The sequence below is a fragment of the Natroniella sulfidigena genome, from assembly GCF_023223645.1.
GTDB lineage: Bacteria > Bacillota > Halanaerobiia > Halobacteroidales > Halobacteroidaceae > Natroniella > Natroniella sulfidigena.
On record NZ_JALKBY010000002.1, the window covers coordinates 57672 to 252100 of the forward strand.

The following is a 194429-nucleotide window of genomic DNA, read 5'->3' on the forward strand; positions in this document are numbered from 1 at the left end:
TTAAGACAGGGTTAGGTGCTGTCTGACCTAAACCACATAAAGAAGTACTCTTAATATTTTCAGCTAACTCTTCTAATAGCTCAATATCCCCTTCTTGTCCTTCTCCAGTAGTAATTCGCTCTAAGATATCTAGCATCTGCTTAGTCCCTACTCGACAAGGGGTACACTTTCCACAAGATTCACTCTGCGTAAAATCCAAGAAGAATCTAGAAACATCGACCATACATGTATCTTCATCCATTACAACAAGTCCACCAGAACCCATCATCGCTCCAACCTCAAGCAATGAATCATAATCAATCGTTAAGTCTAATTTATCCTCTGGTAAACATCCACCAGATGGCCCACCAATTTGAACCGCTTTAAATTCTTTACCATCATTAATTCCACCACCGATGTCATAAATAATCTCTCGCATAGTAATTCCCATCGGTACTTCTGCTAAACCAGTATTATTGATCTTACCAGTTAAAGCAAATACTTTAGTTCCAGTACTACCTTCAGTACCAACCTGCTTATAAGTTTCAGCACCATCTTGAATAACATCAGGTACATTAGCATAAGTCTCAACATTATTAATATTTGAAGGCTTACCCCATAATCCTTTTTGAGCTGGGAAAGGAGGTCGTGGTCGTGGCATACCTCGTTTACCTTCAATCGATGCCATTAAAGCAGTCTCTTCTCCACAAACAAAAGCTCCTGCTCCCTCTTTAATATGCAGATCAAAATTAAAATCTGTTCCAAATAAGTTATCACCTAATAGTCCATACTCCTCAGCCTCTTCAATAGCTATTCTTAATCTTTTAATCGCCAATGGATACTCTGCTCGTACATAAACATAGCCTTCATCAGCTCCAATTGCATAGGCAGCAATAACCATGCCCTCAATGATTCGGTGCGGATCTCCCTCTAAGAGACTCCGATCCATAAATGCACCTGGATCTCCCTCGTCTGCATTACAGATTACATACTTCTTATCACCTTCTGCTTCACTAGCAAATTGCCATTTAAGACCTGCTGGGAAACCTCCACCCCCACGGCCTCTTAAACCAGAATCTTTAACTTCATCGATTACTTCTTGAGGCGTCATCTCAGTCAAAGCTTTTCCTATCGCCTGATAACCTCCAGTAGCAATATACTCTTCAATCTCTTCGGGATCAATATGTCCACAATTTGCTAAAGCATTTCTCTCTTGCTTTTTATAAAAATCAATATCTTTATAAGATCGAACACTTTCATTAGTTACTGGTTCTTGATATAAAAACTCTTCTACTATTTTTCCTTTTAAGATATGCTCTTCAACCAACTTCTCCATATTCTCTGGTTTTAATTCACAATAAAATACACTTTCTGGATAAACAATAATCAGTGGCCCTTTTTCACAAAAACCATGGCAGCCAGTTTCTAAAACCTTAATCTCATCTTCTAAATCATGTCGAGCTAATTCATCTTCTAAAGAACTACGAACTTCTTTGCATCCTGAAGAAACACATCCCGTTCCTCCACAGATCAAAATATGAGATCTATAAATTGATTGCTCCATCTCTTCTTCCCTCCTCAATAAAATTATAATTACTGATCCAGTTTTAAATCTTCTAGAATATTACCATTAACAATATGCTCTTCAATAATCTGTTCTAGCTTCTCAGCAGTCACATTGCCATAAGTAACTTTAGATTCCTCTGGCAATTGAACAGTTACCACTGGTTCCTGATCACATTGACCACTACATTCTGTTTGAGTAACTATCACATCTAAATCCCGCTGATTAACTTCAGCTAAGAATTTCTTTAAAATCTCCCTTGCTCCAGCATCAATTCCACAATCATCCATACCAACAATAATTTGAGGTTTACCAGAGCTCTTTCTGACTCGTAGCTTCTTTTCAGCCTGCTCTTTTAACTCTGTTAATTCTGCTAATGATTTCATTCTTAATCACCTCCACTTATTTCTGCTAATCCTTAGTCTCGATATTGATCTAAGACTTCAGGTACCTTTTCTGGCGTCAATAAACCATGAGTATTATCATTAACCATAATTACTGGGGCCAACCCACAAGCTCCAATACAAGCAACTGACTCTAAAGTAAACTTAAGATCCTCAGTCGTCTCTCCATCATCTACACCTAACTCTTCTTTCATCTTATCTAATACCTTATCTCCACCTCGTACATGGCACGCAGTTCCCATACAGATTCTAATTATATTTTCACCACGTGGCTCTAGATGGAACTGAGAGTAAAAAGTCACTACTCCATAAACTTGACTAAACGGTACTCCTAAACCCTTTGCTATCTCCTGTAATACATCTTGAGGAAGATAACCATACTCCTCTTGTGCATCCTGTAAAACAGGAATCAAATCTTTTTCCTTGCACTCATAACCAGCCAATACATCATACAATGGGGCCAAATATTGCTCTTGATTTTCCTCAGCATTTCCACATGAACATGCCATATTTAAAATTCCCTCCTTTAGCTTGATAAATTTAATTTATGTGATGGATCTTACATCCAAAAGCAAAAATTTTCAGATAAATCTCATTATAACTAATCTAAGTACTGAGTAACACTTTTAATTATACATTAAAATCCCGACTTAATTCAACTAAATTTATTATTTTCTGAAATTTATAAAGAAAATAGATTTCACCTAAAAACTGTACAAAAAGATTAAGTCTAAGGTTAAGTACAACCAATAAACCATTTAAGCTTAACCCATAGGCAACCACAGGTTAAAACCTGTGGCTGAAATTAATCTTTTATCCTTAAATTGTAATTTATCAATTATCCATTGCTTTTACTAATCACTAGTTACTAATTACTAATCACTAATTTTTACAGATAATTTCTCAAGCCAAATGTCAAACCATCTCTAGAATTAGATCTACCAGCAACCCTTCTAAACCCTGCCTCAAAGTACCAATCTCTAGTCAACATATAGTCAAAACCAACACTATAACCCAAAGAATCATCACTATCTAGCAAAACATTAACCCCTGCGTTTAGAGTAATATATTGGGATTGGTCTTGAGAAAGTAACATTCCTACTTGCTTATTACCATCATCATCAAAATTAACTTGATAGCCTAGCAACCCAGTCAAATTAAAGTCACGATCATCAACAATTTTTACCTTCAGATTCAGATCAAGTAGATCATCTCCATCATCACCAAAGTGAAAATATCTAGTATCCAACCCTAATGTTGGAGTCAATCCCAGATCCCCTTCAAAGATCATTGCTTTAATCTCACCATCTAACCTCTGAACACTATAACCGATTGAGTTTCTATTTTGTCTAATTTCAGCTTGTGGCAACCCCCAGGCTACTCCTGCTTGGGCCAACAATAATAACACCACCATTCCTAAAACTAAATGTACTCTCTTCATCTTCATCTCCTCCTGTTTAGAATTCTAGTACTTCCTCAATCTCAACATCTTGATTATGTATTAAATCTATCTCTTTAACCTCTTTTACTTTTTCACCTGCTTGATCCCTAATAATTCTTACAATCGGCTCACTTAAATTCTCCTTATTAACATCTACTACTAAGCCTATCTCTTGAGTATTTAAAGCCACAACTGTTCCAACAGGATAAGTAGCAATATGCTTATGCAATACATCAACAAATTTAGGATTTAATTTAGTCCCCCGTAATTCTTGAATTATCTTTAATGCTTCATCAGGTCTTAACTTTCTTTTGTAGATTCTATCACTGGTTAAGGCATCATAAATATCAGCCACCGTAACTATTTGAGCAAACTCATTAATCTCATCTCCAGTTAGCCCTCGTGGATAACCACTACCATCATAATGCTCATGGTGTTGATAAGCAACATGGGCTGATAAGATACTAACTCCATCTAATTCTCTAAGTAATTCATAGCCATAATCAGGATGTTTTTTGACCTCTTTATATTCTTCATCTGTCAACTCTTTAGACTTTTTTATAATCTCTGGTTCAACCATTATCTTCCCTAGATCATGCAAAAAAGCACCAGTAGCAATCTTTTTTAACTGCTTTATATTATAATCAAAGTTTAGAGCAATCAATACAGCTAAAATGGTTACGCTAACTGAATGATGAAAGGTATAATTATCATAACTTCTAATATCACTTAAATGAATAATCACATGATTTTGTAACAAAATCTCATTTAAAATATCATCAACAGCTTCTTTTATCTCTTTAGAATCAATACTATGTCCTACCTTAATCTGTTTCATCGTTTCTTTAATTACATTAATCGCCTTCAGCCTTGTCTTATCTGATAAAGGCTCCGGAATTGAAAACTCAGGTAACTCTTCATTGATAATATAAATCTCCATTATCCCCAAGTCCTTTAAACGTTCTATATAAGACTCCTTCAATCTCATACCAGAATTGAGCAATATATTCCCATCCGCTGTATAAACCGTCTTAGCTACTTTCATTCCAGCCTCTAAACTACCAACAGGAACTCGCTTCATTATTTATCCCACCATTTCTGAATCGAAATTACTCTTTTAATACCTTCTCATCTCCTATGCTACTCTAACTCTCCAAGATAACCTTTTTAATTTTATCATTCAAGCTTTTGTTTCAAAATCATCAGTAATAACTTCCTCAATTTTAGCCAATGCCTCCTCAGCATCCTTACCCTTAGCCTGTAATTTAATCTTCTCACCACAGCCAACTGCTAAACTCATTATACTAATAATACTCTTCAAATTAGCTTCTTGATTACCTCGAATAATAATAATCTCTGCTTCAAATTGATTAGCAATCTCAACTAAAACAGAAACTGGTCTAGCATGAAGGCCAAGTTGATTAGTAATTGTCACCTCTTTAGTCAGCATAAATGTCACCTACTCTATATTGTTCAAGATAAATTAGTAAAAACCTTCTTAGAATAGTTAAAACTATCCTGCTACAGTTAATTTTTCATCTTCAAAAGAACAAGTTTTTTGATTCATAATTTAATTGCTCTTTATCCCTTGCTTCCTAACTGCACATTACTCCTCATCTCTCTTTTTTATGCTTCTTATTTCTTATGATTTTGAACTCCACTATTCACTATTAATTGCTCTTTATCTCTCCGGGTTCTTTGAACCCTTCGTGTTAGAAAAAATCCACTCTTAGATTTTTTTATCATCCTCTGTCCCTTGACTCTTAACTGTACACTGTAAACTGTAAACTGTAAACTATAAACTGATTTCCTACTTCTCCCTCCGAGTTCTTCGAACCCTTCGTGTTAGAAAAAATCCGCTCTTAGATTTTTTCTAGCACTACCACGGTCTCAACATGGAATGTCTGCGGGAACATATCAACCGGTTGAATCTCTTCCACCTGATAACCTACCTCAGTTAAGTACTTTAAGTCCCTAGCCAAACTCGCTGGATCACAAGAGACATAAACAATCCGCTCTGGCTCTAATTCAGCAAAGGTAGCTAAAACCTCTTGATGGCAACCCTTCCGTGGTGGATCAACAACAATAACCTCTGGTTTCAACTCTTCTTTTAATCTCGGTAGAACATTTCTCACCTTGCCTACTTTAAATTTACAGTTATCTATTCCATTCAATTCAGCATTCTCCTTAGCTGCTTTAATTGCTTCTTCTACGACTTCAATCCCCCACACTTCTTTAGCAAACCGAGCCAAATAAAGGGCAATTGAACCGACACCACAATAAGCATCAAGTACTCGCTCTGACCCTGAAAGTTGGGCATACTCAACAACTTGATCGTATAATACTTTAGCTTGTAAGGTATTGACCTGAAAGAAAGCTAAGGGGGATATCTTATACTTAATTGGCCCGATATAATCTATAATATGGTCTTGTCCTACTAACTGCTTAGTCCTTCTTCCTAATACAACATTTGTCTCTTCAGGATTGATATTTTGATTAATACTGACTAATTCAGGTATTCGCTCTAGTAATTCAGTAGCTATCTCCACTCCTGCTGGAAATTCTTCATCCTTAGTCACAAAGATCAACATCGCTTGATTGGTACAGACTCCAACTCTGACTACTAAATGGCGTAGTAATCCTTGGTGTTGCTGCTCATCATAGATTGAAACTTCATATTCTTCAATCAGCTCAATTGCCTCTCTGATCACTCGATTAATCAGAGGGTGCTGAATCCGACAATCATCCAATTCAATCAACTGATGGGTTCCTAAGGCATAAAAACCTGTAATCACCTCTTCTTCTTGCATAGCCACTGGAAATTGAGCCTTATTCCGATAAAAGAAAGGATTATCCATTCCTTTGACCGGGTTAACTTCAACTTCTGTCAATTTAGCAATCCGTTCTATAGTATCTCTAACAATCTTTCTTTTATATTTTAGTTGAGCTTGATAATCAAGATAAGAAATCTGACACCCACCACAATCTTCATCTTCTTGACAACTAGGCTGAACCCGCTCAGCAGATTGCTCGATTACTTCAATAATTTTGGCCCGGCCATAACTCTTTTTGACTTGAGTTATTTCAACCTTGACCGTCTCCCCAGGAATCCCCCCAGGAATAAAGATTACAAAGCCATCAACTCTTCCTACTGCATCTCCCCCAGTTGCTAAATCTTCTAGTTCAATAATTATCTCTTCTCCAACTTTTATTGGTTTAGCACCCATACAAACCTCTCCTTAACTTCTATATTAATGTAATTCATCTATTATGTAGTTATTTATCTTTAGGTCTTTTTTTAGTTTTACTAATCACCAGTCACTAATTACAAGTCACTATCTCTATTATTTGATTAATCATTAAATCTCATTCTATCATTCGCGATCAAAGATAAAGTTCCTTGCTTTAAGGTGAAATAATATTGATATTTAGTGTCAGTGTGAGTAGTGTGTGTAAGTAAAAGCAAAACCTTAGCCCTTATGGTTTTGACCTCACTCACACTCACACACATAACTAACACATAATTGTAATTAAGTTTTTACTTTTCCACTATTAATTGCTTTCCCAACAAGGAATTTTTAACTTCAATCGCTAATTTATTATGTAATAAAACACTAGGAGGAACTTACAATGAACCGCAAAACAATAATCTGGTGCTTAATTGGTATACATCTTTGGTATGCTATCTATTTTTTATTAGATTTCGGTCAAAAACTACAGGAATCATTCATGCACAGCAAACTAGTCAATATCTCATTTCTAGAAGAAAACACTTTAAGAAATCTTTATTTATTCAGCTTAGTCATTTTCTTAATTAGTACCATCTTTGAATGGAGAGAGAATAAAAAATCAGCTATGAAAAAACCCAAATATAAAGAAAAAAGGAGGAAATATTATTCCTCCTAATCTCTACTAGTTTATTTTGTTAATAATCTCTTCTGTTATTTCTGTAGTCTTAGCTTGCCCTCCTAAATCAGCAGTCAACACTTCTGCTTCAACTAGGACTTGACCGATAGCATCTTCTATCTTATCAGCTGCCTGTGTCTCATCTAAATACCTCAACATCAATACTGCTGATAATAACAAGGCGATTGGATTTGCCTTATCTTCTCCTGCAATATCAGGTGCCGAACCATGAACAGCTTCAAAGACAGCAAGCTCATCATTTAGGTTGGCCCCTGGTGTTACTCCTAAACCACCAATTAATCCTGCACACAAATCAGATACAATATCACCATAGAGGTTAGGTAAGACTAAAACATCATAATCTTCAGGATATTGAACTAACTGCATACACATATTATCAACAATCTTATTATCAAATTCAACCTCTGGATAATCTTGAGCAACCTCTTCTGCTACAGACTTAAATAAGCCATCTGTCAGTTTTAAGATATTTGCTTTATGAACAGCAGTTACTTTATCTCGATTATGCTTTTTAGCATATTCAAAAGCAGCTCTTACAATCCGCTCAGAAGCTTTCCGAGTTGTAATCTTAATACTCTCTGCTGCATCATCACCAACCATATGTTCAATTCCAGCATATAATCCTTCAGTATTCTCTCTAAAGATAACAACATCTAAATTTTCAAATTGTGTCGGTGCTCCTGGCAAAATCTTAGCCGGTCGTAAATTAATATATAAATCTAATTTCTGCCGAATAGCTACATTAACACTTCTAAACCCACTACCTACTGGTGTTGTAATTGGCCCTTTTAAAGCTACTTGATTCTTTTTGATTGAATCTAGTACCTTCTCAGGAAGTGGAGTTCCTTCTTCTTCCATTACGTTGGCCCCTGCATTTACTATCTCCCAATTAACATCAACACCTGCCGCTGCAATAATCTCACGGACAGACTTTGTTACCTCCGGGCCAATTCCATCACCGGGAATTAAAGTAATATTATACATTGCTTCTCACTCCTTAATTACTTAGTTATTACTTTATTAATTTGCTTGACTTTGATTCTCTTGTTCTGCCTTATAATCTTCATAAATATACATCAACTCTTTATCAAATAAAGCTCTTTTGAATTCAACAGCTGTCCTTCTTACTCGTGGCAATAAAGCCTCTGCTTCCTGTGCTGTCAATTCAATTCCATACTCCAAGAACTTATTAACAATCGCTTTCTTCCCAGAGTGCTTACCAATAATAATCTGTCGCTCCAATCCTACTTCTTCTGGAGCAAAGACTTCATACGTTGAAGCATTCTTTAAGACTCCATCAGCGTGAATACCAGATTCATGAGCAAACATATTAGTTCCTACAATTGCTTTCCAAGCTGGCAATTCTCGTGAAGAAGCTCGTGATACATATTCAGATAACTCTCTGAAATCCTTAGTAGAGAATTCCATATTAACATCGTACAGATGTTTAAGAGCCATCACTATCTCTTCAATTGCTGCATTTCCAGCTCGCTCTCCTAACCCATTAACGGTAACTCCAATATAGTTGGCCCCTGCCTTAACACCAGCTAAAGCATTTGCTGCTGCTAAACCAAAGTCATTATGAGTATGCATCTCTACATCAATACCAACCTCATCAATTAGTGCTTTAACTCTATCATAAATATCAAACGGCTCCATAATTCCTACAGTATCACAATATCTCAATCGATCTGCTCCTGCTTCCTTAGCTTCCTTAGCAAACTTAAATAAAAATTCCTCATCACTTCGCGAAGCATCCTCAGCATTAACAGATACATATAGTCCATTCTTTTTAGCAAATTCAACAGCCTTAACCATATTAGATAAGACCCAATCTCTATCTTCTTCTAACTTATGTTCAATATGAATATCAGATGTAGATATAGAAATAGCTACTGCATCAGCTCCGCAATTTAAAGAAGCCTTAACATCAGAAACAACAGCTCGATTCCAAGCCATAATACTAGCATCTAAATCAGCTTCTACAATTGTCTTAATTGCCTTTTGTTCATCTCCACCCATTACTGGAATACCTGCTTCTATCTGATCAACACCAATCTGATCTAATAACTTAGCAATTCTAATCTTCTCTTGGTTAGCAAAAACCACTCCAGCAGTCTGTTCTCCATCACGTAAAGTTGTGTCAACTATTTTGACATCCTCCATACTCTCACACTCCTTAATTAGTCAATTATTTTATAGATATTCAATTATATACCACTATAAAAGAATCAAAAAACACCATCTTTAAGTAAAAAGAAATAAAAAAATCTATGCTACCCACTATTAACCAATTGTGGGTAGCACTTAAAGTTGGATACCTATTATTATCAATATTAACCAAATACAACTAATAGTTAACATATATATTACATATGCCTAGTATCTTATATTATAACATTTCACTAGCATATTTGTCAATACGTGATGTATATTAGTTAACCTCCCTGAATATTAATTCAAGCTAAAAAACTAACCCATACAACAGCAAGAGTAGTCAATAGCCATAAGATATATCTACTTACATCACCATTTTGCACCTTACTTAAAACTCCACCTACATAATTTACTCCATAGCCAACGAAAGGATAAATATCTCTATCCACTTCATCATGCTCATGAGGTTCAATAATATCATGGGCCAACTTAAAGATAACTGCCGCTATCAAGATCGGCTGTGAACTCTCCCATAAATAAGCTAATGAGAAATAATCAACTCCAGTCTCTAAATTAGCAATTGACTCTAAAACGCCAGGCACAAGTCCAATCAATATAATTACTCCAGCAACCAGACCCATTCCCAACTTCATTATCATTGTCGGCTTACGCTCTACTTCAACCTCTCTTTCTCTAAAGAATCCGAAATACATAAACTTCATAAAAGAAAGAGCCGTTCCAATTCCTGCTATATATAAACCCCACTGTAAAACAGGATCTTCTAATCCACTCTTAATGACTAACTTACTGACATAACCATTAAAGAAAGGAGCTCCAGCGATTGCTAAAGAGGCTACTACTCCACAAAAAGTAGTAAATGGTAACTTTTTAGATAATCCTCCTAGATCAATCAAATCACCTTTCCCTGTAGCATAAATCACTACTCCAATTACCATAAATAGTAATCCTTTATAGAGAATATGGTTGAATAAATGGAACATTCCACCAGCAACTCCCAAGGTCGTTCCTACTCCAATACCTGCAATCATATAACCGATCTGACTAATAATATGATACGAAAGTAAACGACGTGCCTCTGTCTGTTTCAAGGCAAAGATTACCCCTACGATAGCAGAAATCGTACCTGCATATCCTAAACTAACTGCTCCTAAGAGGCGATATAAGGCATAAACCCCCGCCTTAGTAGTAAAGGCTGATAAAACAACACTAGTATAGAATGGAACATTAGAATAGTTTTTAGGTAACCAAGTATGAACTCCAATAAAGGCCAACTTGATTCCTACTGCCACGATGAAGAATGGTAAGCCATGCTCAATAGTAGTTAAGGCAATACTTCCTGTCACACTGTAATTTAGTAAAATCCCCCACAGCAGACTGACTCCTCCTACTAAATGCATGATAAAATAGTAATAACTTGTCTGTTCTGTAATTGGCTTAGTTCGATCAAAGATCAAAAAGTAAGAACTGATCGTCATTAACTCCCAGAAGAAATAGAAAGAAAACAAATCTCCCACAAAGACAAGAGTTATTGAACTTCCAATATAAATATGAGATAGAACATAAAATTTCCGCTCAGCAAAGAGTAAAGCATAAAGTACAGCACACAATCCAAAGAATGCAAAGACTATTCCTGTTAATCTGCTCATATCAGTAACACTAACAAGAATTAAATCCAGATCTAAAAAGGCCACTTTCATTCCTTCACCTACAGGTAAATTATAAACCCATAGCAAACCAACTACAGAGATCGCAACTGCCAAAAATTGTCTTAATTTACCCTTGGTAAAATATAAAAACACTGCTCCTAGCAGATATATAAGTCCAGGATTAACCACTTAATTTACCTCCCTAATAAAAGATTGATATAGTTACTGCTATCTAGTAAAAATTTAGGAATATTCTCAATTAATGCTAGTGACAAACCAGGAATAATTCCCATTACTAAACAAGCAGCTGATAATACATAAGTTGGTACTCTCAATTTCCAATCGATCGGTTTTACTTCTATTTCTCTTTCTGGTCTTGAATATAAAGCCTTAATTACCTTCAAATAATAAGCCAAAGATAATAAACTACCAACTGGAATGAAGAAAGCAGCAACTATATACTCAGTTTCCCACGCTGCCTGCAAAATCAACCATTTACTGATAAAGCCATTAAATGGTGGTAGTCCAATAATTGCTAAAGTGGCAATTACAAAAGCAAATGAAATCTTAGGCATAGAAAAACCTAATCCTCTTAAGTCATCTATTTTAGAAGCACCAACAGCATAACTAAAAATTCCAACTCCTAAAAATAGTGTTGCCTTCATTAAACCATCATTAAATATGTGATAACTTCCTGCTATAATCCCACTTTCTGTTCCTAAACCAATAGCCAATAAAATATATCCTATCTGAGCAATACTTGAATAACCTAGTAATCGTTTTAAACTTTCTTGTTGATAAGCCAATGTATGGGCAACTAAGAATGTAATTACACCCCAATAGATCAGAATTTGACCTATTCCTGCAGTCATCCCAAATAATAAGAAAACAATTCTAATAAAGGCATATAAAGATGCTTTGATTACTATACCAGATGATAAAGCATTAAAGCTAGCTGGAGCACCACAATAAACATCTGGTAACCAAGCATGTAATGGAACTAAACAGAACTTTGTTCCAAATCCGATCAAGAAGAAGACAAAGATGGTCTGTCTAACTAACATAGGTGCATCTCCAAAGTTAGCTGCAACTTGAGCAAAATTCAAAGCTCCTGTTACTTGGTAAGTCAAAATAATAGCCAATAGTACAAAAGTTCCACTCAACATTCCCATTACTAAGTACTTAAATGCCCCTTCAAAACTTGCTTCCTCTTCTTTAATAGCCACCAAAGCATAGGAAGTAATAGAAACAATTTCAAAAAAGACATATAAGTTAAATAAATCTCCAGTTAATGACATCCCCATTACTCCAGCAATCAATAAAAATGATAAAACATAGTACTTTAGTTCATGAAAATCAACATAGACTAAAGAATAAATTATCACACCATACGACAAGACTCCAACCAATAAAGCCATCATTGCTGAAAAGGAATCTATAACCAATGAAATTCCTAATAAATTATCCCAATCACCTAAATGATAAACGATTGGACTCTGCATAGCTTCCCTAACTACACTAATTATTAACGCTAGATGGACAGTAGCACTTATGACAGTAACAGCCTTTACCAGCTTCTTACTGAATGTTTTGATGATTCCTAAACTGAAAGCAGTAAGGAGTGGTAAAACTACTAATAATACAGGTGTATCCATTTTTTACCCCCTATCCAATATATTCTTAACCTTTTAATTTTTTAATTTCATCAATATATAACGTATTGTATCTATTATAAATTTTGATTATTAAAGCCAACATTAATGCTGTTGTACCAGCACCAATTACAATTGCTGTCAAAGATAACGCCTGGGGAATAGGATCAACAATCAAATCATAAGCTTGAGCATCAGCATCCAAGATTGGAGCAGTTCCACCTGGTCTGTAGCTTAATATGATAAACAATAAAATTATTGCTGATTCCATTACTCCAATTCCCATCGCAATCTTAATTAAATTTTGATGAGTTAAAATTATATACAGTCCCAATCCGAACAATACTGCAATTGCCAGAAATGTCTGTTCCACTTTACTCCTCCTTTATCAAACTATTAAACATAATTGATAGACCAGCTGCTACCTTAAGGCCAGTCATTAAGTTGATATGAGGTATAATCCCTGAACTAATTAACTCTCCTTTTACTCCTAAATCAAGAGTTGAATTAGCATTAGCCAAGAAGTTTCCTCCCAACACAATTCCGATAAATCCAAGTAGCACAAATCCCATTGCACCAAAACTCTCCATGAATGACTTAATCTCCGGTCTAACCTGTCGGTCAGAATATCTAATTCCGAAGGTAACCGTAATTAAGATTGTAATTACTGCTAAGATTACACCACCAGCAAAACCACCACCTGGTGAAATATGTCCATAAGCAATTATATAAGCTCCAATCATGAATAAAAAAGGAATCAATAAACTAGTAGTCTGCTGCATAATTATAGAAAATCGAGCTGAAATCATGCTTGCCGTTCGCTTAGGAACTAAAAATGCAATCGTTGAAGCCACAGCAAAAACAACCGTTGCCTCTCCTAAGGTATCAAAAGCACGATAATCAAATAAAATAGCTGTTACTAAATTGAGTGCTTTTGTCTCTTCAGCTCCATGATTGATATAATGTTCACTTAAATCATAATCTGCAGTTGACAAGCTTAAAAAAGTCATAAGTAATAAACCACTCAGTAGTACTACTATTATTAAGCTAGCAAACTTTCTCATTCAATCCCCTCCAACTTGTTGATCGTTACTATAAAAAAGCCTGTACTAATGCCACTAGAAACTATCACTTCTACTAAAGCAACATCAGGTGCCTGTAAAATTATAAATAAAGCTATTAAATTCCCACTAAAAACCCCCAAGGCAATTATCGCATTCAATAAATTATGCGTAAATAACGCATAAGCAGCAGATATAACCATAAATACTAGTAGAAAATTATAGATAATTTCCATCATACATTATCACCCATTTCCATTTCCCTCAACTCATCTTTAATTACCTCTTTAGGCTTAAGCCCAACCTTATGAGCTGCTCGAGCAATAGCATGACCTGTAGCTGGATTTGTTAAGACTAAGAAAGCTGATAATAGTAACAGTTTGAACGAGTCAAATGGTCTGCCTTCTAAAAACATCAAGCCAGCTAATCCAGCTAACATAAATAAAGCACCACCAGTTAAGCATTTAGAACTAGCGTGCAGTCTAGTGTAAAAATCTGGAAATCTCAGCATAGCTATTGCCGTAACAGCAAAAAAGAATGCTCCAATAATAATGAGAAGATTACTTAGTAACTGAATTAATGAACTAATTTCTCTTCCCTCCCTTTTTCTCTTCGAAGTATTTAGCCATAATTAATACCTCAATAAAGAGTAATAAACCAAATATAAATGCTACATCAACAAATACTGAACGTTCAAAATAAAGACTTAATAAGACTAAAATCACCAAAAACATAGCTCCTATGGCATCTGCAGCAGCAATTCTATCAAAGACTGTTGGCCCTTTTACTAACCGAAAAAAGACCGCTGCAGCAGAAACTAGAATTACTAACATTATTATTTCAATCATTTAAATGCCCTCCTAATAGCCGTCTCTAGACTACCAAACATTTTTTCTCGCAAATCATCCTTATCTTCAGCTTCAATAACGTCTAAAGAGTGAATATAAAATACTTTCTCACCTGGATCAACTTCAATAGTTAATGTTCCAGGAGTTAGGGTAATAGAGTTCCCTAAGATAACCATAGTAACTAGTTTGTTCTCATCTTCTACAATTGTAGGCACTTTCTCAATGGTCGGCCTAAAAGAAAGCTTTGGTTGAAGAGCCAACCTAGCTACCGCAATACTAGATAAAATTACTTCTTTCACTAATGTAATCGCATAAGCAACAAAATAAAAGAATCTAGTAACAATACTCTTTGATACCTTCCTTGTAAAATAACTATGAATAACCAACACTGCTACATAAGATATTATAAGACCTAACAGCAATGAACTTAAAGATGTATCAGCTGCTATAATAATCCATGTGATATATAATAAAATCACAGTAAATATATCTTCTGTAGCACGCAACTTAAACTTACTTAATAAATCCTTTAAAGTTTTCATTGAATCCTCCTTTCCTCCCTTACAGATAATTGATAATTATTAATAGATTTTTCCCAAATTAATTTTATCACTTTTCAAACCTTTTTGCAAGAATTATAGCATTAAATCGAATCTCTTCAATATTTAACTAATTGATAATAAAATGACCTTCGGTCATAGTTCAAGTTTAAGTTTGAGTCTAAGTAAACCATAAAAAAACTTAAAACATAATTTCTTAAATAACAAAAAAGCTCTTAGCTACAGTAGCTAAGAGCTTTTTTGTTACCCTTCTAATTTCTCCCTTAAAATTTTATTAACTAGTTGTGGATTGGCTTTTCCTTTAGTAGCTTGCATTGTTTGACCGACTAAGAAACCAATTACGTTTTTATTACCATCATTATAATCATCTACTGCTGATTGATTATCAGCTAATACATCTTCAATAATTCCTTCTAACTCACTTGAATCACTGATCTGTTTTAATCCCTTCTCTTCTACCACTGTATCTGGATCTTTACCAGTAGCAAACATCTCTTCAAATACCGTTTTAGCAATCTTACTTGAAATAGTACCGTCATCCATCATTTGTAACATCTTAGCTAAATCTTGGGGAGTAAATTTAACCTCCGTAATTGAGATATCCTCTTCATTAAGTAGTCTTAAAAACTCTCCCATCATCCAGTTACTTACTGCCTTAGCATCATCATAATCTGCTACAACCGCTTCAAAGAAGTCTGCCATTTCGCGATCAGCAGTAATTACCCCTGCATCATAGGCAGGAATTTCTAACTCTGTTACATAACGTTCTTGGCGAACATCTGGTAATTCAGGCAAAGTATCTTTAATCTCAGCAACCCATTGATCATCGACAACAACAGGTACCAAATCAGGCTCCGGGAAGTAACGATAATCATGAGCTTCCTCTTTGGTTCTCATTGGAATCGTCTTACCTGTTTCATCATCCCAAGTCAGTGTTCCTTGAATAATCTCCCCTCCTGATTCTAACACCTTCTTCTGTCGTTTAGGCTCATAGATTAAAGCTCGCTCAATCGCTTTAAAGGAGTTCATATTCTTAAGCTCAGTTCTAGTACCTAATTCATCAGCTCCAATTGGTGCGATAGAGACATTTACATCAGCCCGCATTGAACCTTGCGACATCTCACAATCAGATACACCTATGTATTCCAAAACACTCTTTAATTTCTTAAGATAAGCAATAGCTTGAGCTGGTGAGTGAATATCTGGCTCACTTACAATCTCAATTAAAGGAGTTCCTACACGATTATAATCTACCAGACTAGAATTAGCCTGAGCAATATCCCCAGCATGAGTTAACTTTCCTGCATCTTCTTCTAAGTGAATTCTTGTAATTCCAATAGTTACTTCCTCTTCATCTTCAGGTTGAATTACAACCTCTCCTTTTTCACAGAAAGGAAGATCAAATTGAGAAATCTGATAAGCTTTAGGTAAATCAGCATAAAAATAATTCTTCCGATCAAATTTACTGAATGTTGCTATTTCACAATTTAAAGCTAAACCTGCTTTAATAATATACTCCACTGCTCTTTCATTTAAAACAGGTAATGTCCCTGGTAACCCTAAACAGATTGGACAGGTATGAGTATTAGGTTCAGCACCAAACTCATTCTTACAACCACAGAATATCTTTGTATTTGTATCCAACTGGGCATGAACCTCCAACCCAATCGTTATTTGATAATCATCTAACATCAATTACACCTCCGCTTTTCATTACTATTAACTAACCTCTAATCACTAGTCACTAATTACTAGTTACTAATCACTAATCCTCTATAAATTCGGTCTTTTTTTATGGAATTCAGTTGCCTGTTCAAAAGCATAAGCAACCTGTAATATCTTCTCTTCAGCAAAATGATCTCCAATAATTTGTAGTCCAATTGGTAAACCCTCATTGTCTAAACCACAAAGCATGGATAAAGCAGGAATACCTGCTAAGTTAATTGGAATAGTACAGATATCAGATAAGTACATCTGTAATGGATCATTTGACTTATCGCCAACTTTAAAAGCAGTCGTTGGAGAAGTTGGTGAAATTAAGACATCATACTCTTCAAATGCTTTTTCAAAATCCTCTTTAATTAAAGTTCTCACCTGTTGAGCTTTCTTATAGTAAGCATCATAATATCCAGAACTTAAAGCATAAGTTCCCAACATAATTCTTCGCTTAACTTCATCTCCAAAACCATCTTGCCTCGTCTTTTTATACATATCAATCAATCCATTGGCTTCCTGATTACGATATCCATAACGTACTCCATCATAACGGGCCAAATTTGAACTCGCTTCTGCAGGAGCAATCAAATAATAAGCAGATAAAGCATAATCAGTATGTGGTAAAGAAACCTCCTCATACTCTGCTCCAAGCTCCTCTAACTTATGAATTGCATTCCAGACTGCTTCTTTAACTTCCTGGTCAATTCCATCACCAAAGTATTCTACTGGAACACCGATCTTCATCCCCTCAACATCTTCCTTCAAGCTTTCAGTATAATCAGGAACTTCTACATCTGCAGATGTAGAGTCATATTGATCATGACCTGCTATGTAATTTAGGGCCAACGCACAATCTTTAATATCTCTTGTAAAAGGACCAATTTGATCTAAAGATGAAGCAAATGCTACTAAACCAAAACGTGATACCAAACCATAAGTTGGCTTCATTCCTACAATTCCACAAAAAGATGCAGGTTGACGAATAGAACCACCTGTATCAGAGCCTAAAGCAATCGTTGCCTCACCAGCGGCAACTGCTGCTGCAGAACCTCCACTTGAACCACCCGGAACATATTCTAAATCCCATGGGTTCTTAGTCGTCTTGATTCCAGAGTTCTCTGTCGAAGAACCCATCGCAAATTCATCCATATTTGTCTTACCGGTCATCACAACATCCTCAGCCGCTAACTTCTTAACAACAGTAGCATCGTAAGGTGGTTTATAACCATCTAAAATCTGTGATGAACAAGTAGTTTCAATCCCTTTTGTAGACATATTATCTTTAAAAGCAACTGGAATCCCTGCTAACGGGCCAACCTCTTCGCCATTAGCTATCTTTTGATCAACTTGCTTTGCTTGCTCTAAAGCTTCTTCTTTAGTCACTGTTACATAAGCTTGTACATCATCTTCAACTTCACCAATCCGCTCATAAATCGATTCAACTATATCTTGTGCTTTAATCTCTTTCTGCTCTAGTTTTTCATGCAGTTGATGAGCAGTTAATTCATAAAGTTCCATTTCTTCCCCTCCCTATAAATAAGTTTACAGTTTCTAATTGACAATTGACAGTTAAGTTCAAAAAAACAAAGCTTAGATCAATACCATCAACTAATGAAACCTTAACCCTTTTTAAACAGAAATAATTTTAACTTAAGATTTCTAATCAATAAATTATCAACTATCAATTGCACTAATGATTATTCCACAATCTGTGGCACCTTAAACATTCCTTGATCTTTGGCAGGAGCATTAGCTAACGCATCTTCCCGCTCTAATGACTCTCTAACCTCATCTTTTCTAAAGACATTTTTGATTGGTAATGCATGAGCTGTTGGCTCTACATTCTCTGTATCAAGCTCATTTAATTTTTCAGCATGCTCTAAAATATCACTTAACTGATTAGCAAAAGCTTCTTTTTCTTCCTCACTAACATCCAAACGAGCTAAATGAGCAATCTTTTCTACAGTTTCTTGATCGATCTTCATCTATTTCACCCCTTCTTTTTGATAATTAATCTAAAGTGAAAGTTATTTGATATAAAGTGGCACTTTGCCACTTTATATCAGTTGACAGTGAACAGTTGACGGTTGACAGTTAAAAACCTAAACTCAAAACCACTCTAAACCCCTAAACATAAGACTTTGACCTTCAACTGTCAACTGTAAACCGTAAACTGTCAACTCAATATTGTGGCACTGAAAGTGCCACAATATTGTAATAAAACCTCACTTTAAAGTTAATTAACGCCGTTTAATCAACAACTAATCATTATACCATATGGAATTTTTAACCGCAACAAAATCAGCTTAAGACTAATCTTCACTGATTTCTATCTTCTCAATTACATCTCCTGCTTCAATTTCATCAATCACATCAAGTCCTTCCACAACCTTACCAAAACATGTATGCTTACCATCTAAATGGGCTGTTCTCTCTCGTCCATGACAGATGAAAAACTGCGAACCACCTGTATCTTTCCCAGCATGGGCCATTGATAATACTCCCCGCTCATGATACTGCTTGTCCCCATCTACTTCACAATCAATAGTATAACCTGGGCCACCAGTACCAGTTCCTTTAGGACAGCCACCTTGAATTACAAAATTAGGAATGACTCGATGAAAAGTTAATCCATCATAAAAACCTTCTTCAGCTAATTTACAAAAATTATCCGCTGTATTTGGTGTAGCCTCATCATAAAGCTCAACCTTCATTGTTCCTTTTTCAGTCTTTATCTCTGCTTTTCTCATTTTTTATTCCTCCCTTAATATAATTTACAATTTATATTTGATAATTGACAGTTAAGTTCAAGAGCTTGAAATTTTCAAGTCTAAGGGCGAACACATACAAAAAATATTATTTTGCAGTGAGATCTAGATTTTTAATTGCTCTTTATTACTTGATTTTTAACTGTACACTGTACATTGTAAATTGTACATTTATTTCTTACCTTCTCCCTCCGGGTTCTTCGAACCCTTCGTGATGAAAAAATCCGCTCTTAGATTTTTTCTATCCACTGTCAACTGTTCACTATATTTTTAAACTCTTCTTCACTCAAAATCTCAACGCCTAACTTCTGAGCTTTATCATATTTAGAGCCAGGGTTCTCCCCCACTACTAAGTAATCTGTCTGCCCACTGACTGAACCGGTAACCCTACCGCCCAACTCAGTAACCTCTCTCTTTGCTTCTGCTCGAGTGAAGTCAGCTAACTTACCTGTCAGTACAAACTTCTTACCCTCTAATAAGTCATCCTGTTTTACTGTCTTAGCTTCTAGATTAACTCCAGCCTGTCTTAGCTTCTTGATAATTTCTAAATTCTCTTGCTGAGAAAAATAGCTAATAATACTTTGAGCAATCTTAGGGCCAACGCCATCGATCGCCGTCAACTCCTCCTGATCAGCTTCTATAATTTCATCTAGGTTACTGAAATTTTTAGCTAAATTTCTAGCTACCTCACTGCCTACATGATGAATCCCCAAACCAAATAAGAGCCGAGATAAGCTATTCTCCTTACTCTTTTCTATCGCATCAAGTAAGTTCTGGCTTGACTTTTGGCCCATCCTCTCTAGCTCAACCAGATCTTTTTGGTCTAGATAATATAGATCAGCAAGATCAGCTATCAAACCATTCTCTAATAGCTTCTCAACTAAAGATTCTCCTAATCCTTCTATATTCATTGCCCCTCGCTTAGCAAAATGTTTAACCTTTTCTTCAGTTCTTGAAGGACAGTTATTATTAAGACATCTATAATCAGCACCTACTTTACTGACTTCACCTTGACAGACAGGACAGCTTTGCGGTAAATGATAGCTTTCTTGCTGACCATCACGCTTTTCAACAAGAACTTCAACCACCTGTGGTATTATATCACCACTCTTTTCTATAATTACCCGATCGCCAATCCTGACATCCTTCTCTTCAATATAGTCTTGATTATGTAATGTAGCTCGGCTAACTTCTGAACCATCCAATAATACAGGCTCTAAAACAGCAGTCGGAGTCAAAGCTCCTGTTCTACCAACAGTAACCTCGATATCTTTAACCTTAGTCTCTTGCTGCTGAGCAGGAAACTTATAAGCCATCGCCCACCGGGGATGCTTAGCAGTTGCTCCTAATTGCTCCCTTAACTCAAGTCGATTGACCTTAATTACAATTCCATCAATTTCATAGTTAAGTTCTTCTCGCTCAGCAGTCCAGTTTTGACAATACTCAATTACCTCTTCAATCTCAGTACAGACTTTGCGAGCAGGATTGATCTTAAATCCCAACTCCTCTAGATAATCAAGCCGTTCACTATGGGTCTTAAACTGTTGGCCCTCAATATATGTACTATCATAAATAAAGATATCTAAAGGTCTGCGAGCAGCCACCTTAGGATCTAATTGACGAACAGAACCAGCTGCAGCATTACGAGGATTAGCAAATCTACTTAACCCCTCTTCTACTCGTCGGTGATTAAGTTCTACAAATCGATCTAAAGGTATAAAGACTTCACCTCTAACTTCTAAATCCAGCTCATCCTCCAAATTAAGTGGAATGCTTTTGATCGTTCTAATATTGTGGGTTATATCTTCTCCAATTAAACCATTACCACGGGTTGCAGCTTGAATCAACTTCCCATCTTGATAAATTAATGAAGTAGACAAGCCATCTATCTTTAATTCTACAACATATTCAACCCTTCCTGCAACTGATTTTTGAACTCGCTGATCAAATTCCCGCAACTCTTCTTTAGAAAATGATTTAGCTAAGCTTAAAAGTGGTATCTGATGCTCTATCTTTTCAAATTGATCAATCGCCTCTCCTCCTACCCGTTGGCTAGGTGAATTAGCTGTTACTAGCTCTGGATACTCTGCTTCAAGCTTAAGTAAGCGTTGCATCAATTGATCATATTCTTGATCAGAAATCTTAGGTTGATCTAAAACAAAATAATAATGGTTATGCCTTCTAATTTCAGCTCTCAATTCTTCAATTTCTTGCTTGATATCTTCCACTTATTTCACCCCAAAACTAACACTAATTTTTAGTATGTTCAATTTATAAACAACCATACATCATCATTATTAATTTAAAGATTACTCACTAAACTCCTTTCTTTTTCCCAAATTAAAAAAAGCTTTAGGGAATCTCCCCCAAAGCTTTTTTAGCTTATCCAAAATATCTATCTAATAGACCTTTCAATGCTCGAGCGTGACGAGCTTCATCTTTAGCTGATTCATCAAAATAATCATGTGCAGGATCAATATCCTCTTCCTTAGCTGTTACTGCAGCTTGCCTCTTACCTTTATTAGCTCCCTGTTCACCTTTTAACATCTTCTCTAAATTCTCTTGAGTAGAATCAATCATCCCATTTAACTCTGCAAATCTAGCTGCATGTTCAGCTTCTTCCCAAGCGATTGTTTTCAATACCTCTGCTATTTCAGGATATCCTTCTCTTTGTGCTTGACGGGCCATTGCTAAGTATAATCCTACCTCTTTTGTCTCACCATCAAAATTCATCTCCACTGCATCTTCCAACTTAGTTCCTTTAGTCACACCCAACTTGTTTTCAACTGCAAATTCCATTTTAAATTCCTCCTTTTAATTCTTGATTATTATTTACTTCTTACAAAAATTTATTCTTTAAACTCAAGCCCATCCCAAGGCTTAATCTCTCCATACAACAATATCTGTAAAGCTTCGCGAGTATTATTCAAGAAGCATTTCTCAGTATGATAGACTCCACATTCTTGGCAACAATCATGCACTGACTCATAAATCCTTTCCAACTCATCTCGATCAAATTTAGTAAACTCACTTTGATCATAATCATCAAAAGTTTCCTTTTTAAACTTTTCATCAAGTTGAGATTCATACTTGCTATAATCCAATAGATTCTTCTTCGATTTATGTAATAAACAACTAGCACAATTTTTATCACTACAATTAACACAAGCATCATTTGCTAGGTTATAAGCCTTTAACACCTTAACTTTAGGAATTTCGAACAATTTAATCACCTCATCCTTATTAGTAATTGTTACTAATAGTATACTGGAAAATTATCCTTTTGTCAAGGAATAAATAGAAAAAATTTCTGTAAATAATTTTAGAGTCTTTTTCTAACATAATCTAAAAAAACTCAGATCTTAAAAAGATCTGAGCTTTTACTTGAATAGTATTAATTTGTAAAAGGTCTTAAAGCAAACGTAAAGGTAGATCCTTTACCAACTTCACTCTCAACCCAAATTCGACCATCATGATCTTCAATAATTTCTTTACTGATTGTTAGCCCTAGACCACTTTTAGAACTGCTCTTTCTTTCTGATAAACTTACGTATCTTTCAAAAATCTTCTCTTGATATTGCGGAGGAATCCCTTCACCATTATCTATCACTGAAATACAGATCCAATCATCTTTTCTTTTAGCAGAAACTGTAATTTCTCCTCCCTCTTCTGTATAACGAATAGCATTTACTAATAAGTGAGTCAATACCCAACTGACCTTATGGCTATCAACATGAATAGCTGGCAAATCATCTTCTATCTCTAAATTTGCATTAATATCTTTAGCTTGAATCTCTTGTTCTAAAGCATTGACAGAAAAATCAACTAAGTTCTTGATGGCAACAGTTGTTTTAGTCGAAGAGTCAACCTTTGATTCTTCAGGACTGACTGAGACATTATCTTGATAAGCTGTAGTTATATCTTCTTGTCTCAAAACTCCTATTAGTTTATAGGATTCTTCATCCTCTACAACTGGGATTTTTTGCAATTTAACCTTATTCATAATCTGCATAGCATTTAATAAATTATCATCTTTATAGATCACACCAGGAGATGGAAAGGTAAGTTTCTGTACAGTTTCTCCAACTTCTTGCCTTACATCCCAATATTTAAAGACACGATGATGATTTAACATTCCAATCAGCTCATCAGTTGCTTCATCAACGACAGGTAACCAAGAATAAAGTGTCTTATCAAAAACCTCTTTTGCCTCTTTAATAGTATCATTTCTTGTCATTGTAATTGGATCATTATTCATCACATCATCAACTTGAACATTCTTTAAAACCTTTTCTTTCTCAATCGCATCAATATCTAAACCTTTATCAAAAAACTTGGTTGTATAAATATTCTGCTTTTGAATATGAGAAGCAACTACTGTACTAATAATACAAGATAGCATCAATGGTAAAATAATCTCCGGTTCCTGTGTTAGCTCAAATAAAATAATTATGGATGTTAATGGAGCATGAGCAGCCCCTGCAAAAACTGCCCCCATACCTATTACAGCATAAGAACTAGCTCCAGCTGTAACTGTAGGGAATAAAGAATGAACCATGATTCCATACGCACTACCAAGCATTGCTCCAATAAATAATGAAGGAGCAAAATCACCACCTGAGCCACCACTACCTAAGGTTAAATTAGTAGCTAAAATCTTAGCAAAGACCAAAATAATAGCCGTCTGCAAAGGCAATCTACCATGTAATGCCTCTTCCATTATTGAATAACCAATAGCATATACTTCAGGAACTGCAAGAGCCATTATTCCAACTAATAATCCTCCAATAGCTGGCTTTATAGAATCTGCTAGAGGAAGTTTTTTGAAAAAACCCTTAAAAGAATAAAGAGAGTTTTGAAATAAAATAGCTACAAAAGCTGCTATAATCCCTAATAATAAATAAGGGATCACTTCCCAAAGGCTAACTAATGTATGTTGGGGAACATCGAAAATAGCTCCTCTAGTGCCTAATAAAACTTTAGCTATACCTGTTCCTGCTACTGAAGAAACTACAATAGGAGTAAAGTTACTTACCTTAACATCTCTAAGAATAATCTCTAAACTAAATATTACTCCACCGAGTGGTGAATTAAAAGTAGCTCCAATTCCAGCTGCAACCCCTGCTCCTAATAAAGCTTCCACCTTTTCAGGACTTAACTTAAAGAGTTGACCAAAAAAAGAACCGATAGCCCCTCCAATCTGTACAACTGGCCCCTCACTTCCTGCTGAACCACCAGTACCAATAGTAATTGCAGATGCAATTGCTTCAAATGGAGCTACCCGGGCTCGAATCTTTCCTCCTTTTAAAGCAGCAGCCTCCATTACTGCAGAAACCCCATTATCTTTTAACTCTGGAGCCAGATAATTAATTAAAGGCCCTACAATTAAACCACCTACTGCCGGGGCAATAATACGATAATACCAAGGTAAACCTCTTACAACATCTAACAAACCATCTGCTACATCCGGGCCAAAAAATATTTCTTGTACAATATTGATCGAACTATAAAAAATAACTGCTCCTACTCCTCCTACCACTCCCACAATAGCACCTAAAATAACCATTTGAGGCATATCAACCTGGATTAAAGAGTTAATCAACTTTAAAAGTTGATTTATACTCTGTTTATATCTATTAGTAAGATGATTTCGTTCAGGTTTCACATTCTTACTCCTTTCCCTTCTGAAGTGCTACTAAAAAATGCTAAATCTCTCCTGGAAATACTTAAACTCTAGTTTGATTATAACGACAATAAATATAAAAAACAAAGCTTAAAATAAGAATACCCTCGAGGGTATTCTTGCGTTCTATAGTTTATCATTTTTTATCTACTTTGTCTACGCTTATAGCAAAAAAAACACCTTCAAAAGCAGCCGATCATAATTTGTTTTACTTTCTCAAGCATAAAAAAAAGAGCCTATTAATAGGCTCTTTTGATTAAATCTAAAATTAAGCTGTTAAATAATCAGATAAGACAGGAATGATCTGTTTCTTTCGTGATAGTACTCCATCTAGATAAACCTCAGAACGATCAGCTTCTACATCAAAAGCTTCAGCAACAGTTTGCTCTGCTCCTGGAGTAAATAATAATAAACTTCCTTCTGCTAAAATATCTGTTACCATTAAGATTAAAAACTTATAATCATTCTCAACTACCAACTTTTCACTAGCAGCTAAGATATCATCTTTAATTCCATCTACTTCAGCTAGATCCATTACTTCAATTTGACCAACACCGATCGTTTCACCAGCAAATTCATACTCTTTATAGTCATTTTGAACTAACTCTCTTGGAGATAACTTAGTAACTACTGAACCAGCTTTAAATAACTTCTTTCCATACTCTTCAACATCAACTCCTAGCTGCTCAGCTAAAGCTGTTGCCATCTCTTCATCTTCAGCAGTAGAAGTTGGAGATCGGAAGATAACTGTATCAGATAAGATAGCTGATAATAATAATCCTGCCATAGTATCTGTTATCTCTACATCATTTTCTTGGTATAGCTTAGTAACTATTGTACAAGTACAACCAACCGGCTCGTTTCTAAAATAGATCGGATTTCCTGTCTCTATATCACCAATTCGGTGATGATCAATTACCTCTAATACTTCCGCCTCATCTAACCCAGCGATTGATTGACTAATTTCATTGTGATCAACCAAGATCACCTGATCATCTGCACCAACCTCTTCTTTTAATGTTGGCCCTTCAACCTCAAACTTCTCCAATACAAATTCAGTCTCTGAATTGATCTTACCAGTTCTAATTGCTGTTGCCTCTACTCCTAGCTCCTGCTTCAAATTAGCATAAGCAATCGCAGCACAAATAGAATCTGTGTCAGGATTTTGATGTCCCACTACATAAATACTCATTATAATTCCCCCCTGAAATAATTTACAATGTACAATTTAAAATTTACAATTAAAGATCAAACCCTTTCAATCAAGGCTTTTAATGTTTTTTTAATTGCAAATTGTACATTTCGTCAATTGTCAATTAATTTTAGTAAGTTTAGCATACTCTGCTGCTAACTCCTTAACTCCAACTTCCTTAAAGAAAACAACTATCTTCTCTCTTCCATGCTCAGCAATTATATCACGAACTTCCCCTTGGCCCCACTGCTTATGTACAACCTTATCTCCCGGGCCAAATTGACTTCTTTCCACTCTACTAACCTCATTTTGCTGAAATAAACTGTTAGAAATCTCACTAATAAATCGAGATGGACTATTATATTTAGTCTGTCCATAAACCTTACGCCGTTTAGCATGGGTTAAATATAGCTTCTCTTCCGCTCTAGTAATTCCTACATAACATAATCTCCGCTCTTCAGCAATTCCACCCTCTTCTGCCAAAGAACGACTATGCGGAAATAACTCCTCTTCCATTCCTGCTAAGAAGACGATTGGAAACTCTAAACCTTTAGCACTATGAAGGGTCATTAAGACTACTCCATCAGCCTCTTCATCTAAGTTATCAACATCAGCAACTAAAGCTACTTCTTCTAAAAACGATCCTAGTGCTCCAGCTTCCTCTCCAAACTCTTCCATACTAGCTAGTAATTCATTCAAGTTATCAATTCTACTCTCAGCTTGCTCTGTACCTGCTGCCTTTAATTGGGCCAAATAACCAGTCTGCTCTAATAACTCCTGAGTTAAATTTGCTACTGAAAGTTTTGGCTGACGGTGTTGCAAATCAGTGATTAACTCCCCAAATGCTCTAACTTTATTACTGAATCGAGCACTGATACTGTCTATCTCTTCAACCCGCTTAACAGCTTCTAGTAAAGAAATCTCTTCTTGAGTAGCAAATTCTTGCAATCGAGCTAGAGTCGTCTTTCCAATACCCCGCTTAGGAATATTGATCACCCGCTGTAGACTGATATCATCAGCAGGGTTATAAATCAACCTTAGATAAGCTAAGATATCCTTAATCTCTTTACGGTCATAAAACTTCAACCCACCGATCATCCGATAAGGAATCTCTTTTCTGATTAAAGTCTGTTCTAAACGACGAGATTGAGCATTGGTTCGATACAAAATTGCAATATCATGCCACGAATAACCTTCTTGTTCTAATTTTAAAATCTCTTGAGCAATATAATCAGCTTCTTGGTGACCAGTCTTAGCTTGATGTAAAGCAAGTGGCTCTCCTTCAGGATTTTCAGTCCACAACTTCTTTGCCTTACGCTGAGGGTTATTACTGATCACACTAAAGGCTGCTGTCAGGATATTTTGAGTTGAACGATAATTCTGCTCTAGTTTAATAACTTCTGCCTTAGGATAATCATTTTCAAAATTTAAAATATTGGTAATATCTGCTCCGCGAAATCGATAAATACTCTGATCATCATCACCAACCACACATATATTATTATGTTTAGCTGCTAATAGATTAATTAATTGATATTGGGCATGGTTCACATCTTGATACTCATCTACTAGTATGTATTTAAACTTCTCTTGATAATAATCTAATACTGCTGGATATTTCCTAAATAATTGTACAGTCTTCATAATTAAATCCCCAAAGTCTAAAGCATTATTCTCTTTTAGTCTGGCTTGATAACACGGATAGACCTCTTCTACTACTTGAGAAAAATAATCGGTTGCTTGATAATCTTGTGGAGTAATTAATTTATTTTTAGCTTGACTTATTCTACCTAATATAGCTCGTGGCTTGAAATTCTTAGGGTCTAAATCTAACTCCTGTAAAATATTCTTGACTAAAGTCTTTTGATCAGAAGTATCAAAGATAACAAAGTTAGATTCATAATCTAATTTTGTTATCTCTCTTCTTAAAATCCTGACACAACTTGAATGAAAAGTACTGATCCAGATTGAATCACTAGCAGTAGTAACTAAATTAGCAATCCTTTCTTTCATTTCAGCAGCTGCTTTATTAGTAAATGTAACTGCTAAAATATTAGTTGGTGCAACATCATATTGATAGATTAAATAAGCAATTCGATGGGTTAAAACCCTTGTCTTGCCACTACCTGCACCTGCTAGGATCAGGATTGGCCCTTCTTGGTGTACAACTGCTTTTTTCTGTTCTTCATTTAAATTTTGTAAAATTTCCATCTCACTTCCCCCTCAGCTTCCACTTAATAATTATATCCAAAAATTCATCTCTTGTCTAATTAAGTTATATTTTAATTGCAATCTTCATATCTTTTACAAAAAAGGAGGACAAATTTAATGAAAAAGCTCATCCTCTTATTGGTCATTACCTTATTAGTCATCAGCTTCATAATCGGAGGAATTTTAAATTTAATCTTTAACTTTAGAAATAATAATCCAACCATCACATCGGAACAAGAATACTACTTACCCGAAATCACTCTTAATACTCTAGAGGAAGAAAAGATTAAATTTAATGAGATCACCCAACCAACAATTCTGCTCTTTTGGCTTCCTCAGTCTAAAAGTTGCCAACAACAATTAGAAGTTCTAACTACAATTAATAATAAATATTCAGAGCAAATCAAAATCTTAGCCGTTGGTATAGGAGCTTTATCTAGTACAGAGTTAAAAGAGGTTGCAGAACAAAGAGAACTTGATTTTCAGATTGTAATTGATTCACAAGCAGAATTAACTGAAAAGTTAAAGGTAACTACTATCCCTACCTTACTTCTTTATCATCCCCAACAGGAAAGCCAAAAATTAGTCGGCTTTAAAAATGAATCTGAATTAGAAGAAAAGTTAAAGCAGTACTTCTCTAAATTAACCCCTTCCTAAAAAAAACAAATCAGAGTTGAGATCTCAACTCTGATTTACTATAATTAAATCTCACTATTAAGTTAAGCAGTTTTTTCTGCTTCTTTGCCAGTCATCTCTTCTAGACACTCAGCACAAATAACTTTCCCTTTAAATTCAACCGTCTCTTCTGCACTTTGACAGAAAATACAAGCTGGTTCATACTTTTTAAGTATTATTTTTTCACTATCAACATAAATTTCTAAAGGATCTTTTGTTTCAATCCCAAGCGTCCTTCTTAATTCAATTGGGATTACCATTCTACCTAAGTTATCTACTTTTCTTACTATTCCTGTTGATTTCATTATTTTCCTCCTCGATTTGACATATTTCGACTTTGTTTCACTTAATTATATCAGTAATCCCAAAATATCGCAACCTAATTTTTATAAACTTTCTATTTTTGACCTATTTTTTGATATCCTGACCAATCACAATTCCTGAAACTGAAGCTTGTAATAGACCCCGTGTAATCCCTGCTCCATCACCAGCTACATATAAATTATCTACTTTTGTCTCTAAATTATTATTAACCTCTAAACGGGAAGAATAAAACTTAACCTCAACACCATACAATAATGTATGACGCGAATAAACTCCTGGACAGATCTTATCTAAAGCCTGTAGCATCTCATCAATTGCAACTAAATGTCGATATGGTAAGACCAAGCTCAAATCACCTGGTGTAGCATCTTGCAAGGTCGGCTCTACTAATCCCCTTTCTATTCTTTCCTCAGTAGATCTTCTACCATCTAAAAAGTCACCAAGTCGTTGAACTAAAACCCTACCTCCTAATAAATTTGCTAACTTAGCTATATTCTGACCATAAGTGATTGGCTCTTTAAAAGGTTCAGTAAATGTCTTACTGACTAATAAAGCAAAATTAGTATTGTTAGTCTTATTAGTAGCATGGCTATGACCATTAACAGTAATTAAGCCATTATTGTTTTCATTAACTACCTCGCCATTTGGACACATACAAAAAGTTCGTACTTTATCATCAAATGTAGGTGTGTAATGAATGAATTTCGATTCATAAAGAACATCAGTCAACTCTTCCATAATTGCTGCTGGCAGCTCTACCCTAACTCCTATATCTACAGGATTGATTGCAGTCTGAATTTCTAACTTTTGAGCCTCTTTAAGTAACCACTCAGAGTTTTCTCGACCAGGGGCTACTACTACTATCTCACTTTTTATCTCTTCTCCCTGCTCTGTCCTTACCCCTATCGCTTTACCACTAGCAGTTAAAATCTCTTCTGCCTTAACTCCAGTTCTCACTTCTACACCCTTTTCTAGTAAATATTCCTTCATCTTTGTCAATACTTCTTTACTATAACCTGTCCCTAGATGCCTAATTTGGGAAGGAATAAATTTCAGCTCAGCCTTCATTGCTTGATTATAAATATCTTGAGCTGCTTCATTAGAAGGACCATACACCTTATCTGGAGCTCCAAATTTACAATAAACACCATCAGCATACTTGATTAATTCTTCTAGCCTTTCTTGACCAATATACTTATCTAAGTTACCACCAATCTCACTCGATAAGGTTAGTTTTCCATCACTAAAAGAACCTGCTCCACCCCAGCCACAGACAATTGAACAGTTATTACATTTTAAACAATCAGTTCCTCTAGATTTCATAGGGCATTCTCTATTAGTAATATCTCGACCTTTTTCTAAGATTAATATATCAAGTTCACTCTCTTTTACTAATTCTAAAGCAGTAAAGATTCCTGCTGGCCCTCCTCCTACTATCACCACATCATAATTGTCAGCCATTAAATCATCTCCTTATTAAATAATAATTTTAAAGTTCGTCTTTATAACCAAAACCAGTAATTATACTACCATATATAATGATGGTAGTCAATTATATGCTAACAATTTTGCTTAAAAACAAAATAATATTTGTGTTATTTAAAAGGAGATACCTGTAAAGCTTTCCTGATTAAATGTGTTAAATACAAGTATAGTAAAATAATAATTCCAAACATAACATAATTAGGAACCAGTCCACCTAAGATTAAAAAGTCATAAATTCCATGTAATAAAACAACCTGTACTAACCCAATAGTAATCAAGTTCGATCTCTTTTCACACTTAGCCTTACCCAAATAAAAACCCATAATCCCTGAAAAAGAAGCATGAACTAAACTAGTAACAACCGCTCGCACAACTCCTACTCGAAATCCAAAAACAAAAGCATATAACAAATTTTCAACAGCTGCAAATCCTAAAGCCACTGAAATTGAATAAATAATTCCATCCATCACTTCATTAAACTCATCAGAATCATAGATTGTATACCATACAACTGCAAATTTCCCCACTTCTTCTGTTAAGCCAATTACAAAAATTGATAAGCCTAGTAACACAGTTAAACTGGGAGGATTAGCGATTAAACCTGCAAAAGGCGCTTCAATTAATCCAACTGGAATGACCAACAAGGCTCCATATAAAAATGACCTTAATACTAAACGAACTGGTTCAGGCTCATACTTATCCTTACGATAGAAAAAATAGACCCACAATAATCCAGGTATAATTGAAATAATTACTAGATATAGTAGATTCATCTCTATTCCACTCCTAGCTAAAGTTTTTAAGTTGATCAAGTTGTGAGTTGGCTATAAATAAAATAGTATCATTTGATTGTATTGAATAATCATCAGGCTCATAAAATCCATTGATTAAAACTTCATAATCACTAGGTACCTCTAGCTTTTCTCTTAGTTTTGCTAATTTGATCTGATTCTCAATTAATAATTTGATTCGTCTAAATTTATTGAAGTCTATTATCTCCAAATTAACTAACATTGTTTCCTCCTTAGTGCCTAATAAATAATTTTTATTTTAAATTGAATACTTACCTATTAATATATCTCAATTTAAGTTAACTATACTTATTTTCAAACCCTTTATAAAGTTATTAATAACCTGAGGTAAATATGAAAAAACTTTAGCCTGTACAGGCTAAAGTTTAAAAGTTATAGGTTAAATCTAAGTTTGAGTAAGAGCTACATCTTTATTGATTTCACAATTGATTCAACCTCAAACTCAACCTTAAACTAAAATTTTATCGTCAAACCATCATAAGCAGGTAAAACATGATCAGGTAATTTATCTTTTAGATTGTTATGTTCAAATTTATGGGATAAATGGGTCAGATAAGCTTGCGGAACATTTAATCTTTCAATAACTTCTAATGACTCTTCTAAATTAAAGTGAGTTGGATGGGGTCGATAACGTAATGTTCCCAAGATTAAAAGTTGAACCCCCTCTAATAATTTAAAGGTCTCCTCTGGGATAAAACTACAGTCAGTTATATAGGCAAAATCATTAATTCGATATCCTAAAATATCAATATTCCCATGTTTAACAACTAAAGGCGTTATCTTCATATTGCCAAGTTCAAACGGAGAAGACTTATGGTGTAGTCTTGCCTGAGGCAACCCACCTTTTTGTTGATTAGCAGTAAAGATATAACTAAAAGCCTTTCTAATTTCTTGTAATGCTTGCTTATTTCCATAACAAGGAATACTACTTTGTTGTAAATAATTAATCGCTCTAATATCATCAAAACCCATTATATGATCGGCATGGGCATGAGTGAAAAGAATGGTGTCTATCTTTTTAATTTTGTTTTTTAACAGTTGTAATCTCAACTCTGGCGGAGTATCTATTAAGATTGATAGCTCTTCTGACTCTAAATAAATAGAAGAACGATAACGTCTATTCCTCGGGTCTTGTGAAGTACAGGTCGGACAATCACAATTAAGCACAGGAACCCCACGGGAAGTAGCTGTTCCTAAAAAGGTAATCTTCAATTCAAATCCCCCCCTTTCTAAATATCAGTGTACAGTTTACAGTTGGCGGTTGACAGTTAAAGACCTTAAAATTATAAAACCAAAACTAATCTAAACCCCTAGGTATAAAGCATTTCAGAAGCCTTTGTCTTTATTGTTTTGAATTTTAACTGTAAACTGTAAACCGTAAACTATCAACTCAATAATGTTTCGCTTTTACAAACTAGATACTAGCATAACCGCTAAAATAATAATTATCACTACCACTCCACCTATTAAAAATAATAGGTTCTTATCAACTGTCATCTTAGCTACATCATTTTGACCAGGATTCTCTTCTTGCTCGCTTAATTCATCATTTTTTGTTAGATAAGTAAGTTTAACTTCAGGATCAACGATCAACTTTCCATAAATATCAGGGCCAAATTTAATTCGAATCGAGTAACGCTCAGATTCTTCTTTAAGATTAATCTCCATAATAGAGCCTACTGCCCGTCCTTGTTTTTTCTGTAATAAACCACTTAAGTACTGCCCCACCTCTCTTTCATCAGTTACCTTTACTACTAACTTATCCCCTATCTTTAAGTCATTAGCCTTTTTACCCCTAGTTGGAGAAATAATTGGAGAGCAGTTTAAAGTTATCTCTAATCCTAACTTATCATCCTCTTCTGTTTCTTCTGTCTCAGCAGTATCTTCCTCTTCTTCATTTAATTCCTGCTCAGGAAATATGTCAGGATAGATACCCCGCAATTCTTTCCTTTCTTTAAGAGTAAACTTGACTTCTAATCCAATCTGTTCTTGAATTAAGTCTTCCACCTTTTCTTTAAACAAGCTCTCAATCTCAGCCTTAGCTTCAAGTTGGGCCAACTTTAATAACTCAGCTATCTTTTCTTCAGTAAAACTTCTTTTCAAATCACTAGTAAATTCTTGGCTATCATGATCTTCTTGTTCAGAAATCAACCTTATCTGTTCGATAAATTTTTGATTATCAAGATCTAATTTAATATTCTTTAATTCAGATTTACTATTTAAAGCAACGTCTAATTTAATAAGTTTTCGTTCTTTACAATCTATAACTACAACAAACAGACCATAAGTCTTACTATAGCCACCATAACTGAACCTTCCATAAGTAACTAAAATATCCTCTACCAATCGAACATCCTTATCTTCCTGTTCTAGCTCATTTTTTTTTACCATGATCCACCAACCCTTTTTCTTTATTTCAACTAAATTTAAGTAAGATCTAAACCCTTATGTTCTTGATGATTGACTTAACCTCAACCTTAAACTTAAGCTATCTTGTATAATAATATTATAACGTCAAATCAGACCCAATGTCCAATAATTCTTGTAATTCAATCCAAACACAAACTAAAATAAGATGCCCTAGGGCATCTTATTTTAGAGAATATTAACTTTAAAATGCAGGTACAATAGAACCTCCATACTCCTCTGCAATATATTCTTTAACTTCTTGTGAATTCAAAGCAGCTGCTAGCTTATTTAATAACTCATCATCTTGTTCCGCCCCTCTAACTGCTAAAACATTAGCATAAGGTGATTCGCTACCTTCGATTATCAATGAATCCTCAGTTGGAACTAAATCAGCCTCTAAAGCATAATTAGTATTGATCACTGCTGCTGTAACATCAGGTAAAGAGCGAGGTAATTGAGCTGCTTCTAGCTCTCTAAACTCTAACCCTTTAGGATTAGCAATAATATCAACTGGCGTAGCTTCTAAACCAGCCTCAGAACTCAATTCAATCAAGCCTGCCTCTTCTAATAATAAAAGTGCTCTTCCTTCATTAGTTGTATCATTAGGAATTGCAATTAATGCCCCTTCCTCAAGCTGCTCTAGACTATTAATCTGCTCTGAATAAAGACCGATCGGCTCAATATGAACACTAGCAATATCTACTAAATCTAGCTCTCTTTCAGTACTGAAGTTCTCTAAGTAAGGAGTGTGTTGAAAGAAGTTAGCATCAATACTTCCATCATCCAAAGCAAGGTTAGGAGTTGTATAATCAGTAAATTCCTCAATCTCCAATTCAATCCCTTCCTCCGCTAATAATGGCTTAACTACATCCTCCAAAATCTCAGCATGTGGAACAGGAGTAGCTCCTATTGTTATCTTATCTACATCTGCCGTTGCTTCTTCAGCTCCTCCACAACCTATTACCAATCCTGCTACTACTAATAAACTCAAAACTATTAATAATTTCTTCATTACTTCTCTCCCCCTTCATTTTTAATTTACAATTGATAATTGACAATTGACAGTTAAAATCAACTTCTTCAAGATTTTAAAAATTGTACATTGTTCATTCTTCATTGTCAATTGGTTTTATTTGTTATCTAGCTTTGCTGCTAGCCAATTCCCAAAACCTTGTACACCTTGCACCATAATAATCAATAACAACACAGTTTTAAACATTACATCTGTTTGGAAACGTTGATATCCATATCTGATTGCAATATCTCCCAAACCACCTCCACCAACTGCTCCAACTATCGCAGAAAAACTGACTAATGTAATAGCAGTTATAGTCAAACCTAAAATTAATGAAGGCAATGCTTCAGGAATTAAGACCTTGATTATAACCTCCCAGGGAGTAGCTCCCATAACCAAAGCAGCTTCTATTACTCCTTGTTCAACCTCTTTGATAGCACTCTCAACAATTCTACCAGTAAAAGGGATAGCTGCTATCGTCAACGGAACAATTGCTGCTTCAGTACCAATTGAAGTTCCAACTAATAAACGGGTAAATGGAATAATAGCTACCATTAGAATAATAAAAGGAATTGAACGAACAACATTAATGATTGTACTTAAGACAAAATTAATATATTTATTTTCTAATAAATTATCCTGTTCTGTAACGACTACCCCTACTCCTAATAATAACCCAAAGATAGTAGAAATCGCCATTGAAAGACCGACCATATAAATTGTTTCTTGTAATCCACCCCATAATAATTCACTATCACTAACTAATATTTCTAACAGACTCTGCATCACGAAGCACCTCCACTTCTACCTCAGCTAGATTAAGCAATTCCTTAATTGCCTCTTTAACTTGTAAACCATTCCCTTCAATCCCAATCACTAAGGTTCCAAAGCTAATCCCTTGGATCTTATCGATATTACCATATAAAATATTAACCTTAATCTGATATTGATGGATTAAATCAGAGATAAGTGATTGCTTGGCAGATTGGCCAATATAAGATACCTTAACTAAACTATCATTTCTAGTAGCATTATCTACTGGATTTAAAAACTCTTCTGGCAGATCAGCATTGATTACACCTTGAACAAACCTTTTAGTTACTTCTTGCTGTGGATTTAAGAATATATCAATTACAGCACCCTCTTCAACAATCTGTCCTCCTTCTAAAACTGCAACTTTAGTACAGATCTCTTTGATTACTTCCATCTCATGAGTAATTAAGACGATAGTAATCTCTAACTTCTGATTGATATCCTTTAATAACTCCAGAATTGATTGGGTCGTTTCTGGATCTAAAGAAGAGGTTGCTTCATCACATAATAAAACTTGAGGATCATTAGCTAATGCTCTAGCAATTCCTACTCGTTGTTGTTGGCCCCCACTTAATTGACTAGGATAGCTATCTGCTTTATCTGCTAATCCAACTAACTTAAGTAATTCATCTACCTTATCTTTAATCTTACTTTTTTTCTCCCCTGCAAGCTCTAACGGAAATGCTACATTTTGAGCTACAGTTCGTGACTTTAATAGGTTGAAATTTTGAAAGATCATTCCGAGCTCTTTTCTAGCTTCTCGTAATTCTTCGCTTGTCAACTCAGTCAGATCTTGACCTGCTATTATCACATCTCCACTAGTTGGCTCTTCTAATAGATTCAAACACCGAATCAAAGTACTCTTACCTGCTCCACTCGGGCCAATGATCCCAAAGATCTCTCCAGTTTCTATTTTTAGATCTATCTTTTCTAGAGCAATAACTTCCTGCTCAGCAGTTCGATAAATCTTTTGTAAGTTATTGATTTTGATCATTTTGCTTCTCTCCTTCTTCAATTTCTAATTATAGAATTAAACTTATTTGATATTTAGTGTCACTTTTCGTTCGTGAAAGAATGTGTTTTGTAGGGGCGACTCTCCGTGGTCGCCCGTGATTTAACATGGGCAGGCACAGAGACCTGCCCCTACAAATATCATTTCTACCCGCCAAATCAAAAGTGCCACATTATTGTAATAAAATGCAACTATATTATAAATTATTTACACAAACAAAAAAACTTCCCCTCAAAGAGAAGAAGTAAAATAATTAGCTTCCCCCCTTATCTATCAGGAATTAGCACCGGGCACTTAAATGAAAGTGCTGGTTGCTGGGCTTCATTGGGCCAGTCCCTCCGCCACTCTGGATAAGAGAATCCAAAACTTTATTAAGTTATATGTATCATAACAAATTAATCTATAGTTTGTCAAACAGTTTTATTTTCCTCTTCTACTAAATCTTGTAAAGCCTTACTCAATTGATCTGGGCAAGAAGTTCCATTTCTGCAAGCTATCCCCTTTAATTTCTCAACTACCTCCTCTATCGGTTGGCCCTCAACTAAAGTAGCTATCCCAGTCAAACTACCATTACAACCACCAACAAAGTCAACCTTTTCAATTACTCCATCTTTAATCTCAAATCTAATCTCATCTGCACAAGTCCCACTTGTTTTAAAAATCTTCATCGTTACTACCTCCTCTATTAGATTTAATATTTAATATCTAATATTGAATAATTGAAGCTCACAAAAAAACATACACAAATAAACAATAACTTATAAATCAAAAAACTCTCCGTGAGCCGCTGGAAACTACTACTTTAAAATTGTAATCTCCTACTAACCGCTCTTCAATGCTTTTATCTATTCACTATTCATTATTAAATATTCACTGCTTTTTATTATAGCATCTATCAAAAATAAATTGCAAGTTAAAATATATTTCGTTATTTAAAAATTAAATGAATTTTATTTTGTGGTAATTTAAATAAAATCTCGGAATCTTTCTTCAATTCACTAGCAAAAACTGTAGATATATCAATTATAAAATCAAATTTTTGTTGGCTAAAAGAACTAACAAATAATCTTGTTATTGCACCTTTAGATAACTTCTTTTTTATAATCCCAGAAAACATATTATCTTCTTTAAGTTTTGACTTATCTTTTATCATCTCAATAAATTCTGGTCTTATAACAGTTATCACTTGTTGACCTTCTTTTAAATCTTGTTTACTTTCAATTAATAATTTGAATTTATCATTTTTCAACCTTGCTTTTTCTGCTGAAATTTGATCAACCTCTAGATCAAAAATATTTTTCCCTTCTACAAAACGAGCTACATTTCTGGTCTGTGGACGATAAAAAACATCTTCTTTAGATCCAATTTGTTCTATCTTACCTTGATTATAAACTGCTACCCTATCAGCTAACTCAAAAACATCAGTTATATTATGGGTTACATAAATAACTGGGATTTCAAAATCAGCATGTATTCGTAATAAATCCTGCCTTAACTTTTCCCGCACTAAAGTATCCAATGCAGAAAAAGGTTCATCCAATAATAATAATTCAGGTTCTATAATTAAGGCTCTAGCGATCGCCACTCGTTGCTGTTGTCCTCCTGATAACTGACTAGGATATTTATCTGCTAAACCTTCTAATCTTAACTTAATTAATAAATCCTCGACCTTTTTTTTAATTTGTGACTTATCTAACCCCTGCCCTTCAATTCCGAAAGCAATATTTTTAAAAACAGTCATATGAGGAAATAAACTATAATCCTGAAATACATAACCAATATTTCGCTGGTTAATTGGCAGATTCACCTTACTAGATTGATTGAAAAATTCAACCCCTTGATTAATTACTAAACCTTGGTCTGGTTCTTTTAAACCTGCTATCAATTTTAAAGTGGTACTTTTACCACTTCCGCTAGGACCAAAGAGAACTAATATTTCATTCTCAACTATAAATTTTACTTTCACTTCAAAGTTATCAAACTTTTTTTCTAAATCAACCTTTAGCATAACCTCACCTACCTACCTACCATAAAATAATTTCACCATTTTTTTAGATCAAGAAATTGATTTAATAATACTAAACTGAAAATACTAATACCACTGATTAGAATCACTAAAAAATTAGCTAATTGATAATTTCCTCCTTGTACAGCATCATAGATGGCAATTGATAAAGTCTGAGTTTTGCCTGGAATATTTCCTGCTACCATTAGTGTTGCACCAAACTCTCCTATAGCCCTAGCAAAAGAAAGTACTACACCTACAACAATTCCTTTCCATGATAAAGGTAGTGTGATCTTAAAAAATATAATTAACTCTGATTTACCTAAAGTTCGTGCTACATTCTCTAGATTCTGATCTATATTCTCAATACTTGACTGAACAGCTCTAACCATCAAAGGTAAAGAGACTATTATAGAAGCAAGCACTGCCCCTTGCCATGTAAAGACTAAACTGATATTAAAAGTTTCTTGCAAAAACCTACCAATTAAACTATGCTTTCCTACGGAGAGCAATAAATAATAACCTAACACAGTAGGAGGCAAAACCATTGGTAAGGTAATTATAGCTGACAGTATATTCTTACCAACAAAATCACTACGGGCCAACATCCAACCAAGTAAAGTACCAATAATTGCAGTAATCATTGTAGAATAAAAAGCTACCTTTAAAGACAAATATATCGGTGACCAATACACTTTAGGCACCTCCTTAGGGTAGATAAAACCCATATTTCTCCATAATCTCTCTTCCTTGAGGACTATTAATAAATTCAGCAAATTCTTTAGCTGAATCTTGCTCATTGGAGTGACTAACAACTCCTAACATCTGTTCTAATCGATTGTGATACTTTTCATCAATCAGAGTATAATCAAGCTCTTTTACTTCGGCAATAGATAAAGCAATAATCCCCACCGGAGCACTACCTGTTCGTACAAACTGCATAGCCTGACTAACATTCTCACCATAGACTAATTTCTCTTTAACTGATTTCCATAACCCTTTACTTTCCAAAGCCTCCTTGCCCGCTAATCCATAAGGAGCATGGCTAGGATTTGCAAGAGCAATATTCTCTATCTCAGCCGATGTTAGTTCCTCTAATGATCTTACATCTAAGTTAGAATCTTTATTTACAGCTAACACAATCCTTCCAATAGCATAAAGAGCCTTTGTTTCCTCAACAATATCACCACTTTTAACTAACTTATCTACAAACTCTTTATTAGCTGAAGCAAATAGATCAATAGGAGCACCATTAGCAATCTGTTGAGCTAGATTTCCTGAAGAACCGAATTGAAAGACTACCTTTGTACCATTTTCTTCCTCAAATATCTCACCTAACTCTTCAAAGGCAAACCTTAAATCAGAAGCTGCTGCCACATGTAATTCATCTTCTTGAGCTGACTTATCTTCTTGATTATCACCTAGATTACAAGCACTCATTAAAGTAGCTGAAATCAGCAACAACATTATAATTTGTATCAAATTTTTCTTTCTCATAAGCTAACTGTCTCCTTCCATGTAATCTATTTGCTACATTTATTTATTAAAATCATTAAGTATAATCTTCTCTTCAATCAGATCAGCTACCTCTGCCACCTTCTTTGCTAATAATTCTGGCTGTTGATAGTCATTGATAATTCTTGTTAATAACTTATCCTCTGGTAAAGCAGGCTGATCATGAACTGCTGGTCTAAAGATCTCAATCTTAGGCTTATCCCCTGTCTTATAACCTTCTGTAATCACCAGATCAAACTCTTCGTCAATATAATGCTCCATAATATAATCAAGCTCAACCTGCTCAGTTACCTCCTTGATCAAAGCCAACTTCTCATGGGAAGTCAACACAACCTGCTCAGCGCCAGCTTTTCGATGTCGCCAGCTATCCTTACCAGGCTTATCTATCTCAAATTTATGAGCATCATGCTTGATTGTCGCTATCTTATACCCTCGCTTCTTTAACTCAGGAATTAAATATGTAACAAAGGTTGTCTTACCTGAATTAGACCAACCAATGATCGAAACAACTGGAATCATATACAAACCCCCTTTTTAGTTGATAATTGATAATTGAAAATTGACAGTTAAAATCAAACAACAAAACAAACCTGCTGATTTTTAACTTCCTTTATAATTTTAATTTATTTTATGCTTTTAACCTCTTCTACTATCAATTATCAATTGAAAACTATCAATTGTTTTTAAGCTATTCTCTGCTTTTCCCCTCCGGGTTCTGCGAACCCTTCGTGATGAAAAAAATCCGCTCTTAGATTTTTTTCTATCTTGCGCAGTCTTCTACTTGATCCTGTAACAGTCCAACAGCGTGAGGAATCGCCGGTAAGATGACCTCTAAACACTCCTCAACTGCTATTGGACTGCCAGGTAAATTAATAATCAATGACTTATTTCTAATCCCACAGACAGCTCTTGATAGCATCGCATGTGGTGTCTTTTTGATACTTTCAGCTCGCATTGCTTCAACTAAACCTGGTACCTCCTTATCGATCACCTCTAAAGTAGCATCAGGAGTAAAATCTCGCGGTGCTAAACCTGTTCCTCCTGTCGTCAAGATCAGATTAAGCTCTAGATCATCAGCTTGCTTCTTTAACTCTTCAATAATTAGCTCCTTATCATCAGGAATTACCTCATAGTACTCAACAACCCCATCAATCTCTTCTACAATCCGTTCAATCGTTGGCCCGCTCTTATCTTCCCGCTTTCCAGCAGCACCTTTATCACTTAAGGTTAAAACACCTACTTTAATCATTGATCAACACCTCCAACTTAGTTCCTGGCTTAACCGTTCCACCTTTGATCACCTTAGCAAAGATACCTCTCCGAGGCATAATACAATCCCCTACTTGATGATAAATATTACAACGATCATGGCACTCTTTACCAATCTGAGTCACTTCTAAGATTATTTCCTTTCCTAACTTTAGCCTTCTACCAACTGGTAATTCAGGTAGTTTCAATCCTTTCGTGATTACATTCTCTCCAAAAGCACCTAGCTCTAAATCTAATCCTTGCTCTCGCATAAAATCAATATCCTCAATAGCTAAAAGACTGACTTGACGATGCCAGTCTCCAGCATGGGCATCCCCTTCTAGACCATAGTCCTCCTTGAAAGTTGCTTCAGCTATCTCCTCTTTGGCAGTTCCCTTCTCTGGACTGCTACAGAAAGCAATCGCCTCTCCTATCAACTCTTGATCTAGATAAATTCCACTCTTTCCACCAGTCTTCTTCAACAATTTAATCTCCCCTATCTCAATCCCTTTATCGACTGCTTTACACATATCATAAATTGTCAATCCAGCTACCGAAACAGCAGTCAATGCTTCCATCTCCACTCCTGTCTTACCTGTAATCTTAGTAGTAGCAAGAATCTCAATCGTTGCTGTTGGTTCAATAATATTAAACTTCAAATCGACTCCACCAATCAACAGTGGATGGCACATCGGAATTAGATCAGGTGTTCTCTTAACCCCCATAATTCCAGCTACTCGTGCTACTTCTAAGACATCTCCTTTTTCGATCTCTTGATCCTTAATCAGCTCTAAAGTCTTGGGACTGACCTTAACCTTACCCTGAGCAATAGCTATTCGTTTAGTCTCTTTCTTATCTGTTACATCGACCATTCGTGAACGGCCTTCCTCATCAAAATGACTAAATTCACCCATCTTTATCCTCCTATCTGTGACATATGCTTGGCCAAATTATCCTCTTGGCCTAATTGATGCTGATCTGGTTTATAACCAATCGCTTCCATAAATCTTGCTGCTAATTTCTCTTCACTACTATTATTCCTAATTAGCTCTTTTAAATTAATCTCATCATCACTACAAAGGCAAGGCCGTAACCAACCAGTTGCCGTCAATCTAATCCGATTACAACTACTACAGAAATGATTACTGATCGGACTGATAAAGCCAACTGTACCCAACCCTTCCCTAACTTGATAATAATAAGCCGGCCCATTACCCGTAGCAAATTGGCTTGGTAATAACTGCTCCTTACCTTTAATCTTCCTCTTTAGATTCTCTATACTCATATATTTCTCTTCTTGCTCTAATTTCTTACCACCCATCGGCATAAATTCAATAAATCTAACGTGGAGTGGATATTCTCTTGTTAGATCGATAAAATCAAATATCTCATCATCATTAACCCCTCTCATCAAGACCGTATTGATCTTAATTGGGGCCAACTCCAACCGCAATGCCTCCTCAATTCCTCTCCAAACCTGCTCAAACTCTCCAACCCTAGTAATCTCCCTAAACTTATCCCGCTGTAAAGTGTCAAGGCTGATATTAACCCGATCCAATCCTGCTTCAACCAAAGCTTCACCTTTCTCTTCTAACAAGATTCCATTGGTCGTCAGTGAAACCTCTTCAATCCCCTCTATCTCCTTTAACATCCTTACAAAATCTACTACTCCCTTTCTAACCAATGGATCACCACCAGTCAGCCTGATCTTTTTAACTCCTAAACGAGCAGCAACACGAACAACCTTGATCAGTTCTTCATAACGTAAGATCTCTTGATGCTTAATCTGGTTAACCCCACCTTCAGGCATACAGTATTGGCAGCGTAAATTACATCTATCAGTTATTGAAATTCGTAAATAATCTATCTTGCGACCCAGTTGATCGATTAATTTGCTCATCTTTCTCACCTCCGCTAAATATCAGTGTACAGTTTACAGTTTACGGTTGACAGTTAAAATCATTAAAAACCATAAAAACACAACTAAATCTCATGAGGAATATTTCGCAGTGACATCTAGATTTTTTCGTTTAGTTTCTTGGCGAACTGGAAATCAAATCAGAGCATGAATTAGTTAATTTTCCTATTTTAAAATTAACTTGCTCTTATTTGATTGTAGGTGAGTCTTACAAGCTCAGAAAAAATCTTTAAGAACGAGAAACTTTCCTCATGTCAATACCATATCGAAAGTAACACAATATTATAACAAAGCTTCACTTCAAAAAGATTGTAGTACCTTCTTTTAACTGAAAATACCCTGTCCCATTTGATAACCATCCAGATTATTGATCTCTTCTTTCAATCCCTCTTCATCCAGCTGCTCTAACAACTTCTCTACCCTCTCATCTGACAGATATTCTTGCGGAATGATCAGATCATATCTAACCTCTGTCAACCCTTCTTCACTGCTAGTCAATAGATCATCTGCAGCCAACAAATTAAGTTCCTTCCGCTTACTTGCTCCTCCTACTTCAACCTCACGACTAGCTAGATTAACTGCTACAAACTCTCGCTTACCTAAAAACTTCTCTACTTCAGAATAATCAGCTCCAACCGGTAGATGAACCCCAGCTAGATGAACCTCTCCTCTTCTTAAAGCAGTCAAGCCACCTCTACTACCGACATGCTGTGCAGTTAAGGTAACTCCTGTCATTTGTAGTCGGTTCTTTAATAGGTCTAAACTCAAATCATCACTTCCAGTAACCAATAGACAATCAGCACCACTAGCTTCCTTTAATAAATCAACCTCTACTTCCTCTCCACTATCTAAACCTTCACTATACTCTGATATCGCTAATAATCCATCCGCTTCCACAACCGAACCTAAGACCCCAGCCGATCTAGCTAAAGGACTGGCTACAAGCCCACCATCAAGCTCAGCTAACTTAACCCGAACAAACTCTCTATATCCTAAAGATGAGACCAACTTCTTACTCAACTTAGCCTTCTTTTTCTTACTTGGTGGTACTTTAACTCCTGCCAATCGGTAGATCACAGAACGAGCAAATAATCTAAAGGTCAATGCTGCTGCTACTGGATAGCCTGGCACTCCCATCACAGGAGTATCATCTATCACCCCTAGAATTGTTGGCCCGCCTGGTCTGATACTAACCCCATGAACCAAGACTTTACCTAATTCATCAATAACCTGGGCTGTATAATCCTCTCTTCCAGCAGAAGAACCTGCAATGATCACCACAAAATCTCTCTCAGCTACTGCTTCCTTAACCCTCTTTTTTATCTGTTGATAATCATCGACTACAATCCCCTCACGGATCGGGTTGGCTCCCCACTCTTTTGCTAAACCACCCAAGACATGAGAGTTGAATTCAATAATATCTCCTGCTTTTAACTCTTCTTTATCTTCAACCAACTCAGTTCCTGTTGGAATGATCTCTACTTTGGGCTCTGCATAAACTGTTACCTGCTTGACATTACCTTCTAGAGTAAGCCCAATCGCATAAGGGGTAATCTCTTCTCCTGCAGTCAATATTACCTCTCCTGCAATCAAACTCTCACCGACCTTTCTGATGTGTTGGCCCGGTGCAGCAGGCTTTTCAATCTGAGCTGACCCATCTTCTAAAATATTGACATTTTCAATCATAATCACAGCATCAAACTGCTCAGCAACTGGATCGCCAGTATCAATCAGTTGATAATCCTCTTCTTTAGTCAATTTGATTGGATTCTTCTCCGAAGCACCTGCAGTCAACTCTGCCTTGACAGCAATTCCATCCATCGCAGAAGCAGGATAATGAGGCGAGGAAATATTAGCCACTACTTTTTCAGCTAACCTACGACCTAATGCTTCCCTAATATCTATTTTCTCAATCTTAGGCTCTAAATCCAATTGAGAGTACCATTTATCTTGAGCTTGATCAAGTGGTAAATTATCTAAATAAATATTTCGTTTCATTACTAACTACCTCCCAGATTTACATCAGTTTACAGTGAATAGTTTATAATTAAAATTTTAAAATATTTTGATATAAAGCTTAAGTTTAAGGCTGAGGAAATGGTTTTTATACGAAAGATTTTTATAAACCCGAAGGTAAGTTTAAGTCAACCACTAAAAACATAAGGACTTAGCTCTTACTTAGACTTAGACTCAAACTTAAACTGAATTGTAATTAAGTATAATTTAAAACATCAAAACTTGAACTTCTGCTCCTTGCTCTAACCCTTCCGTCCCTAAATCAATCTTAACCAAACCATCAGCTTCAACCATCGTCGTTACCAAGCTTGACTTTCCAAGCACCGGTATTGCCTCTAAAAAACCATCCTGCTCTTCTAACTTAACCCGAATATATTCTTCTCTTCCCTTGTCAGAAGCAACATTCCGACTCAACTTAGCCGTTAAGTAATTATCTTCCTTATCAATCTTATCCTTTAAACCAGCCAACAGCTTAACTAATGGCTTAACTACAATCTTAAAGACGGTCATTGCTGAAGTAGGATGCCCTGGCAAACCAATAATTGGTGTCCCGTCAACCAAAGCCAATACTGTCGGCTTACCTGGCTTAATCGAAATTCCATGTACCAATACACCAGGCTCCCCAAGCTCATCTACAACTTCTAAGGTCAAATCCTTAGTACCAACCGAACTTCCTCCTGATAAGATTATTAAGTCACTCTCTGCTAGAGCCTCTTTTAATTTATCTTTTAACTCCTGCTTCTCGTCTCTAATAATCCCCCCATAATTGACCACTGCTAAATCCTGACTAAAGCTGGCAATCGAATAAGAATTAATATCTCTAATCTCACCTTGCTGTGGAGTTTGGGAAGGAGGAACTAATTCATTTCCCGTTGCAAAGACAGTAACTTTAGGTTGGCTAAAGACTTCAACTTCCGTGATACCCAAGCCAGCTAAAGCTCCTATGTCTTGAGCTCTAAGTTGAGACCCTGCTGTCAATAATATCTCATCGCAAGCTATATCTTCCCCTTGTTGAACAACATTTTCACCACTAGCTACCGCTCGACTGATCTCTACTAAATCACCACCCAATTGCTCAGTATACTCAACCATTAGGACTGCATCTGCTCCCTCTGGTAACATACCTCCTGTACTGATCTTAATTGCTTGTCCACTTTCAAGACGTTGAGTAGCTTCTTCTCCCATTAAGACTTCACCAACAAGATCAAGATAAACCGTTTTAGTTTCAGAAGCACCAAAAGTATCTTCAGCCTTAACTGCATAACCATCCATTGTTGATCTAGTAAATGGAGGTAAATCAATCGGTGAATTAATATCTCGGGCCAATACTCTACCTGTAGCTTCTGTTAAATCTATTTGTTCTGTAGTTAATTCTTGCTCTAGCTTATTAGTAAAAATTTGATCAACTTCCTTTGGATCGATCAAGTTAAATAAATTTGACATCTAACCACCCCTTATATCACTTCACAACTAACTATTAATTTCATTAACTAATTCCTTTAAATCAGCTTGATAATTAACATTATAAAAATTTCTTTTAAGATCAGTAACTTTTTTTATCTTCTCTTTACCAATTGTCCTAACTGTAACCTCAGGAAAGAAACTGATTAGTTTTAACTGCTTCTGATCTAACATTCTCTTAACAGAATCCAGGCAATTCTTACTATACACTGCAGCTAATGGCTCTAAATACCCTTCTTGCTTAGGAATTAAGACGTCATAATCTTTCGGCTCTTCTTTCAAAAGATTTAGATAATTGGGGTCGATACATGGCATATCACAAGCCATCAAAAAGTTATATTGAGCAGAAGAATAAGTTAATCCAGTATATAAACCACCTAATGGTCCCTGATGAGGAATAATATCCTTAACAAGTTTAACCCCTGTCAAAAAAGAATAAGTCGATTTATCATTAACAACTACATATACCTCATCAAATACTTCTTGTAATCTATTACTGATTCTTTCAATTAATCTTTCCCCGTCTAATCTAGCCAATGCTTTATTTTTACCAAACCGTGAGCTTTTACCCCCAGCCAATAAGATTGCATTCATAATTTAAACCCCTCAGATTTAAGATTGTAAATTAGCCTCTAGCTATTAACTATTAACCAACAACTAATAGCTAGAGGCTAGTTACCTATATTTTAAGCTAAAAATCAATTTAATATTTAAAAATAACAAAAGCCAATAAATTTCCTTACTACTTGGAAAGGAAATTTATTGGCTTCAATCCCTAACTGTCCCCTTTCCAACTCTGGGAGGGCTTAAGATTTCTCTTAAACCCCTATCGGCTAACATACCATAGAACTTAATCGACAGGTAAAATAGCTCGAAGACAGTTATTTAATTTTATTCAATTCTTAGTTAGCTAAAGCGTCTGCAACAGCTTCCATAATAGCTTCACTACTATAAGTTGCTCCACTAGCTGCATCAACATCAGTTGATTGAGCATCAATAATTGCTGCAGGAACTTCGTCAAAAGCAGGATCTGCAATGCCTTCAGTCTCATCATGATCTCCAATTGCAATGTCAGTAATTTCTCCATCTGCAACTGTAACTTCTAATTCAACATCTCCTCCATTACCTTCTCCAACTCCATCATAAGTTCCATCTGCTACATCTGCTACATTAACCTCAGCAGCTGCAGTTTCTTCTGCTGCATCTTCACCAGCATCATCACCAGCACAACCGATTAGTACAAAAGCCATTAATGAAATACAAAGTACTACTGCGAGTTTTTTCATTTTTTCCCCTCCTGTATTGTAAGATTATTCACTATTATATATTATAACATAAGTCATTATAAGATTAAAGATTTTTTTTGATTTTACTCAATTATTTTAGCAATTAAAATACTTCCTTCATACAATACGATCAACGGTAGAGCCATCATCGTTTGGGAAACAATATCTGGTGGAGTCAAAATTGCTCCAAAAAGAAAGATCAAAACTATTACATACTTCCGATTTCTAGTTAAAAATTTATGGGTAATTAATTTCAGTTTAACAAGCAAAGTAATCAGTAATGGCAACTCAAAAATTAGACCAAAAGGAATTAATAGACTGATTACAAAAGAAATATAGTTACTTAAAGAAAACATTGCCTGCAAATTTTCCGAAGTAAAGCTTAAAAAGAAACTAACTCCCAGTGGAATCACTATAAATTGAGCAAACGCAACTCCTATTAAGAAGAAAATTACTGATAATGGTAATAAAATTCTAATGTACTTCTTTTCACCATGCTTAAGCCCTGGCAAAACAAAACTCCAAGCTTGGTATAACACAACCGGTAATGCAATTAAAAAACCAGTAAACACTGCAACCTTAATCTCTGTAAAGAAAGCTTCAGTAGGTGTTAGATAAACTAACTCCTGTCCTACTGGCTCAATTAAAAAGTCTATAATCTCCGTAGCATAAACATAGCTTCCTAATGCTAAGACAATTATTGCTCCAATTGCTATCAATAACCTTTTTCTTAATTCACCGAGATGCTCAACTAATGACATTTGAGTATCAGACATTCAAATTCTCCTCCATCCTAAATATAATTCTATATTTGTAGATTTGAAAATATAGAATTATTAAGCATTATACTTCTAGCTTAATTACTATTATCTGTATCCTCTTCTATATCTTCAGCTGCTTTCTTAAATTCTTTAATTCCTTTCCCAATAGACTCTCCAATTTCAGGTAACTTACTAGGGCCAAAGATCACCAATGCAATTACTAAGATTAATATTAACTCTGGAACACCTAATCCAAACATGTTAACTCCCCCTTAAAATTAATTATTAGCAGCAATCAATCTTTCTTGAAATGAACAGCCAAAACACTTAACCTCATCACCTTGCTGAGCAGTGATAAACTCTTGCTCGCATTGTGAGCAATTACGTTTACTACCTTTTAATAAAACTTCCTCTTCTTGACAAAGATTTATCTTTTGAGCTTTCACCAGCTCAATCGCATCAACAACACAGATATCTTGACATAAATTACAGCCTGTACAAAATAACTGCTGATAAGAAATTTCTTCTTCATCCTCCCCCTCCTTTTTTAACTGCAAAGCAGAGGTAGGACATAATTTAACACAACTACCACAAAATGAACAATCACTAGAAATATTCAAGCTCCACAACAAAGATTGTGCTTGTTCATTAAATTCAATTTTATCTATTGAAATCTGCTCTAAAAAATTAATTATCTTCTTTCTATCAAACGAAACTTTTTTAGCTAACTGCTCTTCTTGTTCTTCTTGTTTACTAAAACTCTTCTTCACTTCAGAGCTTAACACACTGAAAACCTCTCTACGATCAGTTACTTCTGCAGAAACATTTGAATTATCAACAGTTACTGCTGATAAAAAATCAATCCCTGTTTGAGGAGCACTTTCAGCTTCAAATTGATTAAACCAAATTCTATTTTCCTCTCCTACAGCTTTTAATAAACTATCTGTATCTGTAATTATCCCATTAATTAATTCTTCTGCTGCTTGTTGACACTGAATACAATTTTCCGTTTTAAGTACTAAATAATTAAAACCAAGACCTAAAAATTCTAATAATAACCCTGGAGTTAATCTTCCCAAACAGTTAACCTTAATTGCTGACTGTTTTTCTTTCCGTTGTAATCGATTTTCTTGACAATTAATAATTAACTTATCATTAGCATCAGCAATCCTAGTTGCCTCAGTAATTAATTTAGCATCAGAACCTTCCTGAATTTGAAAAACACCAACGGGGCAACTACTATAACATTGACCACAATTATCACATTTAGAATAACTAATTTTTACTTCCTTGTCAATAGTAATTGCTCCTTGAGGACAGGCTTCTATACAGTTTTGGCAGTTATTATGAGGTGAACGTAATTTTGTACAACTAGAGGAATTAATTTTAATTGGAGCAAAATCAATTTCAGTTATCAGATCAAATAATTTTTTGATTAACAACCTTTTCACCTCCCTGAATTTAACTCTCAAGCAAACCAAACAAAATTTCAAATTCATTATATCATAATTTAGTAGTTGATTAAAATTCAATTTTTAGGAATCAACTTTCATCTTCTTAAAGATCTTGCGTAATGTAGTTGTTAACCAGACTGAAATTAAAATTACAGTTATTAATTCAGAAATAGGAAAGGCAAACCATAAAACATCTAAGCCATAAAATTGACCTAATAAATACATGATCGGCAATAATAAGATTATTTGGCGTAAAAAAGAAATAACCAAACTTGGTACCCCTTTCCCTAAAGCTTGAAAAGTAGTTGAAGCAATAATTGCCGGGCCAATAATAGGAAAAGCAAGACTAATCCTCTGTAGAGCAACCACTCCTATCTCCAACAGCTCTGGAGTATCATTAAACAGTAAGATCAACTCTCGTGAAAATAACTGAAAAACAATAAACCCAACTCCAGTAAATACAGAACTGACAATTAAACCATACCTAATTACCTTTTTCATTCTTTCTGGTTTTTGGTAACCATAATTATAGCCAAGAATTGGCATATAAGCTTGTCCCAAACCAAAAATCGGCATAAAGAAAAAAGACTGCAACCTAAAATAAATCCCTGCTACTGCAACTGCAGTAGTACTGAAACTACCAACAATAATATTCATTATAGCAATCATAATACTCGATAACAACTGCATTATCATTGCTGGCAAACCAACATTATAGATTTCTTTAATAATTTTAAAATCAAATTCAAAATCCTTAAAATTAAATTTAATCTGCGTTTTGGGACTAAAAAGTATAAAGCTAATCACCACTCCCCCAACAAATTTAGAAAAAATACTGGCAATTGCAGCCCCTTCAATCCCTAATTCAGGAAAGATACCGAACCCAAATATTAAAAAAGGATCAATAATAATATTCAATATCCCTCCAACTACTAAACCTAACATTGGAGCAAAGGTATTACCTTCCCCCCTCAATATATTATTTGCAATCATTGGATAAAATAGGGCTACTGAACCAATCAACATAATCCTAATATAGCGTTTTCCCATATCGATTAGTATCTGTTCAGAAGTAAATAGACTGATTAAATTTTCAGAATAAAAATAACCTACCAGCCCAATAATCACACTATAAATTAAAATAATAAAAATAGTATGTTCTGCTACTTGGTTGGCCCTACTTTCTTTCCCTTCACCTAACAGTCGTGAAATTAAAGAACTAGTTCCAACTCCTGTTCCTACTGCAATTGCAATTAAGACTATCTGAATCGGAAAGGCTAAAGACAAAGCAGATAAAGCTTCTTGGCTACTACGACCAACATAGATACTATCTACTACATTATATAAAGCCTGTGTGCTCATTCCAATAATTGAAGGTACTGATAACTTAAATAGTAATTTTAAAATCTTTTCTTCCCCTAATTGCTCAGAATCACTATTGACTATCACTTCAAACTCTCCTTTTATTGTTAATTAACTATAACTTATTATATCTTATTTACTTGAGATTTAAAGCTAATCTGCTAAATTGTACTATAAAAATTTTCAAAGCTGACCAATAAGTTTAGCTTAGGTGGTTTCTGGCGATTTATTACATAATTATAATAAATTAAGCTTTTTAATCTTTTTTAGGTTTTGATGATATAACTCATTATTAAGCTAACAACAGTTATAATTAGAAAAATAGAGTTATATTGAGTTAATAGAATATATTTAAATTTTATAAGGTTTGTGATAAATCCAGATTTTGTTATAATAATAACAAGCATGAATAAAATATAAGAATCAAGTATTAGAGGCTATTAAAAAAAATGAGGAGGTGAAAAAGATGGCTAAAAAAGTACAAAGAAACTCCCTTGCAGCTCAAATACTGCATGGATCCCATACTATTACTTGCTTTATCTTACTTATTACAGGATTTGCTTTTACTTTTGATTACTTTGACCTCTTAGGAGGAGTTCAACGAGTACAATCTATACATCGTACTACAGGGTATATCTTTATTCTTGTACCTCTAGTTATAGTTATCTTTAGATTTAAAGGATTTCTTCACTTTATGAAAGACATGCTTACATGGTATAAAGAAGATATCCAATGGCTAGGAAAAATGCATTCTTATTTGCTTGACTATGAGAATACAGAGATGCCACTTGTCAAAGGTTCTCATAACCCTGGACAGAAATTAACTGGAACTATTATGATCTTTGCATCAGTTATAATAGCTATTACTGGAGCACTTATAATTTTCTATCCGCAATTGATGGCTGATATAGACTTATTAACTATCCATAGGTGGTCAGTCTATGTATTAGCAGCAATCTTAGTTGGGCATACCTTCTTAGGTTTAGGAGGCCTTAAGCAATATCGAGGTATGTGGAGAGCAATGTTAGGTGGTAAGTTAGATGCAAAGTTTGCTAAGAAACACTGGCCTGTATGGTATGAAGAGTATATGGAGAAAGAAAAAGAGAAAGAATCTGGAAATTAAATTGCCTAATTATTTTTAAAAAGGTTTAGTTTTTGGCTTAATAAGTAATTTTATTTAAACCTTATAAGCTAGATAGGCATTATTTTAGAATTATCAGACGTAAGCTTCAGTTGCTTAAGATTAAGCAACTGAAGTTTACGTTTTTTTATTGAGTATTATATATAATTTTTTATAAAAGTAATTTCTTTATAATCTTACTACCCAAATAAGCACCAATACAAACTGAACCAAAAAAAATCAATCCATGAATTGATAAAGATGCTGTTTCATTAACCATAACTCCAATGTTACACCCGCCAACAATCCGAAGACCATAGCCCATTAAAAAACCACCTAATAACAAATAAACCCCACGTTTTAATTTACAGACCTGTCTTAATCTAAATTGTCCAGCTAAAAGGGTTGAAAGAAAAGAACCAGTAATAATTCCTAGATTCAAGATTAATTTATCATAGTTAAAGTTGTCTATTACAAAAGCTCCAGCTATTCCCCACGGTCTCCCAGTATAAATTAATATAACAATATTTAAACATGCCAATAATAAGGCTCCTAACCAATAAGGCCAATGATTAAATAACACCTTCTTAGAAGACCGATCCATTTAAGCCCTCCTTAAAGTTCAATTATAAACTTCAATCTCCCAAAGCCCAACTTCAACATCTTCAACTTCAAAATCATAATTCTTTTTCTCCAATAAATTCATAATATTTCGTACCGCTTGAGTATGATCGGTTATAATAATCAGTTTTTGCTCCGAAGTCAATTCGTTAAGCTTCTTCTTAACCTTCAGTAATGGAATCGGGCATACTTCACCTAGTAAGTCTAACCTGATTTCTGTCATTTGTACTCCTCCATCCAAAAGTTTCAATCCATTAATTTAGTTAGTATATAATAAATTATAATTAAAATCCCAAAATGTAATATTCCAGATTTAAACCAACCTAAAATATCAGGTAAATATACTATCTGAACTGTAAAATATTCTTGCCACCAATAAAGGTGAAAAGAACCTAGATTACTTCCTATAATCACTCCAACTAAGACAATCAAAAAGTTAACTGATCCTTCTCCAATTCTCATCAACATTCCCAGAACACATCCACCAGCTAATACCATCCCTAATCCAAACAACAAGCCTCCTATAATTGTATATCCTCCCCACGGCAAGACATAACTAGGCAATTGTTCTGGAAATTTTACTATATTATATAGCATAAATCCTACTGTAGATACTCCAATTAAGATTAATATAGCTTTTATAAGTTGTACATCTTTAAAGAAAAAGAAATTCACCAATCCTCCAGCAAAACAAAAGTTACTCCGTTGTAATACAACTCCTATTATTATTCCTAATAATAATATAACCAGCAAGCTCCAATTGAAGATTAATCCAACAACTAAAAGTATACACCAGATTAGATAAACTAGTTTTGGATTCATTTTAATCCCTTCTTTAAAAAATTTATATCTAATAAAAGCTTGCAAAAAAATAAAATCTCTGATTTAATGTAAGTATCTGCAACAAAGTTCTTTATTTCACTATCATTTTAACATATCTAGGTTCAAATTTCTAGTAATTTAAAGGAAAGGGGATTAAAATGAAAATTTATCATTTTGAAATCTTTATCACAGTAGTCAGGGCCAAAAGTTTTTCAAAAGCTGCTAAATTATTATACTTAAGTCAACCTGCTGTCAGTAAACATATTAAGTCAATGGAGGAATACTATGGAACCGAACTCTTTAATCGGAGTAACCAAGGAGTTACATTAAATCCTGCTGGTAAGTTGGTTTATGATTATGCCCAAAAAATATTGAAGGTTCATGATGAATTAGATCAAAAAATTGATAACTATCTCCATCCAGAAGAACGTGATTTAACAGTAGGAGCTAGCATAACACCTGGTGGCTACTTACTCCCATGCACCCTGTGGGCTTTTAAAGATAAGCATCCACAAATAAATATAAAATTAAAGGTAGATTATAGTAAAACTATTTTAGAGAAAGTAATGAATAATCAATTGGCCCTAGGAATTATTGAAGGTAACATTCCTGCTAATTGTGATCTTAATACAGAATTAATCATAACTGATCAGTTAAAAATTATAACTGCTCCTCAGGAAGAGAAAGAACAGGCTATTTCAATAACAGAATTAAAGAAGTTGCCTTTAATTTTACCTAGCCAAGATTTTTATATCAGGAAAAAGTTTGAACAGTTTTTAGCCGATCATAACTTAAATTTAAATCAACTCAATATAGTTGCTGAAATGGAAAGTATTAGTGCTATTAAGTCAGCAGTTGAAGCAAATTTAGGAGTTTCAATTCTTTCTTACTCTTCAATTAAAAAGGCTGCTTATCAAAACACAATCAGTATTATTGATTTTAAAGAAGATTTAATTGACCAATTAAGGCTAGACATTACCCTCATTCACAATAATAGTCTCAACCAACCAAGTATTATAACCAAATTTATTTCCTTTTTAACTCTACAGCATAAACATACTTTTTGCTAATGATCTTAAAATTTTATTCGCTTAATTTAAAAAAAGCATAAGTTGGTTAATCTATTTAATTAAATAAATTAAAAATCAACTCATGCTTATTTATTTTAACTTCCTTTAGAAACTTTTTTTAAATTATCTATATTATTGATTTAAAAATTTCTCTGCCTAACAAGTAACCCTTCTTCTTTAAATTGTCTCGACAAGAGGTTACTCATCTTCAGAGAAATATTTCATGCTGATCTTCTTTAGTTCTTCAGTACTATATAGTATTGTATAATCTGTAATCCCTGTCTTTTCTGAAATCTGACGGGCTACCTCTTCAACATCTGCTTGACTATGCCCGTGAATCATCGAAAATAAATTATAGGGCCAATCAGGATAAGTCGGTCGCTCATAAACATGGCTTATCTCTTCATAGCTAGCCATCAATTCTCCTACCTCATCTCGACGTTCAGCAGGTACTATCCAAGCTCCCATCCCATTAAATTGATAACCTGCTTGGCGATGGTATAAGATAAGACCCATCCGCCGCAATTTACCTTCTTCATTTAGGCTTTTAAGCCGGGCCAACAACTTTTCTTCAGTGATCCCTAGCTCATCTGCTATCTTTTGATAAGGGCGTTCAACTAAAGGTAGGTCTTCTTGTACAGCTTTAATAATTTCTTGGTCTAATTGACTAATCTCTATCTCCATCTTGACCCTCCTGTTCCAAGTTAAGTTTAACACCTAACTTATAAAATCGCTTAGCAGGTAACCTTCTTAAAACTTCAAGTCCCTCTATCTCTTCAATCTCAGCCAACTGCTCTTCTAAACTCTTTTGAGTCGGAGCAATTAAGGTAAACCAGAGATTAAAATCATGATTACGTCGATAATTATGAGTTACGCCTAGATATTGATTGATCTTATCTGCCACCTGATAAAATCGCTCTTCAGTTACTTTAGCAGCTGCTAAAGTACTGATATAACCTAGCTTTTTGGAACTAAAAATCCCACCTAATCTCCGAACATAACCTGCTTCTTTTAAACTCTTAATCCGCTCAATAACTTCTTGAGCACTCAACCCTAACTTCTCGCCTAGCTTTTGATAAGGTCTAGCTGTTATCGGAAACTCACGCTGGGCTAAGGTCAATAACTTCTTGTCTAATTCATCTAATTGCTTCGCCATCTTAACATCCTCCTCGATGACACCATGGCTCTCCTGCCATATAATCTCCATCTGAGTAATAATAAGCTCGTGCTCGACAACCTCCACAGACTTCAGTATAGTTACAGCTACCACAGCTACCATCATAGTCCATCGTTCTTAATTCCTCAAAGACTTCAGCTTCAGCCCAGATCTTAGAGAATGGAGTTTCTTTAACATTTCCTACTTCAACCGGTAAGTAAGGGCAGATATGTACATCGCCATTTGGTAAGATACAACAATAATCAGTTCCTGCCAAACAACCCCGAGTAAATCGCATATCCATATCTTTCTCCTTAGCAACCGCCATAAACTGTGGTGCACAAGTCGGTTTAAGCTCAATATCAACCTCTTTTTGCTTCTCCATAATTCGATCAATCAACTGGTGATATCTTTTAGAACGAACTGAATCTTGTTCAATATCCTTCCCTCTACCTGTAGGTACTAAGAAGAAAGGATGATGAGCCTTAACCCCTAAATCAATTACAAAATCCGTAATCTCTTCAAATTCATCATAATTTAAATCTGTAATAGTAGTATTAACCTGAACACGCAATCCAGCGTCAATACAGTTTTTAATCCCAGCTACCGCCTTCTCCCAAGCCCCCTCTACCTGTCTAAATTCATCATGCACTTCAGACTTCACACTATCTAAACTGATCCCCATTCCTGCTGCTCCAGCCTCTTTCAACTGCTGAGCAACCTCAGGGGTAATATACATTCCATTAGTCCCAAAGACTGGACGCATACCCAAGCTTGCTGCATGTTCAACCAATTCATAAATATCATCTCTTAGTAATGGCTCTCCACCACTAAAGATCATGATTTTAAAACCAGCTTTAGCTATCTCATCTAATAACTCTTTCCCTTCAGCAGTTGTCAACTCATCTTTCTCCTTCTCTTTTGGCCCGGAATCTCGATAACAGTGCTTACAATATAAATTACATTCTTTGGTAGTATTCCAAGAAATAATCACTAGCCGATTCCTCCCTCAAATTTTCAATACATTTTTACTTCTTGCTAAGTAAAATGAAACTTACTTGCTATAAAGTGGCACTTTGCCACTTTATAGCAGTTGACAGTGAACAGTTGACGGTTGACAGTTAAAACCATTTAAAACTTAAACCCAAAACCAATCTAAACCTATAATTCTAAAGCTTTTCATAGCTCTTAAGATTTTAAGATTTTGATCTTAACTGTAAACTGTAAACCGTAAACTGTCAACTCAATATTACTTACCTCCAGCCCGCTTGCCAGTAGAACCAAACTTCCCTTTCACTTCTTGCCAGAAAAGCCTAGCCGTCAAACTACCTAAAGCAAATACATTCCGTAATCCACTACTATTAGGCCATTTCATTTCATCTTGATCACAGATACTATACTTTCCAAAATCACTCAATCGCTTCTGTAAACTCTCCAACCTATCATCCCGCTTCTCTGAAGGGAGTTCATAGATAGCATCAATCTCCTCTAAAATCTGACGAGATTCGGTGATTTTTTCCTTAACTTCAACATATACTTCTTCATCTAATAAATCCAGTTCATACTTTAATTCATTCAATCCTAAAGCAGAATCATAAGTGGCATTAGCAATTTCATCCCGTGTCATCGAGTCAGTCTCAAAGCTTAACATATGCTTCCAACTAGGCTGTAATAAAGCCTGACGATGATCTTCTAAAGAATGACAAAGTTTATGGTAACCATACTCCTCTGGGTTCTCAAAAGCAGGAGAACCAGGATCAAGAAATGGAGCTAACGGAGCTACAAAAGGTACAATCTTACCCTCTCCTATTTCTGGTAGAAGCTCACGACAATAATCAACAACATCAACAGCATCCTCATAAGTCTGTTCTGGTAGTCCAACCATAAAGAAGATATCGATCTTGCGACAGCCATTCTCTAATGCCTTTACTAAAGTATCTTCAAACTTCTCATTAGAAACAGGAAACTTACCACCTTTCCCCTTTCTAATTCGCTCTAAATGAGACTCTACACTTATCTGTAAGCTATAACGATCAGTGGCATCATCTAAACGCTTAAGATAATCTTCCGAAGCTGGAGCAAAGAGTTCAAAGACAAACTCATTATCAATATCTTCCTTACTTAAGAGATCAAGAAATTCATTAGCATAATCTTCTCCTCCCATTCGTGGATCATGAACCACAAAGATAGGTGCTTTGGAGAAAGAAGAAATAAACCTAACATCTTCTATCAGCTTACTAGGCGAACGGAAAGCTGGACCTTTTTTTCTATTAGATACATCTTTGATTGCAGAGCCACAACCTCCGCAGATAGGACAATTAATTGCACATCCTCGAGAGATCAATAACATAGTTGTAGGATAGTCAAACCAACCTTGATAAGGAACGACATTCTTCATACTACCATACTTCATCACAGCCTTAAAAACATAATTATAAGCAGGTAGGGAAGCATAATCCAAATCTTCAGGAACAAACTCAAAATCGTTGACTACCGTCTCCCCATCAGACTTCCAAGTCAAGTTAGGAACAGTACTTAAATCCCCACCCTTGTCCAAAGTCTCTAGTAGCTGAAGTAGTGGTTCTTCAGTCGAATCTCCTCTAATCACAAAATCAACTTGAGGATAATCAATCAACTCATCATGATAATAAGAAGAACTATACCCCCCAAAAATAACCGGTTTATCAGGGTGATATTTCTTGATCAATTTAGCTATTTCTAAACTTCCATGTGCATGAGGAAGCCAATGTAAATCAACACCAAAATAACGAGCTTTAGAATTTTTAATAACCTCCTCAGGATCATAACTAGAAGAATCAAGCATTCGATATGCTAAGTTAATTATTTGAGCATTATACCCATGCCGCTCTAGGTATTCAGCCAGACTAGTAATTCCAATTGGATACATCTCAAAGATAGAAGATGAAGGAATTACATCACTGATCGGGCCAAAAACCTCAGGTCGTTCTCGAAAATCATAAACACTGGGTGGATGAAAGAAAATCATATCTTTCCGAAACATTGAATAAACCCTCCTTAATTTAGATTGCCTATATTACTATATCTAAAACCAAATTATTATAATAAAAAATTATAAAGTGACTTTTATAACAATCCAAGATAAAATTACTACTACAACAGCTAGGCAAACCTTATTTAAATCTTTTTGCATGCCCTATTATATCATATCAATGCAGTTATTTGAATATATTTCCCCTTGTAAAATTATCTACTCTGCTTTAAATATCTAACGAAATTCTTCAACCTTTCAATTCCACCCTTTATCCATGGTAATTTGCATTTAATATTTTTTGCCCTTGACTATTCATTATTCACTATTCTCTATTAATTGCTCTTGATTAGTTGCTCTCTATTATTTATTTACTACTTTTCCCTTCGTCAACCCAATCTCTTCATCAGTCAGATAACAAGCTGGATCCTGATGCCAGAAATCTCCATAAATAGCTTCAGCACGTGCTCTAAAGTTACCATTACAGACACCTAGCCATTTACATTTACTACAACGACCCTTTAATAAATTTTTACGATCTTTTAAGCCAGCTAAGATCTCATTCTGGGAAGAATCTGTCCAGATCTCACTAAATTTCCTCTCTCTTACATTACCAAAGGTATGGTTTTGAGTAAATTGATCAGGATGGACATTGCCTAACCAATCAACATTAGCAATCGCAATTCCTGTTCTGTTACCTTCATTTCTCTGTAACAATTCTAAAATCTTCTCTGCTCGAGCTGGATCTTCTTGCTTCATCTTTAAATAGAGATAGATCCCATCAGCATGATTATCGACCGTTAAGATCTCTTTATCAATTCCTCTCTTTTGAAAATCAAGTGTTCGTTCTATAATTAAATCCATCACTTTTCTTGACTCTTCTAGAGAAATATCCTCTTTAACCATCTCACTTCCTCGCCCAGAATAGACTAAGTGATAGAAACAAGCCCGTGGAATCTGCTCCTCTTCTAATAAGTCAAAAATCTGATCTAATTCTTGGTAATTATGACGATTAATCGTAAAACGCAAACCTACCTTCTGATCGATCTCTAAGCAGTTATGAATTCCTTCTAACGCTTTTTTGAAGGCTCCTTCTTTGCCTCTAAATTGATCATTCGTCTCTTCTAGACCATCAAGACTGATTCCTACATAGCCAACTCCTATTCCTTTTAACCTCTGAGCAACATCCTTAGTAATCAAAGTTCCATTTGTCGAGATAGTAGGTCTTATTCCTTTTTCAGCAGTATATTCAGCTAACTCAAAGATATCATCTCGAATTAAAGGCTCTCCTCCTGAAAATAATAAGACCGGTACATTAAAATCTGCCAGATCATCAATAAACTCTTTAGCTTCAGCAGTGCTTAGCTCTCCACTATAATCCTTATAATCAGAATCAGAATAACAATGGGTACAACTTAAATTACAGGTCCTTGTCATATTCCAAACTACAACTGGCCCCCTATTTTCTAATGCTCCATGTTGTTGGCCCTTAGATTTCTTACTATAACGTAATTTATCTCCAAACTTCTCCTTACCACCTAGCAGCTTAGATACTCCAATCATAATTAACTCCACTCCCTTTATCTAATTATCTAAAGTAACTTCTTAATAGTATATACTTTTACAATTCTTATAATATATACTTCCACACTATATACTTCTTACTTCTTGACTTTATATCCTGCCTCAGTAATTAAAAACATTCATTATCCTGCTTTGTTTGAATTTCTCATATAAGATATATAAATTGTAGGATATTCAACCTTCCAATTTTCAGATGCCTTATGCTTTTGACCTCACTCACACTCCCACACATAACTGACACAATATTGTATATAAAGAAAAAAGATACGGTTGGCCCGTACCTTTAGCTACTACTAGCTTAAGAATAAATCCGCTCTAACATCTTCTTATTTAAGTTATCAGGTGAATCATTATAGACTATCTTCCCGTGCTTAATCCCGATTATTCTATTAGCAAAGCTCTTAGCTAATTCAACATTATGAATAGAGATCAACATAGTAATCTTCTGTTTTTGGTTAATTTCTGTCAATAAACTCATGATTTTTTCTGCCGTTACAGGATCTAAACTAGAAACCGGCTCATCACCTAAGATTAATCTAGGCTCTTGGGTTAAAGCTCTAGCAATACCAACCCTTTGGCGTTGGCCCCCACTTAAATCTCTAACCTTAGCAGTTTCATATCCAGCTAACCCTACTCTAGCCAATGCTTCTTGGGCTAATTTAATTTCACCCTCTGAATAATTTTGTAATAATATCTTCAAGTAATTTAAATAACCAAACCTACCAACTAAAACATTAGTTAAAACTGATAAACGCTCTATGAGATTATATTCTTGAAAGATCATCCCTACATCTCTTCTATACCTTCTTAAATCATTCTTCTTTAATTTTCTAATATTCTTTTCATACCAATATAGTTGACCAGAATTAGGCTCAATCAATCGATTAATACAACGAATTAATGTTGATTTTCCCGCACCACTCGTACCTAAGATTACTACAAACTCACCTTGCTTAACCTCTAAATTAATATCCTTTAAAACATAATCCTCTTTCTTAGAGTACCTCTTTGCTAAAGATTCAATTGCTAACATTTAAATCACCTTCGTTCTAATTAATGAACTTATATAATCAATTCCAATCACCATAATTAAAATTATCAAGGTATCGACTAATACCTTCTGATAGGCAAAAATTCTAAAGTGAATAAATAATAATTGTCCAATTCCACCAGCACCAATGAGCCCTAAGATTAAAGAAGCTCTAATATTAACTTCAAATCTATAAAAAGTCTCCGAAAGAATATCAGGCATTATCTGGGGTAAAATACCAAAGGTAATTACTGAAAGATTAGAAGCACCTACACTCAAAATTGCTTCTTGACTACCCTTATCGGCAGCTTCTATCTTCTCTGAAATTAATTTACCTAAAACACCTATATTATGAAATATTAAAGCTAAAGCACCTGCAAAAGGTCCTAATCCTAAAGCCGGAATTAAAACTAAAGCAAATACTATCTCAGGAACTGATCTTAAAAAACTTAAAAAACCCCTGACTAAACTATAAATTCCTTCCCAAGGAGTCGTATTCTTAGCAGCTAAAAAACTAAGTGGTAAAGCTACCAATAATGAAAAAGAGGTTCCTACTATAGCAATCTGTAAGGTGATTATCGCCTCTCCTAAGACCTTATTTAAAATTGACCAATCAGGAGGAAACCATCTTGTAGCAATAAATTCTATCGTATTTCCAATCTTAAGTAACCTTCTAAGATCAAACCCTACTCCTCTCAAACTCCAAAGATGTACTATAGCAATCAAAGAAATAATTAAAACAGTTTTCACTTTCTTATTCTCTAAATCCATCTCTTTAAATCCTACCTTCTTCTTTAGCTGCTTCCCTAATTGGTTCGTAATCTTCATCTACTGCTTTAGTAAAACCACTAGCTCCGAAAGCATCTAAAACCTCTTGATTATCAATCTTATAAAAGGCTTCTCTAATCTGATCAATTAATTCTTCTTCAACATCTCTACTTACTGCCCAAGGATACTGAAATAATTTTTCTGATCTCCAAATCACCTTAAATTTATCCCCATCAATAACTTCATTTGCTACTAAAGTATCAAAGATAGCACTATCAATAGCCCCTGCATCAACTTGCTGATCTTGTACTGCTAAAGCTGTCGCATCATGAGAGCCAGTATATGTCAATGAGTTAAAAGCATCATCTATATTAATTCCATCTTCTTTAAAAGCTATATTAGGAATTAAACCTCCCGAGGTAGAGCTTGGATCACCAAAAGCTACATCTAATTCATCAGCTTTTGCAATCAAATCATTTAAAGAATCGAGTGGGGAATCCTTATGAGTTACTATGTAGGAATAATAATATGGGGTATCATCTACTAGTTGAGTAATAATTGCTTGAGCCCCTACCTGCTGATTTGCTATAACATAAGTTAACGGGCCAAAATAAGCCATATCAATCTGTCCATAATTCATCGCCTCTACTACCCCATTATAATCTGGATAAGTATCAATCTGTACTTGCTTGTCCAACTCTACTTTTAGATGATCCGTTAATTTTTCTATTGCTGGTGCCATCTCTCCCTGAGTTTGAGCAGGAATTAATCCTATAGTAAACTCCTCTTCTCCAACGCTAATTCCAAATAACCAATTAAGAAATCCAGCCCTTGCTACTGGAACCACTATTAATGTTAATGATAAAACTAATACCACTGTTAATAATCTTTTCTTCATCTTCCCCCCCTAATTCAAAACAAAGATTAGAATATCTTATTATTAATATAAAAAATTATAGAGCAAAGAATAAATTCACTCTATAATTCATAAATTCACTAAATTATTTAATTTTCCTGCTTCTTTAAACATTTATTTTGAACTTTTCAACCGATCCATCAACTTTATTTAAATACCAAATAATTTTTCCATCTTTCTTCTCAGCTTGTAAAGTAGAACCCCTACCACCAATTTCAGCTGGCAAACAAATCTCAATAGCCTGTTTTGGACACTCCTTAACACAAGCAGCACAGTCCCAACAGTCCCGCTTTTCTCTAATCTCTGCTTTATCTGTAGCGTTCTTATACAATAGATTCCCTGGACAGATTCTAACACATAAAGGTTCCTTAGATTTACCACAGCCATTACACAGCTCCTTATTAATCTCAACTGCCATCTAGATCACCCAGCTTAATATGTTCTCTTTCAACTATTTCAATCTGATCTCTTTTTTGATCATAAACGGAGTTAACAAATTTAAACCAATTTTGATCATCACGCTCAGGATAATCAAGGCGCTGTTGATAAGACTTCCATCTAGTCTCTTTTCTATATAGTAAATGCTCCACAAGGACTCTTGCCACAATAACTCGATCTATAACTTCATGTAAATTCATTAATTGATGTAAATTTTCAGCTTTTCCAGAAGCTAAATCTTGATCTAAAATCTTTAATAATCTTCTAGCTTGTAATAGCTTCTCTTCATGTAATTGATAATTAGTACTCAATCCACCAGCATACTCATCCATTATCTTCTGTAACCGCTCTTCAAGCTCAGATGGGCCAACACCTTCTTCGCATTCTAATGGAGCATAGACTCGCTCAAGCTCTTCTGACAACTCTTTAGATTGAGACTCTGTCAGATCAACCCCTTGAATATACTCTAACGCATCTAAGACTGCAATCTCACCCTCAGCCATAGCACCAGTCACATACTTCTTAGGAGCTCCTCCAGCAACATCACCAGCAGCATATAAGCCATCTAAGGTCGTACGCCGCTTAGTATCAATCCAGTAGCCAGCCTGGGCATGACCACCGACCAAATATGGTTCCGTACCATAGATCTCAACCGGTTCATCCTGTGGTTCTATCTCTCGATCAGCCCACTGTAAGATAATTCCTGGTGACATATTCAAAAACATCTCTTTGATCCTCTGATTATCCTCTTCATCTAAATGAGTAATATCCAAGTAACATGGCCCACGCCCTGCCTTATTCTCTTCTATAGTAGCATACAAACGTAAAGGAGTAGTATTTTTCTCATAATTAGTCTGATATTCTTCTCCTAAAGCATTGATCTGTCGAGCATTAAAACCTTGAGCAATCGTTCCGGTTGGAGAGATGACATCCTTAACCCGCAAAGCGATAAATCGCATCTCAAAGGTTGTCATTTCAGCTCCAGCTCTTAGACCCATAGCATAGCCTGCTCCAGTATTAAATGGTGGGTACCACATCTTATGGCGTGCTTGCCCAGGATTATTAGGTCGATAGATTCCTGCAGCTCCACCAGTAGCACAGATCACCGCCTTAGCCTTAATCAGATAAAACTTATTATCACGAACCGAAAAACCATAAGCTCCCTTGATTTGATCATCTTCTACTAGATAATTAGTTATATTGACTCGGTTTAAAACATCTACTCCACTATCCCTGACAGCTTGAGCCATAATTGGCTTGATATTCTCCCCTTTAATCTGAACACTTCTCGTACCCCGCGGAAGAAAATTACCATCTTCATCCTTCAAAAAAGGTAGGCCCCATTGATCCAACTTATCAGCAGCCCGATTCAGACCTTGAGCTAGAGTATAAATTAGATCATCCCTAACCAACTCTTCTGAATCCTGCTTAATATAATCTAAAAAATCCTGAGGGCCAACACCAGGGTTCAAATAAGCATTGATGGCATTGATTCCTGCTGCTAGACAACCACTCCGCTCAATATGGGCCTTGTCAACAATCAAAACATCAACTTCTGGGTCTTCTTCTTTGGCCCTTACTCCAGCATAACAACCAGCAGCTCCACCACCAATAATTAAGATATCAGTTGTCAGTTCAACTACTTCAAATTGCTCCATCTTTATCATCCTTAATTAAATATAATTCTGTTCTGCTAAGTAATCAATTACCTTCTGAGCACTCTCTTCTAATGTCTCTTGATCCGTTCTTAATTCCAAATCAGGGTTCTCTGGAGCCTGATAAGGATCAGAGATACCAGTAAAGTTAGCTATCTTACCATCCCTAGCCTGTTGATAAAGCCCCTTCACATCTCGCTCTTCACAGACCTCTAAAGGAGGATTGACAAAGACTTCAACAAACTCCCCTACCTCTTCAATCTCCTGACGAGCATAATCACGTGCTGAACGATAAGGAGAGATAAAAGAACATAAAGTAACCACATCATGCTTAGTCAATAACTTAGCCACAAAGGTATTTCTTTTTATATTTTCATTACGATCTTCCTTGCTAAAACCTAAATCACTAGTCAAAGATTCACGTACAATATCTCCATCCAAGCGCTGTACTCTAGTATTTCGCTTTTGTAATTGCTTCTCTACTTCTACAGCCACAGTCGTCTTACCAGCTCCACTTAAGCCAGTAAACCAGACAGTCACACCACGATTAGTTTGACACATACTACCCCCACCTTTGAACTTCAGTTTATAGTTTATAATTGATAGTTGAATTCGAAACCTAAAAACCTACTAAACAATTAAATTAACTGACTTTAATTTTAAGCTTTTTAATTCTTAATTGTACATTGTTCATTGTCAATTGTCCATTAGCTTTATCAACTATCAATTTATTTTAACTATTCATTGCTATTCACTATTCACTATTCACTATTCACTCTTCACTCTTCTCTATTCTCTGCTCTTACTGCGCCATTCCCTGAATCAATACTTCAGCCACTTCTGGTCTAGTCAATTCTTCAGGAGGTCGCTTACCATTTCTTAACAATCCTCTAACTCGAGTTCCACTTAATGAGACATGGTATTTCTCATCATGAGGACAAGTTTTAGATGTAGCCATTGAAGCACACTTTTTACAATAGAAAGCATAATCAAAGCATAATGGCTCAATTCCTAGATCTCCACACCATTTGAACTCCTTAAATATTTCTTGAGAGTCATAAGTACCATAATAATCTCCTACCCCAGCATGATCACGACCTACTATAAAGTGAGTACAACCATAATTTTTACGGCATAAAGCATGGAAGACTGCCTCTCTTGGGCCAGCATATCTCATTGCTGCTGGAAAGACTGTTAAAGCAGTTCGATTTTGTGGATAAATCTTATCCATTACAACTTCATAGCTCTCAATTCGATATTCTACCGGTACATCACTGCTTTTAGTCTTACCTACTAAAGGAGTCAATAATAGACCATCACAAATCTCTAAAGCACACTTTTGAATATATTCATGAGCCCGATGAATTGGATTTCTAGTCTGAAAACCTACCACGCGATTCCAGCCTTTTTCTTTAATTAATGCTCTAGCATCCTTAGGATCTAAGCGATACTGATTAAATTGCTCATGCCCTACTCTTCTTAATAAAGAGATCTTACCTCCTAATAAAACATCTCCATTTTGATATAACTTAGCTACTCCTGGATGTTCAGTCTCTGTTGTCCGATAAACCAGCTCTGCTTCTTTCTCTTTATCATAAGTATATTTATCTGCTAAATGTAAGATAGCATAAACCTGGCCTGCTTGATCTGTCAAAGCTACATCTTCTCCAATTGCCAACTGTTCAGCCCTCTCTTTAGTAACATCTAGTACAACAGGTATCGTCCAAGGTAGACCATTTGTTAAGTACATCTCTTCTACAACTGATTTATAATCCGCTTCAGTCATAAAACCTTCTAGTGGACTATACAGACCAGTAGCTATATTTTCTGTCTCAGTTAACATCTCTCTAGACAACTTAATTTTGGATAGATCATCTGCCTTAGCCAACCATTCTTCTCGCTCTTTTCCTGTCACAATTCGATCAACCAACTTACCACCATGAGGCTCAATTAACATCTTAACTCCTCCTTAAATTTCCTTCACAACAATAAGATATATATTACTTACCAACAGAATTTATAAGTAAATTTAAATCTCTTCTAACGCAGTTACAAAATCTTCTTTCAGATCACTAATATCTTCAATCCCAACACTAACCCGAATCAAATCATCATAAACACCAAGCTCCTGTCGTTCTTGCTCACTATTATTAGCATAAATTGTTGAAGCAGGATGGATCACTAATGACTTGACATCACCAATATTTGCTAAATTATAGAAATAATCTAAGTTATTAATCACAGTAAATGCTTTCTTCTTACTTCCAACCCGTAAGGTTAAGACTCCACCATAGCCACCTGCCAATAGTTCGTTGGCCCGTTGATGATAGTCATTATCTTCAAGCCCTGGGTAATTAACTTCCTTTACCTCAGGCTGTTCAGCTAAAAACTTAGCTAACTCTAATGCATTCTGACAATGCCGCTCCATCCTTAAAGCTAAAGTCGGCAGTCCCAATTCATTTAAGAATGAATCTAAAGGTGACTGACAGACCCCTAAGTTCCTAAAGGTCTCTCCTCGAGCTTTAACAGTAAAAGCAAATTTGCCATACCTCTTATACTCAGCAAAATTATCAAACTCAGTCCAATCAAAGCTTCCACCATCGATAATCACCCCACCAATCGAGTTGGCCGTTCCATTGATATATTTAGAAGTAGAGTGAATTACTAAATCAGCTCCTAATTCCAACGGCTTAATCAGGCTTGGGGTAGTCATTGTGCTATCAATAATTAGAGCAATACCATGTTCTTGGCATAATTGAGCAATCCCTTTCAAGTCAGGTATATCCAACTTAGGGTTACCCAAAGTCTCAGCAAAGACAAACTTAGTCTGCTCAGTAATCAATTCCGCAATATCTTCTCGTTCAACCCCCGCAGCAAACTTAGGTTCAATTCCATAATTTTTATAACTCTTAAAGAGGTTGTAAGTCCCTCCAAATAAAGAGCTAGTAGCAATAAATTCATCTCCCTGCTCCAAAATTGCCAAAGTAGCTGTAGCAATTGCTGACATTCCAGAGGAAGAGAGGATAGCTGACTTCCCTCCTTCTAATGAAGCCAGCTTTTCTTCTACTTTTCTGATTGATGGATTATTAACTCTCGTATAGACATAACCAGGAGCTTTCTGATTGAATACCTTCTCTAAATCTTCGGCTCGCTCATATTCAAAAGAATTGGTTAAATAGACTGGAGTATTGGTTGCACCTTGTTGATTATCGACTTTTAAATTAACTAGTTTAGTAGAAAACTTCATTAGACTCCTCCTCTTAACTTGCCTTCTTGACTGTCAAGATATAATAACCATCTTCTGCCTGCTCTTTAGCTAAAATCTCATGCCCTTCAGAGCTTAAACTCTGTGGTACATTAGCAATCGGCTCTCCTTCATCTAGATAAATATCAATTATCTCTCCTGGGCTTAAAGGAGCAATAGCTACCTTTGCTTTAACAAAGTTCATTGGACATTTGACCCCTCTTAGGTCAGCTACCTCTTTATCTGTTGCTTCATTTGAAGCACTATTATCATTCTCTGTTGCTTCTTCCGTCACAATTGTGAATTCTAATTTAGCATTTAAGGAGTTAAATAATTTCTCAATTCGAGCAATTAATTCTTTTACTCCTTCTTGATAAGCAAATAGATCAGTAATATCACCTAACTTATAATCAATAGCAGCATCAACTACTTCTTCATAATCTGTAGCTACTAATTGTCCATCAATAAATTTATCTTTGAACTCCTTAATGATAACTCGATCTTTTTGCGTGTCAACCCCTTTAACAATCAATAATGCTCTAGCAGCATTGACGATTGCTTGATAAAGTTGATCTGCATCTTCTTCTGCAACTGCCTGCTTATAATTTTCTTGAGCAGTATCTAAATCCAACTTAATGATATCCATAACTCCTACTCCACATTCACCTGGCCCTCTTCCTGCTAAAGAGAAGTCTGCATCTTGACCCCAATCTCGATATAGATCAGAATCTTCTTCATAAGCTGGAATATCTACAAATTCAGCAGCTAGCTCTTTGACCTTCTCTTCTCCACCAGCCTCTAAATACTGATTGAATTGTGCTGGATTATAATCCTCTTCTGTAGCCAACTCTTCAGCTAAATCAGCCAAGAAATCAGGAATTCTCTTTGCTGGTAAATCAATTACTCGCTCTCCGTACTTACTATTACCATCAGCTATATTTCCTCCTAATAACAGAGAATAGTGCGGTACTAACTTACCATTAAAGCGTTTTGCTTTCCCTTCCAGACCAATCTTACCAATTAAATGTTGGCCACAAGCATTCGGACAACCACTGATATAGATCTGAGGTAACAACTCCTGTAAATCATCAGCTAAAGAAGTAAGTTTAGCTCTGATTTCTTCAGCTAGATTCGGTGATAAACAAAGACCTAATCGACAAGTTGAAGCTCCTTTACAAGCAATTGGTACTGTAGAATGATTAGCAGATAATAAATCAGAGTTAATAGCTCTTATCTCTTCAACCAACTGCTCAACTTGTTCAGCTCTAACTCCTCTAATCAATAAGCTCTGTCGATTGGTAGTTCGCAAATCAACCTCTTGAGCAGATAGAAGCTCTATTTCTAATAATTGATCTAATTCTTGAGCATTTAAGTCCCCATTTTCAGGTCGCAACTCGACTGAATAATAACCAGCTACTTTTTCTTCTTCTAAATAATCAGCAGTTGCTTCTAATTCAGTACTAACTTCTTCTCTTGGTAGTTGATATTCATTGATCTCATGCGTCTCAATATTCTCTGCTAAGACATCTGCTAAATACTCTTTATATTTAGCCTTGAATTCTTCCTCTCCTAATCTCTTCTTAACAAATCTCAATCTAGCCTTATGCTTATTGCTCCGATCACCATATTCATCAAAGAAACGTTTGATAGCTTCTGCTACATGAAATATCTTATCTTCTGGGATAAACTCTTCAATTAAGAATGCAACTTCAGAAGCAGTACCCATTCCTCCTGCAGCATAAACCTTAAAGCCTTTCTTACCATTTTTTTCTTGAGCAATAAAGCCTAAATCATTAATCGTAGCTAACCCTTCATCAGCTGGTGTAGAAGAAAAAGCAATCTTATACTTTCTTGGTAAATTAAAAGAAGATCTAGTCTTGATCAAATACTCCGTTAATGCCAAAGCATGAGGTGTTGTATCAAATACTTCATCAGAGTCAACTCCTGCTCGTGAGGCATTAGCAATATTTCTGACAGTATTTCCTCCGCCACCTCGTGGGCTTAAACCAACCTCTAATAAATCAAATAGTACCTGAGGAGTATCCTCGATCTCTACTTGATGAATCTGAACATCTTGTCTAGTAGTTAAGTGTAAATATTCTGAACCATACTCTTTACTTAATTGATTTAATCTCTGCAATTGCTCTACTGTAATTACTCCACCAGGTGCTCTAACACGTACCATATATTGTTCTTCTCCTTCTGCACCTCGTTGACCATAAACTCCCATTGGAACCCGATAACCTTTGAATCTAACAGAATCAATCTCTCCTGCAAGAAAACGCTCTACTTCTTGCTGATACTTGTTAGTATCTTCTTTAACCGTCTCTGGTATCTTAAACACAGGTTCTGTCTTCATAATTTTCCCCCTTCTCTTCGTTAAACCAACTCTATTTTTAGCTCAGTTACATCTGTATGCTCCTTGATTTTAAATGCCTTCAATACAGGCTCACCTTGTAAAGAAAAGATAAAATAAATAGCATCCTGATCATAAGCCAACTTCTTATCCTCAGCCGAAGGACGAGCTGGCGTAGCTGGATGTGAATGATAGTTACCAAGCACTTGATAACCATCTGCTCTAATCTCTTTGACTACTTTAAATTGCTCTTTTGGATCTAGTGTAAAGTGTTCAGCAGATTCATCTAGATTGGTCATTGGATATACAGCCTTAACCTCAATCTTATCTTCTTCCTTCAAACCTGCCACCAACCCACAAGCTTCTGTGGGAAATCGCTCTTTAGCATCTTCTAATAACTTTTGATAGTCATCTTTTGCTAACTCAATGATCATAGTTCACAAGCTCCTTGTTCGTAATCTATTAATTCAGTAATCTCAGGATCATCACTACAGACACCACAATTGTCATTACGATTTAAACTTATCTTTCTAAATTCCATATCTAAAGCATCATAACTTAATAATGTCCCAGTCAATAACTCACCTTTATCTAATAAATACTTAATTGCTTCAGTAGCCTGAATTGTTCCAATCACTCCACCCATAACTCCTAAAACACCAGCTTCCTTACAAGAAGGCACAACACCAGGCTTAGGTGGTTCAGGGAAAGCACAACGATAACATGGCGTCTCATCATCTTCAGGTACAATAGTTATTGTTTGGCCCGTAAATTTAATGATTCCTGCATGAGAAAGGGGCTTTCCTTCCATTACACAAGCATCATTGATTAAGAACTTAGCTGGAAAATTATCAGTCCCATCGATTACAAAATCATAATCTCTAATAACCTCTCTAATATTATGTGACATTAAGTAATAATCGTATGTTTCAACCTCTACATCTGGATTCATAGAATTTATCTTCTCTTTAGCAGATTGAACCTTCAATTTCCCTACATCAGGAGTATGATGTAGTACTTGTCGCTGTAAGTTAGAAAGTTCAACTTGATCAGCATCAACCAGTCCAATCTTACCTACCCCTGCTGCTGCTAAAAACTGAGCTGCAGGTGTACCCAAACCGCCCGTTCCAATAATTAAAACAGATGACTCTAATAACTTTGTTTGACCTTCTACCCCTACATCCTGTAAAATAATATGGCGTGAATATCGTTCAAGCTGCTCCTCAGTAAAGTTCATGACCAGCACCACCACCCATGAAGTATAAAAATTCTACTTGATCACCATCTGTTACTACTTGAGTATCAAAACCATCTCTATCTAAAATTTCACCATTTAGCTCTACAGATACCATATCAGGCATGTCAACATCCTTTTCTTCCAATAATTCACTAACCGTCAATTCAGCTTCAAATTCAACTTCTTCACCATTCACTTTAATTTTCATCTTCCATCCTCCTAATACCAAGTTTTTTTATCTGAATTAATTAAATTAATTTTGTTATTATAGACTTTATCACATTATTGTGGCTATGTCAATAAGGCGGTTATATCAATAAGAATAGTCGGGATTAAGACAAAAATTAAAACGACCTTAGGTCATTTTAATTAATGTATCCCTTTGAATTACTTTCTAAACCTATTCTTACTATACAGCATCATTAGATTATTAAAAATTCTGTTCAACCTCTTCAACCTCTGTCCACCATATTTCACCCGCTCCACTGGAATGGTCTCCAGAGTTTCCAACATCAAATAAGATGATTCCTACAGCAATCAATACTATAAGTAACAATAATGCTTTCTTCAACTAACCCACCTCTTTTCTTAATTATATCACTTTTCAACTGAAAATGTGCACACCTTTAAAAATTAATCTTAAAAAGGTAGATTAAAGAATTGACCACTAAAGAAGATATAGGAAGCAAGTAAAGTTAAAACTATATTAAGTAATTGGCCTCCTATGTAAAGCTGGATTGCTTTTCCTCCCTTAACCATCTGAGCCATATCTTTAAAGTTAGAATCGAGACCAATACTGATAAATGCTAGTGTAAAGAAGAACCCTCTAAAACCATTCAATACTGGTAAACTAGCTTCTACAGTCGCTTCTGTTAATAAGAAAGAAAAGACTAACGAAGCCCCTATAAAGCCAAAGATAAATTTAGGTATTCTTGTAAAGATCTCTTTAAAACTGATCTCAACCTCTGTAGCAGATTTATTTTCATATTTTGTCACCCAAAAGATTGCTATTCCAAAAGCAATAATTCCAATTAAGATATTTTGTACCATCTTAATTATCGAAGCTACTTCCATTGCTTCTGCTCCTAATAGTGCAGAAGAGGCAACTACAGCTCCTGTCGCATCAATTGTACCTCCTAGCCATGCACCACCAACTATTGGATCTATTCCTAATAGCTGAACTACTGCTGGCATTCCAACCATCATTAAAACAGTAAAGATTAAAGTTATTGAAACAGCTAAAGTAATCTCTTCTTGTTTAGCTTTAGAAGCTGTACCTGAAGCAATAGCTGCCGATACACCACAGACTGAAGTCGCAGTAGCAATCGTAATTGCTAGTCCTTTATTATCATGCATCTTTAGAACCTTCTGCGAATACCAATACATCACTATTAAGACTGCTGGTGTCACTAACCAAGCTACTCCTAAGCCCATTGCTCCTAGTGCTAACATCCGATCAAATAAAATAGAAGCCCCTAATAAGACTAAACCAGTCTTAATATATAAACCTGTTCGAACAGCTCCCTGTAAAAATTGAGGTACTTTAGTTAAATTACTAATTATCAATCCAATTACTAACGCCCAAATTACATCATTAAAACCATAATGTCGCAATGGAGCATAATTTCCAAGTACATACGCTAAAATAGATAGTAAAAATATAACCGGATACCCTTTCAAAAAATCAGTAAACTCTTCTCGCTTACTAAAAAATACTGCCACAGCAAAAATAATTAAAGTTATTAATCCAGTCGTCAACATCCCTGTAACAATTTCAGCAGGAATAGCAGCCCAAATTGACTCAGCACCTTCTACTCCCCACTCTTTTGGTAAAACAGGTTTTTCAATAATACTACCAACCGCAGCAACAATTAATGCTATCCCTAACCAAACAGTCCACCATTCTTTTCCCCGCCATAACTTAGCAAACTTAGATTTAGTTTTTATATCCTTCTTATTTTCTAAATTAATCTCACCCATCTTTTAACTAACCTCCTATTAAAACTTTGTTATTATAAACTTTACCACATTATCTGAGTAATGTCAATAGGTTTAGTCGGAATTATTTCATCCGGTTAATTCTTCTAGGTTAAGATTGAATTTTGTAGTTTTTTTCTTCCCTTATTATATGTATTTAATGAAATCAATTTTTATTATAACCAAAAAAAGTAAGGTTGCCAGCTAGCAACCTTACTTTTTTACTTAAAACCTCTTTATCAAATTATCAAATTCTTTAAGTAATAACTCTTCTGCTCTTGCTTGATAATATGCTAAATATAGCTTGCGGTTAATCAACATATCCCTTACCTCTACTTGCTCTACTCGCTTAGCAGAGATAGCTTTTTGAGCTGCTAACTCTGATATAAAAGAGACCCCTAAGCCAGCTTCTACTGCTGAAATGATAGCCTCTGTACTCCCTAAATTAGCAACTACATTTAAATCGTTCTTATCTACTCCTGCTTCCTTTAAACCTGTCAACATTGCCTTTCTTGTCCCTGAACCCTCTTCTCTAATTAACATTCTTTCTTCCACTAAATCATCAATAATAATCTTATCCCGTTTAGCCAACCGATGCTCCTTAGGAAGAATTAAGATCAATCGATCATCAATTATCACTCTAGTTTTCACACCCTTAATCTTAGGCTTAGAACCAACTATTATTAAGTCAATCTTTCGTTGTTCTAAAAGATCAATCATCTCTTTACTATCTCCGACTCTCATTACCGTCTCTATTTCTGGAAACTCATCATAAAATTGTGCTAGTAAGTCAGGTAATAAGTACTCTGAAGGAATTGTACTAGCTCCTATTGATAATTGTCCAAACTTTTCTCCCTTAATTCTAGCTACCTCTAACTTAGTCTCTTCCCAGCTAGCTAAAATATCTTTTGCTCGCCTATAAACCACCTTTCCTGCTGGAGTTAGTCTTAATTCTCCATCTTGCCTAATTACTAATTCAGCATCAAAGAACTCTTCTAATGATTTAATTTGCATACTAACAGCCGGTTGAGTTAATCCTAATTCATCAGCTACTGCTGAAAAGCTAGCTTTTTCCATTAATTTAACCAACATCTTTAAGGTCTTTAACTTCATCAACATCCTCCTCATTTCAAAAATAAAAAAGAGCCTATAGGATTTCCCGTTAGACTCTTTTCCTAATTACTACTCTTCAACTTTAAATAAAGGGGTACTTAAATATCGCTCTCCTGTATCAGGAGCTACTGTTACTACCTTCTTTCCTGCTCCTAACTCTTGAGCTACCTTAATAGCTGCTACAACTGCAGTCCCTGAAGAAATTCCAGCTAAAATTCCTTCTTCAGCTGCTAATTGACGTGACATCTCCATTGCTTCATTATTTTTTATTTGTACTACATCATCTAATATATCTATATTAAGTACATCAGGAATAAAGCCAGCTCCAATCCCTTGAAGCATATGCGGACCAGGCTCTTCTCCACTAATCACTGCTGAATCACTAGGTTCTACTGCCACAACTTTAACTCCTTCAATTTCATCTTTTAAAACTTCACCAACTCCAGTCACTGTACCACCCGTTCCTACTCCAGCTACAAAAGCATCTAAGTCCCCCTCAGTAGCTTCAATAATCTCTTTAACTGTCGTTTTGCGATGGATATCTGGATTAGCAGGATTTAAAAATTGTTGTGGCATAAAATAATTTTCATTATTATCAGTTAATTCCTTAGCTTTTTCAATAGCTCCTGGCATTCCCTCTTCCCCAGGAGTCAAAATTAATTCAGCCCCATAAGCCTTTAAGATCTTCCTCCGTTCAATACTCATTGTATTAGGCATTACTAAAACTACATTATACCCTTTAGCCGTTCCAATAAATGCTAAGCCAATTCCTGTATTACCACTAGTTGGTTCAACAATCGTTCCACCTGGCTTTAAGTAACCTTCTTCTTCAGCCACTGTAATCATATTAAACGCTATTCTATCCTTAACACTACCCCCGGGATTAAAAGACTCCAATTTAACATAGACTTCAGCTGCATCTTCTGGTACAACTTTATTTAATTTAACAAGCGGTGTCTTACCTACTAACTCTGTTATATTATCGACAATTCTCATCTTAAAACCTCCTATGTATTCTCATATCCAAGTAAATCGCTTTGTTTTCATTTAGTTATAGTTTACAAAAAAAACCACCCCCTGTCAAGAAGAATCTGTAACCACCTCAAACCGTTGTGTTGGTATAACTTCAAACTCAATCACATAATCCCGTTCCAATTGCTGTTGAATCTGTTCAGCCAAACTATTAATATCTTCTTTGTCTTTTGCGTGCGGACTATAAAAGACCAATTCAATTCGCTCTTCTCCTACTTCAACTTTAATTAATCTACTTTCAAATTGATCCTTAAAATGTTCACGATAAGTTTGGCGTACAACATCCTCTGGCTGTTCTTTAACCATCTGCTGATAAGTAATCACCCATAGTGGTACTGCCAGTAAAAGTAGAGATATAACTAAAATAATCAAACTCTTTTTTATTAATTTTTTAGCAGTTAAATCATACCAAAACTGAGGCTTTAATCCTTTAAAATAAAAGGTCAACACAATTGCTAACAATAGAGCAAAGAAGTTTGCCAATAATAATAAAATTGCTCCAGAAAATAAGGGCCAACTCCAAAGTGCAATCCCAATTCCTATCGTTGCCATCACAGGAATTAAAGCAGCAGCAATTACTACCCCTACCAACTGTTGCTTAATATTAGTTACTAATGAATAAGCTCCTGCTCCTCCAGCAGCAAAAGCAATCAACAGATCAGGTAATGTTGGTAACATCCTAACTTCTAAAGCCCGATTGATCGTTACATTCGGAATAACCAGCCCCGATAAGGCACCAATCACAACTGCTACCACAACTACTACTAACTCAGCAATCAAACCTTGAACCGATAATTTCAAATCACCTAACACTATCCCTACTGCTATCGCTATAATTGGCCCGAAGACTGGAGCAATTACCATTGAACCCACAATTACTGCAGTATTGTCAATAATCAACCCCAGCGTAGCTATAATAGCAGCTACTACAGCCAAAATTAATAGTTGACTATCTACTTTACTATTATCTTTAGCATATGTTACAATCGTTTCTCTTGATGCTCGATAATTATACTCTTTAACTTTTTCTTTATCTCTAGGTATAACTGTATCAGGAGTAAAGATGATTAAACTTCGCTCTGTATTTTCCGAAAAATTAAATCTTTCTTTTAATCCATCCAATAACTGATCTTGATTCCCATATAATAAGTTTAAAATCAATAAATCTCCAGTTTCAGATTCAATCAATTTATAGTTTTCAATATCTATCCCTAATCTCTTCAATAAGTCAACTGCTTCTTTCCCTTTACCAGATTCGAAAGTGGCATGAACTATCTGCATCATCTGCCTCCTCTTTTTAAACTACTCTTTAGTGTGCCACCAGTTTTAAAAAAATATAAGAGATCACTAAATTTAGTGATCTCCTGGACAAAGCAACTTTTATATTCTATTTTTCCATTCGTTCTAAAATTAACTGATAACCATCAGCCCCATAATTTAAACATCTCTTGACTCTACTGATAGTGGCAGTACTTGCTCCTGTACTCTGAGCAATCTCCTCATAAGTAGCACCCTCTTTTAACATCTTAGCTACTTCTAATCGCTGGGCCAAAGATTTTATTTCATTAACTGTACATATATCCTCAAAAAACTTATAACATTCTTCTTTATTCTCTAATAATAAAATTGCTTCAAATAGTTGCTCGGTAAATTCATTCTTTAATTTAGAGTTCAAATCTCCCACCTCCTAAGTTTCTTAACCTTATTATAATACATTTTAGAGCTTATTACCAGCAGTTTAATGTATTAAAGAGGTGATATACTTTAGATTAAGATTAAGTCCGAGTTTAAGTAACCCATTTAAAAAGCATAGTTTCTTAAATAATAAAAAGCATAAGCTATCCTCTCAAACAGAAGATAACTTATACTTATAATAAGCCAAGTTGCTTTTACATAAACAGATATTTTATTGCAAATAATAATGCTAAAATATTAATTACCATATTAGTCTCATCAGTTCTTCCAGAAACCAACTTCATAATTGGATAAAAGATAATTCCAGCTGCAATTCCTTCAGCAATACTAAAAGTAAAAGGCATCATTGCAATTGTCATAAAAGCAGGAAATGCTTCTGTAAAGTCTTCAAAATCAATTCCCTTAATAGCTCCCATCATTAAAACTCCCACAATAATTAACGCTGGAGCTGTCGCTGCCTCTGGTACTAACAACACCAAAGGAGAAATTAATAATGAAAGAAGAAATAAGATAGCTACTACAACTGCAGTTAAACCTGTCTTTCCACCTTCAACTACTCCCGCTGTACTTTCAACATAAGTAGTTACTGTACTGGTTCCAAGAATCGCTCCTGCAGTCGTTCCAATAGAATCGGCCATCAATGCCTTACCAGCTCGTGGTAAATTACCATCTTCATCTAACATTTTGGCTCGAGCTCCAGTTCCAACTAAAGTCCCAATCGTATCGAATAAATCAACAAAAGTAAGGGCCAAGATCACATTCAAAATCCCAAAATTAAATAACTCAGGAAATCCATCTACAAATGCACCGAAAGCCTCAAAGCTCACTTCCAATGAAAAAGGTGAAAACCCTTCTCCAATCTCCACAACACCCATTGGAATTCCAATAATAGTAGTTAGAATAATTCCAAGTAAAATAGATCCTTTAACATTCTTAGCCATTAAAATAGCAGTAATAATTAAACCAATTAAAGCTAAAAGAGTGCTCGGTTGAGTTAAATTATCCGTTAAAGCAACTAAAGTAGCTTCATCTGCTATAACAATTTCAGCATTTTTCAAACCAATTAAGGCTATAAAGAGACCAATTCCTGCACTAACTGCTTTTTTTAGAGATAAAGGAATTGCATTGACTAAAACTGTTCTAAGACCCGTTATCGTAATAATAATAAAGAAAACACCTGAAATAAAGACTGCTGCTAAAGCTGCTTGCCAACTAAGCCCCATGCCAATTACTACAGTATAGGCAAAGAACGCATTCAATCCCATCCCTGGTGCTAAAGCAAAAGGATAGTTAGCATATAAACCCATAATCAAAGTAGAAATTGCTGCAGATATAACTGTCGCAGCCATAACTGCCTCAAATGGCATTCCTGCATCACTCAAAATTATAGGGTTAACAATAATGATATAAGCCATTGTCATAAATGTAGTCAATCCAGCTATAACCTCTGTCTTAAGATTAGTTCCATGTTCTTTTAACTTAAAAAGATTTTCCAAAAGTTCGTTCATTAAAAGTCCCTCCTAGTTTAGATATTTTATTTAATTAAACCTAAAAAAATAAAAATCCCAAATTATAAATTCCAGAGGGAATTAATAGTTTGGGATAAAGATATAGCATACAGCTACATCTCTTCCCGTAGTCGACTAATTTACGGCTAGTCGGTAGAAACTTTCAGACCTTATCTCTGAGATTATACGGAGTTGATAATTTTTTATTGTTTTAAAATTAATTACTAATTATATCTTTTGCAGTATAATAATATCATAAATTCAAATATTGTTCAAGTATAAACTAATATTTCTGTTGTTTTATTGAATATAGTTCGTTTTCACCTTGGTTACTACTGCTTCAAACCCCCCTACGAGTTTTTTACAAAAACTCTCCGTGGAATAGAAAATAATTTTAAATTATTTTCTATTCCCACTCAATAGTTGCCGGTGGTTTGGAAGTTATATCATAAACGACTCGATTGACCTCTGGTACATGGTTGGTAATCTTGGTCGAAATCTCTTCCAAAACTCGATGAGGAATTTTGGCCCAATCAGCAGTCATTGCATCTTTACTCTTAACAGCACGTAACACAATCGTATAGGCATAAGTTCTTTCATCCCCCATCACACCTACACTACGCATTGGAGGTAAGACAGCAAAATACTGCCAGATCTCTCGATCCAATTCTGCTTTACTAATCTCCTCTCTAAAGATAGCATCAGCTTCTCTTAAAACCTCTAATTTTTCTTCAGTAACCTCCCTTAACACTCTAATCCCTAAACCGGGCCCAGGGAAAGGTTGCCTCCAAACTATCTTGGCTGGTAGTCCTAATTCTTCCCCTACTTCCCGTACTTCATCCTTAAATAATTCTCTTAACGGTTCAATCAATTTAAATTCCATATCTTCAGGTAAACCACCTACATTATGATGGCTTTTGATTGTGGAAGAGTCATCACCTTCTCCACTCTCTATTACATCAGAATAAATAGTACCTTGCACTAAATAACTAGCATCTCCAACTTTAGCTGCTTCCTCTTCAAAAACCCTAATAAATTGATTACCAATTATCTTTCTTTTCTCTTCAGGGTCTGCAACCCCAACTAATTGTTCTAAAAATCTATCCTGTGCTTCTACAGCAACTAAGTTCATCTCAAATTCTTCACCAAAGGTCTTTTTTACCTCTGCTGCTTCATTCTTACGCAACAGACCATGATCAACAAAAATACAGGTCAACTGTTCTCCAATTGCTTTATCTACTAAAGCAGCTGCTACTGAAGAATCTACCCCTCCAGACAAACCACAGATTACCTGTTCATCATCTCCTACTCTCTCTCTAATCTCTGCTACTGTCTGTTCAATAAAATTAGCAGTTGTCCAATTTCCTTGACAGTTACAGACCTGATACAAAAAGTTTTCAATTATTTCTGTTCCCTGTGGTGTATGTACTACTTCAGGGTGAAATTGAACTCCATAAAATCCTTTGTCCTGATTACCAATTGCAGCTAGTGGAGTATTATCTGTAACACCAATTACTTCAAAACCATCAGGTAGTTCAGCAACAGCATCCCCATGGCTCATCCAACACTCTAATTGTTGGTCTAAATCAGTAAATAACTCCAACTCTTTCTTCACTTCCATCATTGCTCGTCCATATTCTCTATTCTCTGTTGCTACAACCTTACCCCCAGGTAGCAGATGGCTCATCAACTGCATCCCATAACAGATCCCTAAAATAGGAATCCCCAATTCAAAAATTTCCTCCTCGATATACGGAGCATCTTCTGCATAGACACTTGCTGGCCCACCTGAAAAGACAATTCCTGCTGGTTCCAACTCTTTAACCTTCTCTAAATCAACATTATAAGGTAAAACTTCCGAATAAACATTACACTCTCTAATCCTTCTAGCAATTAATTTGCTATATTGTGCTCCAAAATCTAATACTAAAACTACTTCTTTTTGTGCCACTATTTAACCCTCCTTAAATCTAGTATAAATAAAAAAACTCAAATTATAAGCCCTAATTTAATTACTCAAGGGCCAAATTTGAGAGATAGATACATATAGATATAGCTATATTACTATCTCGTAGTCAACCAGTTTGCGGCTAGTTGGTAGAAACCTTCGACCCCTATTGTCGAAATTATACGAGAAGTTGATATTTAGTGGCAAATGCCACTAAATATCAGTGTACAGTGTACGGTTGACAGTTGACAGTTAAAAACCTTTAAAAACTTAAAAAATCAAAAAAACATTCCTAAAACAATATTATTCATAAAAGTTTTGCTCATGATCTTAATTTTTTAATCTTTTGCTCTTAACTGTAAACTGTACACTGTCAACTGTAAACTGCTCTATTATCCAGTTATGCTGTTAGTATAAATCAGATCTTAATCATTGTCAAGTTCTAGCTTTAAATCATTATTTTCTAAATATTTTTTAGTCATAGCTAATACTTCCTGATAGACATCTTGTAAAGCTACCCCCAAACTCTCTGCTACCAGCTTGCATTCTTCATACTCTGGAGCATACTTCAAAACTCTTCCTCCTTTAAAAGCAAGTTTGACAGTTATCTTACCAACAGAGGTATCTACCTTTAAGAACTTTCTATTCAATTTTTCTCTAGTTACTTCATACTTTCTAATCCCTAATGTTGTTGTTTCTTTAAATAATACTTCTTCAATGTCTTCTACTATCTCCTTAGTAGCTAATACATTGACTTTAACCCCTGGTCGATTCTTCTTCATCATTATATTTGTTAGATAGACATCTAAAGCACCAATTTCAAACAACTTAGGCATTAAATAAGAATAGATCTCTGAATTCATATCATCAATATTTGTCTCTAGCATAATTAGAGTTTCTTGACTTTTTTTTTACCCAATGTCACTCGCAATAAATTACTGATCTCTAACTCTTTACTGCCTAGTCCATAACCTACTTGCTCAACTACCATCTCAGGATAAGGAATAAAATCAGTAGCTAATACCTTAATTATTGCTGCTCCGGTAGGAGTAACCAACTCACTCTCTACTCCTTTAGAATAAACAGCAACATCCTGTAAAATCTCTAAAGTAGCAGGAGCAGGGACAGGTAGCTTACCATGAGCACAATTGACAAACCCCCTTCCTAAATGTAAAGGAGAAGAATAAATCCGATCAACCTCCAACTTATCTATACAGATAGCAGCCCCTACAATATCAATAATCGAATCTATAGCTCCTACTTCATGAAACTGCACCTCACTTAGCGGCTGATTATGGATTTTAGCTTCTGCTTTAGCTATTAGCTCAAAAATTTCACAACTTAAGTCTTTAACATCCTCATTTAAGCTACTAGTAGTGATTAAATCTTTAATATCCTGTAGACTACGATGATGATGCTCTTGCTGATCGACAATTACATTAAAATCCGTCCCACTAATTCCATTTTTCTGTCCATAACCGATTTCCAATTGATAACCAGTCAGATCTATTTTTTTCAATTCTTTCACAAACTCTTCTTGATCTACTCCTAAATCAAGTAAAGCACCGATTGTCATATCCCCACTAATCCCTGCTAAACAATCAAAATAGAGTATCTTTTCCATACTTATATCCTCTCTTTAAGAATTTTTCTTCAATGCAGTTTCAATCTGGCGATTAATAGTACTGGCTAGATAAGCAGCACCAAAACCATTATCAATATTGACCACTCCAATCCCACTAGAACAACTATTTAACATGGTCAATAAAGCTGATACCCCTTCAAAATTAGCACCATAACCGATACTGGTTGGAACAGCTATTACTGGCTTATCTACTAAACCTCCAACTACACTGGCCAGCGCACCTTCCATTCCTGCTACAGTAATAATGATATTAGCATCATCTAACTTGTCTCGATTTGATAATAACCGATGAATTCCCGCCACCCCTACATCATATAATCTCTCAACAGTATTTCCTAAGACTTGAGCAGTTACTACTGCCTCTTCAGCTACTGGAATATCTGAAGTTCCACCAGTAACAACCAAGATTTTACTGGTTGTTGTTTCAAGTTCTTGTTTTTTAATCACAACTGTCTTAGCTAGCTCATTATATTCTATCTCATCTGTTATATCCTGCAACGCTTCATAAATTTCAGTGTTGGCCCTGGTTGCTAAAATATTATTATCTCGCTCTAACATCTTAACAACTATCCCTTTAATATGGTCTACTGACTTTCCCTCACAGTATATAACCTCTGGATAACCATTTCTCAAACCACGATGATGATCTACTTTAGCATATCCTAAATCTTCAAATGGCAAATCTTTCAACTGCTCCATAGCAGATTCTACATCTAACTTCCCGCTCTTTACTTGTTCTAATGTCTGCTTAATAACTTCATTTTTCATACTCTACCCCTCTTTCTATTTATCTTCGATTCTTTTCTCTGCTTCATCCAACACTTCATTCATACTCCCTGGACGATAACCTGCTAAGTCCAATGTTACATAAGTAAAACCTATCTCTTTTAACTTAGCTGAAATTTGATCCATTACTTCTAGTTCAAAGAACTTCTTTCTTTCCTCAGGAGCAACTTCAATTCTAGCAATCTGCTCATGATGTCTAACCCTAAACTGTTTAAAACCAAGTTCTATTAAATAATCTTCCGCTTGCTCAACCATCGATAACTTCTCTTCATTTATCTCTTCTCCATAAGGAAAGCGAGAAGATAAGCAGGCAAAAGCTGGTTTATTCCACGTAGGAAGCCCCAACCTCTTTGATAATTCTCTAATATCATCTTTGGTCAGTTCAGCTTCTTTAAGAGGACTAACTACTTCTAATTCCTCAGCTGCTTTCATTCCTGGTCGAAAATCTTGCAAATCATCATAATTAGAACCATCAAGTACATACTTTATATTGCGTTCCTTAGCTACTTCCTCTACTTTAGAAAATAGTTCATGCTTACAGTAATAGCATCTATCAGGTGGGTTGTTAGCAAAACCATCTACCTCTGTCTCCTCTGAAATAATAACTACCTGCTCAATCCCTATCTCTTCTGCTAACTCTTTTGCCTCCTTAAACTCTCTTTCGGGGTATGTAGATGATCTAGCTGTAACTGCCACTGCATTATCTCCTAACACATCTTTACAGACTTTACTTAAAAACGTACTATCTACCCCTCCAGAGAAAGCAATAACTACACTACCTAACTCTGTAATGATATTCTGCAATTTTTGATATTTTTGATCTAAATTCATTTTATTACCTCCATTATTAATTAATATCAAACTGAACAGGCCATCAGACCACTAGTTTAATATTCAGGATAGATCTAGTTTTTCCTGCTTTCAATTTTTTATAAAAAAAGAAGGTCTCCTTAGAAAATTCTAAGAAGACCTTCTTGATCTTAAGCAGAGGAAGTTACATCATTCCTGGCATTCCTCCGCCCATTCCACCTGGCATTCCGCCACCCATTCCAGCTGGCATTCCGCCACCACCATTGCCATCATCATCATCATCTCTTGCAGCAATAGCAGTTTCAGTTGTCAACAATGTAGCAGCTGCACTAGCAGCATTCTGTAATGCAGAACGAGTTACTTTAGCTGGATCAACAATACCAGCTTCAATCATATCTACAAAGTCACCAGTAGCAGCATTAAATCCTACTCCAGCATCTTGCTCCTTAACCTTCTCAGCAATAACTGCTCCTTCATAACCTGCATTGTCAGCAATCAATCGAACAGGAGCTTCTAAAGCTTTTCTAACAATATCAGCACCAGTCTCTTCATCACCTTCTAAACCTAATTCTTCTATAGCTGTTAAAATGTCAAGTAAGATTGTTCCACCACCTGCTACTATACCTTCTTCAACAGCAGCTCTAGTAGCACTTAAAGCATCTTCAATTCTTAATTTCTTTTCTTTTAATTCAGTTTCTGTAGCAGCACCAACCTTAATTACCGCTACTCCTCCTGCTAGCTTAGCTAATCTCTCTTCTAACTTATCACGATCAAAGTCAGAATTTGTATTTTCAATTCGTTGACGAATTTGAGCTACCTTTTGTTCAATATTCTTTTCATCTCCAGCTCCATCAACGATAGTAGTATCATCTTTAGTAATATTTACATTACGAGCACTTCCTAACATAGAAACATCAACACTTTCTAAGTCTAAACCTAAATCTTCAGTAACTACTTGCCCACCTGTTAAAGCAGCAATATCTTCTAACATTGCTTTTCTTCTATCACCAAATCCAGGTGCTTTAACAGCTACACATTCAAAAGTACCTCGTAACTTATTAACTACCAATGTAGCTAATGCTTCACCTTCAACATCTTCAGCAACAATCAATAATGGTTTATTTTGTTGAGCAACTTGCTCTAATAATGGCAAGATATCTTGGATAGAGCTAATCTTTTGATCAGTTAATAAGATATATGGATCTTCTAAATTAGCTACCATCTGTTCATCATCAGTTACCATATAAGGTGATAAGTAACCACGATCAAATTGCATTCCTTCTACAACTTCAAGATCAGTTCCCATTGTCTTAGATTCTTCAACAGAGATAACACCATCTTGGCCTACTTCTTCCATAGCATCAGCAATTAATTCACCAACAGCTTCATCAGCAGCAGAAATAGCAGCTACCTGAGCGATAGACTCTCTATCTTCAATTGGTTTGCTAATAGTTCCAATTTCTTCAACAGTTGCTTCTACAGCTTTTTGAATTCCTTTACGAAGAATCATTGGATTAGCACCAGCAGCTACATTCTTCATTCCTTCATTGACAATAGCTTGGGCCAACACAGTTGCAGTAGTAGTTCCGTCCCCTGCAATATCATTAGTATTAGTTGCAACCTCTTTTACTGTCTGTGCTCCCATATCCTCATAAGCATCCTTCAGTTCAATCTCTTTAGCAATTGTCACACCATCATTAGTAATCATTGGTGCTCCAAAACCTTGCTCAAATACTACATTACGACCCTTTGGCCCTAATGTTACTTTCACAGCATCAGCTAAAGCATCAACTCCAGCTTCTAATTTACGTCTTGCTTCTTCACCAAACTTAATTTCTTTTGCCATATGTAGTCAACCTCCTTGATTTTTTCTTCTAAATTTATTTTTAAATCATCAAATCTTTACCTAAAATCCAAAAGTTAAAGATGTTGCTTACTCAACGATTGCTAAAATATCTTTTTCATTAACAATCAAATATTCCTCACCTTGATGCTTAACCTCAGTTCCAGCAAACTTACTATAAATAACGATATCTCCTTCAGCTACCTGCGGAGCAATAACCTCTCCACTATCTGCTCTTCTTCCTTCACCAACTGCTACAACCTTACCTTCTTGTGGCTTTTCTTTAGCACTATCCGGTAACACAATTCCACTTTCAGTCTTTTCTTCTCTTTCTACAGTCTGAATTACTACTCTGTCCTCTAAAGGCTTAATTCCCATTGAACACCCTCCTTTTAATATGATTATATTTTATTATGATCATTTTTTATTAGCACTCACCATTAACGAGTGCTAATGATTACGTAACTAATAATAACTAAATCTGTCCTTAAAATCAAATTGCTTCTCAACTTATAAACCTGAATTAATTTTAATTAGAGGTTATTATATCCTTAAAACTCATCTTTTCTCAAATAAACTCTATTATTTACCTCTTGCCAGTATTGTATTGTATCCAAATTCCAATTTTTTATTCCTTAACCACTAAATATCAGTGTACAGTTTACAGTTGACGGTTGACAGTTAAGAGCATTAGAGCATTAAAACATTCAAATCAAACCCATTCTAAACCTTTAGAAAACTTTTAATCTCTTGATCTTTAACTGTAAACTGTAAACCGTAAACTGTCAACTTAATGTTGTGGCACAAAAGTGCTACAATATTATAATCCTTTATCAGTTGACAGAATTAAATAAATAATATAAGATAATATTTAAATATCTACTCGATTATGTAAGAATCAAACTCAAAGGAGGTATTATAAATAATGCATCAACAAGCTGATAATTCAGAAGAACGAGCTGTCGTTACAGTTTTAGGAGCAGACAAGGTCGGTATAGTAGCTAAAGTAACAACAGCCCTAGCAAATCATAATGCTAACATAGTTGATATTAGTCAAACATTATTAGAAGACATCTTCTCAATGATTATGTTGATTGAAATTAGTAATTTAAAGACTGATTTTGAAACTTTAAACAAAGAATTAACAGAATTAGAAGAAGAGATAAACGTAGAAATAAAACTACAACATGAAAACATCTTTAAATATATGCATCGAGTCTAATTAGGAGGTGACTAGATTGCTATTTAATAACCAAGAGATTTTAGAAACAATCCAGATGGTTAAAACAGAAAACTTTGATATTAGGACAATTACTATGGGAATTAACTTACGAGACTGTGCTCACCCTGATATTGAACAATTAGCTACCAATATTTATGATAAAGTAACTACTAAAGCCCAAGACTTAGTATCAACAGCAAACAAGATAGAGCGAAAATTTGGAATTCCTATCGTCAATAAAAGAATTTCTGTTACCCCTATCTCAATTATTGCTGATGCTTGCCAAGAAACTGATTATACTAGCATTGCTCAAACTTTAGATAAAGCTGCTAAGGAAGTAGGAGTTGATTTTATAGGAGGCTTTTCTGGATTAGTACATAAAGGCTATACTAAAGGAGAGAAGAATTTAATCAATTCAATCCCTCAAGCCTTAGCTACTACAGACAAGGTCTGCTCTTCTATCAATGTTGCCTCTACTAAAGCTGGAATTAATATGGATGCTGTCTTAGAAATGGGAGCAACTATTAAAGAAGCAGCTCAACTAACTGCTAAACAAGATGGACTAGGAGCAGCTAAACTTGTCGTCTTCTGTAATGTTCCAGAAGATAACCCCTTTATGGCTGGAGCCTTTCATGGTACTGGAGAACCTGAAACAGTCATTAATATTGGAATCAGTGGGCCTGGCGTAGTCAAAAATGTAGTTGAGCAAATTCCAGATGCTGATTTCAATACTTTAGCAGATACAATCAAAAGAACAGCCTTTAAGATTACTCGAGTAGGAGAGTTGGTCGGTGCAACAGCTTCTGATATGTTAGATATACCATTCGGAATTGTCGACTTATCATTAGCACCCACCCCAGCAATCGGAGATAGTGTAGCGAATATTTTAGAAAGTATGGGATTAGAATCATGCGGAACCCATGGCACAACGGCTGCTCTAGCTTTATTAAATGATGCAGTTAAAAAAGGTGGTTCAATGGCTTCTTCCTCAGTAGGAGGTCTAAGTGGAGCTTTTATCCCTGTCAGTGAAGATCAGGGAATGATTAAAGCAGCTGAAATAGGTTCATTAAACCTAGAGAAATTAGAGGCAATGACTTCAGTCTGCTCAGTAGGATTAGATATGATTGCTGTTCCAGGAGCTACATCCAGTGAGACAATTGCAGCTATTATCTCAGATGAGATGGCAATTGGAATGATTAATAAGAAGACAACTGCTGTCAGAATTATTCCTGCTCCTAATAAAGAGATTGGCGATAAGGTTGAATTTGGTGGTCTATTAGGAGAAGCACCAATTATGAAGGTTAGTAAATTCAACTCTGATAAATTTGTGCAACGAGGCGGTAGAATCCCTGCCCCTATTCAAGCATTGACTAATTAAGATTAAGGTTAAGCAAAATCCTGCCACAGGTTAAAACCTGTGGCTTTATCTTTTATACTTCTCATTTTAATGATTATAAGTCTCTTTATTGTTTACTCAAGCTTAGACTCAAACTTAGACTTAAACTTAGGTTTAATCAACTACCTCTACTACTACTCCAAACTCTTCCTCTAACTTCTGATACTCTTCTCCTGTCAGATCCCGGCCCCAATTATCAAAAGCAATTCCTGGTAATAAGATCAGATCAATTTCAGCTAACTGCTCCTGATAATCTAACAATACCTTTCTAAAATCATCTACAACTAATAATCCAGCACATAAGATAGAACCACCAAAAAAATCATTATTGACAGTAGCTACTTCTAACTGCCAAGTTGGATTATTATTAAGTAGTAGTTGTAGACCTTCCTTGATAACTTCTGTAGCTAAGACAGAAGTTAAGATTAGAATCTGCTCAGCATGATGATAATTAATCACTCGTTCTAATTTTTCCACTAATTGAGGGGCCAAATCATAACTAAAGATCAGTCCAGATTTTTGACCTGCTGACTTATTAATTACAACTTCCTTGATCTCTCCTTGCCTTTCTAATTTGATCTGAGGATCTTCACTACTCAATAACTGCTGAAATGCATCCACCCGAGAGATAACCTCGACTCCATCAACCTCAATAATTCTATCCCCAACTTCAATTTGACTAGCACTAGCTGATGATCCATCAATTATCCCTAATATCTCAGCCTCTAAATTCGATAACTTTACTGGTTCTAACATAATTGGAACCTGATATTTAGTTCGACAATCATCAAAAAAATTAGTTAACTGCTCCCATAAACTGAGCTTAAACTTCATTTTAGAAGGACTAAATCTTGTATACCCTGGTAAGAAGACTCTAACTGTCTGGGCTCCATAAGACTCTAAAGCAGCAATGGTTGCTTCTAACTTTGACCAACCAGTTACTGTCGGTAAAGCTACTATACTACCATGATAGATAATCTCTAGCTCTTGTAATCCTTTCATTACATCTATAATTGATTGTTCTTGCTTTTGATTCATCAATTTCTTTCTACTTGCAGAACCAATACTATTAACTGACAGATTAAGCTCAATTGGTCGTAAGCGGGCCAACTCCCTCAACCTTTCAGTAGTTAGATTAATTCCATTAGTCGTCATCTGCAATAAAGTATCAGGAAATTGGCTCCGTACCAACTTAAGTAGCTCCATTATTTGTGGGTGAGTAAAGGGCTCTCCTTCACAGATTCTAGTAGCAGATTCTCCGATTACAATTTTGCTATCAGCATTTAAAAAAGGAATTATCTCTTTCAGCTCAGCCAAAGAGCGATGTCCAGAAGAAAAGACCTCTACATTAGCTGGATTACCTTGATGGCTACAAAATAAACAACTGAGATTACAAACTGATGTAACTGGTAAAATATTTTCTTTCTGAGCTGATAAAATGGCTAGTTGCTGTTCAGTATACTCCATAATAAACCTCCTATCAAAATAATAAAGATCCCCTAAATTAGGAGATCTCATTTAATCTAACTAACCTAACTTTAAATTAGGTTCTGCATTTAAAGAATAAGGTGCTACTTGTTGGTCTAATTGCCACTTGAAATAAGCAGCACTCCCAATCATAGCAGCATTATCTGTACATAATTGTGGTTCAGGATAATATAAACTTAAGCCTAATTCTTCTATTCTAATCGTTAATTCCTTCCTCAACTGCCTGTTAGAAGCAACTCCTCCCGAAAGTAATACGGTCTTAACCTCTTTATCTTCAGCAGCTTTGATTACCTTACTAACTAAAATATCAACGACAGCTTGTTGAAAACTGGCTGCTAAATCAGCCTTAGGAATTTCCTCTTCTTTCTGTCGTTTTTGATTGATATAATTTAAAACAGCCGTCTTTAAACCACTGAAACTAAAATCATAATCTGGACTATCAATCATTGGTCGTGGTAGATCAACTGCTGCTGGATTTCCTTCTTTAGCCAGCTTATCAATTGCTGGCCCTCCTGGATAACCTAACTCCATTACTCGAGCTACTTTATCAAAAGCTTCTCCTGCAGCATCATCTTTAGTCCTTCCTAATATTTGATAACTCCCTAATTGATCAAAATATAATAGATCAGTATGACCACCTGATACAGTTAAACAAATCAATGGAAGTTCTAACTCAGAATAAGAGATAAAATTAGCATAAATATGCCCTTCGATATGATTAACAGCAATCAAAGGTAAATTATGAGCATAAGCTATTGCTTTAGCAGCTGCAATACCAACCAATAATCCTCCTACTAAACCTGGCCCATAGGTTACTGCTACAGCTGATAGATCTTGATAATTAACTCCTGCCTCTATTAAAGCCTCATTAATCACAGGATTAATCAATTCCACATGCTTACGAGAAGCAATTTCAGGAACAACCCCCCCAAACTTGCGGTGCCAATCAATTTGAGAAGCAATTATATTTGATAAAACTTGAGTTCCATCCTTAATAACTGCTGCTGAAGTTTCATCACAGGAAGTCTCAATTGCTAACACTAAAAAGGGTTCTGACATAAAATTCTTCAACTCCTTTGACCTATAACTTTTTCCACATAATTAAAGCATCTTCTTGGTTATCGCTATAATAACCTTCTCTAACTCCAATGCTAACAAAACCTTCTTTGCGATATAATTTTTGAGCTGTTTGATTAGACATCCTAACCTCTAATGTGATCATCTTAATTTTTCTTGCTTCAAGTTTGGCATATAAATACCGTAATAACTCAGTAGCTATCTTCTGACGCCGGTAATTCTTACTGATTGCTAAAGTAGTTAGATGAGCTTTATATGAAACTATCCATGCTCCAAGGTAAGCAATTATCTGCTCACCTACAAGTCCTACTATGTAATAACCATGCTCAGTATTTAACTCTCTTTTAAAAGCTGCTTTCGACCACGGAACTGCAAATGTTTCCCGTTCAATCTTTAAAATTTGACCTAAATATTTTTTCTGCATTGGAGCAATTTCAAGTTGGCTCAATTTAAAACACCTGCACTAGTTATTATCTTCCCATTGAATCTCGGCTTGAGATCGTTTTAAATAATTAGGAGTCAATTCAAATAGTTGATCCTCATCCTCTAACATTAATCGCTCCACAGCCAACTCTCCGAGGGCTCCAGCTTGCGGCAAGCTAAATTTATTGCTAACAAATTGAGCCTGCTCAACCTGCTCACTAATTTCAGTTCGATATTTTTGAGCTATTTCTCCTACAAAATAAATTTCTTCTTGAATTGAACTTAACTCTGTTATTAAATCATCAATAGCTAATAAGCCTTCTTCGGTTTCTGCTCTCAAATCTTCTCCATCTGTACGATATAAACCAGTAAATACCCGTTCACGTCTAGCATCAACTACAGGACAGATATAACCTGAAACATACTTTAAATTATATGCCATAGCTTTTAAAGTAGAAATACCAACAATCGGCAACTCTAAACTTTGGGCCAACGTCTTAGCCGTTACTACTCCAATCCGAGTTCCAGTAAAAGAGCCTGGCCCTAAGCCAACTGCAATTCCATCCACATCTTGTAATTCATAATCAGATCTCTTTACTAACTCAACAATTTGAGGCATCAATCTTTGTGAATGAGTCTGATCTAAATTTAATAAACTCTCTGCTACTAATCGTTCTGTAGAAACTAAACTGACACTCCCTACCTTAGTTGAACTATCAACTGCTAAAACTAACATTCTACTTCAACCCCGCAACTAGTTCAATAAACTTATTAGCTTGAGGAATAATCCTAATCTCTCGCCAATTTCCTTCTCCTCTTAAATTAATATCTAAATAATTATCAGGCATTAAAGTACCTGCTTTATCTGGCCATTCAATGATCGTTACTCCTTCACCACTATATAAATAATCCTCAAAACCAATATCATATAGTTCCTCTTCGCTTCTAATTCGATATAAATCCATATGATAAACCTTTAATTCTCCTCGATATTCATTCACTACTGTATATGTAGGGCTTGTAATTTCTTCTTCAACACCTAATCCTCTACAGATCCCTTTAGCCAGAACGGTCTTGCCTGCTCCTAAATCTCCTTGTAAGCAAACAATTCCCCCATGAGTTAAATTTCTTCCAATTTTTTTTCCTAATTGAAAAGTCTCTTCTGGACTATTTGTCTCAAACTTTATCATTATTTGATTCCACCTCTCAGTTAAATTTCAATATTCTTGATTAATAATTCTTAGCTAATAAGCTAATTCCTGCTTAATTATTGATTATTAATTATTTTCCCATTCTCAACAACTAATGAACCATTAAGTAAAACCTTTTCAACATTGCTCTCTAAAGCCAAAGGTCTACCAGATAAAATAATTAAATCAGCATCTTTTCCTACCTCTATACTCCCAACTCGATCAGAAATCCCTAAAATTTGAGCTGGATTAATTGTAATCGCTTCTAAAGCCTGCTGTCTATCTAACCCTGCTTTAACAGCTAACCCTGCACAAATAGATAAATATTGGATTGGTATTACAGGATGATCAGTCATAATTGCTAATTTAACCCCCGATTCAACCAATACTTTAGCCGTCGAAAAATCTCTTTCCTTTAATTCAACCTTAGAACGTGAAACCATTGTAGGGCCAAAAACAACAGGTATCTCCTGCTGAGCTAAATAATCTGCTATTTTATGAGCTTCTGTGCCATGCTCAATAGTTAAGTCTAAATCAAACTCTTTAGCTATTCGTAAAGCAGTCATAATATCATCTGCTCGATGAGCATGAGTTTTAAGTGGGATTTCTTTTCTGAGTACTTTTGCTACCGCTTCATGCTTAATATTATACTCTTGCTGTTCTTGCTTTAAATAATTATCAGCTGTTAATAACGCCTCCCGCAACAAAGCGGCAACTGCCATTCTAGTATGAGGAGCCTTTTTTTGTTCTCCAAAAACAAGCTTAGGATTTTCTCCAAAAGCTGCTTTGGCCCCTACTGGATCTTTAACTACCATTTCATCTACAACTTGACCATACGTCTTTAGGGCCATACTTTCTCCATTCAAGACATTACTACTACCTGGCCCTGTTCCAACAGTTGTAACCCCAGCCTTTAAAGCATCACTAAAAGCTTGATCAAAAGGATTAACTGCATCAATTGCTCTTAAGTGAGGAGTTATCGGATCAGATTTTTCATTAGCATCTATTCCTGCCTTGCCAACCCCTTCCTCCCAAATACCTAGATGAGTGTGAGCATCAATTAAACCAGGCATTACTATCTTATCTTCAGCATCTATTATATCAGCATTAACTGGAATTTCAACCTCAGAGCCAACTTCAATAATCTTTCCTGATTCAATTAGGATTGTTCCTTGCTCAATAACTTGCTTGGTCATAGTTAAAACATGACCATTTTTAACTGCTAGCATTATCTATTTCCTCCATTATTAATAAATTTAAAATTGGTTAACTTGTTTTAGATGAGCAATCAAATCAGTTAATAGTTCTTCTTCTTGATCATCTAAGCCATTTTTAGCCAACCTCAATTTAATATTATTACCTTGCAACGCATAAATCACTCCCGAATAAAAGTAAGGTAATCGATACTCATAATTTTCTAAAATAGCCTCTTGATATTTAATTAATGCTTCATTTAATTTTCCTTGTCTCCGTAATTTATCAGCTTGAATACGATTAATTCGCCCTGGAACATACTTATCTTCATAATCTAGTTGCAGCTTCTCTAACTCAGTTGCTAAACTAATTAATTCTTCTCCCTGAGCAAAACCCAGCTCCTGTAACTTTTCTCCTTCCACCTTAGCCAGCTCAAAGTGATCGAGCAATAGATAACTAACTGCTAAATTATAATGATTGACAATATCTTCTTGTCGTTCACTAGCTACTTTAAAATAGGATAATGCTTGGTCTAATTCACCTGCTCTAAATTTGTATTCACCCAATAAACGATAGATTTTAGCTTGTGAATCTAAATTTAATAGCTGTTGAATCTGAGAAAATTGCCGTTGCTTCTCTTCTTCAAAATAGATATGCCCTAATCTACTATAAACTTCTTCTTGCTGTTCAGTTGTCAATAAATCCTCTTGCGCTAGAGCTTGTTGATAAATATCAATAGCATCCTTCAATTGATAGCGGCTTATTACTTCAGCTACTTCTAAATAAAGCTCCCCTTCTTCTTTAGCAGCTAACAACTCTTCAAAAATCTCTATACCTTCTTCAACATCACCTGCTGCTACATAAGCCTCTGCTAACTTTAACTCCAAGTCTAAATCATCTGTAACCCGCTCATTAATTGCCTTATACTCATGCAAAGCTAATCTATATTTACCTTGATCAAAATAAAAATCAGCTAATCGCTCATGATTTTCAATTGTATTTTCTAAATGTAGAATATAACGATACAACTCTTCAGCTCTCTCATACCGACCATTCTGTTTATATAATCTAGCTAATTTAATATGACCCCAAGTATCATAAGGATCTAGGTCAATAGCCTGACTATAAGCCTCAAAAGCTTCAGCAGTCCTTCCTTTATCTCGATAAATATCTCCTAAATAAATTTTATACCTTTTATTACTATCATCTAATTTTACTAAATCTTCTATAATTCTTCGAGACCTTGCTAACATATTATTGTCTTGATCAGCTAAATTATAATAAACTCTAAATAACCGCTCTAAGTAAACTAAATTCTGTGAATCTCGATCTACAGCCCTTTCTAATGAACGTCGTGCCCTATTAGTCTCACCTAATTGTAAACGAATCTGGCCTTCTAGAAAATGCAGACTAGCATCATCATAATCCGAGCTTAAAGCAGCCCTTACTTCAGCTAATGCTTCATCATAATCTCTAATATCTTTATAAAGTTCAGCTAAATTTTTACGATATCTAACTCGATCATTAAGTTCAATTGCTTGCTGTAAATTCTCAATTGCCTCTTCTAAGTAACCACTCTTTTGATATAAGTTGCTAATCTCAAAATATAATGAATCATCTTCTGGCTCATCGTCTAACTGATCATATAATTGATCAATTTGAGTTTGATAATCAGGGGAAAACCCTTCAGCAAAATCAAAATCAGTCAATCCAATATTGATCTCCCACTCTTGATAAGCAATTTCCAATAATTTATCTCCAGAATTATCTTCCACCCTAATTTCAGTTGGCAACCAGCCGTTGCTGTTTTCAAGTTCGAACTCTTCAAACTGGTCATAAATAATATTTGCTATTTTAATATTACTTCCATTAAAGACTTCGATTCTTAAAATAGTATTCCACTCTTGATCAATAAATATCCTTTGCAATGAAAAAGAATTTTCTAAGTTGATTATATATACTTCTCGTTCATCATAAGTTGCCTCTCCTAATAACTCCAATTCATATAGTGATTCTAAATTTTTCAATGGTTGATCATAGTCCAATTGCCCTTCTAAAGGAAGGCTATTTTTAATGATTGAATAATCAGGAGGTAAATAAAGCCAAGGAATAGAATTCAATAATCTAAGCTTCTCTAACTCAGTTATATCTTCTTCTTGTGTCTGCTCAGTCATTAATCTAGTATCAGATTTCATAATTTGAACCCGAAAATCTTTACTTTGCTCATCCTCAAAAACTCTAGAAACAACAGTTCCTCTAAAGTCTTCAATTTGATCCATTTGATTTACAATTCCATCTAATAAATTAGGAGCAGAAATTTCAGTTGCTAATACTTGATTAGATGTCAAGCAGACAAACAAAACTATTATCCCAATAATTTTTTTCATCGTTCTAAAACTCCTCCTTTACAACTACTTAATTTTATATTCTATAAAGCAGTCAAGTTGTCCTTTATTCTCTGCAAAGTTATGTAAATAAAAAGAGCTATCCCAATTTCAAGGGCACCTTCATCGAAATTAAATTTAGGGTGATGAGCTGGATAATAATTGGCATTAGCATCTGCTGCTCCTAATCTAAAAAAGATACCAGGTACATGCTGCAAATAATAAGCAAAATCTTCCGCACCCATTGAGGGAAGCTTTAAAAATTCTACTTCTTTCAAGTAAGGAATTTGATTAATTGTATGCTCTAAAGACTCCACTAATTCAGTAGAATTAATTAAAACTGGATAACCCTTTCGATAATCTAATTGATAGTCTCCTCCTTGACTAGCAGCAACCCCACTAACAATCTGTTCAATCATAGTCGGTAAACTTTTTCTTAAATCAGGATCTGTCGTTCTTACAGTTCCTGTAACCTTAACTTCATCAGCTATCACATTCCTACGATAACCACCTTTAATCGTACCTAAATTGATTACAACTTTTTGATGAGGGCCAACCTTTCTACTATTAATTGTCTGCAACGCAGTAATTACCTGACTAGCAGTTACAATTGCATCAATTCCATCTTGGGGATTAGATGCATGGCCACTTTTTCCTTTAATTATTAGATCAATTTCATCAGCTGCCGCTGATACAACTTCTTTTTGTAATCCCACTACTCCAGTTGGTAATCTATTAGTAATGTGTAAACCAAAGATATTATCAACTTCAGGCTTATCTAATACCCCTGCTTTGATTAAAGGTAATGCTCCTCCTGGCCCTTCTTCTGCAGGTTGAAAAATAAACTTAATCTTTCCTTTAATCTTATCTTGAATTTTAGTTAAGACTTTAGCAACTCCTAATAAAATTGCAGTATGTCCATCATGTCCACACGCATGCATCACACCATCAAATTTGGAACTATAACTAACCTCTGTCTGTTCAGTAATTGGTAGAGCATCCATATCAGCTCTTAAGGCAATCGTTGGCCCTGGTCCACAATCCAGCAATCCTACTACTCCAGTTTTGCCAATACGCTCTATTTCTAAGTTTAAATCTGACAAATAGGCACTAATTCGCTGTGAAGTACGCTCTTCTTCAAATCCTAATTCAGGATATTGATGAAACTCCCTTCTCAACTCAATAACCTCTTGTTCTATCAGTTCAATCTGCTCAATCACTTCTTTCATATTATCACCCTCTTTAAAAATTTAATTTATCCGAACAAATCTAGCTAGCTATAGTTATAATTATTAATTCAAAGTTAAATATAACAAAAAAATACTCTTAGCTAAGTTAAAATTCACTTAACTAAAAGTATCATAAATTATAAATCAACCAGTCCTAGACTGATCTCTAATGCTTTATTAACTTTTTTAACAATTTTTTGGTCAAGATAAGTAACACGACGTTGTAACCTTTCTTTATCAATAGTTCTGATTTGTTCTAATAAAATCACTGAATCTCGTTCCAAATTACACTTGTTAGAATCAATTTCTACATGGGTTGGTAATTTAGCTTTATCTATTCGAGATGTAATAGCTGCTATAATAACTGTAGGGCTATATTTATTACCAATATCATTTTGAATAACTAATACAGGTCTTACCCCTCCCTGCTCAGAACCAACAACAGGGTTCAAATCGGCATAATAAATATCACCTCTTTTTACTTCCACTTTAATCACACTCCGCTAATCGAGCCTCATAGTTGAAGAAAGTTTTATTTTCTGCTAAAAAGCTCTCTGTAGCCAAACAAAGATTTTCTTGAGCCATCTTCAAATAACCTTCCTTCATTTCCTTTCTAAACCTATTCTTCCTTAACTGTTCAATGTAAACCTCCATAGCTTCACTTATAAATTCATTTCGATCTTGATACTCTTCATTAATAAGTCCATCAACCTCATTTAATAAATTATTAGGCAAACTGACCATAACTTCTTTTAAGTTAGTCAAAAAAACACCCCCACTTTATTATAGCTAAAGCTTAGTTTATTATAGATTATGCTTGAAGACTAAACTTTGTTCAAGCAATACCTTATAGTCTATATAGTATTTTCTGCAAGTTTATTCAAAATATACATATAAAACAAATAGAATAAAAGAGACGCTATTAACGTCTCTAACTTATTAAAACATGTTTTGTAGATTATTTTTATCAGCTTGGAAGCCCTTCTGAGCCAACTCTAAATTCAACTCTGCCATCTGAGAATAACCTTTTTTTAATTTTTCTTTTAATTCTTTTTTTTCCTCGCCATAATAACTACCATCAACTCTCCTCTTTAAAAAACGCCCCTGATTCATAGCCTTTATCACCTCATGGTAATTGATGATTACTAATTAATTATATACTATATTTATTATTACTGTCAATCAAAACAAACCAATTTTAAACAAGTAATTTATTCCAAATTAATCTTATAAGGTATAATAGTATCCAGCTGATTTAATATAATCTATCAACCTACAATAAATCTGGTGTCCCCCTATAGTAGTCGAATCACCAATAATAATCAACTTTTTCTTAGCTCGTGATAAAGAAACATTCAACCTTCTAACATCCCGTAAAAAACCAATATTCCCTTTAGAATTACTTCTAACCAGTGACAGTACAATTATCTCTTTTTCTCTTCCTTGGAAAGCATCTACAGTATTGACTTCAACCCGATCAAGCTTAAGCAAACTCTTAACTAAATCTGCTTGATCATAATAAGGAGTAATTACTGCTATTTGTTCTTCTTCAACTCCACTATTAGAGGCATAACTAACAATTTCAGCACATAATTCTGCTTCAACTCGATTTTGTAATGAAGTAGAATTATTCTTAGAATACTCCGGTGCATTCATCCCTGCTATATCAAAATAAGCAATTGCTTCCTGACAATTTAAAGCTCGCTCTGCTGGTGAATTACCTTCTGAAAATTCAAAATCAAGATCAGTCAAATCCCAATCTTTAATTTCATCAGCAGCAGTCAATCGACCTTCATAAAACTCTTGATTAATGAAATCCATTATTTGTTGATTCATTCGATACTGTACTTCCAACATCTGCTTAATTCCAGAACCATGAACTTCTAATAATCTTTCAAAGAGTGATTGGGAAAGCCCCTTCTTTTCTGCTTCTTCATTCAAAATTGTTGGTGGTAGTTGTTTATGATCTCCAGCTAAAATAACCTTATCTGACTTAATTAATGGAATTAAAACAGAAGGTTCAGTTGCCTGAGTAGCTTCATCTACCACTAATAAATCAAAACCTTCTCCTGCTAAGACCTCAGAACCAGCAGTTGAATTAGTTGTACAAACCACATCGGCTTCTTCAATTAACCTATTAACTGCCCCTTCTTCTAATCTTTCTACTTGAGAAAATAATTGATCTATTTCCTCTTGTAACTCCAACCAGTCAGCCATTTCTTTTATTTTGTTAGCAGAAACCCCTCGACTAGCTCTTCCCTCACTAGCTAATTTTTTAATCTGTCCATTGCTCATTCCTCTTCTCCAACGTCCACTAGGGTGAATATATTCTTTTTGCTGATCTATTAATTTATAAGCTTGCTGCCTTAATTGTTGGGCTTTCTTGTATTCTGGTTGTTCCTCTACTAGATAATCTAAGGTATGCTCTCTTAAGATTGGATTTACCCTAACTGGATGCCCAATTCTAAGAACATTTAACCCCCTTTTGATCAGTCGTCCTACTAAATTATCAACTGCTGTATTAGAAGCAGCTGTTGCTAAAACATCTTGCTGTTGTTGAACAGCTTGTTCTAAAATTTCAATTGCCGTCATAGTCTTTCCAGTACCAGGTGGCCCATGAATCAAGAAGAAATCATCAGCAGCTAAAGCTTTTTCAACTGCTTTTTGTTGCGACTGATTCAATTCTAGATTACTAAAATTAACCTTCTCTTTACCAGTGAAGGTTATATCATCTAGTCCTAATAATTTACTTCTTATTTCTTTTAATCGGCCTGAAGCAGACTCCAACCTTCCTAAAGCATCTAACATCCTTTGGAAAGTAATATCATTAACATATAAATCCAAACGCAGGTTCTTACCATATATAAAGTCAGGTGGTTGTTTATCAAAGGCAACTGTAATTGAATAGTTCGTCTTCTCTACTACAGTGCCAGTAGGGTTATTAGGATTTAAGGGTTCATTTTTACTGATCATAATTAAATCACCAATATTGATTTCAGTATCTGGCAATTTTCTCCCTTGCCGTTGTTTCATAAACTTAACTATAAATTTACCGCCAAAAGCTTGTCCTTGATCTCGACCACGTAAATTTAAAAAAGCTCTACCTTTCTTTTGACGTTCTTGCCCTGTTAAATTTTTAATCTCTGCTTCATGATGCTTCATCTCTTCTTCCCGTTCTAATTGAACCAAATATTTATATTTAGTAATATAATCTTCAATTAATTCTAATTCTTCTTTAAAATTATTATCAATCTCTACTTCAACTTCAACTCCAGCAATCTGATTGCTATCCATTACTTCTACTACACGCTCAGCTACTTCATCTGCTACTTCAACAATTGCATTATTACCTTTAAACTCAATCTTACCTATTTGAGCCCCATCAATATTTGCTTCATTAGTAAAAGCACCTACAATATCTCCCGGGCCAATATGATCCGATAAATTCTTAATAATCAAGTCAATCATTCTCTCCATCCCTCCCTTACAATCGAAAAAATTACACCCTAAAAAGGGTGTAATTTCATTAATAGAGTATACCAAAATAAATTAAATTCGTCAAAATCAAATTCTATTCATCCTCACTCATATAACGAATAATATCTGCTCTAGTAATAATACCAACAAGTTGCTTATCTTTAGTAACAGGCACTCTTTTGATCTCCTTATCAATAAATAGATTAGCTACTGTTTCAATACTATCATCAGGTGTAACAGTAATAATATCAGTAGTCATCACATCTGCTACCTTCATCTCTAAAATCTTTTTAAAGTCCTTTTCAAACTCCTTAAAGCTATCTAAATAAAAAACACTATCTAAAAAATAAACATAATTAGGAAACTTAACATTTTCATTTTTAACTATTAAATCTCCTCCACTTACTATCCCTATCAATTTGTCATCTTCTAATACTGGAGCACCACTTATCCCTTTCTCGGTAAACAACTTTGAAACTTCCTTAATCTTCATTTCTGGAGAAACAGTAATTACATCTTCTGTCATCACATCAGCAGCTTTCTTCTTTTTCATCATAACCCCTCCTCGTTTTTTTGATTGCTTCTGGTAAATAAGTTAACAACTCACTGGGGATCAAACCATATTCCGTCAATCTTTCCTTAGCTAAATCACCAGCCAAACCATGTAAATAAACTGCTAACACTGTAGCAGTTATTAATTCTAAGCCTTGAACAGCTAAACCAGCAATCATTCCTGTTAAAAGATCCCCACTACCACCTGTAGCTAAGCCAGCATTGCCGGTTAAATTAAGATAAGTTTGACCATTTGGAGTAGCAATTATAGTTTGAGCCCCTTTTAGAACTAAAATCACTTGATACTGCCGGGCCAACTTTCTAGCTAATCCAACCCTATCTTCCTCTACCTGCTCAACAGTCAAATCAACTAATCGGGCCAACTCTCCTGGATGGGGAGTCAAAACAGTCGGTGCTTCTCTCTTAGCAAGTAACTCTAAATCCTGAATAGCATTTAAGCCATCAGCATCAATCACTAATGGAGTAGTCACTGTAGCTAATAAATTATGCAATAGGGTAGTCAACTGTTCATCTTGACCTAACCCCGGGCCAACAGCCATTAAATCCTTGCCTTCCATTAAGTCCATAATTTCTTGCTCTGCTTCTAAAGCCAAAGTAGCCTGCTCAGTTTCAGCTAAAGGATAAGTCATTGCTTCTACTAATTTTGACTCTAAGATAGGGTTTAAGCTACTTGGAGTCCCTACAGTAACCAACCCTGCTCCTATCCTTAGACTGGCTTGAGCAGTCAATATAGCAGCACCTGTCATCCCTTGTGAACCTGCCACAATCAATAACTTTCCATAATCCCCTTTATGGGTATTCTGCTTACGAGGTACTAAGTTCTGCTTAACAACTTCTGGAGTAATCAGTTCAGTAGTTAAATTTTGCTCAGCAATTACTTGCTCAGGTAATCCAATATCAACCACCTTTAAATCACCCACATATTCCCTACCAGGGTACAATATAGTTCCTAGTTTAGGTAAGCCAAAAGTAACTGTTCGCTCAGCCTCAACTGCTACACTCCTAACCTTAGCAGTTCCTGCCTCAACTCCTGAAGGAATATCAACTGCAAGTACTGGAGTAGTCACTTGATTGATTAACTTAATTAGATCAGGATACAATCCTCTCAACTGCCCTGTAATTCCTGTTCCCAATAAAGCATCAATTAATAAATCCGCTTCTTCTAAATCATCTTTTAGACCAATCAACTCTTCTTCAGCCCTTATTTCAATTACAGATAAATTTAAACTCTCTAAAATATCGAGATTGATCTTAGCATCTCCACTAATCCTTTCACGTTGCCCTACTAAGATAGTCTTAACTGCTATGCCTTCTGCTGCTAACAAGCGACTAACTACAAAGCCATCTCCACCATTATTGCCACAACCAGCTAAAATGATCACTTCTGGCTTTAGAACTTGAGCTAACAAATCATTAGCTTCAGCAGCGACCTTCATCCCAGCTCGCTCCATTAAGACAACACCAGGAATGCCAATCTCCTCAATAGCTTGCCTATCAATCTCTTTCATCTCTGCTCCAGTAACTACCTTCATCCTAATCCCTCCCAATAGCAATCGCTTGAGCAACTGCATAATCACGACTATGAGAGATACTGATTAAAATCTCTTTAATCTCTAGTTTTTCAGCTATCTTTTGCGCCTGATTATGAAGCTTAACTGCTGGTTTTCCTAGCTGATCCTTAACTATCTCGATATCATTCCATTTAAATCCTCTAAATCCAGTTCCTAGAGCCTTTACAGTAGCTTCTTTAGCAGCAAAACGAGCTGCATAATATGACCAAGGTTCTTTATGTTGTTCACAATAATCAATTTCATCAGTTGTAAATACTCTCTTCTTAAACTTTTCTCTCTTCTTAATTGCTTCTGTAATTCGTTCAATTTCTACTATATCAGTACCCAACCCTCGCATCTTAACTCTCCTTAATTTATATATTATGTATATTTATTCAATTCTATAAAATTATTTTTAATCCTGTTTTTATTTGAGATTTTATATAATTTATTTTAACTAATAACAAGGAGATTTTCAAATTAAACAGAATTTATTTAATGAAACCCAATTAAAAAGGAGTGAAACTAATTGAAGAAAAGTTTATATCTACTGCTAGTCCTCTTAGTTATTACAAATATTTATTCAATAGCTCTAGCTAATAACAGCTCTTCTGAAGAAGAAATCAAAGAACAGATGGGCCAATTATTTTCAACTATAGAAGATAATGACCTAGAAGGCTATCTAGCATTTTTTTCTGAAGAATATAAAAATAAAAAGACTAATGAACATGGTACTGAAATTGTAGAGACTTATGATGATCTCGAAGGAAGATTTCCCAACAATGATAGAATAGAAAAGATTCAAATTGATACAAAAGAGCCTACAGTCGAATTTGAAGAAGAAGAATCTAGTTATACAACTACATTACAAAAATATATTGAATATACCAATGGATTAAGTTTTGAACGCGAAGAAGAAGTAGAATATATTTTCAATTTTGATTCTGAAACTGAACAGTGGTTGATCGTTGATATTAATTAATGAAGTTACTTGAAAGTAACTTCAGCTTAAGGCTAAGTTTGAGTTTGAGTAACCCATAAAAAAACAAAAAGCACCCCTAGGGGTGCTTTTTATTTGAACCATAATCTTTTACTTATCCTTAACCTTAAACTTAAACTCTTACTCTACCGTCACACTTTTAGCTAAATTCCTCGGTTGATCAACATCACAATCTCTTTCTACAGCTACATAATAAGCTAATAATTGTAACGGGATCACCGTCAAAATTGAAGTCAACAGCTCATCAGTTTCAGGGATCTTGATTGAATAATCAAATTCTTCCTCATCTACTCCATTAGCAGTAATCCCAGTTATAACTCCTCCGCGAGCTTTAACCTCTTTGATATTACTTAAAGTCTTCTCGATTACTGACTTTTGAGTAGCTAAAGCAATGACTGGAATACCTTCTTCAATCAACGCTAAAGTACCATGCTTTAACTCCCCTGCTGGATATGCTTCAGCATGGATATAAGAGATCTCTTTTAACTTTAATGAGCCTTCTAAAGCTACAGCATAATCAATACTCCGCCCAATAAAGAAGGCATTCTCTTGCTTTAGATATTCTGTAGCTAACTGAGCTATCTCTTCTTCACTCTGCTCAATAATTTTTGCCACCTGATCTGGTAGCTCTTTTAAAGCAGAGATCAACTCTTCACTCCGCTCAGTAGCTAATAAACCTTTGGCCCGAGCAAAATAGATCGCTAACATATAAAAAGCAATCAACATTGTTAAATAAGCTTTGGTAGAAGCAACAGCAATCTCTGGACCAGCATGAATATACACAACATCATCTGCTTCGCGAGGAATAGTACTCCCTACAGTATTACAAATAGCAATTACTCTAGCACCTTTATCTTGTGCCTCTCGCAAAGCTGCTAAGGTATCAGCAGTTTCTCCTGATTGACTGACCACAATTACTAAAGTGTTCTGATCAACTAATGGATCTCGATATCTAAACTCAGAAGCAACATCAACTTCCACTGGAATTTGAGCTAATTTCTCTAAAGCATGTTTCCCAACCAATCCAGAATGATAGGCAGTTCCACAAGCTACAATATAAATCTTATTATACTCTCTAACCTCTTCAGAAGTTAATCCTACTTCATCAAGATGGACATCAGCTTGATTTAATCTGCCTGCAATTGCTTTACGCAATGCTTCGGGCTGCTCATGAATCTCTTTTAACATAAAATGCTCAAAACCAGCCTTTTCTGCCATGCCAGGATCCCAATCAACCGTAAAAACCTCTTTATCAACCGACTTACCATCCACAGTTGATAATTTAACTCCACCTCTACTAATCGTAGCCATCTCTCCATCTTCTAAAATATAAACTTTTTCAGTATGCTTTAAGATCGCTGGAATATCAGAGGCAACAAAATATTCATCATCAGCTAGTCCTACAATTAATGGACTATCTTCACGAACAGCAACCAACTTATCTGGCTCACCTTTAGCCAAGATAAGTAGAGCATAAGCTCCTTCTAACTTCTCAGTTACCTTTCTAACCGCCTCTTCTAAATTCCCATTATAGTATTCTGTCAATAAATGAGGGATAACCTCTGTATCAGTTTGAGAGCTAAATTGGTAGCCCTTTTCCTTTAATTCCGATCTTAGAGTAGAATAATTTTCTATGATTCCATTATGAACTACTACAAACTCATCATTAGAACTGGTGTGAGGATGAGAGTTAGGAGTAGATGGCTTACCATGAGTAGCCCATCTAGTATGACCAATCCCAAGCTTACCACTTGGCTCCTTTTGTTGAACCAACTCTTCTAGTTCAGTTAGCTTACCAACAGTCTTGACCGTTTCAATTTGGCCCTGATCATATAGCGAAATTCCAGCTGAATCGTAACCGCGGTACTCTAATTTCTTCAATCCTTCCAATAAAATAGGTGTAGCTTCTTTATTTCCAATATACCCCACAATTCCGCACATATATATTAAACCTCCATCAAATTTAAATTTAGCTAGCTATACTAAACCTCTCTGTCTACCTGATCACTCAGATAATTTAAAGGTTTAGTTTAGGGAGGCTATAGCTAGAAGTAGCCTCAGGGGCATCCGCCGATTATCTCGATTCTCCCCCTTCCTCGTCAACTCATAATGAGTCCGGGCGCTGTAATTATAATTAACAATGTACAATTTACAATCTACAATTAAAACCTTTAAAAGAAATTTTATTTCTTGACCTTAATTGTCAATTATCAATTATCAATTGTACATTAGTTAAGCTCTTCCTCAATCACCTCTGCTACTTGATCAGCCAATCTTTCTAGTTCATCTTTATCTTGCCCTTCAACCATCACTCTAATTACAGGTTCTGTTCCTGAAGCTCTTACAAAAATCCTACCATCAGTACCTAAAACTTCTTCAGCCTCTGTGATTGCTTTGCTAATTTTTTGATTCTCTTCCCAATCTTTACTCTCAACTTCAACATTGACTAATAACTGTGGAAAAGCAGTCATCTGTTCTCTTAATTCAGCCAATGGTTTTCCACTCTCTACAATCACTTCAATTAACTGTAATGCTGTCAATAATCCATCACCAGTAGTATTATAATCTGCAAAAATAATATGCCCTGACTTTTCTCCACCTAAATTATATCCTTTTTCTCTCATCTTTGCTAAAACATAACGATCACCGTTCTTAGTAACTTCAACTTGGCCATTCTCTTCTTTAATTGCTTGGTGCAAGCCAAGATTACTATATTTAGTAACTACTATTGTATTACGGGCCAACTCCCCTTGATCTAACAGATATCGCCCACAGATTGTTAAAATATAATCACCATCAACTAATTTACCTGCTCCATCAACAGCAATTAAACGATCAGCATCACCATCATGAGCAATTCCTAAATCTGCTTGATGATTAATAACTGCTTCTTTAATTACTTCAGGATAGGTAGAGCCACAATCTCGATTAATATTAAAGCCAGTCGGTTGGTCATTAATTGCAATCACTTCTGCCCCTAGCTCAGATAATATTTGAGGTGTCAGCTGATATGCTGCTCCATTAGCACAATCAACTACAATCTTTAAGTTAGAAAGATCAGAATTGACAGTTCCTTTTAAGTGATTAAGATAACTATTTACAAGTTGATAGCCTTCTGTTACTTGTCCAACCTGATCACCAGCAGCCAATGGCAATTGATCTACTCGATTAAAATAAAGCTCTTCAATCTCACCTTCCTGCTGATCAGTCAATTTAAATCCATCTTGATTAAAGAATTTAATTCCATTATCTTGAACAGGATTATGGGAAGCTGAAATCATAATGCCTGCTACAACATCTTCTTGAGCAGTCAAATAAGCAACAGCTGGAGTTGGAACAACTCCTACCTTGATCACATCAACCCCCAATGAACTAATCCCTGCTATTAAAGCAGCCTCAAGCAAATCCCCAGAAACACGAGTATCCTTGCCAACCAATATCTTAGCCTCACTACAATCTTGCGTTAGATAATAAGCCCCTGCTTTACCTAGCTTAAAAGCCATTTCAGCAGTTAAAAATTGATTCACTTCGCCACGTACACCATCAGTACCAAATAATTCTCCCATCTTTTCACTCCTCACCATTAATTATATCTATCCTCAAAATAAAGCATCAATTAAATCTAATTAATGCTCACTTAATTATATGTCATCAGACTCTTGATTGTCAATCAATCATCCTTATCTTCCCTAAATTTTACAAATAACTCTTCCTTTAGATCAAACTCATCTAGATTATACTTCAATTTGCCTGCAAATGCAGTTGAAATAACCCCAGTTTCTTCTGATACAATTATCACTAAAGCATCAGTCTCTTCACTGATCCCTACTGCTGCTCGATGTCTAGTCCCCAAACTTTGGCTTATCTTCTTATTCTCAGTCAAAGGCAATAAACAATTAGCTGCTACAATTCTGCCTTGATCAACGATTACTGCTCCATCATGTAAAGGACTTTTCGGAATGAAAATATTTACTAATAATTCCGTCGATAAAATAGCATCCAATTTAACACCAGTATCAATGATCTCCCTTAAGCCAGTCTCTCGTTTAAGAACGATCAGGCCACCTATCTGACTCTTACTTAATCTAATTACAGCAGCCACCAACTTATCAAGTTCAACTTTAAATGTATTACGACTAGTCCAATATTTAAATAACTTGCCTCTACCTATCTGTTCTAATGCCCTTCTTAATTCTGGTTGAAACACAACAGGTAGAGCAATTAAAGCTACTGTTCTCAACTGCTCTAGTACCATATTAAGAACTAAAAACCCTAACTGCCTACTTATGTAATTAATCAAAAACAAGACCAAAATACCCTTAAGCAACTGAATTGCCCTAGTTTCTTTAATTAAAGTAAAGACTTTATAACTAATCAGAACAGTTACTATAATATCAACAATCATTAATAAATTAAGTTCTGTCATTTTACTCCTTCTCCTTTTTACTTATAGTATACCATACTTTAATCATTTAATAATTAGTTACAATTAAAAAACCCTAGCCTCACTAGACTAGGGTAGATTATGCCTTTTAAAATAATATTAAATCTCTTCTTTATTAAACTACACCATGAACCACAAGAAGGCTAACAATTACAGCACCCCACCAGCCTGTAACAGAAATTACTCCACTAACAGCAGAAATCATCTCATATCTTTTGATTTCTGCCGTTCTTTCTGTCCACTTTGGAGCAAGTTTAGCAAAGCGAGGGCCAGCATAATAAGTTATAAAGATCCCATTTAAAAATACAGCTAATACAAAGAAAAATTTAAGCTGAAAATAAAAGTTTTCACTTAACCATGGTCTAGATAAGATTAAAGGAATCCCTGTCAAGCTCAAGAGGATAAAACCTAACGAAATCTGACCTGAGAAAATTGGAAATACTTTTGCTAGTGACTTACCCAGTTCGGGCTTAAAATGAAATACTAGTAATAAAAAATCAATACTGGCCACACCACCTACAGCAATTATAAAACCTACTATATGTAATATACGCATTAAGGTATCTTCTCCAAAAAAGATGGAATGAATAAAACCTAGCTCCATTTAATTCAGCTCCTTTATCTCACGTATTGCAGCTATTATAAGAATTATACTTCCCACAATAATAATCATAGCTAAAATAACAAATGGCTGTCTAAACAGTCTTGCTGGCTCTTCTAGCATTACTGCAGCCTTAGCCATATCCTTAGGGTTTTCATGTATATCCCAAATTGACACTTCATTATTTCTGACTTCCTCATAACCTGCATGATCTTCACTTGTTAACCAACTCCAAGTAACCTGCCCTGGATAAATAACAGGAATCTCGTATTCTTCAATCTGATTCCAATCAGGCTGGTCACCTTCAATATATGTCGCTTCAATATCAGCATCAGCGCCAAGCCTCAATTCATATGGATAAGAGATATAATGCCATCTACTCCCACTAGAATTCTTAAATAGACCAAGAGCTATTGTATATTCTTTGCCTTCTTCAAAAGCTTTATCATCTATATAACCTGTATCAAGTTCCCTTCTCATTTCTACAGTATATTGATCATCTTCCCAAGTACTATCTCCATCTATTACTGCTCGACTACCTTCAGGTTCTTGTAAGGGTCTGCGAGGTATAGCTGCCCCTTCAAACATTTGCTCTTCATCAAGAGGAATCATAAAATCTTCATGGAGATAATAAATTTCATCCATATCATACTCTCCCTTTTTCAACTTTTCAAAATCTAATGCTGCAAAACCTACTTCATCTGGATCAAACATATATTTCGGGCCAGTCTCTTCATCCCAAGGGTTATTAGTAAATGCACCTTGACCATCATCTCCATGGCGATAGTCCAAAACATATCCATCATCCACAGTACCAATAGGATTACCACGATGAGCACGCCATTGCCACAAATCAACAAAAATCCCCTTATCTAAAAGATCATCCAATTTTTCTTGCGAAAGAGCTTCATCCCAAACTCCTTCCCACCATTGATCACCCTTTCGAGATTGTGGGATAAACTTTCTAACATCATTCCTATCCAAATTCTCCCCTAAATGTTCGTCTTCTTGCACACTGGCTGAAGAAACTTCTGTATCTAGAGCACGCAATCCATCATGAACAGTCAACCAACCACCAAAATTATCAAACCCTTTTACACTACCATCATCAATCATTACAGTCATTCTATCTTCATATAAGCCATATTTATCTGGGCCAACCGGTGGAGCACCATAACGAACCCATTCCCCATCTTGATATACTAAATAATCATGAAACCATCCTCGATGTTTCGAATCCCAATTATAACGAAAAAATATATCTTCATCATTATAAGCAACTTGCATGCGAACTGTTGTCTTTAATTCATCCGGTATGTAGCGGTTATCAGCTTGAGCAAAGCCTTGAAAAAGACCTATACTCAAAAGAATTAACAATGGTATACCGATAAATTTACTGCCTTTAAACTTCATTATCTCCCTCCTATGTAATGATAAAATTTGTAATTAAACCTCCTACTAGTTTAAAGTCATTGTGTAGAACTTCATTTATAATAAGGTTTACAATTTATTAAGTCTTATCTTATTTATTTCCTTAATTAATTTCTTTATACATCTCATTGAAACTATAGTGATTTATTTCACAATAAACATATAAAGATAAGAGGATTGCAAAAATTGCTAATCCTCTTATCTAAAATATTCTTATTTAAATATCGACTCTATTTAAGAAATTAACTTCTTACTCACTTTTACCATAAGCTGTTCGAGCAGTCATACGATCAATAGTCGGTACTAAAAGGTTCATAATCAAAATAGCAAATACAACTCCTCCAACACCAACCCACAGCTCTTGAGCAAAGAAAGCTATTCTAAACAAAGCAATTAAAGCTCCAATTCCAATCCCAAAGATAATTCCACCCTTATCTGTAATAGGGCTAGTAACCCAATCTGTAGCCATAAAAGTAGCTCCAAAAAATAGACCCCCAGATAAAATATGATAGATTGGATTCTGTCCAAATAAAGCTGCTAATACAAAGACTGTACTAATAGCTGCTACAGGAATATATAATTTAATATGACCTTTGTAAACTAGATAAAGGAGGCCTAAAATAACAGCTAACACAGAAGTCTCCCCTAATGAGCCTCCTTCATTAAGTAAAAATAAATCTATATAATTAGGCATTACTGCTTCTACCTTTTCTCCCATTACCATCAAGGGGGTTGCCTTAGAAAATGCATCTAAAGAACCTATATCATATAAATAAGGTGCAAATGCTTCATCAATTTCTACTAAAAATGGAGCAACATAAACCGAACCCATACGTGCTATTAATAGAAAAACACGACTAGCAGCAGCAGGATTTAAAGGATTATTACCTAATCCCCCCATTAACTCTCTAAAGACTGCAGTAGCAACAAATCCTCCCATAAAATAACTTGGAATAGCCATCCACCATGCTGTTGGAGGTAAAGTAAGAGCCAATATAAGTCCAGTAACCAGAGCAGAACCATCACTAAAGCGAATTTTTTCTCCCTTTTTCTTTCTCACCACAGCTTCACCTAATAAAGCACCTAATACACATGAAACAATTATCATAACAGAATCAAGACCAAAGATAATAAGTGAAGTTAAAGTTACAGGTAATAAAGCAATAATTACATCCTGCATAGCATATGAAACTGAAGTTCCTCGATGCAAATGTGGCCCATCTTCAACTAATAACTCAATTTTCATCATCTCTCACCCGACTTAATATTTTTCCTTTAGTTTTCTTAATCTGCTTGTATAACTTTAACTGAACAGACATCAGAACAGATACTACACAATCTAAAGGATGATAATTCTCAACTTCATTATAATCATTCTTTCAACTAAATCATTTATTTTATTTATGCCCTTGATTAATTTATTTATACATTTAAGGAAAAATATTATATAAATCATTAGATCAAAAAAGGGTTATAGTGATTATTTTCACAATAACTCACAATATGATAAGAGGATTGCAAAAATTGCAATCCTCTTATCTAAAAAATTATTATTTAAATTTTTGTTCTATCTAAGAAGTCAACTGACTCCTTACTCATTTTTACCATAAGCTGTCCGAGCAGTCATACGATCGATAGTCGGCACTAAAAGGTTCATAATCAAGATAGCAAATGCAACTCCTCCAACGCCAACCCATAGTTCTTGAACAAAGAAGAGTATTCTAAATAGAGCGACCAAAGCTCCAATTCCAATTCCAAAAATAATTCTCCCCTTATCAGTAACAGGACTAGTAACCCAATCTGTAGCCATAAAAGCAGCTCCAAAGATTAAACCACCAGATAGAACATGATGAATCGGATTTTGTCCAAATAAAGCTGCTAATACAAAGACTGTACTAACTGCTGCTACAGGAATATGCAATTTAATATGACCTTTATAGACTAGATAAAAAAGACCAATAATAACAGCCAACACAGAAGTCTCTCCTAGTGAACCTCCTTCATTAAGCAAAAATAGATTTAAGGTACTAGGCATTGCTTCTTCTACCTTTCCTCCCATCACCATCAAAGGTGTTGCTTTAGAAAATGCATCTAAAGAACCTATATCATATAAATAAGGTGCAAATGCTTCATTAATCTCTACCAAAGGTTGAGCTACATACACAGAACTCATACGAGCCATTAATAGAAAAATACGACTCGCAACGGCAGGATTCAAAGGGTTGTTACCTAATCCTCCCATTAACTCTCTAAAAACTGCAGTAGCAACAAATCCTCCCATGAAATAACTTGGAATGGCCATCCACCATGCTGTTGGAGGTAAAGTAAGAGCCAATATAAGTCCAGTAACCATAGCAGAGCCATCACTAAAGCGAGCTTCTTCTCCTTTTTTCTTTCTCACCACAGCTTCACCTAATAAAGCACCTAATACACATGAAACAATTATCATAACAGACTCAAAACCAAAAATAACAAGTGAAGTTAAAGTCACAGGTACTAAAGCAATAATTACATCCCACATAGCATCAGAAACTGAAAGTCCTTGATGTAAATGTGGCCCATCTTCAACTAATAACTTAGTTTTCATCATTTTTCACCCCGCTTAATGTTTTTTCGCTGCAATTTCTCCTTTAGCTTTCTTAATCTGTTGCACAACAGGTCGTCTAGCTGGACAAACATAAGAACAAATACCGCATTCCACACAGTCTAAAGGATAATAATTTTCAGTTTCATCATAATCATTCTCTTCAACTAAAGTACTAATTTTATTTGGATAAAGACGCATTGGACAATTTTCTACACAAGCACCACACTTCATACAAGAAATGTAGTCATCATTACCTTTCACCATCTTTTCAGGCAAAGCAATAATTCCACTACTTCCTTTAGTAATAGGAACATTTAAATCGGACTGGGCATTACCAGTCATTGGCCCACCAACAACAACCTTAGTTTTATTCTCAATAAATCCACCACACTCATCAACAATGTGTTGAACTGGAGTTCCTATTTTTACTAACAAGTTAGCTGGTTGTTTAATATTCTGTCCAGTTACAGTTACTACTCTCTCTAGCGAAGGTTTGCCAAAAGCAACTGCCTCGTAAAGAGCAATAGCAGTAGCTACATTTTGAACCAAAGCTCCAACTTCAAAAGGCAAAGCCCCTGACGGCACTTCTTTACCCAATACAGTTGTAATTAAATGTTTTTCAGAACCTTGAGGATATTGAGTTGGTACCGATTGAATTTTAATTCTAGAATCATCAGCCAACCCTTTTAAATTCTTAATAGCATCAGGTTTATTGTCCTCAATTCCAATATAACACTTTTCAGCTCCAACAGCCTTCATTAATAATTTAACTCCAGCAATTAATTCCTCCCCTTGTTCTAACATCATTCGATGGTCACAAGTGAGATAAGGTTCACATTCACAAGCGTTGATCAATACAGTATCAATTGGCTTATCATCAGGTGGGCTTAATTTTACAGAAGTAGGAAAACTTGCTCCTCCCATACCCACAATTCCTGCTTCTCTAGCAGCCTCAACAATCTCTTCTTCACTTACCTCATCTATACTTCTTTCTTGTTCATAGGAAATACTCTCCTGCTCTTGAGCAACCTCAATAACAATACTCTCAACTGAATCACCACTTGCATTTGGTCTTGGTTCAATAGCCTTTACAGTACCTGAAAGACTCGCATGAACAGGTGCACTAACAAACTCAGAACTCTCACCAATCTTTTGACCGGCTTTAACCTCATCTCCAACCTCTACTAAAGGCTCGCAAGGTGCACCAATATGCTGTGACAATGGAATAATAATTTCTTCTGGCATACTAATCTCAGTAATAGGTTCATCTTTAGCTAATTCCTTATTATAAGGTAGATGAATCCCTCCTTGAAAATCACCACGTGTAGCCATTTTTTTACCTCCCCTTTTAATATTGTAGAATTCACTCAACTTGACTAAACTAATTAACCTTCATGATCTATAAAATTGATTCTTGAAACCAAATTGGTTTAAAACTCTATTTTTCTCTACTAACTTGATATCCTAAAATATAATTCAAATGTTGTTTAGCTTCATTCCCTGGTAATTGAGCTAAATGATACTTGGCTCTATCTAAAAACCGCTCTTCTAATTGCTGACTTTTAGCAAGAGCTCCTGTATTCTTTACCAGTTCAGAGATCAAAATAGCATCATCTTCTGTAATAGATTCTTTAGTTAAAATCTCCTTAACCTGTTTGTTACTCTCTTTAGACTCTAACAGATAAACAATAGGAAGGGTATAAATCCCTGCTAACAAATCTTGGCCAACAGCTTTTCCTACTTTTCTCTTTTCTCCAACAAAATCTAAGATATCATCTCGAATTTGAAAAGCCATTCCCATTTCCAAACCTAAATTATATAAATTAGAAAGAGTAGTATTGCGAATGCCACTTTCATATGCACCAACATAAGTGCTAAAAGCAAATAACAAAGCTGTTTTACGTCTAATACGGCGTAAATAACCATTGATAGTTAGATCAGGATCGAATTTACTCTCATACTGATCAACCTCACCCTCACAGATTAACTTCACAGTTTGATTGAATTTTAATGCTGCTTTACGTGACAAATGCTCTAAAAAAAGATTATAAGCTTTAGTTAATAAAAAATCACCAACAAAGACTGCAACATCTTTTCCAAATTTATTTTGAGTTGTTAATTCACCTCGGCGTGTACTTGCTTCATCTATTATATCATCATGAACTAGAGTAGCCATATGAAGCAGTTCCAAACCAGAAGCAATCTTGATCTTCTTTTCAGATTGATCATCACCAAATTCACTAGCCAGGATCATCAAGATCGGCCTTAATCTCTTACCACCAGCTTTAACTAGATCAGTAACTGCTACATTAATTAATTCCTGTCTGGAATTAGCATATTCAATTATAAACTCATCTACTTGATCTATTAAAGCTTTAAATTTACTTTCCGTAGTAACCACAATTTCAACTCCTTTTAATTTCAAAATAATATATATTAATTAATAACTAAACTACAAGCCAATAATTTGATGACAATTTTAATATTATTTGAAATCTAATTATGAAAAAATGGATTCTTTTTACCAACTATTCAGTTATTTTATGCCTTATAGACAGCAATACCTACTCCAACCGTAAGTTTAAAATAACCTACATCTTTAAATCCATCTTCAATTAACATTTCACGTAAGTGCTCCTGATTAGGAAAGGCTTTTAAAGATTCCGTAAGATATAATCTTTTAGCAGTGTAACCATTTCATTATTCCTAAATATTTGACAATAAAACTTTCACAATTGATTTAATTTTATTATCCCAAATATTATAAATAAAACTCTAAAAACCCCTTACAAGATAGCACCATAGTATAGATAAATACCACTAATATAATACCATAAGTACAATAGAGATGTCAATTAATTTTAAAGAAAAGCAAAGTAGTATAAAACATAGTCTACTCAGTATCACAGCATAACTACTAATAGTTAATAATTTGATTATTTTCAACACAAAAATCAAAGACACCCCATTGGGTGCCTGAGCATTAAACAACTACATTTTTTAAACTTCCAACTCTTTCGATCTCAACTACTATTTGATCCCCAACCTCTACCGGGCCAACCCCTGGAGGAGTACCCGTAGCAATCAAATCTCCAGCTTCTAAAGTCATAACCTGAGAGATAAAGCTAACAATCTCTTCCACAGTAAAGATCATCTGCTCTGTATTCGAGTTTTGCTTAACTTCTCCATTCTTTAGTAATTTAATCTCAAGGTTATTCGCTTCAATATCACTGACAATAGCCGGGCCAACAGGAGCAAAAGTATCAAAAGATTTGGCCCGGGTCCATTGCCCATCCTTTGTCTGTAAATCTCTAGCTGTCACATCATTAAAACAGGTATAACCCAAAATATGATCCTTTGCTTCTGCAGCAGAAATACCCTTTGTTTCCTGCTTAATCACAATAGCTAATTCAGCCTCATAATCAACTTGTTGGCCCATCTGAGGATACTCAATCTTATCGCCAGGGCCAATCAAGGCACTGGTCGGTTTTAAGAAGATAACTGGCTCTTTAGGAATTTCCATTCCTAACTCCTGGGCATGATCGAGATAATTTAAACCAACACAGACTATCTTACTCGGCTCACAAGGGACTAGCAATTCAATTTCTGATAACTGATAAGTTTTATCTGTCAAGCTATAATTCCCATAAATATTACCCTGGATTGTTGTTACTTGCTCCTGCTCTATAATTCCATAACTGATCTGATCATCTTTTTTGAATCTAACATACTTCATCATACTCACCTCAATTTTAGAGTTTTAGATAAAAGTAAAGTCAGATACAAGGCTGTATCTGACTGGAACTGGCTTTATAAAATTCAATTGATAATTGATAGTTTAAAGTTGATAGTTAAAACCTTTTAAACCTCTTAGATTTAAGGGGTTGATCTTTAATTGTCAATTGTCAACTGCTATTCTAACTGTCACGTTTTAATTTTATTCCATATTCTATACTATCTACGAGAGCTTGCCAACTGGCTTCGATTATATTGGTGGAAGCACCTACTGTACCCCAGGTTTCTTGACCGTCAGAAGACTCAATCAAGACTCTTACCTTAGCTGCTGTACCATCATTACCATCTAGTACCCTTACCTTATAATCAATCAATTGAATCTCTTCTAGTTCAGGGTAAAATTGAAGTAATGCTTTTCTTAATGCATAGTCTAAAGCATTAACTGGCCCTTCTCCTTCAGCAGCAGTATGGACTCGATGACCATTAACCCTTACCTTAATCGTTGCCTCTGAATTAGGATTGACTTCTTCAGTCTTTTCAGTAATAATCCTAACTCCTTCTAGATCGAATAACTTTTCATAAGCTCCTGTCGCTCGCTCGATTAACAACCTAAAGGAAGCTTCTGCTCCTTCAAAATAATAACCCTGATGCTCTAATTCCTTGATCTGAGCTAAGACTTGACTTAAATCTGTGCCTTCCTCTTCAAGATCAATTCCTAACTCTTTAGCTTTATAAACTAAATTGCTCTTACCAGATAACTCAGAGACTAAGACTTCCCTTTGGTTACCAACCAACTCAGGATTAATATGCTCATAAGTCTTAGGCTCTTTTAAGATAGCACTGACATGAATTCCACCCTTATGAGCAAAAGCACTGGTTCCAACATATGGTTTGTGGCTTGAAGGTGTTAAATTAGCTACTTCATTAATATAACGTGAAGTCTCTGTTAGTTTCCTTAACTGCTCATCAGTTATAAAATCAACTCCATACTTAAGCTTCAAGTTCGGTAATAGTGAAGATAAATTAGCATTACCACACCGTTCTCCAAAACCATTAATCGTCCCTTGAATATGCTCAACCCCAATTTCATAAGCAGCTAATGAATTAGCTACAGCCACTTCTGCATCATTATGAGCATGAATTCCTAGAGGAACATCTACTTTCTCTTTAATAACTGTAATAATATTTATAATTTCAAAAGGCATCCGTCCCCCATTGGTATCGCATAATACTAAAGTATCTGCTCCACCTGCTTGAGCAGCTTTTAAGACTTGTAAAGCATAATCAGAATTGGCTTGATAGCCATCAAAGAAGTGTTCAGCATCAAAGTGAACTTCTAATCCTTCTTCCTTTAAATATCTAACTGAACTTTCAATCATCTCCAAATTCTCTTCTAAAGTGGTCTTTAAAGCTTCAGTCACATGTAAATCCCAAGTTTTACCGAATATCGTAGCCACTTCAACCCCTGAATCCAAGATCGCCTGTAGATTCTGATCATCTTCAGGTTTGATGTTGGCCCGACGAGTACTACCAAAAGCAGTTATTTTAGCTGACTTCAAATCCAACTTTTTGACACTTTTAAAATATTCGATATCCTTAGGGTTAGAACCCGGCCAACCACCTTCAATGTAATCAATCCCTAACTGATCTAATTTTTTAGTAATATTCAACTTATCCTCTGTTGAATAGGAGATTCCTTCCCGTTGAGTTCCATCACGTAAAGTCGTATCATAAATTTGTACCATCTGTCTGTCTCCCCCTATTCTAGAACGCTACAAATATAATCTCCAACTTGATCTGTAGTTAAATTACCACCCATATCTAGAGTAGTTTGATTTTTTGCTAATGATAATTTGATTGCTTGCTCAATCTTATCAGCTTCTTCTGGATGACCTAATACTTCAACCATCATTGCTGCTGCTAATAATGCTGCAATTGGATTGGCTTTATTCTCTCCTGCAATATCTGGAGCAGAACCATGAACAGGTTCAAACATTGAAACACCTTCTGGGTTAATATTACCTGATACAGCAAGACCCATTCCACCTTGAATCTCAGCACCTAAATCAGTAATAATATCCCCAAACATATTACAAGTTACAACTACATCAAAGATTTCTGGATTTCTAACCATCTTCATTGTAATTGCATCAACTAGCATATGATCCTGTTTTACATCAGCAAAGTCTTGACCAACTTCAGCAAAGACTCTCTGCCATAAATCATGTGCATAGGTTAAGACATTGCTCTTATCACATAAGGTTAACTTCTTTTCTTGATCTCTTTTTTGAGCATACTCATAAGCATAACGAGTAACCCGCTCTACACCTTTATAGGTATTGATCATCTGTTGAGTTGCTACCTCATCTTTAGTTCCTTCTTTTAAGAAACCTCCTACTCCAGCATATAGACCTTCTGTATTTTCTCGTACAATCATTAGATCAATATCTTCAGGCCCTTTATCCTTTAATGGAGTAAATTTAGGATCTAACAATTTAATAGGTCTTAAATTAATATACTGATCGAAAGAAAATCTTAAATCTAATAAGATCCCATGCTCTAAAACTCCAGGTTTAACTCGAGGATCACCTACAGCTCCTAAATAAATTGCATCAAATTCTTCTAAGTCTGCTTTAACTTCATCAGTTACCAACTCACCAGTCTCTAGATAATGGTCAGCTCCCAAAGCAAAGTCTTCAAATTCAAACTCTAAGTCACTAATTTGGGCCAACTTCTCTAATACTTTAACCCCTTGCTTAGTTACTTCTGGACCAATCCCATCTCCACCGATAATTGCAATCTTTTGCTTACTCATTGGTTCCATCACCTTCTCTTAATTATTTATTAACTAATAATCACGTAATAATCATTGATATTTATTGCTTTTTCCCTACAAGTCCTGCGGACTTTCCGTGATCGATAAGTGCTATAAAAATCATTTAGCACTTATCCTTTCACCTTTTCCCTTACATAATTTACTAATCCACCTGCATCGATCAACTCCTGCATAAACTCTGGAAAAGCTGCTGCTTGATACTCTTCTTCTTTAGTCAAATTCTTAATCAATCCTGAATCGACATCGACCTCAACTTGGTCCCCTTCTGCAATCCCTGCTACAGCTTCAGGACATTCTAAGATCGGCAAACCAATATTAATTGAATTTCGATAGAAGATTCGAGCAAAAGAGTTGGCAATTACACAAGAAACTCCTGCTGCTTTGATTGCTAATGGAGCATGTTCACGTGAACTTCCACAACCAAAGTTATCCTCTGCTACAATCAAATCTCCATTACTCATCTTATCAACAAAATCTTCATCTATATCTTCCATACAATGTTTTGCTAATTCCTTAGGATCAGATGTATTTAAATACCTCGCTGGAATTATTACATCTGTATCTACATCATCGCCATACTTCCATACTTGACCTTTGATCTCCATATTATAGTACCTCCTTTGGGCCAACAATCTGACCTTTAATCGCAGATGCTGCTGCTACAGCTGGATTAGATAAATAAACTTCACTCTCTGGATGTCCCATTCGCCCGACAAAGTTACGATTAGTAGTAGCTATTGCTCTCTCTCCTTTAGCTAAGATACCCATATGGCCTCCTAAACATGGCCCACAAGTTGGAGTACTGACTGCTGCTCCAGCATCCAAAAAGATATCAATTAATCCCTCATGCATTGCTTGACGATAGATCTCTTGTGTCCCTGGGAAGATAACTAACCGTACATGATCAGCTTTCTTATTTCCTTCTAAGACCTTAGCAGCTATCCTTAAATCCTCTAATCGTCCATTAGTACAAGAACCAATTACAGATTGATCGATCTTAATCTCTCCAACTTCACTGATTCCTCTTGTATTCTCTGGTAAATGAGGAAAAGCTACTTGAGGTTCAATCTCACTGACATCATACTCAATTACCTCAGCATACTCTGCATCTGCATCACTCTTATAGACTGTATAATCTCGTTGTGCTCGATCCTTAACATATTCTAAAGTAGTCTCATCTGGTTCGATCAAACCACACTTTCCTCCAGCCTCAATTGCCATATTAGACATTGTCATTCGATTAGCCATTGAGAAATTCTCAATTACCTCTCCTGTAAACTCCATTGCTTTATATAAAGCTCCATCAACACCGATATCTCCAATAGTATAAAGAATTAAATCTTTACCACTAACCCACTCTTGTAGCTGACCATTATAAACAAATTTAATTGTTTCTGGTACTTTAAACCAAGCTTCACCGGTTGCCATTCCTGCTGCCATATCTGTACTACCAACTCCAGTAGCCAAAGCTCCCAAAGCTCCATAGGTACAAGTATGAGAATCCGCTCCAATTACAATATCACCAGGTAAAGCTAATCCCTTCTCTGGTAGTAAACAGTGTTCAATCCCCATCTCTCCTATCTCAAAATAATTAGTAATCTCTTTATCATGAGCAAACTCTCTAATCATCTTACACTGTTCAGCTGAATTAATATCTTTATTAGGAGCAAAGTGATCAGGTACAATTGCTACTCGATCTTGATCAAAGACTTCCTCAACCCCAATTTTATCAAATTCTTTAATTGCTACTGGTGTTGTTACATCATTACCTAGTACCAAATCTAACTTAGCATTTACTAACTGACCTGGCTTTACTTTATCTTCTCCTGCATGAGCTGCTAATATCTTTTCGACCATCGTCATTCCCATTGTTATTCTCCTCTCTGTATCTTAAATTAAAATCACTACTCAAACAATGTTTTTAATTTTTCTAATTACTAGTTACTAATCACCAATCACTAGTCACTAATTACTAATATCTTATTCAATGCATTATTATAAGCTTTAGCACTAGCCTCTATCACATCTGTACTGATTCCCCGACCAATATAAACTTTTTCATTATATTCTAATTTAACAACTACCTCTCCTAACGCATCTTTCCCACTCGTTACAGCATCGATCTTATACTCAATCAATTTACAGTCTAAATCAGTAATTCGATTCATAGCATCATAGACTGCATCAATTGGCCCGCCTTCAGAACAAGCTGATTCATTGATCTTTTGACCATCTCGTTCCATTTGGACAGTAGCAGTTGCCAATCCAGAAGTACTTGTCACCTGTAATAAACTGATCTCATAAACTTCAGGAACCTGACTAATCTCATCTTCAATAATTGCTTCTAGGTCGAGATTAGTTACCTTTTGTTTCTTATCCGCTAACTCCTTAAAGCGTCTAAACGCAGAGTTGAGCTCTTCTTGTTCTAACTGATAACCCAACTGCTTTAATCTATCTTTAAAAGCATGTCGACCAGAATGCTTACCTAAGACAATCTTATTCTCCTCTAGCCCAATCGTTCTAGCATCCATAATTTCATAAGTCGTTCGTTCTTTAATTACTCCATCCTGATGGATTCCAGATTCATGAGCAAAAGCATTCTTACCAACAATCGCTTTATTAGGTTGAATTTCCATTCCCGTTAACCGACTAACTAATTTACTAGTCCGGGAAATCTCTTTTAAATTAACATCAGTCTTCAAACCATAATAATCATATCTAGTATTAAATGTTAAAGCAATCTCTTCTAAAGCAGTATTTCCAGCTCGTTCACCAATACCATTAATTGTACATTCAACTTGCTCAGCACCATTTTGGATAGCCGCTAAAGAATTAGCCACAGCCAATCCCAGATCATTATGACAATGAACGCTGATTACAGCTTGATTTATATTAGGAACATTATCTTTAATATATTTTATGAGTCCACCAAATTCAGCTGGAGTAGCATAACCAACAGTATCAGGAATATTAATCGTCGTTGCTCCAGCTTCAATTACTCCTTCAAAAACTTGACATAAAAAATCAGGATCACTACGAAAAGCATCCTCCGCAGAAAATTCAACATTATCTGTATAATCTTTAGCATAAGTCACAGCTTCAACTGCTCGCTCTAATACTTCCTGAGGAGATTGCTGTAATTTATACTCCATATGAACCTTAGATGTTGCTAAAAAAGTATGAATCATTGGTTTTTCAGCTTCCTTAACAGCTTCCCAAGCCCGATCAATATCTTCTTTTGTAGCCCGGGCCAACCCAGCAATCGCTGGGCCAGTTACCTCCTGGGCTATCTTCTTTACAGCTGCAAAATCGCCTGGGGAAGCAATGGGAAATCCTGCTTCTATAACATCAACACCTAGCCTTGCCAATTGCTTGGCAATCTCTAATTTTTCTTTCATATTCAAATTAACCCCTGGTGACTGCTCACCATCACGCAAGGTAGTATCAAAAATTCTAACTCCCATTTACTTCACCTTCCCTTCTTAGTCCTCAATCCACTGCATCATATCTCTTAACTTCTTGCCAACCTGCTCAATCTGATGATTAGCATCGATCTCTTTTCGCTTCAAGTAAGCTGGTCTCCCAACTTGATTTTCTAATAACCAATCTTTAGCAAACTTACCTTCTTGGATATTTGTTAATAGCTCTTTCATTGCTGCTCTTGACTTGTCATTGATAACCTTTCTACCAGCAATCAAATCTCCATACTCTGCAGTATCAGAGATAGAATCTCTCATAGTAGCAATTCCACCTTCATACATCAAATCAACAATTAATTTTAACTCATGTAAACATTCAAAATAAGCTATCTCAGGCTGATAACCTGCTTCTACTAATGTATCAAAACCAGCTCTAACTAGCTCTGTAGCACCACCACATAAAACAGCTTGCTCTCCAAACAAATCAGTTTCAGTCTCTTCTTTAAATGTAGTCTCAATTACTCCAGCTCTCGTTCCACCTACACCTTTAGCATGGGCCAAAGCTAAATCCTTAGCATTTCCTGTTGCATCTTGATAGATTGCAATCAAAGCTGGCACTCCAGCACCTTCTGTATAAACTCTTCTTACTAGATGCCCTGGCCCCTTAGGAGCTACCATATAAACATCTACATCAGCCGGCGGCTTAATCTGTTCAAAGTGAATATTAAACCCATGTGAGAATACAAGAGCATTTCCTGCTTCTAAATTAGGCTCAATATCATTAGCATAAACCTTCTTTTGAACCTCATCAGGAAGTAAAATCTGAATTACATCTGCCTGTTGTGCAGCTTCTGCAGCAGTTACAGGTTCAAACCCATCTGCTACTGCCTGCTCATAGCTTGCTCCACCCTTTCTCTGTCCAACAATTACATCCAATCCAGCATCTCTCATATTTTGAGCTTGAGCATGCCCTTGACTTCCATACCCAATTACTGCAACCTTCTTTCCTTCTAAGTAACTTAAATCTGCATCTCCATTATAATACATATCTACCATTTCTACTCACTCCTCTTTTTTTTAATTTACAATTGATAATTTACAATGTACAAGTAGAAGCGTCAAAAACAAACTCTACTTAATTTTAAATTAGTAAATTATCAATAGCTTTTATTTTAAATTTATTTTAGCTAATTTACTACTTACTATTCACTATTCCTCCAGGTTCTTCAAACCCTTCGTGATGAAAAAATCAGCTCTTAGATTTTTAATTAATCTTAATCACTTGGGTTTTAACTATACATTGTAAATTGTACATTGTACAGTTGTTTCTTGCTTTCCCCTCCGGGTTCTGCGAACCCTTCGTGATGAAAAAATCAGCTCTTAGATTTTTTCTATCCACTATTCATTATTCATTATTCAATATTAATTATTAATTGCTCTTATTTCTCTCCTCTAACCATCGCTATCTTTCCAGTCTTAACCAACTCAATAATACCAAAAGGTCTCAATAACTCTTCAATTGCCTCAATCTTCTCTTCACTTCCAGTCATCTCAATTACTAAAGAATTAGCAGCTACATCTACAACCTTGCCTCTAAAGACATCTACAATCTGCATAATTTCAGAACGATTATCTAAATTAGCTTGCACTTTAATCAAAGCTAAATTCCTATCTATTGATGAATCATTCGTAATGTCACTGACTTTATAGACATCTATCAACTTATTAAGCTGTTTAGTAACCTGCTCTAAAACCTGTTCATCACCTTCGACTACAATCGTAATCCGTGAAACTTCTTGATCTTCAGTAGTCCCTACTGATAAACTATCTATATTATAACCACGCCTACTAAAGAGACTGGCGATTCTAGCCAACACACCTGACTTATTAGCTACTAAAACTGAAACTGTATGCCTCATTAGTTACCCTCCCCTAAGATCATATTATTAATCGCTCCTCCAGCAGGCACCATTGGGAAGACATTCTCTTCTTCTTCAATTATGAAGTCTAGAACTACTGGTTTTGGACTAGCAATTGCTCTTTCTAAAGCTCCTCTAACATCTTCAGCTTCGGTAACCCTGATTCCAACTGCTCCAAAAGCTTCTGCTAGTTTAACAAAATTAGGTGTCATTTCTGGACAATCATCTCCTGGTGCAGCACAGTTATCAGGACAAGACTTTCTCTTTCTTAAACAGGTAGAAGAGTAACGTCGTTCTTTAAATAATTGCTGCCATTGTCTAACCATCCCTAAATAATGATTATTTAAAATAATTACATTGACCGGCAACTCATAACTGACTGCTGTAGCAAGCTCTTGTAGGTTCATCTGGAAACTACCATCACCAGCAATACAGAAGACATCCTTTTCTGGATTCCCCATCTGAGCACCTAATGCAGCTGGAAAACCATACCCCATCGTTCCTAAACCTCCTGAAGAAGCAAAACTTCTTGGCTGGGTATATCTATGATATTGGGCAGCCCACATCTGATTTTGACCTACTTCAGTAGTAATCACTACTTGATCATTATCTGTCAAATTATCAATTTCATTAATTACCTTCTTAGCTGTCAACTTACCTGCAATAGGTGGTTGAGTAACAATCGATTCTTCCTTCCACTCTTGAATCTGTTGATACCATTCTTGGTGATCTTGCTCTTTAACCATCTGATTCAATTCAGCTAAGACCGTTTTAACATCACCAACAATTGGAATATCAACTGCTACTCGCTTAGAAACTTCAGCAGGATCTATATCAATATGAATTACCTTAGCTTCTGGAGCAAACTCCTCTAATTTACCAGTAATTCGATCATCAAACCTAGCTCCAATCGCAATCAATAAGTCAGTATCAGTAATAGCATAATTAGCCTGTTCAGTACCATGCATTCCTAGCATACCTAAAGATAATTCATCAGTCTCAGGAAAGGCTCCTAAACCCATCAAAGTTGTAGTTACTGGAATTTGAGCTTTTCTAGCCAACTCCCTTAACTCTTCAGCTCCTCCACTAGCAATTACTCCTCCTCCAGAATAAATGACTGGTCTTTCAGCCTCTTCAATTGCTTGACTGGCTTTCTTAATCTGTAACCCATGACCAGAATAATTAGGTTTATAACCTCTTAAATTAACCTCACTAGGATATTCAAATTCAGCCATATCCGCCTGAACATCATTAGGTATATCGATTAAGACTGGCCCTGGCCTCCCTGTTGTAGCAATATGGAAAGCTTCTTTAATAATTCTTGGGATGTCCTTTACATCCTGTACTAAATAATTGTGCTTTGTGATCGGAACAGTAATACCAGTTATATCTGCTTCTTGAAAAGCATCAGTTCCTAACATACTGGTTGCAACCTGACCAGTAAAAGCAACCATTGGAACTGAATCAATATAGGCAGTAGCTAATCCTGTAACCAAATTTGTTGCCCCTGGCCCAGAAGTTGCGATACAAACCCCAGGTTTACCAGTACTACGTGCATACCCATCAGCAGCATGGGCTGCTCCTTGTTCATGTCTAGTTAAAATATGTTCTAGTTGTGGTTCATCATACAATACATCATAAATCGATAATACAGCTCCTCCTGGATAACCAAATACCTTCTCTACTCCCTCCTCTAATAATGATTTAAGTACCATTTCTGCACCTGTCAACTTCATACTAAATTCACCCCTTCTAAAATTGTTAGATTTAATAATAGAAATTTGTCTTTTTAAGCAAAAACCTCTAGACCTGAGTAGTCTAGAGGCTAAATTAGGTACAGTTATCCCTATTACCTATTAATTATACCTACTAACTACTAACTACTCAGATTATAAAACTACTAAGACTACTTCTCTAATCAGCTACTTGATTTCATCAAAAGAACAAAATTATTATAAGTTTCTCTAATTCTAAAAAACTGTCTTCTTAAAAACAAAAAACCTCTCATCCAGATTAACGTAAATAGACATTAATCGGGACGAGAGGTCTTCCTCACGTGGTACCACCCTAATTTTTGCTATCATTTTACAATAATAGCCTCATTAAGTACTCACATATTTAGGTAAAATATGCTCTATACTTCAGCACATGATAACGGATGCTATCTTCTTAAGCAGTTAACTTAAGAAACCGGCATAACCTACTTGATTTCAGCTTGCAGCTCCAAGGAGATCTTCAATAACTAATTTTACCACTGGCTTTCACCACTCCCAGCTCGCTCTCGATAAAATTAAATTATCTACTCTTCCTTTTCTTCGCCTTTAACTAGATCTTCAATTCTTGATATTAAGTATAGAACATATCTGATACTTTGTCAAGAATTTTTTGTTCGGTTATACAGTTTAAGGGTGAGAGAAATAATAGATCTGACCTCGGTTCTCAGCTACTCCGATTCTCTGTAATCAAATCAAATTACTTCAGCCCCTCTCATTACTTTTCAGCTTTATTTATATTTAATTAACAGTATATGAAATATTGAAACTAATGTCAAGGATTATTTTTTTAATTTTAATCAGTTTATTGTTAACTCTGAAATATAACCATTGACAATCATCAGGTTATTTATTATAATGCCAATAGTAAGAGCAATTTACAGTTAAAACCTTTAACACAAAACCTACTAAAAGAACAAAATGAGCTGTCGCCCATTTCAGGTTAAGGTTAAGTCTGAGTCTAAGTAACCCATTTAAAAACAGTAAAATTAAAAAGTCATCCATAACCTTAAAAACCATAATTTACTAAGCAATAAAAAATTATTATGTTGAAGGAGTTATTACCTAATGAGACAAGAAATCAACTTTACTTTTCAACAATTACAGAATTGGAAGCAAAGTTTCAGCTTACAATTTGCCTGGCAGGATTATTATCCAGCCAGTATTGCTGCTACTTTAGCCTTATCAACCTTAAACAAAGAGGTTGATACAGGTTATTACTTAGCTCAACAAGAACTTAGAAGCACTCAACTTCCCAAGCTAAATGATAATCTAACTCTAACTAGTCAAATAACTAGACAGAAGAAGTTAAGTAATATATCTTATATAAGTTGTCAATCAAGAGCAAGTACAATTAAACAGAATTTAATTGAGCTTAAATCTAAATTAATTAAACCTGAAGTTGCTTCTTCTTATCAAGATAATCCCTACTTAGGTGATTCAACTTATTGGCGTAGCTTTACTACTCAACAAGTTTATAACTTTAGCCAATTAAGCTCTGATCCCAATCAGATTCATTTGACTGAACAGCCAGTTGTCCAAGGCATGCTTCTTTTATTGAGCCTAGAAGATTATCTAGCTCAGCAAGATAGATTTTTAAAAAAGTTAAAGATTAATTATCTTAGACCAGTTACAACAGGACAAAGAATTAATTTAGCCTGGGTAGAAAAGAATAGTCTCTTAGGTATTATTAAAAACCAGATTCATTTCAAATTAAAACTCAAGGAGGAATTTTAAATGACAAATAGTAAATTAACTATTCAAGATTTAACTTACTCAGCATTATTTGCTGCTCTAATTAGTAGTGTAGCATACTTAGCTATTCCAATCCCTTTTAGTCCAGTTCCAATTACATTACAAACACTTGTTGTGATGCTAGCAGGTGCTACACTAACAACCAAACAAGCTGGATTAAGTATGCTTATCTTTTTACTAGTAGGTATCAGTGGAGCACCAGTCTTTTCAAGCGGTAGAGCAGGAATTGGAGTTTTTGCAGGGCCATCAGGTGGTTATTTAATAGCCTATCCTTTAGGGGCAATCATTATTAATTTATTAGCTAAAAAAGATAGTTACTATCAAACTGCTCTAGCTATGATCTTAGGAGGACTTGTGATTATTCATCTATTAGGAGTACTCTGGATGGGTTTTGTAACAGAGATGGGTTTAGCTGAGGCTTTTATTTCAGGAAGTTTGCCTTTTATTCCTGGAGATTTAATTAAAGTAGTAGCAGCTGTTCCACTCAGTATCAAAATTAATAATAGTTTAGCAGGTCGAAGGTAATGGAAGAGGTTTATATTTTAGGAGGGCTTAGAACTCCAATTGGAAAGACTGGCGGAAACCTTAAAGAGCTGTTACCTGAAAAGATGGCAGCCTTTATCTTAAATCAAGCTCTCGAAAAGTACAATTTAGAAGCTGAAGTTATAGATGAAGTTATCTTAGGAAATGCAGTCGGCTTAGGTGGCAATATAGCTCGCCTCTCCTTATTAGAAGCAGGTTGGCCACTTGAAATACCAGGAACAACAATTGATTTCCAATGTGGTTCTGCCCTTAGTGCAATCAATCTAGGGGCCAACTTAATCAAAGCTCAGCAAAAGGATTTTGTAATTGTAGGTGGAGTAGAGAGTACAAGTCTAGAGCCTAAAAGGCAATTTCATGAAGCTGATCCCCGTTTTAGAAGAGCAGATCACTTCTTAGAACGTGCTATCTTCTCCCCTCCTTCCTTAGGGGATCCTGATATGGGCCAAGGTGCTGAAAATGTAGCAGAGTTAAAGAAGATATCTAGAAGAGCTATGGATCGTTGGGCTTTAAAGAGCCATCAGCGGGCCAACTCTGCTCAACAACAAGATATTCTTAAAGATATTATAGCTCCTTTAGAGGTCAATGGAGAGCTAATAGACTCTGATGAAAGTATCAGACCCCAAATATCTTCTAAATTACTTAGCAGAATGAGACCTGTCTTTAGAGAGGATGGTAAGGTGACTGCTGGAAATTCATGCTTGACCCATGATGGGGCAGCAGTGATTATTTTGGCTTCACAAGAAGCTATCGAAAGTTATAACTTATCCCCTCAAGCAAAATTTATCACAGGTGTTACTGTTGGAGTTGACCCTAACCTCTCACCATTAGGAGCTACTGCTGCTATTAAGAAACTCTTAACCAAGCAAGATTTAACAAGCAATTCTATTGATGCTGTAGAAATAAATGAAGCCTTTGCAGTCAAGATTTTAGCAGCTTTACAAGAACTAGAAATTAATGAGGAGCAGATTAATATTCTAGGAGGAGCTTTGGCCTATGGACATCCTTACGGAGCATCAGGAGCAATTATTCTACTCCATTTAATTCAAACCTTGCAAAAAATCGATGGCAAACTTGGTATCGCAGCTTTAGGAGTTGCTGGCGGACAAGGAATAGCCTCATTAATTGAAAGGTGTGATCAGTAAGATGTTAATTCATGGAACTTTAACTAATCATGCAGCAAACTCTCCAGACAAACCTGCTTTGATCACCCCAACAGAAAGATTAACCTACAAACAATTAAATACTAAGACTGATCGATTAGCCACTAAATTAGCAGCTATTACCGAACTAGGAGACAAGGTAGTGATCAATTTATCAGATCCAATCCAAAATATCTGCTTCTTATTGGCTGCTGCTAAAGCTGGATTGGTCAGTGTTGTAGTTGATTATCAATTAAGTGGGAGAGATTATCAACAATTAATTGAAGAAGCAGAGCCTGAATTTATCATTGCTGATGATTTTGAATTTACTACTGAACAAGAGGCTGAAGTACCTCAAGTAAGAACGAAAGATCTCTTTTTAGGAGCCTTAAGCTCTGGTAGTAGTGGCACACCAAAATTGATCTGGCGTGATCATTATAGTTGGGTCAGTGCCTTCAAACACCAAAGTAAGGTATTTAACTTAAGTAAGCAAGATCGAATCTTATTGGTTGGCCCGTTAAGTTATACGGCCAATCTCAATAATGCCCTCCATCTAATCTATGAAGGAGGTACAGTCGTAATAACTCGATCTAAATTTCCCAAGCAATGGCTTAAAGTAATCAGCCAAGAAGAGATCAGTGCTATCTTTATGGTTCCTGCCCATTATCGCTTACTACTTAAAGCTTTGCATAAACCATTACCCCAAATTAGATCATTGATCAGTGCTGGGGCCAAATTGGATGCTTCTACTGCTAAAGAATTGACAACTTACTTTCCTCAAGCTCAAGTCTGTGAATATTATGGAGCAAGTGAATTAGGCCATGTCAGTTATGCTTTTGCAGAAGAGATCATTAAATCGAAGACAACGGTTGGAAGAGCCTTTCCAAAGGTTAAGCTCTGGATTGAAGATGGACTGATCTGGGTTAAAAGTCCTTATCTAGCAGTAGATTATCGGCCACAAGCAACCAGCAAAGATTTAGGCTATCTCGACAAGGATGGTTATCTACATTTGACAGGTCGACAGAATAATCTGATCAATAAAGCAGGTTTTAAGATCAATCCAGTTAAGATTGAAACAGTAATTTTGCAACATCCACAGGTTTTAGAAGTTGCTGCAATTGGGATTAAAGATCAATTAAAGGAAGAAACTATAGCCTTAGCAATTGTGACAGCAGATTCACAACTGACTAAACAGGCTCTTAGAAAGTACTACCAGCAACAACTCCCTCAGCGATTTTGGCCCGAACAGATCATCTTTGTTGAGCAATTACCACAACTAGAATCAGGCAAGCTAGATCGACAGCAGCTTAAGGCTAAGTTTAAGATTAAGTATAAGTAAAACAAAGAAAGGTCGGGGTTAAAACCCCGACCTTTCTTACTATTCTAATTACTAATCACTAGCAATTAGTCACCAATCACTAGTCACTACTACCCCAAAACAGCTCCTGTATTTGCTGAACTTACTAACTTAGCATACCGAGATAAATAACCAGTCTTGATCTTTGGTTCTGGTGCTTCCCAGTTTGCTAATCGCTCTTCAATCTCTGCAGCACTTAATTTAACATTCAATTTACCATTAGGAATATCGATTTCAATAATATCTCCTTCTTCAACAGCAGCAATTGGCCCACCTTCCATTGCTTCTGGTGAAATATGACCAATTGAAGCACCTCTAGTTGCTCCAGAGAAACGACCATCAGTAATTAATGCTACTTCTTTATCCAAACCGACACCTGCTACAGCAGATGTTGGAGTCAGCATCTCTCGCATTCCTGGCCCACCTTTTGGCCCTTCATACTTGATCACTACTACATCTCCAGCTTTAATCTCACCATTATGAATAGCCTCTACTGTTTCCTCTTCAGAACTAAAGACTCGAGCTGGCCCTTGATGGACTAACATCTCCTCTGCTACTGCTGCCTGCTTGACAACAGCTCCATCAGGAGCAATATTTCCAGTCAATACAGCTAAGCCACCTGTTTGATGATAAGCAGTAGTAAAGTCTCTAATCACATCATCATTTAAGACCTCTACCTCTGCTAAGTTCTCTTCAATTGTCTGTCCAGTAGCTGTGATTAAATCTTCCTTAAGCAAGTTATTATCACTTAAGACCTTCATTACAGCTGGAATTCCTCCTGCTCGATCCAAATCTTGAATATGATGCTTCCCAGCTGGACTTAGACTACATAAATGTGGTACTTCCTCTTTAAATTGATTAATCAACTCTATATCTAAATCAATTCCTGCTTCATGTGCAATAGCTGGCAGGTGTAGTGCTGTATTAGTCGAACATCCTAAAGCCATATCAACCTTTAAAGCATTATCAAATGCTTCTTCAGTTAAGATATCTAACGGCTTAATATCCTTTTCGAAAAGTTCTAACACCTGTTGGCCCGCCTGCTTAGCCAATCTTACTCGCTCTGCATAAACAGCAGGGATTGTCCCATTGCCTGGTAAACCCAACCCTAAAACTTCTGTTAGACAGTTCATTGAGTTAGCAGTAAACATCCCTGCACATGAGCCACAACTTGGACAAGCACTATTTTCAATCTCTAATAATTCTTCTTCAGACATTTGATCTGTCTTAACTGCTGCTACTCCTTCAAAAACGGTCTTTAAATCTATATTCTCACCTTGATGGTGACCTGCTAGCATTGGCCCGCCACTGACAACTACTGTAGGAATATTCAATCTAGCTGCTGCCATTAGCATACCAGGCACAATCTTGTCACAATTAGGAATCAAAACCAACCCATCCAAAGCGTGAGCTTTAGCCATCGTTTCTACAGAATCAGCAATCAACTCTCTACTGGCTAATGAATAATGCATTCCTTGGTGTCCCATTGCTATCCCATCACAAACACCAATTGAGCCAAATTCTAAAGGTGTTCCTCCTGCTATTCTAATCCCATCTTTAACTCCTTGAGCAATCTTATCTAAATGGACATGGCCCGGAATCAATTCATTAACTGAATTACAAACTCCAATCAATGGCTTTTCTAACTCCTCATCTGTTAAACCCATTGCTTTAAATAATGATCTCTGTGGTGCACTATCAACTTTTTTAGTTACCTTCTCACTTCTCATCTTTTTCCTCCTCTGTAACTGCTTTTAATTTATCAAAAAACAAATTAATATTAACCACTTTTAATTAATTTTAAATATATTCTAACAAAAATCAAGCTGATAAGCAATCTTCTTTTCAAATTGAAGTTTTCCCAAAAATATACAGGAAAATTATTACAATTGTCTAATAACTAGTTATAGTAAAGCTAATTTGGGAGGGTTATTATGCCAAAAACAGAAAAAAAAAGTAACAACTTCCCCCTAATAGATTTAATCAAAGCACAATTCATTTGGTATCTAATCAACTTTTTGATCATATTTTTCCAAACTTACGTTTCTCCTGATGAATTACCATATCTAGAAGAAATATATTTTTTAATCTTTAGTATTATTGGACAAGGTCTATTTATCTCTTTTTTATTATATTGGACTACAATGATTTATGAATTATCCTTTGCAGAGCTAGGAATTAATCTCAATAATTTTCTAACTAATTTGAAATTAGGATTAAAAATAAGTTGTCCTTTCTTAATTGGAATTATTTTTATCCACTTAATCCTAACTACTGAACAAATAACTCCTTTAATTATAATTACTGATTTAGATCAGCTAGCTTCAAGTCTACTTTATTTTTTATTACTCTTTATTGGCTATTTAGTTCCTGCTTTCAGTAAAGAATTGTTTTACCGTGGCTTTATTTATTATCAATTCAGACAAAACTATGGTCTTAAATTAGGTTTCTTAGCTAGCTTAATTTATTACACGGTCAGTTACTTAGACTTTAGATTAAGTAGTCTATTGATCCATTTTATAGTAGGAGCAATTACTACTTATCTATCTCATAAGACAGATTCTTTATTAGCAGCAACAATCTTTCGCTCTACATATCAAGCCAGTTTAACTCTCTATCTATTTTCATTCTCCAACTGGCAATTTTAAATTACAAACTGACTTTAATTTTTGTTCCACATTCTGGACAACTTTTATCTACTAACTTAACCTGTACTTGATTATGACCTCTCTGAATCACTGGGTATTTACAGTCAGGACAATAAGTAGTTCGATGTTGTTCATTAGGGATATTTCCTAAGTAAACATAATCAAGCTTTTCTTCTGCAATATTTTTGGCTTCTAATAGTTTTTCTACTGGAGTAGGCTCTTTATGCAATTGATAACGAGGAAAGTAACGAGCAAAATGAACTGGAATCTGACAATCAAAGTCTGCTATCCAATCAACTAATTGCTTGATCTCTGCTTTAGAATCATTTAATCCAGGAATCAATAAGGTAGTAATCTCTAATAAAGTAGTTTTGTAGGTTAATTCGACTGTTTTTTTAACCGGATTTAATTTCCCTGCACAGATCCGCTGGTAAAATTCATCAGCAAAAGACTTTAAATCGAGATTAATAGCATCAATATAAGGTAATAACTCTTTTAGTGGTTGTGGATTAATCATTCCATTAGTAATTAAGACATTCTTCAATCCTTCCTGCCGGGCCAACTTTGCTGTCTCCAAAACATACTCATACCAAACCAATGGCTCTGAATAGGTATAAGCCAACCCAATTGAATCCTTAGCTAAAGCTAATTCGACAGCTTGCTGAGAAGAAAGTTCTTCAGTATCTCTTCTAGGTTCATGAGCAATCTTATAATTTTGACAGAACTTACATTTTAGATTACAACCTACTGTTCCCAAAGAAAGAATTTGACTCCCAGGCTGAAAATGAAATAGAGGCTTTTTCTCAATTGGATCCATAGCCACAGCACTGACCCGCTGATAAGTACTTGCCCGTAATTTACCTTCCTTGACTTCTCTTACCTGACACTCCCCCTGCTCACCTTCCATTAATAAACAAGCATGAGGACAAAGTTGGCACCTAACTGCATTACCTTCCTGCCTATAATATAATGCTTCTTTCACCTTCAGCCCCCCCTTTTAAAGCAGATAATAGTTGAGAATTAATAGTGAATAGTTATAGATCAAACCATTAAAACTTAAAAATTAACTATCTATAATGAATAATTTAGAATTAACATTCAAAATCAAAAACATTCAAAACTAGATATTTCATAATTAATAATTCTTAACTAAGATTTCAAAGTTATGATTCTTTAAGGTTTAGTTTTTTTACTATTAGTTATTCATTATTAACTATTAATTGCCCTTTAAGTGTGTCTTGTTACTGTAAAACGCATCAGCTCAATACCATCTTCATTAGAAGAAATTCCAGCTTTTCGTTTAGCAATTTCAACTTGCTTAGTAGCAGTATTAACCCCTTCTAAATCAGGTAATAACAGGCCAGTTCGCTCACCTTGCTTGACAATTACTCCATACTTTTTAGGGTCAAGTTGTTCTATATTCTCTATCTTTTCTGGCTCTCCTAATATATCTACTGAATAAGTCAACTCTTCTAATTCATTTAAATTAACAGATTCAAACCGTGGATCTTTAAAAGCAGCACTTAAAGCATTATTGATAACTTCCTCTGCTATATTAGCTTGAGTTGGTTCGGTAGTTCCTATGCACCCTCGCAGTTGCTCATCTTTTTTGATCGAGACAAAAACACCTGCTTGTTCTGTTAGTCTCGGATCTAAATCAGATGGTGGGTCAATTACTTCTTTGTTTTTAGCATATTCCTCTACCGTCTTCCGGGCCAACCTGACTACTTCACTCTCATTTTCCCTGATTTTTTCTAACTTGACCTTTTTATTAGCAATAATCTGCTCTAACAGGCTACTACCTTCAGTTTTACCTTCTACTCGATAGCTAGCTACTGCATAACCGACTCCAAAAGGCCCTTGGTAGGACAATACCCCTCCTTCTACATCTAAACCATCAATAGCACCTAACATAATAATCAATGGCCTTAAACCACATTCTCCTGCCTTTTCAATCAAAGAAGGATCAAGATTAAATACTTCTTCAACTTCCAAATCATCTAAATATTCCACTATAGCTTCATCAAACTCCCTACCACGAGGGTTAAATCCTGCTGGAGCATCAGTTGTTAAACGATGCGATAGATCACCACTAGCAACTACAGCTACTTTATAGCCAGCCCTTTGAGCAACTAGCTGAATTACCTTACCAAATTTATATAATTCTTCATAAGATAACATTCCCATGGTAATTGGTATTAGTGGCAGATCAATTCCAGCCTCTTTTAAATAATATAAAGGAACTAATACCCCATGATCTAATTTTAAATCAACATCAATTTTGCGAGCAGTCGCTTGATCAATTCTAGCTACTGTAATATCTGCCCTATTACTTGCTCTAATAATCTCTTGGGTAAGTTCTTCTTCTAATTGATAACTAAACTTCAAATCTCGATGACCAAATTGTGCAAAATCACCTACTAACTCCTGTTGGCTTAAAATACTGATTGCATCACTAAAGACTGGCCCGTGGGGGCTGATAGTGATAATTAAATCTGGATCTGACTCTTTAAGTTGTCGAGCAAATTGTTGCATACTTTCCTTAGTTTTTTCAACCTCTTCTAAATTATTAAGACCTATCTCAGGCACCAAAATTGGAGGATGAGGTGCCAAACCGGCAAAAACAGTTCCAGTCATCTTATCACTCCTTTTTTTATAATTATTTCCTCAAGATTGCTTCCTATTCATTTTATTCTTCCCTACTTCTTCATTATTCAATATTAAATGTTTTACTAGTTACTAATCACCAGTTACTAGTCACTAATAAATATACCTAGGCATAGAAAAAAGGAAGAGCTGACCCCTTCCTTATTAAAACTAAGATTATCTTTTTGAAAATTGTGGTGACTTACGTGCTTTCTTACGCCCATACTTTTTACGTTCTTTCATTCGTGGATCTCTAGTTAAGAAACCATGCTTTTTAAGTGCAGCACGATAATCTTCATCAGCTTCTAGCAACGCACGAGCAATTCCATGACGAATAGCTCCAGCTTGACCTGATGTTCCACCACCTTCAGCTTTAGCAATTACATCAAAATCACCTAAAGTTGCAGTTGCTTCTAGTGGTTGTTTAACTACTTGCTCTAATACATCTCTACCAAAGTATTCAGATAAAGGTTTATTATTAACAATAATTTTCCCATCACCAGGAATCAATCTAATACGTGCAGTTGAAGTCTTTCTTCGTCCAGTTCCTAAATATTCAACCTCTGCCGCCATAAAAAACTCCTCCTTCCAATATTTATATTATAATTCTAATTCTTTAGGCTGTTGAGCTTCGTGTGGATGTTCAGTTCCAGCATAGACTTTTAATTTCTTTAACATTTTACGACCTAATCTATTTTTAGGTAACATTCCTTTCACAGCATGCTCTATTACCAATTCAGGCTTCTTTTCTAGTAATTCACCATATGGTATAGACTTTAATCCACCAGGATATCTAGAATGCTTGTGATATAACTTTTGCTCCAGCTTATTACCAGTTAAATGAACTTGGTCAGCATTAACTACAATTACATAATCGCCAGTATCAACATGTGGTGTATAAATTGGTTTATGCTTTTCTCTTAAAACTTTTGCAATTTCTGAAGCAGCTCGACCCAAAGTCTTGCCAGCAAGGTCTACAACATACCATTCTCTATCAATTTCTTCTGGTTTTGCCATATATGTGCTCATAACTTTCCCTCCTTACAACTTGATTTATTTATATATTTTTAAGAACTGACCGGGGCTGTCAGCGGTAAATCTCAGACATATATATGTTTATTTTATTATACCAAACTACTACTGTCAAGAAGTTTTAACAGTTAATAATTTACTTTAGTTAATGATAATCCACAAGCAGGGGCAGTAGAACCAGCTAGCTTGCGATTTTTAGCTAATAGAACTTTCTTTACCCAATCAGGTTCCTGTTTTCCTATGGCAACTTCAACTAAAGTTCCAACAATAATTCTGATCATATTATATAAAAAGCCACTTCCTTTAATAGCTATAGTTATCAGGTGATCAGTTATATCAATCTCTAAACTATAAATTTGGCGAACTGGACTTTTAGCACTACAACCAGCAGCTCGAAAAGAGGAGAAATCATATTCTCCAACTAGATACTGTGCTCCTTCTTTCATTGCCTCTAAATTTAATTTATGATTAATATGATAAGTATAATTCCGTAAAAATGGTGAAGGAAATTTTTTGTTATAGATTTGATAATGATATAATTTCCCTGTAGTATCGTATCTAGCATGAAATTTGGGGCTAACTTCATGGGCATCAGTTATTACAATATCAGCAGGTAATTTAGTATTTAATGCTAAGGCAAATCGTTCAGTTGGAATTGAAGATTTAACTTTACAATTAAATACTTGTCCTTTGGCATGCACTTTAGCATCAGTTCTACTAGCTCCAATGATCTTGACTTCTTTTTTGATCAATTTCTGTAATGCTTTCTCTATCTCCCCTTGAATAGTTACTGCATTATTTTGACGTTGAAAACCATGATAATTCGTACCATCATAAGCAACAGTGCATTTTAGATTCCGCATCATTTCCACTCCATTATAAAAAAATAGCTACTAAACCTAGGTAAAACAAACTGAATATCATTGTTAAATAATCCCTGCTAGCTAAAACCAATACATTCATTCTTGTTCTATTCTCTCCTCCACGATAACACCTTGCTTCCATAGCTAAAGCTAATTCATCAGCTCTGCGAAAAGCATTTACAAACAAAGGAACAAGTAATGGAATCAAACTCTTAGCCTTATCAATTAAATTACCATTTTCAAAATCAGCACCTCTAGCCTGTTGAGCCTTCATTATTTTCTGTGCTTCTTCTAATAAGGTAGGAATAAACCTTAAGGCAATCGTCATCATCATCGCTAATTCATGAGCCGGCACTCCAATTTTTTTAAAAGGATTTAATAACCTTTCCAGTCCATCCGTTAATTCTAAAGGAGAAGTCGTCAAAGTCAACAATGAAGTAAAAGTAATCAAAAAGATTAAGCGTAATGCCATAAACAACCCTAATCTTAACCCTTCTTCTTCAATCCTTAAAAATCTCCACTGCCATAATACATCCCCACCTCTAGTCATAAATAAATGAATTAACAAAGTAAATAGAATAATAAATGTCAAAGGCTTAATACTTTTTAAAATTCGTTTTAAATTAATTTTAGCCATCATAGTTGCTAGGAAAATAAAACCAGCCAAAATAAAATAACCACTAAAAGTATTAATTAAAAACACAGTGGTAATAAAAAGCATTACAACTAAAATTTTAGTTCTCGGGTCAGATTTATGAACTACTGAATCCCGTTCAATATACTGACCAATCATAATCTCATCTAACATTATTTTAACCTCGCATTAACTTTAATATTTCCTGCTTAGCTTCTTTGACAGTAAAGATATCAGTAGCTACCTTGTTACCTTCACTTTTTAACTTCAATAATACTTCTGTAATCTGTGGTACTCCCAAACCAATCCCCTGTAAAAATTCCTGGTGCTGAAAAACTTCTGCAGGACTTCCTTCTAATACTAACTTTCCTTCATCTAACACTAAAACTCTATCAGCTAAACGTGCAATCTCTTCCATTCGATGAGAAATTAAAATAATTGTCAATGAGGTCTTTTGCTGTACAGCAACAATTTCAGTTATTATCTCTCGTCTAGTTTTAGGATCTAAGCCAGCTGTTGGTTCATCTAAAATTAAAATTTCTGGTTCCATAGCTAATACACCAGCAATAGCTACTCTTCTCTGTTGCCCACCGGATAACTTAAAAGGAGATCTATCCTTAAAGGTTTCATAGTCTAAGTTCACTACCTCTAAAGCATTTTTGACCTGCTCTTCAATTTCTTGTTCAGTTAATCCTAAATTTTTAGGACCAAAAGCCACATCAGCAAAGACAGTCTCTTCAAATAACTGATGTTCAGGATACTGAAAAACAAGACCTACTTTCTGTCTTACCTCTTTTAAGTTCTTAATTTTTGTAATATCCTGATCATCAATCATAATTTGACCTGCACTAGGTCTAATCAAACCATTTAAGGTTTGGACAAGAGTTGATTTACCTGACCCTGTATGCCCTATTAAACCAACAAACTCCCCTTGCTCAATCGCAAAATTTATATCCTGTAAAGAATAGTTATCAGGGTTTGCTTCCGAATCATAACTATGACTTAAATCTTTGACTTCAAGTAACATAACTTTTCCACCAACTCATCTATATTAAAAATATCAGGAGGGATATCTAAACCTGCCTGAGATAACTGAAAAGCCAATTCAGTCAATTGTGGAACATCTAAATGATATTTCTTAATCTCATCTACTTGGCTGAATATCTCTTGAGGAGTCCCTTCCAAAGCAATTTGACCTTGATCCATCACAATAATTCTATCTGCCAATAATGCTTCATTCATAAAGTGAGTAATATGGACTACTGTCATCCCTAACTTTTGATTCAAATCCTGTACAGTTGCCATTACATTTTCTCTACCAACAGGATCTAACATAGCAGTTGGTTCATCTAATACTAAACATGTAGGATTCATTGCTAAAATACCTGCAATAGCTATTCTTTGTTTTTGACCACCAGATAAATTATGAGGAGCATTACGCCTAAACTTTTCCATCCCAACTGCCTCTAATGCTTCTCTAACTCGTTCTTTAATCATTGCCGATTCAAGTCCCAAATTTTCTGGGCCAAAGGCTATATCTTCCTCTACAATATTGGCTACTAATTGGTTGTCAGGATTTTGGAATACCATGCCTATCTGTTGTCTAATTTGCCAAATGTTTTCTTGCTCAGAAGTGGCTTGTTCATTAACTAAGACTTGTCCATCAGTTGGTACTAATAATCCATTTAACATCTTAGCTAAAGTAGATTTTCCTGAACCATTATGGCCTACAATAACAACAAACTCTCCCGAATCAATTTCTAAATCGACTCCATTTAACACCCAATCTTGTTCTTCGTTATAGCGATAATATAGATCTGAAATCTCAATTAATGACATCTTCTCACCAGCCTAGTATAGGAAAAACAGCCATTGATGATACCGGACGAAGAAACAAGAAGCTCTTAACGTCCAGTATTATTCAATTTAGATGGCTGTTTAATAATTAATTCAATTTATTCTACTAACTCTAAAATAACCATTGGTGCTGCATCGCCTCTTCTTGGACCTAATTTCATAATTCGAGTATATCCTCCTGGACGGTCAGCAAATCGTGGTGCAATTTCATCAAATAAGGCCTCTACTGCTTCTCCATCCTGAAGTTGGCCCATTACTTGTCTACGAGCATGTTGAGTATCTTGTTTAGCTTTAGTAACTAGCTTTTCAGCAAATTTCCGTGCTTCCTTAGCTTTGGGCTCAGTAGTTTCAATCCGCTCATTTTTAAATAAAGCATTAGCTAATGAGATTAACAAAGCTTTACGTGATGAACTCTTACGACTTAATTTTCTTTGAGCCATAACTAATCCCTCCTTCTTTAATTCAATTTTATAACTCAGGCTGCTGTAAAGATAGATCCAATTCAGCTAATTTAGCCTTAATCTCTTGCAACGACTTTTTACCTAAATTTCTAACTTTCATTAAATCATCTTCTGTTATATCCGTTAATTCCTCAACAGTATTAATCCCAGCTCGTTTTAAGCAGTTAGAAGAACGAACCGATAATTCTAATTCTTCAATTGTAGTCTCTAAAATTTTATCCTTTTCTTCCTCTTCTTTTTCAACCATAATATCTGTATCATTAATCTCTTCATTAAGATTAATAAATAGATCCAGATGTTCTTCGATAACTTTAGCAGCTAAACTAATAGACTCTTCTGGATCAATACTTCCATCAGTTTTCACTTCTAAGATTAATCTATCAAAATCACTTCTGTTACCTACACGAGCATTTTCTACTTTAAAATTAACTCGTTCAATAGGAGAAAAAGAAGAATCAATAGGTATTACTCCTATTACATGTTCATCATCCTTATTTTCTTCTGCAGTAACATATCCTCGACCTTGTTCTACAGTAGCTTCTAAGCTGAAGTCGGCTTCTTCTGATAAAGTAGCAATATGAAGATCTGGATTTAAGATTTCTAAATTCCCACTTACCTGAAAATCACCAGCAACAACTTCTCCTTCACCACTTGCTTCTACTCGTAAAGTCTGAGGCTCTTGTTCGTCCATATCAATAAGTACTTCCTTTAAATTTAAAATGATATCTGTTACATCTTCTACAACTCCTGGAACAGTAGAAAATTCATGACGAACTCCTTCTATCTTAATAGAAGTTATTGCAGCTCCTGGTAAAGATGACAACATAATTCTTCTCAAAGAATTACCTAAAGTAATACCATATCCCCGCTCTAAAGGAGAAACAATAAACTTACCATAATCATCTGTAGATTCAATACGTTCAATTGATGGTTTTTGAATTTCAATCATTAACTTTAAACCCTCCCTTATAATAAACTAAATTTACTACAATTAGTTGAGGGTGATAACTTTTGGGCAGCAAACATACAAATTTATACTATTATCTAGAATAAAACTCTACAATTAACTGTTCTTGAATTGGAATATCAATCTCTTCCCGTACAGGTTCAGTTAAAACTTTTCCTTCTTTCTTCTCAAAGTTAACTTGCAACCAAGATGGAGTTTCTAAGTTAGCATTCATTTCTATATTTTCTTTAATTCTTTTCATATCTTTGCTAGCTTCTTTAACTCCAATTACATCACCTTCTTCTACTTGATAAGAAGAAATATCAACTCTGCTACCATTAACTTCAATATGTCCATGCCTTACAAGTTGTCTCGCTTCATTTCTTGAAGCAGCAAACCCCAATCTATATACAGTATTATCTAATCTTCTTTCTAATATTTTCAAGAAGTTTTCACCAGTAATTCCTGGTTTTCTCTCCGCAGTTTCAAAATATCTATTAAATTGATTTTCCAAAACTCCATAAACTCTTCTTACTTTCTGTTTCTCTCTTAATTGCATACCATATTCAGATGGCTTCCTACGACGCTTCTTACCATGCTCACCAGGTGCATAAGAACGACGTTCAATTGCACATTTATCAGAATAGCACCTTTCACCCTTCAAGAATAACTTTTCCCCTTGTTGTCGACACTGTCGACAAACTGGACCAGTATATCTTGCCATATTTATATACACCTCCACAGTTATATTTAAAACTATTAAATTAATTATACTCTACGACGTTTTGGCGGACGACAGCCATTATGTGGAATAGGAGTTACATCTTTAATTAAAGTTACTTCTATTCCAGTTGCTTGTAAAGCACGAATAGCTGCTTCTCGACCAGCTCCAGGCCCTTTAACAAATACTTCAACTTCTTTTAGACCATAATCCTGTGCTTCTTTTGCTGCTTTATCAGCAGCCATTTGAGCAGCATAAGGAGTACTCTTTCGTGAACCTTCAAATCCCAGGTTACCAGCACTTGACCAAGCAATTGTATTTCCTTTGCTATCAGTTAGCGTAACAATTGTATTATTAAAAGTAGATCTAATATGTGCTTGACCTCTTTCTACTCTTAATTTCTTCTTTTTGTTCTTTCGACGTGCCATATTATCCCTCCTCACATAAATTAAATTTAATATTACCTAGCTTAGTTTACTCCCACAGTCTTCTTAGGCCCTTTTCTAGTCCGAGCATTAGTCTGTGTTCTCTGTCCCCTAACCGGAAGACCTCGCTTATGTCTTAATCCTCTATAAGAACCGATATCTTTTAATCGCTTAATATTACTTCTTACCTCACGACGCAACTCTCCTTCAACAAGGTATTCTTCATCAATCATTTTACGTAATTTAGCTACTTCACCTTCAGTTAAATCACGTACTCTTGTATCAGGATCAATGCCAGTTGCATCCAAGATCTTTTGTGCAGTTGATTTGCCAATACCATAAATATAAGTCAACCCAATTTCAACCCTTTTATTCCGTGGTAAATCAACACCTTCAATCCGTGCCATAACTATAACACCTCCTAATTAATTATTAATAATTTATCCTTGACGTTGTTTATGTTTAGGATTTTCACAAATAACATAAACTCTCCCTTTACGACGAACAACTTTACATTTATCACAAATAGGTTTTACTGATGGTCGAACTTTCAATTCTAACCCTCCTTCTATCTAACTTAAATTAAGATTTATGACGATAAGTAATTCGGCCACGACTTAAATCATAAGGTGATAATTCAACAGTTACCTTATCCCCTGGTAGAATTCGAATAAAATTCATTCTCATCTTTCCAGAAACATGTGCTAATACTTTATGACCATTCTCTAATTCAACTCTAAACTTTGCATTAGGTAACGGTTCAACCACAGTACCTTCAACTTCAATCGGATCTTCTTTTGCCATTATACTATCCTTAACCCCCTCTAATTAATTTACACATCAACCTATCTTATCACTTCAATACACTATTATATCACAAAACAGATATTTTATGCAATTAAGGCTGAGTTAGAATTCGAAACCCTGACTCAGTGACTGCAACAGTATGCTCAAAATGAGCAGATAATTTACCATCACATGTTACAACAGTCCAACCATCATCTAAAGTTTCTACTTCACAGCCCCCAACATTAATCATTGGTTCAATCGCCAAAACCATTCCTTCTTTTAACCTAGGCCCTCGTCCAGGAGAACCAAAATTAGGAACTTGAGGCTCCTCATGCATATTCCGCCCAATGCCATGACCAACAAATCTACGCACCACAGAATAACCTGCCTGTTCTGCATGTTGTTGTACTGCATTAGAAATATCTGAAATTCTATTATCAACCTTTACTTGTTCAATACCTTTAAATAGAGCTTCCTTTGTTACAGTCAACAACCTCTCTGCTTCTTGAGAAACTTGACCAACTGCCAAAGTTTGAGCTGCATCACCATAATATCCATCAACAACCGCTCCAATATCAAGCCCTATAATATCACCTTCCTCAAGGCGATATTCACTTGGAATACCATGAACTACCTGTTCATTAATAGCAATACAAACAGTATTAGGAAAACCTTGATAACCTTTAAAGGCAGGTTTAGCTCCTTGAGCACGAATAAACTCTTCAGCTATCTGATCTATTTCCTGAGTAGTAATTCCAGGCTTAATTTTTTCAGCTAATACAGCATGAGTTTGGGCTACAATTTGACCAGCTTTCCTCATAGTGTCTATTTCACGAGCAGATTTTCTAATAATCATCTACTCTATCGCCTTTAAATCTTTTTTAATTCTTTCAAAGACTTGTTCAGGAGTTGTTTCTCCATCAATTACAAGTAGCAGATCACGTTCTTGATAGTATTCAATTAAAGGAGAAGTCTGTTCAGAATAAACAACTAAGCGCTCTTTGATTGTCTCTGGATTATCATCATCACGTTGATACAATTCTCCATCACATTCATCACAAACTCCTTCATCTTGTGGTGGACTAAATTCAACATGAAAACTTGCTCCACATTCAGAACAGACTCGTCTCCCAGACAAACGGTTAATAACTTCTTCATCACCGACATCAATATTAACTACAGCATCTAAAGCAAGTTCTAAATCCTGTAAGATATCGGTCAATTCATTAGCTTGATTTACAGTTCGTGGAAATCCATCTAGAATAAATCCTTCTTGACAATCATCTCTAGATAACCTTTCTTCAACCATTCCGACAGTTACTTCATCAGGCACTAATTTTCCTTGATCAATATATTCTTTGGCTTTTTTTCCTAAAGGAGTTTCATTTTTTATTGCCTCTCGAAAGATGTCTCCAGTAGCAACATGAGGCATAGAATACGTCTTTGCTAATCTTTTTGCTTGCGTCCCTTTACCTGCTCCCGGCGGGCCAACTAACAACAAGTACATATTTTATCACTCCTTATAATTATTTCATGAAACCTTCATAATGCCTTGCTAGTAATTGAGTTTCTACTTGCTTCATTGTCTGTAAAGCAACACCAATTACAATCAACAAGGCGGTTCCACCAAATCTTGCCTCAATACCCGTCAATACAATAATAAAATCTGGTATTACAGCAACTATTGCCAAGAAAATTGCGCCGACTAAAGTAATTCGGGTTAGCACTTTATCTAAATATTGAGCTGTTGGTCGTCCTGGACGACGCCCAGGAATAAATCCTCCACGCTTTTTCATATTGTCTGCTACTTCAATTGGATTAAAACTGATTGCTGTATAAAAATAAGTAAAGAAAATGATCAATACAGCATATATAATAGTATATAACCAAGAACCTGGGCTTAGAACTCTTGCTATTGCTTGAGCCCAATCATGTTGAATAAATTGAGCAATAGTAGCTGGAAATAATAATACTGAAGAAGCAAAAATTACCGGCATTACCCCAGCTTGATTAACCTTCATTGGGATATGGGTAGATTGTCCTCCATACACTTTACGTCCTACTACTCGCTTAGAATATTGAACTGGAATCTTTCGTTGCCCTTCATGAATATAAACAATTCCTGCAATTACTGCTACTGCAACAACTAAAAACAATCCTAAATTAAAAATATTAATTGTTCCTGCTCTTAGTTCTCTAAATGTAGCAGTAACTCCTGCAGGAAATCTAGATAGAATTGAAACAGTAATTAAAATTGAAATTCCATTTCCAATTCCATACTCTGTTATCTGCTCTCCAAGCCACATCAAAAATACAGTTCCGGCTGTTAAAGTAATAATAATTGTAAATAAAGAGAAAGCATTAGGATTAGCTATAGCTCCGTAATTTCTGATCATTAAAGTAATACCAACACTTTGAATTATTCCTAATGCAACGGTAGCATATCTGGTATACTGCATAATCACTTTTTGCCCTTCTTGACCTTGTTTAGAAAGTTCTTCTAATTTAGGGATAACAACAGTTAATAACTGTATAATAATGGATGCAGTAATATAAGGACTGATACTTAAAGCAAAAATAGTAAAGTTAGATAGAGCCCCTCCAGCAAACATGTCAAGGAATCCTAATACACCTTCACCACGAAATAACTCTTGTAATGCTTGAGGGTCAATACCTGGAACTGGAATTTGGGCTCCAATTCGATAAACAGCAACCATTGCTAACATAAACAGGATTTTATTTCTCAAGTCTTTAACTTCAAATGCACTACCTAGAGCTGATAACATCTATTATACCACCTCTACCTTTCCTTCAGCAGCCTCTATTTTTTCAACTGCAGATTTGCTGAATTTATTAGCTTTGACGGTCAAACTCTTTTCTAACTCACCATCACCTAAAATTTTGACTCCATCCTTTACTTTATCAATCAATCCTGCTTCTTGTAATTTGTCAATTGTAACCTCGGAACCATCGTCAAATTTATTAAGTGCTTCAACATTAACAATTGCAAATTCTTTTTTGAACTTAGCATTAGAAAAACCATGTTTAGGAAGTCGCTTGAATAAAGGAGTCTGTCCACCTTCAAAAGTAACTCTTACTCCTCCTCCTGAACGAGCATTTTGACCTTTATGACCTCGACCAGAAGTCTTTCCTTTACCAGAACCAATACCTCTTCCTACTCTCTTTTTCTTGCTTTTAGAACCTTCAGCTGGTTTTAGTTCATGTAATTTCATCCTTATTCACCTCCTCATCCTTCCTTACTTTTAATTTAACCTAATAGTTCCTCTACAGTTTTCCCACGTAATTGAGCAACTTTTTCAGCATCTTTTAAACTATTCAACCCTTGAATTGTTGCTCTAACCATATTGATTGGATTATCTGATCCTAGTGATTTAGTCAAGATATCTTTAATTCCTGCTAATTCAATTACAGCACGAACTGCTCCTCCAGCAATTACTCCAGTACCTTCTGCAGCTGGCTTTAATAAAACCCGTCCAGCACCAAAAACTCCAGTGATTTCATGAGGAATTGTAGTATCTTTTAAAGGTATTTTAACTAAATTCTTTTTAGCAGCATCAATTCCTTTATGAATAGAATCAGGAACCTCATTAGCTTTTCCTATAGCAGCACCGACGTGGCCATTACCATCACCAACAACTACTAAAGCACTAAAGCTAAATCGACGACCACCTTTAACTACCTTAGATACTCGGCTAATATTAACAACACGTTCATTTAAATCTAACTTCTCAGGCTCAATATTTTTATTCATCGTTTTCCCTCCTTTGTGATAGACTACTAGAATTCTAGCCCATTTTCTCTTGCTGCTTCTGCTAAAGCTTTAACTCGACCATGATAATCATTCCCACCACGATCAAAAATAACTTTCTTAATCCCTTTATCTAAAGCTCGTTCTGCAATATACTCTCCAACAACTTTAGCTGCTTCTTTATTACCACCATTTTCAATTGCATCTTTAATCTCATTATCAACAGTGGAGGCAGAAGCTAATGTTTCACCAGCAAAATCATCAATCACTTGGACGTAGATATTATTTAAGCTTCTATATACACTTAACCGAGGTCGATTTGGTTTACCCTTTACTTTATTACGCACTCGCTGATGCCTTCTTTTTTTAGCTTCACGCTTGCTTAACTTCGCCATTATTTCCCCTCCTTTATTCAACTAATTACTGGTATTAATATTGAATCAATTATAATTATTAACCAGTTTTACCTTCTTTTCGTCTAATATGTTCATCAACATATTTAATCCCTTTTCCATTATATGGTTCAGGCTTTCTAACTGCTCGAATATTAGAAGCTACCTGCCCAACTAACTGCTTATCGCTTCCTTTAACAGTAATTTTATTTCCATCAACTTCAAATTCTATTCCTTCTTTAGGTTCAATAGTTACCGGATGAGAGTATCCAACTTGTAATTCTAAATTATTACCCTTTTTGAGTGCTCGATAACCTACACCATTTAATTCTAATTCTTTTTTAAATCCTTTTGTTACACCTTCAATCATATTTATAATCATACTTCTTGTCAACCCATGTAGCGATCTATCTGCTTTAGAATCAGTTGGTCTTACTACAGTAACTTGATCTTCTTCAATCTCAAGTTCCATTCTAGAACTGATTTTCTCTGTTAATTCAGCTTTAGCTCCTTTAACAGTCAAAGTATTATTTTCTAAAGAAAGTTCTACACCTTCAGGAATCTCTACTGGTACATGACCTATTCGAGACATATTTTACACCCCCTCTTATTCTTAAAAGTTACCAAACATAACAGATTACTTCTCCGCCTATCCCCTCTTTACGAGCAGATTTATCAGTCATTACACCGTGAGAAGTAGAAATAATAGCAATACCTAATCCACCTAATACTTTCGGTACTTCTTCTTTATCAGCATAAACCCTTAATCCTGGTTTACTAATTCGCTTCAAACCAGTGATAACTTTTTCTCCATTATCTCCATATTTCAAGAATAAACGTAATTTACCTTGTGGACCCCTATCAATTCTTTTATATCCCTTAATAAACCCTTCTTCAGATAAAACCCGTGCAATTTCTTCTTTAAGGTTAGAAGCAGGAATATCTACTTCATCATTTGTAATAGTAATAGCATTTCTAATTCTTGTTAACATATCAGCAATAGGATCAGTCATAAAATTACTTACCTCCTTTCAAATTTACAATCAATTTACCAACTAGCTTTTCTAACGCCCGGTAATTTACCCTCATGGGCCAATTCTCTAAAGCAAATTCGACATAATTCAAATTTTCTGAGTACCCCGTGTGGCCTTCCACAACGACGACAGCGCTGTTCTTCACGAGTTGAATATTTAGACTCTCGCTTTGCTTTCTCAACCTTTGACTTTTTAGCCACTTTTTCCCCTCCTTAACTATTTTTTAAGTGGTAATTTCATTAATGATAGTAACTCTTTAGCTTCCTCATCCGTCTCAGCAGTAGTTACAATTACAATATCCATTCCTAATGTCTTATCGATCTCATCAACATTAATTTCTGGAAAAACAGTATGATTAGTTAATCCTAAAGAGTAATTTCCCCGACCATCAAATGATTTTGCAGAAACGCCTCTAAAATCACGCACACGCGGTAATGCAACATTGATTAATTTATATAAAAACTCATGCATCTCTCCACCACGTAAAGTAACTTTACATCCAACTGGCATACCCGCTCTAATTTTAAAGTTAGCAACAGATTTTTTAGCTCGTGTAATTACTGGCTTTTGACCTGTAATAGTTTGCAAAGAATCAGTAGCTTGGTCTAATAGATTAGCATCTTCACTTGCCTCTCCAAGTCCCATATTGATAACAACTTTTTCTAACTTAGGAACTTCCATCACATTGTCATAATCAAACTTTTCCATTAATGCTGGTATAATATCTTCTCTATATTCTTTCTGTAATACAGACATAGTTTACCTCCTCTCTAACAACTTTAATCAATAACCTCATCACATTTTTTACAATACCGTGCTTTTTCTCCATTATCAAAGACTTTCTTTCCGGTTCTTGCAGCTTCACCGCAATATTGGCAGACTAGTTGAACATTAGAACCATGAATTGGCCCTTCTTTTTCTACAATTCCTCCTTGCGGATTATCTTGAGTCGGTTGAACATGCTTTTTAATGATATTAATTCCTTTAACAAGAACACGATTTTCTTCAGGCAATACTTTTAAAACTTCGCCTTCTTTTCCTCTATCTTTTCCACTAATAACTTTCACTTTATCGCCTTGTTTTACATGTAATTTAGGTTGAACCATCTAAATCCCCCTCCTTTCTTATGACCCACTTAATTAAAGAACTTCAGGTGCTAAAGAGATAATCCTTGTGAATTTTCTTTCTCTTAGCTCACGTGCAATTGGGCCAAAAATCCGAGTTCCTGTTGGTTCATTATTATTCTCAATGATTACTGCAGCATTTTCATCAAAACTAATATAAGAACCATCATCTCTTCTTACTTCACGCTTAGTTCTTACAATTACAGCTTTAACAACTTCCCCTTTTTTTACCATACCTGTAGGAATAGCTTCTTTTACCGTAGCAACAATTATATCCCCTACAGAAGCATAACGCTTTTTAGAACCACCCAAAACTTTAACACATAATAACTCTCTAGCTCCTGAGTTATCTGCTACTTTTAATCTGGATTCTGATTGAATCATTTCAACCCCTCCTTTCAATTAAAAACTACTTAGCTTTGCGAATAATTTCTTCTACTTTCCAACTTTTTTGTTTGCTGATTGGACGAGTTTCTACAATTTTTACTATATCTCCTTCGTTACATTCATTGTTCTCATCATGAGCTTTAAATTTAGAAGTTCTTTTAATTACTCTTTTATATAAGGAGTGTTGTGTCTTTCGTTCAACAGCAACTACAACAGTTTTATCCATTTTATCACTAACTACTTCTCCAATATTTGTCTTTTTATTACTCTTTTCTTCCGCCATAATCTTCCTCCTTTCAATTACGCTTGATTGAGCTTGAGCTGACGTTCAGTTAGAATCGTTTTTATCCGAGCAATTGTTTTCTTTACTTCCCGAATTCTAATTGGATTATCAAGTTGTGCAGTAGCATTTTGAAATCTCAAATTAAATAACTCTTCTTTGGATTCTTCTAACTTTTTATCCAACTCCTTATCCGTTAGCTCTCGTAATTCTTTAGCTTTCATTTGCCTCACCGTCCATTTCTTCCCGTTTTACAAATTTAGTATCAATAGGCAGTTTATGTGACGCCAGTCTCATAGCTTCACGAGCAACCTCTTCTTTTACACCAGAAATTTCAAACATTACCCGACCTGGTTTTACAACAGCAACCCATTTTTCTGGTTCTCCTTTACCACTACCCATTCTAGTTTCAGCAGGTTTGGCAGTTACAGGCTTATTAGGAAAAATATTAACCCAAACCTTACCTCCACGTTTGATATAACGAGTAATAGCAATTCTAGCTGCTTCAATCTGACGATTAGTAATCCAAACTGGTTCTAAAGCTTGTAAACCATATTCTCCAAAGTTAACTTTATTACCTCGTCTTGCTTTCCCTTTTAAGCGACCACGATGCTGCTTTCTATGCTTAACACGCTTTGGTATTAACATAAAATTGCCTCCTTTCTAATTATTCATCATCGATTTCAGGCAAAATTTCACCTTTATAAATCCAAACTTTGACTCCAATTTGACCATAAGTTGTATCAGCTTCTGTAAATCCATAATCAATATCAGCACGCAAAGTATGCAATGGAACACTACCCTCACTATATCCTTCAGTTCGAGCCATATCAGCTCCACCTAATCTTCCAGCACATTCAACTTTGAATCCTTCGACTCCTCGTTGTCTCATGCCTCGATTAATTGTTTGCTTCATTGCTCTTCTAAAGGAAACTCTATTTTCCAATTGTTGAGCAATATTTTCTGCAACTAATTGAGCATTTTGATCAGGTTTTTTCACCTCTACAACATTAACTTGTACCTTTTTCCCAGTAATATCTTCTAGCTCTGATCTTAATTTATCTACTTCAGAACCACCTTTTCCAATTACCATACCTGGTCTAGCAGTGTGAACATCTATCTTGATTCTATTAGCAGCTCTTTCAATTACAATTCTTGCAATACCTGCTTCATACATCTTTGTTTTAATGTGTTCTCTGATTTCTAGATCTTCATGTAATAAGTCAGCATATTCATCTTTATCTGCATACCATTTTGCATCCCACTCTTTAACAACTCCGACCCTTAAACCATGTGGATGTATTTTTTGTCCCATCTAATTATCCCTCCTTTTTTTCTGCTACTTTAAGAGTAACATGACTTGTTCTTTTATTAATAGGACTTGCCTGTCCCATAGCTCTTGGCTTATATCTTTTCATTGTCGGTCCTTCATTTACATATGCTTCAGAAATGTATAACTCATCAGCAATCATGCCATGATTATTTTCAGCATTAGCAACAGCAGAATTAAGAACTTTTTCTACTATCTTAGATGCTTTCTGTGGTGTATTTCTTAAAATCCCAATTGCTTCACCAATCTTTTTACCCCGTACCAAATCGACTACTAGTCTAGCTTTTCTTGGGGAAATCCGAACACGTTTAGCAGTTGCTTTTGCTTCCATAGTTTAACCCCCTTCATCTTAAAATCTAATTAACTATTTAAGCGATGTAGACCTCTCAGTATGCTGACTGTGAGCTCTAAAAGTTCTTGTTGGAGCAAACTCTCCTAATTTATGTCCAACCATCTCTTCAGTAATATATACCGGAACATGCTTCCGTCCATCATAAACAGCGATTGTATGTCCTACCATCTGTGGAAAGACAGTCGAACTTCTTGACCAAGTCTTAATAACCTTTTTATCTCCAGTTTCATTCATCTTCTCAATCTTAGCTAACAACTTCTTATCTACGAATGGTCCTTTTTTTAATGAACGACCCAATTTATTATGTCCCCCTCTCTAATTACTTTCTTCTTTTCTTCTTAGCATGACGACTTCTAACAATCATCTTATCAGATGATTTAGGCTTACGAGTTTTCTTTCCAATAGTAGGTTGTCCCCAAGGTGTTACCGGCTGTCGACCAGCAGGCTTCTTACCTTCTCCACCACCATGTGGATGATCATGTGGGTTCATTGCTGTACCACGAACACTAGGTCTTCTTCCTAACCAACGGCTCTTACCAGCTTTACCAATAGTAATATTTTCATGCTCAATATTTCCTACTTGACCAATCGTTGCTTTACAATTAAGGTTGATCAACCTTACCTCTCCAGATGGTAGTTGAATATGAGCATACTTATCTTCCTTAGCCATAATTTGAGCTTGAGCACCAGCAGAACGAACCATCTGGCCACCTTTTCCAGGCTTCATTTCAATATTATGGACTATAGTACCTACTGGAATATCTTCTAAAGGTAAAGCATTTCCTACCTTAATATCTGCTTCTGAACCAGAAAGAACTTGATCTCCCACTTCTAATCCTTTTGGAGCAATAATATACCTTTTTTCTCCATCAACATAATGCAATAAAGCAATCCGAGCAGAACGATTAGGATCATACTCAATTGTAGCTACTTTTGCTGGAACGCCATCTTTATCTCTTTTAAAATCAATTATTCTATACATTCTTTTATGTCCGCCACCACGATGTCGAACAGTAATTCGACCATTAGCATTTCGCCCACCAGTCTTTTTAAGTGGCTTAAGTAGAGATCTTTCTGGCTTATCAGTTGTGACATCTTCAAAACTATCGATCGTCATATATCTCCGCACCGGCGTAGTCGGCTTAAATTTCTTAATTGACATTCTATTTCCCTCCTCTTCTTAAAAATTATATACCTTCAAAAATATCAATTCTATTATCTTCAGCTAATTTAACTCTAGCTTTCTTCCACTCAGCAGTTCTTCCTTCATGGTGACCCATTCTTCTTTTCTTCCCAGGCATTCGATTAGTAGTTACTTTTTCAACCTTAACATCAAAAATTTCTTCAATTGCTTTCTTTATTTCAGTCTTATTAGCTTTAAGTTGAACTTTAAAAGTATACCAGTTCGTTTCTTCCATATCCATCATACTTCTTTCAGAAATATGAGGCGCAATAATAACATCTCTAAGATTTTTCATTAGATCAGCACCTCCTCAACTTGGGCAATTGCTTTTTCAGTCATTACCAACTTATCACTATTTAAAACATCATAAACAGTTACCCTATCTGCTGTAACAACTCTTACCCCTGGAATATTCCGAGCAGATTTATATACATTATCATCTCTACCTTCAATTACAATCAATACTTTCTTATCTTTTGCTTCTAAATTATCTAGAACAGATACCATCTGTTTAGTTTTAGGAGCTGTAAAGTTGAACTCATCAATAACAATCAAATCATCTTCTGTTACTTTTGCTGTTAAAGCAGACTTGACTGCCAGCTTCTTAACTTTCTTAGGAATCTTCTTCTTATAACTGCGTGGTTGCGGGCCAAAAGTAGTTCCACCACCAACCCAGATTGGAGAACGAATACTCCCATGACGAGCACGTCCAGTTCCTTTCTGTCTCCATGGCTTACGACCACCACCACTGACTTCTCCTCGCGTCTTAGTTTTAGCCGTTCCAGCTCTCTTAGCAGCTAATTGAGCAGTAACTGCTTGATGAACTGCAGACTCATTAATTTCTATATCAAATACTTCTTGGTTTGCGTTAACATTGCCTGTTTCTTGTCCTTCTGTATTGCGCACCGTTAGTTCTGGCATCTTTTTTCCTCCTTCCTACAAACTTATTTAACAGTTTCTTTAATAGTCAATAATCCTTTTTTCGGGCCAGGTACAGCACCCTTAATCAATAATAAGTTCTTCTCAGAATCAACTTTTACAATATCTAAGTTTTGAACAGTAACCTTGTCACGTCCCATTCGACCTGGCATCTTCTTTCCTTTAAATACTCGTGCCGGATCAGAACCAGCACCAATAGCACCAGGTAATCTATAATTTCGTGAACCGTGAGTCTTTGGCCCAGTTCTAAAGTTCCATCTCTTTACTGTTCCAGCAAATCCTTTCCCTTTAGAAGTACCTGTTACATCTACTTTATCTCCTTCAGAAAATGTATCTGCAGTAATTTCATCTCCTGGTTCTAAGTCTTTAACTCCAGCAATTCTAAATTCTTTGACGTATCTTTTAGGAGCGATTCCATACTTTTCAAAATGTCCTTGTAATGGTTTGTTTACTCTTGTTTCCTTAGCATCTTCAAAACCAAGCTGTATAGAATTATATCCATCAATTTCTTCACTCTTCTTTTGCACTATAGTACAAGGTCCAGCTTTGACAACAGTAACCGGTACCATTTCTCCTTCTTCGTTAAATACTTGAGTCATACCAACTTTTTTACCTAAAATACCTTTCATCATTTTGCACCTCCTTACCCAACATCCAATTTATAATTTAATTTCAATATCGACACCCGCTGGTAAATCTAACCTCATTAAAGAGTCAACAGTCTTAGGCGTTGGTTCTTTAATATCAATTAATCGTTTATGAGTTCTCATCTCAAATTGCTCTCTAGCTTTACTATTTACATGAGGTGAACGCAAAATAGTAAACACCTCTTTTTTAGTAGGCAATGGTACTGGTCCAGAAACTTCAGCACCAGTTTTTTTAGCAGTCTCAACAATCTTACTTGCTGAATTATCTAGCAATTGATGTTCATATGCTTTTAATCTAATTCTAATTTTTTCTCTAGCCTGTCCAGCCATATTAATTCCACCTCCAAATAACGTTTAGTAAGCAGAAAAAAGATGAGGAGGAACTGTCACTCCTCATTCCCTTTCCTATTTATTTATTCAATAATTTCAGTAACAACTCCAGCACCAACAGTCTTTCCACCTTCTCTAATTGCAAATCGAACTCCTTCATCCATTGCAATTGGAGAGATTAATTTTCCTACCATCTCGATATTATCTCCTGGCATTACCATATCTACACCTTCTGGTAAGTCAATTGTTCCTGTTACATCTGTAGTTCTGAAGTAAAATTGTGGCTTATATCCATCAAAGAATGGAGTATGTCTTCCTCCCTCATCCTTACTTAAAACATAAACCTCTGCTTTAAATTGAGTATGTGGAGTAATACTTCCTGGCTCTGCTAATACCTGCCCACGCTCAATATCTTCTCTATTTACACCTCTTAACAATGCTCCAATGTTATCTCCTGCTTGTGCTTCATCCATCATCTTTCTAAACATCTCAATTCCTGTTACTACTGTAGTTTCTGTATCTTTAATTCCTACTATCTCTACTTCATCATTTACTTCTACAATTCCGCTTTCTACACGACCTGTGGCTACTGTTCCACGCCCTGTAATACTGAATACATCCTCTACTGGCATTAAGAACTCTTTATCTGTATCTCTTTCTGGAGTTGGAATATAATCATCAATTGCATCCATTAACTCCATAACATTATCTGCCCATTCTCCAGTTGGCTCTTCTAATGCTTTTAATGCTGATCCTACTACTATTGGAGCTTCATCTCCATCAAAATCATACTCATTAAGTAATTCTCTTACTTCCATCTCTACTAATTCGATTAACTCTTCATCGTCTACCATATCTGCTTTATTTAAGAATACTACAATTCGTGGTACTCCTACCTGTCGTGCTAGTAATAAGTGCTCTCTTGTTTGAGGCATTGGACCATCTGCTGCTGATACAATTAAAACTGCACCATCCATCTGTGCTGCCCCTGTAATCATATTCTTAACATAGTCAGCATGTCCTGGACAATCAACGTGAGCATAGTGTCTATTTGCTGTTTCATACTCTACGTGAGATGTTGCTATTGTAATTCCTCTTTCCTTTTCTTCTGGTGCATTATCAATATCCTCAAAATTTGATGAACCTTCGTCACCTTTTGCTAATACCTTTGTAATAGCAGCTGTTGTTGTTGTCTTCCCATGGTCTACGTGACCAATTGTACCAATGTTAACATGAGGTTTCGTTCTTTCAAACTTTTCTTTTGCCATTTTTATTCCCCCTTAATTTAAAGTGTTATTAAGCTTTCTCCATAATTTCTTTAGCAATATTTTTAGGTACTTCATCATAATGATCCATCTGCATTACATACTGAGCACGACCTTGTGTATTAGAACGAAGATCAGTTGCATACCCAAACATTTCAGATAATGGAACATATGCCCTAATTATTCGTGCATTACCTCGTTGTTCCATACCTTCAACTTGCCCTCGGCGAGAATTAAGGTCTCCAATTACATCTCCCATATATTCTTCAGGAGTCGTAACCTCAACTGCCATAATTGGTTCTAATAGTACAGGATTTGCTCTGTGTGAACCTTCTCTAATTGCCATAGAACCTGCAATTTTAAAGGCCATTTCAGAAGAGTCAACTTCGTGATATGAACCATCATTTAAAGAAACCTTAACATCAACTACTGGGTAGTTAGCTATAATACCATTTTCTAAAGCTTCTCTAACTCCCTCTTCAACAGAACCGATATAATCTCTTGGAACAACTCCACCAACAATATTATCCTCAAACTCAAATCCTTCTCCAGCTTCTAATGGTTCAATTTCCATAATTACATGACCATACTGACCACGACCACCAGATTGTCGGATAAACTTACCTTCAATTTCAGCTTTCTTAGTAATAGTCTCACGATAAGCAACCTGAGGTTCACCAATATTAGCTTCAACATTGAACTCTCTTGTCAATCGATCAATAATTACCTCTAGGTGTAACTCACCCATACCCGAGATAATTGTTTGTCCAGTTTCTTCATCAGTTCTAACATTAAATGTTGGATCCTCTTCAGCTAATTTTTGTAGTGCTTCCCCTAACTTATCACTATCTTTTTGCGTTTTAGGTTCAATAGCTACATCAATAACTGTCTCAGGAAATTCCATAGATTCTAAAATGATTGGTTCATCCGCTGTACATAATGTATCTCCTGTTGCGGTATTTTTAAGCCCTACTGCTGCAGCTAAATCTCCAGCAAAGACCTCTTCTCTTTCTTCTCTCTTATTGGCATGCATCTGCAAGATTCTACCAACACGTTCTTTTTCATCTTTCGTTGAATTATAAACGTAAGAACCAGCTTCTAAAATTCCAGAATAAACTCTAAAGAAAGCTAATTTACCTACATAAGGATCAGTCATAATCTTAAATGCCAATGCTGAAAATGGAGCATCATCATCAGCTTCTCGAGTAATTTCCTCCTCTGTCTTAGGCTCTAATCCTGTAACAGGTGGAATATCAATTGGTGCAGGTAAATAATCAACAATTGCATCCAATAAAGGCTGAATTCCTTTATTCTTTAAAGCAGTACCACAAAATACAGGAGTAAATTCATTATCAATAGTTCCTTTTCGAATAGCTGCTTTAATTTCTTCAACTGTAATTTCTTCACCTTCTAAATACTTCATCATAAGTTCTTCATCTAAATCTGCTAATTTTTCAATTAATAACTCATGATATTCTTCAGCTTTTTCTTGTAAATCATCAGGAATCTCTCTTTCAACATAGTCAACTCCAAGTTCGTCTTCATAAACAATTGCTTTCATCTCTACTAAATCAATAGAACCTTGGTAGTTTTCTTCTTTCCCAATAGGAAGCTGAAGAGCAACCGGATTAGCAGCAATTCTTTCTTCCATCATATCTAATACATTATAAAAATCTGCTCCAGTTCTATCCATCTTATTAACAAAAGCAATTCGAGGTACATTATATTTATCAGCTTGACGCCAAACTGTTTCAGATTGTGGCTCAACTCCTCCTACTGAACAAAAGACACCAACTGCTCCATCTAATACTCTTAAAGATCTCTCTACCTCAACAGTAAAGTCCACGTGTCCAGGCGTATCTATAATGTTAATTCTATGATCATTCCACTGACAAGTTGTTGCTGCAGAAGTAATTGTAATTCCACGTTCTTTCTCTTGCTCCATCCAATCCATCTGAGAAGCTCCATCATGTGTCTCTCCAATCTTATGCACACGACCGGTATAGAATAAAATTCTTTCCGTAGCTGTCGTCTTCCCAGCATCAATATGTGCCATAATCCCAATATTCCTAGTCATTTCTAATGAAAACTGTCTAGGCACTATCCAACACCTTCCTTTACTCTTTGATTACCATCTATAATGTGCAAAAGCTTTATTTGCTTCAGCCATTCGATGTACTTCTTCTTTCTTTCTTACTGCTCCACCCTCTTCATTATAAGCATCAATAATTTCATTAGTGAACCTTTCAACCATTTTTCTCTCATTTCTCGCTCTAGCTGCATTAATAATCCAACGCATTCCTAAAGTCAAGCGCCGGTTATTATCAACTTCTATAGGTACTTGATAGTTTGCTCCACCAACACGACGAGTCCTAATTTCCAAAACAGGCATTACATTATTCAATGCTTCTTTTAAAACTTCTTTAGCATCTTCACCTGTCTTTTCTGTAATCAATTCCATAGCATCGTAAAAAATATTTTCAGCTAAGCTCTTCTTCCCATCAATCATAATTTTATTAATAAACCGACTTACCAGTTTGCTATTATATACTGGATCAGGATCAACTTCTCTCCGTTGAGCTCTGTTTTTTCTTGACATCTTTATCCCCCCTTTTTTTAATCTATTATTACTTTTAAGCTAATTACGGCTTCTTAACACCATATTTAGAACGACCTTTTCTTCTATCTTCAACTCCAGCAGTATCTAATGCTCCACGCACTATTGTATATCTAACTCCTGGCAAATCTTTAACACGTCCACCCCTTACTAAAACTACAGAGTGTTCTTGTAAATTATGACCAATTCCCGGAATATAAGCTGTAACTTCCTTACCATTAGTTAACCTAACACGTGCTACTTTTCTTAAAGCAGAATTAGGTTTTTTAGGAGTTGCAGTATATACTCTGGTACAAACCCCTCTTTTTTGAGGTGCTCCTTCTAAAGCTCTAGCCCCTTTTTTCTTTTTAACCTTATTTCTTCCTTTGCGAATAAGTTGATTTATTGTTGGCATTACAAAACACCTCCTTCCATTTTTTAATAAAAACCAACTAACTATCTTACACTTTATTTCATTGCAATTTAAGTAATTTATAAAATCATAATCTGTTACCTACTGATTCATAACACACTTACGTATTTTAACACTTTGTTTGCTACCTGTCAACCTTTTTCTAGTTTTTTTACTCTTTTACAACTTCAGCATCAACATCATGATATCTTTTCATACCAGTTCCTGCTGGAATTAATTGTCCAATAATCACATTCTCCTTCAATCCTAATAAGTTATCATTTTTCCCTTCTAAGGAAGCTTCAGTTAAAACTCTAGTTGTTTCCTGGAAAGAAGCAGCGGATAAAAAGCTATCCGTTGATAAAGAAGCTTTTGTAATTCCTAACAGCTCTGGTTTAGCAGTAGCAGGTTCTTTTCCATTAGCTATTGCTTCTTCGTTAATTTTTTCAAATTCAAAGATATCTACTAAATTACCAGGTAACAAATCAGTCTCACCAGACTCTTTAACTACAACCTTGCTTAACATTTGCCTGATAATAACTTCTATATGCTTATCATTAATTTCAACACCTTGAGAACGATAAACACTTTGCACTTCTCTTAATAGGTATTTTTGTACATCTCGTCTACCTCTAATTGTTAAAATATCTTCTGGATCTAATGGACCTTTGGTCAATTTATCACCAGCTGTAACATACTCTTTATCTTTAACCTTAATTTCAGAACCATAAGGTAGTTGGTAAGTCTTTTGTCTACCTTCTTCAGTCTTAATTACTGCTTTATAAGAGTTGCTTTTTTCAACTAAGTTTACTTGCCCATCTAACTCCGTTACAACTGCCTGTCCCTTTGGACTTCGAGCTTCAAATAACTCTTCAACTCTTGGTAGACCCTGCGTAATATCATCCCCAGCAACACCACCAGTATGGAATGTTCTCATTGTCAGCTGTGTTCCAGGCTCTCCAATAGATTGAGCAGCCATAATTCCAACTGCTTCTCCTACATTAACCAACTTACGATCAGCAAGATTACGACCATAACACTCTTGGCAAACTCCATGTTTCGTTCGACAAGTTAGAACTGTTTTGATTTCTACTGCTTCAATCCCTGCTCTTTCAATTTCAGCAATTGCTTCTTCATCAATCATTTCGCCTTCTGAAACTATAACTTGCTCTGTTTCAGGATCAATAATATCAACAGAAGCTATTCGACCTAAAACCCTTTCACTTAATGGTTCAATAATCTCTCCATCTTCTCTAATTGCCTCTAATAATAGGCCTTCATCTGTACCACAGTCTCTTTCTCTAACAATTACATCTTGAGAAACATCAACCAATCTTCTAGTTAGATAACCAGAATCTGCCGTTCTCAATGCCGTATCGGCCAATCCTTTTCTTGCTCCGTGAGTAGAAATAAAATACTCTAAAACTGTTAAGCCTTCTCTAAAGGAAGTTTTAATCGGCATATCAATAATTCGACCAGAAGGGTCAGCCATTAACCCACGCATTCCACCTAACTGAGTAATCTGTGATTTATTACCACGAGCACCTGAGGTAGCCATCATATAAATTGGATTGAATTCACCTAAATTATCAATCAAGGCTTCAGTAACTCTATCTTTAGCTTTACCCCAAATACTAATTACTCGTTGATATCTTTCTCTTTCAGTGATCAAACCACGACGATATTGTTGCTCAACTTTACTAACTTTTTCTTCAGATTCTTCTAAAATATCATATTTCTTATCCGGAATATCAACATCAGTTACACCTATTGTAATTCCAGATTTTGTTGCATATTTGAAAGTTAAGTTTTTAACGGCATCTAAAATATCAGCCGTCTGATTTGACCCTAACTTCTTATAACTTTCAGTAATCAAATCCCCCAGCTCACCTTTATCAAAGACCTTATTGTAAAATGGAAGTTTTTCAGGTAGTACATCATTAAAAATTACTCGACCTACACTAGTCTCTATCCATTCTCCATTATCCAGTCTATACTTGATTTCAGTCTGAAGTTCAACTTTATCATTCTCATAAGCTTTGATTACATCAGCTGCTGAACCAAAAAACTTACCTTCTCCTGTAGCACCTTCCTTGGTAATTGTTAAATAATAAGCACCTAGTACCATATCCTGAGAAGGAACAGCAATTGCTTCCCCATCCGCTGGAGATAACAAGTTATAAGTAGACAACATCAATAATCTAGCTTCTGCTTGAGCTTCAGCTGATAATGGAACATGAACTGCCATTTGATCACCATCAAAGTCAGCATTATAAGCTGGACAGACTAAAGGATGAATTTTAATTGCTTTCCCTTCTACTAAGATCGGCTCAAAAGCCTGAATACCTAATCTATGAAGCGTAGGAGCACGATTTAGCATTACAGGGTGTTCTTTAATTACTTCTTCTAAGATATCCCAAACTTCTTCATCTAATTTCTCAACCATACCTTTAGCACTTTTGATATTATGGGCCAATTCTTTATCAACCAATCTCTTCATTACAAAAGGTTTAAATAACTCCAACGCCATCTTCTTTGGTAAACCACATTGATCTAATCTTAAGTCCGGGCCAACAACAATTACAGAACGCCCAGAATAATCAACACGTTTTCCTAAAAGATTTTGACGGAAACGACCTTGCTTCCCTTTCAGCATATCACTTAAAGATTTTAATGGTCTATTTCCTGCACCAGTAACCGGTCTTCCTCGTCGACCATTATCAATCAAAGCATCTACAGCTTCTTGTAACATTCTCTTCTCATTACGGATAATAATATTTGGTGCACCAAGATCTAATAACCTCTTCAATCGATTATTACGATTGATAACCCTACGATAAAGATCATTTAAATCTGAAGTTGCAAATCTTCCTCCATCAAGTTGAACCATAGGTCTTAGTTCTGGAGGGATAACAGGAATAACATCTAAAATCATCCATTCTGGGTTATTACCAGATGTTCTCAACCCTTCTAGCACCTTTAATCTACGTACTATCCGCTTACGCCTTTGGCCAGATACTTCCTTAGCTTCTTGAGTTAATTTTTTAACCTCTTCATCTAAGTCCATTTCTCGCAAAATTTCTTTAATAGCTTCAGCACCCATACCTGCTTTAAATTCTTTACCATACTTCATTTTAGCTTCTCGATATTCATTTTCTGTTAGTAATTGCTTTTCACTTAGCGGTGTATCTCCAGGTTCAATTACAATATAAGAAACAAAATAAAGTACTTTTTCTAAAGAACGCGGTGACATATCCATAACCAACCCTAAACGACTAGGAATCCCTTTAAAGAACCAAATATGGGAAACTGGTGCTGCTAGTTCAATATGTCCCATTCTTTCTCTTCTTACTTTAGAACGTGTAACCTCAACACCACAGCGGTCACAGACAACCCCTTTATAACGAACTCGCTTATACTTCCCACAATGACACTCCCAATCTTTAGTTGGCCCAAAGATTTTTTCACAAAAAAGTCCTTCCTTCTCCGGTTTCAAAGTTCGATAATTAATCGTTTCTGGTTTCTTTACCTCACCACTAGACCAGGAACGAATTTTTTCCGGTGAAGCTAAACCTATTTTCATTGAATCAAAGTTATTGACATTAAACAAGGGCACACTCCCCCTTCTTTAGTTTAATTTTCAAGTTTAAACTAATAACTTTTTTTCTCAATTAGTCTTCATCATTTTGCTCATCTTCAGCATTAACTAAATCTAATCCTAACTTCTTAGTCGTTTCATTAATATCTTTTTCTTCAATTGATAACTCTTCTTCTTCAGCAGAATAGACTTTAGCATCCAATCCAATACTTTGCATCTCTTTAATTAGTACCTTAAATGACTCTGGAATACCAGGTTCAGGCACATTCTCACCTTTAACAATAGACTCATAGGCTTGCACACGACCTACAACATCATCTGATTTAACCGTTAGCATCTCTTGTAACGTATGAGCTGCTCCATAAGCTTCTAAGGCCCAAACCTCCATCTCTCCAAAACGCTGACCACCAAATTGTGCTTTACCACCCAGTGGCTGTTGAGTTACTAAGGAATAAGGACCAGTTGAACGACCATGCATCTTATCATGAGCTAAGTGGTGTAGTTTCAAAATATACATTACACCAACAGTTACTCTGTTTTCAAAGGCTTCTCCAGTTCGACCATCATATAGTTGAACCTTTCCATCACGATCTAATCCTGCTTCCTCTAAAATATCTTCTACTTCTTCTTCAGTTGCTCCATTAAAGACTGGGGTCGAAACATGAATACCTAAGGCTTTAGCGGCCATACCTAGATGCGTCTCTAGAACCTGACCAATATTCATTCGGGATGGTACTCCTAGTGGATTTAAAACAATATCTACTGGCTCACCACTTGGTAAATACGGCATATCCTCTTCAGGTAAAATTCTAGATATAACCCCTTTGTTACCATGACGTCCAGCTAATTTATCACCAACAGTAATTTTAAGCTTTTTAGCTACATAAACTCGAACTAACTTATTGACACCTGCTTTTAATTCATCCCCATCTTCTCGATCAAAGACCTTAACATCAACAACAATACCTTCTTCTCCATGTGGTACTTTCAAAGAAGTATCTCTAACCTCTCTTGCTTTCTCTCCAAAGATTGCTCGCAGTAATCTCTCTTCAGCAGATAATTCAGTCTCACCTTTAGGGGTTACCTTTCCAACTAAGATATCTCCTGGTTCAACTTCTGCTCCTGTTCTAATAATTCCACGCTCATCCAAATCCTTTAAAGCATCATCTCCAACATTTGGTATGCCTCGCGTAATCTCTTCAGGACCTAACTTAGTATCACGAGCTTCAGCTTCATACTCTTCAATATGGATCGAAGTCAAATCATCTTCTTTAACCATTTTTTCACTAATTAAAATAGCATCCTCATAATTATAACCTTCCCATGGCATAAAAGCAACAACACAGTTTTTACCCAATGCTAGTTCACCTTTATCAGTTGCAGGACCATCAGCAATAATTGTCCCTTCCTCAACTCGATCTCCTTTTCTAACAATAGGTCGTTGATTCATACAACTCCCCTGATTAGAACGAGCAAACTTCGTTAATTTATACTTATCAACTGTTCCTTGATCAGTTTTAATTAAGATCTTGTCTGCTGTCACCTTCATAGCTTCACCAGGATTCTTAGCTACTATTACAGCACCCGAATCTCTAGCTGCTTCATATTCAATCCCAGTTCCTACTCTCGGAGCATCAGTCTTTAACAGCGGAACTGCCTGTCGTTGCATATTTGCTCCCATCAAAGCACGGTTAGCATCATCATTCTCTAAAAATGGAACTAACGCTGCAGAAACACTTATAATCTGCTTTGGAGATACATCCATATAATCTACTTTCATCGGATCTACTTGTAAGTTTTCATCTTTATAACGAGCAAAAACTTTATCATTGACCAATCTATTATTCTCATCAAGAGGTTCATTGGCCTGAGTAACTACATAATTATCCTCTTCATCAGCTGTTAAATATTCAATCTCATCAGTTACAACTCCATCTTCTACCTTTCGATAAGGAGTTTGAATAAATCCAAATTCATTGGTCTTACCATAAATACACATTGAACCAATCAATCCAATGTTTGGACCCTCAGGTGTCTCGATCGGACAGATTCTACCATAGTGAGTATGATGAACATCTCTAACGTCAAAACCAGCACGTTCACGACTCAAACCACCTGGCCCTAAGGCACTCATTCTTCTTTTATGGGTCAATTCTGATAAAGGATTAGTTTGGTCCATGAATTGAGATAACTGACTACTTCCAAAAAACTCTTTGATTGCTGCTGCCACTGGTCGAGTATTAATTAAGTTTTGTGGTGTAATAACATCAATATCTTGAATAGTCATTCTCTCTTTAACTACACGTTCCATCCTTGCCAAACCTATTCTGAATTGATTCTGTAATAGTTCTCCCACTGTTTTAAGTCGACGATTGCCTAAATGATCAATATCATCTATCCAGGCAGATTCATCTCCATCTATTAACTTAAGCATATACTTGACTGTTCCCACAATATCTTCTTTAGCCAATGTTCTTTGGTCAGGATCAATATCCAGGTTTAACTTTTTATTCATCTTATATCGACCAACTCTAGCTAAATCATATCGTTTAGAATCAAAGAATAAGGAATTTATTAAATTCTCAGCACTTTCTACTGTAGGAGGCTCTCCTGGACGAATCTTTTTATATAGCTCAATTAATGCTTCCTCATACGTTTCAGTATTATCACGTTCAATTGTATTATGTATTATTTCATGCTCACCGAATAAATCAAGTAATTCGGCATCAGTTCCATATCCTAAAGCTCTAAATAAAACAGTTGATGGTATCTTTCGATTACGATCAACCCTCACTGCAATAATATCCTTCTTATCATATTCAAACTCAATCCAAGCTCCACGATTTGGAATTATACTTCCATTATATAGAGTACGCCCATCTTTAGTAACTTCTTGATCAAAATAAACACCAGAAGAACGAATTAACTGATTGACAATTACTCGCTCTGCACCATTGACAATAAATGTTCCTTCATCAGTCAATACTGGAAAATCAGCCATGAAAACATCTTGCTCCTTGATTTCACCAGTTTCCTGATTAATCAATCTGACCTTAACATTTAGTGGTGCTGAATAAGTTACATCACGATTTCTACTTTCATCTTTATCATACTTAGGCTCATCTAGATAATAATCAATAAACTCCAGTACTAAATTCTCAGAAAAATCTTGAATAGGGGAAATCTCATGAAACATTTCCAATAAACCATTTTCTAAAAACCAATTATATGAATCAACATGTGTTCTTAATAGGTATGGAATCTCCATCCCCTCGTCAACCTTAGCAAAACTACGTCTTTTTCTTCGTAACGAATTTTCTGGACTGCCCATAAATGAATAGTCACCCCCAAAGATTTTATCAGCCTTACCTTCCCATTATTTTCAATACATTCTAGAAAACATTAATTAGTATTTACTTTTTTATATAAACTATACAATATAATTGAAATCATGTAAAAATTATTTAGTTACCTGATAATATACCTGTAACAATAAATAATAGTAACACAAAGTGAAATCATTGTCAAGAACTAAGAAATAATTTGGTAAGGTAAAAAAGCACCCTGTTTAACTAAACAGAGTGCCTTTTTTGACTACTTATTTAAGTTTAAAAATTAAAGAAAATTACTTAAGCTCTACTTCAGCTCCAGCTTCTTCTAACTGCTCTTTAATTTCCTCTGCTTCTTCTTTCTCTAAACCTTCCTGCACTGGATTTGGAGCGTCATCAACCAATGCTTTAGCATCTTTTAATCCTAAGTCTGTAACTTCTCTAACAGCTTTAATTACTTTAATTTTGCTACTACCAGCAGAAGTTAATACAACATCAAATTCAGTCTGCTCTTCAGCTCCACCAGCAGCTCCACCAGCTCCAGGAGCAGCCATTGCTACAGGAGCAGCTGCACTAACATCAAATTTCTCCTCTAATTCTTCAACCAATTCCGCTAATTCCAAAACTGTCATATTTTCAATTGCTTCTAAAATTTCTTCTTTAGTCATTGTTAACATCCTCCTTGGATTTTATTCTTATTTTTCTTCTTTAATTTGATTAAGTACCTGTACTAATTCCTTTAATGGATGGTTCAGGCAACGCACCAATCCAGTGATCGGCGCTTTCATACCACGAGCAACTTGTCCTAATAGAACTTCTCGCGGTGGAATATCAGCTAATGCTGTTACTCCATCAACATCAATAATATCTCCTTCAACAATCCCAGACTTAATTTCTAAATCCTCATGATCATCTGCAAATTCAGATAATACTTTAGCTGGTGCAACTGGATCTTCAACAGAAAAAGCAATCGCTGTTGGCCCAGTTAAAAAGTCTTTAATCTCTTCATGACCTGCTTCTTTAGCAGCTAAAAAAGCTAATGTATTCTTAACAACTTTATAATCAACACCAGCTTCCCTTAATTTATCACGTAACTCTGTAACTTCTGCAACATCTAAACCACGATAATCTGTCAAAATAGCTGATTTAGATTCTTTAAATTTCTTGGTAAGCTCTTCAACAACCAACTCTTTCTCTTTTCGCTGGCCCATCTTCTTTGGCTACACCTCCTCATCAAATACAACTAAAAAAGAGCCTCCGTAGTATAGCTGGAGACCCAAGACTTATTATCAAATAAATCATCTTTAAGTACTAGATATAGATAAACAACTTAATCTATATTTCTACTCCAGCCTCGGCAGGCTCTAAAATTTAAACCTAATTTAATAGGCACCTACTGTCTACGGCCTCAATTATATTCATTTTTAATCCACAAATAAGATTATAACATATTGATTAAAAAGAGTCAATATCTTTAATCAAATAATTTAATGACCTCTTGTGGATCTATCTTAATCCCTGGCCCCATTGTGGAAGAAACGGCAACATTAAGTAAATACTTACCTTTAGCTCCACTAGGTCTAGATCTGATCAAAAGATTCATCACTGTCTCAAAGTTATCATATAACTCATCAACAGTAAAATCGTCTTTACCAATTGGCAAATGGATATTACCACCATCATCAGCTCTATATTCTATCTTTCCAGCTTTAACATCTTTTACAGCTTTCTCTAAATCAAATGTAACAGTACCAACTTTTGGATTAGGCATTAATCCTTGTGGCCCTAAAATTGGCCCTAGCTTACCAACTACACTCATCATATCTGGAGTTGCTATTGCTACATCAAAATCTAACCAACCTTCTTCTATCTTTTCAACTAATTCATCACTACCAACAAAATCTGCACCAGCTTCTTCAGCTTCTTTAACCTTCTCACCTTGAGCAAAAACAACTACTGTAACATCTTGTCCAGTTCCTTGTGGTAAAGTAACTGCACCCCTAAGTTGCTGATCATTCTTCTTAGGATCAATTCCTAAGTTAACAGCTAATTCAATCGTTTCAGAGAAGTTAGCTGTAGCAGTTTCTTTGGCTAACTCTAAAGCTTCCTTAATTTCGTATTCTCGATCGCGATCTACTTTATCTAATAATTCATTATATCTGTTAGACATTTTCAAACCTCCCTTGTGGTATTAGCGGAAATTTCCTCCCACTTTTTTGAGTAACTCTATTTATTATTTAACTTCAATTCCCATACTTCTTGCAGTTCCTTCAATCATACTCATTGCTGACTCTAAACTAGCAGCATTCAAATCCTCCATCTTCAACTCTGCAATCTCTTTAACATCTTCTTTGCTAACAGTAGCAACCTTATTAATATTAGGCTCTCCAGATGCAGTATCGATACCTGCTGCCTTCTTTAATAAGTTAGCAGCTGGAGGAGTTTTAGTAATAAAATCAAAAGAACGATCTGCATAAACAGTAATTTCAACTGGAATAAGATTTCCAGCTTGATCAGCAGTTTTCGCATTAAAAGCTTTACAAAATTCCATAATATTAACTCCATGTTGACCTAATGCTGGACCAACCGGTGGAGCTGGATTAGCTTTACCCGCAGGAATCTGTAAGCTAATTTTACCAACAACCTTTTTAGCCATCTTCTACACCCCCTTATACCTTCTCTATTTGATCGAATTCCAATTCAACTGGAGTCTCACGACCAAACATAGAGACTAATACAATTAATTTATTCTTTTCATAATCTATCTCTTGAACTTCTCCTACAAAATCTTCAAATGGTCCTTCTATAACCCGTACACTCTGGCCTTCTTCTACTCCAATATCAGTTGCCGTCTTTTCGGCATCCATATCTTCAAGCACATGGGCCATTTCGGTGTCCTTTACTGGAATTGGATTTGTTCCAGCACTAGCAAAACCAATTACTCCTGGAGTATTACGGACGACATACCAAGAATCATCATCCATAATCATCTCAATTAATACATAACCAGGAAAAATTTTATCTTTAATAACCTTCTTCTTATCATTTTTAACTTTAACCTTATCTTGAGTCGGGATTAAGATTTGAAAAATATTATCTTCCATTCCCGTTGTTTTAATTCGTTGTTTCAAATTCGCTTTGACCTTGTCTTCATGGCCCGAATAGGTATGTATTGCATACCATTCTTTTTTATTACTCATAATAAAGGAACCCTACAAATTAAGTAGGATTCACACCTCCCCTAATTAAATATAATCGGCCTAATCAGACTAGAAAAGAGCAAATCAACCCCACCAATAAAAATAGAAATAAGTATAACAGTAGCGATTACCACCATTGTATAAGAAACCAGTTCTTGCTTACTAGGCCAATTCACCTTCCTCAATTCAGCCTTGACTTCTCGCAAAAACTTTTTTAATTTTTCTGTAGCACTTTTTTTAGCCATTTATTCCACACCCTCATTGGTCCCTTTATTTATAATTGGCAGGCCCGGAGGGACTTGAACCCCCAACCCTCGGATTTGGAGTCCGATGCTCTAGCCAATTGAGCCACGAGCCTATATCATTAAACTTACCTAGTTTCCTTATGAACAGTATGTTTTTGACAGAATTTACAATACTTTTTCAACTCTAATCTTTCTCGCTGATTATTTTTATTTTTAGTTGTTGAATAGTTACGTTGTTTACACTCTGTACAAGCTAAAGTAATTATTTCTCTCATCACTGCCACCTCCTCAACCAAAGCAGATCATTTTTCGACACCTTACACACAATATCATACTTTTAACATAAAGTCAATAAGATAACCTGTAAAATAATAAATTCCAGCACAGAAGCATAAGTAGGAAAGGGCACCCTTTCCTACTTAGATAGATAATACTTAATTAATAAATTAAGAGTCATTATATGTAATAATATATCCAATATAAGGATAATTATTCAATGATCTCAGTAACAACTCCAGCACCAACAGTCTTTCCACCTTCTCTAATTGCAAATCGAACTCCTTCATCCATCGCAATTGGAGAAATTAATTTTCCTACCATCTCAATATTATCTCCTGGCATTACCATATCTACACCTTCTGGTAAGTCAATTGTTCCTGTTACATCTGTAGTTCTGAAGTAAAATTGTGGCTTATATCCATCAAAGAATGGAGTATGTCTTCCTCCCTCATCCTTACTTAAAACATAAACCTCTGCTTTAAATTGAGTATGTGGAGTAATACTTCCTGGCTCTGCTAATACCTGCCCACGCTCAATATCTTCTCTATTTACACCTCTTAATAATGCTCCAATGTTATCTCCTGCTTGTGCTTCATCCATCATCTTTCTAAACATCTCAATTCCTGTTACTACTGTAGTTTCTGTTTCTTTAATTCCTACTATCTCTACTTCATCATTTACTTCTACAATTCCGCTTTCTACACGACCTGTGGCTACTGTTCCACGCCCTGTAATACTGAATACATCCTCTACTGGCATTAAGAACTCTTTGTCTGTATCTCTTTCTGGAGTTGGAATATAATCATCAATTGCATCCATTAGCTCCATAATGTTATCTGACCATTCTCCAGTTGGCTCTTCTAATGCTTTTAATGCAGAACCTACTACTATTGGAGCTTCATCTCCATCAAAATCATACTCATTAAGTAATTCTCTTACTTCCATCTCTACTAATTCGATTAACTCTTCATCATCTACCATATCTGCTTTATTTAAGAATACTACAATCTTTGGTACTCCTACCTGACGGGCCAACAATAAATGCTCTCTTGTTTGAGGCATTGGACCATCTGCTGCTGATACAATTAAAACTGCACCATCCATCTGTGCTGCCCCTGTAATCATATTCTTAACATAGTCAGCATGTCCTGGACAATCAACGTGAGCATAATGCCTATTTGCTGTTTCATACTCTACGTGAGATGTTGCTATTGTAATTCCTCTTTCCTTTTCTTCTGGTGCATTATCAATATCCTCAAAATTTGATGAACCTTCGTCACCTTTTGCTAATACCTTTGTAATAGCAGCTGTTGTTGTTGTCTTCCCATGGTCTACATGACCAATTGTACCAATGTTAACATGAGGTTTCGTTCTTTCAAACTTTTCTTTTGCCATTTTTATTCTCCCCCTTAATAATCCATTTCTTAATTATATAAATTAAAGGTGATACAATATCACCCATTTTATATGTAACTTATTATTTTTTGGAGCCCACAACCGGATTTGAACCGGTGACCTCATCCTTACCATGGATGCGCTCTACCAACTGAGCTATGTGGGCTGGAGCGGGAAACCGGACTCGAACCGGCGACACCCAGCTTGGAAGGCTGGTGCTCTAGCCAACTGAGCTACTCCCGCATTTAAATCAATCTCTAAGCCTATTGAAGTGTTAATTCTGCTATCTCCATCATTATATTAAATAATGGAGACAACACTAATATTATATTATCTTTATTTCAAGAGTTCAAGATTTAAATTTAAGTTATAAACATAATTAATAGGTGTTTAAGTTAGTTAAGTCAGTTGAGTTCTATTTTTCTTTGAATTAAGCTATATATCTTCTTTTTCTAAAAAATCTTCTAGTTTTTTCTTGATTCTTTGTAATGCATTATCGACCGATTTAACATGTCTATCTAAAGCTTTAGCAATCTCCTGATAACTCTTCCCTTTTAAATATTCAATCAAAACACTTAGCTCTAACTCACTCAGTAATCTTTTTATATTAGTCTCTAATATTTGATAAGTTTCATTAGTAATAAACAATCGTTCAGGATTGGATAATTTACTCCCTTTTAAAACATCCAATAATGTTCGATTCGATTCTTCGCTATAAAGAGGCTTATCAAGAGAAATATAAGAATTTAATGGTTGATGCTTTTGCCTTGTAGCAGTCTTAATTGCAGTTATAATCTGTCTAGTAATACATAACTCAGCAAAAGCAGGAAAAGAGGCTAATCGCTCTGTTTTATAGTCCCTAATAGCTTTATAAAGACCAATCATCCCTTCTTGAATTATATCTTGTCTGTCACCACCAATTAAAAAGTATGATCTCGACTTTGCTTTAACAAAGTTCTTATACTTATTCATTAAATACTCTAATGCTAAGGCATTACCATCCTGGGCACATTCGACTATTTCATCATCTGTCATATTCTCATAGCTGTCAGATCCACTATATTGTAGGTTTCCTTTCACCCATAATCGCCTCCACCCTTTGCTTTCAAGATTACATTTATTATTATAACTTATGTAATCTTTCTTAGTCAAGCAAGAGTGGCTGTAACTTTTTCCTAACTCTAATTATCTGGATTATGCTTAATAATTTGCTCTAGTGCTAAATAAATATCTGAAGAAATAAGTTCTTCTCTTATTATTTGATTTCTTTCTTTAACAATTCTTTTAGTAACAACTCTATACCCTTCTCTTCCCTCTTGAACTATCTTCTTTTCATCAGATTCCAAACTTTCATCTGATTTTTTGATTAGTTTTGGTTCTAAAGTTTCAAGTTCGACAGTCTCTAATTTAATTGACTTACCATGGTCACGCCCTAATAAACTTACAGTTAACTGATCTGCAAAGACTCTAGCAACTATCATCATTGGATAATCACTACTATTTTTAAATTTTAAATCAATTTGATTGTAATAGATAGTAGCACTTCTTCCTAAAGGTAAGTAGCTAACTGGACGAGAATGGCTAGTTCTGTCTACCATCTCTAGACCTGCTAATAAAACTGCATTATATAAGGTAGAAGATACTTGAGAAATTCCCCCGCCTACTCCATCTACAAACTCCCCTTCAATAATCTCAGGCGCTTTTTTATATCCTCTCTCTTTTGTTCTAGGGCCAACAACCTGATTAAAAGAGAAGATTTCACCTGGTTTGATTACAGTTCCATCTATCTTTTCGGCAGCTAACTTTATATTAGTAGTACGATTGCTATTTTCTTGGTCAAAATAAGTAGTCTTAGTAGAGACTACATCAGTTGCATCATATTCTGCTAACTTTCTCAACCCAGTTGCAAAGCTAGCATCACTTAAGGCTGGATTAGCTACAATAAACAGAAAAAGCATACTAAAAATCATTATTTTATAATTAAACCTCTTTAAATGCAACATTTTAGTTACCTACTTTTTGTTGACGCTGGGCTTCATAGAGCAAAATTCCTGCAGCGACTGAAGCATTTAAGGAATCTACCTGCCCTTCCATCGGCAACCTGACTAAAAAATCGCACTTCTCTTTAACTAATCTCCTTAAACCACTACCTTCACTACCTATTACTAATCCTAATGAACCAGTTAAATCAGCTTGATAATGAAACTGCTCCCCTGCTATATCTGCACCAGCAATCCAAAAACCCTCTTCTTTCAATCGTTCTATAGTTCTAGATAAATTTGTTACTTGAGCTACAGGTAGATACTCTACTGCTCCTGCAGAAGCCTTAGCTACCACTGGTGAAAAACCAACCGATCTTCTGCTAGGGATAATTACCCCTTGAGCTCCTGCAGCATTAGCGGATCGTAGGATTGCTCCAAAATTATGAGGATCCTTCAATTCATCTAATAAAACCAACAAAGGGTTATCACTCTCTTCCTTAGCGTGGCTGATTAGTTGCTCTAACTTCCAATAACTTAACGCTTCAGCAAAAGCAATTACACCTTGATGAGCATGAGAATCAGCCAAATTGGTTAGATCATGTTTACTAACTTGCTCTATATGAACACCTGCCTGTCTAGCTAATTGTTCGATTTGCTCAATTGATCTTCCTTGAGCAGTCTTTAAAATCATAATCTTTTCTATTCTTCTTCCCGCTTTCAATGCTTCAATTACTGGATTTCTACCTTCAATTTTTGCCATTAATATCACCCTCTTTTATTTTAGCTAATCGTCCACAACTCATCTGAGCTTCCTTACACCTTCTTTCAGTCTCACACAACGGGCCAGCCTTAGCAAAGATAAGAGGTGCTACCTCTCGTACCTGCTTGAGCATCAGCCTAGCTAAATCTCTAATCTCCCTTTGAGCCCGCTCACAACATCTTAATTCAAAAAAGTGCAATAAACTTCTAGCATTCATGGTAACTACTACCTTTGTTTCCGCTGCATTAGGTAATACATATCTTGCTGCTTCTATAGCCTCTTTTTCAGCATACCCTTCTTCTACCAATTTATTCGTTAATTGGTCATATAGCTGATGTTGCTGCTTCATATTTTCCTTAAATAATTGAGTTGCCTCTTCATTTTCTAAGATCTTAGCCGGAATAATATAATTAAACTGCTCCTTTTCTCTTACGTAACGCTGGGATTGCTGAGAGTAACTGGCAATTCTATGCCTAACCAACTGATGGCTCGTGACCCTAGAGATTCCTTCAATAGCAAAAGTAAACTTGATATGTTCAAGCGTAGATAAATGCCCATTATCTAAAATAATCTGCAACAAATCTTCAGCCTCTTGTTCAGTCATCTCTTCTACTAATTTATCAGCTCCAACTGGCGAATAACATAACCTTGCTGCTGCAGCAGCTGTCCTTTCGGGGTTAGTAGTATGATTGATTAATTTCACATTTGCTTCCATCAAAATCCTCCTCTATAAGATCTCCTTAATTAGTTTAAATAGTTCTAGTAATCTATCTTCTTCTCCTTTTAAGTATAAATACCCAAGCAAAGCTTCAAATGCAGTACTATATTGATAATCAGCCGGATCAGCACTACTCGGTACATTGGTCTTAGCATTTCTTCCACGACGAACAATAACTAACTCCTCTTCAGTTAAATATTCTCTCAACTGCTCAAGTAGCTCAGCTTGAGCAGTTGCATTTACATATTCAATAGCCTGTCGATGTAACTTCTTCGGCTTAGCTGCATTTCGCTCTAATAATAGATTTCTAATAAACAATTCAAAGAGACTATCACCTATATAAGCCATAGTCGCCGGTGGTAATAAATTAGGTCGTGCTGGAAAATCAATCATCTCTTTTAACAACGCTCTTACCTCCTAACTCAATTTCCACTGTGAACCTTGAGGCGTATCCTTAACTTCTACTCCTAACTCACTGAGTCGATCTCGAATTTGATCTGCTAGTTGATATTCTTGCTTCTCTCTAGCTTCTTCTCTGACATCCAATAATAACTCAACTAATGAATCTACTAACTGTTCATCCTTACCTGCTTCTGCAGTTAATTCAATCCCTAAAACATCTTCTCCTAATTCTTTAAATAATTGCTCAATCTCAACTAATACTTCCTTAACTGACTGAGTTAATTCAAAATCTTCACTATTAACAAACCGATTGACCTCTTTAGCCAGCTCATATAATGCACCAATTGCTAAAGCAGTATTAAAGTCATCATCCATCGCTGCCATAAACTTCTCTTTCTTCTCCGTGGCTAACTCTTTTAATTCAGTTCCATCTAATTGACCAGCTACTGCTTCTTGCTCTACTAGATAATTGATCTTCTCTATAGCATTTTCTAATCTAGCTAACCCAGTAGCTGTATTCTCTAGTTCCTGATCACTAAAATTAATTGGACTACGATAATGCTTAGCAATCAAAAATAATCTTACTACTTTAGCTGGATATTTACTCAATATTTCTCGTGTTGTAAAGAAATTACCTAGTGACTTAGACATCTTCTCTCCATCGATATTAATATAACCATTATGGAGCCAATAATTAACTACTTGCTGACCACAACAAGCTTCGCTTTGAGCAATTTCATTTTCATGATGAGGAAATACCAAATCAACCCCACCAGTATGAATATCAAATCGATCACCAAGATACTTCCTTGACATTACTGAACACTCAAGATGCCAGCCTGGTCTACCTGCTCCCCACGGACTATCCCACCTAGGCTCTTCTGATGCTCTTTTCCATAAGGTAAAGTCTAATGGATTTTCTTTTTTATTGCTAACATCTACCCTTGCTCCTGCTTCTAAGTCTTCTACTTTCTGTTTCGATAGTTTACCATAATCATCAAACTTCTCAATTCTAAAGTAGACATCTCCTTCACTTTGATACGCATAGTCTTTTGTAAGCAGATCTTTAATCAACTCTATCATTTCTGAAATATGCTCTGTAGCTTGAGGATAAAAATCAGCTTTCTTAAGATTTAATGCTTGAGCATCCTCAAAAAAAGCAGTAATAAATCTATCAGCTAACTGCTGAATATTAATACCTTCTTCATCAGCACGCTTGATCATCTTATCATCAACATCAGTAAAATTGAGTACATGTGTCACCTGATAACCCTTATATTCTAAATAACGCTTAATAATATCTGGCACAACAAAAGCTCGAGCATTACCAATATGAAAATAATCATAGACTGTTGGCCCGCAAGAATAAATCTTAACCTTTCCTTCTTCTATAGTTTCAAACTCTTCCTTACTTCCTGTTAAAGTATTATAAACTCTTAACGTCACCTCTTCCACTCCTTCCTTTATTATTATTCTGCTCTTCTAATCTCTTTATTCTCCTACTTATACATTCTAACATCTCTTGCACTGGATCAGGTAAATCAGCATGGTCTAGATCAATACAATCTTCTCCTTGTTGAATCTTCTCACCATTTCTAACTACAACCTTGCCCGGAATTCCAACCACCGTACAATTATCAGGTACTGGTTTTAATACAACTGCTCCTGCTCCTACTTTTACATTATTACCAATCTCAATCGATCCTAAGATCTTAGCTCCTGCACTGACCATCACATTATCCCCTAAGGTGGGGTGTCTTTTTCCAGTCTCTTTTCCCGTTCCCCCTAAGGTAACCCCTTGATAAATAGTAACATTATCACCAATTTCTGTAGTCTCTCCAATTACAACCCCCATCCCATGATCAATAAATAAACCTGATCCTATCTGGGCTCCGGGATGAATTTCAACCCCAGTTAAGAAACGACCAAATTGAGATATTAACCTAGGAATTGTTCTTAAACCTAAATTATACAATGGATGAGCAATTCTATGAAATATAATTGCATGTAAGCCAGAATAGGTTAATAAAACTTCAAGTAAATTACTAGCTGCTGGATCACGTTCAAATATAACTTTGATATCATTTTTAATCTCCTCAAACACCTTCACACCTCCCGCTACTTAATCCAAATCTCTCCTCCAAAAATATACAATTATAAATCTTTACAAGCAATCAATGAAGTTAATCGTACCCTATCCTATTCATTATAAATTATAAGTTACACTAATATCAATTGAAAAAGCCTTCCATCTCTTGATTCAGAGACGAAAGGCCGCGGTTCCACTCTGTTTAGCTACTTAAACTCCCTTTACAATCAATTAACGCTGATTAGACGAAATAACCTACTTATTATCCTTCAGTTATTTAGCTTAAGGGGGCATTCAACTAATCTTTTTAAAGATATTTTCAGCCTCTGATATCTTCTCTCTATCAAAAAAGAATCTTAGTTTACTAATCCCTATCATTGCTGTTAATCTCTATTCTTTAAATCAATCCTAAAGCTTTATCTAAACGATTAATTACTTCTTCTTCACCTAAAATTGCAATAATATTATAAAGTTCAGGGCCTGAACCTTGACCAGTTAAAGCAAACCTTAACGGATGATAAAATAATCTTCCTCCTACAGGTAACTCATTCATTGCTTCTTTTAGCATCCCTTTTACTGCCTGAGGAGTTAATGATTCTAAAGCAGTCACTTTCTCTTTCAATGTTTCTAATACTAAATCTACCTGGTCTTCTCTAAAAGTTTCAACCACTTGATCATAATCCTCATACTCAACCTCACCAAAGAATAGGTCAACATGTTCAGTAATTTCTGCTATATAATCTATAGAACCCCGTACAGTATCAATCACCAATTCAATCCACTCACTAGATTTATCTTCTAGGTCATATCCAGCTTCTTCTAAATAAGGAATCGCTAGCTCAACTATTCGCTTCAAATCAGCATTTCTAATATACATTCCATTCATCCAATTTAATTTTTCCACATCAAAGACAGCTGGACTCTTAGTTACCCCCGCTAGAGAAAACTGCTCAATAATTTCTTCTTCAGTAAATAATTCTTCTTCACCATCAGGAGACCAACCTAATAAAGCTAAAAAGTTAATCAATGCCTCTGGTAAATAACCCTTCTCTCGATACTGACTAACATAAACATAAGCTTCTCCACTACGCTTACTTAGCTTTGATTTATCTGATCCTAAGATCATTGATAAATGAGCAAATTGCGGTGCTTCCCATTCTAACGCATCATATAATAGTTGCTGCTTTGGAGTATTAGATAAGTGATCTTCACCTCTAATTACATGGCTAATTTCCATTAAATGATCATCAACCACAACTGCAAAATTATAAGTTGGTATTCCATCAGATTTAACAATTACAAAATCATCAATTACTTCACTACTGAAGGAAACATCCCCTTTTACTGCATCATCAATGACAATCTCTTCTTCTTGCTGAGGAACTTTAAATCTAACTACTGATTCTCGACCTTCATCTTCTAGCTCTTCTCTTTCTGCTACAGTTAAATTTCTACACTTTCCATTATATCTAGGTGCTTCATCATTTTTGCGCTGCTTTTCTCTCATCTCTTCTAATTCTTCCGGTGTACAATAACAACGATAAGCAAGATCATGCTCTAGTAATTGCTCGATATATTCTTGGTATAAATCTAATCTTTCCATCTGCCGATATGGGCCATAATCTCCTCCAACTTGAACTCCTTCATCCCAGTTTAGACCTAACCAATTCATCTCTTGTTGAATTACTTCTTCAAATTCACTAGTAGATCGTTCTTGGTCAGTATCTTCAACCCTTAAAATAAATGTACCATTATTTTTTTTAGCAAATAAATAATTAAATAAAGCTGTTCTAATATTTCCAATATGTATCTGCCCCGTAGGACTTGGAGCAAACCTTACTCTAATATCACTCATTTTCTTCCCCTTCCTCTACAACAATTTTAACCTGAATTTATTTTGAAATTATTTTATATTACACTCATCCCGACTGCTAACTGCTCTGGACCATCAACTAAAGCATGTCCAAATTTACCAAAAACAGCTACTGCTACTCTTCCTCTACCTCTAACAATAGAGACTTTAAAACCTCCACCCAAACCTGGATTAACCAAATTAAGTTGGGTATAAGCATCTTTAACTGCATTAGATACAGCCATCTTTTCTTTGAAATTCTCTTTAATAACTCCACGAGCAATAGCAGCTACAGTCATACTCTCTCGTAACTTAATCGGTAAATTTTCAGCGTTGGCCCCTGTTTGAGTAATTGCTACTTTATAATTATATCCCCTAATCTTATCTAACCAGTAATTTTCATATTCTCTACTCCGGGTCATAGCTAAGTAAATAGCTGAACTCTCCGGTGATAATTTAGCTTTACCCTCTTCTTGTTTCACATAACCAGACACAATATCTTCTGCAGTAACAATTCCTACTAATTGTTCTTCTTTATTTAAGACAGGTACCCCGCCGATACCATTATCAGATAATATCCGTGCTACTTCTTGCACAGTATCATCTTCAAAGACAGAAATCACTTCATGAGTCATTAATTCTTTAATTGAAATATTTAAATCATTTTGTTGAACTAGATCTCCATCTGTTATAATACCAATTACTTTTTCATCCTCAACAACAACTAACCTACCAATACTATTGACATTCATTAATCTTTGAGCTTCTTCCATTGTAATTTCGGGATCAATTGCAATCACATCTTGACTCATTAATTCTTTAACTAACATGAATACAACCTACCTTTCATTTATACTCACTATTGCTTGAGCAGCAATTCCCTCTCCTTGGCCTATAAACCCTAATCTTTCAGTTGTTGTCGCCTTAAGATTAACCTGTTCAACTTCTACTTGTAACCTTTGAGCTATCTTGTTCTTCATCTCTGGAAGATAAGGTGCCAACTTAGGCTGCTGAGCAATAATGACAGTATCTAAATTATTGACTTCAAATCCTGCTTCTAAAACTGAATCCATTACTTGATCTAATAATAACAGACTAGAAATACCACGGTATTGGGGGTCATCATCAGGAAAGTGAGAACCAATATCTCCTGCTCCAATCGCTCCTAATAATGCATCTTTAATCGCATGCAATAATACATCTGCATCAGAGTGACCAACTAAACCTAAAGAATGATCGATTTCAACTCCACCTAAGATCAACTCTTCTCCCTCTGCTAACCGATGAACATCATAACCTAATCCTACCTTCATCTTTGTCTCCTAGCTAAGATCTTTTCAGCAAATTCTAAATCTTCAGGAGTAGTGACCTTTAAATTTTGATAAGACCCTTCAATTACTTTGACAGGTCTATTTAAACGCTCTACTAAACTAGCACTATCAGTACCGAAATAACCTTCTTCACTTGCTTTAGTATAAGCTTTTAAAATCAAATCTTTTTTAAAAGCTTGTGGAGTTTGAATAGCAACCAATCTAGATCGATCTGGAGTATTAATTACCAGTTGTTCATGATTAATCACTTTGATTGTGTCTTTAACTGCTACTCCTGTTATTACTGCCTGATGACTTTTAGCTTCTTTAATTATATTGCGAATCATTCTTTTTGTCAATAATGGTCTGGCTCCATCATGAATCAATACTAACTCACTTTTTGCAGTAACTTTTTGTAATCCGTTATAAACAGATTCTTGGCGTGTTTTACCCCCATATACTAATTGATCTACTTTCAATTGATAATCTTCTATTATTTCGTGGCAGTAATCCTGCTCTTCTTCTTTAACCACCAAAATAATCTCATCAACCTCTTCAATATTAAATTTATCGACCGTATGAGCAATGATTGGTCGATCATCTAATAATAAAAATTGTTTGTTTTTAGCTGTTCTCATCCGTTTTCCTTGGCCCGCTGCAGGAATTATTACACTTACTTTCATCATTTCTCCCCCATTTACAATACTTGTTCTTCAGCCAGCTTAGGTTTAGCAAAGATCATTCTTCCCGCTGCAGTCTGTAATACACTAGTCACTAATATATCTATCTTTTCTCCAATGTGTTCCTTAGCATCATCGACTACAATCATTGTACCATCATCTAAATAACCTACACCTTGCCCTGGCTCTTTTCCATCTTTAATAATCTTGACTTCCATCTCTTCACCAGGTAATACTACAGGCTTAACAGCATTAGCTAATTCATTTATATTCAGAACTGATACACCTTGTACCTCAGCTACCTTATTTAAATTATAGTCATTAGTAATAATCTTGCCTTCTAATAACTTAGCTAACTTAACTAACTTACTATCCACCTCATCAATTTCATTAAAGTCATGATCATAAATTTCAACAGGAATCTCTAATTCTTTCTGAATCATCTTTAAGATATCTAATCCCCTTCTACCTCGATTCCTTTTCAATAAATCAGACGAATCAGCAATATGTTGAAGTTCCTCTAGAACAAATTCTGGAATTATTAGTACTCCTTCTAAAAATGAAGTCTGGCATAAATCAGCTATTCTACCATCAATAATTGCACTAGTATCTAAAATTTTATAAGTAGCTTGTAATTTATTATCTTCCTGCCCATGATCTTGCTCAATATCTTTTTTATCATCACTTTCATCACTGTTACCTCTAAATTTAAAGTTTGATTTAGCTATAATACCAAATAATTCATCCCTCTTCTTAATTGCTAGATTCCATCCTAAATAAGCAAGACTTAAATTAATAGCAAGTTGTAATACAAATCCAAAACTAGGTATAGCAGAAATAGAAAAAGCTCTAATTATTAATATTCCTAATAATAACCCAAGAATTAAACCTATTATGCCAGATACTATATCCTTGATCGGAATTGTCTCTAGCCTACTTTCAAAGCTCAAGACACCCTGTACAAACTTATTAATTATTATAGGTAATAATATAAATCCTATTAGTCCACCAATTATTAATCCATAAAATCCATTATTAGTAATAATACTTTGTAAATCAAAACTAAATTCTTCTGCTAAACCTAAAAAAAGAATAGCTTGATATCCTAAAGCTGCCCCTACTACAACCAAAAACCCTCTCCATAACTTATTTAACATCTATTCACCTCCTTACTAAAAAACCAACATTTCAACTGAAAACAATCGAAAAATAAACGTCAGGCTATCCTGACGTTATTATTCTTCTTCAAAATCTTGTTCAGCAAAAATCTCATCAATTTTAGTTTCAATCTCTTCCTCTGTCTTATCTTCTGTTAAAACTAACTCACTGATCAAAATCTGTCTTGAATTACTCAACATCTTCTTTTCACCAGTAGATAATCCTTTTACTATATCACGTATAGTGAGGTTTCTAACAACCTCAGCTACCTCAAAAATATCTCCCGTCTTTATTTTTTCCGTATTAGCTCGATAGCGACGATTCCAATTTTGAGACATCTCACTCTGCTTTCCTTCTAAGACTTCGTAAACATGTGGTACAACCTCTTTATCTATTACATTCCTTAACCCAATCTCTTCTACATTATCTTTAGGAATCATAACCTTCATTTCACCGATTGGCAATTTCATGATATAATATTGTTTTGTTTCACCTAAAATCTCTTTCTCTTCTACATCTACAATAGTTCCAGCTCCATGATTCGGATAGACAATCTTGTCCCCAATTTCAAACATTAATATAACCCTCCATTCAATACATAATCATCCCAATTTATTATATCATATTTAAAGCCTTATATCAATTAAATATGTCGATCCAATAAGACTTGATCTCGTAACCTCTTTAATCCTTCTTTAATTGCCTGTGCTCTAACTTCCCCAACTCCATCAACATCATCCAATTCATCAATTGAAGCATTAAGTATCTCCTGAAAATCTCCAAAAGAAGCAACTAAATTCTCAATCACACTCATTGGCAACCTGGGTATCTTTCTTAATAGTCTATACCCCCTAGGGGAGACTGATAAATCCAAGGCACTCATATTTCCCCCATAACCCAAATGTTTACTAATTGATGATAGACTTAATAATTCATCCGAAGAACTATCTGATATTTTATCAAAAATATCCTCTTCATCATCTTCAACTTTTTCATCATCTTGCTCTTCTACCTGTGCTTCATAATCTTTAATAATTAATAATCCTTCATCTTTTACATTGGCTACTAACTCTTTTAACTGCATCTTGATTAAACGCCCTTCATTGCCTAATTCATTGATATACCTTTCAATTTCATTACCAATCCTTAATACCATCTCTGCTCGTTGAATTACAGTTACTACTTCGGAAACAGTAACTAAATCTTCAAATTCTAAAGCACTCAAATTGGTCAGGGCTTGATCTAATACACTTCTATACTTCTCTAATGTTTGTATAGCTTGATTAGCTTTAGTTAAAATAACCCTAATATCTTCAAGGATATATTTTTTATCATTTTTATATAATGTAATTATATCTCTTCTTTGCGAAATTGAAATAACTAATTCTCCTGTTTGTTTAGATATCCGCTCTGCAGTTCTATGCCTAGTACCAGTCTCTACTGAAGAAATTGAAGGATCAGGAACTAATTGTGCATTAGCACATAAAATTCTTTCTGTATCACTACTTAAAACAATAGCTCCATCCATCTTTGCTAGTTCATATAATCTGGTAGGTGTTGCTTCAGCATTAATATTAAATCCACCATCAACCGCTCCTAAAACTTCCTCACTATCACCTACAACAATTAATGCTCCAGTCTTTGCTCGCAGTATATTCTCCAAGCCTTCCCTAAAAGAAGTTCCAGGAGCAATTAACTTTAATATTTCAGAAAATTTTTCATCCTTAGATAAACTAGACATTTATTCCCCTCCCAGAATAAAATCTAATACTTCTCTAATATCTCTAACTGCATTAACCTTTAAATCATCATCAAGGTTTGTCAATGACTCTAAGTTACTTTTGGGAATAATAAATTCTCTAAAACCTAATTTACTTGCTTCGATTACTCTCTTTTCAATCTGGTTAACAGCTCTTATTTCACCAGATAATCCTACTTCCCCAACTACAGCGACATTTTTAGGTACAACCAAATCTCTAAAACTGGATACAATAGCCACAATTATTCCTAAATCAACTGCTGGCTCATTGACTTGGAATCCTCCTACAATATTAATATAAATATCTTGTCCTTGAATATGTAAACCTAGTCTCTTTTCTAAAACTGCTAATAATAAAGAAACTCTTTTATGATCAATTCCAGTTGTCATTCGGCTTGGAGTTCCAAAGTTAGCTGCTCCTACTAAAGCTTGTAACTCAATCAAAATTGGTCTAGTTCCCTCCAGACAAGGAATCACTACAGAACCAGGAACCTCTTGTGGTCTTTCTTCAATAAAGACTTGAGAAGGATTCAATACTTCTGTTAACCCCTCTTGCTCCATTGTAAAAATTCCAATCTCATTTGTAGATCCAAACCGATTCTTAACAGCTCTTAAAATTCGATAAATATGATTAGAATCTCCCTCAAAATACAATACAGTATCTACCATATGCTCTAATGTCCTCGGGCCAGCTATAGAACCTTCTTTAGTCACATGACCAATTAAGACAATTGAAATTTCTTCTTTCTTAGCTAAGTGCATTAATCGTCCCGTACACTCTCTTACCTGACTAACACTACCAGGTGCTGACTCCAATTGCGGATTATAAATAGTTTGAATTGAATCTATAATTATTAACTCTGGTTTTAATTGTTTACTATTTTTAATAATTGATAATAAGTTAGTTTCTGCTAGAATATATAATTCAGAATTAACTGTTTTTAAACGATCAGCCCTTAATTTAATCTGCCTTTCAGATTCTTCACCAGAAACATATAATACTTTCTTATTTTGTTGAGTAATGTTATAAGCGGTCTGTAATAAGAGGGTTGATTTTCCAATACCTGGATCTCCGCCGATTAATGTTAAAGATCCTGTTACAACTCCCCCTCCTAACACTCGATCTAACTCTGTAAAATCTGTTTTAATCCTATCTTCAGTAGTGATTTCAATCTCATCTATCTGCTGAGGAATAGCATCAGTCACTAATTTCTCCTCTTTTTTCTTGCGTTTTTGATCAATGATCGTCTCTGTTAATGTATTCCAACTATTACAACTTGGGCACTTCCCACTCCACTTCAATGCTTTGTAACCACATTCTTGACAAACATATCTTCGCTTATTTTTCGCCATAAAACCACCTATCCACAATAGACTTAACCTTTATTATAACATTTTTGGGCTGATTTAACAAGGAAATTAAGAAAGCAGGTATTACCTGCTTTCTTGAAGTTAAACTTTATCAAATTGAAGTTCTTCATTTTGACAGTCAACTTTTATTTGATCCCCATTATTAAACTCATCAGCTAGAAAATGTTCTGCTAAAGAATTTTCTACTAAACGTCTAATTGCTCTTCGTAAGGGTCTCGCTCCAAACTCCTTATCATATCCTTCTTCAGCGATTAACTCCTTAGCTGCTTCAGTGACTTCTAATTTAATATCTTTTACTCCTAATCTTTCTTCTAACTCCTCTAACATTAAATCAACAATCTCTTTAATATCTTCTTTAGAAAGAGCATGAAAAACAATTATTTCATCTAATCTATTTAAAAACTCTGGTCTGAAAGTATCCTTTAATTTTGATTTAACCATCTCTTTCATTTCTTCGTATTCCCTATTCTCTATATCAGTTTCAACTGCTTTGAATCCAACTCCTCCTGACTTACTCTGAATCAAATCTGCTCCAACATTTGAAGTCATAATGATCATTGTATTCTTAAAGTCAACAGTTCTTCCCTGAGCATCTGTCAGTTGACCATCTTCTAACATCTGTAATAAAATATTAAAGGCTTCTGGGTGAGCTTTTTCAATCTCATCCAGTAAAATAACTGAGTAAGGTCTTCTTCTAACCTGCTCCGTCAACTGACCACCTTCTTCATGACCTACATATCCTGGAGGAGAACCAACTAATCTAGAAACAGCGTGCTTTTCCATATATTCTGACATGTCAACTCTAATCATAGCATCTTCATCATCAAACATTACTTCTGCTAAGCTTTTAGCTAATTCTGTCTTTCCGACTCCTGTTGGCCCTAAAAAGATAAATGAACCAATTGGACGCTTAGGATCTTTCAATCCTGCTCTTGCCCTTCTAATTGCTTGTGAAACCGCTTGGACTGCTTCATCTTGACCTACAACCCTGCGGTGCAATTCCTCTTCTAGATTAAGCAGTTTTTCTGATTCTTCTTGGGCCAACTTTGTAACTGGAATTCCTGTCCAATCAGAAACAATCTGTGCTATAGTCTCTCTAGTAATAACAGTCTCACTCATTCCTTTTTCATTCTTCCACTCTAATTTTATCTTTTCTAGCTCATCTTTTGCATCTTGTTCTTGATCCCTCAAGCTAGCGGCCTCTTCAAACTCCTGAGCTTCAATAGCAGCTTCTTTTTCTTGCTCAATTCTTTCTAACCTTTTTTCTAAATCTTTAATTTCATTAGGTGCTGTATTTTGCTGTAACTTTATCTGAGAACCAGCTTCATCAATTAAATCAATTGCTTTATCAGGTAAGAAACGATCACTTACATAACGATGAGAAAGCTCAGCTGCAGCAGAAATAGCTTCATCTGTAATCTTAACTCGATGATGTGCCTCATAAACATCTCGTAAACCTTCTAAAATCTTTTCAGTATCCTCTACAGAAGGTTCCTCTACTAAAATAGATTGAAATCTCCTCTCTAAAGCTGCATCCTTCTCAATATATTTACGATATTCATCTAAAGTAGTTGCTCCTATTGTCTGCAGCTCTCCTCTAGCTAAAGCTGGCTTTAAAATATTAGCAGCATCAATTGCTCCTTCTGCTCCACCAGCTCCAACTAAAGTATGCAATTCATCAATAAATAAGATTATATCACCAGAATCTTCAATCTCTTTCATAACTGCCTTTAATCGCTTTTCAAACTCTCCTCTATACTTAGATCCTGCTAGTAGTGAACCTAAGTCCAAAGCCAAGATTTTCTTCTCATTTAACAGTTCAGGAACTTCCCCCTCAACTATTCTTTGGGCCAACCCTTCTGCAATAGCTGTCTTCCCTACCCCTGGCTCTCCAATTAAGCAAGGATTATTCTTTTTACGCCGACTCAAAATTTGAATTACTCGTTCTATCTCCTTACTCCTTCCAATAACAGGATCTAATTTATCTTCAGCTGCAAGGTTAGTTAAATCTGTCGTGAATTTATCTAAACTTCTACCGTTTTGATATCCGCCTCTTTTTTTCTTACGTCCCTTTTTAGCACCACCTAACAACTTGATAACCTCTTGCTTTATCTTATCAAAATCTGCTCCTTCTTCTTTTAAAATTCGTGCTGCTACTCCTTCTCCCTCTTTAAGCAAACCTAATAGCAAATGTTCCGTTCCTACATAATTATGTCCTAATCGCCGAGCTTCTTCTAAAGAAAGATTTAAAACTTTTTTAGTTCGAGGAGTAAACGGTAAGCTATCACTTTCAACTTCATCATTTCCAGTTCCAATAATATCTTTAACCCTAGCTCTCAACTTCTCTAAATTAAATTTGCTATTTTCTAATACTTTAGCTGCTACTCCTTCCCCTTCTTTAAGTAATCCTAACAATAAATGTTCTGTTCCTACATAGTTATGATTAAATTCTCTAGCTTCTTCTTGAGAAAAAGCCATTACCTTACGAGCTTTTTCAGTAAACCTTCCAAAAATCACATTAACCCCCCCTTAGTCTAATAATTCTTTAATCAACTCAGCTCGATAGATCTCTCTTTCTTCAATTGATAACTTCTGCCCTTTAGTCAGTTGTAAAGTAGCCGGTCTAATCATCACCATCAATTGATTCAAAATTGTTGGCTCTATCCTTTTTATTATACCCAAATCAATTCCTAATCTTACATTAGAAATTAATTCCATTGCTTCCTCTATTGAAATACTATAAGCATGTGTTAAAATCCCATGAGCACGATAGACTTTATTTTTAACACTTACCTCTTGTTCTTGTAATAACAACTTACGAGCATTCTTCTCCTGTTCAATAATTTGTTGAGTTACCTCTAATAAGTTTTCTCTTATTTCTTCTTCTGAATGTCCTAAAGTCACCTGGTTAGAAATCTGATATAAATTTCCTACTGTCTCAGTTCCTTCCCCATATAAACCTCTAACCGCCAATCCTAATTGTGAAATAGCTGACATCAACTTTTCAACTCGATTAACCATATTTAAAGCAGGTAAATGAACCATAATTGAAACTCTCAAACCAGTCCCTACATTGGTTGGACAAGCAGTCAAATATCCATACTCTTCAGCAAAAGCTATATCTATCTGATCTTCTATATGATTATCTAATCGATCTGCTACACTCCAAGCTTCTTCTATCTGTAATCCAGGTAATAATACTTGCACCCTTAAATGATCCTCTTCATTAACCATTAAACTGATTGTCTCATCTTCAGATAATGCAACTGCTTTATGTTTATTAGTTTGGGTATGCTCAGGACTGATCAGATGTTTTTCTACCAACATCTTTCTTTCAAACTCTGATAAACTATCTATACCAATTAGTTCAAGTTGAAAGTGATCATCCTCTTCCAATAACTGTTCAACTTTACTTCCTACCTGCTTCAACTCTTCATTACTAGCATGGTGAGTAAAACTTAAATCACTAACATTACGGGCCAACCTAACTCTACTACTGACCACAACATCAGAATTTGGCCCTAATTCTTTCATCCATTGATTCATAATCTTCTCTTCCATACTCTTCACCCCCTATTATCCAATCTATCTTCCAACTCCTTAATTTCATCCCTCAAAACTGCTGCTCTTTCAAACTCCTCTTTAGCTACTGCCTGCCCCATCTCTTCCTTTAAATTATTAATCTTTCTTTTAACTCTTACATTCTCTCCAATTCTTTTAGGAATTTTACCTGTATGGCGATTACTACTATGAATCCTTCGTAAAATCTTATTAATTTTATCACCGAAATAGTCATAACATTGGCTACAACCTAAACGCCCATTATGGCTAAATTCTTGATAACTCAAATCACAATTACTACATCTTAATTGTTTACTCGACAAATTTATCTGATGATGAGAATGAGGCTTGCTATTTAAAAGACCAGTCAATAAATTATTAAAGGAAAAATCAGACCCAAATTTTAATTCACCAGTTGCTTGAGCACACTCTTTACAAAAATATAACTCTTGCTTCTTATTATTAATAATTTTAGTTACATGGACCGATGCCTCTTTTTCTTGGCACTCTTGACATAGCATTTTACCCCTCCTTTTTAATTAATACTCGTAAAACACCCTTTAACAATTGAGCTCTTACTATATCTCGCAGTGGTATTTTTAGACCAATATTCTGCCTATTAACTACAGCCTTCAGCAACTTCTGTTCACTTGAAGTAATAATTTCTTCTTCAGCTAAACGATCAATAATATTGTATGCAGTCAACTGATCAATTTGGCTCCCTATTTCATTATACAATGTTTCAATAATATTATAACTTAAATCTGAATCTACTTTAGTAATTTGAATATAACCATTACCACCTCTTTGACTATCAATTATATAACCTTTTTCTAAAGTAAACCTAGTATTCAACACGTAATTAATTTGAGATGGAACACAACTAAATCTACTAGCTAACTGACTTCGTTGAACCCTAATAATATTATTATGCTCTAATAGCTTTTTTAAATAGTTTGCAATTTGGTCTGAAAGGCTACTCATGCTGTTATCTCCCTCCCAGAAAGTCTGACTATTACTGACTTTAATTATATTATACTATATTTAGAGTATTCTTTTGCAAGGATTATTATCAAGCAATATTACTTAAAAAAAAAGATTAAATTAAAAAAAATAAGATTTCCTCTTATTTTTAGCTAAAATCTAAATTTTTCTACTAATTATTTTTTACTTAACAACAAAAAAAGATACCCTTTTACTAAATTTAGGTATCTAAAAAACAATGGCTCCCCGAGTAGGACTCGAACCTACGACAAAGTGGTTAACAGCCACTCGCTCTACCAACTGAGCTATCGGGGAACAACGTATTTAATTAGTATTTAACATTTAATAATGAATATTTAATAATTAAACTAATATTAGTATTTAACTATTCAATCTTCATTATTCAGTATTAAATGTTTTTTATACATTCAAAACTGCACAATAGATATTTCTAGATTAAGCCCTCGATCTATTAGTACCAGTCAGCTGAAGATGTTACCATCCTTATACCTCTGGCCTATCTACCTGATAGTCTATCAGGGATCTTACTAGATTCACTCTATGGGATATCTTATCTTAAGGTTAGCTTCACGCTTAGATGCTTTCAGCGTTTATCAAATCCGTACTTGACTACCCAGCAATGCCCTTGGTAGACAACTGGTACATCAGAGGTACGTCCATCCCGGTCCTCTCGTACTAGGGACAGCTCCCTTCAAATATCCTACGCCCACGACGGATAGGGACCGAACTGTCTCACGACGTTCTGAACCCAGCTCGCGTACCGCTTTAATTGGCGAACAGCCAAACCCTTGGAACCTGCTTCAGCTCCAGGATGCGACGAGCCGACATCGAGGTGCCAAACCTCCCCGTCGATGTGAACTCTTGGGGGAGATAAGCCTGTTATCCCCGGGGTAACTTTTATCCGTTGAGCGACGGCAATTCCATACTCTACCGTCGGATCACTAAGCCCTACTTTCGTACCTGCTCGAGTTGTAGCTCTTGCAGTCAAGCTCCCTTCTGCCTTTACACTCTGCGTGCGATTTCCGACCGCACTGAGGGAACCTTGGGGCGACTCCGTTACTCTTTAGGAGTCGACCGCCCCAGTCAAACTGCCCATCTGAAACTGTTCCAACACTGGATAACAGTGCATGGTTAGAATTCCGGCACAT

General features: G+C 35.4%; 201 protein-coding genes, 4 tRNA genes, 1 rRNA gene, 2 pseudogenes, 4 riboswitches and 3 other annotated features (1 of these 215 only partly in view). Of the genes and pseudogenes, 12 read left to right on the forward strand and 196 right to left on the reverse strand.

Annotation, left to right across the window (positions count from 1 at the left end; genetic code table 11):
- From nuoF to rlmD, 7 genes are all read right to left on the reverse strand, one after another.
- A protein-coding gene (gene nuoF / locus MWH28_RS01525) for an NADH-quinone oxidoreductase subunit NuoF (RefSeq protein WP_248617500.1) crosses the window boundary here: on the reverse strand, positions 1–1543 show its 5' portion. Its footprint begins 257 nt before the window's first position; the window shows 1543 of its 1800 coding nt (coding positions 1–1543); the start codon lies at positions 1541–1543; its stop codon lies off the left edge, out of view.
- Between the two features lie 29 nt (positions 1544–1572).
- On the reverse strand, positions 1573–1929 hold the full coding sequence (locus MWH28_RS01530; protein ID WP_248617501.1) for a (2Fe-2S) ferredoxin domain-containing protein: 357 nt from the start codon (positions 1927–1929) through the stop codon (positions 1573–1575).
- A gap of 32 nt (positions 1930–1961) precedes the next feature.
- A complete protein-coding gene (nuoE, locus tag MWH28_RS01535) occupies positions 1962–2456 on the reverse strand; it encodes an NADH-quinone oxidoreductase subunit NuoE (RefSeq protein WP_248617502.1) in 495 nt (164 codons plus the stop codon).
- Between the two features lie 380 nt (positions 2457–2836).
- The gene (locus MWH28_RS01540; protein WP_248617503.1) at positions 2837–3388 is read right to left on the reverse strand and encodes a hypothetical protein; all 552 of its coding nucleotides are present in this window, start codon (positions 3386–3388) and stop codon (positions 2837–2839) included.
- A 16-nt stretch (positions 3389–3404) separates the two neighbouring features.
- Positions 3405–4469: an HD-GYP domain-containing protein gene (locus MWH28_RS01545; RefSeq protein ID WP_248617504.1), complete on the reverse strand. Its 1065-nt coding sequence runs from the start codon at positions 4467–4469 to the stop codon at positions 3405–3407.
- A gap of 99 nt (positions 4470–4568) precedes the next feature.
- Positions 4569–4838, reverse strand: a complete 270-nt coding sequence (locus MWH28_RS01550; protein ID WP_248617505.1) for an HPr family phosphocarrier protein — start codon at positions 4836–4838, stop codon at positions 4569–4571.
- Between the two features lie 412 nt (positions 4839–5250).
- Entirely contained in the window at positions 5251–6615 is a 1365-nt protein-coding gene (rlmD, locus tag MWH28_RS01555) for a 23S rRNA (uracil(1939)-C(5))-methyltransferase RlmD (RefSeq protein WP_248617506.1), read from the reverse strand.
- 403 nt (positions 6616–7018) lie between these two features.
- On the opposite strand from rlmD, the gene MWH28_RS01560 reads away from it, so the two are divergent.
- Positions 7019–7294 (forward strand): hypothetical protein, encoded by a 276-nt coding sequence (locus tag MWH28_RS01560; RefSeq protein ID WP_248617507.1) that lies wholly within the window; start codon positions 7019–7021, stop codon positions 7292–7294.
- A gap of 6 nt (positions 7295–7300) precedes the next feature.
- Here the strand turns inward: MWH28_RS01560 and MWH28_RS01565 are convergent, their stop codons facing one another.
- The 20 genes from MWH28_RS01565 to pcrA form a co-directional block, all read right to left on the reverse strand.
- Positions 7301–8299: an isocitrate/isopropylmalate dehydrogenase family protein gene (locus tag MWH28_RS01565; protein ID WP_248617508.1), complete on the reverse strand. Its 999-nt coding sequence runs from the start codon at positions 8297–8299 to the stop codon at positions 7301–7303.
- Positions 8300–8335: 36 nt separating this feature from the next.
- Positions 8336–9481 carry a homocitrate synthase gene (nifV, locus tag MWH28_RS01570; protein WP_248617509.1) on the reverse strand — a complete coding sequence of 382 codons (1146 nt, stop codon included), beginning with the start codon at positions 9479–9481 and terminating at the stop codon, positions 8336–8338.
- Between the two features lie 293 nt (positions 9482–9774).
- On the reverse strand, positions 9775–11328 hold the full coding sequence (locus MWH28_RS01575; RefSeq protein WP_248617510.1) for a proton-conducting transporter transmembrane domain-containing protein: 1554 nt from the start codon (positions 11326–11328) through the stop codon (positions 9775–9777).
- A gap of 5 nt (positions 11329–11333) precedes the next feature.
- Positions 11334–12794 carry a complex I subunit 5 family protein gene (locus MWH28_RS01580; RefSeq protein ID WP_248617511.1) on the reverse strand — a complete coding sequence of 487 codons (1461 nt, stop codon included), beginning with the start codon at positions 12792–12794 and terminating at the stop codon, positions 11334–11336.
- Positions 12795–12819: 25 nt separating this feature from the next.
- Complete coding sequence (locus MWH28_RS01585; RefSeq protein ID WP_248617512.1) at positions 12820–13164, reverse strand: sodium:proton antiporter; 345 nt, start codon at positions 13162–13164, stop codon at positions 12820–12822.
- Between the two features lies 1 nt (position 13165).
- Entirely contained in the window at positions 13166–13855 is a 690-nt protein-coding gene (gene mbhE / locus MWH28_RS01590; protein WP_248617513.1) for a hydrogen gas-evolving membrane-bound hydrogenase subunit E, read from the reverse strand.
- Entirely contained in the window at positions 13852–14091 is a 240-nt protein-coding gene (locus tag MWH28_RS01595; RefSeq protein WP_248617514.1) for a Na(+)/H(+) antiporter subunit B, read from the reverse strand. Before MWH28_RS01595 ends, mbhE begins: the two co-directional genes overlap by 4 nt.
- Complete coding sequence (gene mnhG, locus MWH28_RS01600) at positions 14088–14441, reverse strand: monovalent cation/H(+) antiporter subunit G (protein ID WP_345894742.1); 354 nt, start codon at positions 14439–14441, stop codon at positions 14088–14090. Before mnhG ends, MWH28_RS01595 begins: the two co-directional genes overlap by 4 nt.
- A complete protein-coding gene (locus MWH28_RS01605; RefSeq protein WP_248617516.1) occupies positions 14437–14700 on the reverse strand; it encodes an MrpF/PhaF family protein in 264 nt (87 codons plus the stop codon). Before MWH28_RS01605 ends, mnhG begins: the two co-directional genes overlap by 5 nt.
- Entirely contained in the window at positions 14697–15242 is a 546-nt protein-coding gene (locus tag MWH28_RS01610) for a Na+/H+ antiporter subunit E (protein WP_248617517.1), read from the reverse strand. Before MWH28_RS01610 ends, MWH28_RS01605 begins: the two co-directional genes overlap by 4 nt.
- 261 nt (positions 15243–15503) lie before the next feature.
- Entirely contained in the window at positions 15504–16952 is a 1449-nt protein-coding gene (gene gatB / locus MWH28_RS01615) for an Asp-tRNA(Asn)/Glu-tRNA(Gln) amidotransferase subunit GatB (RefSeq protein WP_248617518.1), read from the reverse strand.
- A gap of 81 nt (positions 16953–17033) precedes the next feature.
- Positions 17034–18494 carry an Asp-tRNA(Asn)/Glu-tRNA(Gln) amidotransferase subunit GatA gene (gatA, locus tag MWH28_RS01620; RefSeq protein ID WP_248617519.1) on the reverse strand — a complete coding sequence of 487 codons (1461 nt, stop codon included), beginning with the start codon at positions 18492–18494 and terminating at the stop codon, positions 17034–17036.
- Positions 18495–18673: 179 nt separating this feature from the next.
- Complete coding sequence (gatC, locus tag MWH28_RS01625; RefSeq protein WP_248617520.1) at positions 18674–18961, reverse strand: Asp-tRNA(Asn)/Glu-tRNA(Gln) amidotransferase subunit GatC; 288 nt, start codon at positions 18959–18961, stop codon at positions 18674–18676.
- 327 nt (positions 18962–19288) lie between these two features.
- On the reverse strand, positions 19289–19726 hold the full coding sequence (locus MWH28_RS01630; RefSeq protein ID WP_248617521.1) for a peptidylprolyl isomerase: 438 nt from the start codon (positions 19724–19726) through the stop codon (positions 19289–19291).
- Positions 19727–19995: 269 nt separating this feature from the next.
- On the reverse strand, positions 19996–21972 hold the full coding sequence (gene ligA / locus MWH28_RS01635) for an NAD-dependent DNA ligase LigA (RefSeq protein ID WP_248617522.1): 1977 nt from the start codon (positions 21970–21972) through the stop codon (positions 19996–19998).
- A gap of 154 nt (positions 21973–22126) precedes the next feature.
- Positions 22127–22543, reverse strand: a complete 417-nt coding sequence (locus MWH28_RS01640; protein ID WP_248617523.1) for a ferritin-like domain-containing protein — start codon at positions 22541–22543, stop codon at positions 22127–22129.
- A gap of 50 nt (positions 22544–22593) precedes the next feature.
- Positions 22594–22968, reverse strand: a complete 375-nt coding sequence (locus MWH28_RS01645) for a hypothetical protein (protein ID WP_248617524.1) — start codon at positions 22966–22968, stop codon at positions 22594–22596.
- Between the two features lie 170 nt (positions 22969–23138).
- A complete protein-coding gene (locus MWH28_RS01650; protein WP_248617525.1) occupies positions 23139–25409 on the reverse strand; it encodes a chloride channel protein in 2271 nt (756 codons plus the stop codon).
- 286 nt (positions 25410–25695) lie between these two features.
- The gene (locus MWH28_RS01655; RefSeq protein ID WP_248617526.1) at positions 25696–26619 is read right to left on the reverse strand and encodes a manganese-dependent inorganic pyrophosphatase; all 924 of its coding nucleotides are present in this window, start codon (positions 26617–26619) and stop codon (positions 25696–25698) included.
- A gap of 120 nt (positions 26620–26739) precedes the next feature.
- Positions 26740–28830 (reverse strand): DNA helicase PcrA, encoded by a 2091-nt coding sequence (pcrA, locus tag MWH28_RS01660; protein WP_248617527.1) that lies wholly within the window; start codon positions 28828–28830, stop codon positions 26740–26742.
- A gap of 117 nt (positions 28831–28947) precedes the next feature.
- Here pcrA and MWH28_RS01665 point away from each other — a divergent pair, with 117 nt between their 5' ends.
- The gene (locus tag MWH28_RS01665; protein ID WP_248617528.1) at positions 28948–29487 is read left to right on the forward strand and encodes a thioredoxin family protein; all 540 of its coding nucleotides are present in this window, start codon (positions 28948–28950) and stop codon (positions 29485–29487) included.
- Positions 29488–29549: 62 nt separating this feature from the next.
- Here the strand turns inward: MWH28_RS01665 and MWH28_RS01670 are convergent, their stop codons facing one another.
- The 25 genes from MWH28_RS01670 to MWH28_RS01790 form a co-directional block, all read right to left on the reverse strand.
- Positions 29550–29810, reverse strand: a complete 261-nt coding sequence (locus MWH28_RS01670) for an AbrB/MazE/SpoVT family DNA-binding domain-containing protein (protein ID WP_248617529.1) — start codon at positions 29808–29810, stop codon at positions 29550–29552.
- 103 nt (positions 29811–29913) lie between these two features.
- Positions 29914–31290, reverse strand: coding sequence for an NAD(P)/FAD-dependent oxidoreductase (locus MWH28_RS01675; protein WP_248617530.1), 1377 nt, complete (start codon positions 31288–31290; stop codon positions 29914–29916).
- A gap of 134 nt (positions 31291–31424) precedes the next feature.
- Positions 31425–32087, reverse strand: a complete 663-nt coding sequence (locus MWH28_RS01680) for a PrsW family intramembrane metalloprotease (RefSeq protein ID WP_248617531.1) — start codon at positions 32085–32087, stop codon at positions 31425–31427.
- Positions 32088–32100: 13 nt separating this feature from the next.
- The gene (locus MWH28_RS01685) at positions 32101–32328 is read right to left on the reverse strand and encodes a hypothetical protein (protein ID WP_248617532.1); all 228 of its coding nucleotides are present in this window, start codon (positions 32326–32328) and stop codon (positions 32101–32103) included.
- Positions 32329–32579: 251 nt separating this feature from the next.
- A complete protein-coding gene (locus MWH28_RS01690) occupies positions 32580–33338 on the reverse strand; it encodes an MBL fold metallo-hydrolase (protein WP_248617533.1) in 759 nt (252 codons plus the stop codon).
- Between the two features lie 195 nt (positions 33339–33533).
- Positions 33534–34517, reverse strand: a complete 984-nt coding sequence (locus MWH28_RS01695) for a hypothetical protein (RefSeq protein ID WP_248617534.1) — start codon at positions 34515–34517, stop codon at positions 33534–33536.
- A gap of 220 nt (positions 34518–34737) precedes the next feature.
- Entirely contained in the window at positions 34738–35547 is an 810-nt protein-coding gene (locus MWH28_RS01700) for a MetQ/NlpA family ABC transporter substrate-binding protein (protein ID WP_248617535.1), read from the reverse strand.
- A 117-nt stretch (positions 35548–35664) separates the two neighbouring features.
- Positions 35665–36336 carry a methionine ABC transporter permease gene (locus tag MWH28_RS01705; RefSeq protein WP_248617536.1) on the reverse strand — a complete coding sequence of 224 codons (672 nt, stop codon included), beginning with the start codon at positions 36334–36336 and terminating at the stop codon, positions 35665–35667.
- Positions 36308–37357 (reverse strand): methionine ABC transporter ATP-binding protein, encoded by a 1050-nt coding sequence (locus MWH28_RS01710; RefSeq protein WP_248617537.1) that lies wholly within the window; start codon positions 37355–37357, stop codon positions 36308–36310. The genes MWH28_RS01705 and MWH28_RS01710 overlap by 29 nt, the downstream gene beginning before the upstream one ends.
- A gap of 281 nt (positions 37358–37638) precedes the next feature.
- Positions 37639–37732: riboswitch (SAM riboswitch) on the reverse strand.
- 53 nt (positions 37733–37785) lie between these two features.
- On the reverse strand, positions 37786–38043 hold the full coding sequence (locus MWH28_RS01715; protein ID WP_248617538.1) for a TIGR03905 family TSCPD domain-containing protein: 258 nt from the start codon (positions 38041–38043) through the stop codon (positions 37786–37788).
- Between the two features lie 260 nt (positions 38044–38303).
- The gene (locus MWH28_RS01720; protein ID WP_248617539.1) at positions 38304–39383 is read right to left on the reverse strand and encodes an ABC transporter ATP-binding protein; all 1080 of its coding nucleotides are present in this window, start codon (positions 39381–39383) and stop codon (positions 38304–38306) included.
- Positions 39384–39415: 32 nt separating this feature from the next.
- Positions 39416–40108 carry a molybdate ABC transporter permease subunit gene (modB, locus tag MWH28_RS01725; protein ID WP_282580090.1) on the reverse strand — a complete coding sequence of 231 codons (693 nt, stop codon included), beginning with the start codon at positions 40106–40108 and terminating at the stop codon, positions 39416–39418.
- Complete coding sequence (gene modA / locus MWH28_RS01730; protein WP_248617541.1) at positions 40089–40877, reverse strand: molybdate ABC transporter substrate-binding protein; 789 nt, start codon at positions 40875–40877, stop codon at positions 40089–40091. Before modA ends, modB begins: the two co-directional genes overlap by 20 nt.
- A 39-nt stretch (positions 40878–40916) precedes the next feature.
- Positions 40917–41414 (reverse strand): molybdopterin-guanine dinucleotide biosynthesis protein B, encoded by a 498-nt coding sequence (mobB, locus tag MWH28_RS01735; protein ID WP_248617542.1) that lies wholly within the window; start codon positions 41412–41414, stop codon positions 40917–40919.
- Between the two features lie 241 nt (positions 41415–41655).
- Positions 41656–42144, reverse strand: coding sequence for a MogA/MoaB family molybdenum cofactor biosynthesis protein (locus tag MWH28_RS01740; protein WP_248617543.1), 489 nt, complete (start codon positions 42142–42144; stop codon positions 41656–41658).
- Entirely contained in the window at positions 42137–43057 is a 921-nt protein-coding gene (gene moaC / locus MWH28_RS12795) for a cyclic pyranopterin monophosphate synthase MoaC (RefSeq protein WP_282580091.1), read from the reverse strand. The genes MWH28_RS01740 and moaC overlap by 8 nt, the downstream gene beginning before the upstream one ends.
- 2 nt (positions 43058–43059) lie before the next feature.
- Positions 43060–44043: a GTP 3',8-cyclase MoaA gene (moaA, locus tag MWH28_RS01750; protein WP_248617544.1), complete on the reverse strand. Its 984-nt coding sequence runs from the start codon at positions 44041–44043 to the stop codon at positions 43060–43062.
- Between the two features lie 342 nt (positions 44044–44385).
- On the reverse strand, positions 44386–46059 hold the full coding sequence (locus MWH28_RS01755) for a molybdenum cofactor synthesis domain-containing protein (RefSeq protein WP_248617545.1): 1674 nt from the start codon (positions 46057–46059) through the stop codon (positions 44386–44388).
- A 225-nt stretch (positions 46060–46284) separates the two neighbouring features.
- Positions 46285–47520, reverse strand: coding sequence for a molybdopterin molybdotransferase MoeA (locus MWH28_RS01760; RefSeq protein ID WP_248617546.1), 1236 nt, complete (start codon positions 47518–47520; stop codon positions 46285–46287).
- A 27-nt stretch (positions 47521–47547) separates the two neighbouring features.
- Positions 47548–48132 (reverse strand): molybdenum cofactor guanylyltransferase, encoded by a 585-nt coding sequence (gene mobA, locus MWH28_RS01765; RefSeq protein WP_248617547.1) that lies wholly within the window; start codon positions 48130–48132, stop codon positions 47548–47550.
- Between the two features lie 173 nt (positions 48133–48305).
- Positions 48306–48427, reverse strand: a riboswitch (molybdenum cofactor riboswitch).
- A 13-nt stretch (positions 48428–48440) separates the two neighbouring features.
- Positions 48441–48824 (reverse strand): FMN-binding protein, encoded by a 384-nt coding sequence (locus MWH28_RS01770; protein WP_248617548.1) that lies wholly within the window; start codon positions 48822–48824, stop codon positions 48441–48443.
- An 83-nt stretch (positions 48825–48907) separates the two neighbouring features.
- Positions 48908–49600 carry a twin-arginine translocase subunit TatC gene (gene tatC / locus MWH28_RS01775; protein ID WP_248617549.1) on the reverse strand — a complete coding sequence of 231 codons (693 nt, stop codon included), beginning with the start codon at positions 49598–49600 and terminating at the stop codon, positions 48908–48910.
- Between the two features lie 80 nt (positions 49601–49680).
- A complete protein-coding gene (tatA, locus tag MWH28_RS01780; protein WP_248617550.1) occupies positions 49681–49845 on the reverse strand; it encodes a twin-arginine translocase TatA/TatE family subunit in 165 nt (54 codons plus the stop codon).
- A gap of 18 nt (positions 49846–49863) precedes the next feature.
- Positions 49864–51027 (reverse strand): 4Fe-4S dicluster domain-containing protein, encoded by a 1164-nt coding sequence (locus tag MWH28_RS01785; RefSeq protein WP_248617551.1) that lies wholly within the window; start codon positions 51025–51027, stop codon positions 49864–49866.
- A gap of 93 nt (positions 51028–51120) precedes the next feature.
- A complete protein-coding gene (locus MWH28_RS01790) occupies positions 51121–52488 on the reverse strand; it encodes an MATE family efflux transporter (RefSeq protein WP_248617552.1) in 1368 nt (455 codons plus the stop codon).
- 379 nt (positions 52489–52867) lie between these two features.
- On the opposite strand from MWH28_RS01790, the gene MWH28_RS01795 reads away from it, so the two are divergent.
- Entirely contained in the window at positions 52868–53524 is a 657-nt protein-coding gene (locus tag MWH28_RS01795; RefSeq protein ID WP_248617553.1) for a cytochrome b/b6 domain-containing protein, read from the forward strand.
- 169 nt (positions 53525–53693) lie between these two features.
- On the opposite strand, the gene MWH28_RS01800 is transcribed toward MWH28_RS01795, so the two are convergent.
- Genes MWH28_RS01800 through MWH28_RS01810 form a run of 3 tightly spaced genes read right to left on the reverse strand, consistent with a single transcriptional unit; the run spans position 53694 to position 54964 of the window.
- Positions 53694–54125 (reverse strand): YeeE/YedE thiosulfate transporter family protein, encoded by a 432-nt coding sequence (locus MWH28_RS01800; protein WP_248617554.1) that lies wholly within the window; start codon positions 54123–54125, stop codon positions 53694–53696.
- 18 nt (positions 54126–54143) lie between these two features.
- The gene (locus tag MWH28_RS01805) at positions 54144–54365 is read right to left on the reverse strand and encodes a sulfurtransferase TusA family protein (protein ID WP_248617555.1); all 222 of its coding nucleotides are present in this window, start codon (positions 54363–54365) and stop codon (positions 54144–54146) included.
- 23 nt (positions 54366–54388) lie between these two features.
- Positions 54389–54964, reverse strand: coding sequence for a YeeE/YedE thiosulfate transporter family protein (locus tag MWH28_RS01810; protein WP_248617556.1), 576 nt, complete (start codon positions 54962–54964; stop codon positions 54389–54391).
- 158 nt (positions 54965–55122) lie between these two features.
- Between MWH28_RS01810 and MWH28_RS01815 the strand changes: the two genes are divergently transcribed.
- On the forward strand, positions 55123–56034 hold the full coding sequence (locus MWH28_RS01815; RefSeq protein WP_248617557.1) for a LysR substrate-binding domain-containing protein: 912 nt from the start codon (positions 55123–55125) through the stop codon (positions 56032–56034).
- A gap of 198 nt (positions 56035–56232) precedes the next feature.
- Here the strand turns inward: MWH28_RS01815 and ahbB are convergent, their stop codons facing one another.
- From ahbB to groES, 30 genes and pseudogenes are all read right to left on the reverse strand, one after another.
- Positions 56233–56718, reverse strand: a complete 486-nt coding sequence (gene ahbB / locus MWH28_RS01820) for a siroheme decarboxylase subunit beta (RefSeq protein ID WP_248617558.1) — start codon at positions 56716–56718, stop codon at positions 56233–56235.
- A complete protein-coding gene (gene ahbA / locus MWH28_RS01825) occupies positions 56702–57190 on the reverse strand; it encodes a siroheme decarboxylase subunit alpha (protein ID WP_248617559.1) in 489 nt (162 codons plus the stop codon). The genes ahbB and ahbA overlap by 17 nt, the downstream gene beginning before the upstream one ends.
- A 1-nt stretch (position 57191) precedes the next feature.
- Positions 57192–58184, reverse strand: coding sequence for a putative heme d1 biosynthesis radical SAM protein NirJ2 (nirJ2, locus tag MWH28_RS01830; RefSeq protein ID WP_248617560.1), 993 nt, complete (start codon positions 58182–58184; stop codon positions 57192–57194).
- A 255-nt stretch (positions 58185–58439) separates the two neighbouring features.
- Positions 58440–60212 (reverse strand): TIGR04190 family B12-binding domain/radical SAM domain protein, encoded by a 1773-nt coding sequence (locus MWH28_RS01835; protein ID WP_248617561.1) that lies wholly within the window; start codon positions 60210–60212, stop codon positions 58440–58442.
- A 351-nt stretch (positions 60213–60563) separates the two neighbouring features.
- Positions 60564–61763 carry a putative heme d1 biosynthesis radical SAM protein NirJ1 gene (nirJ1, locus tag MWH28_RS01840; RefSeq protein ID WP_248617562.1) on the reverse strand — a complete coding sequence of 400 codons (1200 nt, stop codon included), beginning with the start codon at positions 61761–61763 and terminating at the stop codon, positions 60564–60566.
- A gap of 319 nt (positions 61764–62082) precedes the next feature.
- On the reverse strand, positions 62083–62817 hold the full coding sequence (gene phnC, locus MWH28_RS01845) for a phosphonate ABC transporter ATP-binding protein (RefSeq protein WP_248617563.1): 735 nt from the start codon (positions 62815–62817) through the stop codon (positions 62083–62085).
- Positions 62818–63642 carry a phosphonate ABC transporter, permease protein PhnE gene (phnE, locus tag MWH28_RS01850; protein WP_248617564.1) on the reverse strand — a complete coding sequence of 275 codons (825 nt, stop codon included), beginning with the start codon at positions 63640–63642 and terminating at the stop codon, positions 62818–62820.
- A complete protein-coding gene (phnD, locus tag MWH28_RS01855; protein ID WP_248617565.1) occupies positions 63590–64480 on the reverse strand; it encodes a phosphate/phosphite/phosphonate ABC transporter substrate-binding protein in 891 nt (296 codons plus the stop codon). Before phnD ends, phnE begins: the two co-directional genes overlap by 53 nt.
- Positions 64481–64604: 124 nt before the next feature.
- Positions 64605–64916: a 4Fe-4S dicluster domain-containing protein gene (locus MWH28_RS01860; protein WP_248617566.1), complete on the reverse strand. Its 312-nt coding sequence runs from the start codon at positions 64914–64916 to the stop codon at positions 64605–64607.
- Entirely contained in the window at positions 64906–66594 is a 1689-nt protein-coding gene (locus tag MWH28_RS01865; RefSeq protein WP_248617567.1) for an adenylyl-sulfate reductase subunit alpha, read from the reverse strand. The genes MWH28_RS01860 and MWH28_RS01865 overlap by 11 nt, the downstream gene beginning before the upstream one ends.
- Positions 66595–66609: 15 nt before the next feature.
- Entirely contained in the window at positions 66610–67152 is a 543-nt protein-coding gene (cysC, locus tag MWH28_RS01870; protein ID WP_248617568.1) for an adenylyl-sulfate kinase, read from the reverse strand.
- A 241-nt stretch (positions 67153–67393) separates the two neighbouring features.
- Positions 67394–68548: a sulfate adenylyltransferase gene (gene sat / locus MWH28_RS01875; protein WP_248617569.1), complete on the reverse strand. Its 1155-nt coding sequence runs from the start codon at positions 68546–68548 to the stop codon at positions 67394–67396.
- Between the two features lie 72 nt (positions 68549–68620).
- A complete protein-coding gene (locus MWH28_RS01880; RefSeq protein ID WP_248617570.1) occupies positions 68621–69838 on the reverse strand; it encodes an O-acetylhomoserine aminocarboxypropyltransferase/cysteine synthase family protein in 1218 nt (405 codons plus the stop codon).
- Positions 69839–69851: 13 nt separating this feature from the next.
- Positions 69852–72194 carry a sulfurtransferase TusA family protein gene (locus MWH28_RS01885; protein WP_248617571.1) on the reverse strand — a complete coding sequence of 781 codons (2343 nt, stop codon included), beginning with the start codon at positions 72192–72194 and terminating at the stop codon, positions 69852–69854.
- A gap of 20 nt (positions 72195–72214) precedes the next feature.
- Complete coding sequence (locus MWH28_RS01890; RefSeq protein ID WP_248617572.1) at positions 72215–72625, reverse strand: M67 family metallopeptidase; 411 nt, start codon at positions 72623–72625, stop codon at positions 72215–72217.
- Positions 72622–73428, reverse strand: coding sequence for a HesA/MoeB/ThiF family protein (locus MWH28_RS01895; RefSeq protein WP_248617573.1), 807 nt, complete (start codon positions 73426–73428; stop codon positions 72622–72624). Before MWH28_RS01895 ends, MWH28_RS01890 begins: the two co-directional genes overlap by 4 nt.
- Complete coding sequence (thiS, locus tag MWH28_RS01900) at positions 73415–73636, reverse strand: sulfur carrier protein ThiS (protein WP_248617574.1); 222 nt, start codon at positions 73634–73636, stop codon at positions 73415–73417. Before thiS ends, MWH28_RS01895 begins: the two co-directional genes overlap by 14 nt.
- A 222-nt stretch (positions 73637–73858) precedes the next feature.
- Positions 73859–73999 carry a hypothetical protein gene (locus MWH28_RS01905; protein WP_248617575.1) on the reverse strand — a complete coding sequence of 47 codons (141 nt, stop codon included), beginning with the start codon at positions 73997–73999 and terminating at the stop codon, positions 73859–73861.
- 68 nt (positions 74000–74067) lie between these two features.
- Positions 74068–75408 (reverse strand): YeiH family protein, encoded by a 1341-nt coding sequence (locus tag MWH28_RS01910; protein WP_248617576.1) that lies wholly within the window; start codon positions 75406–75408, stop codon positions 74068–74070.
- A gap of 222 nt (positions 75409–75630) precedes the next feature.
- Entirely contained in the window at positions 75631–76518 is an 888-nt protein-coding gene (locus MWH28_RS01915; RefSeq protein WP_248617577.1) for a selenium metabolism-associated LysR family transcriptional regulator, read from the reverse strand.
- A gap of 69 nt (positions 76519–76587) precedes the next feature.
- A complete protein-coding gene (gene cysK, locus MWH28_RS01920) occupies positions 76588–77514 on the reverse strand; it encodes a cysteine synthase A (RefSeq protein ID WP_248617578.1) in 927 nt (308 codons plus the stop codon).
- A gap of 84 nt (positions 77515–77598) precedes the next feature.
- A complete protein-coding gene (locus tag MWH28_RS01925; RefSeq protein ID WP_248617579.1) occupies positions 77599–78834 on the reverse strand; it encodes a TIGR00341 family protein in 1236 nt (411 codons plus the stop codon).
- Between the two features lie 103 nt (positions 78835–78937).
- Complete coding sequence (locus tag MWH28_RS01930; protein WP_248617580.1) at positions 78938–79225, reverse strand: YerC/YecD family TrpR-related protein; 288 nt, start codon at positions 79223–79225, stop codon at positions 78938–78940.
- A 214-nt stretch (positions 79226–79439) separates the two neighbouring features.
- Positions 79440–80753, reverse strand: coding sequence for an NCS2 family permease (locus tag MWH28_RS01935; RefSeq protein WP_248617581.1), 1314 nt, complete (start codon positions 80751–80753; stop codon positions 79440–79442).
- Between the two features lie 108 nt (positions 80754–80861).
- A riboswitch (purine riboswitch) is annotated at positions 80862–80963 on the reverse strand.
- 196 nt (positions 80964–81159) lie between these two features.
- Entirely contained in the window at positions 81160–82707 is a 1548-nt protein-coding gene (gene guaA, locus MWH28_RS01940; RefSeq protein ID WP_248617695.1) for a glutamine-hydrolyzing GMP synthase, read from the reverse strand.
- Positions 82708–82805: 98 nt separating this feature from the next.
- A riboswitch (purine riboswitch) is annotated at positions 82806–82907 on the reverse strand.
- Between the two features lie 219 nt (positions 82908–83126).
- Positions 83127–84325: pseudogene (gene larC / locus MWH28_RS12950) on the reverse strand (nickel pincer cofactor biosynthesis protein LarC).
- A gap of 15 nt (positions 84326–84340) precedes the next feature.
- The gene (gene larB / locus MWH28_RS01950) at positions 84341–85114 is read right to left on the reverse strand and encodes a nickel pincer cofactor biosynthesis protein LarB (protein ID WP_248617582.1); all 774 of its coding nucleotides are present in this window, start codon (positions 85112–85114) and stop codon (positions 84341–84343) included.
- A gap of 15 nt (positions 85115–85129) precedes the next feature.
- Positions 85130–85963: an ATP-dependent sacrificial sulfur transferase LarE gene (larE, locus tag MWH28_RS01955; RefSeq protein ID WP_248617583.1), complete on the reverse strand. Its 834-nt coding sequence runs from the start codon at positions 85961–85963 to the stop codon at positions 85130–85132.
- Positions 85964–86126: 163 nt separating this feature from the next.
- Positions 86127–87788, reverse strand: coding sequence for a chaperonin GroEL (gene groL, locus MWH28_RS01960; protein ID WP_248617584.1), 1662 nt, complete (start codon positions 87786–87788; stop codon positions 86127–86129).
- Positions 87789–87875: 87 nt separating this feature from the next.
- On the reverse strand, positions 87876–88163 hold the full coding sequence (gene groES, locus MWH28_RS01965; RefSeq protein WP_248617585.1) for a co-chaperone GroES: 288 nt from the start codon (positions 88161–88163) through the stop codon (positions 87876–87878).
- 547 nt (positions 88164–88710) lie between these two features.
- Here groES and MWH28_RS01970 point away from each other — a divergent pair.
- Both MWH28_RS01970 and MWH28_RS01975 read left to right on the forward strand, forming a co-directional pair.
- Positions 88711–89007, forward strand: a complete 297-nt coding sequence (locus tag MWH28_RS01970) for an ACT domain-containing protein (RefSeq protein ID WP_248617586.1) — start codon at positions 88711–88713, stop codon at positions 89005–89007.
- 16 nt (positions 89008–89023) lie between these two features.
- Positions 89024–90385 carry a PFL family protein gene (locus MWH28_RS01975; RefSeq protein WP_282580094.1) on the forward strand — a complete coding sequence of 454 codons (1362 nt, stop codon included), beginning with the start codon at positions 89024–89026 and terminating at the stop codon, positions 90383–90385.
- Positions 90386–90517: 132 nt separating this feature from the next.
- Here MWH28_RS01975 and MWH28_RS01980 read toward each other — a convergent pair whose 3' ends face one another.
- From MWH28_RS01980 to acpS, 15 genes are all read right to left on the reverse strand, one after another.
- Positions 90518–91870 carry a DUF512 domain-containing protein gene (locus MWH28_RS01980; protein WP_248617587.1) on the reverse strand — a complete coding sequence of 451 codons (1353 nt, stop codon included), beginning with the start codon at positions 91868–91870 and terminating at the stop codon, positions 90518–90520.
- A 60-nt stretch (positions 91871–91930) separates the two neighbouring features.
- Complete coding sequence (tsaD, locus tag MWH28_RS01985) at positions 91931–92950, reverse strand: tRNA (adenosine(37)-N6)-threonylcarbamoyltransferase complex transferase subunit TsaD (protein ID WP_248617588.1); 1020 nt, start codon at positions 92948–92950, stop codon at positions 91931–91933.
- Between the two features lie 22 nt (positions 92951–92972).
- Positions 92973–93416, reverse strand: a complete 444-nt coding sequence (gene rimI / locus MWH28_RS01990) for a ribosomal protein S18-alanine N-acetyltransferase (protein ID WP_248617589.1) — start codon at positions 93414–93416, stop codon at positions 92973–92975.
- A 15-nt stretch (positions 93417–93431) separates the two neighbouring features.
- Complete coding sequence (gene tsaB / locus MWH28_RS01995; protein ID WP_248617590.1) at positions 93432–94127, reverse strand: tRNA (adenosine(37)-N6)-threonylcarbamoyltransferase complex dimerization subunit type 1 TsaB; 696 nt, start codon at positions 94125–94127, stop codon at positions 93432–93434.
- 1 nt (position 94128) lies between these two features.
- Positions 94129–94581 (reverse strand): tRNA (adenosine(37)-N6)-threonylcarbamoyltransferase complex ATPase subunit type 1 TsaE, encoded by a 453-nt coding sequence (tsaE, locus tag MWH28_RS02000; protein ID WP_248617591.1) that lies wholly within the window; start codon positions 94579–94581, stop codon positions 94129–94131.
- Between the two features lie 77 nt (positions 94582–94658).
- A complete protein-coding gene (locus MWH28_RS02005) occupies positions 94659–95810 on the reverse strand; it encodes an amidohydrolase (protein WP_248617592.1) in 1152 nt (383 codons plus the stop codon).
- A gap of 27 nt (positions 95811–95837) precedes the next feature.
- Positions 95838–98162, reverse strand: a complete 2325-nt coding sequence (locus MWH28_RS02010) for a tetratricopeptide repeat protein (protein ID WP_248617593.1) — start codon at positions 98160–98162, stop codon at positions 95838–95840.
- A 41-nt stretch (positions 98163–98203) separates the two neighbouring features.
- A complete protein-coding gene (locus MWH28_RS02015) occupies positions 98204–99388 on the reverse strand; it encodes a M20 metallopeptidase family protein (protein ID WP_248617594.1) in 1185 nt (394 codons plus the stop codon).
- Positions 99389–99525: 137 nt separating this feature from the next.
- Positions 99526–99876, reverse strand: coding sequence for a type II toxin-antitoxin system PemK/MazF family toxin (locus tag MWH28_RS02020; RefSeq protein WP_248617595.1), 351 nt, complete (start codon positions 99874–99876; stop codon positions 99526–99528).
- Position 99877: 1 nt separating this feature from the next.
- Positions 99878–100153, reverse strand: coding sequence for a CopG family ribbon-helix-helix protein (locus MWH28_RS02025; RefSeq protein WP_248617596.1), 276 nt, complete (start codon positions 100151–100153; stop codon positions 99878–99880).
- 174 nt (positions 100154–100327) lie between these two features.
- The gene (locus MWH28_RS02030; RefSeq protein WP_248617597.1) at positions 100328–100501 is read right to left on the reverse strand and encodes a hypothetical protein; all 174 of its coding nucleotides are present in this window, start codon (positions 100499–100501) and stop codon (positions 100328–100330) included.
- 114 nt (positions 100502–100615) lie between these two features.
- Complete coding sequence (locus MWH28_RS02035; protein WP_345894739.1) at positions 100616–102865, reverse strand: IGHMBP2 family helicase; 2250 nt, start codon at positions 102863–102865, stop codon at positions 100616–100618.
- A gap of 94 nt (positions 102866–102959) precedes the next feature.
- Positions 102960–103418, reverse strand: a complete 459-nt coding sequence (locus MWH28_RS02040) for a CBS domain-containing protein (RefSeq protein WP_248617598.1) — start codon at positions 103416–103418, stop codon at positions 102960–102962.
- Positions 103396–104970, reverse strand: coding sequence for an NAD(P)H-hydrate dehydratase (locus MWH28_RS02045; protein ID WP_248617599.1), 1575 nt, complete (start codon positions 104968–104970; stop codon positions 103396–103398). Before MWH28_RS02045 ends, MWH28_RS02040 begins: the two co-directional genes overlap by 23 nt.
- 1 nt (position 104971) lies before the next feature.
- Positions 104972–105346, reverse strand: a complete 375-nt coding sequence (gene acpS / locus MWH28_RS02050; protein ID WP_248617600.1) for a holo-ACP synthase — start codon at positions 105344–105346, stop codon at positions 104972–104974.
- 171 nt (positions 105347–105517) lie between these two features.
- On the opposite strand from acpS, the gene MWH28_RS02055 reads away from it, so the two are divergent.
- Positions 105518–105970 carry a hypothetical protein gene (locus MWH28_RS02055; protein ID WP_248617601.1) on the forward strand — a complete coding sequence of 151 codons (453 nt, stop codon included), beginning with the start codon at positions 105518–105520 and terminating at the stop codon, positions 105968–105970.
- A 138-nt stretch (positions 105971–106108) separates the two neighbouring features.
- Here the strand turns inward: MWH28_RS02055 and glmS are convergent, their stop codons facing one another.
- The 19 genes and pseudogenes from glmS to ilvB form a co-directional block, all read right to left on the reverse strand.
- On the reverse strand, positions 106109–107929 hold the full coding sequence (gene glmS, locus MWH28_RS02060; RefSeq protein ID WP_248617602.1) for a glutamine--fructose-6-phosphate transaminase (isomerizing): 1821 nt from the start codon (positions 107927–107929) through the stop codon (positions 106109–106111).
- A 287-nt stretch (positions 107930–108216) separates the two neighbouring features.
- Positions 108217–109554, reverse strand: coding sequence for a phosphoglucosamine mutase (gene glmM / locus MWH28_RS02065; protein WP_248617603.1), 1338 nt, complete (start codon positions 109552–109554; stop codon positions 108217–108219).
- 104 nt (positions 109555–109658) lie between these two features.
- The gene (gene cdaA / locus MWH28_RS02070; protein ID WP_248617604.1) at positions 109659–110414 is read right to left on the reverse strand and encodes a diadenylate cyclase CdaA; all 756 of its coding nucleotides are present in this window, start codon (positions 110412–110414) and stop codon (positions 109659–109661) included.
- A 133-nt stretch (positions 110415–110547) separates the two neighbouring features.
- Positions 110548–111036, reverse strand: coding sequence for a hypothetical protein (locus MWH28_RS02075; RefSeq protein WP_248617605.1), 489 nt, complete (start codon positions 111034–111036; stop codon positions 110548–110550).
- Positions 111037–112446, reverse strand: coding sequence for an ethylbenzene dehydrogenase-related protein (locus MWH28_RS02080; protein ID WP_248617606.1), 1410 nt, complete (start codon positions 112444–112446; stop codon positions 111037–111039). It abuts the gene before it with no gap.
- Positions 112447–112714: 268 nt separating this feature from the next.
- Positions 112715–113710, reverse strand: a complete 996-nt coding sequence (locus MWH28_RS02085) for an RnfABCDGE type electron transport complex subunit D (protein WP_248617607.1) — start codon at positions 113708–113710, stop codon at positions 112715–112717.
- 345 nt (positions 113711–114055) lie between these two features.
- The gene (locus MWH28_RS02090; RefSeq protein ID WP_248617608.1) at positions 114056–115051 is read right to left on the reverse strand and encodes an RnfABCDGE type electron transport complex subunit D; all 996 of its coding nucleotides are present in this window, start codon (positions 115049–115051) and stop codon (positions 114056–114058) included.
- A gap of 15 nt (positions 115052–115066) precedes the next feature.
- On the reverse strand, positions 115067–116383 hold the full coding sequence (rsxC, locus tag MWH28_RS02095) for an electron transport complex subunit RsxC (protein WP_248617609.1): 1317 nt from the start codon (positions 116381–116383) through the stop codon (positions 115067–115069).
- Between the two features lie 106 nt (positions 116384–116489).
- Positions 116490–117452 carry a polyprenyl synthetase family protein gene (locus tag MWH28_RS02100; protein ID WP_248617610.1) on the reverse strand — a complete coding sequence of 321 codons (963 nt, stop codon included), beginning with the start codon at positions 117450–117452 and terminating at the stop codon, positions 116490–116492.
- A gap of 140 nt (positions 117453–117592) precedes the next feature.
- A pseudogene (locus MWH28_RS13050) lies at positions 117593–117712 on the reverse strand (class I SAM-dependent methyltransferase); the annotation flags it as partial.
- Between the two features lie 322 nt (positions 117713–118034).
- Positions 118035–118787: a fumarylacetoacetate hydrolase family protein gene (locus MWH28_RS02105; RefSeq protein WP_248617611.1), complete on the reverse strand. Its 753-nt coding sequence runs from the start codon at positions 118785–118787 to the stop codon at positions 118035–118037.
- A gap of 181 nt (positions 118788–118968) precedes the next feature.
- On the reverse strand, positions 118969–120531 hold the full coding sequence (gene cimA / locus MWH28_RS02110; protein WP_248617612.1) for a citramalate synthase: 1563 nt from the start codon (positions 120529–120531) through the stop codon (positions 118969–118971).
- A gap of 14 nt (positions 120532–120545) precedes the next feature.
- Positions 120546–121601: a 3-isopropylmalate dehydrogenase gene (locus tag MWH28_RS02115; RefSeq protein ID WP_248617613.1), complete on the reverse strand. Its 1056-nt coding sequence runs from the start codon at positions 121599–121601 to the stop codon at positions 120546–120548.
- A 131-nt stretch (positions 121602–121732) separates the two neighbouring features.
- Positions 121733–122227: a 3-isopropylmalate dehydratase small subunit gene (leuD, locus tag MWH28_RS02120; protein WP_248617614.1), complete on the reverse strand. Its 495-nt coding sequence runs from the start codon at positions 122225–122227 to the stop codon at positions 121733–121735.
- 1 nt (position 122228) lies between these two features.
- Positions 122229–123491, reverse strand: coding sequence for a 3-isopropylmalate dehydratase large subunit (gene leuC / locus MWH28_RS02125; protein WP_248617615.1), 1263 nt, complete (start codon positions 123489–123491; stop codon positions 122229–122231).
- 89 nt (positions 123492–123580) lie between these two features.
- Entirely contained in the window at positions 123581–125086 is a 1506-nt protein-coding gene (locus MWH28_RS02130) for a 2-isopropylmalate synthase (protein WP_248617616.1), read from the reverse strand.
- 18 nt (positions 125087–125104) lie between these two features.
- Positions 125105–126097, reverse strand: a complete 993-nt coding sequence (gene ilvC, locus MWH28_RS02135) for a ketol-acid reductoisomerase (RefSeq protein WP_248617617.1) — start codon at positions 126095–126097, stop codon at positions 125105–125107.
- A 383-nt stretch (positions 126098–126480) separates the two neighbouring features.
- Positions 126481–126960, reverse strand: coding sequence for an acetolactate synthase small subunit (ilvN, locus tag MWH28_RS02140; protein WP_248617618.1), 480 nt, complete (start codon positions 126958–126960; stop codon positions 126481–126483).
- On the reverse strand, positions 126960–128696 hold the full coding sequence (ilvB, locus tag MWH28_RS02145) for a biosynthetic-type acetolactate synthase large subunit (protein WP_248617619.1): 1737 nt from the start codon (positions 128694–128696) through the stop codon (positions 126960–126962). The genes ilvN and ilvB overlap by 1 nt, the downstream gene beginning before the upstream one ends.
- A gap of 295 nt (positions 128697–128991) precedes the next feature.
- Positions 128992–129285, reverse strand: a binding site (T-box leader).
- Between the two features lie 515 nt (positions 129286–129800).
- Here ilvB and MWH28_RS02150 point away from each other — a divergent pair.
- Genes MWH28_RS02150 through MWH28_RS02165 form a run of 4 tightly spaced genes read left to right on the forward strand, consistent with a single transcriptional unit; the run spans position 129801 to position 133508 of the window.
- On the forward strand, positions 129801–130469 hold the full coding sequence (locus MWH28_RS02150; RefSeq protein ID WP_248617620.1) for a hotdog family protein: 669 nt from the start codon (positions 129801–129803) through the stop codon (positions 130467–130469).
- Complete coding sequence (locus tag MWH28_RS02155) at positions 130470–131012, forward strand: biotin transporter BioY (protein ID WP_248617621.1); 543 nt, start codon at positions 130470–130472, stop codon at positions 131010–131012.
- Positions 131012–132172 carry a thiolase family protein gene (locus MWH28_RS02160; protein ID WP_248617622.1) on the forward strand — a complete coding sequence of 387 codons (1161 nt, stop codon included), beginning with the start codon at positions 131012–131014 and terminating at the stop codon, positions 132170–132172. Before MWH28_RS02155 ends, MWH28_RS02160 begins: the two co-directional genes overlap by 1 nt.
- A 1-nt stretch (position 132173) precedes the next feature.
- Positions 132174–133508: a class I adenylate-forming enzyme family protein gene (locus tag MWH28_RS02165; RefSeq protein WP_248617623.1), complete on the forward strand. Its 1335-nt coding sequence runs from the start codon at positions 132174–132176 to the stop codon at positions 133506–133508.
- A gap of 89 nt (positions 133509–133597) precedes the next feature.
- On the opposite strand, the gene ilvD is transcribed toward MWH28_RS02165, so the two are convergent.
- Positions 133598–135256 carry a dihydroxy-acid dehydratase gene (gene ilvD / locus MWH28_RS02170; RefSeq protein ID WP_248617624.1) on the reverse strand — a complete coding sequence of 553 codons (1659 nt, stop codon included), beginning with the start codon at positions 135254–135256 and terminating at the stop codon, positions 133598–133600.
- 204 nt (positions 135257–135460) lie between these two features.
- On the opposite strand from ilvD, the gene MWH28_RS02175 reads away from it, so the two are divergent.
- Positions 135461–136174: a CPBP family intramembrane glutamic endopeptidase gene (locus tag MWH28_RS02175; RefSeq protein WP_248617625.1), complete on the forward strand. Its 714-nt coding sequence runs from the start codon at positions 135461–135463 to the stop codon at positions 136172–136174.
- Between the two features lies 1 nt (position 136175).
- Here MWH28_RS02175 and amrS read toward each other — a convergent pair whose 3' ends face one another.
- The 76 genes from amrS to MWH28_RS02555 all read right to left on the reverse strand — a co-directional run.
- Positions 136176–137156: an AmmeMemoRadiSam system radical SAM enzyme gene (gene amrS / locus MWH28_RS02180; RefSeq protein WP_248617626.1), complete on the reverse strand. Its 981-nt coding sequence runs from the start codon at positions 137154–137156 to the stop codon at positions 136176–136178.
- A gap of 245 nt (positions 137157–137401) precedes the next feature.
- On the reverse strand, positions 137402–138811 hold the full coding sequence (gene amrA, locus MWH28_RS02185; RefSeq protein ID WP_248617627.1) for an AmmeMemoRadiSam system protein A: 1410 nt from the start codon (positions 138809–138811) through the stop codon (positions 137402–137404).
- 186 nt (positions 138812–138997) lie between these two features.
- Positions 138998–139393, reverse strand: a complete 396-nt coding sequence (rpsI, locus tag MWH28_RS02190) for a 30S ribosomal protein S9 (protein WP_248617628.1) — start codon at positions 139391–139393, stop codon at positions 138998–139000.
- Between the two features lie 27 nt (positions 139394–139420).
- Positions 139421–139849, reverse strand: a complete 429-nt coding sequence (rplM, locus tag MWH28_RS02195) for a 50S ribosomal protein L13 (RefSeq protein WP_248617629.1) — start codon at positions 139847–139849, stop codon at positions 139421–139423.
- 131 nt (positions 139850–139980) lie between these two features.
- Positions 139981–140715, reverse strand: coding sequence for a tRNA pseudouridine(38-40) synthase TruA (truA, locus tag MWH28_RS02200; protein WP_248617630.1), 735 nt, complete (start codon positions 140713–140715; stop codon positions 139981–139983).
- Between the two features lie 13 nt (positions 140716–140728).
- Complete coding sequence (locus MWH28_RS02205) at positions 140729–141523, reverse strand: energy-coupling factor transporter transmembrane component T family protein (protein ID WP_248617631.1); 795 nt, start codon at positions 141521–141523, stop codon at positions 140729–140731.
- A gap of 4 nt (positions 141524–141527) precedes the next feature.
- Complete coding sequence (locus tag MWH28_RS02210; RefSeq protein ID WP_248617632.1) at positions 141528–142376, reverse strand: energy-coupling factor transporter ATPase; 849 nt, start codon at positions 142374–142376, stop codon at positions 141528–141530.
- Entirely contained in the window at positions 142352–143188 is an 837-nt protein-coding gene (locus MWH28_RS02215; protein ID WP_248617633.1) for an energy-coupling factor transporter ATPase, read from the reverse strand. The genes MWH28_RS02210 and MWH28_RS02215 overlap by 25 nt, the downstream gene beginning before the upstream one ends.
- A gap of 116 nt (positions 143189–143304) precedes the next feature.
- A complete protein-coding gene (rplQ, locus tag MWH28_RS02220) occupies positions 143305–143646 on the reverse strand; it encodes a 50S ribosomal protein L17 (protein WP_248617634.1) in 342 nt (113 codons plus the stop codon).
- Between the two features lie 28 nt (positions 143647–143674).
- On the reverse strand, positions 143675–144616 hold the full coding sequence (locus MWH28_RS02225) for a DNA-directed RNA polymerase subunit alpha (RefSeq protein WP_248617635.1): 942 nt from the start codon (positions 144614–144616) through the stop codon (positions 143675–143677).
- A gap of 91 nt (positions 144617–144707) precedes the next feature.
- A complete protein-coding gene (gene rpsD, locus MWH28_RS02230) occupies positions 144708–145337 on the reverse strand; it encodes a 30S ribosomal protein S4 (RefSeq protein WP_248617636.1) in 630 nt (209 codons plus the stop codon).
- Positions 145338–145381: 44 nt separating this feature from the next.
- Entirely contained in the window at positions 145382–145762 is a 381-nt protein-coding gene (rpsK, locus tag MWH28_RS02235; protein WP_248617637.1) for a 30S ribosomal protein S11, read from the reverse strand.
- A 41-nt stretch (positions 145763–145803) separates the two neighbouring features.
- A complete protein-coding gene (rpsM, locus tag MWH28_RS02240; RefSeq protein WP_248617638.1) occupies positions 145804–146166 on the reverse strand; it encodes a 30S ribosomal protein S13 in 363 nt (120 codons plus the stop codon).
- A 33-nt stretch (positions 146167–146199) separates the two neighbouring features.
- Positions 146200–146313: a 50S ribosomal protein L36 gene (gene rpmJ / locus MWH28_RS02245; RefSeq protein WP_013277182.1), complete on the reverse strand. Its 114-nt coding sequence runs from the start codon at positions 146311–146313 to the stop codon at positions 146200–146202.
- Between the two features lie 28 nt (positions 146314–146341).
- Positions 146342–146563, reverse strand: a complete 222-nt coding sequence (gene infA, locus MWH28_RS02250) for a translation initiation factor IF-1 (RefSeq protein ID WP_248617639.1) — start codon at positions 146561–146563, stop codon at positions 146342–146344.
- 94 nt (positions 146564–146657) lie between these two features.
- Entirely contained in the window at positions 146658–147404 is a 747-nt protein-coding gene (map, locus tag MWH28_RS02255; protein ID WP_248617640.1) for a type I methionyl aminopeptidase, read from the reverse strand.
- Entirely contained in the window at positions 147405–148055 is a 651-nt protein-coding gene (locus tag MWH28_RS02260) for an adenylate kinase (protein ID WP_248617641.1), read from the reverse strand.
- A gap of 19 nt (positions 148056–148074) precedes the next feature.
- A complete protein-coding gene (secY, locus tag MWH28_RS02265; RefSeq protein WP_248617642.1) occupies positions 148075–149334 on the reverse strand; it encodes a preprotein translocase subunit SecY in 1260 nt (419 codons plus the stop codon).
- A 3-nt stretch (positions 149335–149337) separates the two neighbouring features.
- The gene (gene rplO, locus MWH28_RS02270) at positions 149338–149781 is read right to left on the reverse strand and encodes a 50S ribosomal protein L15 (protein ID WP_248617643.1); all 444 of its coding nucleotides are present in this window, start codon (positions 149779–149781) and stop codon (positions 149338–149340) included.
- 35 nt (positions 149782–149816) lie between these two features.
- On the reverse strand, positions 149817–150320 hold the full coding sequence (gene rpsE / locus MWH28_RS02275; protein WP_248617644.1) for a 30S ribosomal protein S5: 504 nt from the start codon (positions 150318–150320) through the stop codon (positions 149817–149819).
- A gap of 26 nt (positions 150321–150346) precedes the next feature.
- Positions 150347–150712, reverse strand: coding sequence for a 50S ribosomal protein L18 (gene rplR, locus MWH28_RS02280; protein ID WP_248617645.1), 366 nt, complete (start codon positions 150710–150712; stop codon positions 150347–150349).
- A 58-nt stretch (positions 150713–150770) separates the two neighbouring features.
- A complete protein-coding gene (gene rplF / locus MWH28_RS02285) occupies positions 150771–151301 on the reverse strand; it encodes a 50S ribosomal protein L6 (RefSeq protein ID WP_248617646.1) in 531 nt (176 codons plus the stop codon).
- 28 nt (positions 151302–151329) lie between these two features.
- Positions 151330–151722 (reverse strand): 30S ribosomal protein S8, encoded by a 393-nt coding sequence (rpsH, locus tag MWH28_RS02290; RefSeq protein WP_248617647.1) that lies wholly within the window; start codon positions 151720–151722, stop codon positions 151330–151332.
- 35 nt (positions 151723–151757) lie between these two features.
- Positions 151758–151943 carry a type Z 30S ribosomal protein S14 gene (locus MWH28_RS02295; protein ID WP_248617648.1) on the reverse strand — a complete coding sequence of 62 codons (186 nt, stop codon included), beginning with the start codon at positions 151941–151943 and terminating at the stop codon, positions 151758–151760.
- 16 nt (positions 151944–151959) lie between these two features.
- Positions 151960–152499 carry a 50S ribosomal protein L5 gene (rplE, locus tag MWH28_RS02300; RefSeq protein WP_248617649.1) on the reverse strand — a complete coding sequence of 180 codons (540 nt, stop codon included), beginning with the start codon at positions 152497–152499 and terminating at the stop codon, positions 151960–151962.
- 23 nt (positions 152500–152522) lie between these two features.
- Positions 152523–152849: a 50S ribosomal protein L24 gene (gene rplX, locus MWH28_RS02305; RefSeq protein ID WP_248617650.1), complete on the reverse strand. Its 327-nt coding sequence runs from the start codon at positions 152847–152849 to the stop codon at positions 152523–152525.
- A gap of 33 nt (positions 152850–152882) precedes the next feature.
- Positions 152883–153251 carry a 50S ribosomal protein L14 gene (gene rplN, locus MWH28_RS02310; protein ID WP_248617651.1) on the reverse strand — a complete coding sequence of 123 codons (369 nt, stop codon included), beginning with the start codon at positions 153249–153251 and terminating at the stop codon, positions 152883–152885.
- A gap of 25 nt (positions 153252–153276) precedes the next feature.
- The gene (gene rpsQ, locus MWH28_RS02315) at positions 153277–153537 is read right to left on the reverse strand and encodes a 30S ribosomal protein S17 (RefSeq protein WP_248617652.1); all 261 of its coding nucleotides are present in this window, start codon (positions 153535–153537) and stop codon (positions 153277–153279) included.
- Positions 153538–153554: 17 nt separating this feature from the next.
- A complete protein-coding gene (gene rpmC, locus MWH28_RS02320) occupies positions 153555–153758 on the reverse strand; it encodes a 50S ribosomal protein L29 (RefSeq protein WP_248617653.1) in 204 nt (67 codons plus the stop codon).
- Entirely contained in the window at positions 153748–154182 is a 435-nt protein-coding gene (gene rplP, locus MWH28_RS02325) for a 50S ribosomal protein L16 (RefSeq protein ID WP_248617654.1), read from the reverse strand. The genes rpmC and rplP overlap by 11 nt, the downstream gene beginning before the upstream one ends.
- Positions 154183–154201: 19 nt before the next feature.
- On the reverse strand, positions 154202–154849 hold the full coding sequence (gene rpsC, locus MWH28_RS02330; protein ID WP_248617655.1) for a 30S ribosomal protein S3: 648 nt from the start codon (positions 154847–154849) through the stop codon (positions 154202–154204).
- Positions 154850–154853: 4 nt separating this feature from the next.
- On the reverse strand, positions 154854–155195 hold the full coding sequence (rplV, locus tag MWH28_RS02335) for a 50S ribosomal protein L22 (protein WP_248617656.1): 342 nt from the start codon (positions 155193–155195) through the stop codon (positions 154854–154856).
- A 33-nt stretch (positions 155196–155228) separates the two neighbouring features.
- Positions 155229–155513 carry a 30S ribosomal protein S19 gene (gene rpsS, locus MWH28_RS02340; RefSeq protein ID WP_248617657.1) on the reverse strand — a complete coding sequence of 95 codons (285 nt, stop codon included), beginning with the start codon at positions 155511–155513 and terminating at the stop codon, positions 155229–155231.
- A gap of 22 nt (positions 155514–155535) precedes the next feature.
- Positions 155536–156378: a 50S ribosomal protein L2 gene (gene rplB, locus MWH28_RS02345; RefSeq protein WP_248617658.1), complete on the reverse strand. Its 843-nt coding sequence runs from the start codon at positions 156376–156378 to the stop codon at positions 155536–155538.
- A 25-nt stretch (positions 156379–156403) separates the two neighbouring features.
- The gene (gene rplW / locus MWH28_RS02350) at positions 156404–156694 is read right to left on the reverse strand and encodes a 50S ribosomal protein L23 (RefSeq protein WP_248617659.1); all 291 of its coding nucleotides are present in this window, start codon (positions 156692–156694) and stop codon (positions 156404–156406) included.
- On the reverse strand, positions 156694–157320 hold the full coding sequence (gene rplD, locus MWH28_RS02355; RefSeq protein WP_248617660.1) for a 50S ribosomal protein L4: 627 nt from the start codon (positions 157318–157320) through the stop codon (positions 156694–156696). The genes rplW and rplD overlap by 1 nt, the downstream gene beginning before the upstream one ends.
- Before the next feature lie 23 nt (positions 157321–157343).
- Positions 157344–157970 carry a 50S ribosomal protein L3 gene (gene rplC, locus MWH28_RS02360; RefSeq protein WP_248617661.1) on the reverse strand — a complete coding sequence of 209 codons (627 nt, stop codon included), beginning with the start codon at positions 157968–157970 and terminating at the stop codon, positions 157344–157346.
- Positions 157971–157997: 27 nt separating this feature from the next.
- Positions 157998–158315 (reverse strand): 30S ribosomal protein S10, encoded by a 318-nt coding sequence (gene rpsJ, locus MWH28_RS02365; RefSeq protein ID WP_248617662.1) that lies wholly within the window; start codon positions 158313–158315, stop codon positions 157998–158000.
- An 83-nt stretch (positions 158316–158398) separates the two neighbouring features.
- On the reverse strand, positions 158399–159583 hold the full coding sequence (tuf, locus tag MWH28_RS02370) for an elongation factor Tu (RefSeq protein ID WP_248617663.1): 1185 nt from the start codon (positions 159581–159583) through the stop codon (positions 158399–158401).
- A 28-nt stretch (positions 159584–159611) separates the two neighbouring features.
- Positions 159612–161681, reverse strand: a complete 2070-nt coding sequence (gene fusA, locus MWH28_RS02375) for an elongation factor G (protein WP_345894740.1) — start codon at positions 161679–161681, stop codon at positions 159612–159614.
- 27 nt (positions 161682–161708) lie between these two features.
- Positions 161709–162179 (reverse strand): 30S ribosomal protein S7, encoded by a 471-nt coding sequence (gene rpsG, locus MWH28_RS02380; protein ID WP_248617664.1) that lies wholly within the window; start codon positions 162177–162179, stop codon positions 161709–161711.
- Between the two features lie 43 nt (positions 162180–162222).
- Positions 162223–162591, reverse strand: a complete 369-nt coding sequence (gene rpsL, locus MWH28_RS02385) for a 30S ribosomal protein S12 (RefSeq protein WP_248617665.1) — start codon at positions 162589–162591, stop codon at positions 162223–162225.
- Between the two features lie 169 nt (positions 162592–162760).
- Positions 162761–166198: a DNA-directed RNA polymerase subunit beta' gene (rpoC, locus tag MWH28_RS02390; RefSeq protein ID WP_248617666.1), complete on the reverse strand. Its 3438-nt coding sequence runs from the start codon at positions 166196–166198 to the stop codon at positions 162761–162763.
- A gap of 61 nt (positions 166199–166259) precedes the next feature.
- Positions 166260–169517 (reverse strand): DNA-directed RNA polymerase subunit beta, encoded by a 3258-nt coding sequence (rpoB, locus tag MWH28_RS02395; RefSeq protein ID WP_248617667.1) that lies wholly within the window; start codon positions 169515–169517, stop codon positions 166260–166262.
- A 294-nt stretch (positions 169518–169811) separates the two neighbouring features.
- The gene (gene rplL, locus MWH28_RS02400; protein ID WP_248617668.1) at positions 169812–170183 is read right to left on the reverse strand and encodes a 50S ribosomal protein L7/L12; all 372 of its coding nucleotides are present in this window, start codon (positions 170181–170183) and stop codon (positions 169812–169814) included.
- 27 nt (positions 170184–170210) lie between these two features.
- A complete protein-coding gene (gene rplJ / locus MWH28_RS02405; protein WP_248617669.1) occupies positions 170211–170726 on the reverse strand; it encodes a 50S ribosomal protein L10 in 516 nt (171 codons plus the stop codon).
- 25 nt (positions 170727–170751) lie between these two features.
- Positions 170752–170939 (reverse strand) — a sequence feature (ribosomal protein L10 leader region).
- 50 nt (positions 170940–170989) lie between these two features.
- Complete coding sequence (gene rplA / locus MWH28_RS02410) at positions 170990–171685, reverse strand: 50S ribosomal protein L1 (protein ID WP_248617670.1); 696 nt, start codon at positions 171683–171685, stop codon at positions 170990–170992.
- 63 nt (positions 171686–171748) lie between these two features.
- Positions 171749–172171 (reverse strand): 50S ribosomal protein L11, encoded by a 423-nt coding sequence (rplK, locus tag MWH28_RS02415; protein ID WP_248617671.1) that lies wholly within the window; start codon positions 172169–172171, stop codon positions 171749–171751.
- A 13-nt stretch (positions 172172–172184) separates the two neighbouring features.
- Entirely contained in the window at positions 172185–172715 is a 531-nt protein-coding gene (gene nusG, locus MWH28_RS02420) for a transcription termination/antitermination protein NusG (RefSeq protein WP_282580096.1), read from the reverse strand.
- A 41-nt stretch (positions 172716–172756) separates the two neighbouring features.
- The gene (gene secE, locus MWH28_RS02425; RefSeq protein ID WP_248617672.1) at positions 172757–172960 is read right to left on the reverse strand and encodes a preprotein translocase subunit SecE; all 204 of its coding nucleotides are present in this window, start codon (positions 172958–172960) and stop codon (positions 172757–172759) included.
- A gap of 36 nt (positions 172961–172996) precedes the next feature.
- A tRNA-Trp gene (locus MWH28_RS02430) sits at positions 172997–173073 on the reverse strand.
- 12 nt (positions 173074–173085) lie between these two features.
- Complete coding sequence (rpmG, locus tag MWH28_RS02435) at positions 173086–173235, reverse strand: 50S ribosomal protein L33 (RefSeq protein WP_248617673.1); 150 nt, start codon at positions 173233–173235, stop codon at positions 173086–173088.
- A 214-nt stretch (positions 173236–173449) separates the two neighbouring features.
- The gene (gene tuf, locus MWH28_RS02440; RefSeq protein WP_248617674.1) at positions 173450–174634 is read right to left on the reverse strand and encodes an elongation factor Tu; all 1185 of its coding nucleotides are present in this window, start codon (positions 174632–174634) and stop codon (positions 173450–173452) included.
- A 90-nt stretch (positions 174635–174724) separates the two neighbouring features.
- Positions 174725–174800, reverse strand: a tRNA-Thr gene (locus tag MWH28_RS02445).
- Positions 174801–174877 (reverse strand) — tRNA-Gly (locus tag MWH28_RS02450).
- 192 nt (positions 174878–175069) lie between these two features.
- The gene (gene sigH, locus MWH28_RS02455; protein ID WP_345894741.1) at positions 175070–175714 is read right to left on the reverse strand and encodes an RNA polymerase sporulation sigma factor SigH; all 645 of its coding nucleotides are present in this window, start codon (positions 175712–175714) and stop codon (positions 175070–175072) included.
- 101 nt (positions 175715–175815) lie between these two features.
- The gene (locus tag MWH28_RS02460) at positions 175816–176637 is read right to left on the reverse strand and encodes a VanW family protein (RefSeq protein WP_248617675.1); all 822 of its coding nucleotides are present in this window, start codon (positions 176635–176637) and stop codon (positions 175816–175818) included.
- Between the two features lies 1 nt (position 176638).
- Positions 176639–177376 carry a 23S rRNA (guanosine(2251)-2'-O)-methyltransferase RlmB gene (gene rlmB, locus MWH28_RS02465; RefSeq protein WP_248617676.1) on the reverse strand — a complete coding sequence of 246 codons (738 nt, stop codon included), beginning with the start codon at positions 177374–177376 and terminating at the stop codon, positions 176639–176641.
- The gene (thyX, locus tag MWH28_RS02470) at positions 177363–178091 is read right to left on the reverse strand and encodes an FAD-dependent thymidylate synthase (RefSeq protein WP_248617677.1); all 729 of its coding nucleotides are present in this window, start codon (positions 178089–178091) and stop codon (positions 177363–177365) included. Before thyX ends, rlmB begins: the two co-directional genes overlap by 14 nt.
- Before the next feature lie 12 nt (positions 178092–178103).
- Entirely contained in the window at positions 178104–178499 is a 396-nt protein-coding gene (locus MWH28_RS02475; RefSeq protein ID WP_248617678.1) for a Mini-ribonuclease 3, read from the reverse strand.
- Between the two features lie 12 nt (positions 178500–178511).
- The gene (gene cysS / locus MWH28_RS02480) at positions 178512–179942 is read right to left on the reverse strand and encodes a cysteine--tRNA ligase (protein ID WP_248617679.1); all 1431 of its coding nucleotides are present in this window, start codon (positions 179940–179942) and stop codon (positions 178512–178514) included.
- Positions 179923–180600 (reverse strand): serine O-acetyltransferase, encoded by a 678-nt coding sequence (cysE, locus tag MWH28_RS02485; protein WP_248617680.1) that lies wholly within the window; start codon positions 180598–180600, stop codon positions 179923–179925. Before cysE ends, cysS begins: the two co-directional genes overlap by 20 nt.
- Positions 180601–180755: 155 nt before the next feature.
- Positions 180756–180972, reverse strand: a binding site (T-box leader).
- A gap of 10 nt (positions 180973–180982) precedes the next feature.
- Positions 180983–182440: a glutamate--tRNA ligase gene (gltX, locus tag MWH28_RS02490; RefSeq protein ID WP_248617681.1), complete on the reverse strand. Its 1458-nt coding sequence runs from the start codon at positions 182438–182440 to the stop codon at positions 180983–180985.
- Between the two features lie 53 nt (positions 182441–182493).
- On the reverse strand, positions 182494–183267 hold the full coding sequence (locus tag MWH28_RS02495; protein WP_248617682.1) for a HutP family protein: 774 nt from the start codon (positions 183265–183267) through the stop codon (positions 182494–182496).
- Between the two features lie 9 nt (positions 183268–183276).
- Positions 183277–183750: a 2-C-methyl-D-erythritol 2,4-cyclodiphosphate synthase gene (ispF, locus tag MWH28_RS02500; RefSeq protein ID WP_248617683.1), complete on the reverse strand. Its 474-nt coding sequence runs from the start codon at positions 183748–183750 to the stop codon at positions 183277–183279.
- Positions 183747–184430, reverse strand: a complete 684-nt coding sequence (gene ispD / locus MWH28_RS02505) for a 2-C-methyl-D-erythritol 4-phosphate cytidylyltransferase (RefSeq protein ID WP_248617684.1) — start codon at positions 184428–184430, stop codon at positions 183747–183749. Before ispD ends, ispF begins: the two co-directional genes overlap by 4 nt.
- Before the next feature lie 14 nt (positions 184431–184444).
- Positions 184445–185584 carry a PIN/TRAM domain-containing protein gene (locus MWH28_RS02510; protein ID WP_248617685.1) on the reverse strand — a complete coding sequence of 380 codons (1140 nt, stop codon included), beginning with the start codon at positions 185582–185584 and terminating at the stop codon, positions 184445–184447.
- A 78-nt stretch (positions 185585–185662) separates the two neighbouring features.
- Complete coding sequence (locus tag MWH28_RS02515; RefSeq protein WP_248617686.1) at positions 185663–186160, reverse strand: CarD family transcriptional regulator; 498 nt, start codon at positions 186158–186160, stop codon at positions 185663–185665.
- A gap of 68 nt (positions 186161–186228) precedes the next feature.
- Positions 186229–187326 (reverse strand): DNA integrity scanning diadenylate cyclase DisA, encoded by a 1098-nt coding sequence (disA, locus tag MWH28_RS02520; protein WP_248617687.1) that lies wholly within the window; start codon positions 187324–187326, stop codon positions 186229–186231.
- On the reverse strand, positions 187327–188697 hold the full coding sequence (radA, locus tag MWH28_RS02525) for a DNA repair protein RadA (RefSeq protein WP_248617688.1): 1371 nt from the start codon (positions 188695–188697) through the stop codon (positions 187327–187329).
- Between the two features lie 99 nt (positions 188698–188796).
- Positions 188797–191229, reverse strand: a complete 2433-nt coding sequence (locus MWH28_RS02530; RefSeq protein ID WP_345894743.1) for an ATP-dependent Clp protease ATP-binding subunit — start codon at positions 191227–191229, stop codon at positions 188797–188799.
- Positions 191230–191244: 15 nt separating this feature from the next.
- On the reverse strand, positions 191245–192276 hold the full coding sequence (locus tag MWH28_RS02535; protein ID WP_248617690.1) for a protein arginine kinase: 1032 nt from the start codon (positions 192274–192276) through the stop codon (positions 191245–191247).
- Between the two features lie 5 nt (positions 192277–192281).
- On the reverse strand, positions 192282–192797 hold the full coding sequence (locus MWH28_RS02540; protein WP_248617691.1) for a UvrB/UvrC motif-containing protein: 516 nt from the start codon (positions 192795–192797) through the stop codon (positions 192282–192284).
- 1 nt (position 192798) lies between these two features.
- Complete coding sequence (locus MWH28_RS02545; protein ID WP_248617692.1) at positions 192799–193260, reverse strand: CtsR family transcriptional regulator; 462 nt, start codon at positions 193258–193260, stop codon at positions 192799–192801.
- A 239-nt stretch (positions 193261–193499) separates the two neighbouring features.
- Positions 193500–193575, reverse strand: a tRNA-Asn gene (locus MWH28_RS02550).
- 137 nt (positions 193576–193712) lie between these two features.
- Positions 193713–194429, reverse strand: a 23S ribosomal RNA gene (locus MWH28_RS02555); the annotation flags it as partial.

Bases quoted from the DNA above. Each gene is read 5' to 3' on its own strand.
- MWH28_RS01530 (WP_248617501.1), bottom strand. From the start codon at position 1,929: ATGAAATCATTAGCAGAATTAACAGAGTTAAAAGAGCAGGCTGAAAAG.
- nuoE (WP_248617502.1), bottom strand. From the start codon at position 2,456: ATGGCATGTTCATGTGGAAATGCTGAGGAAAATCAAGAGCAATATTTG.
- MWH28_RS01540 (WP_248617503.1), bottom strand. From the start codon at position 3,388: ATGAAGAGAGTACATTTAGTTTTAGGAATGGTGGTGTTATTATTGTTG.
- MWH28_RS01545 (WP_248617504.1), bottom strand. From the start codon at position 4,469: ATGAAGCGAGTTCCTGTTGGTAGTTTAGAGGCTGGAATGAAAGTAGCT.
- MWH28_RS01550 (WP_248617505.1), bottom strand. From the start codon at position 4,838: ATGCTGACTAAAGAGGTGACAATTACTAATCAACTTGGCCTTCATGCT.
- rlmD (WP_248617506.1), bottom strand. From the start codon at position 6,615: ATGGGTGCTAAACCAATAAAAGTTGGAGAAGAGATAATTATTGAACTA.
- MWH28_RS01560 (WP_248617507.1), top strand. From the start codon at position 7,019: ATGAACCGCAAAACAATAATCTGGTGCTTAATTGGTATACATCTTTGG.
- MWH28_RS01565 (WP_248617508.1), bottom strand. From the start codon at position 8,299: ATGTATAATATTACTTTAATTCCCGGTGATGGAATTGGCCCGGAGGTA.
- nifV (WP_248617509.1), bottom strand. From the start codon at position 9,481: ATGGAGGATGTCAAAATAGTTGACACAACTTTACGTGATGGAGAACAG.
- MWH28_RS01580 (WP_248617511.1), bottom strand. From the start codon at position 12,794: ATGGATACACCTGTATTATTAGTAGTTTTACCACTCCTTACTGCTTTC.
- mbhE (WP_248617513.1), bottom strand. From the start codon at position 13,855: ATGAGAAAGTTTGCTAGCTTAATAATAGTAGTACTACTGAGTGGTTTA.
- MWH28_RS01595 (WP_248617514.1), bottom strand. From the start codon at position 14,091: ATGATGGAAATTATCTATAATTTTCTACTAGTATTTATGGTTATATCT.
- MWH28_RS01605 (WP_248617516.1), bottom strand. From the start codon at position 14,700: ATGATTGAAATAATAATGTTAGTAATTCTAGTTTCTGCTGCAGCGGTC.
- MWH28_RS01610 (WP_248617517.1), bottom strand. From the start codon at position 15,242: ATGAAAACTTTAAAGGATTTATTAAGTAAGTTTAAGTTGCGTGCTACA.
- gatB (WP_248617518.1), bottom strand. From the start codon at position 16,952: ATGTTAGATGATTATCAAATAACGATTGGGTTGGAGGTTCATGCCCAG.
- gatA (WP_248617519.1), bottom strand. From the start codon at position 18,494: ATGGAACTTTATGAATTAACTGCTCATCAACTGCATGAAAAACTAGAG.
- gatC (WP_248617520.1), bottom strand. From the start codon at position 18,961: ATGAAGATCGATCAAGAAACTGTAGAAAAGATTGCTCATTTAGCTCGT.
- MWH28_RS01630 (WP_248617521.1), bottom strand. From the start codon at position 19,726: ATGAGAAAAGCAGAGATAAAGACTGAAAAAGGAACAATGAAGGTTGAG.
- MWH28_RS01640 (WP_248617523.1), bottom strand. From the start codon at position 22,543: ATGGAATTTGCAGTTGAAAACAAGTTGGGTGTGACTAAAGGAACTAAG.
- MWH28_RS01655 (WP_248617526.1), bottom strand. From the start codon at position 26,619: ATGAGTATTTATGTAGTGGGACATCAAAATCCTGACACAGATTCTATT.
- pcrA (WP_248617527.1), bottom strand. From the start codon at position 28,830: ATGGAAATTTTACAAAATTTAAATGAAGAACAGAAAAAAGCAGTTGTA.
- MWH28_RS01665 (WP_248617528.1), top strand. From the start codon at position 28,948: ATGAAAAAGCTCATCCTCTTATTGGTCATTACCTTATTAGTCATCAGC.
- MWH28_RS01670 (WP_248617529.1), bottom strand. From the start codon at position 29,810: ATGAAATCAACAGGAATAGTAAGAAAAGTAGATAACTTAGGTAGAATG.
- MWH28_RS01675 (WP_248617530.1), bottom strand. From the start codon at position 31,290: ATGGCTGACAATTATGATGTGGTGATAGTAGGAGGAGGGCCAGCAGGA.
- MWH28_RS01680 (WP_248617531.1), bottom strand. From the start codon at position 32,087: ATGAATCTACTATATCTAGTAATTATTTCAATTATACCTGGATTATTG.
- MWH28_RS01685 (WP_248617532.1), bottom strand. From the start codon at position 32,328: ATGTTAGTTAATTTGGAGATAATAGACTTCAATAAATTTAGACGAATC.
- MWH28_RS01695 (WP_248617534.1), bottom strand. From the start codon at position 34,517: ATGGTAAAAAAAAATGAGCTAGAACAGGAAGATAAGGATGTTCGATTG.
- MWH28_RS01700 (WP_248617535.1), bottom strand. From the start codon at position 35,547: ATGAAGAAATTATTAATAGTTTTGAGTTTATTAGTAGTAGCAGGATTG.
- MWH28_RS01705 (WP_248617536.1), bottom strand. From the start codon at position 36,336: ATGCAGAGTCTGTTAGAAATATTAGTTAGTGATAGTGAATTATTATGG.
- MWH28_RS01710 (WP_248617537.1), bottom strand. From the start codon at position 37,357: ATGATCAAAATCAATAACTTACAAAAGATTTATCGAACTGCTGAGCAG.
- MWH28_RS01715 (WP_248617538.1), bottom strand. From the start codon at position 38,043: ATGAAGATTTTTAAAACAAGTGGGACTTGTGCAGATGAGATTAGATTT.
- MWH28_RS01720 (WP_248617539.1), bottom strand. From the start codon at position 39,383: ATGCTAAAGGTTGATTTAGAAAAAAAGTTTGATAACTTTGAAGTGAAA.
- modB (WP_282580090.1), bottom strand. From the start codon at position 40,108: ATGGGTTTTATCTACCCTAAGGAGGTGCCTAAAGTGTATTGGTCACCG.
- modA (WP_248617541.1), bottom strand. From the start codon at position 40,877: ATGAGAAAGAAAAATTTGATACAAATTATAATGTTGTTGCTGATTTCA.
- mobB (WP_248617542.1), bottom strand. From the start codon at position 41,414: ATGATTCCAGTTGTTTCGATCATTGGTTGGTCTAATTCAGGTAAGACA.
- MWH28_RS01740 (WP_248617543.1), bottom strand. From the start codon at position 42,144: ATGATTAAAGTAGGTGTTTTAACCTTAAGTGATAAAGGTGCTGCTGGA.
- moaC (WP_282580091.1), bottom strand. From the start codon at position 43,057: ATGGGTGAATTTAGTCATTTTGATGAGGAAGGCCGTTCACGAATGGTC.
- moaA (WP_248617544.1), bottom strand. From the start codon at position 44,043: ATGAGCAAATTAATCGATCAACTGGGTCGCAAGATAGATTATTTACGA.
- MWH28_RS01755 (WP_248617545.1), bottom strand. From the start codon at position 46,059: ATGAAACGAAATATTTATTTAGATAATTTACCACTTGATCAAGCTCAA.
- MWH28_RS01760 (WP_248617546.1), bottom strand. From the start codon at position 47,520: ATGTCAAATTTATTTAACTTGATCGATCCAAAGGAAGTTGATCAAATT.
- mobA (WP_248617547.1), bottom strand. From the start codon at position 48,132: ATGAATGCAATCTTATTGGCTGGGGGTAAAAGCTCACGGTTTGGTAAA.
- MWH28_RS01770 (WP_248617548.1), bottom strand. From the start codon at position 48,824: ATGAAAAAACTCGCAGTAGTACTTTGTATTTCATTAATGGCTTTTGTA.
- tatC (WP_248617549.1), bottom strand. From the start codon at position 49,600: ATGTCTGATACTCAAATGTCATTAGTTGAGCATCTCGGTGAATTAAGA.
- tatA (WP_248617550.1), bottom strand. From the start codon at position 49,845: ATGTTTGGATTAGGTGTTCCAGAGTTAATATTAATCTTAGTAATTGCA.
- MWH28_RS01795 (WP_248617553.1), top strand. From the start codon at position 52,868: ATGGCTAAAAAAGTACAAAGAAACTCCCTTGCAGCTCAAATACTGCAT.
- MWH28_RS01800 (WP_248617554.1), bottom strand. From the start codon at position 54,125: ATGGATCGGTCTTCTAAGAAGGTGTTATTTAATCATTGGCCTTATTGG.
- MWH28_RS01805 (WP_248617555.1), bottom strand. From the start codon at position 54,365: ATGACAGAAATCAGGTTAGACTTACTAGGTGAAGTATGCCCGATTCCA.
- MWH28_RS01810 (WP_248617556.1), bottom strand. From the start codon at position 54,964: ATGAATCCAAAACTAGTTTATCTAATCTGGTGTATACTTTTAGTTGTT.
- MWH28_RS01815 (WP_248617557.1), top strand. From the start codon at position 55,123: ATGAAAATTTATCATTTTGAAATCTTTATCACAGTAGTCAGGGCCAAA.
- ahbB (WP_248617558.1), bottom strand. From the start codon at position 56,718: ATGGAGATAGAGATTAGTCAATTAGACCAAGAAATTATTAAAGCTGTA.
- ahbA (WP_248617559.1), bottom strand. From the start codon at position 57,190: ATGGCGAAGCAATTAGATGAATTAGACAAGAAGTTATTGACCTTAGCC.
- MWH28_RS01835 (WP_248617561.1), bottom strand. From the start codon at position 60,212: ATGTTTCGGAAAGATATGATTTTCTTTCATCCACCCAGTGTTTATGAT.
- nirJ1 (WP_248617562.1), bottom strand. From the start codon at position 61,763: ATGATTGGAGTATCTAAGCTGCTAGGTGGTAAGGAGAAGTTTGGAGAT.
- phnC (WP_248617563.1), bottom strand. From the start codon at position 62,817: ATGTTAGCAATTGAATCTTTAGCAAAGAGGTACTCTAAGAAAGAGGAT.
- phnE (WP_248617564.1), bottom strand. From the start codon at position 63,642: ATGAAGATTACGAACCAATTAGGGAAGCAGCTAAAGAAGAAGGTAGGA.
- phnD (WP_248617565.1), bottom strand. From the start codon at position 64,480: ATGAAGAAAAGATTATTAACAGTGGTATTAGTTTTATCATTAACATTA.
- MWH28_RS01860 (WP_248617566.1), bottom strand. From the start codon at position 64,916: ATGGCAGTTGAGATTAATAAGGAGCTGTGTAATGGCTGTGGTAAATCT.
- MWH28_RS01865 (WP_248617567.1), bottom strand. From the start codon at position 66,594: ATGGAGCAATTTGAAGTAGTTGAACTGACAACTGATATCTTAATTATT.
- cysC (WP_248617568.1), bottom strand. From the start codon at position 67,152: ATGTGTCAAACTAATCGTGGTGTGACTGTCTGGTTTACTGGCTTAAGT.
- sat (WP_248617569.1), bottom strand. From the start codon at position 68,548: ATGTTAATTGAGCCTCATGGTGGTAAGTTGGTTGATCGAATTGTGACA.
- MWH28_RS01880 (WP_248617570.1), bottom strand. From the start codon at position 69,838: ATGAAGTTTTCTACTAAACTAGTTAATTTAAAAGTCGATAATCAACAA.
- MWH28_RS01885 (WP_248617571.1), bottom strand. From the start codon at position 72,194: ATGAAGACAGAACCTGTGTTTAAGATACCAGAGACGGTTAAAGAAGAT.
- MWH28_RS01890 (WP_248617572.1), bottom strand. From the start codon at position 72,625: ATGATCATTGAGTTAGCAAAAGATGACTATCAAAAGTTATTAGAAGAT.
- MWH28_RS01895 (WP_248617573.1), bottom strand. From the start codon at position 73,428: ATGAACTTTACTGAGGAGCAGCTTGAACGATATTCACGCCATATTATT.
- thiS (WP_248617574.1), bottom strand. From the start codon at position 73,636: ATGAAAATTAAAGTGAATGGTGAAGAAGTTGAATTTGAAGCTGAATTG.
- MWH28_RS01910 (WP_248617576.1), bottom strand. From the start codon at position 75,408: ATGGGTGAGATTAATTTAGAAAATAAGAAGGATATAAAAACTAAATCT.
- MWH28_RS01915 (WP_248617577.1), bottom strand. From the start codon at position 76,518: ATGAAGTTAAAGACCTTAAAGATGTTGGTTAAATTAATGGAAAAAGCT.
- cysK (WP_248617578.1), bottom strand. From the start codon at position 77,514: ATGAGAATTGTCGATAATATAACAGAGTTAGTAGGTAAGACACCGCTT.
- MWH28_RS01925 (WP_248617579.1), bottom strand. From the start codon at position 78,834: ATGATGCAGATAGTTCATGCCACTTTCGAATCTGGTAAAGGGAAAGAA.
- MWH28_RS01935 (WP_248617581.1), bottom strand. From the start codon at position 80,753: ATGAACGAACTTTTGGAAAATCTTTTTAAGTTAAAAGAACATGGAACT.
- larB (WP_248617582.1), bottom strand. From the start codon at position 85,114: ATGAAAAATGAAGTTATTAAGCAGACATTAGAACAAGTAAAGAGCGGG.
- larE (WP_248617583.1), bottom strand. From the start codon at position 85,963: ATGAATTTAGATCAAAAATATCAAAAATTGCAGAATATCATTACAGAG.
- groL (WP_248617584.1), bottom strand. From the start codon at position 87,788: ATGGCAAAAGAAATTAAGTTTGGTGAAGAAGCAAGACGTAAATTAGAA.
- groES (WP_248617585.1), bottom strand. From the start codon at position 88,163: ATGGGAATTAAGCCTTTAGAGGACAGAGTAGTAATTCAGACTGTAGAA.
- MWH28_RS01970 (WP_248617586.1), top strand. From the start codon at position 88,711: ATGCATCAACAAGCTGATAATTCAGAAGAACGAGCTGTCGTTACAGTT.
- MWH28_RS01980 (WP_248617587.1), bottom strand. From the start codon at position 91,870: ATGGAGTATACTGAACAGCAACTAGCCATTTTATCAGCTCAGAAAGAA.
- tsaD (WP_248617588.1), bottom strand. From the start codon at position 92,950: ATGTCAGAACCCTTTTTAGTGTTAGCAATTGAGACTTCCTGTGATGAA.
- tsaB (WP_248617590.1), bottom strand. From the start codon at position 94,127: ATGTTAGTTTTAGCAGTTGATAGTTCAACTAAGGTAGGGAGTGTCAGT.
- tsaE (WP_248617591.1), bottom strand. From the start codon at position 94,581: ATGATAAAGTTTGAGACAAATAGTCCAGAAGAGACTTTTCAATTAGGA.
- MWH28_RS02005 (WP_248617592.1), bottom strand. From the start codon at position 95,810: ATGCTAGCAGTTAAAAATGGTCATGTTTTAACTATGACCAAGCAAGTT.
- MWH28_RS02010 (WP_248617593.1), bottom strand. From the start codon at position 98,162: ATGAAAAAAATTATTGGGATAATAGTTTTGTTTGTCTGCTTGACATCT.
- MWH28_RS02015 (WP_248617594.1), bottom strand. From the start codon at position 99,388: ATGAAAGAAGTGATTGAGCAGATTGAACTGATAGAACAAGAGGTTATT.
- MWH28_RS02030 (WP_248617597.1), bottom strand. From the start codon at position 100,501: ATGAATCAGGGGCGTTTTTTAAAGAGGAGAGTTGATGGTAGTTATTAT.
- MWH28_RS02035 (WP_345894739.1), bottom strand. From the start codon at position 102,865: ATGGAGAGAATGATTGACTTGATTATTAAGAATTTATCGGATCATATT.
- MWH28_RS02040 (WP_248617598.1), bottom strand. From the start codon at position 103,418: ATGAAAAAGAAGAAAGCTGCTGATGTGATGACAGAAGATGTAATTACT.
- MWH28_RS02045 (WP_248617599.1), bottom strand. From the start codon at position 104,970: ATGAAGGTAGTTACTGGAGCAGAGATGAAAGAGATTGATAGGCAAGCT.
- acpS (WP_248617600.1), bottom strand. From the start codon at position 105,346: ATGCGAGGGTTGGGTACTGATATAGTAGAAATTGAACGAATTACAGAA.
- glmS (WP_248617602.1), bottom strand. From the start codon at position 107,929: ATGTGCGGAATTGTGGGGTATATTGGAAATAAAGAAGCTACACCTATT.
- glmM (WP_248617603.1), bottom strand. From the start codon at position 109,554: ATGGGAGAATTATTTGGTACTGATGGTGTACGTGGCGAAGTGAATCAA.
- cdaA (WP_248617604.1), bottom strand. From the start codon at position 110,414: ATGACAGAACTTAATTTATTAATGATTGTTGATATTATAGTAACTGTT.
- MWH28_RS02075 (WP_248617605.1), bottom strand. From the start codon at position 111,036: ATGGAGCTAGGTTTTATTCATTCCATCTTTTTTGGAGAAGATACCTTA.
- MWH28_RS02080 (WP_248617606.1), bottom strand. From the start codon at position 112,446: ATGAAGTTTAAAGGCAGTAAATTTATCGGTATACCATTGTTAATTCTT.
- MWH28_RS02085 (WP_248617607.1), bottom strand. From the start codon at position 113,710: ATGAAAATTGAGTTATTAGTTGAAGATGGGCCACATTTGCATCGAGGA.
- MWH28_RS02090 (WP_248617608.1), bottom strand. From the start codon at position 115,051: ATGAAAACTAAGTTATTAGTTGAAGATGGGCCACATTTACATCAAGGA.
- rsxC (WP_248617609.1), bottom strand. From the start codon at position 116,383: ATGGCTACACGTGGTGATTTTCAAGGAGGGATTCATCTACCTTATAAT.
- MWH28_RS02105 (WP_248617611.1), bottom strand. From the start codon at position 118,787: ATGAAGTATGTTAGATTCAAAAAAGATGATCAGATCAGTTATGGAATT.
- cimA (WP_248617612.1), bottom strand. From the start codon at position 120,531: ATGGTACAAATTTATGATACGACTTTACGTGATGGAACTCAACGGGAA.
- MWH28_RS02115 (WP_248617613.1), bottom strand. From the start codon at position 121,601: ATGAGTAAGCAAAAGATTGCAATTATCGGTGGAGATGGGATTGGTCCA.
- leuD (WP_248617614.1), bottom strand. From the start codon at position 122,227: ATGGAGATCAAAGGTCAAGTATGGAAGTATGGCGATGATGTAGATACA.
- leuC (WP_248617615.1), bottom strand. From the start codon at position 123,491: ATGGGAATGACGATGGTCGAAAAGATATTAGCAGCTCATGCAGGAGAA.
- MWH28_RS02130 (WP_248617616.1), bottom strand. From the start codon at position 125,086: ATGGGAGTTAGAATTTTTGATACTACCTTGCGTGATGGTGAGCAGTCA.
- ilvC (WP_248617617.1), bottom strand. From the start codon at position 126,097: ATGGTAGATATGTATTATAATGGAGATGCAGATTTAAGTTACTTAGAA.
- ilvN (WP_248617618.1), bottom strand. From the start codon at position 126,960: ATGAGGCATACAGTTTCAGTTTTAGTAGCTAATAAGTCAGGTGTGTTG.
- ilvB (WP_248617619.1), bottom strand. From the start codon at position 128,696: ATGAAGTTGACAGGTGCAGAAATGGTACTTAAATCATTATTAGAGGAG.
- MWH28_RS02150 (WP_248617620.1), top strand. From the start codon at position 129,801: ATGAGACAAGAAATCAACTTTACTTTTCAACAATTACAGAATTGGAAG.
- MWH28_RS02155 (WP_248617621.1), top strand. From the start codon at position 130,470: ATGACAAATAGTAAATTAACTATTCAAGATTTAACTTACTCAGCATTA.
- MWH28_RS02160 (WP_248617622.1), top strand. From the start codon at position 131,012: ATGGAAGAGGTTTATATTTTAGGAGGGCTTAGAACTCCAATTGGAAAG.
- MWH28_RS02165 (WP_248617623.1), top strand. From the start codon at position 132,174: ATGTTAATTCATGGAACTTTAACTAATCATGCAGCAAACTCTCCAGAC.
- ilvD (WP_248617624.1), bottom strand. From the start codon at position 135,256: ATGAGAAGTGAGAAGGTAACTAAAAAAGTTGATAGTGCACCACAGAGA.
- MWH28_RS02175 (WP_248617625.1), top strand. From the start codon at position 135,461: ATGCCAAAAACAGAAAAAAAAAGTAACAACTTCCCCCTAATAGATTTA.
- amrA (WP_248617627.1), bottom strand. From the start codon at position 138,811: ATGACTGGAACTGTTTTTGCCGGTTTGGCACCTCATCCTCCAATTTTG.
- rpsI (WP_248617628.1), bottom strand. From the start codon at position 139,393: ATGGCGGCAGAGGTTGAATATTTAGGAACTGGACGAAGAAAGACTTCA.
- rplM (WP_248617629.1), bottom strand. From the start codon at position 139,849: ATGAGCACATATATGGCAAAACCAGAAGAAATTGATAGAGAATGGTAT.
- truA (WP_248617630.1), bottom strand. From the start codon at position 140,715: ATGCGGAATCTAAAATGCACTGTTGCTTATGATGGTACGAATTATCAT.
- MWH28_RS02205 (WP_248617631.1), bottom strand. From the start codon at position 141,523: ATGTTAGATGAGATTATGATTGGTCAGTATATTGAACGGGATTCAGTA.
- MWH28_RS02210 (WP_248617632.1), bottom strand. From the start codon at position 142,376: ATGTTACTTGAAGTCAAAGATTTAAGTCATAGTTATGATTCGGAAGCA.
- MWH28_RS02215 (WP_248617633.1), bottom strand. From the start codon at position 143,188: ATGTCATTAATTGAGATTTCAGATCTATATTATCGCTATAACGAAGAA.
- rplQ (WP_248617634.1), bottom strand. From the start codon at position 143,646: ATGGCTCAAAGAAAATTAAGTCGTAAGAGTTCATCACGTAAAGCTTTG.
- MWH28_RS02225 (WP_248617635.1), bottom strand. From the start codon at position 144,616: ATGATTGAAATTCAAAAACCATCAATTGAACGTATTGAATCTACAGAT.
- rpsD (WP_248617636.1), bottom strand. From the start codon at position 145,337: ATGGCAAGATATACTGGTCCAGTTTGTCGACAGTGTCGACAACAAGGG.
- rpsK (WP_248617637.1), bottom strand. From the start codon at position 145,762: ATGGCACGTCGAAAGAACAAAAAGAAGAAATTAAGAGTAGAAAGAGGT.
- rpsM (WP_248617638.1), bottom strand. From the start codon at position 146,166: ATGGCACGGATTGAAGGTGTTGATTTACCACGGAATAAAAGGGTTGAA.
- infA (WP_248617639.1), bottom strand. From the start codon at position 146,563: ATGGCAAAAGAAGATCCGATTGAAGTTGAAGGTACTGTGGTTGAACCG.
- map (WP_248617640.1), bottom strand. From the start codon at position 147,404: ATGATTATTAGAAAATCTGCTCGTGAAATAGACACTATGAGGAAAGCT.
- MWH28_RS02260 (WP_248617641.1), bottom strand. From the start codon at position 148,055: ATGTACTTGTTGTTAGTTGGCCCGCCGGGAGCAGGTAAAGGGACGCAA.
- secY (WP_248617642.1), bottom strand. From the start codon at position 149,334: ATGTTATCAGCTCTAGGTAGTGCATTTGAAGTTAAAGACTTGAGAAAT.
- rplO (WP_248617643.1), bottom strand. From the start codon at position 149,781: ATGAAATTACATGAACTAAAACCAGCTGAAGGTTCTAAAAGCAAGAAA.
- rpsE (WP_248617644.1), bottom strand. From the start codon at position 150,320: ATGAATAAAAATATTGAGCCTGAGAAGTTAGATTTAAATGAACGTGTT.
- rplR (WP_248617645.1), bottom strand. From the start codon at position 150,712: ATGGCGAAGTTAAGCAAGCGTGAAGCTAAAAAAAGAAGGCATCAGCGA.
- rplF (WP_248617646.1), bottom strand. From the start codon at position 151,301: ATGTCTCGAATAGGTCATGTACCAGTAGAGATTCCTGAAGGTGTAGAA.
- rpsH (WP_248617647.1), bottom strand. From the start codon at position 151,722: ATGACTGATCCTATTGCTGATATGTTAACAAGAATTAGAAATGCTATT.
- rplE (WP_248617649.1), bottom strand. From the start codon at position 152,499: ATGTCTGTATTACAGAAAGAATATAGAGAAGATATTATACCAGCATTA.
- rplX (WP_248617650.1), bottom strand. From the start codon at position 152,849: ATGGTTCAACCTAAATTACATGTAAAACAAGGCGATAAAGTGAAAGTT.
- rplN (WP_248617651.1), bottom strand. From the start codon at position 153,251: ATGATTCAATCAGAATCCAGATTAAAAGTAGCAGATAACTCAGGAGCT.
- rpsQ (WP_248617652.1), bottom strand. From the start codon at position 153,537: ATGGCGGAAGAAAAGAGTAATAAAAAGACAAATATTGGAGAAGTAGTT.
- rpmC (WP_248617653.1), bottom strand. From the start codon at position 153,758: ATGAAAGCTAAAGAATTACGAGAGCTAACGGATAAGGAGTTGGATAAA.
- rplP (WP_248617654.1), bottom strand. From the start codon at position 154,182: ATGTTAATACCAAAGCGTGTTAAGCATAGAAAGCAGCATCGTGGTCGC.
- rpsC (WP_248617655.1), bottom strand. From the start codon at position 154,849: ATGGGACAAAAAATACATCCACATGGTTTAAGGGTCGGAGTTGTTAAA.
- rplV (WP_248617656.1), bottom strand. From the start codon at position 155,195: ATGGAAGCAAAAGCAACTGCTAAACGTGTTCGGATTTCCCCAAGAAAA.
- rplB (WP_248617658.1), bottom strand. From the start codon at position 156,378: ATGTCAATTAAGAAATTTAAGCCGACTACGCCGGTGCGGAGATATATG.
- rplW (WP_248617659.1), bottom strand. From the start codon at position 156,694: ATGAAAAATCTTAGAGATGTTATTATTGCGCCTCATATTTCTGAAAGA.
- rplD (WP_248617660.1), bottom strand. From the start codon at position 157,320: ATGCCAGAACTAACGGTGCGCAATACAGAAGGACAAGAAACAGGCAAT.
- rplC (WP_248617661.1), bottom strand. From the start codon at position 157,970: ATGATGAAAGGTATTTTAGGTAAAAAAGTTGGTATGACTCAAGTATTT.
- rpsJ (WP_248617662.1), bottom strand. From the start codon at position 158,315: ATGGCTGGACAGGCTAGAGAAAAAATTAGAATTAGATTAAAAGCATAT.
- tuf (WP_248617663.1), bottom strand. From the start codon at position 159,583: ATGGCAAAAGAAAAGTTTGAAAGAACGAAACCTCATGTTAACATTGGT.
- rpsG (WP_248617664.1), bottom strand. From the start codon at position 162,179: ATGTCAAGAAAAAACAGAGCTCAACGGAGAGAAGTTGATCCTGATCCA.
- rpsL (WP_248617665.1), bottom strand. From the start codon at position 162,591: ATGCCAACAATAAATCAACTTATTCGCAAAGGAAGAAATAAGGTTAAA.
- rpoB (WP_248617667.1), bottom strand. From the start codon at position 169,517: ATGGGCAGTCCAGAAAATTCGTTACGAAGAAAAAGACGTAGTTTTGCT.
- rplL (WP_248617668.1), bottom strand. From the start codon at position 170,183: ATGACTAAAGAAGAAATTTTAGAAGCAATTGAAAATATGACAGTTTTG.
- rplJ (WP_248617669.1), bottom strand. From the start codon at position 170,726: ATGGGCCAGCGAAAAGAGAAAGAGTTGGTTGTTGAAGAGCTTACCAAG.
- rplA (WP_248617670.1), bottom strand. From the start codon at position 171,685: ATGTCTAACAGATATAATGAATTATTAGATAAAGTAGATCGCGATCGA.
- rplK (WP_248617671.1), bottom strand. From the start codon at position 172,171: ATGGCTAAAAAGGTTGTTGGTAAAATTAGCTTACAGATTCCTGCGGGT.
- nusG (WP_282580096.1), bottom strand. From the start codon at position 172,715: ATGAGTAATAAAAAAGAATGGTATGCAATACATACCTATTCGGGCCAT.
- secE (WP_248617672.1), bottom strand. From the start codon at position 172,960: ATGGCTAAAAAAAGTGCTACAGAAAAATTAAAAAAGTTTTTGCGAGAA.
- rpmG (WP_248617673.1), bottom strand. From the start codon at position 173,235: ATGAGAGAAATAATTACTTTAGCTTGTACAGAGTGTAAACAACGTAAC.
- tuf (WP_248617674.1), bottom strand. From the start codon at position 174,634: ATGGCAAAAGAAAAGTTTGAAAGAACGAAACCTCATGTTAACATTGGT.
- MWH28_RS02460 (WP_248617675.1), bottom strand. From the start codon at position 176,637: ATGTTGCATTTAAAGAGGTTTAATTATAAAATAATGATTTTTAGTATG.
- rlmB (WP_248617676.1), bottom strand. From the start codon at position 177,376: ATGGCAAAAATTGAAGGTAGAAATCCAGTAATTGAAGCATTGAAAGCG.
- thyX (WP_248617677.1), bottom strand. From the start codon at position 178,091: ATGGAAGCAAATGTGAAATTAATCAATCATACTACTAACCCCGAAAGG.
- gltX (WP_248617681.1), bottom strand. From the start codon at position 182,440: ATGAGTGATATTAGAGTAAGGTTTGCTCCAAGTCCTACGGGGCAGATA.
- MWH28_RS02495 (WP_248617682.1), bottom strand. From the start codon at position 183,267: ATGTTAGTTAAAGAATTAATGAGTCAAGATGTGATTGCAATTGATCCC.
- ispF (WP_248617683.1), bottom strand. From the start codon at position 183,750: ATGAAGGTAGGATTAGGTTATGATGTTCATCGGTTAGCAGAGGGAGAA.
- ispD (WP_248617684.1), bottom strand. From the start codon at position 184,430: ATGAAAGTAAGTGTAATAATTCCTGCAGCGGGCCAAGGAAAACGGATG.
- MWH28_RS02510 (WP_248617685.1), bottom strand. From the start codon at position 185,584: ATGTTAAATAAGTTATGGAGAGGGTTTTTGGTTGTAGTAGGGGCAGCT.
- MWH28_RS02515 (WP_248617686.1), bottom strand. From the start codon at position 186,160: ATGTTTGAAATTGGGGACAAGATTGTCTATCCGAATCATGGAGCTGGA.
- disA (WP_248617687.1), bottom strand. From the start codon at position 187,326: ATGTCTAGTTTATCTAAGGATGAAAAATTTTCTGAAATATTAAAGTTA.
- radA (WP_248617688.1), bottom strand. From the start codon at position 188,697: ATGGCGAAAAATAAGCGAAGATATGTTTGTCAAGAATGTGGTTACAAA.
- MWH28_RS02535 (WP_248617690.1), bottom strand. From the start codon at position 192,276: ATGGAAGAGAAGATTATGAATCAATGGATGAAAGAATTAGGGCCAAAT.
- MWH28_RS02540 (WP_248617691.1), bottom strand. From the start codon at position 192,797: ATGCTATGTCAAGAGTGCCAAGAAAAAGAGGCATCGGTCCATGTAACT.
- MWH28_RS02545 (WP_248617692.1), bottom strand. From the start codon at position 193,260: ATGAGTAGCCTTTCAGACCAAATTGCAAACTATTTAAAAAAGCTATTA.